205 protein-coding genes, 1 tRNA gene and 2 pseudogenes (2 of these 208 cut by a window edge) are annotated in these 230,686 nt (G+C 61.9%); 126 read left to right on the forward strand and 82 right to left on the reverse strand.

Annotated elements, in window-relative coordinates; translation table 11 throughout:
- On the reverse strand, window positions 1–1,075 hold the 5' portion of the coding sequence (locus CCICO_RS01205) for a GNAT family N-acetyltransferase (protein WP_018018626.1). It extends 1,643 nt beyond the left edge of the window; the window shows 1,075 of its 2,718 coding nt (coding positions 1–1,075); it begins with the start codon at window positions 1,073–1,075; its stop codon lies off the left edge, out of view.
- A 122-nt stretch (window positions 1,076–1,197) separates the two neighbouring features.
- Complete coding sequence (locus tag CCICO_RS01210) at window positions 1,198–1,833, reverse strand: 3'-5' exonuclease (RefSeq protein WP_167540126.1); 636 nt, start codon at window positions 1,831–1,833, stop codon at window positions 1,198–1,200.
- A 445-nt stretch (window positions 1,834–2,278) separates the two neighbouring features.
- Between CCICO_RS01210 and rplJ the strand changes: the two genes are divergently transcribed.
- Together rplJ and rplL are read left to right on the forward strand one after the other, a co-directional pair.
- Window positions 2,279–2,794 carry a 50S ribosomal protein L10 gene (rplJ, locus tag CCICO_RS01215; protein WP_018018628.1) on the forward strand — a complete coding sequence of 172 codons (516 nt, stop codon included), beginning with the start codon at window positions 2,279–2,281 and terminating at the stop codon, window positions 2,792–2,794.
- Between the two features lie 145 nt (window positions 2,795–2,939).
- Window positions 2,940–3,323, forward strand: a complete 384-nt coding sequence (gene rplL / locus CCICO_RS01220) for a 50S ribosomal protein L7/L12 (protein WP_018018629.1) — start codon at window positions 2,940–2,942, stop codon at window positions 3,321–3,323.
- 118 nt (window positions 3,324–3,441) lie between these two features.
- On the opposite strand, the gene CCICO_RS01225 is transcribed toward rplL, so the two are convergent.
- The 5 genes from CCICO_RS01225 to CCICO_RS01245 form a co-directional block, all read right to left on the reverse strand.
- A complete protein-coding gene (locus CCICO_RS01225; protein WP_018018630.1) occupies window positions 3,442–5,133 on the reverse strand; it encodes a hypothetical protein in 1,692 nt (563 codons plus the stop codon).
- A 71-nt stretch (window positions 5,134–5,204) separates the two neighbouring features.
- Window positions 5,205–6,326 carry a poly(ethylene terephthalate) hydrolase family protein gene (locus CCICO_RS01230; protein WP_018018631.1) on the reverse strand — a complete coding sequence of 374 codons (1,122 nt, stop codon included), beginning with the start codon at window positions 6,324–6,326 and terminating at the stop codon, window positions 5,205–5,207.
- 279 nt (window positions 6,327–6,605) lie between these two features.
- Window positions 6,606–7,982: a family 1 glycosylhydrolase gene (locus tag CCICO_RS01235; RefSeq protein ID WP_018018632.1), complete on the reverse strand. Its 1,377-nt coding sequence runs from the start codon at window positions 7,980–7,982 to the stop codon at window positions 6,606–6,608.
- Between the two features lie 66 nt (window positions 7,983–8,048).
- Complete coding sequence (locus tag CCICO_RS01240) at window positions 8,049–8,885, reverse strand: aldo/keto reductase (RefSeq protein WP_018018633.1); 837 nt, start codon at window positions 8,883–8,885, stop codon at window positions 8,049–8,051.
- Between the two features lie 9 nt (window positions 8,886–8,894).
- A complete protein-coding gene (locus tag CCICO_RS01245; protein ID WP_018018634.1) occupies window positions 8,895–9,755 on the reverse strand; it encodes a DedA family protein in 861 nt (286 codons plus the stop codon).
- A gap of 266 nt (window positions 9,756–10,021) precedes the next feature.
- On the opposite strand from CCICO_RS01245, the gene pgfA reads away from it, so the two are divergent.
- The 9 genes from pgfA (at window position 10,022) to CCICO_RS01290 (ending at window position 23,727) form a co-directional block, all read left to right on the forward strand.
- Entirely contained in the window at window positions 10,022–11,005 is a 984-nt protein-coding gene (gene pgfA / locus CCICO_RS01250; RefSeq protein ID WP_018018635.1) for a cell envelope lipid trafficking protein PgfA, read from the forward strand.
- 363 nt (window positions 11,006–11,368) lie between these two features.
- Window positions 11,369–14,866 carry a DNA-directed RNA polymerase subunit beta gene (rpoB, locus tag CCICO_RS01255; RefSeq protein WP_208854310.1) on the forward strand — a complete coding sequence of 1,166 codons (3,498 nt, stop codon included), beginning with the start codon at window positions 11,369–11,371 and terminating at the stop codon, window positions 14,864–14,866.
- Window positions 14,867–15,014: 148 nt separating this feature from the next.
- Window positions 15,015–19,031 (forward strand): DNA-directed RNA polymerase subunit beta', encoded by a 4,017-nt coding sequence (locus CCICO_RS01260; protein ID WP_018018637.1) that lies wholly within the window; start codon window positions 15,015–15,017, stop codon window positions 19,029–19,031.
- A 215-nt stretch (window positions 19,032–19,246) separates the two neighbouring features.
- A complete protein-coding gene (locus CCICO_RS01265) occupies window positions 19,247–20,083 on the forward strand; it encodes a serine hydrolase (RefSeq protein ID WP_156809784.1) in 837 nt (278 codons plus the stop codon).
- 229 nt (window positions 20,084–20,312) lie between these two features.
- Window positions 20,313–21,359 (forward strand): FecCD family ABC transporter permease, encoded by a 1,047-nt coding sequence (locus CCICO_RS01270; RefSeq protein ID WP_244263962.1) that lies wholly within the window; start codon window positions 20,313–20,315, stop codon window positions 21,357–21,359.
- Between the two features lie 19 nt (window positions 21,360–21,378).
- Window positions 21,379–22,152 carry an ABC transporter ATP-binding protein gene (locus CCICO_RS01275; protein ID WP_018018640.1) on the forward strand — a complete coding sequence of 258 codons (774 nt, stop codon included), beginning with the start codon at window positions 21,379–21,381 and terminating at the stop codon, window positions 22,150–22,152.
- 35 nt (window positions 22,153–22,187) lie between these two features.
- The gene (locus tag CCICO_RS01280; RefSeq protein WP_018018641.1) at window positions 22,188–23,186 is read left to right on the forward strand and encodes an ABC transporter substrate-binding protein; all 999 of its coding nucleotides are present in this window, start codon (window positions 22,188–22,190) and stop codon (window positions 23,184–23,186) included.
- 164 nt (window positions 23,187–23,350) lie between these two features.
- The gene (locus CCICO_RS01285; RefSeq protein ID WP_018018642.1) at window positions 23,351–23,512 is read left to right on the forward strand and encodes a hypothetical protein; all 162 of its coding nucleotides are present in this window, start codon (window positions 23,351–23,353) and stop codon (window positions 23,510–23,512) included.
- Window positions 23,509–23,727 carry a helix-turn-helix transcriptional regulator gene (locus CCICO_RS01290; RefSeq protein ID WP_018018643.1) on the forward strand — a complete coding sequence of 73 codons (219 nt, stop codon included), beginning with the start codon at window positions 23,509–23,511 and terminating at the stop codon, window positions 23,725–23,727. The genes CCICO_RS01285 and CCICO_RS01290 overlap by 4 nt, the downstream gene beginning before the upstream one ends.
- Before the next feature lie 189 nt (window positions 23,728–23,916).
- On the opposite strand, the gene CCICO_RS11370 is transcribed toward CCICO_RS01290, so the two are convergent.
- Genes CCICO_RS11370 through CCICO_RS01305 form a run of 3 tightly spaced genes read right to left on the reverse strand, consistent with a single transcriptional unit; the run spans window position 23,917 to window position 27,008 of the window.
- The gene (locus CCICO_RS11370; RefSeq protein ID WP_083878218.1) at window positions 23,917–24,933 is read right to left on the reverse strand and encodes a pyridoxal-phosphate dependent enzyme; all 1,017 of its coding nucleotides are present in this window, start codon (window positions 24,931–24,933) and stop codon (window positions 23,917–23,919) included.
- 11 nt (window positions 24,934–24,944) lie between these two features.
- On the reverse strand, window positions 24,945–26,165 hold the full coding sequence (locus CCICO_RS01300; RefSeq protein ID WP_040357159.1) for an MFS transporter: 1,221 nt from the start codon (window positions 26,163–26,165) through the stop codon (window positions 24,945–24,947).
- 15 nt (window positions 26,166–26,180) lie between these two features.
- Window positions 26,181–27,008 carry a Rossmann-like domain-containing protein gene (locus tag CCICO_RS01305; protein WP_083878219.1) on the reverse strand — a complete coding sequence of 276 codons (828 nt, stop codon included), beginning with the start codon at window positions 27,006–27,008 and terminating at the stop codon, window positions 26,181–26,183.
- 495 nt (window positions 27,009–27,503) lie between these two features.
- Between CCICO_RS01305 and rpsL the strand changes: the two genes are divergently transcribed.
- The 4 genes from rpsL (at window position 27,504) to tuf (ending at window position 32,249) form a co-directional block, all read left to right on the forward strand.
- Window positions 27,504–27,875, forward strand: a complete 372-nt coding sequence (gene rpsL / locus CCICO_RS01310) for a 30S ribosomal protein S12 (protein WP_018018647.1) — start codon at window positions 27,504–27,506, stop codon at window positions 27,873–27,875.
- Window positions 27,876–27,878: 3 nt separating this feature from the next.
- Complete coding sequence (rpsG, locus tag CCICO_RS01315; protein WP_018018648.1) at window positions 27,879–28,346, forward strand: 30S ribosomal protein S7; 468 nt, start codon at window positions 27,879–27,881, stop codon at window positions 28,344–28,346.
- Between the two features lie 221 nt (window positions 28,347–28,567).
- Window positions 28,568–30,691 (forward strand): elongation factor G, encoded by a 2,124-nt coding sequence (gene fusA, locus CCICO_RS01320; protein ID WP_018018649.1) that lies wholly within the window; start codon window positions 28,568–28,570, stop codon window positions 30,689–30,691.
- A gap of 367 nt (window positions 30,692–31,058) precedes the next feature.
- Window positions 31,059–32,249, forward strand: coding sequence for an elongation factor Tu (tuf, locus tag CCICO_RS01325; protein ID WP_018018650.1), 1,191 nt, complete (start codon window positions 31,059–31,061; stop codon window positions 32,247–32,249).
- A 636-nt stretch (window positions 32,250–32,885) separates the two neighbouring features.
- Here the strand turns inward: tuf and CCICO_RS01330 are convergent.
- The 7 genes from CCICO_RS01330 to CCICO_RS01360 all read right to left on the reverse strand — a co-directional run bounded on the left by CCICO_RS01330 (window position 32,886) and on the right by CCICO_RS01360 (window position 37,213).
- Window positions 32,886–33,506, reverse strand: coding sequence for a hypothetical protein (locus tag CCICO_RS01330; protein ID WP_018018651.1), 621 nt, complete (start codon window positions 33,504–33,506; stop codon window positions 32,886–32,888).
- The gene (locus CCICO_RS01335) at window positions 33,507–34,028 is read right to left on the reverse strand and encodes a DUF6286 domain-containing protein (RefSeq protein WP_018018652.1); all 522 of its coding nucleotides are present in this window, start codon (window positions 34,026–34,028) and stop codon (window positions 33,507–33,509) included.
- Window positions 34,025–35,005 (reverse strand): Asp23/Gls24 family envelope stress response protein, encoded by a 981-nt coding sequence (locus tag CCICO_RS01340; protein ID WP_018018653.1) that lies wholly within the window; start codon window positions 35,003–35,005, stop codon window positions 34,025–34,027. The genes CCICO_RS01335 and CCICO_RS01340 overlap by 4 nt, the downstream gene beginning before the upstream one ends.
- A 3-nt stretch (window positions 35,006–35,008) precedes the next feature.
- Entirely contained in the window at window positions 35,009–35,197 is a 189-nt protein-coding gene (locus CCICO_RS01345; protein ID WP_018018654.1) for a hypothetical protein, read from the reverse strand.
- Between the two features lie 68 nt (window positions 35,198–35,265).
- Window positions 35,266–35,577: a hypothetical protein gene (locus tag CCICO_RS01350; RefSeq protein ID WP_018018655.1), complete on the reverse strand. Its 312-nt coding sequence runs from the start codon at window positions 35,575–35,577 to the stop codon at window positions 35,266–35,268.
- 43 nt (window positions 35,578–35,620) lie between these two features.
- Window positions 35,621–36,076: an Asp23/Gls24 family envelope stress response protein gene (locus CCICO_RS01355; protein WP_018018656.1), complete on the reverse strand. Its 456-nt coding sequence runs from the start codon at window positions 36,074–36,076 to the stop codon at window positions 35,621–35,623.
- Between the two features lie 390 nt (window positions 36,077–36,466).
- Window positions 36,467–37,213: a trypsin-like serine protease gene (locus tag CCICO_RS01360; protein WP_301354714.1), complete on the reverse strand. Its 747-nt coding sequence runs from the start codon at window positions 37,211–37,213 to the stop codon at window positions 36,467–36,469.
- An 853-nt stretch (window positions 37,214–38,066) separates the two neighbouring features.
- Here CCICO_RS01360 and rpsJ point away from each other — a divergent pair.
- The 14 genes from rpsJ to CCICO_RS01430 all read left to right on the forward strand — a co-directional run bounded on the left by rpsJ (window position 38,067) and on the right by CCICO_RS01430 (window position 47,503).
- A complete protein-coding gene (rpsJ, locus tag CCICO_RS01365) occupies window positions 38,067–38,372 on the forward strand; it encodes a 30S ribosomal protein S10 (protein ID WP_003854291.1) in 306 nt (101 codons plus the stop codon).
- Between the two features lie 32 nt (window positions 38,373–38,404).
- Entirely contained in the window at window positions 38,405–39,061 is a 657-nt protein-coding gene (gene rplC, locus CCICO_RS01370; RefSeq protein WP_018018658.1) for a 50S ribosomal protein L3, read from the forward strand.
- Window positions 39,058–39,711 (forward strand): 50S ribosomal protein L4, encoded by a 654-nt coding sequence (gene rplD / locus CCICO_RS01375; RefSeq protein ID WP_018018659.1) that lies wholly within the window; start codon window positions 39,058–39,060, stop codon window positions 39,709–39,711. Before rplC ends, rplD begins: the two co-directional genes overlap by 4 nt.
- Entirely contained in the window at window positions 39,711–40,019 is a 309-nt protein-coding gene (rplW, locus tag CCICO_RS01380; RefSeq protein ID WP_018018660.1) for a 50S ribosomal protein L23, read from the forward strand. The genes rplD and rplW overlap by 1 nt, the downstream gene beginning before the upstream one ends.
- Before the next feature lie 33 nt (window positions 40,020–40,052).
- Window positions 40,053–40,889, forward strand: a complete 837-nt coding sequence (gene rplB, locus CCICO_RS01385) for a 50S ribosomal protein L2 (protein WP_018018661.1) — start codon at window positions 40,053–40,055, stop codon at window positions 40,887–40,889.
- Window positions 40,890–40,904: 15 nt separating this feature from the next.
- A complete protein-coding gene (gene rpsS / locus CCICO_RS01390) occupies window positions 40,905–41,183 on the forward strand; it encodes a 30S ribosomal protein S19 (protein ID WP_018018662.1) in 279 nt (92 codons plus the stop codon).
- Window positions 41,184–41,186: 3 nt separating this feature from the next.
- A complete protein-coding gene (gene rplV / locus CCICO_RS01395) occupies window positions 41,187–41,546 on the forward strand; it encodes a 50S ribosomal protein L22 (RefSeq protein ID WP_018018663.1) in 360 nt (119 codons plus the stop codon).
- 2 nt (window positions 41,547–41,548) lie between these two features.
- The gene (rpsC, locus tag CCICO_RS01400; protein WP_018018664.1) at window positions 41,549–42,292 is read left to right on the forward strand and encodes a 30S ribosomal protein S3; all 744 of its coding nucleotides are present in this window, start codon (window positions 41,549–41,551) and stop codon (window positions 42,290–42,292) included.
- A 5-nt stretch (window positions 42,293–42,297) separates the two neighbouring features.
- Window positions 42,298–42,714 (forward strand): 50S ribosomal protein L16, encoded by a 417-nt coding sequence (gene rplP, locus CCICO_RS01405; RefSeq protein ID WP_018018665.1) that lies wholly within the window; start codon window positions 42,298–42,300, stop codon window positions 42,712–42,714.
- On the forward strand, window positions 42,714–42,944 hold the full coding sequence (gene rpmC, locus CCICO_RS01410; protein WP_018018666.1) for a 50S ribosomal protein L29: 231 nt from the start codon (window positions 42,714–42,716) through the stop codon (window positions 42,942–42,944). The genes rplP and rpmC overlap by 1 nt, the downstream gene beginning before the upstream one ends.
- Before the next feature lie 2 nt (window positions 42,945–42,946).
- Complete coding sequence (gene rpsQ / locus CCICO_RS01415) at window positions 42,947–43,225, forward strand: 30S ribosomal protein S17 (RefSeq protein WP_018018667.1); 279 nt, start codon at window positions 42,947–42,949, stop codon at window positions 43,223–43,225.
- Between the two features lie 486 nt (window positions 43,226–43,711).
- Complete coding sequence (locus CCICO_RS01420) at window positions 43,712–45,079, forward strand: flavin monoamine oxidase family protein (RefSeq protein WP_018018670.1); 1,368 nt, start codon at window positions 43,712–43,714, stop codon at window positions 45,077–45,079.
- A gap of 2 nt (window positions 45,080–45,081) precedes the next feature.
- A complete protein-coding gene (locus CCICO_RS01425; protein WP_018018671.1) occupies window positions 45,082–45,966 on the forward strand; it encodes a universal stress protein in 885 nt (294 codons plus the stop codon).
- Window positions 45,959–47,503 carry an APC family permease gene (locus tag CCICO_RS01430; RefSeq protein ID WP_018018672.1) on the forward strand — a complete coding sequence of 515 codons (1,545 nt, stop codon included), beginning with the start codon at window positions 45,959–45,961 and terminating at the stop codon, window positions 47,501–47,503. The genes CCICO_RS01425 and CCICO_RS01430 overlap by 8 nt, the downstream gene beginning before the upstream one ends.
- A 97-nt stretch (window positions 47,504–47,600) precedes the next feature.
- Here CCICO_RS01430 and CCICO_RS01435 read toward each other — a convergent pair whose 3' ends face one another.
- On the reverse strand, window positions 47,601–48,812 hold the full coding sequence (locus CCICO_RS01435) for an aromatic amino acid transport family protein (RefSeq protein ID WP_018018673.1): 1,212 nt from the start codon (window positions 48,810–48,812) through the stop codon (window positions 47,601–47,603).
- A 152-nt stretch (window positions 48,813–48,964) separates the two neighbouring features.
- Window positions 48,965–50,293, reverse strand: a complete 1,329-nt coding sequence (gabT, locus tag CCICO_RS01440; RefSeq protein ID WP_018018674.1) for a 4-aminobutyrate--2-oxoglutarate transaminase — start codon at window positions 50,291–50,293, stop codon at window positions 48,965–48,967.
- Window positions 50,294–50,474: 181 nt separating this feature from the next.
- Here gabT (CCICO_RS01440) and CCICO_RS01445 point away from each other — a divergent pair, with 181 nt between their 5' ends.
- From CCICO_RS01445 to CCICO_RS01455, 3 genes are all read left to right on the forward strand, one after another.
- Window positions 50,475–52,016 carry a PucR family transcriptional regulator gene (locus CCICO_RS01445; RefSeq protein WP_018018675.1) on the forward strand — a complete coding sequence of 514 codons (1,542 nt, stop codon included), beginning with the start codon at window positions 50,475–50,477 and terminating at the stop codon, window positions 52,014–52,016.
- A 110-nt stretch (window positions 52,017–52,126) separates the two neighbouring features.
- Window positions 52,127–53,152: an ABC transporter substrate-binding protein gene (locus CCICO_RS01450; protein WP_026161270.1), complete on the forward strand. Its 1,026-nt coding sequence runs from the start codon at window positions 52,127–52,129 to the stop codon at window positions 53,150–53,152.
- A 417-nt stretch (window positions 53,153–53,569) separates the two neighbouring features.
- A complete protein-coding gene (locus CCICO_RS01455) occupies window positions 53,570–56,005 on the forward strand; it encodes a DUF262 domain-containing protein (protein ID WP_018018677.1) in 2,436 nt (811 codons plus the stop codon).
- Window positions 56,006–56,131: 126 nt separating this feature from the next.
- Here the strand turns inward: CCICO_RS01455 and fabG are convergent, their stop codons facing one another.
- A complete protein-coding gene (fabG, locus tag CCICO_RS01460; protein ID WP_018018678.1) occupies window positions 56,132–56,869 on the reverse strand; it encodes a 3-oxoacyl-ACP reductase FabG in 738 nt (245 codons plus the stop codon).
- A 431-nt stretch (window positions 56,870–57,300) separates the two neighbouring features.
- On the opposite strand from fabG, the gene CCICO_RS01465 reads away from it, so the two are divergent.
- The 5 genes from CCICO_RS01465 to CCICO_RS01485 all read left to right on the forward strand — a co-directional run bounded on the left by CCICO_RS01465 (window position 57,301) and on the right by CCICO_RS01485 (window position 60,723).
- Window positions 57,301–57,957 carry a TetR/AcrR family transcriptional regulator gene (locus CCICO_RS01465; RefSeq protein ID WP_018018679.1) on the forward strand — a complete coding sequence of 219 codons (657 nt, stop codon included), beginning with the start codon at window positions 57,301–57,303 and terminating at the stop codon, window positions 57,955–57,957.
- A 292-nt stretch (window positions 57,958–58,249) separates the two neighbouring features.
- Entirely contained in the window at window positions 58,250–58,618 is a 369-nt protein-coding gene (rplN, locus tag CCICO_RS01470) for a 50S ribosomal protein L14 (RefSeq protein WP_018018680.1), read from the forward strand.
- A 4-nt stretch (window positions 58,619–58,622) separates the two neighbouring features.
- Window positions 58,623–58,937: a 50S ribosomal protein L24 gene (gene rplX / locus CCICO_RS01475; RefSeq protein WP_018018681.1), complete on the forward strand. Its 315-nt coding sequence runs from the start codon at window positions 58,623–58,625 to the stop codon at window positions 58,935–58,937.
- A 2-nt stretch (window positions 58,938–58,939) separates the two neighbouring features.
- Complete coding sequence (rplE, locus tag CCICO_RS01480) at window positions 58,940–59,515, forward strand: 50S ribosomal protein L5 (protein WP_018018682.1); 576 nt, start codon at window positions 58,940–58,942, stop codon at window positions 59,513–59,515.
- Between the two features lie 311 nt (window positions 59,516–59,826).
- On the forward strand, window positions 59,827–60,723 hold the full coding sequence (locus tag CCICO_RS01485; protein WP_018018683.1) for a DUF2262 domain-containing protein: 897 nt from the start codon (window positions 59,827–59,829) through the stop codon (window positions 60,721–60,723).
- Window positions 60,724–60,892: 169 nt separating this feature from the next.
- On the opposite strand, the gene CCICO_RS01490 is transcribed toward CCICO_RS01485, so the two are convergent.
- Complete coding sequence (locus CCICO_RS01490; RefSeq protein ID WP_018018684.1) at window positions 60,893–61,636, reverse strand: hypothetical protein; 744 nt, start codon at window positions 61,634–61,636, stop codon at window positions 60,893–60,895.
- Window positions 61,637–61,776: 140 nt separating this feature from the next.
- Between CCICO_RS01490 and pulA the strand changes: the two genes are divergently transcribed.
- The 3 genes from pulA to CCICO_RS01505 all read left to right on the forward strand — a co-directional run bounded on the left by pulA (window position 61,777) and on the right by CCICO_RS01505 (window position 66,884).
- The gene (gene pulA / locus CCICO_RS01495) at window positions 61,777–63,804 is read left to right on the forward strand and encodes a type I pullulanase (protein WP_167540127.1); all 2,028 of its coding nucleotides are present in this window, start codon (window positions 61,777–61,779) and stop codon (window positions 63,802–63,804) included.
- Window positions 63,805–63,936: 132 nt separating this feature from the next.
- Window positions 63,937–65,622, forward strand: coding sequence for an alkaline phosphatase D family protein (locus CCICO_RS01500; RefSeq protein ID WP_167540128.1), 1,686 nt, complete (start codon window positions 63,937–63,939; stop codon window positions 65,620–65,622).
- 140 nt (window positions 65,623–65,762) lie between these two features.
- A complete protein-coding gene (locus CCICO_RS01505) occupies window positions 65,763–66,884 on the forward strand; it encodes a phosphatase PAP2 family protein (RefSeq protein ID WP_018018687.1) in 1,122 nt (373 codons plus the stop codon).
- Between the two features lie 13 nt (window positions 66,885–66,897).
- Here CCICO_RS01505 and CCICO_RS01510 read toward each other — a convergent pair whose 3' ends face one another.
- Entirely contained in the window at window positions 66,898–68,334 is a 1,437-nt protein-coding gene (locus tag CCICO_RS01510) for a CdaR family protein (RefSeq protein WP_156809787.1), read from the reverse strand.
- A 160-nt stretch (window positions 68,335–68,494) separates the two neighbouring features.
- On the opposite strand from CCICO_RS01510, the gene CCICO_RS01515 reads away from it, so the two are divergent.
- The 4 genes from CCICO_RS01515 to CCICO_RS01530 are packed head-to-tail and all read left to right on the forward strand — an operon-like array spanning window position 68,495 to window position 73,788.
- Window positions 68,495–70,573, forward strand: a complete 2,079-nt coding sequence (locus CCICO_RS01515) for a hydantoinase/oxoprolinase family protein (RefSeq protein ID WP_040357335.1) — start codon at window positions 68,495–68,497, stop codon at window positions 70,571–70,573.
- Between the two features lie 16 nt (window positions 70,574–70,589).
- Window positions 70,590–72,560, forward strand: a complete 1,971-nt coding sequence (locus tag CCICO_RS01520; protein ID WP_026161271.1) for a hydantoinase B/oxoprolinase family protein — start codon at window positions 70,590–70,592, stop codon at window positions 72,558–72,560.
- Between the two features lie 47 nt (window positions 72,561–72,607).
- The gene (locus CCICO_RS01525; protein WP_156809788.1) at window positions 72,608–73,429 is read left to right on the forward strand and encodes a hypothetical protein; all 822 of its coding nucleotides are present in this window, start codon (window positions 72,608–72,610) and stop codon (window positions 73,427–73,429) included.
- Between the two features lie 11 nt (window positions 73,430–73,440).
- A complete protein-coding gene (locus CCICO_RS01530; RefSeq protein ID WP_018018692.1) occupies window positions 73,441–73,788 on the forward strand; it encodes a DCC1-like thiol-disulfide oxidoreductase family protein in 348 nt (115 codons plus the stop codon).
- A gap of 12 nt (window positions 73,789–73,800) precedes the next feature.
- Here CCICO_RS01530 and CCICO_RS01535 read toward each other — a convergent pair whose 3' ends face one another.
- From CCICO_RS01535 to CCICO_RS01605, 15 genes and pseudogenes are all read right to left on the reverse strand, one after another.
- Entirely contained in the window at window positions 73,801–74,619 is an 819-nt protein-coding gene (locus CCICO_RS01535; protein WP_026161272.1) for an SDR family NAD(P)-dependent oxidoreductase, read from the reverse strand.
- Window positions 74,620–74,749: 130 nt separating this feature from the next.
- Window positions 74,750–76,030, reverse strand: a complete 1,281-nt coding sequence (locus CCICO_RS01540) for a YkvI family membrane protein (RefSeq protein ID WP_018018694.1) — start codon at window positions 76,028–76,030, stop codon at window positions 74,750–74,752.
- Window positions 76,027–77,016 (reverse strand): alpha/beta hydrolase, encoded by a 990-nt coding sequence (locus CCICO_RS01545; RefSeq protein WP_018018695.1) that lies wholly within the window; start codon window positions 77,014–77,016, stop codon window positions 76,027–76,029. Before CCICO_RS01545 ends, CCICO_RS01540 begins: the two co-directional genes overlap by 4 nt.
- Window positions 77,017–77,020: 4 nt before the next feature.
- On the reverse strand, window positions 77,021–78,487 hold the full coding sequence (locus CCICO_RS01550; protein WP_018018696.1) for a flavin-containing monooxygenase: 1,467 nt from the start codon (window positions 78,485–78,487) through the stop codon (window positions 77,021–77,023).
- 61 nt (window positions 78,488–78,548) lie between these two features.
- Window positions 78,549–79,874, reverse strand: a complete 1,326-nt coding sequence (gene gabT, locus CCICO_RS01555) for a 4-aminobutyrate--2-oxoglutarate transaminase (RefSeq protein WP_018018697.1) — start codon at window positions 79,872–79,874, stop codon at window positions 78,549–78,551.
- 184 nt (window positions 79,875–80,058) lie between these two features.
- Window positions 80,059–81,564: a hypothetical protein gene (locus tag CCICO_RS01560; RefSeq protein ID WP_018018698.1), complete on the reverse strand. Its 1,506-nt coding sequence runs from the start codon at window positions 81,562–81,564 to the stop codon at window positions 80,059–80,061.
- A gap of 3 nt (window positions 81,565–81,567) precedes the next feature.
- Window positions 81,568–83,034, reverse strand: a complete 1,467-nt coding sequence (locus CCICO_RS01565; protein ID WP_018018699.1) for an NAD-dependent succinate-semialdehyde dehydrogenase — start codon at window positions 83,032–83,034, stop codon at window positions 81,568–81,570.
- 28 nt (window positions 83,035–83,062) lie between these two features.
- Complete coding sequence (locus CCICO_RS01570) at window positions 83,063–84,181, reverse strand: alcohol dehydrogenase catalytic domain-containing protein (protein ID WP_018018700.1); 1,119 nt, start codon at window positions 84,179–84,181, stop codon at window positions 83,063–83,065.
- A 248-nt stretch (window positions 84,182–84,429) separates the two neighbouring features.
- Window positions 84,430–86,256 carry a helix-turn-helix domain-containing protein gene (locus tag CCICO_RS01575; RefSeq protein WP_018018701.1) on the reverse strand — a complete coding sequence of 609 codons (1,827 nt, stop codon included), beginning with the start codon at window positions 86,254–86,256 and terminating at the stop codon, window positions 84,430–84,432.
- Window positions 86,257–86,321: 65 nt separating this feature from the next.
- A complete protein-coding gene (fdhD, locus tag CCICO_RS01580; protein ID WP_018018702.1) occupies window positions 86,322–87,164 on the reverse strand; it encodes a formate dehydrogenase accessory sulfurtransferase FdhD in 843 nt (280 codons plus the stop codon).
- Between the two features lie 79 nt (window positions 87,165–87,243).
- Window positions 87,244–87,561: a DUF6457 domain-containing protein gene (locus CCICO_RS01585; protein WP_018018703.1), complete on the reverse strand. Its 318-nt coding sequence runs from the start codon at window positions 87,559–87,561 to the stop codon at window positions 87,244–87,246.
- Window positions 87,554–89,887, reverse strand: a complete 2,334-nt coding sequence (locus CCICO_RS01590) for an FdhF/YdeP family oxidoreductase (protein ID WP_018018704.1) — start codon at window positions 89,885–89,887, stop codon at window positions 87,554–87,556. The genes CCICO_RS01585 and CCICO_RS01590 overlap by 8 nt, the downstream gene beginning before the upstream one ends.
- 154 nt (window positions 89,888–90,041) lie before the next feature.
- Window positions 90,042–91,211 carry an aminotransferase class I/II-fold pyridoxal phosphate-dependent enzyme gene (locus CCICO_RS01595; RefSeq protein ID WP_018018705.1) on the reverse strand — a complete coding sequence of 390 codons (1,170 nt, stop codon included), beginning with the start codon at window positions 91,209–91,211 and terminating at the stop codon, window positions 90,042–90,044.
- Window positions 91,208–91,912, reverse strand: coding sequence for a 6-carboxyhexanoate--CoA ligase (locus tag CCICO_RS01600; RefSeq protein WP_018018706.1), 705 nt, complete (start codon window positions 91,910–91,912; stop codon window positions 91,208–91,210). Before CCICO_RS01600 ends, CCICO_RS01595 begins: the two co-directional genes overlap by 4 nt.
- Before the next feature lie 136 nt (window positions 91,913–92,048).
- Window positions 92,049–93,275, reverse strand: a pseudogene (locus CCICO_RS01605) (RtcB family protein).
- 619 nt (window positions 93,276–93,894) lie between these two features.
- Here CCICO_RS01605 and CCICO_RS01610 point away from each other — a divergent pair.
- The 24 genes from CCICO_RS01610 (at window position 93,895) to CCICO_RS01725 (ending at window position 113,154) form a co-directional block, all read left to right on the forward strand.
- Window positions 93,895–94,941 (forward strand): substrate-binding domain-containing protein, encoded by a 1,047-nt coding sequence (locus CCICO_RS01610; protein WP_018018708.1) that lies wholly within the window; start codon window positions 93,895–93,897, stop codon window positions 94,939–94,941.
- A 98-nt stretch (window positions 94,942–95,039) separates the two neighbouring features.
- Entirely contained in the window at window positions 95,040–96,041 is a 1,002-nt protein-coding gene (locus CCICO_RS01615; protein ID WP_026161277.1) for an ABC transporter permease, read from the forward strand.
- A 3-nt stretch (window positions 96,042–96,044) separates the two neighbouring features.
- Window positions 96,045–96,806 carry an ATP-binding cassette domain-containing protein gene (locus CCICO_RS01620; protein ID WP_018018710.1) on the forward strand — a complete coding sequence of 254 codons (762 nt, stop codon included), beginning with the start codon at window positions 96,045–96,047 and terminating at the stop codon, window positions 96,804–96,806.
- 304 nt (window positions 96,807–97,110) lie between these two features.
- Window positions 97,111–97,509: a 30S ribosomal protein S8 gene (rpsH, locus tag CCICO_RS01625; RefSeq protein WP_018018711.1), complete on the forward strand. Its 399-nt coding sequence runs from the start codon at window positions 97,111–97,113 to the stop codon at window positions 97,507–97,509.
- A gap of 18 nt (window positions 97,510–97,527) precedes the next feature.
- Complete coding sequence (rplF, locus tag CCICO_RS01630; RefSeq protein ID WP_018018712.1) at window positions 97,528–98,064, forward strand: 50S ribosomal protein L6; 537 nt, start codon at window positions 97,528–97,530, stop codon at window positions 98,062–98,064.
- Complete coding sequence (rplR, locus tag CCICO_RS01635; protein WP_018018713.1) at window positions 98,064–98,465, forward strand: 50S ribosomal protein L18; 402 nt, start codon at window positions 98,064–98,066, stop codon at window positions 98,463–98,465. Before rplF ends, rplR begins: the two co-directional genes overlap by 1 nt.
- Before the next feature lie 40 nt (window positions 98,466–98,505).
- Window positions 98,506–99,132, forward strand: coding sequence for a 30S ribosomal protein S5 (gene rpsE / locus CCICO_RS01640; RefSeq protein ID WP_018018714.1), 627 nt, complete (start codon window positions 98,506–98,508; stop codon window positions 99,130–99,132).
- 3 nt (window positions 99,133–99,135) lie between these two features.
- On the forward strand, window positions 99,136–99,321 hold the full coding sequence (rpmD, locus tag CCICO_RS01645; protein ID WP_018018715.1) for a 50S ribosomal protein L30: 186 nt from the start codon (window positions 99,136–99,138) through the stop codon (window positions 99,319–99,321).
- A 7-nt stretch (window positions 99,322–99,328) separates the two neighbouring features.
- A complete protein-coding gene (gene rplO, locus CCICO_RS01650) occupies window positions 99,329–99,778 on the forward strand; it encodes a 50S ribosomal protein L15 (RefSeq protein ID WP_018018716.1) in 450 nt (149 codons plus the stop codon).
- Window positions 99,779–100,156: 378 nt separating this feature from the next.
- Window positions 100,157–101,479, forward strand: coding sequence for a preprotein translocase subunit SecY (gene secY, locus CCICO_RS01655; RefSeq protein ID WP_018018717.1), 1,323 nt, complete (start codon window positions 100,157–100,159; stop codon window positions 101,477–101,479).
- The gene (locus CCICO_RS01660; RefSeq protein ID WP_018018718.1) at window positions 101,479–102,024 is read left to right on the forward strand and encodes an adenylate kinase; all 546 of its coding nucleotides are present in this window, start codon (window positions 101,479–101,481) and stop codon (window positions 102,022–102,024) included. The genes secY and CCICO_RS01660 overlap by 1 nt, the downstream gene beginning before the upstream one ends.
- Before the next feature lie 124 nt (window positions 102,025–102,148).
- Entirely contained in the window at window positions 102,149–102,958 is an 810-nt protein-coding gene (map, locus tag CCICO_RS01665; protein ID WP_018018719.1) for a type I methionyl aminopeptidase, read from the forward strand.
- A 153-nt stretch (window positions 102,959–103,111) separates the two neighbouring features.
- Window positions 103,112–103,939 (forward strand): L,D-transpeptidase, encoded by an 828-nt coding sequence (locus tag CCICO_RS01670; protein WP_083878228.1) that lies wholly within the window; start codon window positions 103,112–103,114, stop codon window positions 103,937–103,939.
- Between the two features lie 124 nt (window positions 103,940–104,063).
- On the forward strand, window positions 104,064–104,555 hold the full coding sequence (locus CCICO_RS01675; RefSeq protein ID WP_018018722.1) for a GNAT family N-acetyltransferase: 492 nt from the start codon (window positions 104,064–104,066) through the stop codon (window positions 104,553–104,555).
- A gap of 152 nt (window positions 104,556–104,707) precedes the next feature.
- Complete coding sequence (gene infA, locus CCICO_RS01680) at window positions 104,708–104,926, forward strand: translation initiation factor IF-1 (protein WP_018018723.1); 219 nt, start codon at window positions 104,708–104,710, stop codon at window positions 104,924–104,926.
- A gap of 253 nt (window positions 104,927–105,179) precedes the next feature.
- Window positions 105,180–105,548, forward strand: coding sequence for a 30S ribosomal protein S13 (rpsM, locus tag CCICO_RS01685; RefSeq protein ID WP_018018724.1), 369 nt, complete (start codon window positions 105,180–105,182; stop codon window positions 105,546–105,548).
- The gene (gene rpsK, locus CCICO_RS01690) at window positions 105,548–105,952 is read left to right on the forward strand and encodes a 30S ribosomal protein S11 (protein ID WP_018018725.1); all 405 of its coding nucleotides are present in this window, start codon (window positions 105,548–105,550) and stop codon (window positions 105,950–105,952) included. Before rpsM ends, rpsK begins: the two co-directional genes overlap by 1 nt.
- A 28-nt stretch (window positions 105,953–105,980) precedes the next feature.
- On the forward strand, window positions 105,981–106,586 hold the full coding sequence (gene rpsD, locus CCICO_RS01695; protein ID WP_018018726.1) for a 30S ribosomal protein S4: 606 nt from the start codon (window positions 105,981–105,983) through the stop codon (window positions 106,584–106,586).
- Between the two features lie 177 nt (window positions 106,587–106,763).
- Entirely contained in the window at window positions 106,764–107,789 is a 1,026-nt protein-coding gene (locus CCICO_RS01700; protein WP_018018727.1) for a DNA-directed RNA polymerase subunit alpha, read from the forward strand.
- A gap of 93 nt (window positions 107,790–107,882) precedes the next feature.
- On the forward strand, window positions 107,883–108,371 hold the full coding sequence (rplQ, locus tag CCICO_RS01705; protein WP_018018728.1) for a 50S ribosomal protein L17: 489 nt from the start codon (window positions 107,883–107,885) through the stop codon (window positions 108,369–108,371).
- A gap of 206 nt (window positions 108,372–108,577) precedes the next feature.
- On the forward strand, window positions 108,578–109,465 hold the full coding sequence (locus tag CCICO_RS01710) for a DUF998 domain-containing protein (protein ID WP_018018729.1): 888 nt from the start codon (window positions 108,578–108,580) through the stop codon (window positions 109,463–109,465).
- A gap of 53 nt (window positions 109,466–109,518) precedes the next feature.
- Window positions 109,519–110,406 carry a tRNA pseudouridine(38-40) synthase TruA gene (gene truA, locus CCICO_RS01715; RefSeq protein ID WP_018018730.1) on the forward strand — a complete coding sequence of 296 codons (888 nt, stop codon included), beginning with the start codon at window positions 109,519–109,521 and terminating at the stop codon, window positions 110,404–110,406.
- Between the two features lie 89 nt (window positions 110,407–110,495).
- Entirely contained in the window at window positions 110,496–112,943 is a 2,448-nt protein-coding gene (locus CCICO_RS01720; protein WP_018018731.1) for a DUF6541 family protein, read from the forward strand.
- A gap of 31 nt (window positions 112,944–112,974) precedes the next feature.
- The gene (locus tag CCICO_RS01725) at window positions 112,975–113,154 is read left to right on the forward strand and encodes a hypothetical protein (RefSeq protein ID WP_156809791.1); all 180 of its coding nucleotides are present in this window, start codon (window positions 112,975–112,977) and stop codon (window positions 113,152–113,154) included.
- 68 nt (window positions 113,155–113,222) lie between these two features.
- On the opposite strand, the gene CCICO_RS01730 is transcribed toward CCICO_RS01725, so the two are convergent.
- Window positions 113,223–113,804, reverse strand: a complete 582-nt coding sequence (locus CCICO_RS01730) for an NADPH-dependent FMN reductase (RefSeq protein WP_018018733.1) — start codon at window positions 113,802–113,804, stop codon at window positions 113,223–113,225.
- 448 nt (window positions 113,805–114,252) lie between these two features.
- Between CCICO_RS01730 and CCICO_RS01735 the strand changes: the two genes are divergently transcribed.
- Complete coding sequence (locus tag CCICO_RS01735) at window positions 114,253–114,513, forward strand: hypothetical protein (protein WP_018018734.1); 261 nt, start codon at window positions 114,253–114,255, stop codon at window positions 114,511–114,513.
- An 18-nt stretch (window positions 114,514–114,531) separates the two neighbouring features.
- On the opposite strand, the gene CCICO_RS01740 is transcribed toward CCICO_RS01735, so the two are convergent.
- Together CCICO_RS01740 and CCICO_RS01745 are read right to left on the reverse strand one after the other, a co-directional pair.
- Window positions 114,532–115,218: a metal-dependent transcriptional regulator gene (locus CCICO_RS01740; protein WP_018018735.1), complete on the reverse strand. Its 687-nt coding sequence runs from the start codon at window positions 115,216–115,218 to the stop codon at window positions 114,532–114,534.
- Window positions 115,219–115,304: 86 nt separating this feature from the next.
- Entirely contained in the window at window positions 115,305–115,967 is a 663-nt protein-coding gene (locus tag CCICO_RS01745; protein WP_018018736.1) for an SHOCT domain-containing protein, read from the reverse strand.
- 286 nt (window positions 115,968–116,253) lie between these two features.
- Between CCICO_RS01745 and eccB the strand changes: the two genes are divergently transcribed.
- Window positions 116,254–117,579 carry a type VII secretion protein EccB gene (gene eccB / locus CCICO_RS01750; protein WP_018018737.1) on the forward strand — a complete coding sequence of 442 codons (1,326 nt, stop codon included), beginning with the start codon at window positions 116,254–116,256 and terminating at the stop codon, window positions 117,577–117,579.
- A gap of 32 nt (window positions 117,580–117,611) precedes the next feature.
- Here eccB and CCICO_RS01755 read toward each other — a convergent pair whose 3' ends face one another.
- Entirely contained in the window at window positions 117,612–118,826 is a 1,215-nt protein-coding gene (locus CCICO_RS01755; RefSeq protein ID WP_018018738.1) for a S8 family serine peptidase, read from the reverse strand.
- Window positions 118,827–118,829: 3 nt separating this feature from the next.
- Window positions 118,830–120,257 carry a type VII secretion integral membrane protein EccD gene (eccD, locus tag CCICO_RS01760; protein WP_018018739.1) on the reverse strand — a complete coding sequence of 476 codons (1,428 nt, stop codon included), beginning with the start codon at window positions 120,255–120,257 and terminating at the stop codon, window positions 118,830–118,832.
- Between the two features lie 386 nt (window positions 120,258–120,643).
- Between eccD and eccCa the strand changes: the two genes are divergently transcribed.
- The 4 genes from eccCa to CCICO_RS01780 all read left to right on the forward strand — a co-directional run bounded on the left by eccCa (window position 120,644) and on the right by CCICO_RS01780 (window position 126,303).
- On the forward strand, window positions 120,644–124,342 hold the full coding sequence (gene eccCa, locus CCICO_RS01765; protein ID WP_018018740.1) for a type VII secretion protein EccCa: 3,699 nt from the start codon (window positions 120,644–120,646) through the stop codon (window positions 124,340–124,342).
- Between the two features lies 1 nt (window position 124,343).
- Window positions 124,344–125,423 (forward strand): type VII secretion-associated protein, encoded by a 1,080-nt coding sequence (locus CCICO_RS01770; RefSeq protein WP_018018741.1) that lies wholly within the window; start codon window positions 124,344–124,346, stop codon window positions 125,421–125,423.
- Window positions 125,424–125,625: 202 nt separating this feature from the next.
- Window positions 125,626–125,940: a WXG100 family type VII secretion target gene (locus CCICO_RS01775; RefSeq protein ID WP_018018742.1), complete on the forward strand. Its 315-nt coding sequence runs from the start codon at window positions 125,626–125,628 to the stop codon at window positions 125,938–125,940.
- 75 nt (window positions 125,941–126,015) lie between these two features.
- Window positions 126,016–126,303 carry a WXG100 family type VII secretion target gene (locus CCICO_RS01780; RefSeq protein WP_018018743.1) on the forward strand — a complete coding sequence of 96 codons (288 nt, stop codon included), beginning with the start codon at window positions 126,016–126,018 and terminating at the stop codon, window positions 126,301–126,303.
- Window positions 126,304–126,697: 394 nt separating this feature from the next.
- Here the strand turns inward: CCICO_RS01780 and CCICO_RS01785 are convergent, their stop codons facing one another.
- A complete protein-coding gene (locus tag CCICO_RS01785) occupies window positions 126,698–127,381 on the reverse strand; it encodes an SDR family oxidoreductase (RefSeq protein WP_018018744.1) in 684 nt (227 codons plus the stop codon).
- 435 nt (window positions 127,382–127,816) lie between these two features.
- Between CCICO_RS01785 and rplM the strand changes: the two genes are divergently transcribed.
- Together rplM and rpsI are read left to right on the forward strand one after the other, a co-directional pair.
- A complete protein-coding gene (gene rplM, locus CCICO_RS01790) occupies window positions 127,817–128,260 on the forward strand; it encodes a 50S ribosomal protein L13 (protein ID WP_018018745.1) in 444 nt (147 codons plus the stop codon).
- Entirely contained in the window at window positions 128,257–128,805 is a 549-nt protein-coding gene (gene rpsI, locus CCICO_RS01795) for a 30S ribosomal protein S9 (protein WP_018018746.1), read from the forward strand. Before rplM ends, rpsI begins: the two co-directional genes overlap by 4 nt.
- 185 nt (window positions 128,806–128,990) lie before the next feature.
- Here rpsI and CCICO_RS01800 read toward each other — a convergent pair whose 3' ends face one another.
- Entirely contained in the window at window positions 128,991–129,974 is a 984-nt protein-coding gene (locus tag CCICO_RS01800; RefSeq protein WP_018018747.1) for a TIGR00730 family Rossman fold protein, read from the reverse strand.
- 152 nt (window positions 129,975–130,126) lie between these two features.
- Here CCICO_RS01800 and glmM point away from each other — a divergent pair, with 152 nt between their 5' ends.
- From glmM to CCICO_RS01820, 4 genes are all read left to right on the forward strand, one after another.
- Window positions 130,127–131,470, forward strand: coding sequence for a phosphoglucosamine mutase (gene glmM, locus CCICO_RS01805; protein WP_018018748.1), 1,344 nt, complete (start codon window positions 130,127–130,129; stop codon window positions 131,468–131,470).
- 147 nt (window positions 131,471–131,617) lie between these two features.
- The gene (locus CCICO_RS01810) at window positions 131,618–131,941 is read left to right on the forward strand and encodes a hypothetical protein (protein ID WP_018018749.1); all 324 of its coding nucleotides are present in this window, start codon (window positions 131,618–131,620) and stop codon (window positions 131,939–131,941) included.
- Window positions 131,938–133,425, forward strand: a complete 1,488-nt coding sequence (locus tag CCICO_RS01815; RefSeq protein WP_156809792.1) for a hypothetical protein — start codon at window positions 131,938–131,940, stop codon at window positions 133,423–133,425. Before CCICO_RS01810 ends, CCICO_RS01815 begins: the two co-directional genes overlap by 4 nt.
- Complete coding sequence (locus CCICO_RS01820; RefSeq protein ID WP_156809793.1) at window positions 133,419–133,697, forward strand: hypothetical protein; 279 nt, start codon at window positions 133,419–133,421, stop codon at window positions 133,695–133,697. Before CCICO_RS01815 ends, CCICO_RS01820 begins: the two co-directional genes overlap by 7 nt.
- A gap of 39 nt (window positions 133,698–133,736) precedes the next feature.
- On the opposite strand, the gene CCICO_RS01825 is transcribed toward CCICO_RS01820, so the two are convergent.
- Window positions 133,737–134,603: a dienelactone hydrolase family protein gene (locus tag CCICO_RS01825; RefSeq protein ID WP_018018754.1), complete on the reverse strand. Its 867-nt coding sequence runs from the start codon at window positions 134,601–134,603 to the stop codon at window positions 133,737–133,739.
- 156 nt (window positions 134,604–134,759) lie between these two features.
- On the opposite strand from CCICO_RS01825, the gene glmS reads away from it, so the two are divergent.
- Window positions 134,760–136,625 (forward strand): glutamine--fructose-6-phosphate transaminase (isomerizing), encoded by a 1,866-nt coding sequence (gene glmS, locus CCICO_RS01830; RefSeq protein ID WP_018018755.1) that lies wholly within the window; start codon window positions 134,760–134,762, stop codon window positions 136,623–136,625.
- A gap of 71 nt (window positions 136,626–136,696) precedes the next feature.
- Here the strand turns inward: glmS and CCICO_RS01835 are convergent, their stop codons facing one another.
- Window positions 136,697–137,437: a CPBP family intramembrane glutamic endopeptidase gene (locus CCICO_RS01835; protein WP_018018756.1), complete on the reverse strand. Its 741-nt coding sequence runs from the start codon at window positions 137,435–137,437 to the stop codon at window positions 136,697–136,699.
- Window positions 137,438–137,480: 43 nt separating this feature from the next.
- Here CCICO_RS01835 and alr point away from each other — a divergent pair, with 43 nt between their 5' ends.
- Window positions 137,481–138,659 (forward strand): alanine racemase, encoded by a 1,179-nt coding sequence (alr, locus tag CCICO_RS01840; RefSeq protein ID WP_018018757.1) that lies wholly within the window; start codon window positions 137,481–137,483, stop codon window positions 138,657–138,659.
- Window positions 138,652–139,140 (forward strand): tRNA (adenosine(37)-N6)-threonylcarbamoyltransferase complex ATPase subunit type 1 TsaE, encoded by a 489-nt coding sequence (tsaE, locus tag CCICO_RS01845; protein WP_018018758.1) that lies wholly within the window; start codon window positions 138,652–138,654, stop codon window positions 139,138–139,140. Before alr ends, tsaE begins: the two co-directional genes overlap by 8 nt.
- On the opposite strand, the gene CCICO_RS01850 is transcribed toward tsaE, so the two are convergent.
- Window positions 139,118–140,638 (reverse strand): acyltransferase family protein, encoded by a 1,521-nt coding sequence (locus CCICO_RS01850; protein ID WP_018018759.1) that lies wholly within the window; start codon window positions 140,636–140,638, stop codon window positions 139,118–139,120. The two genes, tsaE and CCICO_RS01850, sit on opposite strands and share 23 nt — an antisense overlap.
- Window positions 140,639–140,972: 334 nt before the next feature.
- Here CCICO_RS01850 and CCICO_RS01855 point away from each other — a divergent pair, with 334 nt between their 5' ends.
- Window positions 140,973–142,427: an MFS transporter gene (locus CCICO_RS01855; protein ID WP_018018760.1), complete on the forward strand. Its 1,455-nt coding sequence runs from the start codon at window positions 140,973–140,975 to the stop codon at window positions 142,425–142,427.
- Between the two features lie 22 nt (window positions 142,428–142,449).
- On the opposite strand, the gene CCICO_RS01860 is transcribed toward CCICO_RS01855, so the two are convergent.
- The gene (locus tag CCICO_RS01860) at window positions 142,450–142,935 is read right to left on the reverse strand and encodes a methylated-DNA--[protein]-cysteine S-methyltransferase (RefSeq protein WP_156809794.1); all 486 of its coding nucleotides are present in this window, start codon (window positions 142,933–142,935) and stop codon (window positions 142,450–142,452) included.
- 37 nt (window positions 142,936–142,972) lie between these two features.
- Here CCICO_RS01860 and tsaB point away from each other — a divergent pair, with 37 nt between their 5' ends.
- The 7 genes from tsaB to groL all read left to right on the forward strand — a co-directional run bounded on the left by tsaB (window position 142,973) and on the right by groL (window position 149,664).
- On the forward strand, window positions 142,973–143,647 hold the full coding sequence (gene tsaB, locus CCICO_RS01865; protein WP_018018762.1) for a tRNA (adenosine(37)-N6)-threonylcarbamoyltransferase complex dimerization subunit type 1 TsaB: 675 nt from the start codon (window positions 142,973–142,975) through the stop codon (window positions 143,645–143,647).
- Window positions 143,648–143,832: 185 nt separating this feature from the next.
- On the forward strand, window positions 143,833–144,306 hold the full coding sequence (gene rimI, locus CCICO_RS01870; RefSeq protein ID WP_040357355.1) for a ribosomal protein S18-alanine N-acetyltransferase: 474 nt from the start codon (window positions 143,833–143,835) through the stop codon (window positions 144,304–144,306).
- A gap of 14 nt (window positions 144,307–144,320) precedes the next feature.
- On the forward strand, window positions 144,321–145,349 hold the full coding sequence (tsaD, locus tag CCICO_RS01875; RefSeq protein ID WP_018018764.1) for a tRNA (adenosine(37)-N6)-threonylcarbamoyltransferase complex transferase subunit TsaD: 1,029 nt from the start codon (window positions 144,321–144,323) through the stop codon (window positions 145,347–145,349).
- A gap of 154 nt (window positions 145,350–145,503) precedes the next feature.
- The gene (locus CCICO_RS01880) at window positions 145,504–145,932 is read left to right on the forward strand and encodes a hypothetical protein (RefSeq protein ID WP_018018765.1); all 429 of its coding nucleotides are present in this window, start codon (window positions 145,504–145,506) and stop codon (window positions 145,930–145,932) included.
- 297 nt (window positions 145,933–146,229) lie between these two features.
- Window positions 146,230–147,528, forward strand: a complete 1,299-nt coding sequence (locus CCICO_RS01885) for a sodium/glutamate symporter (RefSeq protein ID WP_018018766.1) — start codon at window positions 146,230–146,232, stop codon at window positions 147,526–147,528.
- 195 nt (window positions 147,529–147,723) lie between these two features.
- Window positions 147,724–148,023 carry a co-chaperone GroES gene (gene groES / locus CCICO_RS01890; RefSeq protein WP_018018767.1) on the forward strand — a complete coding sequence of 100 codons (300 nt, stop codon included), beginning with the start codon at window positions 147,724–147,726 and terminating at the stop codon, window positions 148,021–148,023.
- Between the two features lie 18 nt (window positions 148,024–148,041).
- Window positions 148,042–149,664, forward strand: coding sequence for a chaperonin GroEL (groL, locus tag CCICO_RS01895; RefSeq protein ID WP_018018768.1), 1,623 nt, complete (start codon window positions 148,042–148,044; stop codon window positions 149,662–149,664).
- An 89-nt stretch (window positions 149,665–149,753) separates the two neighbouring features.
- Here groL and CCICO_RS01900 read toward each other — a convergent pair whose 3' ends face one another.
- Complete coding sequence (locus tag CCICO_RS01900; protein ID WP_018018769.1) at window positions 149,754–150,029, reverse strand: WhiB family transcriptional regulator; 276 nt, start codon at window positions 150,027–150,029, stop codon at window positions 149,754–149,756.
- A gap of 352 nt (window positions 150,030–150,381) precedes the next feature.
- Between CCICO_RS01900 and shbA the strand changes: the two genes are divergently transcribed.
- Window positions 150,382–150,948 (forward strand): RNA polymerase sigma factor ShbA, encoded by a 567-nt coding sequence (gene shbA, locus CCICO_RS01905; RefSeq protein ID WP_040357173.1) that lies wholly within the window; start codon window positions 150,382–150,384, stop codon window positions 150,946–150,948.
- Complete coding sequence (locus CCICO_RS01910) at window positions 150,945–151,931, forward strand: hypothetical protein (RefSeq protein ID WP_018018772.1); 987 nt, start codon at window positions 150,945–150,947, stop codon at window positions 151,929–151,931. Before shbA ends, CCICO_RS01910 begins: the two co-directional genes overlap by 4 nt.
- A 77-nt stretch (window positions 151,932–152,008) precedes the next feature.
- On the opposite strand, the gene CCICO_RS01915 is transcribed toward CCICO_RS01910, so the two are convergent.
- On the reverse strand, window positions 152,009–152,389 hold the full coding sequence (locus tag CCICO_RS01915; RefSeq protein WP_026161284.1) for a DUF5319 domain-containing protein: 381 nt from the start codon (window positions 152,387–152,389) through the stop codon (window positions 152,009–152,011).
- A 294-nt stretch (window positions 152,390–152,683) separates the two neighbouring features.
- On the opposite strand from CCICO_RS01915, the gene guaB reads away from it, so the two are divergent.
- Window positions 152,684–154,210: an IMP dehydrogenase gene (guaB, locus tag CCICO_RS01920; RefSeq protein ID WP_018018774.1), complete on the forward strand. Its 1,527-nt coding sequence runs from the start codon at window positions 152,684–152,686 to the stop codon at window positions 154,208–154,210.
- 107 nt (window positions 154,211–154,317) lie between these two features.
- Window positions 154,318–155,469 carry a GuaB3 family IMP dehydrogenase-related protein gene (locus tag CCICO_RS01925; protein ID WP_018018775.1) on the forward strand — a complete coding sequence of 384 codons (1,152 nt, stop codon included), beginning with the start codon at window positions 154,318–154,320 and terminating at the stop codon, window positions 155,467–155,469.
- 191 nt (window positions 155,470–155,660) lie between these two features.
- On the opposite strand, the gene CCICO_RS01930 is transcribed toward CCICO_RS01925, so the two are convergent.
- Together CCICO_RS01930 and CCICO_RS01935 are read right to left on the reverse strand one after the other, a co-directional pair.
- The gene (locus CCICO_RS01930; RefSeq protein ID WP_018018776.1) at window positions 155,661–156,998 is read right to left on the reverse strand and encodes an LssY C-terminal domain-containing protein; all 1,338 of its coding nucleotides are present in this window, start codon (window positions 156,996–156,998) and stop codon (window positions 155,661–155,663) included.
- Between the two features lie 137 nt (window positions 156,999–157,135).
- Window positions 157,136–158,239: an alpha/beta hydrolase gene (locus CCICO_RS01935; protein ID WP_018018777.1), complete on the reverse strand. Its 1,104-nt coding sequence runs from the start codon at window positions 158,237–158,239 to the stop codon at window positions 157,136–157,138.
- Window positions 158,240–158,908: 669 nt separating this feature from the next.
- Between CCICO_RS01935 and lysS the strand changes: the two genes are divergently transcribed.
- Window positions 158,909–160,492 carry a lysine--tRNA ligase gene (gene lysS / locus CCICO_RS01940; protein WP_018018778.1) on the forward strand — a complete coding sequence of 528 codons (1,584 nt, stop codon included), beginning with the start codon at window positions 158,909–158,911 and terminating at the stop codon, window positions 160,490–160,492.
- A 114-nt stretch (window positions 160,493–160,606) separates the two neighbouring features.
- On the opposite strand, the gene CCICO_RS01945 is transcribed toward lysS, so the two are convergent.
- Together CCICO_RS01945 and CCICO_RS01950 are read right to left on the reverse strand one after the other, a co-directional pair.
- A complete protein-coding gene (locus tag CCICO_RS01945) occupies window positions 160,607–163,015 on the reverse strand; it encodes a bifunctional lysylphosphatidylglycerol flippase/synthetase MprF (protein ID WP_018018779.1) in 2,409 nt (802 codons plus the stop codon).
- On the reverse strand, window positions 163,012–164,298 hold the full coding sequence (locus tag CCICO_RS01950; RefSeq protein WP_018018780.1) for an alpha/beta hydrolase: 1,287 nt from the start codon (window positions 164,296–164,298) through the stop codon (window positions 163,012–163,014). The genes CCICO_RS01945 and CCICO_RS01950 overlap by 4 nt, the downstream gene beginning before the upstream one ends.
- Before the next feature lie 477 nt (window positions 164,299–164,775).
- On the opposite strand from CCICO_RS01950, the gene CCICO_RS01955 reads away from it, so the two are divergent.
- Window positions 164,776–165,720, forward strand: a complete 945-nt coding sequence (locus CCICO_RS01955; protein WP_018018781.1) for a sugar-binding transcriptional regulator — start codon at window positions 164,776–164,778, stop codon at window positions 165,718–165,720.
- A 71-nt stretch (window positions 165,721–165,791) separates the two neighbouring features.
- On the opposite strand, the gene CCICO_RS01960 is transcribed toward CCICO_RS01955, so the two are convergent.
- Window positions 165,792–167,006, reverse strand: a complete 1,215-nt coding sequence (locus tag CCICO_RS01960) for a NupC/NupG family nucleoside CNT transporter (RefSeq protein ID WP_018018782.1) — start codon at window positions 167,004–167,006, stop codon at window positions 165,792–165,794.
- 3 nt (window positions 167,007–167,009) lie between these two features.
- Window positions 167,010–167,429 (reverse strand): cytidine deaminase, encoded by a 420-nt coding sequence (locus CCICO_RS01965; RefSeq protein ID WP_018018783.1) that lies wholly within the window; start codon window positions 167,427–167,429, stop codon window positions 167,010–167,012.
- Window positions 167,430–167,750: 321 nt separating this feature from the next.
- Between CCICO_RS01965 and CCICO_RS01970 the strand changes: the two genes are divergently transcribed.
- The 3 genes from CCICO_RS01970 to CCICO_RS01980 are packed head-to-tail and all read left to right on the forward strand — an operon-like array spanning window position 167,751 to window position 171,336.
- Window positions 167,751–169,034 (forward strand): thymidine phosphorylase, encoded by a 1,284-nt coding sequence (locus CCICO_RS01970; protein ID WP_018018784.1) that lies wholly within the window; start codon window positions 167,751–167,753, stop codon window positions 169,032–169,034.
- A 13-nt stretch (window positions 169,035–169,047) separates the two neighbouring features.
- On the forward strand, window positions 169,048–169,701 hold the full coding sequence (gene deoC, locus CCICO_RS01975; RefSeq protein WP_018018785.1) for a deoxyribose-phosphate aldolase: 654 nt from the start codon (window positions 169,048–169,050) through the stop codon (window positions 169,699–169,701).
- A complete protein-coding gene (locus tag CCICO_RS01980; RefSeq protein ID WP_018018786.1) occupies window positions 169,702–171,336 on the forward strand; it encodes a phospho-sugar mutase in 1,635 nt (544 codons plus the stop codon).
- A 215-nt stretch (window positions 171,337–171,551) separates the two neighbouring features.
- On the opposite strand, the gene CCICO_RS01985 is transcribed toward CCICO_RS01980, so the two are convergent.
- Together CCICO_RS01985 and CCICO_RS01990 are read right to left on the reverse strand one after the other, a co-directional pair.
- The gene (locus tag CCICO_RS01985) at window positions 171,552–172,982 is read right to left on the reverse strand and encodes a GuaB1 family IMP dehydrogenase-related protein (protein ID WP_018018787.1); all 1,431 of its coding nucleotides are present in this window, start codon (window positions 172,980–172,982) and stop codon (window positions 171,552–171,554) included.
- 149 nt (window positions 172,983–173,131) lie between these two features.
- Window positions 173,132–173,788 (reverse strand): biliverdin-producing heme oxygenase, encoded by a 657-nt coding sequence (locus tag CCICO_RS01990; RefSeq protein WP_018018788.1) that lies wholly within the window; start codon window positions 173,786–173,788, stop codon window positions 173,132–173,134.
- A 395-nt stretch (window positions 173,789–174,183) separates the two neighbouring features.
- On the opposite strand from CCICO_RS01990, the gene CCICO_RS01995 reads away from it, so the two are divergent.
- Together CCICO_RS01995 and CCICO_RS02000 are read left to right on the forward strand one after the other, a co-directional pair.
- Window positions 174,184–176,907: an ATP-dependent Clp protease ATP-binding subunit gene (locus CCICO_RS01995; protein ID WP_018018789.1), complete on the forward strand. Its 2,724-nt coding sequence runs from the start codon at window positions 174,184–174,186 to the stop codon at window positions 176,905–176,907.
- A gap of 9 nt (window positions 176,908–176,916) precedes the next feature.
- Complete coding sequence (locus CCICO_RS02000) at window positions 176,917–177,087, forward strand: DUF4236 domain-containing protein (RefSeq protein WP_018018790.1); 171 nt, start codon at window positions 176,917–176,919, stop codon at window positions 177,085–177,087.
- 237 nt (window positions 177,088–177,324) lie between these two features.
- Here the strand turns inward: CCICO_RS02000 and CCICO_RS02005 are convergent, their stop codons facing one another.
- From CCICO_RS02005 to CCICO_RS02015, 3 genes are read right to left on the reverse strand one after another with little or no spacing between them, the layout of a single operon-like run.
- Window positions 177,325–178,638 (reverse strand): HtaA domain-containing protein, encoded by a 1,314-nt coding sequence (locus tag CCICO_RS02005; protein ID WP_018018791.1) that lies wholly within the window; start codon window positions 178,636–178,638, stop codon window positions 177,325–177,327.
- 33 nt (window positions 178,639–178,671) lie between these two features.
- Window positions 178,672–179,760: a heme/hemin ABC transporter substrate-binding protein gene (locus CCICO_RS02010; protein ID WP_018018792.1), complete on the reverse strand. Its 1,089-nt coding sequence runs from the start codon at window positions 179,758–179,760 to the stop codon at window positions 178,672–178,674.
- Window positions 179,761–181,782, reverse strand: a complete 2,022-nt coding sequence (locus tag CCICO_RS02015) for an HtaA domain-containing protein (RefSeq protein ID WP_083878230.1) — start codon at window positions 181,780–181,782, stop codon at window positions 179,761–179,763. It abuts the gene before it with no gap.
- 75 nt (window positions 181,783–181,857) lie between these two features.
- Here CCICO_RS02015 and CCICO_RS02020 point away from each other — a divergent pair, with 75 nt between their 5' ends.
- Entirely contained in the window at window positions 181,858–182,292 is a 435-nt protein-coding gene (locus CCICO_RS02020) for a hypothetical protein (RefSeq protein ID WP_018018795.1), read from the forward strand.
- Window positions 182,293–182,455: 163 nt separating this feature from the next.
- Entirely contained in the window at window positions 182,456–185,143 is a 2,688-nt protein-coding gene (locus tag CCICO_RS02025) for an HtaA domain-containing protein (protein WP_167540129.1), read from the forward strand.
- A gap of 180 nt (window positions 185,144–185,323) precedes the next feature.
- Here the strand turns inward: CCICO_RS02025 and CCICO_RS02030 are convergent, their stop codons facing one another.
- From CCICO_RS02030 to CCICO_RS02040, 3 genes are all read right to left on the reverse strand, one after another.
- Complete coding sequence (locus tag CCICO_RS02030) at window positions 185,324–186,094, reverse strand: heme ABC transporter ATP-binding protein (protein ID WP_018018797.1); 771 nt, start codon at window positions 186,092–186,094, stop codon at window positions 185,324–185,326.
- A 47-nt stretch (window positions 186,095–186,141) separates the two neighbouring features.
- A complete protein-coding gene (locus tag CCICO_RS02035; protein ID WP_018018798.1) occupies window positions 186,142–187,215 on the reverse strand; it encodes a FecCD family ABC transporter permease in 1,074 nt (357 codons plus the stop codon).
- Between the two features lie 87 nt (window positions 187,216–187,302).
- Window positions 187,303–188,193 carry an HhH-GPD family protein gene (locus CCICO_RS02040; RefSeq protein WP_018018799.1) on the reverse strand — a complete coding sequence of 297 codons (891 nt, stop codon included), beginning with the start codon at window positions 188,191–188,193 and terminating at the stop codon, window positions 187,303–187,305.
- An 81-nt stretch (window positions 188,194–188,274) separates the two neighbouring features.
- On the opposite strand from CCICO_RS02040, the gene CCICO_RS02045 reads away from it, so the two are divergent.
- Window positions 188,275–188,904, forward strand: coding sequence for a carbonic anhydrase (locus tag CCICO_RS02045; RefSeq protein WP_018018800.1), 630 nt, complete (start codon window positions 188,275–188,277; stop codon window positions 188,902–188,904).
- A 101-nt stretch (window positions 188,905–189,005) separates the two neighbouring features.
- Entirely contained in the window at window positions 189,006–189,674 is a 669-nt protein-coding gene (locus tag CCICO_RS02050; protein ID WP_026161287.1) for a hypothetical protein, read from the forward strand.
- Window positions 189,675–189,677: 3 nt separating this feature from the next.
- On the opposite strand, the gene radA is transcribed toward CCICO_RS02050, so the two are convergent.
- Window positions 189,678–191,090, reverse strand: coding sequence for a DNA repair protein RadA (gene radA, locus CCICO_RS02055; RefSeq protein ID WP_018018802.1), 1,413 nt, complete (start codon window positions 191,088–191,090; stop codon window positions 189,678–189,680).
- A gap of 249 nt (window positions 191,091–191,339) precedes the next feature.
- Window positions 191,340–191,924 (reverse strand): hypothetical protein, encoded by a 585-nt coding sequence (locus tag CCICO_RS02060; RefSeq protein ID WP_040357186.1) that lies wholly within the window; start codon window positions 191,922–191,924, stop codon window positions 191,340–191,342.
- A 492-nt stretch (window positions 191,925–192,416) separates the two neighbouring features.
- On the opposite strand from CCICO_RS02060, the gene CCICO_RS02065 reads away from it, so the two are divergent.
- From CCICO_RS02065 to rlmB, 5 genes are all read left to right on the forward strand, one after another.
- Window positions 192,417–192,995: a CarD family transcriptional regulator gene (locus tag CCICO_RS02065; RefSeq protein ID WP_018018805.1), complete on the forward strand. Its 579-nt coding sequence runs from the start codon at window positions 192,417–192,419 to the stop codon at window positions 192,993–192,995.
- A 16-nt stretch (window positions 192,996–193,011) separates the two neighbouring features.
- Entirely contained in the window at window positions 193,012–193,746 is a 735-nt protein-coding gene (gene ispD, locus CCICO_RS02070; protein WP_018018806.1) for a 2-C-methyl-D-erythritol 4-phosphate cytidylyltransferase, read from the forward strand.
- A complete protein-coding gene (gene ispF / locus CCICO_RS02075; RefSeq protein WP_018018807.1) occupies window positions 193,739–194,227 on the forward strand; it encodes a 2-C-methyl-D-erythritol 2,4-cyclodiphosphate synthase in 489 nt (162 codons plus the stop codon). The genes ispD and ispF overlap by 8 nt, the downstream gene beginning before the upstream one ends.
- 5 nt (window positions 194,228–194,232) lie before the next feature.
- Window positions 194,233–195,609: a cysteine--tRNA ligase gene (gene cysS, locus CCICO_RS02080; protein WP_018018808.1), complete on the forward strand. Its 1,377-nt coding sequence runs from the start codon at window positions 194,233–194,235 to the stop codon at window positions 195,607–195,609.
- A 130-nt stretch (window positions 195,610–195,739) separates the two neighbouring features.
- Entirely contained in the window at window positions 195,740–196,684 is a 945-nt protein-coding gene (gene rlmB, locus CCICO_RS02085) for a 23S rRNA (guanosine(2251)-2'-O)-methyltransferase RlmB (RefSeq protein ID WP_018018809.1), read from the forward strand.
- A gap of 493 nt (window positions 196,685–197,177) precedes the next feature.
- Here the strand turns inward: rlmB and CCICO_RS02090 are convergent, their stop codons facing one another.
- Window positions 197,178–197,600: a DMT family transporter gene (locus CCICO_RS02090; protein ID WP_244263972.1), complete on the reverse strand. Its 423-nt coding sequence runs from the start codon at window positions 197,598–197,600 to the stop codon at window positions 197,178–197,180.
- Window positions 197,601–197,648: 48 nt separating this feature from the next.
- A pseudogene (locus CCICO_RS02095) lies at window positions 197,649–198,077 on the reverse strand (EamA family transporter); the annotation flags it as partial.
- Here CCICO_RS02095 and CCICO_RS02100 point away from each other — a divergent pair.
- The gene (locus CCICO_RS02100; RefSeq protein ID WP_083878232.1) at window positions 198,076–199,515 is read left to right on the forward strand and encodes an aminotransferase-like domain-containing protein; all 1,440 of its coding nucleotides are present in this window, start codon (window positions 198,076–198,078) and stop codon (window positions 199,513–199,515) included. The pseudogene CCICO_RS02095 and the gene CCICO_RS02100 sit on opposite strands and share 2 nt — an antisense overlap.
- Before the next feature lie 223 nt (window positions 199,516–199,738).
- On the opposite strand, the gene CCICO_RS02105 is transcribed toward CCICO_RS02100, so the two are convergent.
- From CCICO_RS02105 to CCICO_RS02130, 6 genes are all read right to left on the reverse strand, one after another.
- Window positions 199,739–201,550, reverse strand: coding sequence for an ABC transporter ATP-binding protein (locus tag CCICO_RS02105; protein ID WP_018018811.1), 1,812 nt, complete (start codon window positions 201,548–201,550; stop codon window positions 199,739–199,741).
- Entirely contained in the window at window positions 201,547–203,160 is a 1,614-nt protein-coding gene (locus CCICO_RS02110; protein WP_083878233.1) for an ABC transporter transmembrane domain-containing protein, read from the reverse strand. Before CCICO_RS02110 ends, CCICO_RS02105 begins: the two co-directional genes overlap by 4 nt.
- A 76-nt stretch (window positions 203,161–203,236) precedes the next feature.
- Window positions 203,237–204,619, reverse strand: coding sequence for an MFS transporter (locus CCICO_RS02115; RefSeq protein WP_018018813.1), 1,383 nt, complete (start codon window positions 204,617–204,619; stop codon window positions 203,237–203,239).
- A 384-nt stretch (window positions 204,620–205,003) separates the two neighbouring features.
- The gene (locus CCICO_RS02120; protein WP_018018814.1) at window positions 205,004–205,876 is read right to left on the reverse strand and encodes a metal ABC transporter permease; all 873 of its coding nucleotides are present in this window, start codon (window positions 205,874–205,876) and stop codon (window positions 205,004–205,006) included.
- Window positions 205,877–206,575 carry a metal ABC transporter ATP-binding protein gene (locus tag CCICO_RS02125; protein ID WP_018018815.1) on the reverse strand — a complete coding sequence of 233 codons (699 nt, stop codon included), beginning with the start codon at window positions 206,573–206,575 and terminating at the stop codon, window positions 205,877–205,879.
- Between the two features lie 109 nt (window positions 206,576–206,684).
- Complete coding sequence (locus CCICO_RS02130) at window positions 206,685–207,854, reverse strand: metal ABC transporter solute-binding protein, Zn/Mn family (RefSeq protein ID WP_018018816.1); 1,170 nt, start codon at window positions 207,852–207,854, stop codon at window positions 206,685–206,687.
- A gap of 79 nt (window positions 207,855–207,933) precedes the next feature.
- Here CCICO_RS02130 and CCICO_RS02135 point away from each other — a divergent pair, with 79 nt between their 5' ends.
- A complete protein-coding gene (locus tag CCICO_RS02135) occupies window positions 207,934–209,070 on the forward strand; it encodes a LacI family DNA-binding transcriptional regulator (RefSeq protein ID WP_018018817.1) in 1,137 nt (378 codons plus the stop codon).
- A gap of 29 nt (window positions 209,071–209,099) precedes the next feature.
- Here CCICO_RS02135 and otsB read toward each other — a convergent pair whose 3' ends face one another.
- The 5 genes from otsB to thrE all read right to left on the reverse strand — a co-directional run bounded on the left by otsB (window position 209,100) and on the right by thrE (window position 213,920).
- Window positions 209,100–209,861 carry a trehalose-phosphatase gene (otsB, locus tag CCICO_RS02140; RefSeq protein ID WP_083878235.1) on the reverse strand — a complete coding sequence of 254 codons (762 nt, stop codon included), beginning with the start codon at window positions 209,859–209,861 and terminating at the stop codon, window positions 209,100–209,102.
- A gap of 53 nt (window positions 209,862–209,914) precedes the next feature.
- Window positions 209,915–210,361 carry an META domain-containing protein gene (locus CCICO_RS02145; RefSeq protein ID WP_167540131.1) on the reverse strand — a complete coding sequence of 149 codons (447 nt, stop codon included), beginning with the start codon at window positions 210,359–210,361 and terminating at the stop codon, window positions 209,915–209,917.
- A gap of 23 nt (window positions 210,362–210,384) precedes the next feature.
- Window positions 210,385–211,899, reverse strand: a complete 1,515-nt coding sequence (locus CCICO_RS02150) for an alpha,alpha-trehalose-phosphate synthase (UDP-forming) (protein WP_018018820.1) — start codon at window positions 211,897–211,899, stop codon at window positions 210,385–210,387.
- Between the two features lie 81 nt (window positions 211,900–211,980).
- Window positions 211,981–212,364 (reverse strand): hypothetical protein, encoded by a 384-nt coding sequence (locus CCICO_RS02155; RefSeq protein WP_026161291.1) that lies wholly within the window; start codon window positions 212,362–212,364, stop codon window positions 211,981–211,983.
- A gap of 86 nt (window positions 212,365–212,450) precedes the next feature.
- Window positions 212,451–213,920: a threonine/serine exporter ThrE gene (gene thrE, locus CCICO_RS02160; RefSeq protein WP_051067214.1), complete on the reverse strand. Its 1,470-nt coding sequence runs from the start codon at window positions 213,918–213,920 to the stop codon at window positions 212,451–212,453.
- A gap of 301 nt (window positions 213,921–214,221) precedes the next feature.
- On the opposite strand from thrE, the gene CCICO_RS02165 reads away from it, so the two are divergent.
- The 3 genes from CCICO_RS02165 (at window position 214,222) to CCICO_RS02175 (ending at window position 216,519) form a co-directional block, all read left to right on the forward strand.
- A tRNA-Thr gene (locus CCICO_RS02165) sits at window positions 214,222–214,294 on the forward strand.
- 215 nt (window positions 214,295–214,509) lie between these two features.
- Window positions 214,510–215,292 carry a formate/nitrite transporter family protein gene (locus CCICO_RS02170; protein ID WP_018018823.1) on the forward strand — a complete coding sequence of 261 codons (783 nt, stop codon included), beginning with the start codon at window positions 214,510–214,512 and terminating at the stop codon, window positions 215,290–215,292.
- Between the two features lie 282 nt (window positions 215,293–215,574).
- The gene (locus tag CCICO_RS02175) at window positions 215,575–216,519 is read left to right on the forward strand and encodes a diaminopimelate dehydrogenase (protein WP_018018824.1); all 945 of its coding nucleotides are present in this window, start codon (window positions 215,575–215,577) and stop codon (window positions 216,517–216,519) included.
- 175 nt (window positions 216,520–216,694) lie between these two features.
- Here CCICO_RS02175 and CCICO_RS02180 read toward each other — a convergent pair whose 3' ends face one another.
- Entirely contained in the window at window positions 216,695–218,011 is a 1,317-nt protein-coding gene (locus CCICO_RS02180) for an MFS transporter (protein ID WP_018018825.1), read from the reverse strand.
- A gap of 394 nt (window positions 218,012–218,405) precedes the next feature.
- Between CCICO_RS02180 and CCICO_RS02185 the strand changes: the two genes are divergently transcribed.
- From CCICO_RS02185 to CCICO_RS02195, 3 genes are all read left to right on the forward strand, one after another.
- A complete protein-coding gene (locus tag CCICO_RS02185; RefSeq protein ID WP_018018826.1) occupies window positions 218,406–220,154 on the forward strand; it encodes a pyruvate dehydrogenase in 1,749 nt (582 codons plus the stop codon).
- 121 nt (window positions 220,155–220,275) lie between these two features.
- Entirely contained in the window at window positions 220,276–220,995 is a 720-nt protein-coding gene (locus CCICO_RS02190) for a response regulator transcription factor (RefSeq protein WP_026161292.1), read from the forward strand.
- 7 nt (window positions 220,996–221,002) lie between these two features.
- Entirely contained in the window at window positions 221,003–222,400 is a 1,398-nt protein-coding gene (locus tag CCICO_RS02195; RefSeq protein ID WP_018018828.1) for a sensor histidine kinase, read from the forward strand.
- Here the strand turns inward: CCICO_RS02195 and CCICO_RS02200 are convergent.
- Both CCICO_RS02200 and CCICO_RS02205 read right to left on the reverse strand, forming a co-directional pair.
- Entirely contained in the window at window positions 222,397–222,675 is a 279-nt protein-coding gene (locus CCICO_RS02200) for a 2Fe-2S iron-sulfur cluster-binding protein (protein WP_018018829.1), read from the reverse strand. The two genes, CCICO_RS02195 and CCICO_RS02200, sit on opposite strands and share 4 nt — an antisense overlap.
- 13 nt (window positions 222,676–222,688) lie before the next feature.
- Window positions 222,689–223,111, reverse strand: coding sequence for an HIT family protein (locus CCICO_RS02205; protein ID WP_018018830.1), 423 nt, complete (start codon window positions 223,109–223,111; stop codon window positions 222,689–222,691).
- 90 nt (window positions 223,112–223,201) lie between these two features.
- Between CCICO_RS02205 and purD the strand changes: the two genes are divergently transcribed.
- The 7 genes from purD to CCICO_RS02240 form a co-directional block, all read left to right on the forward strand.
- Entirely contained in the window at window positions 223,202–224,491 is a 1,290-nt protein-coding gene (purD, locus tag CCICO_RS02210) for a phosphoribosylamine--glycine ligase (RefSeq protein WP_018018831.1), read from the forward strand.
- 113 nt (window positions 224,492–224,604) lie between these two features.
- The gene (locus CCICO_RS02215) at window positions 224,605–225,258 is read left to right on the forward strand and encodes a sugar O-acetyltransferase (protein ID WP_018018832.1); all 654 of its coding nucleotides are present in this window, start codon (window positions 224,605–224,607) and stop codon (window positions 225,256–225,258) included.
- A 256-nt stretch (window positions 225,259–225,514) separates the two neighbouring features.
- Window positions 225,515–226,783, forward strand: a complete 1,269-nt coding sequence (locus CCICO_RS02220; RefSeq protein ID WP_040357190.1) for a TrkH family potassium uptake protein — start codon at window positions 225,515–225,517, stop codon at window positions 226,781–226,783.
- Complete coding sequence (locus CCICO_RS02225) at window positions 226,776–227,411, forward strand: potassium channel family protein (protein ID WP_018018834.1); 636 nt, start codon at window positions 226,776–226,778, stop codon at window positions 227,409–227,411. The genes CCICO_RS02220 and CCICO_RS02225 overlap by 8 nt, the downstream gene beginning before the upstream one ends.
- Window positions 227,412–227,526: 115 nt before the next feature.
- Window positions 227,527–228,954, forward strand: a complete 1,428-nt coding sequence (gene purB, locus CCICO_RS02230) for an adenylosuccinate lyase (protein WP_018018835.1) — start codon at window positions 227,527–227,529, stop codon at window positions 228,952–228,954.
- A 93-nt stretch (window positions 228,955–229,047) separates the two neighbouring features.
- Entirely contained in the window at window positions 229,048–229,941 is an 894-nt protein-coding gene (locus CCICO_RS02235; RefSeq protein ID WP_018018836.1) for a phosphoribosylaminoimidazolesuccinocarboxamide synthase, read from the forward strand.
- A 397-nt stretch (window positions 229,942–230,338) separates the two neighbouring features.
- Window positions 230,339–230,686, forward strand: partial view of an ABC transporter substrate-binding protein gene (locus CCICO_RS02240; RefSeq protein ID WP_026161293.1) — the 5' end (the start) only. It continues 858 nt past the right edge of the window; the window shows 348 of its 1,206 coding nt (coding positions 1–348); the start codon lies at window positions 230,339–230,341; its stop codon lies off the right edge, out of view.

Genomic DNA, 230,686 nt, shown 5'->3' on the forward strand with positions numbered 1-230,686 from the left:
CGTGCTGGGGCAGCGGGGCGGGAGTGGCGTTGAGGCTTACCTCGGGGTCAGTATTGATTAGTCCTAGCGACGCCGGCCCGAGGGCGCGGATGCCGCGGGCACGCGCGGTACTCACCACGTGTCGGGCTTCATCGGTGCTTAGCGAGGGATTTTCTCCGCGGGCAAGTACCACAATGCCCGTGACCTCCTTGGTGGCGGCAGTGGCCAAGAGCGCGTCGAAACTTTCAGGCTCATAGTGTGCCACCACCAGATCGATAGGGCCGGGGATGGCTGAAAGAAGCCTTGCGGCCGAGGGCTGAGGTTGGGCACCTACAGGATCAGGATCGTGGAGATTGCCGGTGCTCACATGCACATCGCCGCGGAAGTTCGAGGAAAAGATGCGGCTGATAAACGCCTGCATCCTAGCGGTATCGCCCACCACCGCCACCGAGCGCGGACGCAGCAATCGCGATATAGCGGCGGCTTCCGACTTATGCTCCCGCTGCAGCATCACTTCCCGGGAGCGCTCGGTGGGATCGATATGAAAATCGACGGTGATAAAACCGTCCTCCAGTTCAGGCCGCACCTCGTAGCCGGCGCGTCGAAACACGTGCACCATCGCGCGATTCTGGGTGAGCATCTCGGCAAAGAAGCGCTGCACCTTATTCTCTCGCCCGATCTGGGCAAGATGCTCCAACAGGATATTGGCCGCGCCTTTGCCCTGGGCGCCGTCTTGAACCAAAAAAGACACATCCGCCACTCGCTGCGGCAGGAGCTGCTCCACCACGCCATAGTGGGCGGTGGCGATGATCTGCTCACGCACGATGAGTACGAGGGTGACGGTGTCGTGATGATCCACGTGCACCCACGAGTCCAGATCGCTCTCGCTGAGCTCTGGGTGGGCGCTGAAGAACCGCAGATACTTGGAGGCATCCGAGACCCTCCGATAAAACTCCACCAACAGCTCTCGGTCGCTATCGCGCACAGCACGCACGGTGGCCACCTGGCCGTCGTAGAGGATCACATCCGCCTCCCATGCGGCGGTGTTCTCACCGTTCAGGGGCGGCTGGGCTGTGGTTTCGCTGGTAGGGCTCATAACCTCACTCTAGCGAAGTGAAAGTATCCTGAGTCACACTTCTGGGTGGCGGGTTCTGTCGGGTTCGCCGTTCGCAGTCGCCCGTCGCCGTCCTCAGTCACCCGCCGCCACCCGCAGCCAAGCTAGCGCCGCCGGCGAGGATAGCGCGGCCGGGCCAAGGCCTTCAGTTGTGGGCCCAGGGCCGGGGTGCAGTCGACGCCTTCACCCTCATGGCTAAGCGTGACGCGCTGCATGCAGGCGGCGAGCAGCTCGGCGGTGGCGCGCGCATCGGCTAGGGCGGTGTGGGCGGCCGAGTTAGTGATGCCTGCAACCTTCAGCAGGCTGTGGAGGCTCCGCGAGGGCGAGGTCGGATAGGCGGCCGGGCCCAGCACGCACGTATCCAGGTATTGCCCGCTGTGGGGCTGAAATTCCACACCCAAAGCCGCGTACTCGCGCTGGAGAAAGTACAGATCAAAAGGAGCATTGTGGGCAACAAGGACCCTCCCGTGTAGCAGCGCCGCCACCTCTGCAGCCACCTCGTCAAAGCGTGGAGCATCGATCACGTCGGCCTCGCTAATGCCGTGAATGGGCGTGGTGGGAATGGGCCGAGCCGGCTGTATCAGACTGTCCCACTCCTGCAGCAGATGTCCCTGTGCATCGCTGATGACCACCCCGATCTCCACGACGCGGTCACTCGCGCCCAGTCCCGTGGTCTCGAGATCAATCACCGCGAACTCCACCTCGGTGCTTTCGGCCCAGTGGTCACTGGCGGCGGACATGAGCATCTCTCCTTTGGGATTGGGCGGTGCGCGGGAAGGGCGAACGCATGCGAGTCTAGGCGGGGCCAGGGACCTTGAAAGGTCACCGGGCGTACGGGTGTGCGAGAGGGGTGGGTGAAGGTGGGCGTCGATAAGCGAGCGCGTGCGCAGAATCTATTTGACTTCACTGCTGGGGCGGGTATAGGTTAAGCAGTCGAAGTTTGAGCGGTTCATCTATCAACATAGATGGGCTGCGGCAAGTTTCACCGAAGACCGTCGGTCATCCGCGCAGTCTGTGCGGATCGAAGGCGCTGAAGATATTCAGCCGGCCCACGCAGGAGACACTTGGAATCATGCCTTTCAGTAGTGAAAGGGATATGCCCTGTGCTCTTGCACGGGGCTTTCTGCATGTGTGGAAAGCCCCGGCGGAAACGACACAAGACATATTGAGGAAGGAGGCGAAGTAATGGCTAACCCGAAGAACGCATCGGATCTTGCGGAGCTCAAGGCACGCTTTGAGAACGCAGACTCCATTTTTGTCAGCGAGTACCGCGGCCTGTCCGTGGCTCAGATGACTGAACTGCGTCGTTCGCTCGGCGAGGATGTCCAGTACTCCGTCGCCAAGAACACCCTGATGAAGCTGGCTCTCAAGGAAGCCGGCGTCGAGGGCCTCGACGATGTTTTCACCGGACCCACCGCCGTTGCCTTCGTAAAGGGCGAGGCAGTTGACGCTGCCAAGGCGATGAAGAAGTTCGGCGAAGACAACAAGGCTTTCGTCATCAAGGGTGGCTTCATGGACGGTGACGCGCTCAACGCTGAGCAGGTTGCCGCTATCGCTGACCTGGACAACCGCGAGGTCACCCTCGCGAAGCTGGCCGGCGCCATGAAGGGCAGCTTGGCAAAGGCCGCTGGCCTGTTCAACGCTCCCGCTTCTCAGGTGGCTCGACTCGCTGTCGCGCTGCAGGAGAAGAAGGAAGACTAACCCTTACCCGCTTTTGTAGCTTGTCGACGCCACCTCGGCGCCCGACATACCGCGAAAGTACACACTCACAACACCTAGATTCGCCTCGGCGGCCGCGCACCAGCGCCACCGCTAGGAGGCGGACACTACCGAAAGGATTGCCATTATGGCTAAGCTCACCAAGGACGAGCTCATTGAAGCTTTCAAGGAAATGACCCTCATCGAGCTCTCCGAGTTCGTGAAGGAGTTCGAAGAGGTCTTCGACGTGACCGCTGCTGCTCCGGTTGCTGCCGTTGCTGCTGCTCCGGGCGAGGCCGCTCCGGCCGCTGAGGAGAAGGACGAGTTCGACGTCGTTCTCGAGGACGCTGGCGCCAAGAAGATCGGTGTTATTAAGGCTGTCCGCGAGATCGTCTCCGGCCTGGGCCTGAAGGAAGCCAAGGAGCTCGTTGAGTCCGCTCCGAAGGCCATCATCGAGGGCGCTAACAAGGACGACGCTGAGGCTGCCAAGACCAAGCTCGAGGAAGCTGGCGCTAAGGTCTCCCTCAAGTAAGTCGCAAGTCTCATCCTGCAGCTGCCATCTTCAGATGGCAGCCTAGGGAGAAAGCCTAGGGCTTAAGACACACAACCTCCTCCGCACTGTCGTGCAGAGGAGGTTGTTTTTTGTATATCTACGGCGATGCGTGCTCGGGCGCGTGCAGAGTGGCCGTATCGCTGATGAGTGGGGCCGCCAGATTTGGCACGGGCGAGTTGATGATCTCCAGGGTCTCTGGGGTGGCCTTGAGATACACCTGGTGGAATTGCTCGCCGCCGAGATAGTCCTGCAGGAACGCAGCCAAGGCCGGATCTTGGGCCGCGGCGGCGCGGGTATGTTCCGGCACCTCGAATGCGGCCATATAATTTCGCGGCACGTCCTGCACCAGCCCCGCTGGGCGCGGGCCGAATTCCCCTTCAATCGGCAGGGTGCGCATGCTCAACACCGAACCTAAGCGGCCGTCGACGGTGTGCAACACCAGCGGGTAGCTCCGGTCGTCGAGTACCAGCTCCACCGTTCGTTTCGGTGAGGCATAGGCAAACTCGGTGATGTTGAGCTGGGCGGTGTCGCTGAGCTGCCCGGTATAGGAAAAGGGCGAGGGGGCAGCGAGGGTGTCCTGCGAGCGATCCTCAGGCGAATTCTCAAGCAGTTCGCCTTTGAGCTCAGCATCGGTGGGCGTGAACTGCCACTCGCTCGCGTGGAGCTGCTTGTGCCAATAGCCGGTGCGCCCAGCGTGGCGGCCTTCCACTCGCAACTGACGCTGGGAAGAACCGGCACCGGTGGAGTGGATCGAGATACGGTCGGTGATCTCGCCTGGAATTTTCGGCTGGTGTGCCCAATCCTCGGCGGGAAGACCAATGGGGGCAGTGGCCTGATCCAGGTGATGGCGCAGCGCATCACCCGCCGCAGGGCGCTCGTCCTCGCCCCAGGTGTAGCGGAACTGGGCAGGATCCGAGCCGTTGATATCAAAGTCCGACAGGCGGGTGTACATGTCGCCGTAGTCGTTGCTTACAAACATCACCGATCCGCCGGCGCTGATACTGCGCACCTGAAAGCGGGAATTCAGCGGGGTGCCCACCTCGTAGGAGTAGTCCCGAGCCAGCCACGGGTCGAGCGTGTAGATGCGCGAGCCATCCTCGCTCAGACCCACCACCTGGGTCACCTTTGCCAAAGAGATTGGCTGTTGCTTTCCATCGGGGGTCTCGTAGAAACGATCCGTGTGGGTACCAATCACGCTCAGCGCCCAGCGGCCGGGCTCGGTGGTGGGGGATTGGTGCCCCTTGCCCAGCCACACCGGCCCGCCCCAGGCGCGGATCCAGCCCCAGCGTTGAGGGCTCGACAGCAGGTTAGACAGGGTGTAGATCCACCCCGCGTCGTCGAGCGCCACCAGGGCGTCCTCGTTCACAGAGATACCCACGATCGCGCCCTTGAGGCAGTCCGGGGTGGGCAGCTCGCGCCACACCGGATCGCCCACATGCCGCACGGCAAGCTCTCCCTCGCGCAGCGCCACCTCCACTTTCTCATTAAAGCCCTGGGTGTTATCGCGCAACACCACCTGCTCTGGCAGCCCCGCAGGATCGGCCACAGGTAGCTGTTCATAGCCCTCGTCGCCGAAATCCGGAGGCACAAGCCCTAAAGGAAACTGGCCATAGCCTTGGGTGGGATCGCCCAGATGAGGCACGCAGGTCTTCGGGCCGGCCGAGTGGGGGACGATCGGCTGCGGACTATCCTCCACGGCGTGCGCCGTGGCGGTGGGCAGCATAGCCAGGGCAGTGACAGTGGCTAGGAGGCGGCGCACCGGCCTAGACGGTGTGATGGGAGAAAACATAGGGGCACGGCTCCTTTCGCGAGAGGTGGTGCTCGGCGGGCAGCTGAGGGGGCCGACGGGGCGCCGATGCGCTAGCCGACGTTAGCCCGCTGCACATTGTGCAGCTCGGAGTCCTGGGCTAGGCCCTCGCCGTTGTAGATGGCTCGGGTGCGCTGGGAATTGGTGAGGACATACTCGCTGAAGGAGAGCACAAGCCCGGCGTAGACACTGCGCTCCGGTGCATCCACGAAGGTGCCGTGGAAGGCATTATTTACGGTGGCGCGCCACTTGGGGCCGCGGGCGTTGTTGTACAGCATCTCCGAGAGCGGATGCGCCACCAAGGTCTCGTGTTCGGCGAAGAGCACCAGGGCCGGTTTGGTGGTGGGCTCGGAGGCGAGACCGAAATCGGCGGGGCCAGGGTTCGCGCCGACCACGCCCCGAACGGTGAAGTTTTCATCGCCTACCGCGTGCATGGAGGGGCCGAGGCTCTCAGCCACGCGCATCACGGAACCGCCGCCGGCCGAGTGACCCACCAGGATCGTGCGGGAGGTGTCAATCTTGCCCTGTAGCGGGCCGGGCGTGGTGTTGGCGTCGATCGCAGCGGTGGCGGCCAACTCCACCTGGTGGCCAAACCAGTTCACCCAGGTGTAGCCGATGGCCACCACATAGCCGTGGCTGGCATACAGCTCCGCTTGCCTGGAGAGCATGCCGGGCTCGGCCACGATGCCTGGAGACAGCACGATCAGCGGGGCCGGGTCGGAGGAGGTGATATCTGCCGGGTAGACCAGCTGCGAGCCGATCGGGGACTCCGGCCCCGAGGGCCAGGTGCCGTAGCACGGCGGCTCCGAGTTCACGCCATTCTGGTAGCGCAGGGCGGTGTTGTAGAACACGTAGAAAGCATCGGTGCAGTGGCGTGCCACCGCGGTGGAGGCCACCTCGTGGGGGCCGCGCTCGCCGAAAGTGGAGCGGATGGCACCCGGTGCCTCGTTATAGGGGGCCGTCAGTCGCAGTCCGGTGAGTCCAGCATCGCGCAGCTGATCGGGCACGAAGGGCGGGGCGATGTCGTGGGGCAGATCCGGCAGGTGCGCAGCGGAGGAGCTCACCTCGGGGGCGGGCGGCAGCGCCGGGTCGGCCATAGCGTGCTGCGGCAGCAGCAGGGCGGTGGTGGAGAGGAGTGCTACCGCTGCGGTGCGGCGGCGTGATACCAGAGACATGAGGCCAGCTTTCTTATATCGCTAAAAACTTGATGAACGCTACACAAGTGAATCTTAAGTGAGCTAAGAAACACGTAAAAGAAATCCGACGCACGCGTAGGTAGTTTTCACCAAGACGGGGGCGATCCGCCTGTGCGGCAGTTTAGTGCGGGGCCCTAGAGGCTGGAGACGACAATCACCGGCCGTCCCAGCAGGGATGGCCGGTGATCAGGGATCACGCCGCGCCGTGGTGGCACCTAGCGGCGAAGGCTGTGGGGCTATGAGCGCGGGTGGTGGTTGCTAATGGAGGCGGGCGAGAGGGCCGTCCACAGCGGGCGGGTTGAAACAGCTGGTGGGAATGGTCGAAGCCGAGCAGAAGGCCGGCGGGTTCACGGGCCGGTAGCCCTCGCTGACGCCGCCGGAGGAAACGAGCTCACGATAGGCCTCCACTCCGGAGGTGGGGCGGCGGGTGAGCGTGGGGTCATCCAAGATGTCCACCTGATAGAGGCCGAAGCGGGCAGAGTAATCGCCCCACTCGTAGTTGTCGGTGATGGACCAAGCGTTGTAGCCGATCACGGGATAGCCATCGGCAATAGCGCGCTGAATCCAGAAGATGGTGTCGCGGATGAAATCGCCCCGATCGGCCCCATCGGCGCGGGTGCCATTGTTCGTGGGCATGCCGTTTTCCACGATGTAGATGGGCTTGCCGGGGAAGGCGCCCGCGAAGTGGGTGATGGCCTCGTAGATGCCATCCGGTTGGGGGCGCACGGCTGCGAAATCGGCGCTGGCGGCGTGGATTGCACTGAGATTGTTCAGGGCCAGACCGTAGTAGTAATCGATGCCCACATAGTCCAGCTTGTCCTTGATGCGGTTAAGGAATACCTTGTCCGCCAGTCCCGTCACCGCCGGCAGGAAGGCCTCATTAGCGGTGACCATGGCATTCGGGTTGGCGCGGTGGGCGGCATCGTAGCCGGCATTGTGGGCTGCCACCACATTGTTGAGGAAGCGGGGCATGTCCCACGCCTTGATCAGACCGATCTCGACCTCGTGGCCGAAGAACACGAGCGGCTCGTTGAAGGTCACCCACATGGTGTCCTCGCCGCCTTGGCCGGCCGCCGGGGTGCCCCAGCGCTGGGTGATCAGATCGGCGAAGTCGCTGAATTGGGCCACAGCCTCGTCGGAGAGGAAGCCGCCGCGGTCAACGAGCCAACCGGGGTAGACGTAGTGCACCATCGTGATCATCGGGGTCATGCCGTGGGAGCGGATGGTGTTGATGATCGCATCGTAGTGGGCGAGGGCTTCCTCGTCCCAGCGGTCGGGCTCTGGCTCGATGCGGGCCCATTCCACAGAGATGCGATAGGTGTTGGCCCCCATTGCGGCGGCGTTGGCAATATCCTCTTCGTAGCGGTTCCAGAAGTCCACGGCATCGTTGACCGGATCGACCTTGCCGTTACCTTGATTTTCTTCCACGTAGCGTAGCCAGTTGGAGTCCGGATTGGAGCCCTCTACTTGGAAACCGGAGGAGGCCACGCCCCAGTGAAAGCCGGAGCCGGTGCTGTCGGATTCGGCCGCGGCGTGGGCGGCCGGGGCGCTGAGCGGGCTCGCTACCGCTAGCGCGACCGTGGCGAGCACGACGCACAGCCGCCGCCACAGCTTATTCTCACTAATTTTCAACATACGGCTCAGTATATTGAACTGTGCTTCCACAACCTATACGGGCACACCTGTGTCCCAGCACACAGCCTAAAACTCTTCGTAGACCGCAGGGTCTTGCGCTTTTCGACGCCCATCTGCCCGTCCGAGCGCCGTGATGGCCTCTACCTCGGCGGTGTCCAGACTTACCTCCAGCGCAGCCATATTGTCTTCTTGCCGCTCTCGTGAGCTGGCCTTGGGGATGGCGAGGGCGTTGATGGCCCGGTGCCACGCCAGAATGGTCTGCGCCACCGTGGCCTCATGGGCGTGGGCGATTTCCTGGAGCACGGGCTCATCGAAGACCTCGCCGCGGTTGAGGGGGCTCCACGACTGGGTGATGATGCCGCGTTCCTCGTGATAGGCGCGCGCCTCGGTCTGGGGGAAATAGGGGTGCAGTTCGATCTGGTTGACCGCGGGCAGCTCTCCCGTGGCAGCCTCTACTTGCTCGAGGTGCTCGGGCAAGAAATTGCACACGCCGATGTGGCGGATGAGGCCTTTGTCCCGGGCGGCCATAAGCCCGCGGTAGGCATCGATAAATAACCCTTGCTTGGGGTTAGGCCAGTGAATCAAGTAGAGGTCAATGTAATTAAGACCCAGCCGGTAGAGGGATTCCTCCACGCAGGTGAGCGCCTCGGTGTGATAGCGCCCAGGCAGCTTCGAGGTGATTACTAGCTCTGAGCGCGCCGCACTGCGATCGGCTCGCACGGCGGTGCGTACCGCCGTGCCCACCGTGCCTTCATTCTCGTAGTTATAAGCGCTATCGAGCAGCCGGTAGCCGGCGGCAATACCGGAGCGAATGGACTCCACCCCTGCCGATCCCTTGAGCTTGTAGGTGCCCAAGCCTTGAACGGGTAGCTGCAATCCGGTGTGCGATGTGAAGGTATCCATAGCGCAAGCCTACCGGCCCGAGGGGGCGTGCCCCTTGGACCTGCGGGCGGAGATCACGGCAAAAACCACCAAGCCTATGGTGACCCACAGGGCATAGCGGTTGATCTGCTCCACCACGTCGATTACCTGTTCGCCATAGCGGATGCCGATGTAGGCAAAGATGCCATTGCGCACCAGCACGCCGGCGGCGTTGACCGCGAGAACCACAGGAAAAGACACTCCCCGAATCGCGGCCAGCAAATTGGCGAGCAAACGAATGGGCATAAACGGGATATAGGAGATAAAGATCGCGCCCACCAGCAGGGGAGGGCTGAGCCTATCCAGTCGGGTCAGCCACGTCCGCATGCGCTTGGACTGGCCCACCACCATGGCCAAATACTCGCGCCCCCACCAGCGGCCAATCATCCACCACAAAGGCACTGCGCGCAGTGCGCCAACGAGTGCGCACAGCACAATCACCCACGCTGCGGTGCCACCCACGGTGGATTGGGCGCCGCCGATAATCGCCGAGGTGTAGCCGCCCACCAGTAGGGCATAGGGCAGGGGGTTGTTCATCAACCACACCCGCAGCGGGATCATGATCATGCTGAGCACAAGATCGGCAAAGAAATACACGAACAGCCAGATATCGCGCCGAGTGGGAGACGCGATAAATGCAGGGGTCGGCGGACCAGCATCCTCCTCTGCAGAGGTACTGGCATCCGCGCCGTCGGCTGCGGCGTGATTACCAGCGGCTGCCGCCGCCCCAGCTGCGGTATCGGGAGATTCCGCGGCAGAGCCCGCTCCATCTGGTGGAAGCGGCGCAGAACGGGGCACGGGGGCCTCGCCCTGACGGGGTTGCGGCTGGTGATCAGGTGTCGGATCAGGCACGGGGAGCGGAACTTCCTTCCATACAACGAGGTCAGAGGGCACTATACGGGGAGGGGTGGAGGTGGCTATACGGGCAAGTCACACACCATGGGGCAAGCCTACAAGATGGCCCGGACACCACTGGGGCCTGCGAGTGCGCGTTCATCTCTATCAGGGTGGGTGGGGTGTTTAGGGAAGCGTCGATAAGCGTGCACCATGGCTGAGCTGCGTCCGCGAGCTGCGCCTAGGTCCCAACGCTGTAATGGCTGCGGCTACACTCTTTAGGCATGCTGCCAAAGTCTCGCATCGCCGCCTCGCTCATGCTCGGGTTGGCCGCCGCCCTCATCGCGGCGGGGCTGTTCTTGCCGCGCGCACTGCACACGGATTCCCGCATTGCTCTCGACACGGGCCCGGTGACGTGGACGCTACGCGATGACAAAGCGCAGTCGCGGCTGCTCAGCTCGCCCGAGGGGCGTGTGCTCAACGCGCCAGTGACCAAGCAGGTGCACTTCGAATTTGTCGATCCGGCCGATGCCGACACCGTGACGGTTAAGGCCGGATCCACCCTCATGCGGGAATCCCGCCAAGCGGATCAAGACAGGCTGATTACTGCAGACATCACCAGCTATCGCATGAACCGACTCACCGGTCTTGCCGATTCCTCAGCCACCGTGGCCGATCAGATGGCCAGTCCCACCCGTAGCTTTGATATTCACGGTCAGTGGCTGAAGTTTGAACCCAACCCCGCCAACCACGGGCTTGAGTTTTATGACTCCACCGTGCGCCGCTCTTTTCCCGTGGAGTATGTGGAGGACTCCGAGATCGCCGGCCGGGCAGTGAAGGTTTATCACCAGCACATCGAGCCCCAGAACGTGGCGCAATCCTTCCCCGGGGTGTTCAATACCGCGAGGCTGCACGATGATTCAGCTGGCTTTCTCTATCACGAGGTGGATCGCCGGATAGCGGTGGATGTTGAGAGTGGATTGGTGCTCAATATAGAGGAAAACATCAACGACTTTTATGCAGACGCCAAACGTGAGAAGCCCGAACTCGTGCTGGTGGGCGAGTTCCGTATGAGCGAGGAGAATCAGCACGCACTGGCGAAGGCCGCCGAACATACGCGCGGTGGACAGGGTATTCGGATCGCGGGCTGGGTGCTGCTAGGATTCGGTGAAGCTCTGGCGCTACTGGCGCTCATCGGAGTGTTTATCGGCGGACGTCGGGCGCGCCGCGCACAGGCTGCCCGCGACGAGGCCGACGCAGACTCATAGAAATCTGCGCCCTGCAGCCTCATCCCTGCTCCGGTGTACATCCCAGGCCGCTTGCGGCGAGGTGGACGGCGCGAACACGACCGTCACACACACCACATCGCCCACGGCCTTTACAAGCGTGCGGTTCTGGTATAGGCTGATTCGTTGCGCTGGAATCCGTCGACCCCAGATTTTCACGAGACCTTGTTTAAATGGTTTGAAAAAACCGACTTGACAAGGTCGTTTAGTGCTATCGCGGCCGGTCAGGCGAGGTTCCTATAGCAGACCGAAATGCTCAAAGTTAGCGGCGGCTCGGGGAAAAGCGTGTCAGTGTGTGTCCCACTTTTAACACACTGCGGCCGATCCCTGTAGTTGTCGCGTGAGGTGCTGGAAGGACGCATCTTGGCAGTCTCCCGCCAGACCAAGTCAGTGGCCGAAATCCCCGGAGCTCCGAAGCGATACTCATTCGCGAAAATTCAGGAGCCCATCGCGCTGCCGGGTCTACTTGACCTGCAGCTGGAATCCTTTGCTTGGCTTATCGGCACGCCCGAGTGGCGTGCCCGTCAACAGGCCGAGGCACCCGAGGGTGCCCGTATTACCAGTGGTCTTGAGGACATCCTCGAGGAGTTGTCCCCGATTCAGGACTACTCCGGCAACATGTCTCTCTCGCTCTCGGAGCCGCGCTTCGAGGACGTGAAGAACACTGTTGACGAGTCCAAGGACAAGGACATCAACTACTCCGCTCCGCTGTATGTCACAGCAGAGTTCATTAACAACGAAACCCAGGAGATTAAGTCTCAGACGGTGTTCATCGGTGACTTCCCGATGATGACCGACCGAGGCACGTTCATCGTTAACGGCACCGAGCGTGTCGTGGTCTCCCAGCTCGTGCGTTCTCCCGGTGTGTACTTCGATCGCACCATCGATAAGTCCACCGAGCGTCCGCTGCACTCCGTGAAGGTGATTCCTTCCCGCGGTGCCTGGCTAGAGTTCGACGTGGACAAGCGCGACAGCGTCGGCGTGCGTATCGACCGCAAGCGTCGCCAGCCCGTCACCGTACTGCTCAAGGCCCTTGGGTGGACCACCGAGCAGATCACCGAGCGCTTCGGCTTCTCCGAGCTAATCATGTCCACCTTGGAAAACGACACTGTTTCCAACACCGACGAGGCTCTGCTGGAGATCTACCGCAAGCAGCGTCCGGGTGAGCAGCCGACCCGCGATCTCGCGCAGTCCCTGCTGGATAACAGCTTCTTCAAGCCCAAGCGCTATGACTTGGCCAAGGTGGGCCGCTACAAGGTCAACCGCAAGCTGGGCCTCACCGGTGCCGATGAGCGCACGATGACCCTCACTGAAGAGGACATCGCCACCACCATCGAGTACTTGGTACGCCTGCACGCCGGCGAGACCTCCATGGTCTCCCCGGATGGTGTGGAGATCCCGATCGATACCGATGACATCGACCACTTCGGTAACCGTCGTCTGCGCACCGTGGGTGAGCTCATCCAGAACCAGGTCCGCGTGGGCCTGTCCCGCATGGAGCGCGTGGTTCGCGAGCGCATGACCACCCAGGATGCGGAGTCCATCACTCCGACCTCCCTGATTAACGTGCGCCCCGTGTCCGCCGCCATCCGCGAGTTCTTCGGCACCTCCCAGCTGTCGCAGTTCATGGACCAGAACAACTCCCTGTCTGGTCTTACCCACAAGCGTCGTCTCTCCGCGCTGGGCCCGGGCGGCCTGTCGCGTGAGCGCGCCGGCATTGAGGTGCGCGACGTGCACCCGTCTCACTACGGCCGCATGTGCCCGATTGAGACCCCTGAGGGCCCGAACATCGGTCTGATCGGTTCGCTCTCCTCCTATGCACGCGTGAACCCCTTCGGCTTCATCGAGACTCCTTATCGCAAGGTGGACAACGGTGTTCTCACCGACGAGATCGTCTACCTCACCGCCGATGAGGAGGACCGCGCCGCTGTGGCTCAGGCCTCCCTGCGTGTGGATGACAACGGCGCAATCCTGGACACCCGCATCGAGGTGCGTGTGAAGGACGGCGACATCGAGGTCGTTGGTCCCGAGGGCGTGGACTACATGGATATCTCCCCGCGCCAGATGGTGTCGGTGGCAACCGCCATGATTCCCTTCCTCGAGCACGACGACGCTAACCGTGCCCTCATGGGTGCGAACATGCAGCGTCAGGCCGTGCCGCTGGTGCGCTCCGAGTCTGCCTACGTGGGCACCGGTATGGAGCTGCGCGCCGCCTACGATGCTGGTGATCTCGTGATCAACAAGAAGGCCGGCGTGGTGGAAAACGTCTGCGCCGACTTCATCACTGTGATGGCCGATGACGGCACCCGAGAAACCTACATGCTGCGCAAGTTCGAGCGCACCAACCAGGGCACCTGCTACAACCAGAAGCCCTTGGTGAACCTCGGTCAGCGTGTGGAAGAGGGCGAAGTACTGGCCGATGGCCCCGGCACCCACGATGGCGAGATGGCCCTAGGCCGCAACCTGCTCGTGGCATTCATGCCGTGGGAAGGCCACAACTACGAGGACGCGATTATCCTCAACCAGCGCCTCGTGGAGGAGGATGTTCTTACCTCCATCCACATCGAGGAGCACGAGATTGATGCCCGCGACACCAAGCTCGGTGCCGAGGAGATCACCCGTGAGATCCCGAACGTTTCCGAGGATGTACTCAAGGACCTCGACGAGCGCGGCATCGTGCGTATCGGCGCCGATGTGCGCGACGGCGACATCCTGGTGGGTAAGGTCACCCCGAAGGGTGAGACCGAGCTGACCCCGGAGGAGCGCCTGCTGCGCGCCATCTTCGGTGAGAAGGCCCGCGAGGTGCGCGACACCTCCATGAAGGTGCCGCACGGTGAAACCGGCAAGGTGATCGGTGTGCGCCGCTTCTCCCGCGAGGACGATGACGATCTCGCCCCCGGCGTGAACGAGATGATCCGCGTGTACGTGGCACAGAAGCGCAAGATCCAGGACGGCGATAAGCTCGCCGGCCGCCACGGTAACAAGGGCGTGGTGGGCAAGATCCTGCCCGCCGAGGACATGCCCTTTATGGCCGATGGCACCCCAGTGGACATCATCCTGAACACCCACGGTGTGCCGCGTCGTATGAACATCGGTCAGGTGCTCGAGGTCCACTTGGGTTGGCTGGCTGCCGCCGGTTGGAAGATCGACCCGGAGGATGAGAAGAACGCACAGCTGCTCAAGACTCTCCCCGAGGAGCTCTACGACGTTCCCGCCAACTCGCTCACCGCGACCCCGGTGTTCGACGGCGCCTCCAACGAGGAGCTGGCTGGCCTGCTGGCGAACTCCCGCCCGAACCGCGATGGCGATGTGCTCATCGACGGCAACGGTAAGACTCGCCTCTTCGACGGTCGCTCCGGTGAGCCCTTCCAGCACCCGATCTCGGTCGGCTACATGTACATGCTGAAGCTGCACCACCTGGTGGATGAGAAGATCCACGCCCGCTCCACCGGCCCGTACTCCATGATCACCCAGCAGCCGCTGGGCGGTAAGGCACAGTTCGGTGGCCAGCGCTTCGGTGAGATGGAGGTGTGGGCTATGCAGGCCTACGGCGCCGCCTACACCCTGCAGGAGCTGCTCACCATCAAGTCCGATGACGTGGTGGGACGCGTGAAGGTCTACGAGGCGATCGTGAAGGGCGACAACATCCCTGATCCCGGTATCCCGGAGTCCTTCAAGGTGTTGCTCAAGGAGCTGCAGTCGCTGTGTCTGAACGTGGAGGTTCTCTCCGCAGACGGCACCCCGATGGAGCTGGGTACCACCGACGATGACGAGTTCGATCAGGCCGGTGCCTCCCTGGGCATCAACCTGTCGCGCGACGAGCGCTCGGACGACATCGCCTAAAAATACGGTGCTTTCTTTCCCACCAGCCTGCGGGTGACACTCCGCGGTGCACCCTGCAGGCTAGGGGACTAAGCGCAAGAAACTGACACTTCAAGTTCTTTACAAAAACTACGACACCCCACCACCGCGTGGGGGAAAGGGAGTTTGCGTGCTCGACGTCAACTTCTTCGACGAGCTCCGTATTGGGCTGGCCACCGCCGACGATATCCGTCGTTGGTCCAAAGGCGAGGTCAAGAAGCCGGAGACCATTAACTACCGCACCCTGAAGCCGGAAAAGGATGGCCTGTTCTGCGAGCGCATCTTCGGTCCTACCCGCGACTGGGAGTGTGCCTGCGGCAAGTACAAGCGTGTCCGCTACAAGGGCATCATCTGTGAGCGCTGTGGCGTTGAGGTGACCAAGTCCAAGGTGCGCCGTGAGCGCATGGGCCACATTGAGCTGGCCGCACCGGTGACTCACATCTGGTACTTCAAGGGCGTTCCCTCCCGCCTGGGCTACCTTCTGGACCTTGCTCCGAAGGACCTGGAGCGCATCATCTACTTCGCGGCCAACATCATCACCTCGGTGGACGATGAGGCCCGCCACGCCGACCTGACCACTCTGGAAGCAGAAATGCTGCTGGAGAAGAAGGACGTGGAGGCCGACGCCGAATCTGAGATCGCCGAGCGCGCTCAGAAGATGGAAGAGGATCTGGCCGAGCTGGAAGAGGCCGGTGCTAAGGCCGATGCTCGCCGCAAGGTGCAAAACGCCGCCGAGAAGGAAATGCAGCACATCCGCGAGAAGGCTGAGCGTGAGATCGCTCGCCTGGATGAAATCTGGCAGACCTTCACCAAGCTGGCTCCGAAGCAGATGATCATCGACGAGACCATCTACGAAGAGCTCGTGGACCGCTACGAGGACTACTTCACCGGTGGCATGGGTGCCGAGGCAATCCAGACCCTGGTGCGTAACTTCGACCTCGACGCCGAGGCTGAGACCCTGCGGGAGATCATCAACAACGGCAAGGGCCAGAAAAAGATGCGTGCCCTCAAGCGCTTGAAGGTGGTTGCCGCCTTCCAGCGTTCGGGTAACGACCCGGCCGGCATGGTGCTCGATTGCATTCCGGTGATCCCGCCGGAGCTGCGCCCGATGGTGCAACTCGACGGTGGCCGTTTCGCCACCTCGGACCTCAATGACCTGTACCGCCGCGTGATCAACCGCAACAACCGCCTCAAGCGTATGATTGATCTCGGCGCCCCCGAGATCATCGTGAATAACGAGAAGCGCATGCTGCAGGAGTCCGTGGACGCGCTCTTCGACAACGGCCGTCGCGGCCGTCCGGTCACCGGCCCGGGCAACCGCCCGCTGAAGTCGCTGTCTGACCTGCTCAAGGGTAAGCAGGGCCGCTTCCGTCAGAACCTGCTGGGTAAGCGTGTCGACTACTCGGGTCGTTCCGTGATTATCGTGGGCCCGCAGCTGAAGCTGCACGAGTGTGGTCTGCCCAAGCTCATGGCCCTGGAGCTGTTCAAGCCCTTCGTGATGAAGCGTCTGGTGGAGCACGACTACGCCCAGAACATCAAGTCCGCCAAGCGCATGGTGGAGCGTCAGCGCCCCGAGGTGTGGGATGTGCTGGAAGAGGCCATCTCGGAGCACCCGGTGATGCTCAACCGTGCACCTACCCTGCACCGCCTGGGTATTCAGGCCTTCGAGCCGGTGCTCGTGGAGGGTAAGGCTATTCAGCTGCATCCGCTGGCCTGTGAGGCGTTCAACGCTGACTTCGACGGTGACCAGATGGCAGTCCACCTGCCGCTGTCCGCCGAGGCCCAGGCTGAGGCCCGCATCCTGATGCTCGCTTCCAACAACATCCTGTCCCCGGCCTCCGGTAAGCCGCTGGCTATGCCGCGTCTGGACATGGTGACTGGCCTGTACTACCTGACCCTGGAAAAGACCCCGGATCAGCTCGGTGGCGAGGGGGCCTACAGCCCCGCCACGGAAGAGGGTCCGGAGCAGGGCGTGTACTCCTCCTACGCCGAGGCCATCATGGCCCGCGACCGTGGCGTGCTGGGCCTGCAGGCGCCGATCAAGGTGCGTATCTCGCACCTGCGTCCGACCGCGGAGATCGAGGCGGAGCACTTCCCCGAGGGCTGGCAGCCCGGCCAGGTGTGGACTGCCCACACCACGCTGGGTCGCATCATGTTCAACGAGCTGCTGCCGTGGAACTACCCGTACCTTGAAGGCATCATGGTGCGTAAGGGTGGCGGCCAGGACAAGATCATGCTGGGCGATGTGATTAATGATCTCGCCGCCAAGTACCCGATGATCACCGTGGCCCAGACCATGGACAAGATGAAGGACGCCGGTTTCTACTGGGCTACCCGCTCTGGCGTGACCATCACCATGTCCGACGTGCTGGTGCTTCCGAACAAGCACGAGATTCTCGAGCGCTACGAGGCCTCGGCCCGTGAGATCGAGAAGAAGTACTGGGAGAAGGGTGCTCTCACCCCGCGTGAGCGCTATGACCGCCTGGTGGAGCTGTGGAAGGATGCCACCGACACCGTGGGTCAGGCCGTGGAGGATCTCTACCCGGACGAGAACCCGATTCCGATGATCGTGAAGTCGGGCGCAGCCGGTAACATGCGTCAGATCTGGACCCTGGCCGGTATGAAGGGCATGGTTGTGAACTCCAAGGGTGATTACATCACCCGCCCGATCAAGACCTCCTTCCGCGAGGGCTTGTCGGTGCTCGAGTACTTCAACAACTCGCACGGTTCCCGTAAGGGTCTGGCCGATACCGCGCTGCGTACCGCCGACTCGGGTTACCTGACCCGTCGTCTGGTGGACGTGGCCCAGGACGTGATTGTGCGCGAGGATGACTGTGAGACCCGTCAGGGTATCCGCGTGGCCATCTCCGAGCCGATCACCGATGCCGACGGCGAGATCACCGGCTACACCCCGGATCCGCTGAACGAGACCAGCGTCTACGGTCGCGTGCTGGCAGCTGATGCCGCCACCGACGAGGGCGAGGTTGTGCTGCCCGCCGGTACCTACATTGGTGAGGAGGAAGTAAACACCCTCATCAACGCTGGTGTGCAGGTAATCAAGCTCCGCTCGGTGCTTACCTGTGAAACCCCTGCCGGCGTGTGCGCCAAGTGCTACGGCAAGTCCATGGCCACCGGTAAGCAGGTGGAGATCGGCGAAGCCGTCGGTATTATCGCCGCCCAGTCGATTGGTGAGCCGGGTACCCAGCTGACCATGCGTACCTTCCACCAGGGTGGTGTCGGTGGCGACATCACCGGTGGCCTGCCCCGTGTGCAGGAGCTCTTCGAGGCCCGCGTGCCCAAGAACCGCGCCCCGATCGCCTCGGTTGCGGGTTCGGTGAAGCTGGAGGACACCGGAAACTTCTACACCCTCACCATCGTGCCGGATGACGGCTCCGATGATGTGGTCTACGAGAAGCTCTCCAAGCGTCAGGGCCTGGCTCAGGTTCGCGTGCCCATGGAGTCCAACCCGCAGGCCACCATTGAGCGCACTCTGCGCGAGGGTGATCATGTGGAGGTGGGTCAGCGCCTGCTGCGCGGCCCGGCTGATCCGCATGATGTGCTGGAGCACTTGGGTCGACGTGGTGTCGAAAAGCACCTCATCGATGAGGTGCAGGCCGTGTACCGCACTCAGGGTGTGGCGATCCACGATAAGCACATCGAGATCATCATCCGCCAGATGCTGCGTCGCGGTACCGTGATCGAGTCCGGCTCCACGGAGTTCCTGCCCGGTACCCTGGTGGATCTCTCGGAGGCGAAGGCCGCCAACCTCGAGGCCCGCAAGTCCGGTGGCGAGGCTGCGCAGCTCCGCAGCGAGATCATGGGTATCACCAAGGCCTCGCTGGCTACCGAGTCGTGGCTGTCCGCCGCGTCCTTCCAGGAGACCACCCGTGTGCTCACCGACGCTGCTATCAACAAGCGTTCGGATAAGCTCATTGGTCTCAAGGAGAACGTGATCATCGGTAAGCTGATCCCGGCCGGTACCGGTATCTCGCGCTACCGCAACATCGCGGTCAAGCCCACCGAGGCTGCCAGCAGCCCGGCGTACTCCATCTCGCCCTTCGGTGATGCGATCTACGATCCGGACGGCGCGTACCAGGAGTTCACCGGCGCGAGCGTGCCGCTGGAGGATACGAACTACCACGCGTAGTTCACCCCTCGGTCTGCCCCTTCATCAGCCCTTCTACCGTCTAGGCCCCGCCACATAGTTCGGCTAGGGAATGGCTCCTCAAAGTGGGAGAGGAGCCATACCCGCCACAGTCGAATAAAAGGCGCGGCAACTGGAGGTAGGAGGGCTGTGGTGTGTTCTAGTGCACATGGGGCTAAGCTTGAACCAACGTTCAACGTCACACACCAAGGTGGAGCATGAGATTTCTAAAGCCGTTACGCGGCGGCGTCGTCGTGGTCGCCACCTGCGCGCTTGCGGGTTGCACCATCGGTTCGGGCTCAGGCCCCTCGAGCTCGGAGGGAAGCTCTATGCAACAGGAGGCCTCCACTTCTACGGCTGAGTCAATACCCCACATCGATCACGCTGCGCTTGACGACGCCGTCTCTCGGCTCGAAGAACAGTACGGCCCCATGGGAATCGCCGTGGATGGCTCAGTGCACGGCAACCTCACCTCGGGTTCCGCGTGGTCCACCTCGAAGGTGGCCATCGCGATTGCCGCGGACCGGGCTGGTGTGGCGGATCCCAGCGTGGTTGAAGCCGCCATCGCGGTATCGGACAATGATGCCGCCGATATGCTCTGGAACGCCATTGGCGGTGGGGAAGATGCGGCGCTAGCCGCCAACGAGGTGCTGCGCGATGGCGGAGACACCGTCACCGACTACAACGCCTTCCACCTGGGCTATTTCACCCCCTATGGCCAAACCGAATGGGCCTTGAAGGATCAGGTGCGCTTCGCTGCCAGCCTGCCCAGCCTCGATGGTGCGGAAACCACCTATGAGGCCATGGGCGATAGCTCCCAGCATCAGCCTTATGGCTTGGCCACGATGCCGAATCCACACTTCAAAGGCGGTTGGGGCCCGGATGATTCCGGCCGCTACCTAGTCCGCCAATTTGGAATCGTGACGGGCCCGGACAATAAGGATCTGCCGATCGCGATTATGGTTAAGCCCACCGATGGCACCTACGAGTCTGGGCAGGAAGCGCTCACCGCGCTAGCCGACCAGCTGAAGAAGTGCACAACCACGGATAGTTAGATACCTGTATGCGCACTCCGCCTAGGCCACGACCTAGGCGGATATTTTTATGCCGCTCACCCGTGTCTGAGGCAGGGCGCATATTGAAAATGGGTATTGATAAAAGGAGAAGGTGGGGCTACCCTTAGCTCAAATGAACCTCGTACTTTTGCTCGATGGCGGTGCAGGACCTTCTACTCATGTGAAGGTGGAGCGTGCATGGCGTCGACCTTCATAGAAGTGAGACTATGTGGCTGTCACACGCGCACAACTTAAACGCTTGAAACCAAGCCCCTCACCGCGGCTGCCGATAGCGGTACTGCTCGTGGGGCTTATTCTCGCGCCCCCGCTCAGCTTGGGGTATGGCGCTGCGGCAGTGCCCTTTTCCGAGGCTCTTTCTATCTTGGCTCTCAAGGTGTTGGGTGTGGGGGATGCGGCGGAATGGGATCCTACGGTGGTTGCCATCATTTGGCTCAACCGCGTTCCGAGGATAGTTGCCGCTATCGCTGTTGGCTGCATCCTCGGGGTTGCAGGTGTAGCCATGCAAGCGACGATCCGAAACCCGCTCGCAGAACCCTATGTTCTGGGAATTAGCTCAGGGGCCTCTGCTGGCGCGGCTACTTCTATTGTGCTCGTCGGAGTCAGTAGCGCGCTAGCAGTGAGCTTCTCTGCTTTTAGCGGGGCAATCATAGCCACAGCTCTCGTACTCTGGCTAGGGGCTCAGGGTTCCCGTTCCACCCTGCGGTTGGTTCTCGCAGGCGTGGCCATAGGCTTCGCCTTCCAAGCAGCAACCAACCTCATCATCGTCAGCGCCAACGACGCTGAAACAGCCCAGTCTGTGGTGTTTTGGGGTTTAGGTTCACTCACCCGACCGACACTGGGACAATCCCTCGTATTGCTGCTCATCGCAGTGGTCCTCAGCGTTGGGCTGTGGATCGCAGGACCCTATCTGGATGCATTGGCATCGGGCGATCACACCTGCGTGACCATTGGGGTCAACCCCGCCGTGATGCGGGCGTGTGTGCTGGTTCCGGTGTCGTTGGCGATCGGTGTGGCCGTGGCTCACACTGGCGGGATCGGCTTTATCGGCTTGGTTATCCCACACATCATGCGTCCGATCGTGGGCTATTCTCATCGCCCGCTCATACCCGGTACCGCTCTCGCTTCTGCACTGTTTTTGCTGGCCACCGATACGGTAGCGCGCACAGTGCTCGCGCCGGTGGAGATCCCTATTGGCATTATCACCGCCCTGCTCGGAGCCCCCATGTTGGTGATGCTCACGCGCAGGATGCCTTAATCAAGGAGGAAATCCGGACATGATGACAGCATCACACATTCGGGTGTCGCGGCTCGGACGAACTATCCTGCACGATGTCTCATCCTCCTTACCAGACGGCTGTATCACTGGCATTATCGGCCCCAATGGTGCCGGCAAAACCACCTTTCTCAACGTGTTGTATCGGGCTGTAATTCCGGATGAGGGGACGGTGATCGTAGATGGTCGCTCGGTCGAAGAGCTCAGTCGTCGAGAGATCGCTCGCTGCATCTCGGTAGTGGCTCAACACTCAGAGGCGACCTTGCCCCTGACCGTGCGTGACAGCGTGGCGTTGGGAATGCTCGGCCACAGCGGCGCGCTGCGCTACGGAAGCACTGAGGATGCGGCGCGGGTAGAGGAGGCCTTGGAGCGAGTCGATCTGCAGCATGTGGCGGACCGGCTGACGCATGAACTGTCCGGTGGAGAGTTTCAACGGGTGCTCATAGCCCGCGCCATCGTCCAAGCTGCAGATCACTTGCTTCTGGACGAGCCAACTAATCACCTCGATGTGCACCACCAATACCGAATCCTTGAGCTGGTACGCCGTCTCCACCTCACCACCACGCTGGTGCTCCACGACCTCAACCTGGCTTCCCAGTTTTGCGATCGCCTCATCTTGCTTCATCGCGGGGAAGTGGTGGCGTATGGGACACCCGCTGAGGTACTCACGGCGGAGCGGGTGAGCGAGATTTATCGCGTCGAAGCCTCCGTGGTTAAGCACAACGGTCACAACTATCTTCTATTCCGCTCGGGTAAACCTACCCCGTCGTCGTAGGCGACCCCATGTTTTAGTCCAGAAAGGACATCTCTATGAAGAAAACTCTTTCCGCCCTTCTGCTCGTCGGTTGTTGCGCCTTCTCTGCCTGCTCTGGGGGAGACGTGGAAAGCGCCAAGCGCGATGCCTCCAAGTCCTCCGCCGGCTCCGACGGTGTGTCTGTGGATAGCTGTGGCCGCACCATCACGCTGGATAAGGCGCCAGAGCGCGTAGTGTTCCTCAACGCGGTGGGCGCTTCCCAGCTGGCTGATCTGGATCTTCTTGATCGAGTGGTGGCTCGTTCGGGCACCATCGACACCAGCATCTATGACACCGAGGATGCGAAGAAGATTGATGGGCTGCCAGTGCTGGAAAGCACGGATGCCGGGCATGGCCACTCGACCCTCTCCACAGAGTCCCTTCTCGAGGTCAAACCCGACCTGCTTATCGGTTATGAATCTGGCGTGGACATGGAAAAGGTCGAGGCATCAGGTGTACCCGTCTACATTCCAGCCTCCTACTGCGCCGGTACTGCTAAAGAGCGCGCGAGCTTCGACGATGTCACCGAAGAGATCGATCGTTTCGGCCAGCTTTTCGACGTCGCCTCCCAGGCAGAGAAACTCGGCGTCGAACTCAAAGAGAAGGTGAGTGAGCTAAAAGATGCCAACCCCGGTGACCTTTCCGGGGCCACGGCGGCGATGGTCTTTATCACCCCAGGAGATACCGGAACGATATCTGTCTACGGAAACACCAGCATGGCGCAAGCTCAGCTGGACGCCTTAGGCATGAAAAACGTTTACGAAGATAATTCCGAGCGTGTCAGTGATGTCTCTATCGAAGACATTCTAGAGAAAAACCCTGATTATATTGCCCTGCTCCACACCGCGGGGACTTCGGAGGAGATTATGTCGACCTTTGGGGATGTGCGCGGTTCCGAGGACCTTGCGGCAACCAAGAACGATCGTGTGGTTACTCTGGATTATCCGCTGGTAGATCCGGCCTCGCCACTGTCTGTGAAGGGCCTCGAGGAATTGAAGACCAAGTTGTCCTCTTAGTCTGCAGCCGGTCTCAGCGGCGAGGAAAGATGGGATCCAACACCTACGATCAAGATTAAAGAGCGAAAATACAAACGGAAGGAGCAACAATAGGCTGCTGGGGCTATAAGGCGCATAGCCCCAGCGCCCACCCCCTTATACTAGGGGACAGAAAGGAGCACCACATGCCCTACATCATCATCGCCGCCTACCTAGGGATAGCTGGAATACTCGTCTCTACCAAGGCTGAACTCGGATACTGGCTACCCGTCGCCGGTGGATTCATCGTGTCGATGTGGATGGCGATCGAAACTGAAAAGATTGACCGGAAGCTAGGCCGCCCATGAACCCCACCATCATCGACACCGATACCGGCCGCGAGCTATGGCCAGCCGAGCAATGCGCCGCCCACTGCGGCATATCACGCTCCACCTGGACCACCTACGCATCGCGCGGCCAAGCCTCCGCCCCCAAGCCTGTAGCACACCTAGGCCGCTACACCCTATGGGACGCGGCCGAGGTACAGGCGTGGCACGCTGCTCGCCCCTCACAACGGCGCTAGCCGATAGCCGACCCCGAGAGAAAGCGCCATCCATGTCGAACCGCCGTGTTGACTGCTATGCGGGCGTCATTAACGTCAAGTCTGCATCTATGAGTTTCTAGATGTGTTCCAATCCATTCGCCGTCGCATCCGAATGATCTGCCACTACCCTTGTGCGATCGTGTGGTTACTCTGAAGTGCCCGCCATCCTCAACGCAATGAGCACCTACTCCAGGGAAGAGCAATCTTGGGGCGAGCAGACGCGCGGTCGAGTAGGTGGGGGCGAGGTAGAGCCACGTGAGGGCTGGATGAGACACAATTGTGACCCATAATGCTCTCGACATAACGATGGCCCGTGTCTGGGCAGAGAAAGACGGTTGCATGATCAGCCCGTGGTGAGCCCGCGGCATGCTCGTACTCAGCGGCCACGTAGGCGGCGCCGCTACTCAAGCCCACAAAGAGTCCGGTGTGCTGCAGGAGATTGCTACATCCGGATGCGGCAACCTCAGAGCTCACCCAATGCACTGCGTCGAAAATATCGTGGCGAATATTGCCGAACGCGATAGAGCTGCCAATGCCGGCGATCAGCATGGCTGGATCGGCAATATGCTCGGAGCCGAAACTCACGCTGCCGAAAGGCTCCACAGCCACCATCGTGATCTCAAGATCACCGCAGGATAGTCCACTGTATAGCCCAGCGCTGGATGCGCCGGTTCCCACTGGGCACACGAGGCTCAACGATGAGTGGCTACTCCCCAGCGTTTCAGCTAAGTCGCTGCCAATCTTTTCGTAACCAAGCGCATGGACAACCGAGTGGTACTGCTGCATCCAGTGCCATCCAGGATGCTCGGCTAACAAGTCGTGGATCCGAGCGACACGCCGATTCTGATCCTGGCTAAGGGAGTCAGTGGGAGGCATGGTCTCCAGCGCAACCCCGAGAAGCCGCAGTTGTGCTGCGATGCAGGGATCTATCGAGGTGGAACCTACGATGTAGCACTGCACATTCTCTCGCCGGCATGCAAGACCTAGGGCGAGGGCGTAGAGGCCGCTGGAGGAATCGATCACAGTAGCGCCAGGATGAATAGTGCCAGCGCGAAGGAGTTCAGTGACGGCTCGGTGCGCGCAGGCTGCTTTTAACAGCTCGAATCGAAGCGCATACAACCCAGGCGCAACACTTACGAGCGCGGGATCCGATAGCAATGTGAGACCATCTTTATAGCAGCGCATGTGATTCTGCCTTAGCCGATGCGGGTGGAATCGATATGACGAAGAGCATAAGCCCCGAAGATCCCAGCAAGAATGGTCACGCACCCTAGAGTTAGGCCCATCCCATGCCAGTCGCCCACGTATAGGCCTGCGCCGGCGATGGCTGCACCGCCGAACACGCCGATGCTTTGTCCAGCTCCATTGAGTGCAAGGATTGTGCCGCGGTGACCTTGAGCCTGCCGAACCAGCAGGGTGGTGATGCACGCTGCGATGACTGCGTGAGCTGCGGCGGTCATGCCTGTCATCGCCACTGCAATCGCAATATGCGGGGCGTAGAAGAGAAGGATGATCGAGGCTACGGCTACCCCGCAGGCGGCTAATAACAGGTACATCGCTGTGCGGTAGTTGGTGATTGAAGCAAGTAGCTTGCCGCCGCACCAATTACCCATGAAGAAGAAAAGCCCACTGGTTGTCCACACAAAGGAAAATATCCCAGGACCCACGCCGAAAGTCTCGTCGTAGTACACGGCTACATAGGACAGCTGCCCCATAAATACAGCTGTTCGCAAAAGTGAAATAGCTAGGAGGGGAAGCACTGCCGGGATGGAGGCGGCCTGTACAAAACCTTCCCGGTAACTCGGCCGTTGGTTCGCGGTGCCGTTAGTATCAAAACGAGGGGTACGCCAAAAGAAGATCGCTACAACCATGCATAGCACCGCCGTGGCGATAACATCCCCTCGCCATCCCCAGAGCAATGCTGGACCGGCAAGAACCGGAGCGGCCAGCATCGCGGTGAGTGTCATACAGGCAGAGACCATGGTTGCGGCTCGTCCCGATGATGCCTCATCCTCAAAACTATCGGCAGCCATCGCGCCAATGGCAGGGTTCAGCGTAGAGGTAGCTGCACCAACGACGAGACAGAATACGATCCACGTCGACACTTCACCGTAAGCAGCGGCTACACACGCAGCAGCTAAGGCAAGCAAGGATAAAGACGCGATGGCGCGCCGCGACATCCTATCGATGAGAGGAGCGAAGGCTAGGCCGACCAACAGAGCCGAAACTCCACCCAACCCGCGCAGTGCTCCGATCCGAGGCGCATCTGTCTCTGCGACGGCGGCAATATCAACGAGAAAGTTGCTGAAAATGGTGAAGGGAATGAGCCCAAGGGCGCCGGCGCCAAGGAGAGGCCAAATGGCCATAAACATGCGCCTGTCATTCATCTGTGGCTGTTGGGAAAAATGTGAGTTCATAGCGGTACGTATCCGTTACGTCAGAGGAGATGCGTGGTTAGTGCCTGCGGTGTATTGGAAAATCGTGCTTGATTCTGCACTGAATTGGGAAAACGGGAATGGCTCAGCGTTAAGAGATGTGACGCCGGAACCAATGAACTCGCGTACGATGGCCGCCCCGCTCTGGGCGTAGACAAGCAGGGGGATACCGAGGCGGATGCATCGAGTGCGGATTCGGTCGAACGAGCCGTCGACAAGGGTCATTCCCGTGACAATCATGGTGTCTACCTCATGCACAACATCTTCACCCTCGTCATGGACCTTCATCCCTAGGCATGTTGATATCCCACGGTCGGCTAAGACAACTGTGCAACCCTGATCAATGAGGGCACGAACGAGGGGAGTGACAACCCCCACCACGCCGACTCGTTGGCCAGGAGAGCAAGCGGCTAAGGAAACGATGGCGTTATCGCGGGCTTGAGCTCGCTCCCAAGGTGTACCTGCGGGAAGGGTGATACGAGTGCAGCTGAGATCGGAAGCGAAAGGAGAGCGATCCGCGAGGTAGGCATCCACAGCGGCTATTCGAAGTGCTGCTATGTCTGAGGCCAGAACCATCGACAATGGAGCGCCTGAGAACCCGATGGCGTCGTCGAGAGGGCAATGATCTGGAACGGAGCATGCGCCGAAGCCGCGGCCAACCCGCACAAGAAGGTAGCGGTTGGAATATACAATCGCGCTATCTGGTAGGCGAGTGCCATGTTCAAGACGGAAAACACTGCTCGCCCGCAGCTCGGGGTCGGAGGCTGTGAGCTCGGAGTTCACGCGAGAGACAAGCTCGGGGACTGAGGCCACGCTTGCGTACATAAGCGAAGCCTAGCATTAGTAGACACTATATAAAAGAGTTTTCATTTGAGAGGTGTATTAGTTCTCGGGAGAAGAGCTCCGACGTGATTGCGCAGGTGGGGCGCTTGATCGTGGGGATCCGGTGAACTATACTCGTGCAAGCTTGAAAAAGATTTTTTGGGCGGCTTGCCACCACAGTGCCTGTGTGCTGCGAGAACCAGCCTCGATTCACCACCCAGTAGGCCAGCGAGAGCGGCTGACTGGGTTTGCCGTGTCTTGAATGCCGGTGCTTGCTGTGTCAGTGCTGTGAGTGCAAGACATACAAGAGAACACCCGAAGACTACGTAGAGAGCGCGGTAGGTCCGAGACCTGCTGTGTTCACTGAGGGACTACCCTGCCGTCGTCGAGGACGATTGCGGGCGATGCCCTCGTGGAGTAGCTCCAGCACCATAGCCTCACCAAGGGAATCCAGGTAGCTGCCTATTCGACGCGCTAGTTAGATACAGAAAGAAGTTCATGCCAACTATTCAGCAGCTGGTCCGCAAGGGCCGCCATGATAAGACCGCAAAGGTGAAGACCGCGGCTCTTAAGGGCTCTCCGCAGCGCCGTGGCGTGTGCACCCGTGTGTACACCGTCGCCCCGAAGAAGCCGAACTCCGCGCTCCGTAAGGTCGCTCGTGTTCGTCTGACCTCCGGTATCGAAGTGTCCGCCTACATTCCGGGCGAGGGGCACAACCTGCAGGAGCACTCCATGGTGCTCGTGCGCGGTGGTCGTGTGAAGGACCTCCCCGGTGTTCGATACAAGATCGTGCGTGGCGCACTTGACACCCAGGGTGTGAAGGATCGCAAGCAGGCACGTTCCCGCTACGGTGCGAAGAAGGAGAAGTAAAACATGCGTAAGGGCAAGGCACCTGTACGTCCTGTAGTTAAGGACCCGATTTACAACTCCGAGCTCGTCACTCAGCTGATCAACAAGGTCCTGCTTGACGGCAAGAAGTCCACCGCCGAGCGCATCGTCTACAGCGCTCTTGAGATCTGCAAGGAAAAGACCGGTACCGATCCGGTTGGCACCTTGGAGAAGGCTATTGGCAACATCAAGCCCGACCTTGAGGTTCGCTCCCGCCGCGTGGGTGGCGCTACCTACCAGGTTCCGGTTGAGGTTCGTCCCGGCCGTGCAACCACCCTCGCACTCCGCTGGATGGTGACCTTCACCCGTCAGCGTCGCGAGCACACGATGGTTGATCGTCTCGCCAACGAGATCCTCGATGCCGCTAACGGCCTCGGTGCTTCCGTGAAGCGCCGCGAGGACACCCACAAGATGGCTGAAGCTAACCGCGCATTCGCCCACTACCGCTGGTAGTGTCAGTTTTTGTGCCCTGCTAGATCGGCGTTCCGCCAGTGGATGCAGCGCATCCCACTGGTGCGGGCGCTCTCGGTCGGCACGGGCGATGAGCCGCCATGGAGATGGCGTCGACAAGCTACTACGCGATAATCCATCGCGCGGCTAGCTGTGAATGAGACAACTGTATCCACAAGGGCGCCATTTGGCGGCCTACACCAACCAACAATTGGGGATTTACTGTGGCACAAGAAGTGCTTAAGGATCTGAAGAAGGTCCGCAACATCGGCATCATGGCCCACATCGATGCCGGTAAAACCACCACCACCGAACGTATTCTCTACTACACCGGTATTAACCGTAAGGTCGGCGAGACCCACGACGGTGCCTCCACCACTGACTGGATGGAGCAGGAGAAGGAACGCGGCATCACCATTACCTCCGCAGCAGTGACCTGCTTCTGGGAGGGTAACCAGATCAACATCATCGACACCCCGGGTCACGTTGACTTCACCGTTGAGGTGGAGCGCTCCCTGCGCGTGCTCGACGGTGCTGTTGCCGTGTTCGACGGCAAGGAAGGCGTTGAGCCGCAGTCCGAGCAGGTGTGGCGTCAGGCTGCGAAGTACGACGTTCCGCGTATCTGCTTCGTCAACAAGATGGACAAGATGGGTGCGGACTTCTACTTCACCGTCCAGACCATCGTGGACCGCTTGAACGCGAAGCCGCTCGTGATGCAGCTTCCGATCGGTGCTGAGGACGACTTCGACGGCGTTGTCGACCTGCTCGAGATGAAGGCCCTCACGTGGCGTGGCAAGACCGACATCGGTACCGAGGCTACCGTGGAGGAAATCCCGGCCGAGCTGCAGGAGAAGGCTGAAGAGTACCACGAGAAGCTGCTCGAAGCCGTAGCCGAGTCCGACGAAGAGCTCATGGAGAAGTACTTCGGTGGCGAAGAGCTGACTATGGACGAGATCAAGGGCGCCATCCGCAAGATGACCGTCAACTCTGAGATCTACCCCGTGTACTGCGGTACCGCTTACCGCAACAAGGGTGTCCAGCCGCTGCTCGACGCTGTCGTCGACTTCCTGCCGAACCCGCTCGACGTGGGCGAGGTCGTGGGCCACAAGGTGGGCGAGGAAGAGGTCAAGCTGACCCGCAAGCCCTCCGACGAGGCTCCGCTGTCCGCACTTGCCTTCAAGATCGCAGCGCACCCGTTCTTCGGTAAGCTCACCTTCATCCGCGTGTACTCCGGTACCGCTGAACCGGGCGAGCAGGTCCTGAACTCCACCAAGGACCGCAAGGAGCGCATCGGTAAGATGTTCCAGATGCACGCCAACAAGGAGAACCCTGTTGAGAAGGCGCACGCTGGTAACATCTACGCGTTCATTGGCCTGAAGGAGACCACCACCGGTGACACTCTCTGTAACGCCAACGAGCCGATCATCCTCGAGTCCATGGACTTCCCGGATCCCGTGATCCAGGTGGCTATCGAGCCGAAGTCCAAGGCTGACCAGGAGAAGCTGGGTACCGCTATCCAGAAGCTGGCCGAAGAGGACCCGACCTTCACCGTGAACCTGGACGAGGAGTCCGGCCAGACCGTCATCGGCGGTATGGGCGAGCTCCACCTCGACGTGCTGGTTGACCGCATGAAGCGCGAGTTCAAGGTCGAGGCTAACGTTGGTGCTCCGCAGGTGGCCTACCGCGAGACTATCCGCAAGCCCGTGGAGAAGCTCGAGTACACCCACAAGAAGCAGACCGGTGGTTCCGGTCAGTTCGCGAAGGTCATCCTCTCCATCGAGCCTTATGCACCCGATGCTGAGGAGCTCGAAGAGGGCGAGTCCGCAACCTACGCATTCGACAACCAGGTCACCGGTGGCCGCATCCCGAAGGAGTACATCCCTTCCGTGGACGCCGGTATCCAGGACGCCATGCAGTACGGTTACCTCGCCGGCTTCCCGCTGGTGAACATCAAGGCAACCCTGCTCGACGGCCAGTACCACGAGGTTGACTCCTCCGAAATGGCCTTCAAGCTCGCCGGTTCCCAGGCGCTGAAGGAAGCCGTGGCCAAGGCAAAGCCCGCCCTGCTCGAGCCGCTGATGGCCGTCGAGGTCATCACCCCCGAGGAGTACATGGGCGAGGTTATTGGCGACATCAACTCCCGCCGTGGCCAGGTTCAGTCCATGGACGACCGCTCCGGCGCGAAGGTCGTCAAGGCACTGGTTCCGCTGTCCCAGATGTTTGGTTACGTTGGTGACCTCCGTTCGAAGACCCAGGGTCGTGCAAACTACACCATGATCTTCGATTCCTACGCTGAGGTTCCCACCAACGTGGCGCAGGACATCATCGCTGAGCGCACCGGCGCCTAAACACCGCCAGCTCGGTTCCTCGCGAGGTGCATGCCAGACCTCGCTGGGAACGGCAGGTAGCGGCCCGCTGAGCGGGAGAGTGCGACCGCGCTCGCAGATCCCCGTTGAGCAGGCCGTTACCTGCACAGGCTCGCTAGCATTCGTGGCCCCATCCATAAAGGAAAGGGTGCAGGGTGCTGGCAGGCCCGATAGGGAAGTGATGATGGTTTGAAATCTGCCATCACCACACCTATTATCTTGTAACTGGCAATAAATGTCCCGCTATATCTTCCTAGGCGAATGCAACCGCGTGTACCCTAGGGGGTCATAGCTAACAACTTGTGGCTGCGAGAGTCGTAGCCACCGCGAAGTCCAGGAGGACACAGAAGTGGCAAAGGCTAAGTTCGAGCGTACTAAGCCGCACGTAAACATTGGTACCATTGGTCACGTTGACCACGGTAAGACCACCACCACCGCAGCCATCACCAAGGTTCTGGCCGAGAAGTTCCCGGACCTGAACGAGGCTTCCGCTTTCGAGGCGATTGACAACGCCCCCGAGGAGCGCGAGCGCGGTATTACCATTAACGTTTCTCACGTTGAGTACGAGACCGAGAAGCGCCACTACGCACACGTGGACGCCCCCGGCCACGCCGACTACATCAAGAACATGATTACCGGCGCTGCTCAGATGGACGGCGCAATCCTCGTGGTTGCCGCTACCGACGGCCCCATGCCGCAGACCCGTGAGCACGTGCTTCTCGCCCGTCAGGTGGGTGTGCCCTCCATCCTCGTTGCACTGAACAAGTGCGACATGGTGGATGACGAGGAAATCGTCGAGCTCGTCGAGATGGAGGTCCGCGAGCTGCTGGCCGACCAGGAGTACGACGAGGAAGCTCCCATCGTTCACATCTCCGCTCTGAAGGCTCTCGAGGGCGACCAGAAGTGGGTTGACTCCATTGCCGAGCTCATGCAGGCCTGCGATGACTTCATCCCGGATCCGGTCCGTGAGACCGACAAGCCCTTCCTGATGCCGATCGAGGACATCTTCACCATCACCGGCCGCGGCACCGTGGTTACCGGTCGTGTGGAGCGTGGCCAGCTGAACGTCAACGACGAGGTCGAGATCCTGGGTATCCGCGAGAAGTCCCAGAAGACCACCGTCACCGGTATCGAGATGTTCCGCAAGATGATGGACTACACCGAGGCTGGCGACAACTGTGGTCTGCTTCTCCGTGGTACCAAGCGCGAGGACGTCGAGCGTGGCCAGATTGTGGCCAAGCCGGGCGCCTACACCCCCCACACCCAGTTCGAGGGTTCCGTCTACGTCCTGTCCAAGGACGAGGGCGGCCGCCACACCCCGTTCTTCGACAACTACCGTCCGCAGTTCTACTTCCGCACCACCGACGTTACCGGTGTTGTGAAGCTCCCCGACGGCGTCGAGATGGTTATGCCTGGCGACAACGTTGACATGTCCGTCGAGCTGATCCAGCCCGTCGCCATGGACGAGGGTCTGCGCTTCGCTATCCGTGAGGGTGGCCGCACCGTGGGCGCTGGTCGTGTTACCAAGATCATCAAGTAATGATCTTCCCGCACTAGTCAGCACATCGTTGTTTGGCTAAGCGAAGTTGATCCCCCTAGGTAATTACCTAGGGGGATTTTCTCATGCCCTCTTGCTGGTGGCGGTTATAGTAGTGGTTTCGCTGTTTCACGGTGCCCCACGCGTGTGAAGAGAGCCGTCGGTGTGTTTCTTCCGCGTGGGTGCTCGCTGCTCCAGGCGAGACGCTCACTCGGCGGTGGATCTCCTGTGGTCGGTGGCTCTTCGCTAAGAGGGGCGCACAGTGCGAAACGTAGGGCGATGTAGAGAGCGCGCCTAGACGACGGGGACCAGCCCTAGTGGATTGAGTGCTTTCGTTACGCTGTGCCAGTCATTGAAGCGTTCCGCGGCGAGATACACTGCACACTGTTTGGCTCTCAGCTGTACCACGGAGTCTAGGCGCCTCCTTGTACATGCCCTGCGATTGGGGTGTCTGCGACCTTAGGTGGTTCAACGGAGTGATCGTCCGAGTTTTCTGTTGAAACGATGCCCTAGAGCTCCCCTTTTTTTATACGAAAGAGCGCCCCTCCAAAGATCAGTGAAGGGGCGCGTAGCACGGGGTGTAGCTTGAAGAACTGCGCGTGCTGCGATGTGCTGGTTACTGGCAGCCGTGTGAGAGTCCTACACGGTGCTATTGGTTGAGATGCGCCGCTGGTTGGGCAGCATCTCGAGGACGTAGCGGATCGTGATCTTGGTTTCCGGAAGAGCTTCGTCTAGGCTCTGGCGGACAGAGTCGAGTTCCTGTAGGAGTCCGCTCTGAAGCGCTGCTGGCTTGGCCAAGATCTTAAATTGCATGGTCGGTTCGGAGCGATCGAAATACACCTTGGTGCGCACGCGCTCCACCCCATCGATGGATTCGATGGAATCGGCGGCAGCGTCGGCAAGGTCGGCGACCTCGACGCTGATGCGTCCGTGCAGATCCTCGGAGCCACCCAAACCAATCCCGGCTGCGCTCACGGAATCCTGCGAGGCGATACCGCGGGAGAAACGGTGGGTGCGTAGGTTAGCGATCACCAGTGGTAGGCCGATGAGTACCGCCACTGCGATGGTCACAGCCAGACCAATGATCCAGCCTGTGCCTTCGACGGTGTCGGGCCAATTGGATACATTCACCCTGTCGAAGATGTCTTGTGCCCATTGGGCATCAAAGAGCGATCCAATAAATGGTGCTGCGAGCGCGCCGAGTAGGAGCGCCACGATGAACACCACGAGACGGTCGATGAAAGATAGGCGGGTTGTCATCTAGCTTTCCTTTCCGTCGTTGTGGGTGGTGATCTTCAGGTTCATGCTGGAAGCGATGGCATTGACGTGCTTTTCCTCTTCGGCGCGCAGCTTATCCAGTGCGGCCTGGTCGGCGAAGTCCGTTTGCACCTGCACGGCAGCCTTGCGCTTGCGCACGGTGCTCTCTGCAGCTCGCACCCCGGGCACTCCGAGGGCGGTGGCGGTGAGCAGCCGGGCGAAGTCCACGCGACGAATACGCAGGGTGGTGTCCCCATAGTTGTATTCGAGGTGCGTGGTGGGGCGGGGCTTGATCACAATGAACAACAGGATCAGGGCGATGGCGGCGCAGGCGCCGGCGGCGGCAAACATCCACGTTGCCCACTGGTCCACATCGCGGAGATAGCTAAGAACCGGCTCGATCCAGCTTGTCTGGTTAGTGTCAGACAGCAGGACCCAGAGTTCTCGGCCGGCGCAGACACCAGCGGCGATGAGGAGCAGACCGATGAAGATTGCTACTCCGCGTGCTGCGGGTTGTGCTTTCATCGTGCGGACCTCCTTTTTGTGCTGGGCTGGTAGACCGCGCTGCGGTTAACCACGGGTCGAATAGTGGGCTTTTGCGGGTTACGACGCGGTTCGATGAGGCGCGGCCGCTTCGGGGCGCTCGGGCGGTAGGGCTCGATGGGCTTCGGCTTGCGTACCTCCACCACCGGCAGCTTCCGTGCCTGCACAGCAGTTGTGCGTGTGCGCTTCGGCGCCGATGGGCGGATAGGTTGAATCGGCTGCGGCCGTTGAGCCGAGCGAACCGAGACGCTATTGACGCGCACGGGCGTGGTTTCGCGACGCGGCGTCACACGCGGCGAGTGCGGAGCGGCGCGCTTGGGCGCACGCACCGGCACAGCTGTTACTCCCTTGGGCGCGGTCACCTTCAGGGCCTCACGGCGCTGCGGCTTTGTCACCTGGCGAGGCGTAGCACTTGGCGTGACATCGATCGGCAGAAGTGGTGCCCGTTCGGCAACCTTAATGTCTGTCAGCGCTGTGCTGCGCTTATCGACGCTCACCTCACGGCCCTTCACCCCGGGGTAGAAGTCTGAGGTCGTGATGGCATCAAGCTCGGCGGGGCGACGATTGACGATCTCCACCGGGGTGGGGACCGGATCGTACTGACGCAGCTGCTCCAATGTCAGAGGCTGCTCGCCACGCACCACGGTGCCAACGACCACGGAGACTGATTCACAGTCGTAGTCGAGATAGGTCTTCACCGCGCCGGCGATCGCGCGGCGAGCCATCTCTGCCACGGAGGTCACCGGGGCAGGGAAGGAGCAGGCGATGAAGGCCTCCACAGAGACTGTGCGGTACTCGGTGTCCACGATGGCGTCGATGCGCGGGAAGCTGCGGCGGCCCAAGCGTTCGAGCTTGACCGTTCCGGGAACAGTGTCCAGCGCCTCGGAGATGATCGTGCGGGTGACGCGTTCGTCGATGCGGGTGCGGCCGCGGCCATCAGTAGTACTGGGGGCCGTCACGTGCTATCCCCTTCCGCGATTGTTCACGGAGTCGAATGCGCGTCGCAGATCGATCTCGCCACTGAAGTGTGATCCGAGGACGCCGCCGAGGGCGCCCAGCGCGAGCGCAAGGAAGAAACCGCCCCAGCCACCGAGAATGCCGGCGAAGGCAAGCGCGAGGCCAATGACGATTCCGAGTTCAAATTTACTCATGGAATGTGTCCTTGAAGTTGAGATTTAAAGGGGTTCAGGCCCTTGAGTGATGTATAAGGGAGAACCCGCTACGCGGCGACGTCGGCGATGGTGACATCGATGGCGCCAGAGACATAGGTGGATGCGATCTCGCGGCAACGCTGTGCCACGCCCTCCAGATCGGAGAGAGCATCCTTGGTGACCACGATGTGGATTTCTAGTCGCTGGTCGTCGTTATCGTTCGTGCGCTGAGTCAGGCCCGGGTAACGGGCGCCGGGAAACAGCAACGCAATCTGCCCGTATCGCCCGGAGTGGAGGGAATCAACCCCGTCCACTCCGAGGAGAACATCGCTCAGTTCTGCCGCGTGAGTCTGGTCAAGACGGTGCGGTGTATGAGACATAGTGAAGGTATGAACGCTGAAAACAGTCGGTTCTTAGACGCGTTTAGTTAACGCGAGGAGCGGCCTGCTCCTCCTCGTCCTCGTCGTCCTCCTTGGGCAGGTGCACATCGTGAACCACAACGTTGACCTCGGTGACCTTCAGTCCGGTCATGGACTCGACGGCGTCGATAACGTTCTGGCGGATAGCCTCAGCCAGCTCGTGGATGGCTACGCCGTACTCGGCGATGATGGCGACGTCGGCAGCAGCCTCGGTCTCGCCAACCTCAACGTCCACGCCCTGGCGAACGTCGGTGCCAGCATTGAAGGAGTCACGCAGAGCGCCGACCATACGGGCAGCGCCGCCGCCCAGATCGTGCACACCGGAGACCTCGCGGGCAGCAATGCCGGCGATCTTGGCAACGACCACGTCGTCGATGCTGGTGCGGCCGCGCTGGGTGTCCAAAGCGGAGTCGTTCTGAACGTCGATGTCGGTGCTGGTCTTCTTCTCGTTCTCAGCCATGAGAGATTCTCCTTGTAAAAATATCGAAAGATTCTGTGCCAGACGCTGAACTCACCGAAGAAATCCATTCTTCATTGGTGGGCTGCTCCTCTGTTCTCACAGGGGCGGCGGCGACCGGCGATGCTGCGGACTCGTAAAATAAGGCCGCTCTCGCCATCATAGACCTAACCTGCTGGTTTGGCATCCTACGACAGGTATCAGTTCCGTAACGATAAAATAAATATATCCACCGAAATGATATTTAGCCCACATATTAGGAATTGGCTGATCCTTAGCGCTCTATTTCTCATCTAGCCCCATGTGGGCGTTAAATGTGTCCGAAAAACAGATAACCCTCCACTACCGTGTGGGTAGTAGAGGGTGTGTGGTGCTCTTGGGTGGGAGTGACCCCTACCCGAAGAGTGGGAAGCTGCTGGGGTCGGAGAAAGAGTTCACCAGCAGGACCGTGCCGCCGGACAGGGCGCCGATCACGTGGCGCTTGCCGTCCGGGCCGGCCACGTGGAGCGGGCCACCGGAGTCGCCCTGGATGGTGGGAACCACGGCCACAACGGTGGAGGAGTCGGGATCGGAGTACACGATCACACCGCACGTGCGGCCCAAGGAACCGCCCTCCTGGCACGCAGTGCGTCCAACAAGGTCCGGGGTGATGGCCTGAGGCTCGCCCAGCGCCCACGGGGAGTTCCACGCATCGTAGAAGGGATTGCCCTTCACCAGCTCGCTCAAGATCGGGCGGTGGTGGGAGTAGGAGTGAATGGTGGTGGAGTCATAGTCCACACCTGGGGCGAGAGGGAAGACTGCCACGTCCTGTACCTGCGGGGGCAGCAGCTGGTTGTTCTCGCCGTAGAAGGTCTTCAGCTCAGCAAGTTCAGCATCGGTGGCCAGCATCTGGTCATCACCGGCGGACTTCACGGACACCACATCGGCTTCCTCGAAGCAGTGCCCGGCAGTGACGCCCCACGGCCGGCCGTTGTTATCCTCGCGGATGTCAGTGAGGGTGCAGCCGAAGGTCTTGTCGTCCGAGGTCTTCAGCAAGATGGAATCGCCAGCGTGTGTAGTGGCACCGGCGACTGGGGTGAATACAGCGGCAGCGGCCATGACGCCGGCGGCGACAGTGGCGAAAAAGCGGGAGGTCTTCACGGTTTTCTCTTCTCTGAGTAACTGAGGGGTGTACACCCAGGTCATGGTCTCTCCCTCCGGTTCTTCGTGGGAGGCCCTGAGGTAGCGGCGCCCCAGATGTGGCGACCACGCCCCAGTTAAGAAAGGGGAGTGTGGTGGTGTCGCCGCCATCCAAGAACAATTGTTGACGGAGTGGAGTCTCTCGCGCCGATGCAGTGATCGACACGTTGGCTGAAACGATACAGGATCACGAAACGTTACATCGGCCTAACGCTCGCCGTCGTCCCGAGTGGTGGCGGGGTAGGGGTAGCGTCAACACACAAGCGCGACGAAGAAGAAAAATCGGCAACTACTTGCGCTTATCTTCCACGCTGTGTTTTAATACTTGAGTTGCCTTAACACGGCGGCGTCACAAAACTGCCTTCTAGCAGGGTGGATAAGTGGGCGCTGGCGCTGGTGGGGCAAGCATGAACCACCTTCTGTCGCGAGGCTTTTCATAGTCACGCGATAGTGAGATGGAGTCCGCGCACAAGGTTGCGCGGAGACCGGATCGCGAAGAAGGGGCATGGTAAGTAAACAGCGGCAGTATGGAAACCGGATGATATATCCCTTCCAACTTGGATAACTACGGTCATTGTCTCGCTCTCATCCCAGTGTGAACCAGGGGGTGCGGAACTAGCACGTAGGGATACAAAGCACTGGGCGTGATGTTTGCATCATGCACCCAACTTTCTTTCCTACTTTGTGAGAAACCGACAAGTAACACTGGCGTTGCGACCAGCCCCAACTGACCGGCCGGACAACGTTATAGAGAACATGAAAGCGATTCCCACCACTCGAATTCGATGTGGGACAAGCGAGGAAGAGGATTAGCGTGGCGGGACAAAAAATCCGCATTCGACTCAAGGCCTATGACCATGAGGCGATCGATGCGTCTGCACGCAAGATCGTGGAGACGGTCACCCGCACAGGCGCCCGTGTTGTCGGCCCTGTGCCACTGCCCACTGAAAAGAACGTGTACGCCGTTATTCGTTCTCCCCACAAGTACAAGGACTCTCGCGAGCACTTCGAGATGCGCACGCACAAGCGCCTGATCGATATCCTCGACCCGACGCCGAAGACGGTTGATGCCCTCATGCGCATCGATCTGCCGGCCAGCGTCGACGTGAACATTCAGTGATCGACGAAACTTTTTGGCACGGAGAATAGATAATGAGTGAACAAGAGATCAAGGGCATTCTGGGTACTAAGCTCGGCATGACCCAGGTCTTCGACGAGGATAACCGCGTTGTGCCGGTGACCGTCGTTGAGGCTGGGCCCTGCGTGGTTACCCAGATCCGAACCGTTGAAACCGATGGCTACAACGCCATCCAGATCGCCTATGGCGACATCGACCCTCGCAAGGTGAACAAGCCTGGCGCTGGTCACTTCAAGAAAGCTGGCGTTACCCCTCGCCGCCACCTCACCGAGATTCGTCTCGACGATGTGAGCGGATATGAGGTTGGCCAGGACGTGACCGTGGAGATCTTCGAAGGCATTGACTTCGTGGATGTCACCGGCACCTCCAAGGGCCACGGCTTCGCCGGCGGTATGAAGCGTCACGGCTTTGCTGGCCAGGGCGCAGCCCACGGTAACCAGGCCGCCCACCGCCGCGTCGGTGGCATCGGTGCCTGCGCTACCCCGGGTCGCGTTTTCAAGGGCAAGCGCATGGCTGGGCGCATGGGTAACAACCGCGTCACCACCCAGAACCTGAAGGTTCAGAAGATCGACGCCGATTCCAACCTGTTGCTCATCAAGGGTGCTATCCCTGGTGTACGCGGTGGAATCGTAACCGTTAAGACCGCAGTGAAGGGCGGTGCACACGCATGACCAATCTAAAGCTTGACGTCCACACCGCTGATGGTGGCACCGACGGCCAGGTTGAGCTGCCTGCATCCATCTTCGACCAGGAGGCCAGCATTGCGCTGATGCACCAGGTCGTGAACGCACAGCTCGCCGCTAAGCGTCAGGGCACTCACTCCACCAAGACCCGCGGCGAGGTCCGCGGCGGTGGTAAGAAGCCGTGGCGTCAGAAGGGCACCGGCCGTGCTCGCCAGGGTTCGATCCGTGCTCCGCACTGGACCGGTGGCGGCATTGTCCACGGCCCCAAGCCGCGTAACTACGCTCAGCGCACCCCGAAGAAGATGATCGCCGCTGCTCTGCGTGGCGCTCTCTCGGACCGCGCTCGCCACGACCGCATTCACGTGGTCTCCGAGCTCGTGCCGGGCCAGGTGCCTTCCACCAAGAAGGCCAAGGGCTTCCTCGAGCGTCTCACCGACCGTCGCCAGATCCTAGTTGTCGTGACCCGCGAGGACATCACCGCGCGCAAGTCCGTCAACAACCTGCCGAACGTTCGCACTCTCGTCGCCGATCAGCTCAACACCTACGATGTGTTGTACTCCGACGACGTCGTGTTCTCGGTTGAGGCACTGAACGCCTTCGTGACCCGCGCACAGCGCGTCGAGAAGGAGGAGAAGTAATGGCTAAGATCGCCAATCCCCGCGACATCATCATCGCTCCGGTTGTCTCCGAGAAGTCGTATGAGTTGATGGAGCAGAACACCTACACCTTCCTCGTTGACCCCCGCGCCAACAAGCGCGCTATCGGTCACGCCATCGAGGAGATCTTCGGTGTGAAGGTGGCTCGCGTCAACACCGCCAACCGTCAGGGTAAGCGTAAGCGCACCCGCACCGGCGGCTACGGCCAGCGCAAGGCAACCAAGCGCGCCTACGTGACTCTGCGCGAAGGCAGCGACGCAATCGACATCTTCGGCGGTTCGGCCGCGTAAACCGCGAGTCGAGACATTAAGGACTGAGAAAGTATGGCTATTCGTAAGTACAAGCCGACTACGCCGGGTCGCCGTCAGAGCTCTGTCTCCCAGTTCGAGGAAATTACTCGTTCCACCCCGGAGAAGTCTCTGCTGCGCCCGCTGAGCAAGACCGGTGGCCGTAACGTACACGGTCACATCACCGTTCGCCACAAGGGCGGCGGACACAAGCGTCGTTACCGCGTGATTGACTTCCGTCGTAACGACAAGGACGGTATTCCGGCCAAGGTCGCTCACATCGAGTACGACCCGAACCGTACCGCCAACATCGCTCTGCTTCACTACGCCGATGGCGAGAAGCGCTACATCGTGGCGCCGAAGAATCTGAAGCAGCACGCGATTGTTGAATCCGGCCCCAACGCTGATATCAAGCCCGGCAACAACCTGCCGCTGCGCAACATCCCGACCGGTACCACCATTCACTGCGTGGAGCTGAAGCCGGGCGCTGGTGCCAAGCTGGCTCGTTCCGCTGGTGCCTCGATCCAGCTGCTCGGTAAGGAAGGAAAGTACGCCGTGCTGCGTATGCCCTCCTCCGAGATTCGTCGCGTGGATGTGCGCTGCCGCGCCACCATCGGCGAGGTCGGAAACCAGGATCAGATCAACATCCGCTGGGGTAAGGCCGGCCGCATGCGCTGGAAGGGCGTGCGTCCTACCGTCCGCGGTGTCGTGATGAACCCGGTTGACCACCCGCACGGTGGTGGTGAAGGCCGCACCTCTGGTGGTCGCCACCCCGTGTCGCCTTGGGGTAAGAAGGAAGTTCGTACCCGCAAGCCGAACCGTTACAGCAACGACATGATCGTTCGCCGTCGTCGTTCCAACAAGAAGCGTTAAGAGGAGGGAATTTAGATGCCACGTAGCCTGAAGAAGGGCCCGTTCGTCGATGAGCACCTCCTCAACAAGGTGGATGTTCAGAACGAAAACGGTACCAAGAAGGTAATCAAGACCTGGTCTCGTCGTTCCACCATTCTTCCTGATTTCATCGGTCACACCTTCGCCGTCCATGACGGTCGTAAGCACGTGCCGGTGTTCGTGGATGATTCCATGGTGGGCCACAAGCTGGGCGAGTTCGCACCGACCAAGACCTTCAAGGGTCACGTCAAGGATGACAAGAAGGGACGTAGGTAAGCGATGAGTGACCAAATCACTACCGCCCGCGCTACCGCGCGCTTCGTCCGGGTCTCCCCGATGAAGGCACGCCGTGTCGTGGACCTGGTCCGCGGCAAGTCCGTGTCCGAAGCACTCGCGATCCTGAAGTACGCCCCGCAGGGCGCTTCCGAGCCGGTCGCGAAGGTCGTTGCTTCCGCCGCGGCTAACGCAGAAAACAACTTTGGTCTGGACCCGAAGACCCTGGTGATCTCCCAGGCATGGGCAGACGAAGGCCCGACCATGCGCCGGATCCGTCCGCGCGCCCAGGGTCGTGCTTTCCAAGTTCGCAAGCGCACCAGCCACATCACCGTGGTTGTCGAGAGCCAGAAGGAAGGTGCCTAAGCATGGGCCAGAAAATCCATCCCCACGGCCTCCGGCTGGGTATCACTTCTGACTGGAAGTCCCACTGGTACGCCGACAAGAACTATGCAGACTACCTCGCTGAGGACATCAAGATCCGCGAGTTCCTCTCCAAGGGTCTTGACCGCGCTGGTATCGCCGATGTAGTCATCGAGCGCACCCGCGACCGCGTCCGCGTCGACATCCACACTGCCCGTCCGGGTATTGTGATCGGCCGTCGTGGTTCCGAGGCCGACCGCATCCGTGGCCAGCTGGAGAAGCTGACCGGCAAGCAGGTTGCCCTCAACATCCTCGAGGTGAAGAACATCGACGCTAACGCTCAGCTGGTGGCTCAGTCCATCGCCGAGCAGCTCGCTAACCGCGTTGCTTTCCGTCGTGCCATGCGCAAGGCCATCCAGTCCGCGATGCGCCAGCCGCACGTCAAGGGCATCAAGGTGCAGTGCGCCGGTCGTCTCGGCGGTGCCGAGATGTCTCGCACCGAGCGCTACCACGAGGGTCGCGTTCCGCTGCACACCCTGCGCGCCGAGATCGACTACGGCACCTACGAGGCCCACACCACCTTCGGCCGCATTGGCGTGAAGGTGTGGATCTACAAGGGTGACGTCGTCGGCGGCAAGCGCGAGTCCGAGCTCAACGCACCGCAGGCCCGTCGTGGCCGCGGCGACCGTCGCGAGCGTCCGCGCCGCGGTGGCCAGCGCCGTCAGCGCGCAGAGAAGAAGGAGGGCTAAACCTCATGCTTATTCCTAAGCGCGTGAAGTACCGTCGCCAGCACCGCCCCCACCGTCGCGGTATGGCCAAGGGCGGCACTCGCGTAACCTTCGGTGACTACGGAATCCAGGCTCTCGAGCCGGCCTACGTCACCAACCGTCAGATTGAGGCTGCACGTATCGCCATCAACCGCCACGTCAAGCGTGGTGGCAAGGTGTGGATCAACATCTTCCCGGATCGCCCCCTGACCCAGAAGCCGCTCGGCGTGCGTATGGGTTCCGGTAAGGGTCCCGTGGAGAAGTGGGTCGCCAACGTCAAGCCGGGTCGCATTCTCTTCGAGATGAGCTACCCCAACGAGGCAGTGGCCCTCGAGGCGCTGCGTCGCGCTGGTCAAAAACTGCCCATGAAGTTCCGCATCGTTAGGAAGGAGGACCAGTTCTAATGGCTACCGGTACCCCTGCACACGAGTTGCGTGAGCTTTCCGCAGAAGAACTGACCACCAAGCTGAACGAGGCCAAGGAAGAGCTGTTTAACCTGCGCTTCCAATTGGCTACCGGTCAGCTGACCAACAACCGCCGCCTGCGCACGGTCAAGCGCGACATCGCCCGCATTTACACGGTTATCCGCGAGCGTGAGCTGGGCCTGTCCGTGGTTCCGGGAGCTGAGGCTTAACAATGAGTGAGGCAAACGTGAACAAGAAGGAAAAGGGCGCTCAGAAGGTTCGTCTCGGCTACGTGGTATCTGACAAGATGCAGAAGACCATCGTGGTGGAGCTCGAGGACCGCAAGCAGCACGCCCTCTACGGCAAGACCATCCGCACCAACTCCAAGGTGAAGGCACACGACGAGAACGAGATCGCCGGCGTCGGCGACCGCGTCCGCATCGAAGAGTGCCGCCCGCTGTCGAAGGACAAGCACTACCGTCTCGTCGAGATCGTCGAGAAGGCCCGCTAAACCTTCATTCAGCTAAACATCACCGGCCCCGCCGCCAAGGCGAGGGCCGGTTTTGTCGTATCTGCGCCCAGCTTGTTCACGCAGTGGCGCAGCCGAAGTCGTCACGAGTGTGTCAGGGGACACAGAGTGCTGCTTAGCCTAGGTTAAATTCGCGATGCACTAGACAAAGTGGTGAATCTGGTGATCGATAACTGCCATATGGGCGATGTGATTGGGGCGGGAGTGATCCCCATACTTGAAAACCACAGCCCACACCGCGTGGGCAGTGAGTGACAAGGAGGCGCCTTGGTGAACACCCCACCGACCGTCTGCCTCGCATATCGTCTGAGCAGCGTGAGGCTCACGCTGCTCAGGCAGGCGTCTCCTAGCGCGGGCTGGCCGCTTGCGCCGATCCCTCTGCGATGCCGGATGAGTGATCCGGCAGGGCAGCGTCGATAAGCGAGCGGCACCCGCGCACCACCATCGTTATCGAAGGAGTTGTACTTCATGTCCGAACACCGCACCGTAGATGTAGCCATCATTGGCGCCGGCCCCGCCGGACTCTCCGCCGCGCACCGACTGACCCAAGCTGGCCACAGCGTGGCTGTTCTAGAGGCCCGCGACCGGGTGGGCGGACGCACCCGCTCTGACGTGATGGATGGCGGCTGGTTCGAAATTGGTGGCCAGTGGGTCTCGCCGGACCAAACCGAGCTGCTTGCCACCATTGATGAACTTGGTTTAGAAACCTTTAAGCGCTACCGCGAAGGCGAGTCCATCTACCTCAGCCCCGAAGGCGAGGTGACGCGCTACACCGGTGAGCTGTTCCCTTGTGCCGAGAGCACCCAGCGGGAGATCGAGCGGCTCATTGCGCTGATGGATGACTATGTGGCGGAGATGGACCCCGCCCGCCCCTGGGAGCATCCCCGCGCCGAGGAGTGGGACAATGTGACCTTCCAGCACTGGTTGGAGCAGCAGTCCGATGACGAGGAAGCGCGCAAGAACATCGGCCTGTTTATCGCCGGCGGCATGCTCACCAAGCCAGCACACACCTTCTCCGCGCTGCAAGCACTGCACATGGCCGCTTCGGCGGGTTCCTTCACTAACCTGGTGGATGAGGATTTCATCCTGGATGCCCGCGTCGTGGGTGGTATGCAGAAGGTATCGATAACCCTCGCCGAGCAGGTTGGAAGTGAAAACATTCTGCTGGGCACCCCGGTACGCACCATTGAACGCAACGATGATGGCGTGGTGGTCTACGGCGATAACGACACCGTGGTCAACGCCTCCTACGCGATCCTCGCAATCCCGCCGAACCTGTACAACCGCATCTCCTATGTGCCCGAGATGCCCCGCACCCAACACATCATGCACCAGCACCAGTCCATGGGATTGGTCATCAAGGTGCACGCCACCTACACCACACCCTTCTGGCGCGAGAAAGGGCTGTCGGGTACCTGCTTCTCCTCGAACCACTTGGTGCAGGAGATCTACGACAACACCAACCACGGCGATTCCCGCGGAACCCTGGTGGGCTTCATTACCGACGTCAAGGCGGAGGAAATGTTCGCCCTGCCGGAGGAGGAGCGCAAGCGCACCATCCTCGAGGCTATGGCCGTGATGCTGGGCGAGGAAACCCTCGAGCCGGAATCCTTCTACCTCTCCGACTGGGGTGCCGAGGAGTGGACCCGCGGAGCCTATGCCTGCTCCTATGACATGGGCGGACTTTTCCGCTGGGGCAAGTACAACGAAGAGCCGGTGGGGCGCATGCACTTTGCCTGCTCCGATATTGCCGGCGAAGGCTACCAGCACGTTGACGGCGCGATCCGCATGGGCCATAAGGTTGCGGCTACCCTCCACGATCTGCTGGAGGAGTAATCATGCGATGCGTAGTTGGCTATGAGGCCACCCCGCAAGGCTTGGACGCATTGAACCTTGGTATCGACCTGGCCCAGTCCCTCGATGCCGAACTCAACATCGTGCTGGTGCTGCGTCGCCGCGATGCGTTCAGCCACGAGTACCCACCCACTGGCGATGTGCAGGACATCCTGCTCAACCAAGGCTTTCGTTGGCTAAAAGAAGCGCTCGCCTTGGTGCCCGCAGGGGTGCGCGCCTGCGCCCGGATCTACTCCGGGGCCAGTACCGCCGATGGGCTCACCCGTGCCGCCGAGGAACTCGATGCCGATCTGCTTTGCGTGGGCGGGGCATCCTCCAGCCCGCTGAAGCGGCACAAGCTGGGCAGTGTGGCCACCGACCTGCTCTTCGGTTCGCCGGTGCCGGTGGCCCTCGCTCCGCGCGGCTATGTTCGCCATCCTTTGAGCCGCATCACCTGCGCGGTGGGCACGCGGCCGGGATCGGGCAGTTTGGTAGAAACAGGGCTGGTGACCGCGCGTCGTGCCCAGGTGCCGCTGCGACTGTTGGCGCTGCTGGGGGTGAATCATGATGAGGCTCGCGAATCTTTCGCCCAAGAGAATGCTCAGCGCGTGCTTGACGATGCCCGAGTGACGCTTGGCATCACTAACCGCACCGTGCCGGTGGCGATCGAGATGGGCAAGAGCAGTGAGATCAACAATGCGGTGGATACCGTGGAGTGGCGCGACGGCGACCTGCTGTGTGTAGGCTCCTCCCGAGTGGAGCAGTCCCGCTCGGTGTTCGCCGGCTCCATCACGATGCGCATCCTCAAACACCTGACCGTGCCGATGGTGATCGTGCCACGTGGCTATCGAGCGCGACCAGACTCGGGGGAGGGGGCAGCGCATGAGTGAGTCCACATCCTTGTCCGCATCTAAGGGATTGAACTCGGGCACCGTGGGCATAGTCAGTGCCGCGGTGATCGGCATCTCCTGTATCGCCCCCGCCTATACCCTCTCTGGGGCACTGGGACCCACCGCCAGTGAGGTGGGCGAGCACATGCCGGCCGTGTTGTTGGTGGGTTTTGTGCCCATGCTGCTGGTGGCCATCGGTTATCGCCAGCTCAACGAGTCCATGCCGGATTCGGGCACCACCTTCACGTGGGCGACCCGCGCCTTCGGGCCCGTGATCGGCTGGCTGGGTGGTTGGGGCTTGTTGGCAGCCACCATTTTGGTGCTGTCGAACCTCGCGGGAATCGCGGTGGACTTCTTTTATCTGCTGCTGTCGCAGGTGTTTCGCCGCCCAGAACTCGCCGGGCTGGCCGATAACGTAGTGGTGAACGTGCTCACCTGTTTGGTGTTTATCATCATCGCCTCCGCGATTTCCTATCGCGGTTTGGATACCACCAAAACCATTCAATATGTGTTGGTGGCGCTGCAGATCGGTGTTCTGCTCCTTTTCTCCGGTATGGCCCTATACAAGGCCCACAATGGCCAGGCGTTTGATGCCACCCCCTTCACATGGGAATGGTTGAACCCCTTCGGAGTGTCTTCGTTTTCCGCCTTCGCCGCCGGTATCGCCCTGTCGGTGTTTATTTATTGGGGCTGGGATGTAGTACTCACAATGAGTGAGGAAACCGAAGGCTCCACCTCGACCCCAGGTAAAGCCGCAACCGCCACCATTTTGGTGATCGTGGTGGTGTATCAAATCATCGCGATTTCCACGTTGCGCTATTCAGGCACCGGCAGCGGGGAGTTCGGTTTGGGCAATGAGGCCATCCAGGAAAATATTTTCGCCGAACTAGCCGGTCCAGTTATGGGGCCGGTGGCGATCCTGATGTCTATTGCCGTGCTGGGATCCTCAGCAGCCTCGTTGCAATCGACGTTCATTGGGCCCGCTCGTACGATGCTGGCCATGGGGTTTTATGGCGCGCTGCCGAATCGCTTCGCGCAAGTCACTCCGAAGTACCAATCCCCAGGATTCGCCACGGTGGTAGCCGCGGTGGTGTCCTTCGGGTTCTACGCAATCATGCGGGTGATCAGCGAGGCTGTGCTGTGGGATACCATCACTGCCTTGGGCATGATGGTGTGCTTCTACTACGGAGTCACGGCATTTGCGTGCGTGTGGTATTTCCGCCGCCAGTCGCTCAAGAGCTGGTCCACGGCGTTGACTCAGTGCGTGGCGCCCTTGCTCGGTGGGACGCTGTTGATCATCTTCTTCCTACAGACCTCGCACGACGCCATGGATCCTGACTATGGTTCCGGTTCGGAGATTTTCGGCATGGGCCTGGTGTTCGTTCTCGGGGTAACAATCCTCGTGTTGGGTGTGCTGGCCATGGCGCTGACATGGTGGCGCAATCCCGCGTTCTTCCGGAGCGAAGGACTCAAGCGAGGGCTGCCGAGCGATGAGATGGTCACAGTCGATGATGCTCTCGATCTCGAGCCGCACTAGAAGCAGCCGCATTCCACTGTCGCCACCTCCACCCGCTGAGCGCGGAAAAGGAGGTGGCGCTTTCATGCCCGCCCCGCAGCGGCTCAGCCGCGAGCCACTACTGCCACGCCTCGGGCACGATATGCAGTAGCAACGCGATGCTAAAGAGGAACGCGGCCATGTAGACCACCACGATGGTGCCTTGAATGATCGGATGTGCCTGCCAGGTGGCCTGCCATGCGGCGGGCTGGTCCCCACGCCGACGGGCGGTGTTGAGGAGCAAGACTGGGATGATGGACATGATGGCGCCGGCGAAACCGCCGGCGTAGCTGAGGGCACTGACGAATCCGCCGAAGCCGGCCAGGGAAATCACCAGCGGCGGTATCACGGTGATGCCGACTGCTGCGCTGCGCTGCCACCCGTATTCCGGCCAGTGAGCGATATCGAGCACGTTACGCATCGTGGTGAAGCCGATGGCGAGGAATGAGGTAAGCATCGCGAGCAGGGCAAAGACGTTGGCGAGCAGGTAGGCGACGTCGCCAAGCTTCTCGCCCCACGCGATGGTGACTACTTCGGTGACCTCGCCGCCGAGCAGCCCAAGCGCGGCGAAGGGCACGAGTGCCAGGGTGAAGCCGGTGACGCACATGCCTGCCACGATGGCGGTGGGGATGGAGGTGGGATTGTCCTCGGCGAGACCGCGCGCCAGCTCAGGCACCACATATTGGGCGAGGAAGGTAAAGACCGCGAGGTTCATGATCGGCACGATGTAGTAGGGGCGCATGATCCACAGGTTCGTCAGTTCGATGCCAGGTCCGAAGAAGGTCCAGCCACAGAGCACCGCGATGATGACGGCCATGCCGGTGGTGATTGCGCCTTCGGCGATGCCAGTGGCGTGCAACCCCTTCCACATCACTACTGAGCCCAGTAGGAAAAACAGGAGCGAGCCAATGGTGGGGGAGATGCCGGTGAGGTTATTGAGGAGCCGTCCCGAGCCGGCGGCGTAGGCAATGAGAGCGCCGATGCCGTTGATGATGATGGCGATAAACACCAGCCAGCGTCCCAGGTTGCCGAGGTATTTCTCGGCCAGACCAGACAGCTGGAGAGGTTCGCGGGTACGGAGCGAAACCTCCGCCACGTACAGCATGGAAATAGTGGTGAGGGTGCCCGCAATGATCAGTGCGATCAGTAGCGCCAGGAAGCCGCCGTTTTTGCCGGCATAGGGCAAAGACAGGATGCCGGCACCGATGTTGGTGCCAAAAATCAGCGCCACTCCCTGCAGCGGGGTGATGCGGTGTTCTGTTTCTGCAACGGCGCGGCGTAGCTCGCTCATATACAACTCTCTTTCAACGGGGCCACTGTTCATGGCGTGAGGAAACCGCACCAGGTGCTTCATAGACACAGCATCTGGTGCGGTGCGGATAATGCTTATAGGCGCCCACCTCCCGCACAGCGTGCGCGCCGGGCAGGAGGTGGCGTTGCGGCTTAGGAGCGGGAGCGGATTTCTGTGGCGAGGATGTCGAGTCCCTCGCGTAGCAATGCTTCGCTGATGACGAGGGAGGGCAGCAGGCGGATTACATTGCCGTCCAAGCCGCAGGAGAGAATGAGGATGCCCTGCTGCTTGCAGGCTGCAGCCACCTCGCTGGTGAGCGCCCCATTGGGCTGGCCCTCGGCGGTGACGAGCTCAAGCGCCACCATGGCGCCGCGGCCGCGTACCTCGGCCACGGTGTCGAGCTCAGTGAGGGGCTCGAGGATCTCGCGGATGATGGCCTCCATTTCGCGGGCGCGGCCGGCGAGATCGTGTTCTTCCATTTCGCTGATGGCGGCGAGGGCGGCGTCGCAGGCGATGGGGTTGCCGCCATAGGTGCCGCCGAGACCGCCCACCACCGGGGCGTCCATCATCTCTGCACGTCCGGTAACAGCTGATAGCGGCAGGCCGCCGGCGATGCCCTTGGCCATGGTCACTAGATCCGGCACCACCTGCTCTTCTTCGCAAGCGAACCAGCGGCCGGTACGGCAGAATCCGGCCTGGATCTCATCGGCCACAAACACCACGTTGTTTTCTTGGCACCAGGCCTGCAGGGCGGGCAGGAAGCCACGGGCGGGCTCGATGAATCCGCCCTCGCCTTGGATCGGTTCGATCACCACGCAGGCGAGGTTTTCGGTTCCGATCTCCTGTTCCATCATTTTGGTGGCGCGGGCGGCGGCGGTCTCGCCATCGAGTCCATCGCGCAGCGGATAGGACATCGGGGCGCGGTAGACCTCGGCGGCGAAGGGGCCGAAGCCGGTCTTGTACGGCTTGTTTTTGGCGGTCATCGCCATGGTGAGGTTGGTACGGCCGTGATAGCCGTGATCAAAAACAACGACGGCGTTTTTACCTGTGTGGGCGCGCGCGATCTTGACGGCGTTTTCCACGGCTTCAGCGCCCGAGTTGAGCAGCACCGACTTCTTCGGATGATCGCCGGGTGTGAGCTCGGCCAGCTTTTCACACACGGCCACATAGGACTCGTAGGGAGAGACCATGAAGCTGGTGTGGGTGAAGTGAGTAACCGACTCGGAGACCGCCTTGGCCACCTTCTTATTGGAGGCGCCCACCGAGGTGACGGCGATACCGGAGGCGAAATCGATGAAGGAGTTGCCATCGGCGTCGACCAATACGCCGCCATCGGCATCCACCACAAAGCCGGGCAGTCCCGGAGAGAGGGCGCGGGCCACCACGGCTTCTCGACGCTCACTCAATGCCGAAGAACGCGGCCCCGGCAGGCTCGTGCGCACGGTGCGCTGTTGGGGGAGACGATAGGTGAAATCGTGCATGTCTAACTCCTTTGGCGTGGTTGGGGTGAGAAGCTAAGCGCGGCGGTTATCCCGAGGCGCTCCGACCCGGCCATTGACTGTGATCTATATCGCGCCGGCGCTGATAGTTGTGAGTATGCACGGCCACCGCACTACCGCAATACCGCCATGGAGGATAAAAAACTTATATAGATTAGACAGCATGGCGAATCCCGTGCGCGCGGCAGAGCCGGCCCCGTCCGGCGCTGACACCTCTCCGCTCACCACCGACTGGCTGCTCCAGCGCTCCAATCTGGAACTGACTGCCCTTAACGGGTGGAGCACCCAATTCCTCGACATCCAAACCAACGAGCTGCGCACCCCTGCGGACTTCATCATCGCCAACGCGATCATCCTCACCCTCGGGATGTCTTTTACCGACAATCCCGCGGCACTCGAGGAGTATGTGGACACCCTCGTGAAGGCAGGGGCGGTGGCCATCGGCTTCGGCACCGGCTATGCCTTCGACACCGTGCCGCAGCCGCTGCTCGCCGCGGCAGACCGCCACCGGATTCCCGTCTTCGAAGTGTCGCCCCATATCCCCTTCATCTCCGTCATCCACGCCGTGCACCAAGAGCACGCGCGCCGGGCGGCCCAAGGGGAGCAGTGGCAGCAACGCGTCCAACAGCAGTTAAATAAAGATGCTGTTACTGGTGATGTACACCGCCTGCTTGCCAGCGCCGCTTCCTCGCTACAGGCGGCGATCGCCATCGCCGATAATGATGCTCGCGTCCTGGTGAACGTGCCTTTTGGGGGAGTGGATGCCGGAGAGCTGCTGGTAGCCGATATCGAGGCCGGACACCACCACTCCCGTGCTGGTCGTACCGGAGAACTCGTGCAGCTTACCCAACGGCTATCCGAACAAGGCGATCGCGTGAACCTCATGATGGTGGTGCGGCGCTCAAGCTTCCACACTCGCGAGCGCAGTGTGCTCCAGCACTGCGGTGGTCTCGCCGATATTCTCCTGCAGCGCCCCTCCTTCTTGCGCGCCGCCCGCTCTGAGATGAACTCCCTCGCCCTCGCCCTGCTTCTAGGCATCGACCAGGAAGAGTCCTCGGTGGCGCACGCGATGCATCATGCCGTGGACTCCCAGGGGCGGGTGCGTGCCGTGGTGGTGCGGGCCGATGATCCCGCGGCTCTGACGGCGGCGCGTAATACGCTCGATAAGCGATTGATCGCCCATTCCCGAGCGCTGTTCAGCCTGCAATTGGAACCTGACATGCAGCTTTTTCTCTTCCGCGGCTCGCGGGATGATCACGACATCGTGGACCACTTTGGGGCCGAGGCTCGAGACATAGCGATCGCCATGGGCGCGGCGATTCGATGGAACGAACTCACTCGCGAGCACGTGGCAGAACTCTCGCGCCGGGCCCGCGCGATTGCCACCGGGGAACACGTGGGGCCCTTTAATGTCAAAGCCTCGTGGCTGCATCAGCCTGAGGTGTTGCGGGCGCTGCACGCTCGGGGTGCGGAAACCTTCGATGTGCTCACCGCAGCCGACGAGCGCGACGGAACTGAATACGCCCGCACCTTGGAGCTGTATCTACGTCTTGGCGGCCACATCGGCGATACTGCGGCGGCGTTAGGGGCACACCGCCATACCGTGCGCAGCCGACTCGCGCATATCAGTGAGGTGTGCGATGTGGACCTCTCCGACGCGGTCATCAGGGCCGAGCTGCTCTTTGTGGCCATTGCGCGGGAATAGCGGGGTAGGGCGCCGCAAGGCGACAGCACGGGAGCAAACTGTTACCATCAACACTCGTGCATGTGATGCGCTACACACTATGTACTCTCCTTTAGGAAGGCCTGACGATCGTGAAAAATACAGCACTGACTCTCGGTTCACTGAGTCTCGTTGCGGCTCTGGCCCTTGCTGGGTGTGGCTCTGATGACGCTCAGGAGGCCGAGTCGGCGTCGACAAGCGCCTCGAGCGCTGTCGAGCATACGGGTTCACATGTGAAGGTCGCCCACGCTCTAGGCGAGGTGGAGGTCCCCGTTAATCCTCAGAACGTGGTGGCCGGTGGCGCCGCTATCGACACGCTTCTATCGCTGGGGGTCACCCCAGCTGCCGTCATTGTGCCGCCCGAGTACACGGAATTGCCTTGGCGCGAAGGCAAGCTCGATGGAGTAACCCGCATCGAGACCATCCCCAAGAATGGCTCCGAAGATGACCAGCGCTATGTTCCGGACAGCGAGCAGATCGCAGCGCTCTCGCCGGATCTCATCGTGGGCGATCAATGGATGATAGATGAAGCCGCCTATGCGGGGCTCTCCGAGATCGCCCCCACCATTGGTGGCATCGACGCGGATGACAACACCCAGGAATGGCGTGAACAGCTGAAGGTGTTTGGAGAAATCTTCGATAAAGAAGATGAGGCGCAGAAAGTGCTCGATGAGGACTCAGAGCGATTCAAGAAGGCCCGCGAGGACATGCCGAATATCGCCAACGCCTCCGCACTCGTAGCAGATTGCCAACCTGGCGTCTGCGGCGTGCTTGCCGATCCCGAGGATCCTTCCGCAGGATTCTTCACAGACCTCGGCATGGGCATTCCTCCACTTCCCGATGACCTCGAGAAGTCTGGTGCCACCACCATCGTTCCTGACGTCAGGGTCGATGCCCTCAACTCTGACTTTCTCGCTGTTGTGAATGAGGGAGAGGGTATGGGTAATCTCCAAGCGTTCACCGGATTTGACTATCTGCAGTCGGTACAAAACGACAGTCTGTACCCGGCTAGCTACGCGTTCATTACCGCCATCGCGACACCGAGCGCGCCGAGCCGTGAATGGGCTCTGACAGAGGTCACCCCCACCCTGAAGAAGGTGAAGAAGTTCGGCGCCTAAACAGGCGTCGCCGTGGAGCCACTGAACAATCACACCACCGCCCCCGCCGAAAACGCTGCCCGGCGGGGGCGGTGGTTGTTGGTGATGAGGTGTTTATGCAGTGGCCTCGGTGGGGCCGCGATGTGCACCTCGGCTTAGAGGGTGGGCATTGATACCGCCGTGAGGGTGACTCGCGAGCATCTACACAAAAGCGAGGCGCCCCTAGGGCACATCATTCAGGAGCCGAAAGCTGCGCCGATTCCTCCTAGCCAACGGTTGGATAAAGGGATGCACGTGGCCCCAAAAAGACGAGGCTAAGCATCGTAACCGGCCAGAGCAAGGGTCGGATCCGCGTCCACAATAACTGCGTCTGCGCCTAATGAGGCCGATACAATGAGGATTGTGTTATCTGATCTATAGCGAGAGGCTTCACACACTATGCGCGGCAATGTCAAGGAAATCTACACGATCTTTAGCTTTATCGACCGAGAGCTCAAAATTCCCGTTTACCAGCGTAACTATGACTGGGGTGTTAAGCAGTGTGAGCGGTTGTTCGATGATTTGGAAGAGGTGATAGCCAAGGATCGGCCTAAACACTTCTTCGGTGCCGTGGTGGGGAAAACCGAGGGTAGCTTCTCTTGGATCGTCATTGATGGTCAACAACGCCTGACTACGGTGAGTCTTCTCATGCTCGCGCTCTCGCGCAGCCTGGAAACGGAGGTGGTGAGGTTCGAGGACAAAAACCTGGCTGCAAAGATCAGAAGGAATTACCTCGAGCTGGGTGAAAGCAGCTTTGCCTCGGAGACGAAACTGAAGCTTAAACCGGTGAAGGATGATTTAGCGGCTTATCGCCGCCTGCTCGATGAAGATCTGCCGCCCATCGAACGGTCTAATATCACCGCTAATTACGAGTATTTTCTCCAGCGCATAGCAGAGTCACACCTTGATGGGGATCAACTGTGGACCGCTATCCAGCGTCTGGAAGCGATGATCTTGGACCTAGAGCATCACGATGATCCACAAAGAATTTTCGAATCACTCAACTCCACGGGTAAGAAGCTCAAGGAGTCGGATAAGATCCGCAACCTCGTACTCATGGGGTTAGACAGTAAAAACCAGGACTCGCTCTATGAGCACTTCTGGAATCCCATGGAACGCAACGTCAGCTTCGACACAGATTCCTTCGTGCGCTTATACCTGGTATCAAAAACTCGCCGAATTCCCCGCAAGGACCACATCTATGACGAGTTTCGCAGGTACCTAGCCTCCTACTCTGCAGAAGGCGGAGTGAAATCCCTACTCAAGGAGCTTTTGGATTACTCGCAGTTCTTCAAGGAACTCAACACTGCAACCACGGGGATACATCGTGCCGATGTTCGGCTGAGCCGATACAACATCATGGGCCGCGAGATCGCCATGCCCTTCCTTATGCCACTGGTCGGAGGTATGCACTCGGGGGAGGTCACTGCGGATGACTTCGCAGACGTCATAGAGATCATCGACGCCTATGTTTTAAGAAGAACGGTCGTAGGGCTGCAGTCCAATGCGTTGAACAAAATCTTTGCGACGCTCTACAACGAAGCCCTGCTCATTCGCGCCGAGGGCACCTCATTTAAGGATGCTGTGAGCTACCTGCTGCTCCGTAGGGCGGATACATCAGGGCAGTTCCCCACAGACGAATGGTTTGGCGAGGAGTTTGCCACCCGCAACATGTACAACCTCAGCCAGTACTACCGTCGCTATGTTTTTGAGTGCCTAGAGAATTATTCCTCGCAAGACAACCGCGACATAGCGGCCAGGCTTGAATCCGGCGAGCTCAGCGTCGAACACATTATGCCCCAAACGCTGAGCAAAACTTGGCGTGCGGAACTGGGGCCCGAGGCCGAAGAGATCCACAAGACCTGGTTGCATCGTATTGGCAACCTGACAGTCACAGGCTATAACTCCTCATACTCCAATGAGTCTTTTGCAAGGAAGAAATCTGTTGAGGGCGGATTCAACGAGTCGCCGTATCGCCTGAATCATGTGCTTAAGCAGACAGACACCTGGGACGTAGAGCACATGAAAAAGCGCACAGATGAGCTCGTGCGGCTTGCGCTGGAGTACTGGCCAATGATCCAAACGGATTTTGAGCCGGTTCGCGAACCCATGCCTACCACGGCGATGGGGGACACTGAGAACTTCACTAACCGTGTGATCGTGTCTTATGAATGGGATGGCCAAGAGCACACCGTCAGCAGCTTCCGCGAGATGACCAAGGGCATACTTCGCTCGCTGCTGGCGGAGCATCGCGAGGCCGTATACGACTTTGCGGGCAAGGAAAATTTCGGAATTTCCCACGGGGCTGAGCCTATTAGTCCTGTCCAAGAGCTCGTCGCTCCCGAACTCTGGTGCGCTCTTGCTACCAGCACTCAATCAAAAATTATCTTGCTTCGAGCGTTGTTTGATCACCTAAAGCTCGATCCAAACGAACTGATTTTCACCCTGCGGCCTGGTAAAACGTCCCGCAGGCAGTCTGCACCCGCAAACCGATTTGCCGCTCTGACAAAATTCATCCCCCGCTTTGAGCAACGTGTCGGCGTGGAGGCGGGGCCTACGAGCGAAATCCGTGATCTTCAGGCCGAACTGTTCACCGCTGCCACTCCCCACCTCCCAGACAATTGGCAGGAGATAGTGAGGGGGCGGTCCTTGCAAACACTGGAAGACAAAGAGGTCACCGCGGGCCTGAGCGCGGATGAGATCTTCGCGGCTCTGCACGCGCTTTTCAACGTAGACCAGATAATGGGTGGCGGCGTCTTCCCAAGTGCTGTGCACTCTGGATCGGTCCTGCGCTGGCTGCAGCGTTTGGAAAAACTTGGAGATCAACACCCCTAAGATCGCATTCTCAAGATCGCACTCTCAGCCGGCGAATCTCGGGGTATGAGGAGCGAGGAGCCAGCTCTAGTGTCACACCACCGCCTCTGCCGAAAAGCTATCTAGTAGGGGCGGTGGTTGACGCTTTTAGAAGTCTGGGGATTCTGGCAGGATCTGGCCGCCGTCGATCACGATGCCTTGGCCGGTGATGTAGCGGGCAGCGTCGCTGGCGAGGAACGCAACAGTGTGGCCGATGTCTTCGGGTGTGCCGAGGAAGCCGAGGGGCACCGATGCTGTCATGTCCTTGATGTATTTTTCGCCCATGTCCTCAAGGCCCGGGGTGAGGATATTGCCGGGGAGGACGGCGTTGACGGTGATGTTGTGCTCCGCGAGCTCGATGGCGGCGCTGCGAACAAAACCCATCTGGGCGGCTTTGGTGGCCCCGTAGTGCGACCACAGGGGGTAGCCGGTGTAGTTACCGGTGATGGAAGAGGTGATCACTACCCGCCCCGACTCGGATTGCGCTAGGAGCGGGGTGGCGGCCTGCACCATGTGGATGGTGCCTTTAACGTTTACGTCGAAGATGAGGTCGATGTCCTCGTCAGTCATCTTCGCGATGGGTGCCTGCGGGTAAATGCCGGCGTTGCTGGCGAGAATGTCCAGCTTCTCCAGGCTGTCGATGAGGTGGGTGCAGGCGACGGCATCGCGCACATCCAGCACGTGGGCCTCAAATTCGGAGGCGGCGCATTCCTTTTCGCTGAGACCGGTGACGATCACCTGTGCTCCTTGGGTGGCGAGGGAGCGGGCGATTCCCGCTCCGATCCCGAGGGTGCCGCCGGTGACGAGCGCTGTCTTGCCATTCAGGGTGGTTGGTGAGGTGCTCATAGTCTTCAAGTTTAAGCGCTCGGGGTGGAAATGAAACACTGTTCAGGAGCGGGTTATGATGCTGCGGAGCATGCTTATACGCGCCGTCCTGAAGCCATAGTGAGTTCCGTAGCTGCTCAAGGACAGCCCGATATCCTTACACATTGCCGCCATCCGTAATTGGGGCGTTGATTGTAATGGCAATGTGTGCCATTTTATTATATGCGATAAGCTGAATGTCGATGAGAAGAGAGCTTGGTCAAATCGGGATTATTTTGCTCTAAACTGCGGTATCGTTGATTTACGGAGCGAAGTTCCACGCAGGTGGGCCGTGTGCTGGCGAAATGCAGTGCTCGCAGATGTGTCCACCGTGCCGAACGGGTGTCCTTACAGTTTCTGGTCACACGTCGCGGCGCGTCCCGATTGTTCATAGAGGAGGAAGGCGAAGTTCTATGCCCACTGGGACTGGTGATATTGACGCTGCGATCCTTGAAGCTGCGCGACAGAGCGTGCTCGATGACGGTTTGGAACGCACCACGATGTCTGGGGTGGCCCGCCGGGCTGGTATCTCTCGCCCCACGCTGTATGCCCGGTACAAAGGGCTTCCAGAACTCACTTCCACACTGCTAACAGAAGAGCTTTTAGGGGTGGTGTCAGCGTTAAATCCCGCACCAGAAACGGTGGAGGATCTCATAGCAGCTTTGGTCTCGTCCGCCGAACAGGCCTCTGCCAGTGACTTACTCGCTGCGGTACTGCGTACCGACTATTCCTATGCCTATACGTTTACGGTCGAGCGCCTCGGAAGTGCCCAGCTGAGGATAGTGACCTTGTTGGAAAAGATCATTCAGCGGATTCAAACCTCGGATGAGGTGCGCATCGGTATTGGTAGTCGTAGTTCCGACACTCCAGAAGTTTCCTGTATTTCCACCCGCGAACCACGGGTGTTGGCGCTCGTCAGCTATGGCATGGTGCGCCATATTGCTATTACTGCCACTCTCGCCGATAAGGCTCTGGAGGGGCTATCCACATGGCAAGAGGAATTGGCCCGCAGTCTGCGCGGCTATTTGGTAGATCACGATCCGCAGCACCAGCGGGTCCGCCGCACCTAACTAGCCCGGCTGGACCTGCATTGTGGGGCGGGGTGGGGTGTGCGCGAAGTGGCGTCGATAAGCGTTCACGCCCTGCGGAAAAAGGATTTGGCTTAGGGCTGTGGCATGTGGTTGAATATTCGGGTTGCAACCGTCACGCGGTGGCATGCATTCGGTGCGTTCCGAGCCGAATAGCCGCCTTGTTTGCTGTGAATCAGCGAATTAGGACTGGTTGCGCGAGGAAAGACGTAGACCGTGCGTGTACAGGACGGAAATCTGGCACGCGTTATATCCAGGTCAGGAGAGACCCACTGTGATTCAACAAGAATCGCGTCTGAAGGTCGCCGACAACTCTGGTGCACGAGAGATTCTGTGCATCCGTGTGCTCGGCGGCTCGACCCGACGCTTCGCAGGTATCGGCGATGTCATCGTCGCCACCGTGAAGGAAGCTACTCCGAACGGCAACGTGAAGGCTGGCGAGATCGTCAAGGCCGTCATCGTTCGCGCCAAGAAGGAGACCCGTCGTCCGGACGGCTCGTACATCAAGTTCGATGAGAACGCTGCCGTGATCATCAAGAACGACAACGAGCCTCGCGGCACCCGCATCTTCGGCCCCGTTGCCCGTGAGCTGCGCGACAAGAAGTTCATGAAGATTGTTTCTCTCGCTCCGGAGGTGATCTAAGACTATGAAGATCCACAAGGGCGATAACGTCATCGTGATCTCTGGTCCGGATAAGGGCGCTAAGGGCAAGGTCATCCAGGCTTTCCCGAAGCAGAACAAGGTCCTTGTCGAGGGCGTCAACCGCATCAAGAAGCACGTCGTGAACTCCGCGCCCGAGGCTGGCGCTGAGTCCGGCGGAATTGTCACCCAGGAGGCCCCCATCCACGTGTCCAACGTGATGGTGCTCGACTCCGATGGCAACCCGACCCGCGTTGGTTACCGCTTCGACGAGAACGGCAAGAAGGTTCGTATCTCCAAGCGCAACGGGAAGGACATCTAACAATGGAGAACTACACCCCGCGTCTGAAGACCCGTTACCGCGAGGACATCAAGCAGAAGCTGGCCGAGGAGTTCAACCACTCCAACGTCATGGAGATCCCCGGCCTGACCAAGATCGTGGTCAACATGGGTGTGGGCGACGCTGCCCGCGACTCCAAGATGATCAACGGTGCTCTCGAGGACCTCACCGCTATCACCGGTCAGAAGCCGCAGATTCGTCGCGCCAAGAAGTCCATCGCGAACTTCAAGCTGCGTGAGGGCATGCCGATCGGTGCCCGCGTCACCCTGCGTGGCGACCGCATGTGGGAGTTCCTGGACCGTCTGCTGACCGTGGCCCTGCCGCGTATTCGTGACTTCCGCGGTCTGTCTGACCAGCAGTTCGACGGCCACGGTAACTACACCTTCGGCCTGACCGAGCAGTCCATGTTCTACGAGATCGACGTGGACAAGATCGATCGTCCCCGCGGTATGGACATCACCATCGTCACCACCGCCACCAACAACGAGGAAGGCCGCGCCCTGCTGCGTCACCTGGGCTTCCCGTTCAAGGACAAGGACGGCAAGATGCAGCGCCCCTAAGGCGTTGAACATCTTCCTCAGCGCTGCAGGTTAAAAAAACTCGAAGCGACTGAGAAAAGAGTCTTCGTACTCACCACACACCCGCCCCTCCACGCAGGCTTGAAAGCCTGAGGAGAGGGCGGGTTTGTGCATTCCGACGCAGGAGGTGCGGCGCACGAAGCAAGTTAATTTCGGCCGTGCGTGACGTGCGTGGGTTCGGACGGGATCGGTGAGGGCCGGTGTGGGTGGGGATCTGCGGTGATAGGTATTGTCCTTGCTGCCTTGGTCTAAGAACAGTGCAGGAACTGTCGCGACGCGGATAGAATGAACCAATGTTGTCGATCTACCACGAATTTCCCGATCATCCCGCCGTTCAGGGGGCTCTGGCGCAGGACGAAGTGCAGTTTCACTTCATGGTAGCGGCGGTGCCGCAAAAGAAGCTGGTAAACGATCCCTATGCCGAGGATAAAGTGGTCATCCATTCCATGCTCATGCCCGGGGTGGCGCTGCGGATGCTGCCCGATGGAGATTTCGTCGCCGGCGTGGTGAACGTAGAGTATTTGCAGCTGTTCCATACGGAGAATAAGCGCACGCTCTGGGATCCGCGGGAAGTCAGTGACATGGAGCCCTTTAAGGTCTACCGCGCTCGGGGCAGTTACTTTTATTCTGAGATCAGGCAAGAGCCCTACGTCACTGTGTGGGAGCTGCTGGAACCGCTACCTGACCCCGAAATGGAGGAGCTGGCTGAGAGGGCAGCAGAGCCAGTCATCGTGGATACCAGCATCGGCCAGATGGTTTTTGATCGCAGCACGAACAGCTTTAACGGCAGATCAGAAGAGTTGGGTGTCGACTTGGGCATCTACTACGAGGGTGAACGTATTCTCCTTGCTGACGAAGGCGGGCTATCAAAGAAGTTCAAGTCTGCCCTAGGCTTCGTTAACAATGTTTTATCCCAGGAGTATCTGGACAACGCCCGCAGGCTGGGCGCAGAAAAGGCCTTGCCTACTGCGAACCGTTGGCGTCATGAAGTGGCAGATGCAGAGGGACGAGCGACTCCCGCGCCAAAGCTGGAGGTGGACGATGTCTACGCTAAGCTCACGCCCACCGCGGTGATTGTTCCGCATCGAGGCAATATCCTCGTCGAATTCGACGACGGTTACATGTTCGGTGGCCATCCTCTAACGGTGAAAACCAAGCGCGACGGCACCCCTACCTCGATTGATCTGTAGTGCTCAGGCATATGGGGCTGCACGATCCTCAAGGCTTATCGACGCCTCCAGCCGGTCTCTTGAGCGGCCCGGTCTTGGGTCTTGCTAGGCAGCCGATGGCTGACACTGATATATAGCCTGCCTGACAGCCGAGGTGGCTTGCCACATCGCTCGCGTAGCTCGTGGCTGGCTATCTTTTAACTCGCTGGCTTGGGCTCGGAGTGGGCCGTGAACGATACACCAGCGTCATTGCGATAAGCGCGGCTGGGAGCGCGAGAATCGGCCAGATGTATATTGCGCTTAGCACCTGGCGGACGAGAATGAGCAGCGCACCGATCCACGTGCTCACAGTCCCGAGGGCAGCGATGCTCAGCGCTATGCGCTGCTTGGGTGCCCACGGGTAGTAGCACACCGCCGCCACGAAGACTGTGCCTAGGAGCAGAATGAGGATCGCGGTGGGAAGGCTAAAGGCAAACACCCCGAGGGTGGCAAGCACCGTGTAGGCCATCATGAGTGTGTAGACCATCGGCGGTGCTGGAGTGGCAGAGCTCCGCAGCAGCGAGCCGTGGGGGCGGTGGCTGCGCGCGGAGGACTTCCCCGGGCCCCAGAGCTCGAACCACGTGCCCAGCAGCGAACCGCCGCAGGCCAACGCGGCCACGAGTACCGCGACCCACACGGTGAATATCCCTTCGGTGACAACAATCGTGATTCCCGCTGCGGCGAATAGTGCGAAACGCGCCAGTGGTGGGAAGGAGGGCACAAGCGCTGCGTGGACAACCATCACCGCACCGCAGATCACGCACACAAGCGCGGTGGTGTCTGAGTAGTGGCCGCGCACGATCATGGTGGCCATAAAGCACAGTCCAGCGGCGATGCTCATCGCCCCGAGAGCCAGGCCGATCAGTGGGGTGTGGGCTGTTCGTGTCGCACTCATGAGCCCCAGCCTAGCTGCCCTACGATGCCCGAGGGGTGGGCCAGAAGCGCTGGTGGGGTGTCGGTAGCATACTCATCAGCACACGATGCGGGCTGTTTCGCCCGCGCCGCGATGGAAAAGAAATGAGGAACAGCGCCACCGTGTCCGCAGAGCATCCGCCCGCCAGTCCACGAGCCGCCACCAACCAGGCCCACCAAGCGGGGTTCGGCCAAGCGGGGTTCGGCCAAGAGTCGCAGCGCTATCCGTATTACTCAGGCCCACTCGGGGTGGTGTGTGATCCGGCCGCTCAGCATGCGGGCGCAGAATTTTATCTCTGGGCGCCGACCGCAGAGTCGGTGACACTGCGCCTGTGGCGGCCGCAGCACCCTCTGGGCGAACCAGCCGCCGGTGCGGTGTCAGCAGAGCCAGTCGAGTACGCGATGAGAAGCGGGGTCAACGGTAGTTGGCAGTGTTGCGTTGAGACCGATGTGTGGGGCTGGGAATACGATTACCAGCTGCGTTTCAATGATGCGGAGACCACGGCGGTGGATCCCTATGCCACCGCCGTCACGGCCAATGGGGCGCGTGGTGTGGTGGCAGATCCCGCGCTCATTCTTCCTCCGGTGCAGCGCGCCCCCTCCTTCGGTGAGATCGAGGATGTGGTCATCTACGAGGCGCATGTTCGAGATCTCACCATTGGCCCCGATAACGGCATCACCCACAAGGGGATGTTTCTTGGGCTGACAGAGCAAGGCACCCGCACGGAGGCCGGCCAGCTCTCCGGTCTGGATTATCTGGCCTCGCTAGGGGTGACCCATATCCAGCTGCTGCCGGTGAGCGATTTTGCCACCGTCGATGAAACCGGTGACCGTGGTTTCAATGCTCAATACAACTGGGGCTATGACCCTGCGCATTATAACGTCCCTGAGGGCAGTTATTCCACGGATCCCACCGACCCCACGGCCAGGATTCGGGAGTTCCGCGCGCTCGTCGATGCCCTGCATAGCCGCGGCCTGCGGGTGGTGATGGATGTGGTGTATAACCATGTCTTCGATGCCGCCCAGCATCCTTTCCAACGCACCGTGCCCGGCTACTTCTTCCGTACCGACGCCGAGGGCAGACTACTGGATGGGTCCTTTTGCGGTAATGAAACCGCCTCTGAGCGGGCCATGGTGCGCCGCTACATTGTGGATTCCTTGTGTCACTGGGCGCGAACCTATGGCGTCGATGGCTTCCGGTTGGATCTCATGGGCCTGCACGACGTGGCCACCATCAACGCAGTACGCGCCGCCCTCGACGAGATCGACCCCAGCATCCTCGTGCTCGGGGAGGGCTGGGAGATGGGCAATCATCCTCCCGAGGCGCTCGGCGCGAACCAAAGCAACGCCCGGCTGCTACCACGGGTGGCGATGTTCAATGACACCTTCCGCGACGTGATCAAAGGAGGGGTGTTTCACGCCGATTCCCGCGGTTTCATCTCTGGTGGCGGTGGAGGGCACTCGCTTATCGACGCCCACCTTGGCGCCCGGGCCTCCCGCTGCTATCTCAGTGCTGCTCAATCAGTGGTGTACAACGAAGCCCACGACAATCTCACACTGTATGACAAACTTCTCGCGGCTGGGGTCGATGATCCGGCCCGGCGGCATGCCCTCGCCATCGAGATCCAACTCCTCTCCCGCGGGGTGATGTTCCTCCATGCCGGTCAGGAATTCTGCCGCACCAAACACGGGGTGGATAACTCCTATAACTCACCCGATGAGATCAACGTCTTCGATTATGACCGCGCTGCAGCCTTCGGCTACATGGGGGCCTTGGTGCGTGGCCTGCTGCGCCTGCGCCGCGAGCATGCCTGGTTGAGGGAGAGTGACTATGCCGAGATCGCGGCCCGCACCGCTGTGCTCCACTGCAGCGATGATCGCCTTGCCTATGTGGTGCGGGGTGCTTTCGGTGATCGAGGATCTCGACGGGCCGCGATGGTGGTGATCAATGGCTCCGAGGAGGCGTGGGTGCCGGGCACGAATTATGGCCTGCCCCCGGTGGAGGCGCTGCACCTGCACGAGCACAGCGTGCACCGGTGCGACGCCGGTGGGGCGGACATTGGTGAACTCAGCATTCCTCGGCTGAGCGTGAGTCTTGTGGAGCTCGTGGACGATGCGGTGGCCTGGCCGCTAGGGCTGTGGCGCGGATGAGGGGAGAGCCACCCCCGTGACGTAACTAACAGGTTACGAGGCCGTAACATGGCGTGAAACCTTGGCCAAACATCGCCGAATATGGCTAACGACCCAGCTCACAGGGCTGTGGATGCTGTTAGCCTCTGCCGAGTGAAACGCCGACACTTTCTTGCATTGACCTCCGCCACGGGGATTGCCGCCGTGGCGCCTGTTCGTCTCGCCGGGGCAAGCGAGCCCGCACCGCCCGAAGGCTACTTCCAGCACTCGGTAGCCTCCGGCGATCCATTGCCGGATGCGGTGATCATCTGGACGCGGCTGACGCCCACCGTCGAGGCTCTCCCGGGCTCTGGTGTGGGACCAGAGGCCGAGGTGGAGTGGGAGGTGGCCACCGATGCGGAGTTTTCCCGGATTGTCACTCGCGGCCGTGCACACACCAGCGCTGAACGCGACCACACCGTCACCGTGGATGTGACCGGCTTGCAGCCGGCCAGCACCTACTTCTACCGCTTCGCTTATGCCGGTCAGTATTCCCGCACCGGCCGCACCCGCACCGCGCCGGCCGCTGGGGCCATGGATCCGGTCCGCTTTGCCGTGTGCTCCTGCTCCAACTACGAGGCGGGCTACTTTCGCGGCTATCGGCACATCGCTGAACGCAGCGACATCGAATTCGTTTTGCACCTCGGGGACTACACCTACGAGTACGAGAGCGGCGGCTACACCGGCGCCTACGGCACCGTGGTGCGTCCCGTACAGCCGCCCCACCGCACCAGAAGTGTGCGTGATTTCCGAATCCGCCAGGGGCATTACAAAAAAGACCCCGACCTGGCAGATCTTCACGCGCGGCTGCCGATGATCTGTATCTGGGATGACCACGAGTTTTCGGACAACGCCTATAAAGACGGCCAAGGCGGCGGCGCACCGGAGTTTGGAGCAGACTATCAGCGCCTGCGCCGCAATGGAATGCAGGCCTATTACGAGTGGATGCCGGTGCGCACCCAGCAGGGCCGCGAGACGATCTATCGCAGCTTCTCTTATGGTGGGCTTTTTGATCTCATTGTTCCCGATCTGCGCACTTTCCGTGACGCGGCCCTCGTACACTTTGGTGACAATAAGCGCGACAGTGATCCTCTCTTCTGGGTGCACGCCAACGACGAGGAACGAACAATGCTCGGCCGCGAGCAATTCGAGTGGTTTACTGACCGCCTCGCCAACTCCACTGCTCGCTGGCAGGTGGTGGGAAACGAGGTGATGATCGCGCCGATGACGCTGCCTGCCGCTATCGATCCCCAGCTGCGCACCTTCTTGCAGCAGCAGGTGGGGCTGCCCGAGGATGGTGTCGCACTGAATACCGACCAATGGGACGGGTTCATGGCGGAGCGCCAACGCATTGTCGACACCATCGTCGGCGCCGGTGGGCGTAACGTGCTCTTTCTCACCGGAGACATCCACAGCAGCTGGGCTAATGATGTTCCGCTCCACCCGCAGCGCTACCGCGACGGTGACCGTCGAGTAGCCGCTACCGAGTTTGTCACCACCTCCATTACCGCTGCGGGGGCCTATGACGCTCTAAGCCAAAAGATCCCGCAGCATGAGGTGGTGAAGAACATGATGCGGGTAGGCGAGCACGCACTCACCGCCATCAATCCATGGTTCAAACGCATCGATTGTTCCCGCCACGGCTACATGGCAGTGGAGATCACCCCGGACTACGCCCACGCAGATTGGGTACTAGGCGATAGCGTGCTCGAACCCGATGCCCCACTCTGGGTAGAAATGAGCTACCGCACCTATGCGGGCAACCCCGGGGCCCAGCCCCACCCCCAGCCCCTCGCCTAGGCGAGGGCACCACGCATACACATCCACGCCGGCCGCAGTACTGCGGCCGCAGACAACCGTTGAAGGAGAATGCATCACTCATGGTGAAGTGCCGTCGAGGTAGCGTCGTCACGCTCGGAGCAATAGTTGCAAGCGCGGCCATGATTGCCACACCGCTGGCGCACGCGGACGTGGCCGAGCCGAGCCCCCAGCCCTTTGGATCTAGCGACTATGTGGGCTATATCTCCGATATCAGCTCCTATCCTGGTGGGATATATCTGCAGCCCATCGCTAGTTTTTGGGATCTTAAGCGCAACCATCCAGAGGTACTGGATGAGAACCTCACCCGCACGATCGCCATCAATAATGCCGCCGCGGACGATCCAGAGCTGATAGCCGCCGCCCAAGAGGGGGCGCTCGCCGATAAGAAAGGGTTGCTGCCAGTGGTTACCGACGCGCTCGGGCCCACCCTGGCGGGGCATGTGCGCGATGCCCTGGCCGAAGGTCGGCTGCCCAAAACAGAGATGTTGCTCGGCCGTGGCTGGCTGGCGCGCGCCGGCGGACTAGCTAGCTCCACCTTCGCGGAAAAGGCCGCCTTCGGCTACGAGCGCCCCTTCGTAGTGGCACCCGATCAGATCAACCGCTACAACCCCGAGGGCGCGCAGCTGTACAAAAACACCAAGTCGTTCCCCTCTGGCCACACCAACCAAGCAACCTGGCACACCACGCTGCTGGCCTACATGCTGCCGGAGTTCGCCCCGCAGCTCATCGGGCGCGGCGCCGAATCCGGCTACCACCGCGTGGTGCTCGGCGTGCACTATCCCCTCGACGTGATCGGCGGTCGCATCACGGGAACGGCAGCAGCCGCCGACCGCCTTAACGATCCACGCATGCGAGCAGCGCTTGACGACGCCGCCGCCGAGCTACGCGGCGAGCTCGAATGGCGCTGCCAATCCACCCTCGCCGACTGTGCCACAGACATCACCCCCACGGACACGGTGCTTGAGACCTACGCCCAACGCCTCGACTACGGCTTTGACCCCGTCTACAACACCGACGCCCCCATGATCGTGCCCCAAGCCGCGCCGGTGCTGCTCGCCTCAGTGTTCCCAGAACTTACATGGGAGCAGCGCGCAGAAGTGCTACGCCGCACCGCTGCGCCCGCCGGCGCCCCGCTGGACGATCAATCCGCTGCCGGCTCATGGCAGCGCATCAACCTCGCCCGTGCAGCCGCCGCGCACGTGCACGTCAACGACGACGGCAGCCTTCAGGTGGAGGGCTAACGGCAAGCATGTTCTAGGTGGAGCGCTGTCTCCACCATATGTGCCATAAGCCGAGGTCAGCGAGGCTTAACCCCGATTGGTCGAGGATGTATTTGGTTCTGCGGCGCACACTGTTGGGATGAACTCCTAATGCAGAGGCGGTGGCCCCCGTGGCAGCGTTATGACTCACAAGAGCAGAAGCGACGTTGGGGCCATCGGGTATATCAGCAAGCACCTTCACCACTTCGCGGACACTATCTTCCAGCTCTTGGTAGGTGAGCTTCGCTGAGGCTCGCTCCAACGGCAAACAATGAGAAAACGTACACACTCCACGGTTGCGCGGCGTGGAATGCGCGGTACGGGCCTCTCGCAGTGCCTGGGCGCCAGCGTCGAGGCGAGTGATGGGATCCGATATTCCAGCAGGATGGGTGAGAGACCGAGCAATCTCGATGACGTGAGGGTTGTCGGTGGTTAAAAACCCAAGCCAGCCAAAGAGAGGGCCCGCCACGTAGGGGACTGCCGCGGAGGAAGCAACGCCGATCGCCGACGCGAATAACTCGGGATCGTGGCCGTCACCAGCAGCGCCCGCAAGAATTAGCCGCATCTTGCTGTCTCGAGCAAATCCTCGGAGGCGCAAACTGTTCTCCAAGGTCATTTGGTCACTGGTTGGAGAACAAAAATTGTGCAGCAGATCGGCCGCTTCAACATGATTGCTTAGTTGTTGGCGGGCTTCATGGGCGCTAATGGTCCTTAGCATGCGGATTGTTGTGCGCGCTGCAACCGAACGTGGGTCGGGATCCATCCCACTACGCAATCCACGGACAAACCAGCGACTAGCCTGACCCTGTTCTACAAAGTGAGCCTGAATGGACCACCTACCAAGGTGAATAGAGCGTGAAGGCAGTGTGCCCGTCATCAACTGACGAGCAATGGTCCGCACAGGTAACTCCCCAACATTGGCGCGCAGGCGTATATGGGAATCAAATGTAGCTACGCTTTCTCCGCTGAGAGCCTTGAACTCCTGGAGCAAACTGAGCTCTGGAGTGTCGGAAATCAGAGTGGGTGAGAGCTTGTCCGTGATTCGTAGTCGAGTTGCCGCGTCGTTCGAGGGACGATCTGTGGCTAAGCGGGCAGCAGCGAGAATCACTGAGCTGGTGGAAACAGAGCGAGGTTTGGTCACTAACGCTCGTTGAACGCTGTGTGCGGTACTAACGAGTTCCGCTTTGTTGTGAGCGTCGTCTGGAATGATGCACGCCGAAGCGGCATGGAGCCTTAAAAACTGGCGGCGTAACGGCTCAGAAGATTCAGGGTCGAGCACGACCACCCATCCATCAGCAGCATCACCGTGAAGATCCTGAACTCCGCATACGCCATGGGCGGTAGTGCTGGAAAACCGTGGAGTGAGAAGAACAAGTTGGGGGACTGCCCCAGCGAGATCGTTGAGCGAAAAGGTCGGCGGAGAAGATGTCATAAGCAGGGGAAAGTGTAAAGATTGTTGCAGTGTGAGCAGGGCAAAGGTGGATATGCCTCAAATTATTCTTCTATGAAGTGGGAATCAACCTTGACGCTCCTAACGCGGCTTTGTCATTGTGACCTATATCGCATATGTCGACACACGGAAGGTGATGCTCATGGCACAAAACAAGCCCTACAGAGTCGCAGTGGATGTTGGTGGCACGTTCACCGATGTTGCAATTATGAACACCGAAACCCAGAAGCTCACAGTGGCTAAAGTCCCATCTACTCCGGATGATCCCATGCGTGCCGTCCTCGATGGATTGGAGCAGGGATCTGTGGAGCTTCAAGAAGTCGAAATGTTCAGCCACGGAACTACAGTGGCAACGAATGCTCTCATCCAGCGGAAGTTCCCACCGGCGGCGTTGGTTACCACCACAGGTTTTAGGGATGCCATCGAGATCCGTGACGGCACCAAAGACGAACTATGGGATGCCTATAGCGATGTTGGAGCCCCCTACATCCGGCGGCGCGATCGCTACGAGGTCGAGGAGCGTATCGATTTCGATGGATCGGTTTTGACTCCTTTGAATGAAGCTCAAGCCCGTAAGGTTGCGGGAATCTTGCGAAGGAAGAAAGTGGAAACCGTTGCGGTCTGCTTCATCAATTCGCATGCTAACGACACACATGAGCGTCGTATGGCAGAGATCTTGCGCGAAGAACTTCCGGATGTCGATGTCTCCACGTCATCAGGAATCTTGCCAGAGATTTTTGAGCACGAGCGCTTCTCCACAACTGTGTCGAATGCAGTTCTGGCGCCTCTAGTCTCCGGCTATGTCAATCGTCTTGCAGATCAGCTTGCCGATGGCGGATACGAGGGGGATTTGCTGCTCCTGCACTCTGGTGGAGGTTCGATGACTCCACCCATGGTGGCAAAGTTTCCGGTGCGTCTGGCGGCTTCGGGAATAGCTGCTGGCGCTATTGCGGTGCAGGATATTGCCGAACGATGTGGATACGCCAATGCCATCGGACTGGAAATGGGAGGAACCTCCACCGACATCTCTCTGGTGTACGACGGGGACATTCGAATCTCCAAGCAGTGGCAGGTGGAATACGGTTTTCCCATTAACTTTCCTTCGATCGAGGTGCTCACGATTGGCGCAGGAGGTGGCTCTTTGGCGTGGATCGATGAAGCAGGCTCTTTGCGTAATGGGCCGCAGTCGGCTGGCGCAGATCCTGGGCCGGTGTGTTACGAACGAGGTGGTACCGAAGCCACGAACACCGACGCCAACGTAGTTCTCGGCAGGCTTGGAACGAACCTTATTGGTGGCGAGTTGACCCTCAACAAAGAGGCGGCAAAGGAAGCAGTGCGTGCCACTGTTGCAGAACCGCTCGGTCTCGAGGTGGATAAGGCCGCAGAAGATATTATTCGCGTCGCCAATGCGAACATGGCTGATGCTGTGCGTCTACTTTCGATTCGCAGAGGCTATGACCCTCGCGACTTTGTTCTCGTGGTGGGTGGTGGCGCTGGTGCGCTCCATGGAGCCGAGGTGGCACGTGACTTGTCCATTCCTACGGTGGTGGTGCCGCCTCATCCTGGGGTTACCTCCGCACAGGGATGCTTGCTCGTGGATGTCCGCCATGACATCAGCCGGATGTATCAGCAGGCAGTTGCAGAGATTAATTCTGAGGAACTGCGCGCTGCGTATCGCGAGTTAGCCAGTGAAGGGCGTGACCGTTTGCTTCATGAGGGTATTCCAGCAGAGTCCATTGAGCTTACGTTCACTGCTTCGATGCGGTACCGAGGACAATGGCGCTCGTTGACCGTCAACATCCCAGAATCTGAGGCGCCCTTAGACGATGCCATTGAGATCTTTCATGAAGAGCACGAACGGGAGTATTCCTTCTCTAATGCAGAAGCGCCAGTGGAGCTGTACCAGATCGGGCTAGTAGCTATAGGCAAGCTAGACAGCCCACCCTTTGCTCGCTTCGACGTCGATGATTACGTTCCTGAGACCCCAAAGGAGAAGCGTGAGGCATTTTTCTCCGCTGCCGGAGGCTGGCTCACCGTGCCTATATATCAGCGAGAGCACCTGCGGGCAGGTGCTCGAATCGACGGTCCCGCAATTATTGACCAGTTTGATGCCACTACCGTGATCCCGCCGAAGGACTCGGCAGAGATCGATGAGTGGGGCAACATCCGAATCCATATCGGCGAGGTCGATTCCACACCAAGCACCTCGGATGAGAAGTAGAGAGGACATCGCAGACATGAATTCTCCGAACAACCGTCGCACCCTAGACCCAGTGACGTTCGAGGTGCTCAAGAATGCTTTTGCTACCTCAGTGAACCTTATGAGTGAGCAGATTCTACGGACGTGTTACTCGTTCGTCATCTACTCCCGAGATTTTTCCTCCGCATTATGTGACGCAGAAGGAAACACTGTCATGCAGGGAGACCAGGATATCGCTGTGCACGTCGGTACTTTGCATTTCCAGTGCAAAGCAGTCATCGAGCAATTTGGTGAGGACATCAATGAGGGTGACGTTTTTGCTATCAATGACCCCTACCTAGGCGGCACCCACATGAACGATGTGTCCTTCATCCGTCCTATCTTCCACGAAGGCGAGCTATTGGCATTCGCGCAAAACAAGGGGCACTGGGCGGACGCAGGAGGCACCGTACCGGGCAGCTTCGACGTTTCTGCGACAGACTTCTACAGCGAGGGACTTCGTATCAGTCCGGTACGTGTGTGGAGCAAAGGGGTGTTCCTCTCGGACGTGGCGCAGCTTCTTGCCCGTAATACTCGTACGCCAGACATCGTGATGGGCGATCTCAAGGCCCAAGCGGAAGCTACCGCGGTGTGCGAGAGAGAAGTGCTGAGGTTGGTGGAGAAGTACGGTCGGGATACTGTTCGCACCGCGCTTCGCGAAACACAAGATTATGTAGAAGACATCGTGAGTGCTCGGGTGAAAGCGCTGCCGGATGGTGAATGGAGCACTGTGGACTACACAGATCTCGACCCAGCGCGCGAAGAAGGCTTGATTCCTATCAAGGTAACGATGCGCATTAAGGACGGGCGCTTGTCCTATTCTCTCGATGGCTCCGCGCCGGCTGTGCAGAGCTTCCTCAACGCCGGTTATGGTTCGGCATTTTCCGGCATCGTTGCGGGGACCAAAACTTTCTTCCCCGACGTGCCATTGAATTCTGGACTGTACCGTGCGATGGACGTGGATCTGGGTCCCGAAGGCACGGTGGTAAATGCGGGTGAACCGCATGCGGTTACGGGTTTTTGTTCTGGCCCGTACGAAAAAATCATGAATGCCGTGTTTGAGCTATGGTCGCAGCTCATGGAAGATCGTGCGCTCGCATGCTCCTTCAACTTGGAGTATTTGCTTATTGGCGGTTGGGACACACGTGAAAGCGAAAAGGGTTCATTCTTCATGTGGTACGACTGGATGGCCGGTGGTTGGGGTGGCCGCACCGATCGTGACGGCTCTTCAGCAACGGCGCCGGTGTTCGGTCCAGGACTCGCAGTGCAGCCCGTTGAGGGACAAGAGCGGCTCTCTCCAGTGATTACTAGTCATCACTCTCTTGTTACCGATTCCGCTGGTCCGGGTAAATTCCGAGGTGGAGTTGGGGTATCGAAGGGCGGAGTACTCACAGACTGCGATAGATCAGTGATGAGCTATTGCTGTGACCGTTCGAGGTCCGTCACATGGGGAATCAACGGTGGACTTCCCTCAAATCCACAAGGCGTTTGGCTCAACCGGGGAACCGAAGACGAGCGATACCTAGGCGCGCTTTTCTCGGGGGTGCAGGTAGGTCCTGGCGATAGTTTCGAACGGCCGTCCTCTGGTGGCGGTGGTTACGGTGATCCCCTTGAGCGTGACCCCAAAGCTGTGCTGGAGGATGTCATCGATGGTTACGTCTCCGTTGAACGCGCAGCAAAGGACTACGGGGTAGTTGTGCGTGTGATCGATGCGGATATCGATAAATACGAGATTGATGACACCGCCACTGCTGATTTGCGTAAGGAGCAGCGCTCTACTCGATCCAGCAAACTGGACGAGGACGCAGAGTCTGTTGCGGAGCGCTATCGACAGGGCGAGCTCGACCAACTTGATCTGGTACGGCACTATGGAGTGATTCTTGATTGGGGGAGTAGCGAGTTGTTGCCTCGTACCACGGAGCAATTTCGTGAGCAGCTGCGTCGCCGCAGCGTGAGCAAGTGGAACTAAGACTCCCTCATCAAACCCCGGCACGATCCCTAGGTTGTGCCGGGGTTATGCTTTTCCCACAACCAGCGGCGCCACCCGGGGTGTCTGGCCCCGCCGCCGCGGATGTGGAAGGAGTGGCTGTGAACAGTGATCCCACGCGTATCCCGAGAGTCCTCGAGGAGCTGCGCCGCACGTGGGAGGCTCAGCCGGAGATGCCGTTTGCTCATCTCCTTCTGGGGCTAAACAGCCAGGGTATTGGCACCTCGAGTACGGATGAGGAGGTGCTTCAGGCGCTGCGGGCGGTGCGCGGCAATCGCCTTCCGGCCCTGCCGAGTGAGTTGGCGGGGAGGCGTTTTCTGCTGCGTTTCGCCGATCATCCGCGTCTGCTTAGCCTGCATGGCTCGACGGTGATCAGCTGGCAGCGCCATAGTTCTTCGCGTGCTTATCGACGCCCCTCTGCCCGCCGCGCCTCCGTCGAGCAGGGGCCGTCCACCCCGATGCGACCCTCTGTGTGGACATTGTCCGAGGTACGCCGCGCCGAGGTGTCCATGCCGCTGATACTGCTGGATACCGAAGGCCTCAGCCATCGTTTGGGTGTGATCGATCGCATCGAGCAATTGGCTGAAGAAGGGCGCAGTCCGCAGGGCCTGAAGCGCCATGAGATCGGGGATGGCTGCTGGTGCATTGATGTGGACGGCGATGTGCGGCTGCAGCTTGGACGCGAGTTGGTGGAGTTTCGCCGCGGGCGGCGCACCAGTTCCACCCGTTTTTATAGCTGGGAGCAGATCATTGCTTGTCGGCCTGGTTCGCAGCTGCGGGTACGCACCGCTGGCGGGGATACCCTCGAGCTCGGGGTTGTGGTGAAATGGGTGCAACTCAGCGATCAGTAGGAGGCGTGAAGATGCGAGCGCGACCGGTCTTTTATTACGACGGCGACTGTGGTTTTTGTCGGGCCTCCGCAATAAAGCTAGCCCAGCTGGCGCCCGAGGTGGCGGTAGAGCCGGCCAGCCCCACAGACGAGGATCTGGCGAAGGTGGTGCGCACAGAAATCACCGACCATGCGCTCTACGCCACGGGGCTGCGGCTCTACCGCGGCAACAAGGCCATCGGGATGGCGCTGCGCCAGCATGGGCGTAGCCTTGGGGCTCGCGTTCTCGGCATGGCGTGCCTGCTGCCGGGGGCGGGCGTGGTGTATCGCTGGGTGGCGCGCAACCGCAGCCTCACCTCGCGTCTTCTGCGCTTATCCTAAAACCTCGCAGGCTCAAGCTAGGCCGACTTTGGCTGCGGAATCATCCCATAGGCGTGCGGCGGTCTCGGAATCGCGCCCCTTGGGCGGCAGCGGGAATCGGCGATTGCGCACATAGTAGCCGCCGGGCTCCACGCCCTGGCCGTAGGGGGTTTCCGCCACATACACCATGCGCTGCGCGGAGGTCTCTGGGGTGTCCATCACTTTTCTCGTGAAGCGATTCTTATACAGCCGCCCCATCCAATTGCTGGCGTCGCGAGCAAAAGCCGTAGACACCACGCCAGGATGCAGCGATATCCCCGAGATTCCTTGATCGCCGAGGCGGCGAGTGATCTCGGCGCAAAACAGCGTGGTGGCCAGCTTGGAATCGGCGTAGCCCTTGCGCCAAGAGTAGTCATTGGTGTGCATGAGGTTATCGAGATCCACCCTGCCGATGAGCGCCGCGATCGAGGAGGTGCCCACCACTCGGCCCTCACCAGCGGCCAGTTGCGGGGCCAGCAGGTTGGTCAGCAGGAAAGGCGCCAGGTGGTTGATCTGATAGGTGCGCTCGTAACCATCCTCGGTGAGCGCGTAATCCTCAAACATCCCGCCCGCATTATTCATCAGCACATCAATGCTCGGGCACTCCTCGGCGATCTCGCCAGCTAGGCGGCGCACCTGGCCAAGCTGAAGATAATCCGCTAGGAAAAAGCTGCAGTCGAGTTCTTGCGCCAGACGCGAGGTTTTCTCCGCACTGCGGCCCACGATCACCACTCGGTGTCCGCGCTGCACCAGCTGGCGGGCGGTGGCAGCCCCCACACCATCACTTGCACCGGTAATCACAATTGTTTTCATGCACTCCAGCCTAATCAGGCGCGCCGGAGGCTGGCTGGGGCAGGGGTGTAAGGGGAAGGCGGCGCCCGAGGTGGCGTCGATAAGCAAAAAAATCCCCGAGCACAGGATGCTCGGGGAGGTAAGGGCGCTATCAGGAGCGGGGACTCGGCGTGTTTTGGGCGATAAGTTGCTCCGCCTCATCCGAATCGGAATCAATATCGACCTCGGTGAGGATCTCAGAGATGAATTCCTTTTCCGGAATATTCGAGTTATAGGCGATCGAGCGCAACTCGCGGGCCTCGGCACGGGTGAGTTTCTCATCAGAGGTCACGTGCTTACTCAGCAACTCGCGGGCGCGCCGGCGCAGCTCGGTTTCTGTCTCCAGATCATCGCGGTGCTTCCACCAAGCCCAACCGATGATGATCATGATGAGAATGCCCATATAGCCCAGGATCGGATAGATCCAGCCGATCAGGTTGGAGAAACCAATGAAGCTCAGCACGAAGCCAATGAGCACAGAAATGCAGTAGGCCTTGTAGAAGTTCTTCGGATTGTTCTTCGTCACGCGCTTAGCGAAGGCGTAGAACATACTGATCGCGGTGTTGTAGATCATGCCGTAAATAGCGAAGGTCATAATCAGACCCAGGGTGGGGTGAATGTTATTGATCATCGCCAGGGTAGGCATATCCGTTTCCATGACCGTGTCCACAGACAGATACATGGAGCCCACCAGCACCGCCAGCAGGAAGAGGAACACAAAGCCGCCGACCACGCCGCCGATACCCACCTCGCGGGAGTCGAGGAAGTTACCGCCGATCACAATCGCCATGGACACCACCACGATCACGTTCAAACCAAGGTTGTTGATCGCGGAGACCCACCAGTTCGGCAGCGTGGTGGGCACCTGGTTAGCCTGCTCGTGCAGGGTGGCGAAATCCGGGTTGGAGTGGAAGATCGTCCACAGGGTGGCGATACTAATCAACACAATGATGAACGGAGTGATCGCACCGATCACGATGGTCACCTTGTCCACATCAAGCAAACCGGTGAGCAGCACCAAAATCAGCATCGATACCGCGCCCACCCACACGGACCAGCCGAACTGCTGCTCCAGGTTGGCGCCCGCACCGGCGAACATGGCGAAGCCGATACAAAACAGCGTGATCATGGTGGCACCATCCAAAATCTTGGAGGTGATCGGACCAGAGATCGCGTCGAAGACGTTGGTGTGTTCCTTGGCGCGGTGGTAGCTACCCAGCTGCAAAATGGTGATACCAGCAACCATCATTGCGAGCGAGGCCAGCACCGCGCCCAACACGCCCCAGTTACCGAAGGCCACATAGTATTGCAGCGCCTCGCGGCCCGAGGCGAAGCTGGCTCCAACCAGCACGCCAATAAAGGCCATGGCGATTTCAAGTGAGCGGCGAATCATCGCTGTTCTCCTTCTTTCACAATGAAGTGAGCAATAGCGGCCAGCTCTTCCTCGCCGCGCTTCATCACGCCGGCAGAGGTGAACAAACCGTGGTGGTAGCCGCGAAGATGTTTGAACTCCACATCCACACCAGCTTTGGCGAGTGCGGCTGCGTACTCAATGCCCTCATCGGCGAGAGGATCATTATCCATGGTGATCACGAACGCTCGCGCAACGCCCTCGGGAAGAGGGTGCAGCAGCGGCGAAAGATCCGGCACCGTGCGATCCTGCCCCTCGGGGAGATAGGTGTCGATGAACCACCGCATGGTGTCCGCGCTCAGCGGGAAACCCGATTCAATGCGCTGATAAGAAGCGCCCTTCTCGGTGCGCTCGGTGGAGCAATCGGTGATGGGATAAATCAGCACCTGGCTATCCACCGCGCCGGTGCCGCTGGCCGCATCCTCGTTAGCGAGCACCGCCGCCAACTGCCCGCCCGCGGAGTCGCCTGCCACGCACACACTGTCCACAGACAGCCCATGCTCGGCGTCCGAATCCAACAGCCAGCGCAGCGCCGCCCGGCAATCATCAATAGCCGCAGGGTAGAGCTGCTCTGGGGCGAGACGATAATCCACCGCCACCGTCGGTAGTCCCGTGAGGACCGCCAAGCGGCGGGCCGCGGAATCATGGGTTTCGAGGTTACCCATCAGCCAGCCACCGCCGTGGATGAACAAGATGGCGCGCCGGGCCTGGGCCGGGTCGGTGCCCTGCGGCAGGTAGAGGCGCACCTGGAAATCATCCACAGTGATGTCGCGGGTGGCGGGATCAGTGGTTTCACTCAGACCATTGGCGGCGCAGCTGGCCACGTAGCGCTCGCGCACCTCGGGGATGGCGAAATTGTGAAAGCCGAGTCCACCGGCCTCACGGAAGGGCTGCAGCGCACGCCAGGCATCAGTGGTGACAGCGCGGGAGCTGTGGTCATCGTTCAGGGTGTGGAACTCGGCAGTCATAGTGTTACTTCACTCCGTAATCGACGAGGTTCAGGGTCTCGGTGAGGGCGTGGTACTCGGCCACATTGCCGGACCAGTTGTTGATCACCTTGCCATCTTCGTTCTTGTACCAGGAGGAACAATCAGCAGAGAAGGCGGACTGTTCCAATTCTTGCTGAATCTCGTCGTTGAAGTGGCGCAGCACCTCCGCCTTCACATCCAGCGGCTGGTCCGGGTGCTGCTGCAGGTGCTCCACAGCCTGGCGGATGTACTTGTTCTGCGCCTCCAGCATGGCCACCACGGAGTGGTGGTTGAGGTTGGTGTTCGGCCCGTAGAGGATGAACATGTTGGGGTAGCCATCCACCGCCATGCCCAGGTAGGCCTCCGGGGAGTTGCCCCAGCGGTCCCGCAGGTCGGTGCCGCCGCGGCCGATGATCGCCAGATCACCCTGGAACTCTTGGCTGTAGAAGCCGGTGCCGAAGATGACCACGTCGAACTCGTGCTCCACACCGTCGGTAGTGCGGATGCCCTTCTCGGTGAAGGACTCGATGGCGGAGGTCTCCAGGTGCACGTTCTCCCGGTTGAAGGTGGGGTAGAACTCGTCCGAACGCAGGATGCGCTTGCAGCCGAAGGCATAGGTGGGGGTGAGCTTCTTCACCAGTTCCGGATCATTCACCTGGCTGCGCAGGTGCTCTATGGCCTGCTCCACGCCTTCCTCGGCGGCCTCGGTGCCCTTGCGGGTGCGCTCGAAGCCGGCCTCGCGGGTGTCGTGGATCTCCTGGCGGATCTCCCGGTAGCTGTCCGGGTTCTCCTTGAACTTCTGCTGCTCCTCCTCAGAGAACACGATCTGGTTGCGGGGCAGGATGTAGTTGGCGGAACGCTGGAACACGGTGAGGTCCGCGGCCACCTTGGCCACCTCGGGCACGAACTGCACGGCGGAGGCGGCGTTACCGATGGCGGCCACCTTCTTGCCGCTGAGGTCCACCGAGTGGTCCCACTGCGCGGAGTGGAACATGATGCCGCCGAAGGCATCCATGTTGGGAAAGTTCGGGATCTTCGGCTTGGACAGCTGGCCCCAGCCGCCCACGAAGGAGCGGCCGTAGTACGCATCGCCCCCGGTGGTGGTGAACTTCCACACATTCTCCTCGTCGAGCCACTCGGCGCGATCCACCCGCGAGTTCAGCTTGATCTTGTCGTGCAGGTCGAACTCGTCGGCCATGGCCTTGAGGTAGCCGAGCATCTCGTCGCGGCCGGCGTACATCCGGGACACGCCAAGGTTGAGGAAGTAGCTGTAGCAGTAGATCAGGGCCTGGGTGTCGCAGGCCGCACCGGGGTAGTCATTGTCGCGCCACACGCCACCGAGCTCGTCCGCGCCCTCCAGGATGAGGTAGTTGTCCACACCATCCTTGGTCAGCTGGGCGCCCTGGCCGAGGCCGCCGTAGCCGGCGCCGACGATAATGGCGTCATAGATATGGTCAGTGATCTGAGACATGAATCTGCTCTCTTTCTCCACTAGTAGATCGGGTGAACTAGTGGCTCGGGTGGTTGTGGTGTTATTCGGCGGTGATTTCGGCGGCCAGGATCTGCAGGCCTTCGCGGAGTAGATCCTCGGGGATCACCAGCGGCGGCAGGAGGCGGATCACGTTGCCATCAAGGCCGCAGGTGAGGATGAGCACGCCCTGCTGCTTGCAGGCGGCGGCCACCTTGGCGGTGAGCTCGGGGTCCGGATCGCCGGCGGAGTTGACCAGCTCGATGGCCACCATGGCGCCACGGCCACGCACTTCGGCTACCACGCCGGTCTCCACCAGCGGCTCGAGTTCCTCACGGATGATGGCCTCGATCTCACGGGCGCGGCTGCATAGGTCTAGCTCGCGGATCTGCTCAATGGCTGCCTGGGAGGTGGCGCAGGCCACCGGGTTGCCGGCGTAGGTGCCGCCCAACGAACCCTGCGGCGGGTTGTCCATGATCTCGGCGCGGCCGGTGACAGCGGAGATCGGCATACCGCCGCCGAGTCCCTTGGCGGTGGTGATCAGGTCGGGCTCGAGCCCTTCGTGGCAGCTGGCGAACCACTGTCCGGTGCGGGCGATACCGGCCTGGATCTCGTCGATCACGAAGACCACATTGTTCTCGCGGCACCACTTCTGCAGCGCGGGCAGGAAGCCCTCGGCCGGCTGGATGAAGCCGCCTTCGCCCTGAATCGGCTCGATCACTAGGCAGGCGGTGTCTTCCGCGCCGATCTGCTGATCAATGACGCGCAGCGTGCGGCGGGCAGCTTCCGCGCCGGAGAGGTGATCGCGCAGCGGGTAGGAGCCGGGCACACGGATCACGTCCGGGGCCAGGGAACCGATGCCGGCCTTGTAGGGCTTGTTTTTGGCGGTCATCGTCATAGTCAGGTTGGTGCGACCATGGAAGGCATCGTCGAAGACCACCACGCGGTTCTTGCCGGTGTAGTTACGGGCGATCTTCACAGCGTTTTCGATGGCCTCCGCACCGGTGGAGAACAGGGCCGTCTTCTTGGGGAAATCACCGGGGGTGATCTCGTTGAGAGTCTCGCATACCTGCACGAATCCCTCGTAGGGGGCGTTGAGGAAGCAGGTGTGGGTGAGGTGCTGCGCGGCCTCGGCGGCGGCGCGGGCCACCGCGGGGTTGGAGGCGCCCACGCTGGTGACGGCGATACCGGAGGCGAAGTCGATGAAGGAGTTGCCATCGACATCCTGCAGCACGCCGCCATCTCCATCGGTGATGTAGGCGGGCAGGCCCGGCTGGAGCGCGCGGGCGCAGTTGTCCCCGCGGCGCGCGTCAAGCTCAACGCTGCGCGGCCCGGGAATAGCGGTATTGACAACGCGCTGCTGCGGCAGGCGGTAGGTGAGGTCTTCCATGATCGGCCTCTTTTCTTTCTTGTGATCCGGGAGGGGATAGCGACGGGGAGGGAAGGGTGAGGTAGAGCGGTAGAGGGGATAGTGGGTGGGAGTGTGCTGGGTGCTTATCGACGCCCACCCGCAGGTGCTTGGCCTTTAGGTGCAGCTGGGCGGCGGGTGGAACACAACGCCCACGAGGTGGGGATTAGTCATCGGCGCCGTCCTTCGGGGTGTTGTGGTGACCGCGGCGGCGCAGGTGCAGAGACTCGTCATTGATCTCAGCGAGTTCGGCAAAGTCGGCGTTGGCGTCTGCGAAGCCTTCCTTCTCATCGATCTCGTCGAAGTGGCGGATGGTGCCGTCGCGCTCGTCCTTGAAGAAGTCGCGGCCGTAGATCACGGCCACCATGAGGATGCCGGCAGCAAAGCCCCACGCGGCCCCCTGGGTGGCGAGCACCCCAGCGGTTACACCGGCAATGCCCAAGTCCTTCTGGTTCTTAGCTTCCATGATGCCCACGCGCACCGAGACAAAGCCTTGGATGATGAGGGTCAGGGCCAATCCCACCGCCAAGATGGGTTCGACGAAGGTGACGATCGGCAGCAAGAGCAGGCCTGTATTGGTGCCCCATCGCAGCGAGCCGGCGCCGCCATAGATGGAGCGCATGGCCCGCTTGCCCTGCTTGTAGCGCTCCACGATCACCACGTGCATGGCCGCCCAGAGCGGGCCGCACATGGCCACATCGGGGCCGATCACGCTCATCACGGCGTTGCGGCCGCCGAACAACAGGTGGGCGCGGTTGGGGTTGTACACCACGGCCTCATCGGTGCGCACGTGGTCGGCTTCCTTGAGCACAGCCTCTGCTTGAAGCACATCGCCAAAGACCACAATGTAGGCGGCCAGCACTGTCGGGATGGCGGTGATAAACATCATCAACGGCGGGAACCCGAGGCCGAAGACGGTGTAGTCGGACCACAGGGTGCCGAAATCGGGAGAGGAGAAGCCCCACTCGATCTCTGGCCATTCGCTCTCGCCCACCAACGGGGCAATGAGCACCGCGGCGAAAATCGAGGGCAAAATGCCCAAAGAGGCGAGGAAACGCCAGCCCACGGCCTTCTTGCGGAGCTCCGCGAAGCTGCGGGAGTACATGAGGTAGAAGGCGATCAGCGCCGCGATGGTGATGGTGATGGGGAAGGCGTGGAAACGGCCGTCATCCTTGAACACACTGATGATCGCGGCGATCCCGGCGCCGAGCACGATGCCGGCCCGAAGCCCCGAGGGCACCACCTTCACCACCCTGGAGGCCAGACCTGTGACACCGAGGATGATGGCGAAGACACCGAGGGTGAACTGGAAGGAGATCAGCGCCCACACTCGCTCGGGTCCCTCCTCAAACTGCTCCACATAGAGAATGAGCAGCGGGATAGCCGGGGTGATCCAGCCAGGGATCACCGGATCGCCGAGCATGTGGTGGAGCAGATAGAACAGGCCGTTGAGCATCACCACGGCAAGAGCCACCTCGAAGGGCATGCCGAGGGCCTGGGTCATCAGCGGGATCGCGCCCAAGTCCACCACGCACATGAACAGTCCCTGTGCGTAGTCCGGCCATTCGATGCGGTAGTGAACAAAGGGCAGACGGATCTGGAAGGGGCCTGCCTTCCAGTGCGGCGACTCAACGCCAATGCCCTCCTCGGGCTCTGTGTGCTCTGTGCTCATGGTTTAGCGCTCCACCTTCACTCCGAGATACTGCAGGCTGGTGTATTCGTCGAGACCTTCGGCACCACCTTCGCGTCCCATGCCGGACTGTTTGACGCCACCGAAGGGGGCGGCGGCATTAGAGATCACACCGGCATTAATGCCGAGCAGGCCGAACTCAAGGCCATCGGAGACGCGCCAGATGCGGTCGATGGACTGGGTGAATAGGTAGGAGGCCAAGCCGTATTCGGTGTCGTTGGCGATCTCGAGGGCCTCCTCCTCGGTGGAGAAGGTGATGATCGGGGCGATGGGGCCGAAGATTTCCTCCTGGGCGGCCCGGGCGCTGCGGGGCACATCCACCAGCACGGTGGGCTGGTAGAAAAAGCCCTCTCCCTCGCCGCGCTCGCCGCCGCAGAGCACGCGTGCGCCCTTGTCGGAGGCATCGCGGACGAGCTCCGTCATGGAGTCCACCGCGGCGGGGTTAATCAGCGGGCCACAGGTGGTGGCGCTGTCCAAGCCGTTGCCTACCTTGAGCTTGTTCATTTCCTCGGCGAGCTTGGTGCCGAATTCCTCGGCCACGCTCTCGTGCACCAGGAAGCGGTTGGCGGCGGTGCACGCCTCGCCGATGTTGCGCATCTTCGCCTGCATGGCGCCGGCGACAGCGGCGTCGATATCCGCATCCTCGAACACGAGGAAGGGTGCGTTGCCGCCCAGCTCCATGGAGGTACGCAGTACATTCTGCGAGGCCAACTCGAGTAGCTTCTTGCCCACACCGGTGGAGCCGGTGAAGGAGATCTTCCGCAGACGAGAGTCCTGCATGATCGGGGTGGACACATCGGAGGGCTTCGCGGAGGAGACCACGTTGAGCACCCCGGCGGGCAGCCCCGCATCCAGCATGGTCTGTGCGAAGTACTGGCTGGTCAAGGGGGTGAGGGCGGCGGGCTTGAGCACCATGGTGCAGCCAGCGGCCACAGCCGGGGCCACCTTGCGGGAGGCCATGGCCAGTGGGAAGTTCCACGGGGTGATGAGAAGACAGGGGCCCACCGGCTTGCGGCGGGTGATCATCTCGAGGGTGCCCTCGGGGGCGGGGAAGCTGCGGCCATAGTCGCGCACCGCTTCCTCGGAGAACCAGCGCAGGTACTCATTGCCGTAGGTGACCTCGCCGCGTGCCTCGGCTAGGGGCTTGCCCATTTCGAGGGTCATAAGGGTGGCGAAGTCCTCGGCGCGCTCGGTGATGAGGTCGAAGGCACGGCGCAGCACCTCGGAGCGGTGCCGAGTAGAGGTAGCGGCCCACTCTGCGGCGGCCTCGCAGGCGGCGTCGAGTGCAGCACGGGCATCGTCTTGAGTGGCGGAGGCAAGGGTAGCGAGAATCTCGCCAGTGGCGGGGTTGTGTACATCGAAGGTGCCGCCATCAGAGGCCTCGCGCCACTCAGAGCCGATGAGAAGTCCGGTGGGGACGCGATCCAACAGGGCGCGGATGGAGTCAGTCATAAATATCGTTGATCTTTCCCGTGAGCTACTAGTCGAACATGATGATCTGGCGCAGTGCCACGCCGTCTTCAAGGGCATCCATGCCCTTGTTGATGTCCTCCAAGTCGATATAGGAGGAGATGAGGCCTTCGGCCTTGAGCTTGCCGGCACGCCAGAGTTCCTCGTAGCGGGGGATATCCTTGGCGGGAACAGCGGAGCCGAGATAGCTGCCGTGGATACGGCGGGCCTCGCCGGTGATCTTCAGCGCGTTGATCACGAGGTCTGCCTCCGGGTGGGGCAGGCCCACGGTGACGGTCAGTCCGCCCATCTTGGTGATGTCATAGGCCGTCTTTAGGGCGGCGGGATGGCCGGCAGCCTCGACGGTGGCGCTGAAGCGCTTGCCGGATTCGATGGCCTCCTCGGGCGTCATCACCGAGGTGGCGCCGAGTTCGAGAGCCTTCTCGCGCTTGGACTCCTGCAGATCAATGCCCACGATCTCCTTCACGCCGACGGCGGCGGCGGTGATGATGGCGGCCATGCCCACTCCGCCGAGGCCGACCACGGCGATGGTGTCCTCAGGGCTGGGCTTGATCTCGTTGAGGATCGCGCCGCCGCCGGTGAGGATGGCGCAGCCGAAGATGGCCGCGATATCGGCGGGCACATCCGAGCCGATAGGAACGATGGACTTGGTAGACACCACGGCGTGGGTGGCGAAGCCCGACACGCCCAGGTGGTGCTGGATGGTTTCGCCATTGCGGGTGAGGTGGCGGGTGCCGGCCAGGAGAGTGCCCTCGTTGTTGGTCTGCGAGCCCTTCTCGCAGGGGATCATGCCGTCGGTGGCGCAGCCTTCACATTCACCGCAGCGGGGGAGGAAGGTCATCACCACGTGCTGGCCTACCTCGAAGTCCTCCACCCCGGGGCCGAGTGCCTCGATCACACCGGCAGACTCGTGACCAAGCAGCATGGGCAGTGGACGGGGGCGGTTGTTGTTGACCACCGAGAGGTCCGAGTGGCACAGCCCTGCCGCGTTGATCTTCACCAAAACCTCTTCAGGCCCTGGCTCGGTGAGTTCCAGCTCTCCGACGGTGATGGGGCGGGACTCAGCGTAAGGGCGGGGGGCTCCCGAACGCTCAAGCACTGCGCCGCGGATCGTACGTGTAGATGCCATGTCCACTCCTTAAGTTGTGACCTCGCACTCAAAAAAGTGCTGTATGTGTGCTACAGGCTACTGAGTTGGGGGTCACAAAAGAAGGGGATGTGGGTGTATATTTCTCTACTTTGCTGCGATGGGAGTGGAGAAAACACCATTTATGGGATGCGGGCTCGTGCTCGACTGGAGCCGCATGCGGGCGAGAATCGGGGGTCGGGTGCCGCTCACGGTCCACCCGTGCCCCACCCCCGTCGGCCTGAGGAAGGCTAGCGCGCTAGTTGCCTGATGCGCAGCGCAAGGTGCACATCGAGGCTGAGGGCGCCGACACTCCAATGGGGGCCCAGCAGGGCATTGATTCGCTCGAGTCGCTGCCGCGCGGTATTGGGGTGGATAAACAGCTGGTTAGCGGTTTCGGTAACAGAGTGGCCGCATTCCAGATAGGTGTAGGCGGTGGTCTCTAGTTCGGTGGAGTTGAGCTGGTCGTAATCCACCAGCGGCGCGATGGTGGAGGAGACTAGGGTATCTACGCTGCGCTGATTCGCCCCCAGCACCAGTCCTAGGGAGCCGAGGTTGGCGGGGGTGATGATCTGGCCGTAGATACCGAGTGCCTTCGCCGCCGCGAGATAATCCATCGCTTGGTCGTGGGCGGTGCTGAATTGTTCCCGCGCCTGCAGTGCGGTGGCGGCGATCGCGACGCGCTCGGTGCGGGCGTAGGCGCACAACTGGTGCAGGCTTCGCTCCAAGGGCTGATCGGTCTGGTGTAGTGCGCACATGTGCTCGTCGTGCCAGGTGATGGCCGTGGTCTCCGGCATGAGGGCGTCGATCTCACGGCGGGAGCTATCGCCGTGGGGCGCGTGCATCACCACGAAGCTCACCCCGCGGGGCCGCTCAAGGTCCACCCCGGTGAGCAGGTGGAGCCGCCGGATCTCCTCGGGGCCGACGGTACCCAAAGCCACGGCGTGTACCAGATCGTCCACCTTGCGGGTCGTGGCGGCCAACACGGATTCCTCGAAGGCGTTGAGGGCGCGAAACACCGCGGCGGCGCGGGTGAGTGCGGTGATCTCGAACTCGCTGGCCTCTTTCTCAATACCGATGCCGCCCACCACCTGTTGGTTGAACACCACCGCCATGCCGCTGCGCTCTTCAGTAACCACCACGTCGGTGGTGGCCTCGCAGCGTCGTTGCACAGCGGCGCGGGCGGGGGATAGCTCCGCGGCGGCGTCGGGGGTGTCATCGATAGACCACACCCAGGCGGCGCAGTCTAGGTGGTGGCTGAGAATATCGGCGATTTGGTGCCGCTGGCTTCTGGAGGTGCGCTGCAGCCGCTGCGCCAGAAGAGACAGCAGCTCGTGATCGATCTCGGAGAGCCGATGCAGCACGCTGATCCGCTCGGTTTGGCTAGCTTGGGCGGTGGTGAGCTCGGTGACTGAGCGGTGGTGCTGCTCAAGGCGCTGGGTGTTTTCCAATGCCACCGAGGTGATCGATCCCAGCAACTCTAGAGCGCTGACCTCATCGTGGGTGTATTTCCGCGGGTTACGGTCAGCCACCATGAGCGCACCGATAGTGCTTCCGCCGATCTCGAGTGGGGCGCCAAGGATCCCACGGATCCCCTCCGCCCGCACCGCGGCATCCACTTCCGGCACGTGTGACACATCGGGGTCGCGCAGATGATCGCTCGTCCACACCGGGCTTTTAGAGGTGGCTACCAGCCCTAGGACGCCTGTGCCCATGGGCATACTGATGGAGCGAAACTCCTCCGAGTTCACCCCGGCGGTGACCAAGATGGAGGTGGTAGCCGTCTTCTTATCGTTGAGGCTGATGTAGCACACGTCCGCATTGAGAATGCTGCGCGCCTCATGCACGATGCTGGAAAACACCGATTCGGTGGCCTCACTGCGATTAAGCATCTGAGACACCCCGAGGATCTCCATGGAGGTGCTGCGCCATTGGCGGTTACGCACCATGATCTCTTCGAGCTCGCGTAAGCGGGCCCGCTGCGAGTCCGAAACCCCAGCCAGTAGCGCCTCTGGTACCCGATGGAAGCGCAAGAGGTGGTCGAGCACCCTATCTACGGCCGTAGCGTCTGCACCCATGTCCCCTCCAATTCGCGCCGGGCGGCTTGTTCCTATTCTGCGCTCGAGCGTAGTCCACGCCCGCATCATGCAGGGGAGGGCTCCTCGCTCTCCGTGGCAAGCTCACCGGAATAGAGGTTGAAACGATCACCGCGGTTGAACCCCACCAGAAGCAACCCAGTATCGCGGGCGAGATCCACCGCGAGGCTGGTGGCGGCGGAAACCGCCACCAGTCCTGAACAGCCGGCGAGCACCGTCTTTTGCACCAGCTCGAAGGAGGCGCGGGAGCTCATCACCATGATGTGGCTCGCCAAGGGAAACTCCATGCCCGCCAGCAGCGCCGCGCCGATCACCTTGTCGCAAGCATTGTGCCGGCCCACATCCTCGCGGATAAACAGCGGCGTGCCATCGGGGGCAAAGAGCCCCGCGGCGTGTATGCCTCCGGTTTTCTCGAAGGCCTTCTGCCCGGTGCGCAGTGCTGCGGGCAGCCCAGCGATCAGCCGCGGGTCGGGGGCAATGGGGCTCATCGGGTGGCGAAGAGTGCGGGTGATCTCCTGGATGGAGTTGGTGCCACACACCCCGCAGGCGCTGGTCATGGTGCCTAAGCGAGGACGCAAAGGCAGCAACCGCTTCAGCGTGCACTCGAGCACGTTATAGGTGTTGGCGCCGTCCTCGCCGGTCGCCCCCGCGCAGTAGCGTGCCTCTGTCACGTCTTCGGCGCTGGTGATCAGCCCCTCGCTGTAGAGGAAGCCGTGCATCCACTCGATATCGTTGCCGGCGGTGCGCATGGTGGTGGTGTAGGTGTTTCCGCCCACCCGCAGTTCGAGGGGTTCTTCCACCGCCACCGCATCGCTGCGCTGGTTGAAAAAGATCTCCTCCTCACGCAGCACTACCCGAGTGATGCGGGGATTATCAATGATTCTTCCCACTTCTGTGTCAACCCCCTCGCGCCCACGGTGGGCGCAGCGCCGCATTTAGCATGAGCATGCCCACCGTTCGCGTACTGCGTTAGTTCTCGATCAATCCGATAAGCCGCTCGGCGCGCTCGCGCACCGCGTCCGCCACCTGCTCGGGGTCGAGCTCGCGGGAGTCAGATCCGGTGTCTGCGCCCACTGCCAAGCCGAGTAGGAAACAGCTCAGCGGCGCGCCGGGCCGGCTGGGCCCGTGAGCGATGCGGCCGGTAAGGCCGAGGAGCTGGTCGGAGTTATCGCGGGCGAGCGCGGTATCCAGCCCCAGCTCGGAGCACACTTGCTCAAGCCAGCGCTGCATCGCGGCCATCTTCTCTGGGTCGTCCTTCTTGGACTGTGAGGATGGAGCGTTAGTCACGCGCACTCCTTCCCAGTGGCTCGATGAATACGCGGCAGGACTTAGACACCGGGGTGTGGGAAATGTGGGCGCGTGAGTCCAAAGGCACCAGCACGTTCGCCTCGGGGAAGTAGGTGGTCACGCAGTCCTTGGCCACGGGGAACTCCACGATGCGGAAGTTCGGGGCGCGGCGCTCACCGTCGGCGTAGCGGGAAACCAGGTCCACCAGATCGCCGTCGCGGACACTGCGCTCGCGGGCATCCTCGGGGTTCATGAACACTACGCGGCGGCCGTTCTTGATGCCGCGGTAGCGATCGTCCAGCCCGTAAATGGTGGAGTTGTACTGATCGTGCGAGCGCACGGTGTTCATCAGCAGCTCGCCCTCGCGCAGCTCGATCACATTGGTCTCGTTGACGGTGAGGTGGGCCTTGCCGTCGGAGGTTTTAAATTCGCGCTGGCGGGGGCCGTTGGGTAGCAGGAAGCCACCTGGGTTTTCGATGCGCTTGTTGTAATCATCGAAGCCTGGGATGGTGGCCTCGATGTGGTCGCGGATCACCGAATAGTCATCGATCATCGGCTGCCACCACGCATCGCCGCAGACCATCTTGCCGATGGTGCCCAAGATCTCGATCTCGCTGCGCAGCGAGAGATCATGGTTGGCGGTGCGATGCCCCTCGGAGGCGTGCACGGCGCCGGCGGAATCCTCCACCGTGACCTTCTGCGGGCCCGAGGGCTTGGTGTCCACATCGGTGCGGGCCAGCACCGGCAGGATGAGGGACTTCTCGCCGGGCCATGCGTGCGAGCCATTGGGCTTGGTGGACAGATGCACGGTGAGCTCATTGGATTGCATGCCCTGTTCCACCACGGAGGTATCCGAGGCCACGCGCACCAGGTTGCCGCCGAGGGAGAGGAAGAACTTGGTCTTTCCATCGCGCATTGCCTGCAGCGATGGCACTGTGCCCAAACCATCCTCGGCGGGGCAGTCGAAGCCGAAGCGCTCTTCCAGTGCGAGGCGGAAAGGCTCCTTGATCTTCTCCCACACGCCCATGGTGCGATCGCCCTGCACGTTGGAGTGGCCGCGCAGTGGTGCGGTGCCGGCTCCTGGCTTGCCGATATTGCCGGTCAGCAGCAGGAAGTTAACCATCTCGCGGATGGTGTAGACCGCATTTTCATGCTGGGTCACGCCGAGGGTCCAGGTGAGCACCACGGTGCGTGCTTCCTCCACCATGTCGGCGGCCTTCTTGATATCGGCCACGCTCAGTCCGCAGCCGCGCAGCAGCTCTGCATCGTCCAAGGAGTTAAGGTGGTCGATCGTTTCTTCCACTCCAGAGCAGAAGGTATCGAGGAAGGTGTGATCTAGGGCGTCGCGGCGGATGAGCTCCTTGTTCAGGGCCTGGAAGAAGGCACGGTCACCATCGAGGCGGACCTGGAGGAATTCGTCCGCCAGCTTGGTGGGCTTGCCCACCAAAGAGGTGGGATCCTGCGGATCGCGGAAGCCCTTCAGTCCGGTCTCCGGCATGGGGTTAACGGCGAGAATCTTGCCGCCATTTTCCTTGCACTTGGAGAAAGCGCCGAGCGCACGCGGGTGGTTGGTGCCCGGGTTCTGGCCCACGGAGATAATCAGATCGGTGCGCGAGAAGTCCTCGATCACCACCGAGCCTTTGCCTAAGCCGAGTGTCTCACCGAGCGCGGCGCCGGTGGAATCGTGGCACATGTTGGCGCAGTCGGGAAGGTTATTGGTGCCGAAGCGCCGAGCCAGCAGCTGAATCATGTAGGCGGACTCATTAGAGGCGCGACCCGAGGTGTAGAACACGGCCTCATCCGGGTGGATGGTGCTGAGCTTATCCGCGATGAGAGAGAAGGCATCCTCCCAAGAAATGGGACGGTAGTGCTCATCGCCGCTCGAGCGATCGTAGAGCAGCGGCTCGGTAATGCGGCCCTGCTTGCCCAGCCAATAGTCGGTTTTCTCCCGCATCTCGGGCACGGTGATGGAGGCCCAAAAATCACGATCGGCGCGCTTCGGAGTGGTCTCCTCCGCAATAGCCTTTGCGCCGTTTTCACAGAACTCTACAATGCCAAGCTCGTGCTGCGGCGGCTCGGGCCAAGCGCAGCCGGGGCAATCCACACCGCCGGGCTTGTTCATGGTGATGAGCGGGAGTAATCCGCGATTCGGCAGCGCGTGCTGCATCGCGTGCGCAACACCAGGCACGCCCGCGGCATAGGGCTTGGGCTTGCCGGTCGACTCAGGATTATCAAACTCGTTCGCCACGGGGTTGACGGGCGCAGGCTTGAAACCGCCTGCGGGAGGGCGGAAACCAGAATCAATGTGTGCGATAGTCATGCCCATAAGTATATAAGTCCGCGTGATACTCCCCTGTGTGGGGGAAGTCTTGGGGGTGAAACCATAATGGGGCATGAAAAGTGGCGCGGATGATCCGCGCCACTGCCCACCCTTTGTGTTCGACCCCGTCCTGGGGAGGGGTTGACCAGCGTTTCTGGTCTTAGGCGCCGCGCACCTCGGCGAGGGCGGTGAGCAGAGTATCGATATCCTCGTGCTCCATCGTCGCCTGCACGGTCAGCCTTAGCATGGCCTCGCCACGGGCCACGGTGGGGTAGCGGATGGCGTTGCAGAAAATCTGGCGTTGCTTCAAGGCCTCGCTGATGGTGAGTGCTTCGCGCTCATCGCCGATGACCACCGGAACAATCGGGGAGATCCCAGGGCTCTCGAACCCTTGGATGGCGAGGCCGTGGCGCAGGTAGGCGATGTTGTCGTGCAGGCGCTGCTGGTGTTCCGGTTCCTGTTTCATGATGGCCAGCGAGGTGCGCGCGGCCGCCACGGTGGCCGGCGGGGACGAGGTGGAAAACACGAAGCTGCGGGCGCGGTTGCGCAGCAGGGTGGCGGTGTCTTCATCGCAGAGGGCGAAGCCGCCGGCGCAGCCCATCGCCTTCGAGGCGGTGCCGATGAGGACATCGGGGCGCGAGATGCCGTCGAGGCTGCCCCGGCCCTGTTCGCCGAGAGTGCCCACGCCGTGGGCGTCGTCAACGAGCAGCCACATGCCGCGGCTCAGCGCGATTTCCTCAAGCCGCGCGTGATCGGCCACCGCCCCAGACATGGAGAACACACCATCGGAGACGATGAGCCCGAAGGTGGTGGGGCAGGTGGCAGTGAGCTCGGCCAGCGTGTCGTAGTCGGCGTGCGGGAAGATGGTGGTCTTGCAGCCGGTGGTGTGGCGCGCCATGCGGATGCCGTCGATAAGGCTGGCGTGGTTGAGCGAATCCGAGAAGATCGTCAGTTCCCGGCCCGCGAGCTGGGCCAAGGTGGCGATGGTGGAGAGATTGGCCTGGTAGCCACTGCCGAACCACACGGCGTCCTCATAGCCAAAGTGCTCGGCCAATTCCCGCTCCAAGGCGCCGTGCACCGTGGTGCCGGTGGTTAGGCGCGACCCTCCCGAGCCGGTGCCGTAGCGCTCAATGGCAGTGCTGGCTGCCTCGCGCATGCGGGGGTGGGTGGACAGCCCCAGATAATCCGAGCTGGAGAACTGGAGATAGTACTCGCCGTCGATCGTGCCCCGCGGATGCTGTGAGCCATCGAAGGTATGGATTTGGCGTGCCAAGCCTTCGGCGGCCCACACCTGGTTGGCGGCGCGGGAGTGGTGGGAGAGTGTACTCATAGTTCAACTAATACTGGGATATTCTCCAGATAGTTAATTGTGGCCGAAAGATCTTCTCGCGTTCCCCTATATATAAGGACACGGGTACCACGTGTGCTGCCCTGCTGCTTCATGTTGAGTAGCCGGCGGTACTGTCCGGCGGTGGCGATATAGCCGGTGGTGTAATCGGGGTCATCCGACATGCACAGCTCGGCCACAATACCGGGCGCACTCAGGGCTTTTGATGCCAGGGTGAGGGCTTCGCGGTAGTGTTCTTTGTCCGCTGAGAGCGAGCTGCAACTGGAATCGAAGGTGGATACGCGCACCCCGCGATGCGGATCGGGCTCGAGTCTGGCGGCGGTATCGGCGTCTACGATCATCGCTCCGCGCAGCCCAGAGACCTCTCGCAGTAGCCGCACACAGGGGTAGGGAGATCCCACGCCTATCTCGGCGAGAATGTCGGCGATGACAGCATCGGCCTCATCTGGGTTGGCGGTGGCGATGGTGGTGGTGGCCAGCGCCGGCACGCGAAGGATCTGGTCATCGGCAATGGCCGTTGCCCGCAGGGAGATATCCGCAGCGCGGCCTTTGGGGTGGCGCAGGGCTCGGGTAGTGAGGATCGCAGCCATCTCCGCGAGCTGCTCCTCGGGCAGGATGCGCTCGGCGCCGGAGATGTGCTGGCCCTGAGCGCTGGCGTGCATCTTGATGCTGTAATAACCCACGATTGGTGACTATACCGCCGCGAGTTGAACGCTGTTAAAGGCTTGTCGACGCCCCCTCGCTGCCGCCCCTCCACTGCTCGACGGGAGGGGAAGTGGCGGCGGGGAGGCGTCGATAAGCATGTGCCGGCGAAGAGGGCTAGGTGCCCTTGACGTTAAGCACCTGGCGCAGGGTGTGCCGGACCGCGACGAGATCGGCGGAATCGGCCATCACCACGTCAATGTCCTTATAGGCATCGGGAATCTCATCGATCCACTCCTCGCCGTGCCGGTAGACAATGCCATCCATGCGCTTGTCCAGATCCTCCGCGGTGAAGCGGCGGCGGGCCTCGGTGCGGGAGAAACGCCGGCCAGCGCCGTGGGGTGCAGAGCGCAGTGCCGTTGGGTTGCCCTTACCTTCCACCACGTAGCTGCTGGTGCCCATGGAGCCGGGGATCAGCGCTGGGCTTCCTTCTTCCGCGCGAATCGCGCCCTTGCGGGTGAGCCACACGCTCCGACCGAAGTGCTCCTCCTTCTCGGTGTAGTTGTGGTGACAGTTAATGCGCTGCTCTTCCGCCACCTCCGCGCCGAGGAATTCTCCGAGACAGCGGGCGAAGCGATCCATCATTTCCTCGCGATTGAGATAGGCGAAGCGCTGCGCCCACAACAGATCGTTGATGTAGCGGTCGAACTCGGGCGTGCCATCGACTAGATAGGCCACATCCTTATTCGGTAGCGGGATCCACCAGCGATCCATGAGCGTCTGCGCGGCACGAATATGGGTGCGGGCGATCTGGTTGCCCACCCCGCGCGAGCCGGAGTGCAGGAACATCCACACTCGGTCTTCCTCGTCCAGGCACGGCTCGATGAAGTGGTTGCCGCCACCGAGCGAGCCGAGCTGCTGCCGCTACTTCGGCGAGTGGCTCAGGTCCACGCCGGTGGATTCGGCGAGCTCAGTGAGTTCTCGGCAGCGGGCGTCGGCGGAGTCCTCCAAGTGCCAGTCGTTGTAGTTGCCGGGGGATAGGGGGATGGCGGCCTCGATGGCGTCGCGCAGCTGCTCCAACGTGCGGCCGTCGAGGTCGGCGGCGCTGAACTGGGTGCGCACGCCGATCATTCCGCAGCCGATATCCACCCCTACCGCGGCGGGGATGGCGGCGTCGATCGTGCCGAAGACGCATCCCACGGAGGAGCCGAGCCCGACGTGAGCGTCCGGCATGAGCGCCACGTGCGGATACACGAAGGGCATGGCGGCCAGCTCCTGGGCCTGGCTAAGAACCCCATCCTCGAGCTCCGAGGCGAAGTTCTTCACGATGGGCTCGTGCGGCCGCAATGAACGGATGTCCGGTTCTTTCGCACGCCGTCTGCGTCGAGTGCGTTTCGATGACATAGTGCTCTCCTTTGGTGAGCAAGAGGTGACGTGGTGGTTGCTGATTGCACCGCTGTCTCCTCGAGGTCATGCCTTCGGTGGTGTCATGCTTATCGACGCCACCTCGGCCGCCCACAGGCGTGCCGTGCGCACAAGAAAACCGCGGGGAGGGGACAGCTGGTGGGTGCTGTCGTGCCGTACCCCGCGGCGGAGAATCGATCCTTAGGTGATCGAGGACTGAATCCGCGTCAAGGCGAGGTATGGCGACAGCTGTTGTTGGACACGCTTGGTACCTAGCTGAAAGCTCAACAGGTGCTGCTGGTCAAACATGGGGGCTGCCCCTCCTCTCTGGTGCGAGTAATTAAGAATATGCGTGGCGCGCACGATCACACCGAGCCCTAGGTGGGCAGGTGGTGGCGCCTCTATGAAGATCTAGCAGCTGTGTCCACGATTGCGCAATGGTGAGCTGTGTCATAGGGGGTAGGTGGTGTAGGTAGCGCAGTAGGGGAGGCTGGAGATAAATTGCCAGAACAGACATTCTTAATCGTTCAAGAAATAGTGTATGAGCTGGGCAAATGCATTTGACACTGTGGTGCTTTCTTCCGTTGAATCAGTACTTATGCTAGGAAATGCCCGCCGTATGTCGATGCCCTTCTCGAGGCATTCGACCCCTGCCCTCACCGCTCTTATCGCTTTACTCGGGGTGCTTGTGCTGATCATGAGCGCCTGCTCGTCCACCGGTGGTGCCCCGCGCCCCGCCGACTCGGCAGGCGGCAGCGGCGACGGCCCGGGTTTCGGTGGGGCCGATACTGACCGGGCGGTTGTGGCGATGGTCAGCCACGGCGCGCCCGGAGATACCTTCTGGGATCTAGTACGCAAGGGGGCCGAGGATGCGGCCAAAAAGAGCAATATTGAGCTGCGCTATTCCTCCGATCCCCAAGCGCCCAACCAAGCCAATCTGGTGAAGTCTGCGGTGGATGCCGGGGTGGATGGCATAGCGGTCACGATGCCGAACGCCCAGGCGATTGGCCCCGCGGCGCAGAGTGCTGTGGATGCAGGAATACCTGTGGTGGGACTCAACGCCGGTATGAATGACTACGAACAATACGGCCTGAGCGGCTTCTTCGGCCAAGACGAGTCCGTTGCCGGTGAACTCGCCGGCGAGCGGCTGGCCAAGGATGGCGCCTCCAAGGCGCTGTGCGTGATTCACGAGCAAGGCAACTCCTCCCAGGAGGCCCGCTGTGCCGGACTGAAGAAGGGGCTGGAAAAGGCCGGATCCGGCGGAACTGTGGAGATCCTCTACGTCAACGGCATGGATCTCACCTCGGTCACCTCGACCCTGCAGGCAAAGCTGGCGGAAGATCCGAGTATCGACTGGGTGATGGGGTTGGTCGCGCCCGTGGCCCTAGCGGCGGTGAAATCCAAGCAGCAGGCAGGTTCCGAGGCGAAGATCTCCACTTTCGATACCAACGCGGAGCTGGTGGCCGCCATCGACAATGGCGAGATCGAGTGGGCAGTGGACCAGCAGCCCTATCTCCAGGGCTATCTAGCGGTGGATTCGCTGTGGCTGAATATGCGCAATGGCACCACCGTTGGCGGCGGCCGCCCGGTCTACACCGGGCCGTCCTTCGTCGACTCCAGCAATGTGGATGCGATCTCCGATGCGGCACGGGCGGGTCTGCGATGAGCGAGACCACATCCAGCGCCGCATCCTCCTCGGCAGCCAAGGCCACAACGGCAGGGCCAGCTGCCTCCGCATCGGCCCCCGCAGCCACCGATGAGCGCATGCTGCAGCGGTCCTTCTTTCAGAAACTCATTCGCCGCCCCGAGCTGGCCAGTTTGCTGGGCGCGGTGGTGATCTTCACGCTCTTTATGATCGTGGCCCCGCCCTTCCGCTCCTTCGAATCGCTCGCGACGGTGCTCTACGCCTCGTCCACCATGGGGATCATGGCGCTGGCCGTGGGTCTGCTCATGATCGGCGATGAGTTCGACCTCTCCTCCGGTGTGGCCGTGACCACCGCGGCGCTCGCCGCGACCATGCTGAACTACAACCTGCACCTCAACTCGTGGGTTGGGGCGGGCATTGCGCTGGTGATCGCGCTGGCTATCGGCGCGCTCAACGGGTATCTCACCACCACCACGGGCATTCCTTCCTTCCTCATCACCCTCAGCGCCTTTCTCATGCTGCAGGGATTGAATTTGGCCATCACCAAGTTGGTGACCGGCGCGGTGGCCACCCCCACCATTGCAGACATGGAGGGCTTTTATTCCGCCAATATGGTCTTCGCCTCGAATGTGAATGTGTTCGGTGTGCAGGTTCGAGTAACGGTGTTCTGGTGGATTGGTTTCGTAGCACTCGCCTCGATCCTGTTGTTTAAGACCAAGTTCGGCAACTGGATATTCGCCGTGGGCGGTAATCAGGATGCTGCCCATGCCGTGGGTGTGCCGGTGCGGCGCACCAAGATCATCCTGTTTATGTTTGTCGGCTTCGCCGCCTGGTTTGTGGGCATGCACAACCTCTTCGCCTTCGATTCTATCCAAGCCGGTCAGGGTGTGGGCAATGAATTCCTCTACATCATTGCCGCCGTGATCGGCGGATGCGCCATGAATGGCGGCAAGGGCACAGCCGTAGGAACCGCCATTGGTGCACTGATCTTCGGCATGACCAACCAAGGCATTGTGTACGCCGGCTGGAATCCGGACTGGTTCAAATTCTTCCTCGGTGCCATGCTCCTCTTCGCTGTGATGACTAACCTCGGCGTGGCAAAATACACGGAAAAGAAGTAGCCCATGAATGCGATAATCGAGCTGCAGAATGTCGGCAAAAAATACGGGGCGTTCGACGCGCTCCGCGATATTAACCTCTCGGTCACACCGGGCGAGGTTACGTGTGTGCTCGGCGATAATGGCGCCGGCAAATCCACTCTCATCAAGATTCTCTCCGGCCTGCATGGCCACACCAGCGGCACCATGCTTGTCGACGCCACCCCCACCCATTTCACCTCCCCGGCAGATGCCCTAGCCGCGGGTATTGCCACCGTTTACCAAGACTTGGCGGTGGTGGGGCAGATGAGTGTGTGGCGCAACTTCTTTCTCGGTCAAGAGATCACGAACCGCTGGGGAATGATCAACGAGAAGAAGATGAAGAGTATCGCCGCCGAGGAGCTGGGGCGCATGGGCATCGTGATTCCAGACATCGATGCTCCGGTGGCTTCGCTCTCAGGCGGGCAGCGCCAAGTGGTGGCCATTGCGCGCGCGATCTACTTTGGCGCCCGAGTGGTGATCCTGGACGAGCCCACCGCGGCTTTGGGTGTGAAACAGTCCGGCATGGTGTTGAGGTTTATCGCCAAGGCCCGCGAACAGGGCACCGCCGTCATCTTCATCACCCACAATCCCAAGCATGCGCTGCTGGTGGGCGATCGCTTCGTAGTGCTCACCTTGGGCCGGCAAACACTCCAGGCGGACCGCGAGGACGTGGATGTAGACACCCTCACCCTAGAGATGTCGGGTGGCGCGGAGTTGGATGCGCTACAACACGAGCTGCAACGCTAGGCCGTGCCGCAGCCTCTGCGGGCGGTGACGTGCTGAAACATCTTGACCCGCAGGCTCGGAGTGTGTAGTATCTGCTTCTTGGACTCGCGAGATCCCGCGAGATCCTTTTATTTTGTACGTTCCTACTTTGTTGTAGGCCTTATATTCGCCCCATAACGTCCAGCGTTCGTGAGCGCAAGGCAGCGAGCTTTCCCACTATTGAGTGCGTGGAAGCGTTTGAGTCGCCGGCTCCCTAGTGACAGCTGACAACGGTTCTTGGGTGAATTAGGAACCGCAACGAGAAAGGTATCAAGGTCTAAGTCTTATGACCATGACTGATCCCATTGCAGACATGCTGTCTCGCATTCGTAACGCTAACCACGCGTACCACGAGACCGTGTCTATGCCGTCTTCCAAGCTGAAGGCGAACATCGCGGGCATCCTCAAGCAAGAGGGTTACATCAATGACTTCCAGGTCGAGGACGCCAAGGTTGGCAAGACCCTCACCCTGGATCTCAAGTACTCCGCTGCCCGTGAGCGTTCCATTTCCGGCGTCCGCCGCGTCTCCAAGCCGGGTCTGCGCGTGTACGCAAAGTCCACCAACCTGCCGCAGGTTCTCGGTGGCCTCGGTGTGGCTATCATCTCCACATCCCAGGGGCTGCTCACTGACCGCCAGGCTCACGAGAAGGGCGTAGGCGGAGAAGTCCTCGCCTACGTCTGGTAAGAGGGAGGGAATCTAAATATGTCTCGTATTGGTAAAGCTCCCATCGCCATCCCCAGCGGCGTTGATGTCAAGATCGACGGCCAGCACGTCGAGGTCAAGGGCTCCAAGGGCACTCTGTCCCAGGACATCCCGGCCCCGATCACCGTGGCTGTGGAGGACAACCAGATTGTTGTCTCCCGTCCCGATGATCACCGCAAGAGCCGTTCGCTGCACGGTCTGTCCCGCTCGCTCGTGAACAACATGGTTGTTGGCGTGACCGAGGGCTACACCATCAAGATGGAAATCTTCGGTGTTGGTTACCGTGTGCAGGCCAAGGGTCAGAACCTCGAGTTCTCCCTCGGCTACAGCCATCCCGTGCTGGTCGAGGCCCCCGAGGGCATCACCTTCGCGGTCGATGGCAACACCAAGCTTTCGATCTCCGGTATCAACAAGCAGCAGGTCGGCCAGGTCGCCGCTAACATCCGTCGTCTGCGCAAGGATGACCCCTACAAGGGTAAGGGCATCCGTTACGAGGGTGAGCAGGTCCGCCGCAAGCTCGGAAAGACAGGTAAGTAATGAGCAACACTGCAGAGAACAAGCGCGTTCCTGTCGGCAAGGACATCTCTACCCGTCGTCGTCAGGCTCGTGCCCGTCGTCACTTCCGTCTGCGCAAGAAGCTGCGCGGTACCCCCGAGGCACCGCGTCTCGTCGTCCACCGTTCCTCCCGCCACATGCACGTCCAGGTCATCGACGACCTGGCTGGCCACACCTTGGCCGCCGCATCCTCGATGGATCAGTCCATCCGCGAGATGGAGGGCGACAAGAAGACCAAGGCTACCGCTGTGGGCAAGCTCGTCGCCGAGCGCGCCAAGGCTGCCGGCATCGAGAAGGTTGTCTTTGACCGTGGTGGCTACCAGTTCCACGGCCGCGTTGCGGCTTTGGCCGATGGCGCTCGTGAAGGTGGTCTGAACTTCTAATGATCACCGCAGATAAGTTCAACAACGGAAGGATCGCGTAATGCCAGGACGTGAACGGCGCGACGGCGGACGCACCGCCGACGAGAACCAGAAGAACAACCGCAACGACCGCCGCGGTGGTCGTCGCAATGACCGCAACCAGCAGGACGAGCGCTCGCAGTACCTCGAGCGCGTTGTCACCATCAACCGCGTGTCCAAGGTCCAGAAGGGTGGTCGTCGCTTCAGCTTCACCGCTCTCGTGATCGTGGGCGACGGCCAGGGCATGGTGGGCGTTGGCTACGGCAAGGCCAAGGAAGTTCCCCAGGCTATCCAGAAGGGTGCCGAGGAAGCTCGCAAGAACTTCTTCCGCGTCCCGATGATCGCCGGCACCATCACCCACCCGGTCCAGGGTGAGGCCGCAGGTGGCGTGGTTATGCTTCGCCCCGCAGCCCCCGGTACCGGTGTGATCGCTGGTGGCGCTGCCCGCCCGGTGCTTGAGTGCGCTGGTGTGCAGGACGTCCTGTCCAAGTCCCTTGGCTCGGACAACGCCATCAACGTGGTCCACGCCACCGTGGATGCCCTCAAGCAGCTCGTGCGCCCCGAAGAGGTCGCTGCCCGTCGCGGCAAGAGCCTTGAAGAGGTCACCCCGGCCCGTATGCTGCGCGCACGCGCAGGTCAGGAGGCTTAAATCATGGCCCTCAAGATCACCATGATCCGAAGCACCGTCGGTGCTAAGAAGAACCAGCGCGACACGCTGCGCAGCCTCGGCCTGAAGCGCCCGAACAATGTTGTCGTTCGCCCGGACACCCCGATCGTCCGCGGCTACATCAACACCGTTCGCCACATGGTCGAGGTCGAAGAAGTAGCAGGGGAGTAGATAACTCATGAGCGAACCTATTAAGCTCCACGATCTGCGCCCGGCGAAGGGCGCGAATAAGGCCAAGACCCGCGTGGGTCGCGGTAATGCCTCCAAGGGCACCACCGCCGGCCGCGGTACCAAGGGCACCAAGGCCCGCAAGCAGGTGCCAGCAGGTTTCGAGGGTGGCCAGATGCCCATCCACATGCGCCTGCCGAAGCTCAAGGGCTTCAAGGCCCGCAACAAGGTCATCTTCCAGGTGGTCAACGTTGCCGACATCGAGAAGGCCTTCCCCGAAGGTGGCGACGTGACCGTGGCCGACCTCGTGGCAGCCGGCTTGGTGCGCAAGAAGCAGCCTGTGAAGGTGCTCGGCAACGGCGAGATCTCTGTGAAGGTCAACGTGACCGCACAGAAGTTCTCCGGCTCCGCCAAGGAGAAGATCGAGGCCGCCGGCGGCTCCGTCACCGAGGCCAAGTAACACCCAAGGCACGAGGGTAGGCCTTAGGCCTCCCTTCGCCTCGGCGTGAATCAGACGCCAGTTTTAGTATTTGCTGAGGCTGGCGTCTTTTTTGTGCCCAAAGTATGTGCCTGGCCCGCTGGGTGGCGTCTATAAGCTGCGTTAGCCCTGCTCAGCGCCTGCTATCCCTCAAGGTTAGGGTGTGATGAGTGCTCAGACTCGGAGCTTGGGAGCATTGCTGGTAAGGTAGCACCGTTATTAACTCTTGGTGTCAGTGGCGCGGGTCTGTGCCGCGCGCTGATGCATCCAGTTAGGTATTTGTCACTACGTCCCTTATGTCCGAGACTGCCGCGGTTTATCCGCCGCTGCTTACGGTAGGGGTGTACAGGAGGATTATTAGTGTCCGCCATTTTCTCGGCCTTCAAGGACGCTGATCTGCGGAAGAAGATTTTATTCACGCTCGCGATGATCGTGCTGTACCGCATTGGTGCGCAGATCCCCTCGCCCGGCGTGGATTACCGCGAGATCAGCGCACGGCTGCATGAGATCGCCTCGGAAAACTCGGGCGTGTACTCGCTGATTAACCTGTTTTCCGGCGGCGCGCTGCTGCAGCTGTCGGTCTTCGCTATCGGCATCATGCCCTACATCACGGCATCGATTATCGTGCAGCTGCTTACCGTGGTGATTCCGCGCTTTGAGGAGCTGAAAAAGGAAGGCCAGTCCGGCCAATCCACAATGATGCAGTACACCCGCTACCTCACGGTGGCGTTGGCGTTACTGCAATCCGCCGGCATTGTCGCCCTCGCTGACCGAGAGCAACTGCTCGGCCAAGGCCAGCGGGTGCTGGTGGAAGATGCCAACATCTTCACCCTCATCATGCTGGTGGTGGTGATGACCTCCGGTGCGGTGCTGGTGATGTGGCTCGGCGAGCTCATTACCGAGCGAGGTATCGGTAACGGCATGTCGCTGCTGATCTTCGCCGGCATCGCCACCCGACTGCCCACCGACGGTATGAATATCCTGCAGTCCTCCGGTGGGGTCGTCTTCGGTGTCGTGCTTGCCGCCGTGATCTTGCTCGTGATCGGCGTGGTCTTCATTGAGCAGGGCCAGCGCCGCATCCCCGTGCAGTACGCCAAGCGCATGGTGGGCCGCCGCCAATACGGCGGCACCTCCACCTACCTGCCGCTGAAGGTGAACCAGGGCGGCGTGATCCCGGTGATCTTCGCCTCCTCCCTCATATACATGCCGGTGCTGATCACCCAGATTGTGAACTCGAATAGCCCGACGGTGCCGGATAACTGGTGGATGCGGAACGTGATCGCGCACCTGCAGACTCCCTCCTCGTGGCAGTACATCGTGCTCTACTTCGTGCTCATCGTGTTCTTCTCCTACTTCTACGTCTCGGTGCAGTACGACCCCTACGAGCAGGCCGAGAACATGAAGAAGTACGGCGGCTTCATCCCCGGTATCCGTCCGGGCCGCCCCACCGCTCAGTATCTGGGGTATGTGATGAACCGTCTGCTCTTTGTGGGCGCCGCCTACCTCGGTATCATCGCCGTGCTCCCGAACATCATGTTGGATCTCGGGGTTGGTAACATTGACGCAGGTGCAACTCCCTTTGGCGGTACCGCACTTCTGATTCTTGTCTCGGTGGCACTAACTACCGTCAAGCAGATTGAGAGTCAGCTCCTGCAAAGCAACTACGAAGGATTCTTGAAGTAATGCGACTCGTTCTCCTAGGCCCTCCCGGTGCAGGCAAGGGCACCCAAGCTGCGATTCTCTCCGAGAAGCTGGGTGTTCCGCACATCTCCACCGGTGATCTGTTCCGAGCAAATATTGGCGAGGGAACCCCGCTGGGCGTGGAGGCGAAAAGTTACATCGACGCCGGCAAACTGGTCCCCACCGAGGTGACCGCCCGTATGGTGGAATCACGCCTAGCAGAAGAGGACGCCGCCAAGGGCTTTTTGCTCGATGGCTTTCCCCGCACCACCGAGCAGGCAGATCTGCTCGCCGAGATGCTCGCACAGCAGGGCGTGGAGCTTGACGGTGTGCTCAACTTCCAGGTGTCCGAGGACGTGGTGGTTGAGCGCATGTTGGCCCGTGGTCGTGCAGACGACAACGAGGACACCATCCGCACTCGCATGGAGGTCTACCGCGAGCAGACCGCCCCAGTGATTGACTACTACGGGGACAAGATCTTCACCGTTGAGGCCGAAGGCAGCATCGAAGAGATCAACGAGCGCGCCATGAGTGCGCTGGGCAAGTAGCCCCACAATTCAGAAACCATCACGCCGACCCCCTTTGTGTGCAGAGGGAGGTCGGCGTCCTCATGCACGACGCGCAGCGCTAGCGCGCATGAGCTGAATCCCGAGCACGAAGGAGACACACCCCATGGGGCGAAAGAAAAATACCCGCCGCATTGCGGCGAAAACCGCGGAGCAGCTCGAACTCATGGCAGCCGCGGGCGCGGTGGTGGGCCACGCCCTCAGCGAGGTGCGTGCCGCAGCCACGGAGGGAATGAGCACCCTTGAGCTCGACACGCTCGCCGAGACCGTGATTCGTGATCACGGTGCCACGCCTACCTTCCTTGGCTTTGAGGGGTTTCCCGCCTCGATCTGTGCCTCCGTCAACGACGCCATTGTCCACGGCATCCCCAACGCCGAGACTATCCTCGCCCCAGGGGATCTGGTGTCCATCGATTGCGGCGCCACCCTCAATGGCTGGGTGGGGGATTCCGCCCTCACCTTCGGCATCGGCGAGCTTGATCATGCCACCCAGGCGCTCAACGAGGCGACGGCATGGGTGCTGCAACAAGGTATTCAGGCGATGGTGCCGGGTAATCGACTCACCGATATCTCCCACGCCCTTGAGATGGCCACCCGCGCCGCCGAGGACAAGTTCGATGTGGATCTCTACATTGTGGACGGCTACGGCGGTCACGGTATCGGGCGCACCATGCACGAGGATCCCTTCCTCGCGAATGAAGGCCGCGGCAATAGGGGACCGCTCATTCAGGAGGGCTCCGTGCTGGCTATTGAACCGATGCTCGCCGGTGGCACGGAGTTTTCGGAGGTGCTGGAGGATAACTGGACGGTGGTGACAGAAGACGGCTCGGCTGCCTCGCACTGGGAGCACACCGTGGCCGCCACCGCCTCAGGGCCGCGGATCCTCACCCCGCGTCCCGACGGAGAATTCTCCTAGGGCGTGTCCCATTGGCATGAGTCCACGTGAAGGGGATAAGATTCCTTCACGATCGCCTATTCTGAGGACACTCGCATAGTCTGGGCTATAACTGACACATCACGGCACCTCTTCTCGGTGTCGGTGAAGAAAAGGATAAGGACGTACACAACCATGGGCTCTCGTCATTCCTCGCGACGCGGATTTGTCACTCGGCTTCTACGCGGAGCCACCGCTATGTGCGCCACCGTTGCTGTAGCTCTTCCGCTCGCCCCCGCAGCGCATGCGCAGCTTCCCTTTGGCCTAGACAATGTGATGCCGAACGTCGGCTCCTCTGAGTATCAGCTACCGGATCTGGGCGACTTGAACATTCCCACCCAGTCTGATTTCCGCGATCAGGGCGAGGCCCAGGCATGGCGCACCCGTGAGGATCTCCACCGCAGCGCTGATCGCCTCCTGCCGCCGCCGGCGGCGCAGCAAGCTAAGGATGCGGTGGATCGCACCCTCGAAGCCGTCTACCCAGGTATCGTGGGCCGCCACGCCGCGCCCGCTCCCGCCCCGCAGCCGGCTCCAGCGCCCGCGCCAGCTCCATCGCCGCGTCCCGCTCCCAACCCGTGCCCGGCAGAGGCCCGTGCCTGCGTAGATGCTAATAAGCAGGTGGCGTGGTTGCAGGATGGTCGCGGCCACCGCGTGAGCGATGTGATCCATATTTCCACCGGTGCTAACAACTTCGACACCCCGGCGGGGCGTCACCATGTGACCCGCAAGGTGAAAAACGAAGTCTCGCGCGAGTACTTCAATGCCCCGATGCCGAATGCCGTGTACTTCGCTGACCATGGTATCGCCTTCCACGGCGGTAACCCGGAGAGGCTCTCCCACGGTTGCGTGCACGTGCCCATGCGCGAATCTGAGCAGTACTTTAACCACCTCAACATCGGTGACCTCGTCTACGTCTGGGGCGATGTGAATTACGGGGTGCCCAACGGACCCGTGCGGCGATAAGTACATCCCTGGCGATTCTCGCAGCTAGCGCGCCTATCCCAGCTTCGGGGTGGGCGCGTTTCGCGCATGGGAGGCGGCAGTCAACAGCCTCGCGGTGTGGCGTAGGTCGCTACACTGGTTGGGCATGCAGGACTATACGATCCGCCCAGCCCGTGATACCGACATCCCCGAGATCCTTGATCTCATCCATTGCCTCGCTGAACACGAGGGCGCGCCCAAAGGAGTGCGTGCCACTGAGGAGCTGCTCGAGGCGCACCTTTTCACCCCGCTGCCCGTGGCACGGGTGACGGTGCTGCAGGAGAAGGGATCTGAGCGGCTCGCAGGTTTTGCCTTGTGGTTCTACAAGTTCTCCACATGGGAGTCCACGCCGGTCATTCACATGGAGGATCTCTACGTGCGCGCCGAGCATCGCGGCAAAGGCTATGGCCAGGCGCTGCTGAGCTCGCTGGCCGCCGAGTGTGTGGACCGCGGCTATGCCCGCATGGAATGGAACGTGTCCAAGGACAATGACAATGGTCGCGCTTTCTATACCAAGATGGGCGCCGGCCCTCTCACCGATCAGGAGATCTTCCGACTCGAAGGCGATGCGCTCCTGCGTGCCGGTGGGAGGGAGTAGGTAGAACCTGCGGCGCGTGACGACGCCACCATTTTGCTATTTCCAGCAGAAACGGTAAGATGGCGCTTTGGTGTGACGCTGTGGGTGTCACGCCAACGTAGCAGACGACCATCTAACCGGCCACAGCTGTGGCTGGGGAAATGTGTGAGGATATGGCAAAAGAAGGCGCAATTGAGGTTGAGGGTCGCATTGTCGAGCCTCTTCCGAACGCAATGTTTCGTGTAGAGCTGGACAACGGCCACAAGGTGCTCGCGCACATCAGTGGCAAGATGCGCCAGCACTACATCCGTATCCTGCCCGAGGATCGCGTGGTAGTGGAGCTGTCTCCCTACGACCTCTCCCGCGGCCGCATCGTCTACCGCTACAAGTAGAAACTACAGCCTCCTAACTCTACCGAGTGCCCCGAGGCGACTAGGAACCCGACGGATACTTCTCGTTGGGTTCTTGCTCATGTATGCGCCAGCGCGGCGCCTACGGCATTGGGGACTCAACCAACCTTCGGCAATCGGTGGCTGAAGCCCTACGTATCTTGGCCCACAGTCCGGCACCGTATCCGGGCGAAGCGTCAATTGGTGGGGACGAGTTGGGAGAAAACCACCGTAACAACCGGAAAGGTAATGCCTCATGGCACGTCTAGCTGGAGTTGACCTCCCGCGCAATAAGCGCATGGAGGTTGCTCTCACCTACATTTACGGCATTGGCCCGGCTCGCGCCGCCAAGCTGCTGGAAGAGACCGGAATCTCTCCCGACCTGCGTACTGACGCACTGACCGACGAGCAGATCTCCGCGCTGCGTGACGTCATCGAGAACTCGTGGAAGGTTGAGGGTGACCTCCGCCGCCAGGTTCAGGCTGACATCCGTCGCAAGATCGAGATCGGCTGCTACCAGGGTCTGCGCCACCGTCGTGGCCTGCCCGTGCGCGGTCAGCGCACCAAAACCAACGCTCGTACCCGTAAGGGCCCGAAGAAGACGATCGCAGGAAAGAAGAAGTAATGCCTCCGAAGACTCGCTCCGGCGCTCGCCGTTCTGGCCGTCGCGTCGTAAAGAAGAATGTGGCACAGGGTGCCGCATACATTAAGTCCACCTTCAACAACACCATCGTGTCTATCACCGACCCGAATGGTGCCGTCATCTCCTGGGCCTCCTCCGGCCACGTCGGGTTCAAGGGCTCCCGTAAGTCCACCCCGTTCGCTGCGCAGATGGCTGCCGAGAACGCTGCCCGCAAGGCAATGGATCACGGCATGAAGAAGGTTGACGTCTACGTCAAGGGCCCGGGTTCGGGCCGCGAAACCGCTATCCGCTCCCTCCAGGCCGCCGGCCTCGAGGTTCTCTCGATCTCGGATGTGACTCCGCAGCCGCACAACGGTTGCCGTCCGCCGAAGCGTCGTCGCGTTTAAGAATTCGGGAAAGGAAGGTTAGAAAAACATGGCTCGTTATACCGGCCCAGCAACCCGTAAGTCCCGCCGTCTCCGCGTCGACCTCGTCGGTGGAGATATGTCCTTTGAGCGTCGCCCGTACCCCCCGGGACAGGCAGGCCGCGCTCGCATCAAGGAGTCCGAGTACCTCCTGCAGCTGCAGGAGAAGCAGAAGGCTCGTTTCACCTACGGCGTGATGGAGAAGCAGTTCCGCCGCTACTACGCTGAGGCGAACCGTCGCCCCGGCAAGACTGGCGACAACCTGCTCATCCTGCTCGAGTCCCGTCTCGACAACGTCGTCTACCGTGCAGGCCTCGCCCGCACCCGTCGTCAGGCTCGTCAGCTTGTCTCCCACGGTCACTTCACCGTGAACGGCAAGAAGATCAACGTGCCGTCTTTCCAGGTTTCTCAGTACGACATCATCGATGTCCGTGAGAAGTCCCGCAAGATGGTGTGGTTCGACGAGGCCCAGGACAACCTGGTGGACGCCGTCGTTCCGGCATGGCTGCAGGTCGTGCCCTCCACCCTGCGCATCCTCGTGCACCAGTTGCCCGAGCGCGCCCAGATCGACATCCCGCTGCAAGAGCAGCTCATCGTCGAGCTTTACTCGAAGTAATAGCAGCCACTCGCTGGCCCACACAGGCCGGCGGGGCGCCATTACCGAAGAGGAATCTTCATGTGCCGGTGCCAGGGCGATGCCGCCGAGGTGGCGTCGTCCATGGCCGCACAACAACGTCATATGTTCCTTATCTCAGGCGTCATATAGCGGGCGCCACACAAGGAGTTTTAACCCATGCTCATTTCGCAACGCCCTGCCCTCACCGAGGAGTTCGTTGATCAGGCTCGTTCGCGCTTCGTGATCGAGCCGCTGGAGCCCGGCTTCGGCTACACCCTCGGTAACTCGCTGCGTCGCACCCTGCTGTCGTCCATCCCGGGCGCGGCCGTGACCAGCATCAAGATCGACGGTGTGCTGCACGAGTTCACCACCATCTCGGGTGTGAAGGAAGATGTCTCCGACATCATCCTCAACATCAAGGGCCTCGTGCTGTCCTCCGACTCTGATGAGCCGGTTGTGATGTATCTGTCCAAGGAAGGCGAGGGCGACGTCACCGCAGCTGATATTCAGCCGCCGGCCGGCGTGGAGATCCACAACCCGGATCTGCACATCGCCTCGCTGAATGAGCAGGGTCGTTTGGACATCGAAATGGTGGTCGAGCGTGGCCGCGGCTACGTTCCCGCCACCATGTACAACGGCAGCAAGGAAATCGGCCGCATCCCCGTGGACCAGATTTACTCGCCGGTGCTCAAGGTGAGCTACAAGGTTGAGGCAACGCGTGTTGCGCAGCGCACCGACTTTGACAAGCTCATCATCGATGTGGAGACCAAAAACTCCATCACTGCCCGCGACGCTCTTGCCTCCGCCGGCAAGACCCTGGTGGAGCTGTTCGGTCTCGCCCGCGAGCTGAACACCGCCGCTGAGGGCATCGAGATCGGCCCCTCCCCGCAGGAGACCGAGAACATCGCCGCCTACAGCATGGCCATTGAGGATCTGAACTTCTCGGTTCGTTCCTACAACTGCCTCAAGCGCCAGGACATTCACACCGTCGGTGAGCTCGCAGAGTGCACCGAGTCGGATCTGCTGGATATCCGCAACTTCGGCCAGAAGTCCATCAACGAGGTCAAGGTGAAGCTCGCAGGGCTGGGCCTAACCCTGAAGGATGCGCCGGAGGATTTCGATCCCACCCAGATCGAGGGCTACGACGCTGAGACCGGCGATTTCGTGGACACTGACGCCTCCGACGCTGAAGATTCCGAGTAAGACATATCCGGGCGAAACCGCCGCCGGCCAGCTCACTAGCCGGTGCGCGCGGCGGGAATAAGCTCACAACATTCCTATACGAGGAGAACCATTATGCCTACCCCGAAGAAGGGTGCCCGTCTGGGCGGCTCGGCTTCTCACCAGAAGAAGATTCTGGCGAACCTGGCAGCCCAGCTGTTCATGAACGAGCAGATCGTTACCACCCACGCCAAGGCGAAGATGCTGCGCCCCTACGCGGAGAAGCTCATCACCAAGGCCAAGAAGGGCACCGTCGCTGATCGACGCAACGTGGCCAAGCACATCCAGGACAAGGATGTGATCTTCCACCTCTTCCACGAGCTGGCTCCCCAGTTCGAGGGTCGTGAGGGCGGCTACACCCGCATCATCAAGCTGGAGAACCGTCGCGGCGACAACGCCCCGATGTCCCAGGTGTCTCTGGTGCTGGAGCCCACCGTCTCCACCGAGGCCGAGCGCGCCACCCGCGCCGCCGCCTCCAAGAAGGCTGAAGAAGCCAAGGCCGACGAGGCTGAGGTAGAGGTCGAGGAGACCGAGGCTGCTGAGGCAGCTGAGGACAAGGCCTAAGCCAGACCATAAGGGCCAACACGTGTTGGTTCCTTAAGTTCACGCACACCGCAGGGTTGTATGCCCTGCGGTGTTTGTGTGTATAAGGGCTGTGTGGGGTTCGGGTTTCAGTGGGCATTGTCTAGCGCAGCGTCCGCACATGCGGTGTGGTGGGGTAGAGGCGCAGCCCGGCGCGGCTGGTGCCGGTGATCGGTTAGGGTAGAGGCGTGAATGAAACCAGTGGCGCCTCGGAGTCCCCGTCGCCCGCCTCGATCAGCGAGGCGGAGGTAGACGCATCCGCCGCCGCCCGCACCAGCTCTGCCGCGGCCGCAGATCCGGCGGAATCGGTAGATACGCCTGACTCCCAGCGTCCTCGGCCGCGCTATGAAGATCGCGCCTCGAATGCCGCAATCCAGTGGTCGCGGATTCGCACCATCGGTTGGATGATCTTTCTCGGCCCGCTGCTGATGCTCATGGCCCGGATGTATGCGGCGCGGGTGTATATGGGCACCTTCAGTATTGACGCCAACCGCATCGACGATCTCGGCGCCCGCACCTGTGGCAGCCTGCCGATGGAGATCCCCGCGGTGGAAATATGCTCCCCCGGTTTCTTCGTGTTCAATGGCTCCTTGCTGGCCACCGGGGTGCTGATGCTCACCGCCTCCCTCATGTGCGAGCAGCTGCGTATGGGAATCACCAGGCTGCATCCGCTTCTCGATGCCCGCGTGACCCGGCTCATCGGTGTATGGGGTGTGGCTGTGGGCCTGTCTGGGCTAGCGCCGCTGGACATTATGCCGTGGGTGCACGAGGTGATGCTGGGGCTGGTGTATCTCTCCGCGTGGTCCACCTTGGTGGTCACATTCATCGTGATCGTCGGCGCTCGGGCGGCCCACGGAGTGAAGGCCGCAGGGTGGGCGTTTATCGTCACCACCGCGCTGATGCTGTTTTTCTCCATCGTCTCCGCCATGATGTTTTTGGTGGCGATCACCGGCGCCAGCGGCGGGATTTTCCAGCGTATTTCCCTCGATACGCTCGCATTGTGGCTACAGTTTTATGGTCTCACGGTGGTACTTACCGGCTCCAAGCGATTCACCAAGTACTTTATGAAGGACTAGTTTCTCGTTTGAGCCCATCCCTACCTCAAGGAGGAGTCCTTAGCGTGCCTGACATGGACACCGCGCAGCCACAGCGGGTGCGCCTACGCCTCGATGTGGCCTATGACGGCACGGATTTTCACGGCTGGGCCAAGCAGTTCAACCGCGCCACCCCGGATGCGTCGCGGCCCCGCACGGTGCAAGAGGAGCTGGAGGATCGGCTGTCGACGATCGCTCGCGAACCCGTGGAGCTGGTGGTAGCCGGTCGCACCGATGCTGGTGTGCACGCCCTCGCCCAGGTGGCGCACGTGGACGTGCCGGCAGAGCTCCTGCAGTCCCGCTCGCTCGCTGGCGATCCTTCACGGCTGGTGACTCGGCTGAACAAGATGCTCGACGGCGACATCCAAGTTCGCGATGTGCAGCTAGCCCCGCCGGGATTCGACGCACGCTTTTCTGCTTTACGACGCCACTACGTCTACCGCCTCACCTGCGCCCGCGCCGGAGCCCACCCCTTACGCCGCCGCGATACCGCCGAGGTCCGCCGCGAACTGGACATCGAGGTGATGCAACAGGTCGCCGACAGGGTGGTGGGCCTGCACGACTTCGCTGGGTTCTGCAAGGCCAAGCCCCACGCCACCACCATCCGCACGCTGCAGTATTTCCAGTGGGAGGATATCTCCACCGCGTCGGAGCCGCAGTTGTATCAGGCGTCTATCAGCGCCGATGCTTTTTGCTGGAATATGGTCCGCGCGCTGGTGGGTGCCTGCATCGAGGTGGCCCGCGGCGCCGAGCCGGTGGAGTTTGTGGATGATCTGCTCGCCCGCACGAGTCGCTCGCCGCGACTGCGGCTGGCTCCGGCTAAAGGGTTGGCGCTCGCGGGAGTGGATTATCCTGCGAGCGTCGAGGAGCTCAGCGCGCGCACGCTCGTGACGAAGCAGCGCCGCGACGATCCTCAGCGTTGAGCGCGGATGCACGGTCCTAAGCATGCGGGGCATTAAGATGGGAGTCCGTGTACTTATCCCCACGCGAGAAGTAAGGCAGGGTCGACGCGTTGTTCCTCTCGGTGCTCACCGCCACCAGTCTGGTGTTTTTGCTGCCCGGCTTTGTTTTCGCGCTTCTCAGCGGGCTGCGGCCGTCGAGCTCAGCAGCCATGTCTTTGCCGTTGAGCTTCGGTATCTATGGGCTTCTGGCTTGGCTGGCTGGGGCGATCGCCAAGGATTATGACGGCGGTTTCATCCGTGGCGGCATCATCAGCCTGTGGGTGCTTGCCGCCCTCTGGGGTGTGGCTCGGCTCGTGGTTGCCCAGCGTCGTTTCGCGCGGGACCGCGGTGGCGAGGGCTGGGGCGAGGCGTCGTCCCGCATCACGGCAACGGTGAAGCGGCGCCTGCGGGATAGTCGGACCTATACGTGGCTGATCGCGGCGGCTGGTGTGCTCCTTGGCGTGAGTATGTTCCTGCGCCGCGGGCTGGATATTCTTGCTGACACTCCAGAAGGGATCGGCTCCATCCACCAGGGCTGGGACGTGGAGTGGCACGCCAATGTGGTGCGCTATATCGCCGAGAATCACATGGCCTCCCCGACACGGATGGGCGAGGTGCTCTCTCCCGAGCCGGAAGTCACACAGTTTTATCCCTCCGGCTGGCACGCTGGTGTGTTTGCGCTTGTCGACGCCACCGACTACTCCGTGATCGAGGCGCTCAATATCTCCTCCATCATGCTCCCCGCCATGGGCTTCGTCATGGCCTCTGCCTACGTGGCATGGCGCATCCTCGGATCCCGCGGCATGGCGGCCGGGCTGGCGGCGGGCTTCGCTGCGATTATTGTCTACGCCATCCCGGCTGTGTTCTGGATCGGGCACTTTGTGGGCGCTTGGCCCTATATCGCGGGCGTGGGCATGGCCATGATCGCCGGCTGCGCCATGATGAAAGTGCCAGACAATCCTGGTCGCGCCCTCGCCGCCGGCATGGCTTTTCTCGGCGCCACCCAGGTGCACTCCGCAGTAGCCACCATCGTGGTTACTCTCGTGGCCTGCTACTGGCTGTTTCACCAGCTGTTCTCTCCTTCAACCGCCCCAGAAAACTGGCGCGAGCGCATCCTCGTGCGCGCCAAGGATGTTGGCCTGCTCGCCGCCACCGGGGCTGGGGCGATGCTGGTGCTGCTGCCACAGATCGTGGCTGGTCTCGGCGCCACGGAGGAAGTTGAGGCCTTTGGCGAGGACTATGACTTGAGCCGCTCCGATGCCTGGTATCACGCGGCAACGCTTCAGACCCGCCACACGGACATGTTCGAGATCCACATGGGGTTGATCTGGCTGGCGCTCGCCGGCGGTATCGTGGCCATCGTGTGGCGGCGGGCCGTGTGGGCGGCGGCAGCCTATGGGCTGTTCTTGGCAGTGACCACCCAGGCCTTCGAGCCCTTCGGCACCTGGGTTGAGGGGCCCCTGCAGTCCATTTCTGCACTGCATTACAACGCCCCGCATAGGCTCGTGATCCCGGTAGGCATCTTCGTGGCCGCCGGTGCTGGGGTGGCCGTGGCGGCCGCGGTGCGTCTGGTGTCTCTCGCGCCGGTGTCGTGGTGGCTGCGTCGCCGCCAACTCCGCCGGGCGCGCGCCGCGGCAGGCGAGCATGTACACGGCCACGACTACCAGGATCCCGCCCCCACCAGGCAGGTGCGCACCTGGGCGGCGGCATCCGCGGCTGTGTCGCTGCTCTTCGCTGGGATTGTGGCCATCATCACCACCGACGAAGCCGAGGCCGCTGTGCGCGGCGGCGACTCGTGGGCCGTGGGCTCCACGTACACCGTGGAGCGGATGGTGACCCCCTATGATCGCCACGCCTTCGACTGGCTGGCTCAACAACCCGGCGCATACGAGGGAACGATCATCGGCGAGCCCGCCGATGGTCATGGCTGGATGTATGCCTACAACGGTCTGCCCTCGGTGTTTAAGCACTACCAATGGCCCGAGCCGCCCATTGGTTCCCCCACCCACATCGCCCACGACTACCCGAATCTCGTTGGCGCCGGTACCGCCTATGATCCGGACGAGGAGAACTTCGCCGATGAGATGGTGAAGAAACTCAACGTGAAGTACTTCATCTCCTCGCCGCCGATCTTCTGGCCTTTCCAGCACCCACACCTGCGTCTCGACCACGGCAGTTGGGAGGCCCCTGGGCTCACCCCGGTGTATAAGGATCACGACACCGTGATCTGGGCGGTGAACGAGAACTTCACCGACGAGGAGCTGCTCGAGATCCGCGCCAACTCCCGCTTCTCTCCGGAGAAATTGCCGCCGCTGCCCACGCGTGTCAACGACGAGGGCGAAGAAGTGCCTTATTTCCACCGGCCCACCACCCCCAACAAGAACCACGATCGCGACCCCAAGAAGCTCTCGGCCACGATGCAAGGCTGGCGCTTCAAGGGTGATCATCTTGACGAGCCGCCGCGCGGACCGGCACCCCAGCCGCTTAACGAGAGCGACTCAGACACGGATAATTCCTAGCGCACTCCGAGAATAGATGGAGGTTATCAGCATGGGAGTAGGACAGATCCTCCTCATCATTGTTATCTTCCTCGTTACTCTGGTGACACCCACCGTGGTGCTCGTGGCGAAGCTCGGTGGTGGATTCTCTCGCCCGTCGGAGCAGTCCAGCTTCGATGAGCAGGCAGCAGAGGAAGATACTGAACGCTTCCGCCCAAGGCAGGGCGAGTGAGCGCTGCTCGGGTGAGCGCCGGGCCACCGTGCTGGCGGCCCCAGCGCCGAGATGCCGACAGTGCGGCTTTAGCTCTTGTTTCGCGGGTGGGTGTCGATGAGCTGGGCGAAGCGATCGATATAGCCCTGAAGAAACGCCACCGTCGAGTCCGCGTTGATCTTGCCGTGGGCGTCAAACAGTGTTGGTGACTGGCCAAGGAACACCTCCGGCTGCCCGAGCATGGGCATGTCGAAGTAGGACAACGCCAGCTTGAGGTTCTTATGGGCGGAATAGCCGCCCATCCGGCCCACGGAGTGGCTGATGATCGCGGCTGGCAGGCCCTTCCACGCCACGTGGTTCGTGGGTTTGGATCCCACGTCGATGGCGTTTTTCAACGCCGCGGGAATGGTGCGGTTATTTTCCGCCGTAATAAAGAGCACGCCATCGGCGTTCGTAATCCTTTCGCGGAAGTCGGTGTATTGCTCGGGGGTCTTCTTGTCGGTGACGGCGGGATCGTCATAGTCGAAGTCGTACAAAGGCAGGTTGCGGATCTCCACGATGGAGGCGGTGATGCGCTCGGGGAACATGGGGATCACAGTGTGCGCAAGCTTGCGGGCATAGGACCCGCGCCGCAAGCTTCCGATAAGCACGGCAACGTTCGTAGTAGGCATGGGCGCTCCTTACAGCACGGCCAGATGATGAGCTGCGGCGAGGGCGTACCGCATGGGAACTTAACTCCGGCGAATTGGCCGGGTTGGGGCACCACTCTCACTGGGCTGGTGCCGCTGGGGCGATGCGCCCGCTGTGGCCGCAGGCTCCTAGCCCCAAGGTGTGGCACTGAGCCTGCAGCCATGCTTTGTAAATTTGCAGGTCAGTACTGTTTCTTGGGGGTGGCGGATGCCGTGGAGTGGTTATCCACGGCAATTATGGCCGCCTGTGCTAGCCTGTGTCAAACACTAATCTTCGACGAGACGAACTCTATTGTTCTGAATAGTCACAAAGCATGCGGGCGGGTGATGGTGCACCTGTGTAGCTGCAGGTCATGGTGTCGCTGCCACTGGACGTCGTGCCTGTGCGCTCGGGTGGAGGGATCTCGGAGTAGGAGGAAAGGAGACACAAATGGATGCGCAACCAGTATCCGATGGTCACTGGATTGAAGCCGTGGGCATGTTTCGGGAACTCATCGAGGGGAACGCAGCGTCGGCTGCCCAGATTATGGCGAGCTCCCATGCGCCCGGAGAAGTGATGGAGTACTTCCTAAGGATGGTGAGCCTCTATCTGCGCAGCGCTGATAAGGGCGAGGTGACTCGATTTGTGGATGCGGCGTGGAAAATGGGGCCGCCGCCTCGAATCCCTGATGTGCTCCGCCGATACTTCTGACCGTATCGCGCAGCGGTGTTATTGCCCTGGTTGCGAGGGAATGGCGAAGATGGACTCCGCAATGGTGGTGCTGATGGTGAGTTCTACGTGGCCGTTGTCCGGAGTGATAGTGATCGACTCGCTAAAAGGTGGCCCTTCACTAACGCGCACCCGCGTATCTAGGCCGATGTTATGGTTGGCCAAGTATTGCAAAAGCTCAGGGTCATCATCAGCGATACGGGCAATGCTGACCACAGACTCCGGTTCGCATCTCGCCAGAGACACCGCAGGTGGACGGTGAATAGCGCCCTGTGCAGTGGGAATCGGATCGCCGTGCGGGTCTCGTTGGGGATGGCCGAGATGCTCATCGAGCCTTTCGATCATCAGGTCGCTCACCACATGCTCGAGAGCATCCGCTTCGAGATCGACCTGTTCCCAGCGATATCCCAACGTGTCCACAAGAAAGGTTTCGATCAGCCGGTGCCGCCGCACCATGGCTAGCGCGTATTCCCTGCCTTGGTCTGTGAGGGTGACTGCAGAGTAGCGAGAATGCTCCACCAGCCCAGCGTCGCTAAGCTTGCGCAACGCGTCCGAGACCGTGGACTTTTTCACCCCAGCCTTGTCCGCAATCATGCCTGTGGTCACGGGCTCCGTGCTCCACTCGCTCAGCCCCCAGATGATCTTCACATAATTTTGGGTGCTGGCAGATAGGGAGCTCACAGTCATGGCTTCAGATTACCCGCACACCCCACCTACTTAGCCATCACACCAGTCCATGCACCGTGGGAATACGCTGTGGGGCTATCGCTGCTCTACAGGCCCAGTGCCTTGGCTTTTGCGGCGGCGAATTCCTCGTCGGAGAGAATTCCCTGAGCACGAAGATCTGCGAGTTTCTTAATCTGTTCCATGCTTTCATCCAGGTTAGAGGCCTCGGCGGAGGTGTGGGACGCGGAGGTGGGCTGAGCTGCGGACCCCTGACGCTTCCGGATGATCTCCTTCAAGGGTTCGAAGTCCTGGGAGGATTTTTCGAGCTGAATCATCTGGGCGTTAGACCAGAGGCTGATCCAGCATCCTCGCAGATTTCGACCGAGGTCAATGCGATCAATCGCACTATAGGGCAGCTCGACATGAGCGAAGTTAAGCGACTTCGTGTAGGCAATAAAAATCCGAGCCTCCGTGGCGACGAGAATGCTTGTGATCCCCGACTCCGCCTCCTTCGCAATAGCGGCGAAAAGTACCTCTTCGCCGTCTCGGAGGACCTGCGCACCCTGCGCAATGACGATTCCCTCCGTGCTGCGCTCAATGGCGGAAAGATGCTGACTGATGATCTTTGAGTTGGTGCGAAGGCGTTTGTGCTCGTCGATCTCAGCATCGACTTTTGAGCCGAGCTTTTCCACCATCGATCCCACAAGGTTGGTGGTGCGTCCCTCGGTCGAAGAGGGAGTCTGGGCAGATGAGCGCCTAAAAATACCCATAGTGTTTCTCCACAAGATGGTTGATGTATCCAACCTCTTTACAATAGCGAGCAGACCCTCATGGGGCGGGGCATTCTCAGTCCGGCAGATCGGTGGTGTAGCTCACACCGCTCGCTCTGCGCGGTAGTGGTGCACGGTTTAGAGTGAGGGAAGCGTCGTACAGCATGCGAAGCTAGATTAGGCCTCGCGTTTCACGCTCGCCGTCGGGGGACGTCGGCGACAGGTGTAGCTGATGTGCGCACGCTGTAGCTCAACAGTCTTTTTTGGGGGAGGAGTCTGGTGCCACATGGGTGAGCACTCTGATAAGCATCATCATCCGCTGCGGGCGATATTGCAGCCCACGACGCAAGCGCAGGTGAGCGGCTATAAGTTTTTGCTGCGTCGCGCTGAACATGGGGTGGTGATGGGTGATATACGTATGATCCACGATCCGCTCGGCGCTAGGAAGAAGGCGCTCGCCTTCGGCGCCGCTGCGGCGCTGGTAGTGGGGTTGGGGGCGGGCGCGATGGCTGTGTTTTCGCCCCAGCGCGATCCCGGTGAGGTGCCGATCATGGTGGCAGAGTCGGGAGCGCTGTTTGTGCGCTCGGAGGATGGTCTTCATCCGGTAACCAACCTCGCCTCGGCGCGGCTGGTGGTGGGTGAAGCCGCCACCCCGGCGCGCGTCTCGGATTCGGTGTTGGCCTCGCAGCGTTTTGCCCACGAGGTGGGTATTGGTTTAGCGCCCTCGGCCTTGGCGGAGTCGGCCCCCGAGCAGCCGCTGGTGGCCTGCCATGAGGTGGTCAGCGATGAGCTGCACGTGGGCGCGGGCATTGGCTACCGGCCGTTGGCTGAATCGGAGGCCTTTGTGGCGCGGGATGATCGTGGCACGGAGTGGCTGGTGACATCGCTGGGGCGGCGCCGGTTGCCCTCGGCTAGCGATGAGCTGGGTGCGGCGACTCGGCAGGTACTGGGGATTGATCGTTCCACCCCGGTGGTGGACACGTCGAGGGCCTGGCTGAATACGGTGCATGCGCTGCCTGACTTTGTGCTGCCCGCAGCTCCGTGGGAGATCGCGGATGTGGGAGATGCGGCCTATTTGATGCGCCGCGAGGGGCTCATTGAGCTCACGCCCACCCAGCGCGACATTCTCGTGCAGCTGGGGGCAGATAGCCGCCGCCGCACTCGGGAGCAGTTGGAGGGGTATAGCGATAGTGATGCGCAGTTGCAGTTGCTGCGGCGAGAATATGAGCTTATCGACGCTCCGTTTATCGGTGCGCCAGAGGGGCATCCGGTGGCGGTGTGTTCAGCTGGTACGCAGCGCGGGCCTGGGGTGCGCGCGGCGGCGGTGGAGGGATCGATTCCTGTGCTGGGGGCGCACGCCACCCACTATCGGCCGGCGTATGAGGATGAGCACCGCTCGGGCTTGGCCTTTGGGGTGGATACCGCCGAGGGCACGCATGTGATCTCCGAGGCGGGGCGTCGGCACGCGGTGCCGTCGGGGCGGGAGCTGGCGGTGCTAGGCATCGAGTCCACCACTGCGGCATCGTGGCCGGTGGTCTCTCTGTTGCCACAAGGCGAGGCCCTGTCTTTTGAAGCGGCTCGCTCTCCTGCACATCGCCCCGCCCAGGACTAGCTCCGAGGCGGCGGGGATGTACCTGTGGAGTTTTAGGTGCTGGGCCCGGCGCGCCAGCCGCGGATGATGGCGCGCACGGCGATAACCGCGAGGGCTAAGCCTGCCATCATGGCCACGCGGCCGCGGGTGGGATCGGCCTCTGCGGTGGTGACGGTGATGCTCCGCTGGGTCTCGTCGGGCAGGGTGGTGGTTTCGAGATGGGTGAGGGCGTGGTGGATGTCGAAGCTGCCGCGGGCGGGATCAGCGGCAGCGGCTAGCCGCTGCCGAATCTCGGCGGGGCTGGTGTGTGGTTGCTGCTGAAGCATCAGCGCCACGGTCCCAGACACCACGGGCGCGGCGAAGCTGGTGCCGAGGTACTGGCGCAGCTGCTGGTTGTCTGCATATACCCCTGTGGCCAGTCCGGATCCGGTTGAGCTGAGCGCTACCGGCACATCACCGTCGGCGCTGAGGCGCAGCCCCGTGGAGTCCGAGGCGGGCAGCGCGTAGTCGGCGAGGCCACGCGCCGGGCGGTCCACCGCGCTCACTGAAATCACCGTTGGGAGATGCGCGGGATACACCACATCTCCGGGCGAGCAATTCTCTGAGGTGTTGCCGGCGGCAGCCACTATTACTACGCCGTTCTCTTCGGCGCGCTGTACGGCTGCCACGAGGTCACGGGTGTTGAGTGTCGCCGCGTCGGCGGGTGAGACGCAGGAGACCACCGACACGTTGATCACTGCTGCCTCGGCGTCGAGGGCGGCGTGGATAGCCTCGGCTAGATTCGCGAGATTGCCTGCGGTTTCGTGCTGCGGGCTACGGTAGTGGGCGCTGGTTTGGCGAACGCTGAGGATCTCCGCATCGGGGGCGATGCCCACCAACTCATCCTGGTCGGGATCGGCGCGCATGCCGATGATGCCCGCCACCACGGTGCCGTGAGAGTCGCAGTCGATATCTGCCCGTGGATGATCGGGGCTGACCATATCCGCGTGGGGGCTCATGTGCAGCCGAGGATGCGCCGCCACGCCGGTGTCCACCACGGCGACTTTCACCCCGTAGCCGGTGGCGTGTGCATGCGTGGCGCGCAGCGCGCGGGAGCGCCGCGTGGCCTTATCCCAGGCGGCGCGATCGGCCGCCGCGGCGCCGAGTGCCACCGGTTCGGCGCAGGCAATGGATGGAGGCTGAGGTTCCGGAGGTTCTTGGGCGGTGGCAGTGGGGCAGCAGCCGATTGCCAGCGCGGCAGTACCTAGTAGGCGATAGAGGCGATACATCGCCTACCACCCCCACGCGCGGATAGCGGCGAATACGCCCATGAGGTGCGCAGACAGCGGAAGAATGGCGGCTAGGGCGATGTGCTCAACCCGTTCGAGCCGGCGCTGCCAGGTGGGCTCCATGCTGCCAAGCACCCCGGTGAGCAGCGGGGCCGCCCCTGCTGCTGCGAGTGCGGCGCCGGCGATCACCAGCGGCCAGATAATCCACGCACCCTGCCCCGCAAGATCCGCGGTAGCCAGGCGCAGAGAGCACAGCGCGAGTGCCGCCACGCAGGCGCAGCTCGAGGCCCACAGCGCCCACATGCTCCACACATCGTGATGGCGGGCGGCATGCACTACCAGCGCGCCCGCGGTGCAGGCGATCAGCGCGAGAGCGAAACCATCGGCGCGGTGTGCAAGCACCACCACAAGCGGTGCGAGCACCACGGTGAGCCCCAGATAGAACCCGCCCATGATGTGTGCCGTGGTGCGGGCCTTCTTCTCCGGCTCGGCGATCAGGTGATCCGCCACCTCTAGGTCTTGGCCCGCTGAGGGGATCAGCGGCACCCGCAGCCCAGCGGTCTTGAGTGCCACGGACGGTGCGGTGCTGATCGCAATCATCGCTGCGGCGATGGTGCCGGCGCTGGCTGCCGTCCATGCCCCCACACCGGTCAGAAGCCCGCCGCACAGGGCCACCAGCGCCGCCACGGTGATAGCCGCCGCACAGTGCCTGGTGTGTATCGCCTTTGCGCCAAGCGCCGTGGCCGCGGCGATACCACCGGCGGCAGCCACCAGCGCCCAGCCGGCGGCGGATGGAGAGCCCCAGACGGTGAGAAGACTTCTTTGGCTCACCGCGCTCGCCGCCGCCACCGCAGCGCTGAGCTGGGCGATCGCCACATAGCAGGCCGTGGCCTCTGCGCTGAGTCGGCGTCGTGCGCGCATGACCACGCCGCAGGCGCCCACGGCGAGACTGGCGCACCACCACGCCACCGCTGTAGCGCTCAGGGGCGCGGCCACGGCACCAAGGCTCAGTACAAGTCCCGCCACCAACAAGGGAAGAGTGTCGAGACCGCGGCGGGATGGGGTGCTGGCGGCGTCGGCAAGCGCATGGGCGGCATCCTTGACCACGGGCGCGGCGTGCTGCTCGTAGGGTGCAAGCACCAACACACCGCCGTGCAGGAAGGGCACGCTGTGCAGCGGGCGGGTGGCGTCGATAGGCACCCCCGCGGCGGTACGGCCCTGCCATGGAACGCTGATCGTTGGGGCATCCAACAGGTCCAGAACCTCGTCTAGAACCTCCGCGAGCGAGGAGCGCGGCGGCAACACAATATCGAGTTGGCGGTTGCGGTCGGGCTGCTCCGGCACCTGCAAACGAATAGTGGTGGTAACGGCCGTGGTAGCCGGGCGCGGCTCGGCAAGCGGCGCCGGTGATGCAGGAAGTGACACGGTCATAAAAAATCATTCCCCCTGATGAATAGATGCGTGATCACGCCCATGAGAAGAGAGAGCAAGAAACTCGCCTGCACCAGCGAGCGCCTCAACAACGACGCTGCGGTGCGGCTGCGGTGGTTCCCCCGAACCACATCCCCCTTAACCCCCACGGGGTGCTAACTCAATACCGCAGGCTCTGAAGGAGTTGGCCTGCAGCACCCACCAGCTTGGCTTAGGATCAGTGCCGTGTCCACTCGAGAGCACCCGCCTTGGGTGCCAGCACCGCCGAGTACCTAAGGCCAGCTAGCTCGAGGGGCGAGAGAAACAACGCCGCCGGCGCGGGGATGGGGGACATACCTGCGCGCCGGGGCGAGACCACAGCCACTGCTATGGGGGGAGTTTGAACTATGGCTGTCGCATATCCGCAGGCAGTAGAAGAAACCAAGGCGATCGAGAGAATCGCGGCGCCGCCGCTGCCCAGTGGCAGCATCCAGCCCGAGGCCGTGCCGGAGGCCCAGACTCGGCAGCCAGTGCCGCTGGTGCGGATCATCATTCCGGTGGTGATGGTGCTGGCCATGGTGGGCATGGTCGCACTGATGCTCACCGGAGATCGGCAGCTCAATCCCATGATGCTGCTCTTTCCGCTCATGATGGGCGCCTCCATGCTCGCGATGTTTATGCCCCAGGGCGGAGACGATACCGATGAGACTCGGCGCACCTATCTGCGTCACCTCTCGCACATACGGCGCGCCGCGCTGAATAACGCCGCTGCCCAACGCGCCCACGAGCTGCACCGGCACCCCGATCCGAAAGCGCTGTACTCGGCAGCCAGCTCGCCGCGGCTATGGGAGCGCAGCCTCGGTGATCCGGATGTGGGTGAAATACGCATTGGTCTCGGCACCACGGCGCTGTGCACCCCGATCGAGCTGCACACCATCAACGCCACCGAGGATCTCGACCCAGTGTGCGCTGTGGCGTTGCGCCACGTCGTGACCGCCGTAGACGCGGTGCCGGCCATGCCACTGGTGGTGCAGGTGGGCTCGTTCAGCGTGCTCTCCCTCCACGGGGAGAAAGCCCGAGGGCTAGCCCGAGCGATCATCGCCCAACTGGTCTTCCACCACGGACCCGAGGCCATGGGGATCGAGGTGCTCAGCGGCCCGCGGCCGAAAGCCACCGCAGCGCACAACAGTGAGCAACACACCGCGCAGTCTGACTCCACGCGCTCCGCCGAGGCTGCGGCCGAGAATGAGTGGCAGTGGCTGAAATGGCTACCGCACACCCGCACCCCCAGCGAGGCCGCCTGCCGGGTGCTCATTGTGGATGTCGACGATTCCGAGCAACCCGCCCACGTGGTGGGCTCCACCCGCTGGGATCTCATCATCGCCATCGATGTTCACCCCGCCACCCCGCTCTACGAGGCGGCCTATAACGACGGGCTGATTCTGCGCGCTGGCGCCAACCTCGAGGTGGTGATCGTCGGCGGCGATGAGACTATTGGGCTTCCCGATACGCTCAGCATCGCCGAGGCCACCAGCCTGGCCAAAGCCCTGCACCCCTACGACAGGCCCGAACGCCACAACACCGGGGTATCGGGGGAGCTTCTGCCGCTGCTGGGTTATCACGAGCTCGAGCATCTGCGAGCCGAAACCCTGTGGGCGCCGCGCGCGCCGGGCGACCCCACCCGGCTGAACGTGCCCATTGGGGTAGGCAGCGACGGCCAGCCGCTGCTGCTCGACATCAAAGAGTCCGCCCACGGCGGAGTAGGCCCACACGGGCTGTGCATCGGCGCCACCGGCTCCGGCAAATCCGAGCTGCTGCGCACCCTCGTGGTGTCTCTCGCGCTCAGTCACTCCCCAGCGGAGCTGAACTTTGTGCTGGTGGACTTCAAAGGCGGAGCCACCTTCCTCGGCCTCGATGGCCTGCCGCACACCTCCGCGGTAATCACCAACCTCAACGACGAGGCCGAACTCGTTGAGCGCATGAGCGACGCCATCTCGGGAGAGATGAACCGCCGCCAGGAAGTTCTCCGCGCAGCTGGCAATGTGCCCAATGTCGATGCCTTCAATGCCGCGGCTGCAGCCAACGGCACCGAGCCCATGCCGGCGCTGGTGATCGTGATCGACGAGTTCTCGGAACTTCTGGGCCAACACCCGGATTTCGCTGACCTCTTCGCCGCAGTCGGTCGCCTCGGGCGTTCGCTGCACATTCACCTGCTGCTCGCCAGTCAGCGTCTCGAGGAGGGGCGGCTGCGTGGCCTCGATTCTCATCTGAGTTACCGCATTGGCCTCCGCACATTCTCGGCCATGGAATCGTGCCAAGTGTTGGGCGTGCCAGACGCCTATGAGTTGCCGAATCAACCCGGCCGCGGCTTCATCAAATCCGATGCCGCCCAGGTACGCGGCTTCCAGGCCAGCTATGTCTCCGGTCCCGTCAGCGCCAGCACCGGCTCGGGCGGGGATGCGATTATGCGGGTCGGCCGCTTCGATACTCGCGCCGATACCGTGCCCGAGCGCGGTCTGCCCAGCGCGAGCGCCAGCGAGGAGCACACCGGATCGGCCGCGCAGTCGCTGGTGGATCTCACCGTGGAGATCACCACCGCCCGCGCCGCTCAATTGGGGATGTCGGCGCACAAGGTGTGGCTGGATCCGCTGCCGGCGGCCATCCCACTCGGCGGGGTAGTAGAAGACATCGGCGAGTTGCGGGCGCCGGTCGGGGTGATCGATCGCCCCTATGAGCAGCGCCAAGATCCTTTCGTGGTGGATTTTAACGGTCAAAACGGGCATCTCGCCGTGTGCGGCGGGCCCCAAACAGGCAAGACCACCATGTTGCGCAGTATCGCCACCGCGCTCGCCTCCACCCACAGCACGACGACGCTGCGCTTCTATGCGCTGGATCTCGGCGGCGGTGGGCTGGCCAGCTTGGATCGACTGCCGCACACCGCTGGGGTGGCCGGGCGTGAGAACGAAGAAACCATTGCACGGGTGGTGGATGAGGTACTCGGCTTCATCGACGAGCCGGAACAACGCCACACATTTCTGCTTATCGACGGCTGGCAGGCGCTCACCACCGACTTCGAGGAGCTCACCCCAGGCCTGCAGCGCATCGCCAGCGAGGGGCTGGCGGCTCGCGTGCACCTCGTGATAGCCACCTCCCGCTGGACCGCGCTGCGCCCCTCGGTGCGGGATCTCATCGGCCAGCGCTACGAGCTGCGCCTGCCTGAGCCCATGGACTCGGTGATCGATCGCCGCCGCCAGGAAAAACTGCCCGCCCTGCCCGGGCGCGGGCTGAACGCGGTAGGGGAGAACATCCTCATCGCCCAGTCCAGCGCCCAAGACATCGCCCATGTGGCCCGCCAGAGCGAGGACGCCGGCATGGTGGCCGTTCCGGCTCTGAAAACCCTGCCGCACCATTTGCCGGCAACGAGCCTGCCCACCAGCGACGAGGTGGTGCTCGGTGTGGGTGGTTCCAGGCTGGAGCCGGTGGTGGTGGACTTCACCGACACCCAGCACCTGGTGGCCTTGGGCAATAAGGGCTGCGGCAAATCCCAGCTTCTGCGGGTAGTGGGGCGCCAGCTGGCGCAGCTGCCCCGCGAGCAGGCCCGACTGCTGGTGATCGATCACCGCCGGCGCCACCTCGGGGCTTTCGAGGAAGAGATGCTTGCCGGTTACAGCGGCGCAGCCGAGACCAGCCGCAACCTCATAAGCGAGCTGTGCACCACACTGAGCCAGCGTCTGCCGAGTGAAGACATCACCCCGCAGCAGCTGCTACAGCGATCCTGGTGGAGCGGGCCTGAGCTCTATGTGCTCATCGACGACGCCGAACTATTGCCCCCAGGTCTCGTAAATCCACTCGCGCCCTTGATCCCGCACGCCGCCGATATTGGCCTGCACGTGATCTACGCCCGCAAATCTGGCGGTGCTTCCCGCGCCTTCTACTCACCGGGGCTCGCCGAGATCAAGGACTCCTCCCCGATGATGCTGCTTTTCGACGCTGACAAGGACGAAGGCCCGCTCTTCGGGGCGAAACCGACCCCGCTTCCACCTGGTCGCGCCCAATTGATACGCGGCGGCACCAGCGAAGGACTGATCCAGATGGTGAGTGACTAACATGCAGCCGCGTTGGGAAATATCCATCACCGAGGCCGTGACCATCGTGGTGAACGCCGCCACCGCCGAGTCACACTACTTTTATGATCTCGGCTCCTCCGCCCTGTGTGAACCGGAGCGAGCCCGCGAGCTTGTGGACCAAGTGCGAGACTGTGCCGGTAGCCACTGGCCACACGTGGAGGTTGTGATCGATGCCGATGACACCCCAGCCGAGCGGGTGCTCGAGCACTGCCACGCCGCCGGCGTCCGGGCCTGGCGCTACGGCGAGAGCCCACCTGCGGCGCCCACCCCGCGCAGAAACCTGCCGCGGCCCGGCGCTCTCGGCCGCACCGAGCCTCCGCACCCGCCCACAACCGCCTCAACGGGCGAGCAGAGGGAGCATGCTCAGCCTCCGCGTTCGCTGCGCCGGCGTTCCCTCCGCGGCTCGGCGGCAGCCCAGCTTTGGGAACGGGTCAATCTATTTAGCGTGGGAATAGTTGCCGTGGTGCTGCTGGTGGTGGGGGTGAGCTGGTGGTCAACAAGACAGTCGCTGGATCCCGCGCCGGTGAGTGCTCGGGCAGAACCGAGCAGCGCTGATGCCCCGTCGCCGGTGGGCGAGAATGACGGCGAGGAGGCGTCGACAAGCGCAGATGCTCCGCAAGAGAGCGTGGTGGAGCTTGGGCCGGTGCGGGTGCGCACACCGGGAGGGTTTCAGATCGTTGATCGTGGGGACGGTAGCTTCCAGCTCAGCGGCGCCGATCCTGATCTGCGCATCATTATCTCTTTCGATGAGGTCTACTCGGTGGATCCAGCGGCGGTGATCGCCGAGGTGGAGGCGATGGTGGCGGTGGATGAGACGCTCCGCACCGAGCCGGCGGTGTTTGCCCGCCACGGGCAGCCAGTGCACACCAGCTATGTAGAGGAGCCAGGGGATGGCTCGGTGGTGCGCTGGATCAGTTGGGTGGAGCACGGCAGTTTAGTGAGCGTGGGATGCCATTCTCGGGGTGAGCCGAGCCATGCCCACACCGCGAGTTGTCGCATGGCGGTCGACAGCCTTGAACGGCGCGAGACCGGCACGGGGGAGGGGGAGAAAATTTTTTAGAGCCATCGGGGGAACCTCAGCTACTGGCAGAAACGTCTATATCCCATGAAGCCACTTGGTTTCACCATCACAGGGGGATTGTGAGGACCATTCGGGGGACCATCGCATCCGATCACTGTGTTGTCCAATTCTCTACACATTCGGCAGCAGTCGCTGCCGTTTACGCACACCGGATTTACATAGACCTCTCAAAGGAGCAGAAATGTCTGGGCTTTTTCGCACAGAATCACAAACCATGGTCGCCACCGCGGGAAAGGTGGATCAGACTAACCACGACGTTCAGGCTGAGCTCGCTAGGCTGCGCGGCACCGTCGATGCCATCGGCGGTAGCTGGCAGGGCAGTGCGCAGCTGGCCTTCACCAATCTCATGAGTCGCTGGGACGCCTCGGCTAGGCAGCTGCAGGAGGCGCTGAGCTCCATTTCGGAGAACATCCGCGCTAACGCCCGCGCCTTCGATGTGTCCGAAGCGGATAACGAAAGCGCGTTCCGCCAAGTCGGCGGCGGCCTGGCGCTGTAGCGCTCTAGCGGTCGACCGCATCGCACCATCCCGCAAAGTTACAAGCAGTACTACCTAGAAAGGCCTATGCCAGCAATGGACACTATTCGCTATCAATTCGGCGCCATCAGCCAAGCAGCTGAGGACATTCGCGCCACTTCCGCCAAGATCAATGCCAACCTCGAGCAGCTCAAAGCCCAGATTGCGCCGATGACCGCAGCGTGGGAGGGCGAATCCTCCTCCGCCTATCAGGAGGCGCAGCGCGCCTGGGATGCCGCCGCGCTGGAGATCAACACCATTTTGAACACCATCTCCCGCACGGTCGCCGAGGGCAATGAGCGCATGAGCGACGTCAATCGACGCGCCGCCGCCAGCTGGAGCTAACACTGTGAAAAACGATCACGCCCACGCCGGCTCATAGCCCTGCGTGGGCGTGAAACCCCGTACCACGAAGAGTCGTATCCACCGGTTCTACGGCGCAGCAGCCGGTAGGAGAGTGTGTGCCCGTGGCACCCCCGCAGCATCAGTTGTCTGTAGTCCATTGTCCACCCACTAGGGACGCCAACCATGCCTCTCCAGCGGCGTAGCCTCGAGCCGGCACTGTCGAAGCAGTGCAGATACACGCACACCCCGGAAGCACCATCGGTGTGCTCGCACGTAGAGATACCTGCGGGCCGGTGCCGCCGGGGTGTGCGCCTGTGCGCAGTGCCTCCTGCTCGCCGCGAAGCGCTGGGGAGCTGCGAGTTTCGAGGCAATGCGCGAGCGGCTAGGCGAGCGGTTAGGCGATATCCGAGTATTCCTCTGGCACATCGGCCACCGCCTCGGTGATGGGGGTGGAGCCATCAACAAAGGGGATCACGCGCCGGATCGTGGCCGGCTGATCCAGCACGGCGGCAGCCACCTTGGCGACGGTGCCGCGGGAGGTATCAGGCGAGACCCCCTCGCCGAGCGGAGTGACCCGCACGGTATCCGCTGCCGGCTCATCGCTGAGGGTGCCGGGGCCTAGGATGGTCCACTCCAACTCGGTTCCCACCAAGTGGGTATCGGCCGCTAGCTTGGCCACTGCGTAATCGTAGAGCGGATGATCCTTCGGGATCTGCAGCGGCGAGCGGGAGCCATTGAACGAGACCATCACATACCGCCGCACCCCTGCGGCGTGAGCCGCGTCCATGCTGCGGATAGCCGCATCTCGATCCACGGCATAGGTGCGCTGCGCGCCACCCTTGCCGCCGGCGCCGGCCGACCACACCACTGCATCGGCGCCGCTAAGTGCCGCGGTGAGCTCTTCGGTGCTGGCATGTTCCACATCCACCACCACTGGGCGTGCACCGGCGGCCTCGACATCGGCTGCGTGCTCCGGATTGCGGATCAAGGAGGTCACGCTGTCGCCGCGCTCCTTGAGAAGAGGAGCAAGCTTGAGTGCGATCTGCCCGTGGCCACCAATAATCACGATGTGAGACATAAACAATTCTCCTTAAACAATGACGTGTCGTGTTGTGTCCCTCAGGGAAGACGCCGCGCCAACTGAAGCGTTGGGCATCTCCTCATGGCAGCACTAACGGCAGTAGCGGGCGAACTATTCCAGCCGCATCCCATCGCTGGGTTTTTCTTGGAGCCACAGGCGGCTGCTCCAGCCAGCTGCCCAGCCAGCCGTCCAGCCAGCCGCGGGCTAGCGTAGGTGACTGGCTGTGCGAGAGAGTTTGCGCAGCATAAGGGAGAGAAGCTAAACTGCATTCTTCGTGTGTACTCACACCTATCGCGCCTGCCCTTTTATTGAAGAGGTTTCCAGGCGGGGAGGCTGAGTACTGATATCGCGGGTCTCCACCGGCCGCCGCGCTATCGCTTGACTGACACGCTTGGCTGGCAGCTAGCAGAATAGACTTTGAAAGGTTTTGCATTGTCTACTTATCACCCGAAGAGCGGTGACATCACCCGCAAGTGGTATGTCATCGACGCCACTGACGTGGTGCTGGGTCGCCTGGCAGTGACCGCCGCAGGCCTCCTGCGCGGCAAGGGCAAGCCCCAGTTCGCACCGAACGTCGACTGTGGCGACCACGTCATCATCATCAATGCTGACAAGGTTGCTGTTTCCTCCAACAAGCGCGAGCGCGAGTTCCGCTACCGTCACTCCGGCTACCCGGGTGGTCTGAAGACCATGACCCTGGGTCGCTCCCTCGAGCTGCACCCGGAGCGCGTTGTGTTCGAGTCCGTTGAGGGCATGATGCCGCACAACCGTCTCTCCCGCGCCTCGGTGAAGAAGCTTCACGTCTTCGCCGGCTCCGAGCACCCGTATGCAGCCCAGAAGCCCGAGACCTTCGAGATCAAGCAGGTGGCCCAGTGACCGAACAGAATCAGAACGAATCCCAGGTAGCCTCCGCTGAGGACATCGCTGCAGCGCAGGCCGCAACCGAAGAGTTCACCAACACCATCGGTGACTCCCTCGTGGACGAGTCCGCCGAGACCGCCGAGGCTCCCGCAGCCGAGGGTCCGGCCGACCTCAGCCAGCCGATCCAGACCGTTGGTCGCCGTAAGCGCGCCGTCGCCCGCGTCACCATGACCCAGGGCACCGGCAAGATCACCGTCAACGGCCGTGACTTCGAGGAGTACTTCCCCTCCAAGCTGAACCAGCAGGACATCAAGACCCCGCTGACTCTGCTGGAGCGCGAGGGCCAGTTTGACATCCGCGCCCGCATTTCCGGTGGCGGCCCCACCGGTCAGTCCGGTGCTATGCGTCTGGCTATCGCCCGCGCCCTCAACGAGTACAACCCGGCTGAGCGCAAGGTGCTGAAGAAGGCTGGCCTTCTCACCCGTGACGCCCGTGCCGTAGAGCGCAAGAAGGCAGGTCTGCACAAGGCCCGTCGTGCTCCTCAGTACTCCAAGCGTTAAACACACGCTCTATATGGTTCAATGCCCGTGGCTTATATGCCACGGGCATTGCCCTTTTCTTGGCCGCTTTTCTTCGCCCCTTTTTTGGGCCCTAGTTCTTGGCAATGGTCGCGATGTTCGCGATACTCTTGGCAGATTCACAACCCCCTGCGCCGGCGTGCACGAGCAGCCGGCAGCAGCGTGTGCTATGCCCACTTAGGCGTCGGTGCCCTCCATGTGCGCAGCTGGTGCAGTAAGTCATCAGGGCTGTCGGTAACGATCAACGCCTCATAATCCTCGGCGCGAACGAAACCCTCATCCACCATGATCTTCAGCGCCTGCATGGTCGGCGCCCAGTAGTCGCTTCCAAGAAAAGCAATGGGTTTTGCGTGATAGCCCAGCTGCTGGCCGGTCCACACATCATAGAACTCATCCAAGGTGCCGGTGCCGCCGGGAAGGCAAATGAAGGCGTCGGCAAGCTCGCTCATGCGCTGCTTGCGGGCGTGCATCGAATCCACCACATCGAGCTGGCTTAAGCCGGGGTGGGCGATCTCACCGTCTACCAGTTTCTTCGGCATCACTCCGGTGACGGCCCCGCCGGCGTCGAGCGCCGCGGAGGCCACTGCCCCCATGAGCCCCACCGCGCCACCGCCATACACCAGACGCGTGCCGGTCGCCGCAAGCGCGGCGCCAAGCTCGCGGGCGGCGAGCAGATGCCGTCCATCCTTGCCGGTGCTCGCGCCGGTAAACACCGCCACCGAGTGCACCGGCTGCTCGCTGAGATAGGGCAGCACGGTCTGCTTTAGCAGCGGTGCCACGTGTTCTCCGGGTGCGTATGGATCCACCCAACGCACCGCCACATCGCGCTCGCGATCGGCCTGCTCGGCAGCGGCCTCGACTGGCTCGGTGCACAGGAAAAGCGTGGTGGATACCTGCTGCGGCGCGGTGGGGTCTGTGCTGTGCTCAGGCTCGGCGGTGAACACCCCGCAGCGGGTCAGCTGCTCGGCCTCTAGGCTGATACCGAGCTGTTCGCTCAGCGCCCGCAGTGCGGCCTGTTCTGCGCTCTCCCCGCTGTGCTGCGGCTGAAGTGGCAGGGTGTAGTCGCCCGAGTCACTCGGCGCAAGGGTGAGTACCCTGCGGCGAGGGTCGCGGATAATGACGGCACTGATAGCACTGGAATCAACAGACATGGCTGCAAGGCTACTACCCATTCGCTGCGGCGCAATCGCAGCCTGTGCCAGCGCTCAGGCGCGTTCGACGCGGTACGCATCATACGTCTGACTACCTGCGCTGCTGCATGTCAGGCGTAGGTGCGAGCTGGTTCAGCATGCATAATGGAGGAATGACTCGACTCTTCGGAACTGACGGTGTACGCGGACTAGCCAATAAGAAGCTGACGGCGCCTCTGGCTCTGCAGCTGGGCGCAGCAGCGGCAGAGGTACTGACTAAGGAGTACCGCAACTCCAAGCGCCGCCCTGTGGCCATCGTGGGCCGCGACCCGCGCGTCTCCGGCGAGATGCTGGCCGCCGCTATCTCTGCGGGCATGGCCTCCCGCGGGGTGGATGTGCTGCGTGTGGGCGTGATCCCCACCCCGGCAGTAGCGTTTCTCACCGATGATTATGGTGCAGACATGGGCGTGATGATCTCCGCCTCGCACAACCCGATGCCGGACAATGGCATCAAGTTTTTCTCCGACGGCGGGCACAAGTTGCCCGACGAGGTCGAGGACGAGATCGAGCGCCGCATGGATCATATCGGGCCTGAAGGCCCTACCGGCCACGGTATCGGGCGCGTGATCGAGGAAGCCTCGGATGCCCAGGAGCGCTACTTGATGCACCTTGCGCAGGCGGTGCCGCAGGATCTCACCGGCATCAAGGTGGTGGTCGACTGCGCCAATGGTGCTGCCGCCGAGGTGGCGCCGTTGGCTTATGGTGCCGCTGGCGCCGAGGTGATCCCGATCCACCACAAGCCCAATTCCTACAACATCAACGATGGCTGCGGCTCTACCCATATTGAAGAGGTTCAGCGCGCAGTCCGTGAGCACGGCGCGGATATTGGTTTGGCGCACGATGGTGATGCCGATCGTTGTTTGGCGGTGGACGCGGAGGGAAACATCGTTGACGGCGATCAGATCATGGCCATTCTGGCGTTGGCCATGAAGGCTAATAACGAGCTGCGTAAGAACACCCTCGTGGCCACGGTGATGTCCAACCTGGGGTTGAAGCTGGCCATGCAGGATGCGGGTATCGACATGGTCACCACCAAGGTGGGCGATCGTTATGTTCTCGCCGAGCTCAACCGCAGCGGCTATAGCTTGGGCGGCGAGCAGTCCGGCCACATTGTGATTCCTGATCATGGCACCACCGGCGATGGGGTGCTCACCGGTTTGTCGCTGATGGCCCGCATGGCAGAAACTGGCTCCAGCCTTAAGGAACTGGCCACGGTGATGACAGTGCTGCCGCAGGTGCTCATCAATGTGCCGGTTTCAGATAAGTCGGTGATTGTGGATCATCCGAGCGTGAAGGAGGCCATCACCAAGGCTGAGCAGGAACTGGGCGATACTGGCCGTGTCCTGCTGCGCGCCTCGGGCACGGAGGAGCTTTTCCGCGTCATGGTTGAGGCCGCTCACGAAGAGCAGGCCCGCAAGGTGGCTGGCCGCTTGGCCGCTGTGGTGGCCGAGGTATAGTCTCGCCCTTTTTGCGCGGCGCTGACATTTTTATGAGCGCTGTGGGAACCTCAAGGGTTGCGACGTGCGTCTAACTCGGTGAGAAGGTGCGCTCCTGTTTTCTACAGGGGCACTCCGCCGTTGCTTTGACCACACCTGGGGGAGGCTATGTCGCATACCCACCTAGCATTCGATCCACCGACCGCACTGGCCCGCACGTCCGAGCTGCTGCAGAGAATCGCCGACAACGCGCATCTGCACCAGCGCCAGGCGCCGCAGTTTCCACCTGGCGCCGCAGGCGCGGGCCTGCGTGATCGTGGCGAGGCTCTTGCTCGTTTATTCACTCAGCTCCACACCGATACCGCGGTGGCGTTGGATGCTGTTCGCTTATCGACGCACACCGCCAGCGATCACCTCCGGGCGCTTTCAGAGAGTGACCGTGATGTAGCCGGTGCCCTCTCCCGTATCAATGCCGGAGGTGAGCCTCGATGAGAGAGTCCGTGACCTGTTACGCCTCCACGGTAGAGGCCTTCCAGAACGCAGCTGGGCCGCTCTATAGTGGGCCGCAGATCAGCTCAGCGGAGCTTCACGCCGCTGCCGACCATCTCTTGGGCCTAGACACCGGCGCGCTACGCACCGCCGCGCGCAGCGCGATGGGAGAATCCGCCCCGCACGATACCGCCCGTTGGGTCGGGCAGATGCTCAATCCCGCTCTCAGCGGGGTGGCCGATGGGGGGATTAGTGGTGGACTCACCCAAGCCGTGGGGCAGTGGCAGTGCCGCGTCGACGGTGCAGCCACGGTGAACGCCGCGGCACATGCCTGCGCCGACAGCATCGACGCGGTGGGCCACAGCGCCCACGACGCCGCCCACACCATGACCTTAAGTTTGGACGAGGCGGTACGGGCGGTGTGCCAAGCGCTGAATCTGGTGGGCACTGTGGGTGGCGGTGGTCTCGCCCAGCAGTTGGTGCACATGGGCTCTGGTCTCATCGACAGCGCCGGCCAGCAGCTCCTTGGCATCATTCGCGATCACGACACCGCCGTGTCCGGATGCTTGGATGATCTCATTAGCCACGCCGAGCAGCAGTGCCTTGTGCAGCCGCCACTGTGCACCCCTGAGCCGCCCTGTGAACCTGCCGCCAGTGCGCCACCGACGGCTCCGGGAGCAAACTGTCCAGAACCAGCACCCTGCCCACCGCCTGCACCGGCACCAGTCCCGCAGCCAGGCCCGGTATGTGAACCCGCTCAAGCCGCGCCGCCTGCTCCGCCACCACAGCCGACCCCACCGGCGCCACCACAGCCAGAGCCGCAGCCCTGTCCGCCGCCACCGCCAGTCGCACCGGCGATGCCACCCGCGGCGCCTGCTGAGCAGTGTGTCACGCATCCAGCGGCCGCGCCGCCGTGCCCCGTCGCAGAACTGGGGCGGGTAATGGGAGAGTCCGTGGCGCTGGCGAGCAACGCCATGGCTACTGCGGCCGCAACCGGAATGGCAGAGGCCCAAGCGGCACTAAGTGGGCACCTCGACGCGGCGCTCACGATCAATGCTGATGTCTCTGCACACCTCGGCTCTGCGCCTGTCGACTGCCCACCGGCAGCGGTGCCCGACTGTCCGCCAGTGGCAGAGCAACCCTGCGAACCTCCCGTACCGGAGCCGCAGCCGGCACCAGAGCCGGAGCCGCAGCCAGAACCCGACCAGCCTTGCCCGCCGCAGGATCTCGATGCTGTGCCGGAGCCGGAGCCGCCGGCACAAAAGGTGGCAATGCTCGGTGGTGAGCACAACCCTGAAGCTGCGGCCGCACCGGATCCCAGCCCAGCAGAGACTCCAGAGCAATCTACCCCAGATCCGGCACCTGCCGCCCAGCCAGAACCTGAACCACCTTCGCCCCCAGCTGATCCGGCAGATATCGCCCCGCCACAGAATGAAGGAGCTGCTGATGAGCGCACCGTCTCTCCCCGAAAGGCAGGTACGTGGTGAATAACGTACACCCAGATTTTGCTCGGCACCTTGAGAACTTTCAGCGTCATACCAGCGCACGGCTAGCGGAGTTTTCCCGTTCTCTCGACGAGCTCACCGCCCAGGCCCGCCGCGAGGCGAGGGCGAGCGCAGAGCAGGCGCCTAGTCCGCGTCACCCTGCCACGGGCCACCGCGATGGCGGTGCAATGGGGGAGGGGAGGTGGCGTCGACAAGCGCATACGCGCAACGCCCCGCGCGGGCCAGTACGGGGAGTGCTGAGAAACTCGCCGTAGACGATCGCGCGGGGCGTGCAATTAAAGAAGGTCTAAGAGCTACTCCTGCTCGGAGTCAGCGGGGGAGGAGTCCACGTAGGGATCGTGCCGAGCTACCTCTTCGCGCAGCTCCTGGCGGGTCCATGCGCTCACACCCTTGCCCTCGGCGGCGAAAGCAGAGAATGCGGAGTACTTGTTCTCCCCAGCCAACTGGTGCAGCAGGAAGCCGGTGACGAGCCCGCGGGCCGCCTCCTGGGCGCCGAACTCCAGCCCGCCGATACCGGTGAGCAGCTTGCGGGCGGCTGCCTCGTGGAAACCAGCCTGGCTGGCCTTATCCACGACGCGGAAGGCCACATCGCCGCCCCAGTTGAAGGCCACCTTCGGCGGGTTGCCCATGTCTAAGAATTCGCCGCGGCCCGGGGAAAGCACCAGCCCGGGGGCGGTGACGTGGCGGGCAGCCTCCTCACAGGAGGGGGCGGTGACAGAAGGATAAATGGCGGCCACGGCCTTTACTAGCTCGCGATCCACGGCGGCGAGAATAGCGGCGCCGGCACCCATGCCATGGCCCACCACCCCGATCTTGCCGGGAGCGACAGTAATGTTTCCCTGGCCGAGTTTTACGCCCGCAGCGATCTGCATGCAGGTTTCCAAATCGGCGGCGAAGCCGCGGTGATCCGGGGCGAATCCGGTTTCGGTGTCCGGAGCCACCACCACAATGCCCCAGCTAGCCAGGTGCCGCAGGGTGGCGTGATAGCGCTTGATGCCTTGGCGCCAGTCATGGCCGAAGGCCACTGCGGGCAGTCCTTTACCTTCGGCGGGGGTGTACACCTTGCCGGGGATGCCGGCGTAGGAGAGATCCCCTACGAGCACCCGGTGGGGGCCGCGCTTGGACAGTTTGCTTAGGTGTTTCTTCAAGTTCTCAGCCACGTTGTTTAAGAATAGTCTATGCGCGTTGGGCCGTGGTGCTGCGGCCATGTGGGCGGGCCATGCCAGTTAGCTGTGGCAGTGAAGAAAAGGGGCGCTTCAGCCACGCGGTGAGCTGCTGCGAGGGAAGTGTCCGTGGGTTGGGTTAGGATGAACGGCATGTGTGGAATCGTTGGATACATCGGTCATCGTGAAGGCTTGGACGTGGCGCTTGGCGCCCTCAAGCGCATGGAATACCGCGGCTATGACTCGTCGGGAATCGCCGTCGCTGATGGCTCGGGCAGCATCAATGCTGTGAAGAAGGCCGGCAAGATTAGCAACCTCGAAATGCGTATCGACGAGGAAGGCGCGGAGAACTTCCGCGGCCACACCGCCGTGGGGCACACCCGCTGGGCTACTCACGGCCGCCCCACTGATACCAACGCTCACCCGCACCTGTCCGCTGACGGCAAGGTGGCCATCGTGCACAACGGCATCATCGAGAACTTCGCGGTGCTGCGCGATGAGCTGGAGCGCAGCGGGGTGGAGCTGCTCTCGGAAACCGATTCGGAGGTGGCCGCCCACATGCTGGCCGCCGCCTACAACGAGGGCGAGACCAAGGGTGATTTCCAGGCCTCGGCACTGCATGTGCTCAACCGCCTCGAGGGCGCGTTCACGCTCCTGTTCACCCACGCTGACCACCCGGACACCATCATCGCCGCACGCCGTTCCACCCCGCTGATCGTGGGCATCGGCGAGGATGAGATGTTCCTCGGCTCGGATGTGGCGGCCTTCATCGAATACACCAAGGACGCAGTCGAGCTGGGCCAGGACAACGTGGTGGTCATCACCCGCGATTCCTATGAGATCCTCAACTTCGATGGCACCCCCACCGAGGGCAAGCCCTTCACCATCGACTGGGATCTGTCCGCAGCCGAGAAGGGCGGCTTCGATTCCTTCATGATGAAGGAGATTCACGAGCAGCCCGCCGCTGTGCGTGACACCCTGGCCGGCCACTTCCAAGACGGCCGTATTGTCTTGGACGAGCAGAACTTCAGCCAAGCTGATCTGAAGGCCATTGACAAGATTTTCGTGGTGGCCTGCGGCTCGGCCTATCACTCGGGTCTCTTGGCCAAGTACGCCATAGAGCACTGGGCTCGCATCCCCGTTGAGATTGAGGTGGCCAGCGAGTTCCGCTACCGCGACCCGGTGCTGGACAAGAACACCTTGGTGGTGGCTGTGTCCCAGTCCGGTGAGACCGCCGATACCTTGGAAGCTGTGCGGCACGCCAAGTCCCAGGGAGCGAAGGTGCTGGCGGTGTGCAATACCAACGGCGCCCAGATTCCGCGAGAGTCCGATGCGGTGCTTTACACCCACGCCGGCCCGGAGATCGGTGTGGCATCCACCAAGGCGTTTTTGGCGCAGGTGGCCGCCAACTACATCGTGGGTTTGGCTTTGGCGCAGGCGAAGGGCACCAAATACCCGGATGAGATCACCGATATTTATCGTGATTTGGAGTCCATTCCGGAGAAGATTGAAACCCTGCTCGCTGTGGAGGCAGAGACGAAGCGCATCTCCGAGGTGCTTGGCGCGATCCGCACGATGCTCTTCTTGGGGCGCGGCGTTGGTTTCCCCGTGGCCCTCGAGGGCGCGTTGAAGCTGAAGGAGCTGGCCTATATTCACGCCGAGGGATTCCCGGCGGGCGAGCTTAAGCACGGCCCGATCGCCTTGATCGAGGACGAGCTGCCGGTGGTTGTGGTGGTTCCCTCGCCGCGCGGGGTGAAGCTGCTGCATTCCAAGATCGTGTCCAATATTCAGGAGATTCGCGCCCGCGGTGCGAAGACGATCGTGATCGCCGAAGAGGGCGACGATGCAGTGGAGCCCTACGCCAACTGGCTCATCCGTATCCCCGAAACCTCCACGATCATGCAGCCGCTGCTGGCCACGGTGCCGCTGCAGTTCTTGGCGGCATTCATCGCCCGCGAGTGCGGCAACGAGGACATCGATAAGCCTCGTAACTTGGCTAAGTCCGTGACCGTGGAATAGCCGACTCAACACAGAAAAAAACTCGAGCCCACAGCGCGTGGTGCTCGAGTTTTGTGCTTGTCGACGCCTCCCTACAGCCACGTCCACGCCGCAGCCGCCGCGAGAGCGCCGGTGGCGTTGAGGGCCCAGTGCAGCCCGATGGGGGCTATGACGCTGTCGGTGTGGTGGCGCAGCCAGGTCAGTACCGCGCCGGCACCGGCGGTGGCCACGACCGCCAATCCCACGCCGATCCATTTGGCAAGGCTGCCTGAGCCGAGCAGCTCGGTGAGTCCGGCGTTGGAGGCAGTCAGGCCGAGAGAGGAGCTGACATGCCACAGCCCGAACAACAGTGAACCTGCGCCGAAGACGAGCTTGGTGCCGCCGAGGCGGTCGAGTGCCGAGTGCAGCATGCCGCGAAAGGCGAGTTCCTCGGGCACCACCGTCTGCAAGGGAATGATCACGAGCGCGGCGACAAGCGCGCGGCGCAGATTGGCGTAGGAATCATTAAGGAAGAACTCGCGGGTGAAAGGCAGCGCCAAGCCGGCGCCCACCACCAAGGTGACTGCGCCGATGGAGATCCCGGCCCAGCGCAGGCCGCGGCGCAAGCTGGCTTGGGAGATACCCATGGATTGCGGGGTGTAGCCCCGGGCGATGGCCACCAGCACCATGGCGATTACTCCGAGCGGCACGGTGGAGCGGTAGGAGGCCAGCTCGGTGAAGTGGGCGAGGGAATTGATTACGGCGAGGCTGCCAACCAACAGGGCGACGTCGATAAGCGCGGTGCGCCGAGCATCAGACAGTCGCGGGAGGCGGCGGGCAGCGGAAACAAACATGCGGTTCATCCTACGCCTCAGTGCCAGTGGCACAATGTGATCTATGGACTTGCTCACCACCACCATTGATCTTGAGGCGATCGCGCACAACACTCGCACGCTCAAGGCGCGTGCCGGAAACGCCCAGCTCATCGCGGTGGTGAAGGCAGATGCTTATGGTCACGGCATGGCGGAATGCGCCGCGGTGATGGCGAAAGAAGGCGCCGATATGTTCGGCGTGGCCACCCTGCCGGAAGCGCTAGAGCTTGTTGCTTCGCTGCAGACGGAGGGTGCCCAACAACCGGTGCTGTGCTGGCTGTGGCATCCCGAACAAGATCTTGCCGCCGCGATCGCAGCTCATGTGGTGCTGGGGGTGGCCAATCTTGAACAGGTGCGGGCACTCATCGCCGCCGCAGGTGATCAGCAGGTGCGTGTGCATGTGAAGGTCGATACGGGGTTGAATCGCTCTGGGGTGGATGAAGACGAATGGGAGGAGATCTTTAACCTGCTCGCCGCGTCCCCCAAGCTTCAGGTAGAGGGGATCTTCAGTCACCTCGCCTGCGCCGATGAGCCGGGACACCGCAGTATTGATGAGCAAGCCGAGTGCGTGCAGCGCGCCTATGAGTGCGCCCAGCGCTGCGGGCTCAGCCCCACACTGCGGCATGTGGCCAATTCTCCGGCCACGCTCACCCGCCCTGATCTGTACTTTGAGGCGATCCGCCCAGGTTTGGCGCTCTACGGCATTTCGCCCATCGCCGGGCGAGACGCCAGCGAGTGGGGGCTGATCCCAGCGATGCGCTGGACTGCGCGGGTCACCACCGTCAAAAAGATCCAAGCTGGGGAAGGGGTGAGCTACGGGCTGACCTGGCGCGCCCCGTGCGACAGCGTGACCGCGGTGGTGGCGGTGGGCTATGCCGATGGGATGCCGCGGGCGGTACAAACCAGGCGCGGGGAATCCGATCTGTGGGTGAGTATCCACGGCCACCGCTATCGCCAGATTGGTCGCGTGTGCATGGACCAGATCGTGGTGGATCTCGGCAGCAACCCGCACGGGGTCAGCGCCGGTGATGAGGCGGTATTAATGGGCGATGGGCAAAGCGCAGAGATGACAGCAGCTGAGCTCGCGGCGGCCGCGGGCACGATCGCCTATGAGATGGTGTGCGCACCGAAGGGGCGCACCGTGCGACACCACCTGCCTGCCGGCCGGAACAACACAGCTCAAGGAGAGAAAGCAGATGGATAAGAACTGGCCTGTCTCTGGGCAGGTGCGCTGTGAGGAACTCGAGGACACCCATGCCTTCGGTGAACGGCTCGGTCGTGCCCTAGAGGCCGGCGATCTGGTGATCCTCCACGGCCCGCTGGGCGCGGGCAAAACTAGCCTCACCCAGGGCATTGCCCGCGGGATGGAGGTAAAAGGTCGGGTCACCTCGCCTACCTTCACCATCGCGCGGGAACACCGCAGCCGTGGGACGGGCCCCAGCCTGATCCACGTGGATGCCTACCGGCTGCTTGGGGAGGCATCCGGGGCGGTGGATCCCGTGGCGGCCATGGATTCTCTAGATATGGATAGTGAGCTGCACGAGGCCGTGGTGGTGGCCGAATGGGGTGCGGGGCTGATGGAGCAATTGGCCGAGCACTATCTCCTCCTCAGCCTTGATCGCACCTCCGCGGTGGAGGAAGACCCCGACTCGGAGGCGCGGATCATTTCGTGGCAGTGGCACTAGCTACCGCTGCTTGGGCCTGCCTGTTAGGCGCTGGTGCCAGCACCCAGTGCGGGTAGTGTGCAGGTGCGTTGTTTGCTGCCCTGTCTGATGCGCCGCCGCTGACGCTGAGTCGGTGCAGCACATACTCGAGCGGGCCGCGCCGCCACCGCAGTCGATACAGCGGAGTGAGAAGCACACTTGCGATCGCCTGGATGGCAAAGACGCTGAAGTCTGTCCAGCTGTAGCTTTCCCCGCCGCTCGTCGGCTGGTAGATATCCTCAGAATCGGTGCCCGAGGACTGGCGCTGAATGTAGTCATCCACCACGGTATTGGCCTCATCGGCGGAGCTGAGCTCCAGCAGTTGATCGCGGAGTTGCTGCTGCTCGGGTGTCATGGGGGTGGCGAGCATCCCCGTTTCCTCTGGATCGGCTAGAAGATAGTCCGTGGAGTAATCGTAGATCGCTTGTTCCACCTCCTCGGCTGTGCTGGCGGCTCTCAGCCGTGTCTGCAGCACCTCCATGGCAGTGCGCCGGTGTTGTTCCAGGGCGCCCTCAGCAGCACTATCCGCCGCGCCGCGAGATGTATCGCTGGTGGGCGAAGGGGCATCCGTCATGTTCATCGGCTCGGAGCGCTCTTCGCTGGGACTGAAATAGGATGTCCACGCGCTAGAGGTAGCCTCCGAGGCATTCTTAGATAATCCTGCGGCATCGACCATCGGCGCGGCCAGCAGCACGTGCACGACATAGACGCTGAAGGCCATAGACCCCATGGCCTGGAGAGGGTAGAAGTGAGCGCGTCGCAGCGCCACAATGATGCCCGCAGCTACCAGCCCTGTGCACACCACATCGCCTATGGCGCCACTGTGCGGGGTGGGCACAATATAGGACAGCGGCGAGCCGCCGAAGGAGGGGTCAACCATCATCTCCACCGGGCCAGGCCGTGTGCCCACATGTGCCAGGACCACGCCCCGAACCACCAAAGCTAGGACACCAGCGGGGATGCACCACAGCACGCCCCGCGACCAGTAGATGCGTGCCAGCACAACACCAATAAGGGTGTAGGCCAGCCAGGCCGGCAAGGGATAGACACCAAAACCGACCATGCCGAAGGGGCTGGCGGATCGGGTGAGGGCGGCGTCTATAAGCGGCCCCGCAAGCACCAGCACCGTGACGAGAATAACGATCCGCCGAGTGCGCCACCGGGCGATGGGGGCGAGCAGAATCTGTGCCACCCCGATGGTGCCGAGTACCACTGCGATATCCCCGCTGAACGCAGACAGCGGAATGCTCACCGCGATAAGCACAATGCCGCGAATCATGGCCACCGTGGCGTTGTATCTATCCAACACGATGGCCAAGCTGATACCACTGAGCACCGCGAAGAGGGTGGAGGGGTAGCCATCTGTGAGCTCCCTGAACACCGCTGGGCCATTGAAGACCGTGTGGGCGTACATCATCCCCACGATCGCGATCGCGCGGGCAATATCGAGCCCATCGACCCTCCGATTAAGCGTAGTCATACCTCATAACACTAGGTGCATGAAGGGGTCTGTGCTCGCCGGAGAAGAGTGCGAGTAGGGTGGTGCTGCGCTGGGTCCACGAGCACTGGCAGCAGCGCCAGCCGTGAAGGGCCCAGGCGATGCGCGTGAAGACACGACCGCGCAGGCCCACGCGCGCAGCAGCTTCGCAGCCCACCGTCGCCGACGGACACCACCTCCGCGCCCGCCGGCGCCGCGACGGCTCACCACACCCGCTACGAGTGCGAGCAATGAGGCCTGCGAGCAGGTGCGAAACAGGAAAGACACGTCACAGCCTACGGCTGTGCATTGGATGGATTGTGAGGAGATAAAGCAGGTGAGTACCACCCCCGCTGCGGCAGACCCTATTCGCTGGCGAATCTTGGGGCTCATGCTCGTGTCCGTGTTCATGTCCCTGATGTCAGTGAGCATCATGAACGTGGCGCTGCCCTCCATCCAAGCCGGGCTGGGAGCCACCCACACCGATATCCAGTGGGTACTGTCCGGCTACACCCTCGTCTTCGGCGCCTTCCTCGTACCCGCAGGACGGGCCGGGGACATCTTCGGTCGCGCCGGGCTGTTTCTCATCGGGCTCACCGTGTTTTTGAGCGGCTCCACGGCGGCAGGGCTGGCACCAAGCCCCAACTTCCTGGTGGCGGCACGCTTGTTGCAGGGTATGGGTGCCGGTTTGATGAACCCGCAGCTCATCGGCATGATCCAGTACTACTTCACGGGCAAAGAGCGCGGCCGGGCCTTTGGGTTCTTCGGCTCCACCGTGGGCATCGCCGTGGCCATCGGGCCGGTGCTGGGAGGCTTTCTCATTGGCCTTGGCGGGGAAGATCTGGGCTGGCGTCTAACGATGTTTGTCAATCTCCCCATTGGCATGATCGTGCTGCTGCTTGGCCTGTTGTGGTTTCCGAGGCCTCTCGCCAGCGCCGATCCGGTGCGCGCCGCCGATGGCAGCTACAAGATATCCTCGGTAATCCGCTCCCTCGACCCCGTGGGTGTGGTGCTCTTGACCAGCGCCGTGCTGCTGTTTCTTTTGCCCTTCGTTGAGAGCAAAGAAGGGCTGTGGGTGTGGCTGCTTCTGGTGGTGTCGCTGCTGCTGCTCGCTGGATTCGTGCGCTGGGAGCGCTCCTACAAGGCATCGGGGCACGCGCCCATGGTGGATCTGGATGTGCTGGCCGTGTCGAGTTTCCGTAATGGGGCGGCGCTGTCTTCGCTGTACTTTATGGGCATCACCAGCATCTGGGTGATCGTGGCCATGTACTTCCAACAAGGTCTGGGCTATTCCGCGCTGGTGGCGGGGTCGGTGGGTATTCCGGCCGCCTTGGCCTCCTCGGTGTCGGCGGACTGGGCCGGCAGGCGCGTGATTGATCTTGGTCGCCCGCTAGTGGTCGGCGGCATGCTGGTGGCCACCACCGGCATGATCTTGAGCATCCTGGTGATTATCGGTGAGCATCGTGGCATGGTCAGCGAATGGTGGCTGGTGGGCACCCTCGGTGTTGTCGGTATCGGCCAAGGCAGCGTGATCAGCCCCAACCAAACCCTGTCGCTGGCGGATGTGCCCCAAAACTATGCCGGCTCCTCCGGGGCGGTGCTGCAGGTGGGCCAGCGCATCGGCACCGCCATTGGGCTTGCCATGATCACCGCCGCGCTTTTCGCCCTGCTCGAGCATGTGGATTGGCCCATGGCGGTGGCCGGCGGCTTCGGCATCATCGTGGTCATTATGCTCAGCGCCACCAGCATTGGGGTGCACGATGTGCGCCAGCGCCGTGCCGCCGCCGACTAGCACCGCTCACTAGTGCTGCCCACTAGCTCCGCCGCACATCATGGCCTCGGCCGGCCTGGATCTCTACGCCTTCGAGCCGTAGCAGCTGCCGCTTCAGCTCAAGGCCGCCGGCATAGCCGCCGATGGAGCCGTCGCCGCGCAGCACCCGGTGGCAGGGCAGAAAGATCGGCAGCGGATTGAGCTTCAGGGCGGTGCCGGCGGCACGCACGGCCTTGGGGTGCCCTGCCCGTGCCGCGAGGTGGCCGTAACTTATGGTTTCGCCATAGTCGATGGCGCTGAGGGCGGCGTAGAGGTGGCGTCGAAAAGCGGTGTGCGCCGGGAGATCGAGAGCCACTGTGAACGTCTGGCGCGTGCCGGCGGCGTACTCCTGGAGCTGGGCGCAGGCGCGGCGAAGCAGCTCGCTGGCTGGGGCGATGGGCTGGTCCGCCCCGAAGCTCACTCGGGTGATACCGCGCGGGGAGGCGGTGAGAGTAAAACCGCCACATGCGGTGTCTACTGTTGCCTGCATAGGCTCCGAGCCTAGCGGGTAGGTAGGCTGATACATCGTGTTGTGCCTAGCCATCGATACCTCCACCCCCACGCTTGTCGCGGGCATCGTTGATACCCTGCGCGGCGAACTCGCCGCCGAGCTACTGCCCGAATGCCGCAAGCACAATGAGGTGCTCATCCCCACCATCCAGCACTGCGCCGCGCGCGCCGGCTGTACCCTCGCTGATCTCGACGCAATCGTGGTCGGCTGCGGACCCGGCCCCTTCACTGGCCTGCGCGTGGGCATGGCCACGGCCGCAGCCCTCGGCGATGCCCTCCAGATCCCCGTACACGGGGTGGTCTCTCATGACAGCATCGCCCAGCAGCTTCTCGACGCCACCTCCCCGCCCACCAGCCTGGTGGTGGCCACCGACGCCCGCCGCCGCGAGGTCTACTGGTCCCGCTATGACCATGGTGAGCGCGTTGCCGGTCCCGAGGTGCACAGCCCAGCGCATGTGGCTGAGCTTCTCGACGCCCAGCCCGCGGATGTGCTCAACTGCCCCACCCACATTGACCTAGCCGCTGCAGCACAGCGAGTGGATCTGAGCCCCACCCCAGCCGCACTGGTGGCAGTGGCCGACCTTGAGCGCAGCCCAGAGCCGCTGGTGCCGCTGTATTTACGCAGGCCTGACGCGGCGGAGCCGGCGCCCCAGCCGCTCTCCCCGGCAATCCCAGACATCGATCTGGGTTAAAGGCTGCGTATAGTTACAGAGAAACACGGCGCTGCGCACAGCCGCTGAGAGCGGCCAATCGCAAGCGCCATCAACACCGAGTGAGACCTGTCAAGGAAGTGTGAATCTTTCCCGTGAGTGACTCCCAACCAGCGCCTACATCCACCCCGCGTCCCGTGATCGTCGATGACAACGGCCAGCTGGTGCTGCCCGAGACGCTGCGCCCGCTCAACAACGAGGACGCCCCGCGCTGCGCCCAGCTGGAAAAGCAACTCTTCGGCAGCGATGACCCCTGGAGCGAGCAGGCGTTCTACTACGAGTTCGCTGGCCGCACCATCTACTTGGGCTACGAGGATAACGGTGTGCTGGTGGGCTACGCCGGTCTGGCGATGCTCGGGCCCGAGGATGATCCGGAGTTCGAGATTCACACCATCGGCGTGGACCCGGACTATCGCCGCCAAGGCATCGGCACCCAGATGCTGCAGGTGTTCGTGGACGTGGCCGATCACTACAACGGCCCGATCTTCCTCGAATGCCGCACCGATAACACCGCCGCGGTGACTTTGTACAAGAGCTACGGCTTCTTCGTTATCGACGAGCGCAAAAACTACTACCAGCCCTCCGGTGCCGACGCGTACGTCATGCAGCGCAACCCGCACGGCGCCCCCAACCCCAGCTAGGTGTAACCCCAGTCGTGTCACGCTTTATCTGCGGGATCGAGTCATCCTGCGACGAAACCGGTGTCGGCATCATCGAGCTTTTCGACGATGGCCGCATGTCCGTGCGCGCCAACGTCGTGGCCTCCTCCATGGACCAGCACGCCCGCTTCGGCGGGGTGGTGCCCGAGATCGCCTCCCGGGCCCACCTCGAATCCATCCAGCCGGTGATGCGCCAAGCCTTGGCCGAGGCCGGCATTGATGCTCCCGATGCCGTAGCCGCCACCGTGGGGCCCGGGCTGGCGGGGGCGCTGCTGGTCGGTGCCTCCGCCGCGAAGGCCTACGCCGCCGCGTGGGGGGTGGACTTCTACGGCCTTAACCACCTAGGTGGGCACGTGGCCGTGGCCAACCTCGATGGCGAGCCGCTGCCGCACTGCGTGGCGCTATTGGTCTCTGGCGGGCACACCCAGCTGCTCGAGGTGCGCTCCGTCGGCGAGCCCATGGTGGAACTGGGCTCCACCGTGGATGATGCGGCCGGTGAAGCCTACGACAAGGTCGCTCGGCTGCTGCGGCTGGGCTATCCCGGCGGGCCCGTGATCGATCGCCTGGCCCGCAGCGGCAACCCGAAGGCCATCGCCTTTCCCCGCGGCATGCGCAAATCCGCCTACGACTTCTCCTTCTCTGGGCTCAAAACAGCCGTGGCCCGTTATGTGGAACAAGCCGAGCGCGAGGGGCGAGTCATCGACATCCCCGATGTGTGCGCCTCCTTCCAAGAAGCCGTGGTGGACGTGCTCACAGCCAAGGCCGTGCGCGCCTGCCGCGACACCGGTGCAGGCGTGCTGCTGCTCGGCGGGGGAGTGGCTGCCAACTCGCGGCTGCGGGAGCTCGCCCAGCGCCGCTGCACCTCCGCCGGTATTCAGCTGCGCGTGCCGCCGCTGGAATACTGCACCGACAACGGGGTGATGATCGCCGCGCTCTGCGCCGAGCGGATCCGCGCCGGGGCCGCCCCCTCGGACCTCAGCGTGGGCACCGATCCCTCGCTCGAGGTGGAACAACCCCAGGCCTAGCCGTGGCCGGCACACCCGCTGGGTGAAACTTTGGGAAACAGCCGCTGAATTGTGCAGCGTAGGCGTCGTTAGGTGCGAGAAACTCTGTTAGACACAACAGGTGTTCCCGCGCCTGAAAGCGCCCCATTTACGACACAAACAAAGGTTGTTTCCCATGCCCCGTGGCCTGCTCGTGCACCCCGACACCTCCTCGCAGCTGATCACCGTCGAGCTTGACGAGGCCGCCAGCTATCTCAACGCCGACGGCCAGCGTCTCTCGGTCAGCTTCCGCGATGACGGCACCACCGTGGCCGCCCTCTACGCCGCCGAGGCGGCCGCCAGCGGCGCCGAGCCTAATCCGGTGGCCTCCATGGGGCGCCAAGAGGCAGCCACGGGAAACTCCGCATTCTTAAGCGATCCCACCGCCGCTATCTGCGGGCCAGTGATCTTTGTGGGAGCCGATGGCACCGACATCACCGACGCCGACATCGAGCAGGTGCGCGCCGGGATCCGCGCCGTGCACAACTACCGAGAAGACGAGCCGGAAGACTACGCCCTCTGGCGCGGAGCAGTACTCAACCTCGCCCGCGGGGCCGCGGACTAGCTGATTTTCGGGTGCTTAGCCTCTGGGGTTGGGCTTCGCTGAACCGACCGCGGGGTGAGCGGCGGCCCTCGCCGCTCCAGCGGCCGCTTGGCCCACGCGGAAAGAGCTGCAGCACGCAGCAGGAATGCCTCCACCGCATCCCCTGGCGCCAGAGATGCTGAGAAAAGCCTGTATTCTGGCTGACATTGTTGTGAATATGGCTTAGGTCATAGAGTTCTCAAGGATGTGAGGTGCGGCTATGGACGATTTTCACCCTATGTTTTGCTACTAGACCTCGGCTGGATCTCAGTGTTGCTCATGGCGGGCAAACTTCTCCGCCGATTCGTACCGGTGTTTCAGAAGCTGATGATCCCCGCGCCCATCACGGCAGGCATTCTCGGCCTCGCACTGGGGCCCGAGGGGCTGGGATGGATTCCCTTTTCTGATCAGCTCAACACCTACACCACGATGCTTATTGCCGCGGTGTTCGGCGCCTTGCCCTACACCATGGACTTCTCCAGCGAGGTGCGCTCCGGTGCCCGCACCATGTGGTCGGTATCGGTATCGATGTTTCTCACCCAGTGGGGCATCTTCGCGCTTTTGGGCGTGATCCTCTTCGCCCCGCTGCTCGGCACACCGGACTGGTTCGGTGCGATGGTGCCGGTGGGCTTCGTCGGCGGCTTCGGCGTGGCCGCGGCTGTGGGTGGCTCGCTGGAAAACCAAGGTCAAGAGGCGGCGATGACATTAGGCTTCACCGCGGCCACGGTGGGCACCCTAGCTGCGGTGGTTGGTGGTGTGATCATTGCCAAGTGGGGATCATCCACCGGCAAAACCTCGCAGCTTCCTGACTTTTCCAAACTGTCTGACGACATTCGCACCGGCTGGATCGGCCAGGGCAGCGAGCGGCCCAGCGTGGGTAAAGCCACCACGAACCCCTCCTCGATCGAGCCGATCGCCCTGCACGTCTCCGTAGTAGGAATCACCGTGTTCGTGGGCTACCAAATCAAGCTGCTGCTAGAGGCACTGTTTCCGGTGCTTTCAGTGCCGCTGTTCGCCTCCTCCTTCGTGGTCGGCATGCTCGGAGTGGGATTCTTGCATCTGGTGAAGGCCCCGCACTTCGTGGATAAAGACCTCGTGGGATCGATCTCTGGTGGTTTCACCGACTACCTCGTGGTCACCGGAGTGGCGGCGATCATTCCTGCCGTGGTGGCCGACTATGCGCTCGCGCTCGTGGTGCTCTTCGCCCTGGCATTGGGCTTCTGCTGTGTCTACGCCTTTGTGGTCGCGCCGCGCGCCTTTAAGGATCCGTGGTTCGAGCGGGCCCTGTTCGGCTGGGGCTGGTCCACCGCCTCGGTGGCTACCGCCATCGCCATCTTGAAGATCGTGGATCCCAACATGAAGTCCGGCACCCTAGAAGAATTCGGTGTGGCCTATGTGGGATTCGCGCCCATCGAGATTTTCGTGATCATCATTGCGCCCATGCTCATCATCGGTGGGTTCATCGTGGGCTTTGGTGCCGCCACCCTTGCGGCAGGGCTGGTGATTCTGTCGCTGCCGTTTATTGCGAAGCGACGGCGCTCCTCCTCTGGAGCCGCCGCCTCACTGCCTCGCCCCTAGCCAACGGCGGGGCGGGCCATGGGTGAGAACAACGCCAAGAGATCTGGCAGTGCGCACAGTTGAGTGTTAGCACTCACGGGGGTAGAGTGCCAATAGGTTGTGTGACCCACAGTTGTTCACCCGCGACGACGGCTGTGCTGGAACTACCAACCGGCACATGGAAACCTTTCTTGCTATGTCACATGGAGGAATATCGTGGCGAACGTAAACATCAAGCCGCTGGAGGACCGCGTCCTCGTCCAGATCAACGAGGCCGAGACCACCACCGCATCCGGTCTGGTTATCCCGGACTCCGCTAAGGAAAAGCCGCAGGAGGCCACCGTTATCGCCGTGGGCCCGGGCCGCTGGGGCGACAAGGACGAGCGCGTCCAGATGGATGTGAAGGAAGGCGACGTCGTGGTGTTCTCTAAGTACGGCGGAACCGAGCTGAAGTACGACGGCCAGGAGTACCTGCTGCTGTCCCAGCGCGACATTCTCGCAGTCATCGAGAACTAAGGAGGGGTCGAGCCACTTATGGCGAAGCTCATTGCTTTTAACCAGGAGGCCCGCGAGGGCATCCAGCGGGGCGTGAACACTCTCGCCGACGCCGTGAAGGTTACTCTCGGCCCGCGCGGCCGCAACGTGGTGCTGGAGAAGTCCTTCGGTGCCCCCACTGTCACCAACGATGGCGTGACCATCGCCCGTGACATCGATGTGGAGGAACCGCTGGAGGATCTCGGCGCTCAGCTGGTGAAGTCGGTGGCCATCAAGACCAACGACGCAGCCGGCGACGGCACCACCACCGCGACCCTTCTTGCCCAGGCGCTTGTCGACGAAGGCCTGCGCAACGTGGCGGCCGGATCCAACCCGATCGGCCTTAACCGTGGTATCGCTGCCGCGGCAGAAAAGACCGTGGAGCTGCTCAAGGCTCGCGCCACCGACGTCTCCTCTGCTGCCGATATCGCGAACGTGGCCACCGTGTCCTCCCGCGATCCTGAGATCGGCGAGATGGTGGCCGGTGCCATGGAGAAGGTGGGCAAGGACGGCGTAGTTACCGTTGAGGAGTCCCAGTCGATGGAGACCACCCTCGACATCACCGAAGGCGTCTCCTTTGACAAGGGCTTTTTGTCCCCCTACTTCATCACCGACGTGGATGCCCAGCGCGCAGAGCTGGACAACCCGCTGATCCTGCTGGTGCGCAACAAGATCTCCTCGCTGCCGGACTTCGTGCCGGTGCTGGAAAAGATCGTGGAGTCTAAGCGCCCCGTGCTGATCATTGCCGAGGACATCGAGGGCGAGCCGCTGCAGATGGTTGTGGTCAACGCCCTGCGTAAGACCCTCAATGTGGTCGCTGTGAAGTCCCCGTACTTCGGCGACCGCCGCAAGGCCTTCATGGATGATCTCGCCGTGGTCACTGATGCCACCGTCATCGATCCGGAGGTGGGCATCAACCTCTCCGAGACCGAGATGAGCCACTTTGGTTCCGCCCGTCGCGTCACCGTGACTAAGGATCAGACCGTGATCGTTGACGGCGCCGGTTCCGCCGAGGCTGTGGATGTGCGCCGCGAGCAGATCCGCCGCGAGATCGAGAACACCTCCTCCACCTGGGACAAGGAAAAGGCCCAAGAGCGTCTGGCCAAGCTTTCCGGTGGTATCGCTGTAATAAAGGTGGGAGCTGCTACCGAGACCGAGGTGGGCGAGCGTAAGCTGCGCGTCGAAGACGCCATCAACGCCGCGAAGGCTGCTGCCGATGAGGGCATTGTGGCCGGCGGTGGCTCCGCCTTGGTGCAGATCGCTGAGGAGCTGAAGACCTACGCCGAGCAGTTTGAGGGCGAGGAGAAGATCGGTGTGCTGGCCACCGCTCGCGCATTGACCAAGCCCACCTACTGGATCGCGGCCAACGCTGGCCTAGACGGTTCCGTGGTGGTCTCCCGCACCGCAGAGCTGGACAATGGCTCCGGCTTTAATGCTGCAACCCTGGAGTATGGCAACCTCATCGAGCAGGGCATCATCGACCCTGTGAAGGTGACCCACTCCGCCGTGGTGAACGCCACCTCCGTGGCTCGGATGGTGCTGACCACCGAGGCCTCCGTGGTGGATAAGCCGGTTGATCCCGAGGAGCAGGAGGGTGGCCACGGCCACCACCATCACCACTAATCCTCGGTTTCTCTGACCGCAGCAACGCCCAGCTCCCTGAAGACTCTCAGGGGCTGGGCGTTGTCTCTATATGACGGTAGGTGTGCGGCCTAGCGGGTGCGAAGGATGATGGCGCGCTCGGACTCCGAGAGCCCGCCCCAGATGCCGTAGGGCTCGCCTACGCTCAAGGCGTGATCGCGGCACTGCTTCAGTACAGGGCACCGATGGCAGATCTCTTTCGCGGCGTTTTCCCGATTGAGTCGGGCGCGGCCGCGCTCGCCATCTGGGTGGAAGAACACGGAGGACTCGTGCCCACGGCACGCGCCTTTCATCTGCCAATCCCAGAAATCCGTGAAGGTGCCGGGTAGCTCGCTCGGTTGCGGCATGAGGAAGCTCCTTGGTGCATAAAAATCGTGTGAACAAGGGGAAGGGGATGTGCAGATCAGTCTGCGCGCTATGGGTAAACGGCATATTACACAATCATGGCCATTGGTTTAAAGGCCTAATTTTCCCGACAAACACATATGCCCTGTACAGGGGGTACGTAGCCATATGAACGCTGCGTGAACTCTTGGGTGGGGGCAGTGGGGGAGGGGTGTGGGCGACGAAGGGGGAGCTTCATAAAATTCACCACGCGGTGTCGTTATACTGAAGAGGTACTGCCTACCGTTTGTGCCCTGCGCCTTGGTAGGTCGCATGTCACATTCACAGCGCAGATAGTGGGAGGCCCGACGCACAGTGTCAGGTGAACTGGAGGAACAGCTCGCCCCGCTGGTTGCGCCAGCCGCCGCTGGCGATAAACGCGCCCTTCAGCACATCATTCGGCTTATTCACCCTCTGGTTTCTCGCTACGTGCGGGCGCGTATCTCCCGCAATCATTACCCGGCCCCCGAGGACGTGATCCAGGACGTGTGCCTGGCGGTGGCCACGGCTTTGCCTAAGTACACGGACCATGGACGTCCCTTCATGGCTTTTGTTTATGGCATCGCCTCCAATAAGGTGATCGACGCACATCGAGCGATGGGGCGGGACAGGCTTCACCCCACCGAAGAGGTCCCCGATAGCGCAGATCATTCCTCGAATCCCGAAGATGTAAGTCCGAGCCTCGATGGAAGTAACGAGGTGCGAGCATTGCTCGATCTATTAAGTGATAGGTCGCGCGAGATCCTTGTTCTCCGCCTCTTTGTGGGGCTGAGCGCAGAGGAAACAGCGGAGGTCCTCAACACCACAGCAGGGGCAGTGCGGGTGGCGCAACACCGAGCGTTGAAGCAGCTGCGTAAGAAGTTTGAAGGAAGCACACGATGACATCTCGTTCCCAGGAAGATCCGAGGGATCTGTCTTTGCAGCGCGACGAGATTGATGCATGCGATGCATTCCTCGATGAGATCGCCGCGGGCGCCGAGCCGAGCGGTGGAACTGACCCGCTCTCCGTGGCTCTCGCGGGGCTTCGCGAGGAGGCAGTTCGCGATGGCGAGGCCGATGATCTCGCCGGTATCTTCGCTGCCCTCGACAGTGCCGAAAGCGGTCACGGCGAGCCGGCGCAGACGAAGGAGCCGAGTGTTGCCTCTATTGCTGAACATCGGCAGAGGCGCCGTGGCTTTCAGCGTCCCCGGCTCATGAGCGTGGTCGGTGGCGCTGCCCTGGGCGCGGTTGCGGCCAGCGCGATGATCGTGGTGGGCGGCACCGCCGTCTACAACGCCGAGCCGGGTGGCCCGCTCTGGGGTGCGCGTATTGCCGTGTTCGGTGAGCCCCGCGCCGATATGGTGCAGCTTGCCTCCACTTTGGAAGAAGCCGATGAGCTGCGCGAAAAGGGCGATGTGGAGGGTGCTAAACGGCTGATCGCTCAGGCTAGGGAGCTCATCAACTACCTCGATGAGCGCGATCGGGATGTGGCCCACCGCCAGGTGGAGGAGGCCCAGCGCACTGTCACTATGACCCCAGATGTGCCCAAGCCCTCTACCCGTACATCGACGGTCACGGCCACCACCACTCAGCCGAATCCGTCGAGCAGTTCCCGTTCGCCGAAGGTGAGCACCACCACGGAAACCACCACCGCCACCGAGACCGTGACGGAGACTGTCACCGAGTCTCAAGACTATGGCGGAGGCAACCGTCCTCCTCGCCCCACCCGCGAGCCGGAGGCCGATGATTCCCCGCTGGCCCCGCGTGAGCGCTCCATTGATGTGGACGATAAGGAGCCGAAGGAAAAGAAGGACAAATCGATGATGGATCGCATCGTGGATGACGCCCCCATCGAGCTTCCCGACTCTGTGCGAGACAAGTTCTAAACCACAGACCACATACTCAAGGCCCCGCTAGGAATAGCGGGGCCTTAAGTGTCAGATGGGTTCACAGGGGTGATGATCTAGCGGCCGAAGCGGCGCTGAGTGAGGCCGTCGAGAAAGCCCATGCAATATTCCCACGGAGCGTATTCGTCGGGGTTCGGATCGGCGCTCGGCTCGTGCACCGGCGGCAACTCCTCCTGCAGGGTGGCGTGGATATTGGATTGCATCATGTCCCAATCGCAGTAGTGTGGCCGGTCGCAATCCTCGCAGAAATACACGATGCCCTTGATCCCGCGGGGAGCAAGGTGGGTGCGAAACTGCTTGACGAGTCTGAGATCCTCTCGCAGCCCTGCGCGCTCCTCCTCGCTCAGAGGCGCAAAGGGTTCGTCCTCGTCCAGCAGGCGGGCGGGGTCGTTGGGATCCCCTTCGAAGGGATCGCGCGGCATCTCAGAGAAATTCACACAGCTCAGGATATTGAGTGTGCCCCCGATATTCAACTACTCACAGAAGCCACAGCAATCGGGCATAGACCATCCGCCCACCTGCCACGAGTAGGGGTAGCGAGCCGGAAGTGTTCTCAACTCCGCGGTCGAGGGGTTAGTGTTGAAGGCACCTGTATCTTCACTGCGCTGGTAGGCGTGGCCGCGAGGTGGCGTCGATAAGCATCGTGCGGCCCGTGACAAGGCACAATCCCCTTCTGGCGCAGTGGCGGCGACGGGGATACGCGCGATAACTGAGGAGGATCTTTCAAGCAGATGAACAACGAGCGAGTGACAACCGGCGGCGATGATCCTAACAAGGTTGCCTTGGTGGGGCTGACCTTTGACGATGTGCTGCTTTTGCCCAATGAGTCCAATGTGATCCCCTCCGAGGTGGATACATCCGCGCAGCTGACGCGCAAGCTGCGTCTGAATATTCCCGTGGTGTCCGCGGCCATGGATACCGTGACTGAGGGCCGCATGGCGATCGCAATGGCCCGCCAGGGCGGTATGGGTATTTTGCACCGCAACCTCTCCATTCAGGATCAGGCAGAGCAGGTGGAAATGGTCAAGCGCTCCGAGTCTGGGATGGTCTCTGATCCCGTAACCTGTCGCCCCGATCAGAGCATCGGCGAGGTGGATGCACTGTGCGCTCGCTTCCGTATTTCTGGTCTGCCGGTGGTGGATGACAACGGCGTGCTGCTGGGTATCTGCACGAACCGCGATATGCGCTTCGAGCCGGACTTTAATCGCTCCGTCGCTGAGGTGATGACCCCGATGCCGCTGGTGGTGGCGAAGGAAGGCGTGAGCAAGGATGAGGCGCTGCGTCTGCTCAGCGCCAACAAGATTGAGAAGCTACCCATCGTTGATGGCGAGAACCGCCTTGTCGGCCTCATCACGGTGAAAGACTTTGTTAAGACCGAGCAGTATCCACACTCCTCCAAGGACCAACGTGGCCGGCTGCTCGTGGGGGCCGGTATCGGCACCGGTGAGGAGTCCTGGCAGCGTGCCGGTTCCCTGGTGGATGCTGGGGTGGATGTGCTCGTGGTTGACTCCGCCCACGCCCACTCCCGCGGAGTGCTGGAGATGGTCTCCCGAGTGAAGAAGGAATGGGGCGAGACCGTTGAGGTAATCGGCGGTAACCTCGCCACGCGCAGCGCCGCGAAGGCCATGATCGAGGCAGGGGCGGACGCCATCAAGGTGGGCATCGGCCCGGGTTCCATCTGCACCACCCGCGTGGTGGCCGGGGTGGGCGCACCGCAGATCACCGCCATCATGGAGGCCGCCACCGAAGCCCACAAAGCCGGTGTGCCCATCATCGCCGACGGCGGCATGCAATACTCCGGTGACATCGCCAAGGCCCTGGCAGCTGGCGCCTCCACCGTGATGCTCGGCTCCATGCTGGCCGGTACCGCCGAGGCCCCGGGTGAAATCACCGTGGTCAACGGCAAGCAGTACAAGATGTATCGCGGCATGGGTTCGCTCGGCGCGATGCGCGGCCGCGGGCTTTCTGGCGAGCAGCGCTCCTTCTCTAAGGACCGCTACTTCCAGTCCGATGTGAAAAGCGAAGACAAGCTGGTGCCGGAGGGGATCGAAGGCCGCGTGCCTTTCCGCGGCTCCATCGACGCCATCACCCACCAGCTTGTGGGCGGGCTGCGCGCGGCCATGGGCTACACCGGCTCCTCCAGCATTGAGGAGCTTCACGACGCCCAGTTCGTGCAAATCACCGGCGCTGGCCTGCGTGAATCCCACCCGCACGATATTCAGATGACCGTTGAGGCCCCGAATTATTACCAGCGCTAAGATTAAGGCCCTAAGGCAGCACAGCCTGGGGCCTTTGTTCTTCTTGTGCACTTCACCTCAGGCACCCACACGCCCCAAATAGAGACGGAAAGTGAATCCCTACAGCTATGCGTGACATCGTGGAAATCGGTATCGGCCGCGAGGCCCGACGCACCTACTCGCTCAACGATATCGGGCTGGTGCCCGTGCGGCGCACCCGCTCCTCGAAGGATGTGGACACCACCTGGCACTTCGATGCCTACACCTTCGACATTCCTTTCCTCTCCCACCCCACCGACAGCCTTGCTTCTCCGGAATTCGTGCAGGCCATGGCGGACAATGGCGGCTTGGCCGTGATTAACGCCGAGGGGCTGTGGGGACGGCACGCAGATCTGGATGCCACCATCGCCCAGGTGGTGCAGCACAGCAAGGACAATGGCCCAGAGGCCACCGTGGGGCTGCTGCAGCAGCTGCACGCCGCCCCGCTGGATGTGGACCTACTCACCGAACGTATCCGTGAGGTGCGCGCGGGCGATGCCACCGTGGCGGTGCGCGTCTCTCCGCAGCACGCCCGCGATCTGGCGCCGGTGTTGGTCAAGGCCGGTGCGGAGATCATCGTGATCCAGGGGACCATCATTTCCGCGGAGCATGTGGAAACTGGCGGAGAGCCGCTGAACCTCAAGGAGTTTATCGGCACCCTTGATGTGCCGGTGATTGCCGGTGGCGTGAGCGACTATCACACGGCCCTGCACCTGATGCGCACCGGCGCCGCCGGTGTGATTGTTGGAGGCGGCTCCAACACCAACGATATGGCCGTGGGCATTCACACCCCAATGGCCTCCGCGATCGCCGATGTGGCCGCGGCGCGGCGTGACTACCTCGACGAGACTGGTGGCCGCTACGTACACATCATCGCCGATTCGGACGAGTTGGTTCTATCCGGAAACGTCGCTCGTGCCATGGCGTGCGGCGCCGATGCGGTGATGCTCGGTACCCCGCTGGCGTATGCCGCCGAGGCCGCAGCCCCGGGCTGGTTCTGGCCCTCGGTCACTGCACACCCGCGCTTCCCGCGCGGTGTGGTGCAGCAGGTGAGCCTAGGTGAGGAACTCGGCGAGAGCGATGTAGTGCCGCTGCAGACCCTGCTTCACGGCCCCTCCACCTCCTGCTACGGAACGGAGAACTTTGTGGGCGGCCTACGCCGTGCCATGGCCAAGTGCGGATACTCGGATCTCAAGAGGTTCCAAAAAGTGGAGCTGATGGTGCGCAATTCGCCCTTCTGATCTTTGGATCATCTGCTCCTCGTGCTGAGTACGTTCCCGCGATGACAGCGGGGCATACTAGGGCTGACGGAGAGAAGGATGAACACAGACCTCACCGTGCGTAGCGTGGGTGAGGTCTTTTTGCGCCCTGACCACGCAGACGGGATCTTCGGCGTGTGGGATTGAGACGGCTCGGACGCGCGGGGCAAAGCCTAGCGGGATGGACTGGGCTGCATCTGGCCGTCGGGGCACACCCACTCGCGCACCGATGTGCTCGACACAGCCCACACCATGTACACCGCCAGTGCGGCGAGAGTGATCGACAGAAAGTCCCCTTGATCAGAGCCGAAGACCATGGCTAGCGCGGACACTGCGGAGACACTAAGCATGGCCATCAGCCCGATCCTGGCGAGTGCGGAACGAGTGAAGGTGCCGTAGAGGCACAGCGCACCAATTACTACCGCGGCGGTGATACCGAGTAGCTCGCCGGTGGCTGCAGCGCCGCGAGCGCTGGAAGCGCCGTGGTCAAGGACCAGACCGACCCAGCTGGCTGCGACGATGCATGCGTGGACAACAAAGAATGCCGCCGGCAGCAGCAAGGTACGTGGCGGCAGGGCAGCGTCGCGCACATCGGATGAGGGAAGAGGCTCGCTGGGGGTCGGAGGGGTGCGGCGGGCTGTTCCTGATACGTCCACAATGGGCAGGGTTCCATCGGTGTGTATCTGGTCGCCGCCGCCATTGCGGTGGTGGTAGGAGGTGGAGAAATCCTCAATCACACTGACCTCGATGGCGGGATCGCTGTAGCGCATAGTGTTAATGATGTAGTCGCGTTCGAGATCAATATCGGCGTCGATCTTGTGGGTGACCTGCCCAGTAAACGCCGAGAGTCCCACGCCGCGATCATAGGAGCCGGCGGCCAGCCACTCCACGCGATGCCCACCGGGCAAAATCCAGCCCTCGGGGGTGGGCCAGAAACGCACGTGATGGCGCTGAGAGGCTGAGCCATCCACCTCCTGTTGATAGGCGAAGGCTTGGCGGCGGCCGAAAAGCAGCAGGGGAGAAACCGGGGCGTGTGGATAGGAGCGCCGAAACACCGAGGAGATGATGATCTTCCACGATGATCGCAGCGTCACCTCATCGGCACGGGTCCAGCCGGCTGCGGACATGGCGGCGTGGATATCTGCCTCCTCGCCGTCGAGAGCGAGGTTTACCGGATCGCCCAGCAGCCCATCGGCAGTGCGGGTACGGCCAATGAAGTAGTCCGGTACATAGAGTTCGGTGAGTAGCTGGTGGAGGCGAGGTAAGGCGATATAGGCCATAAGCGCCCACACTGCGAGCACATAGCCTAGGGTCGCAGGAGAGAAATCGATGGATTTCTCCGCCATCATCCACGCCAGCACCACAGTGAAAGCGAGAGCAAGAATGGCGAAGGCGATGTCGAGGCCAGCGAGCACACCACATCGTTTGCCGCCATCGACTTTCGGTGGCACTACCGGATAGGCCGGTGGGGCGGCAGGCACGGGATAGCTGTCGGTGTCGTGGGCGCGCATAGTGTCTTAGCTTAGGCCGCGGGCATCACTCATGCGGAATACAAAAGTATCCCGCCTCCGAGCGCGGAAAGCGGGATGCGCGGAGGCGGGATGGGGTGGGCGCGTCGCGAGGATGGGTAGCGCGCCCAAGCGTGTGGCTAGTGCTTAGAAAGCCAGTCGATCACCTTGTCCATGGCTTCGTGCTTGGCGGGCTCGTTGAGCACCTCGTGCATCTGGCCCTCCCAGTAGATCAGCTCCTTGTCCTGGGAGCCGATGGCGTTGTACCAATCCTGAGCGAAGTACGGCGGGACGAGGCCGTCGTGGGTGCCGTGCATGATCAGGGTGGGGGCGGTGAACAGGTCGGCATTGTTGGCGTCATAGAAGCCCGCGAAAGCCATCTGCTCTGCCATACCGAGGCTGATCTTCTTGTTCACCAGCGGATCGGTCTGATACTCGGCGGCCACGGCCGGGTCAGAGGCCACGCCGTCGGTGAAGGCGTTGGGCACCTGCAGGATGTCGGTGCCAATCGGCGAGGGCATGTGAATATCAGTGCGGCCCGGGATCATCTGATTGATCATGTGCGCGTTGAAGGTGGTCAGCTCGCGCAGCGGCAGACGCTCGTAGATGCTCGGCTGGGCGTTGCGCTGCTTGTCAGTGATGGCCTCTGGGGTGATGGTCTGGCCCGGGTTGTTCACACCAGAGAGGTTCAGCGGGGCGCCGCCACCGTTGGTCACGAAGGCATCGATCTGGCCGGGGTACTTAATGCCGTAGAACTGTGCCGCCAGCGCGCCCATCGAGTGGCCGAGCATGTAGGTCTTCTGGCCCGGGTTTTCCGCCTTGGCCTTCTGCACCAGCTGATTCATGTCATCCACAATGAAGTGGAAATCATCGATGTGGCCGCGGATCACCTTGTTATTCAGCTTCGGCAGGGCGGACTTGCCGTGGCCGCGGTGATCGAGACGGTAGACGTTGTAGCCAGCGTCCAGCAGTCGCTTGGTCACATAGTCATAGCGGCCGGAGTGCTCGGCGGCGCCGTGGACCACCACGACGGTTCCCTTGGCGTTGGGCTGGGTTTCGGACTTCCACCAAATCTTGGTGCCCTTGCCGTCGGAGCTGGTCATGTAGCCTTCGTGCACCTTAACCTGGGCCTGAACCTCGGCCTGGGTTTCGGCAGCGAATGCCGGGGTGGTTACAGCGATCGGTGCTGCGAGCGTAGCCAGTGCGGCGATGGTCGCGATGAAAGGTGTGCGCTTAGAGTTCACAGTCGGCCTCTTTTCCAAAAAATAACACGGGAAACATCTCGTAGAATGCCCCCATTTAAGGGTGGAGCGGTGTATGTGAGGCGCGCAAGCACAGGGGTGCTTATCTGCGCGGCCCTCAGGACATGCACGCTGCGGCACGTGTTGAAACGTTGGTGGTGGCGAGCGTAAGGCGGCCCCAGCAGGGGCGCGCTCGTCGGCATCAGCGCTTGTTACGTATCCGTAAGTTTAGGAGCCTCAGCTGGGGCAATCAAGAAGCAACCTGCGCAATCGTTGTTAACGGGGTGGGCGTTGCACCCCCTTTTCTGCTGAGGTGAGAAAAACCGTTGATCCGGCCAAGAAGTGAGCTGGCTAATAAAGGCGCTGGCTGGCGACGTATTTCATGGTGAACACTTGGTGCAGGCTGAGCATAAGCTGAGCAGGTACTACGTCATACCACTGCGCGGGAACGGGGGTAAAAGCATGTGTGGGAATTGGGGACTGTAAACGCCCGTGGGTGTCCGAAATGCTGAGAATGCGCTAGTGGGTCCATTAATCTGCGCCCCGCCTCAGCGTTCAGCTCTACGGCAGCCTGCCGTACCGGCAGCTGGGCGGGGACGGCTTGGAGGCGAAAACTCAAGGGAAGTGGGCGTCGAAAAGCGATGTCTCGGGGATGCACTAGAGTAATCAGTCATGAGCGAGCAGACCCAGAAGCAAAACCCCGCCCACCGCGCAGATGATGTGCCTGAGCAGCTGCGAATCCGTCGCGAGAAGCGCGCCAAGCTGCTCGCCGAGGGGCGCGATCCGTACCCGGTAGAGGTTGATCGCACCATCTCGATCTCTGAGCTGCGCTCTCAATTCTTTGTTAACAAAGAGGATGCAGGCCAGCCCCCCGCAGGGGCTACCGTCCTCGAGGTGGGCGAGGAGACCGACACCGAGGTGGCTATCGCCGGCCGGGTGATCTTCGTGCGCAATACCGGCAAGCTCTGCTTTGCCACCCTGCAGGAAGGCACCGGCACCACGATGCAGGCCATGCTTTCGCTGCGTGAGGTGGGCGAGGAAGCCCTCGCCAGCTGGAAGCAGGATGTGGATTTGGGCGATATTGTCTCGGTGCGCGGCCGAGTGATCGCCTCTAAGCGTGGCGAGCTGTCCGTAATGGCTTCGCGTTGGCACATGGCATCGAAGTCGTTGCGCCCGCTGCCGGTGGCCCACAAGGAGATGAATGAGGACACCCGCGTGCGCCAGCGCTACACGGACCTCATCATGCGTGAACAGGCCCGCCGCAATGCGATGACTCGCATCAAGGTGATGCGCGCCCTGCGCCACCACTTAGAGGGCGAGGGCTTTGTGGAGGTAGAGACCCCCATGCTGCAGACTCTGCACGGCGGTGCAGCGGCACGGCCCTTTGTTACCCGTTCCAATGCGATGGATATGGATCTGTATCTGCGCATCGCGCCCGAGCTCTATCTCAAGCGCTGCGTTGTCGGCGGCCTCGAGCGAGTCTTCGAGGTCAACCGCAACTTCCGCAACGAGGGTGTGGACTCCTCGCATTCGCCCGAGTTCGCAATGCTCGAAACCTACCAGGCGTGGGGTACCTATGAGGACGGCGCTCGCACCATCCGTGAGCTGATTCAGGCCGTGGCTATGGAGGTCTTTGGCTCCACCACCGTCACCTTGGCGGACGGCACCGAATATGACCTCGGCGGCGAGTGGACTGAGATCGAGATGTATCCCTCGCTCAACGAGGCACTGCAGCGGAAGTTCCCCGGCCAGCCTGAGGTGACCACCTCCAGCAGCGTCGAGGAGCTCAAGCAGATCGCCGCCGTCATTGGCCTTGATGTGCCGGCCAAGGGCGGCTGGGGCCATGGCAAGCTCGTGGAGGAAATCTGGGAGGTGCTCTGTGAGGATCAGCTCTACGGGCCGATTTTTGTGAAGGACTTCCCCGTGGAAACCTCGCCTCTTACTCGCTCCCACCGCGACAAGGAGGGCGTGACCGAAAAGTGGGATTTGTATGTGCGCGGCTTCGAGCTGGCCACCGGCTACTCCGAGCTGGTCGATCCGGTGATTCAGCGCGAGCGCTTCGAGGACCAAGCCCGTTTGGCCGCCGATGGCGATGACGAGGCCATGGTGCTGGACGAGGACTTCCTCGCTGCCATGGAACAGGGCATGCCGCCTACGGCCGGCTGCGGTATGGGCATTGACCGCCTGCTCATGGCGCTCACCGGGCTCGGCATCCGCGAAACGGTGCTCTTCCCGATCGTCAAGCCCGAGCTCTAAACCCAACGCTCGGCTCACACCAAGACACCGCCCGCCCCACCAGGTTGAGGCATCTGGCTGGGGCGGGCGGTGTCTTACTGTGGAAGCGGGCGGGCTGGCACGCGACGAGCAGGGCTAAGAACGAGTGGTCTCAGCACGTTGGCGCTCTTTGCGCTCTGCTTTAGCCTCAGCCCACACGGCGGCGGCTGCCTGGGCATCGCGCAGCTTCACATGCGGCAGATAACAGCGCGAGACGGCGAGGCCGATGGCAGGCAGCGAGGAGGCGTCGTCATAGCAGAGCAGCCACGAGTGTTCCATGGGCTTGAACTTGCGTTTGAAGGCGGCCAAGGAGCGGAAGCCGTAGAGTGGTTCGAGCACTCCGCCGAGCTCGCTGAGTACCATGCCGAGCAGGCTGGAGGTGTCGCCGCCTGCGAGCGGGGCCCCAGATAAAGACACCCATTCAAGCTGCGGGCCATAGATCGTGGGAGCGGTAGTGATGGCCTCGGCAATGAGGAATTCCACTACAGGGCGGAAACCTTCTCGGTCGCGCCGCATGAAATCCAGCGTGATGCCCACGATCTCGCCGTGCTGGCGCACTGGCAGCCAGCTGGTCACTCCGTGCACGTGAAGGGTGTCATCCACGGCGATGAGCAGCTGCACCTCGTCGTCGATCAGCTCTGACACCGAGCCGAGCGTAAAGCCCATCTCGGGCAGCGCCTTCTCGGACACCCACTGCTCACTCAAGGCGTGAATCTGGGCACGGATCACTGGGCTGGCCTCCGACCACGTGGTCCACTGATAGTGAATATTTTCCTTGGCGGCGCGGTTGCGGGCGGTGCGCACATCCTGAAACTTCTTGCCCTTGAACTCGATTCCCACCGACACCACGGACTCCTCTGCCACGTGCAGGGAGCAATACTGCGGGGCGCGGGTAGCGGCGAAATCCTCATTCACCGAATACCAGGCCACACGCCAACCTTGGCCGCGGGCGTAGCTCTCAAACTCATCGGCCACTTCGGCCCACTCGGCCGGTTCGCGCACCACGGGCGCGCCCACGGTCACGGCAACGGTGCCGTGGACCCGATAGGCCACAAAACCGCGCTCCTTTTCGGCCACCCAATAACAGTTATGCGGCCAGGTGCTCATCCACGAGATGTGATCGCCAGTGCCTTCACGCAGGATTCGGCGCACCGCGGCGGGCACCGTGGACGGCGCCGGCGAGGTAAACAGCCGCCACAGCATCAGCGCCACCACGGTCCAGAAGATCACCGAGGTCCACTCGTAGCTGAAGCGTTGCAGGCCGGTCTCCGGCAGCAGCGGGGTGGGGGAGAACTTCGACAGCACCGGCGGAAGGAAACGCCAGGGGAGCTCACGCAGCCCGAGCAGACTGGGAACGAGTGCCAGCCACAGGGCGGACAGCGCTAGGCCGACGGCGGCCAGCACCGCGAGGGCGCGGCGCAGCGCATGATCGGAGCCGGTGAGGTTAAACAGATGGCGCTGCAACACCAGCGCCACTGCTTGGAGGGCGAAGGGCAGCCACGCGATGCCGATACTGGAAGAGGAGGTCACCACCACCCCAGCGGTGGCCAGCAACATGAGTACCGTGGCGATGAGCGCACGGCGCCGGCCCTTCGCCAATCCATAGCAGAGCACCGCAAACACTAAGGCGATCGCCGCGTTGCCTAAGAAGGGGCCAAGCCCTGCCACGTGCACTGCAGAGGTGGCCGCGGTGCAGGCGGAGCTGTGGCGGGCGGTGGCGCAGATTTCTCGCGCGGTTTCCAAAGACCACTCGGGGGTGGCCACGAAGCGGCCTAGGGCGGAGAACACGGCATCGCTGTGCGGGTTCAACCCCGCGAGGTAGGGCCCGATCACCACGGCCATGACGGTGGTGGCGTTGATGCGGCGTTGCTCGCGGACAGTGGCCTGCCAATCCCAGTGTCGGGCGGTGAGCAGCCCGCAGCCACACACCGCGAGCGCCAAGGCCACATCCTGCAGAGTACCGGAGTACAGCACCAGCACCGCCGCGGTCACCACGGCAAAGAATTGCACCCGCCGGCGCCACACCACTGGGTAGCGGGGTGCGGCCAGCATGCTTACCGCTAGAAGCCATACTGCGGGGGTGAGGATCGAGCCGGTAGCCACCTCCCGAGCCCAACCGGAGTGAGAATCCCACGTCTCGCCGATCATCACAGCCAGGCTCACCGCAAGGGCGTGGGAGAGGAGAGCCGCCAATAGATAGCGCCAGGTGCCGAGGGCACGCTCAGCGGAGATGCCCAGCACCAGCAAGCCACAGGTGGCGGGGATAAGCCCCAGCACGGTCTGGGTACTCAGTCCGCTAATGAGTACTTTCTCCACGTAGCTGTGGGGGCCGAAGACGGCGTCGATGCCTATGGCATGGATGAGCCACGCTCCCGCGATGATGGCGAGGGTGACTGGGCCGGAGGCGAGGTACCCGAGCAGACGGGTGCGCACCAGCCCGAGCAAGGTGGGCTCGGGTGCGGGGCTGTGAAGTTGGTCGGCGGTGGCATCGGATGTGCTGGTCATGTCAGTCCCCCTCGCTGGGCAATGAAGTCGAAGTCGTGGGCAATGGCTGCGCGCCACACCTGCCAGGTATGGCCGCCGGGATAGCTGCGGTAGGCGCTGTCTACTCCTACAGCGCGCAGCTGGGTGTCAAAGCCCTGCATAGCCTGCTGGGCATCGTGATCGCGCTCCCCGGCGGCGAGGCGTGCGGCCCGGCCGCGATAGGCGGTGGATCCAGACTCCTGTGCTGCCTTGAGGATATCGCGCGGATTGTGGGCGGCGAAGGCCGTTTCGCTGCCGTGAAAGAGCTGGTCTACCGTCTGCTGATGGTTTCCGACCGAGGGTTCGGCCTCACCGGAGTAGTCCAGCACCGTGCCGAAGGCTTCCGGGTGGCGGGAGAAGATCTGGAGCGCACAGGTGCCGCCGTAGGACAGCCCACCGATGCTCCACCGGTTGCGATCTGGGGTAGCCCCGAGTGAGGAGATCGCATAATCCGGTACGGCACTACGCACATAATCTTCTACCTCGCCCACGCATTTCGGTGCGCCGGCCAAGGTGCCGGTAGCATCCACGCTGAGGATCAGTGGGGCGTTGCCACCGTGGCCGCGCTGGAAGCCATCGGCCACCCGTGTGAGCTGGCCGGTACTGAACCACTGGGGCGGTGACCCCGGTGAGCCTGGCATGAGCAGCAGCACTGGAAGGGAAGCGCCCCGGAAATACGCCGGCGGGAGATAAGCCTGGGCGGGGCGGGGCTGATAGCCCGAACCGCTGGGGATATCGATGTTCACCACGGCACCGATGTCCTCACCATTAGAGCCGGTGGGGCTGCTGTGTGTCGCGCGCAGCTGCTCGGCCTCGCCGATGGTCATGGTGGCCGCATGCGGCCGCGGATCCAGCGCGCCGAGGGTGGGATAAACCTGATAGGCGGTGTTGGCCACCATGAGGGATCCGAGCACGGCGAGCAGTGCGCAGGGCACCAGCAGCGCTCCGCGTCGACGCGGCCGCACCGCGAGGCTTGCTACAGCTGCCAGCACTGCTGCTACTGCCACCCCGCCTGAGAGATAAATCTCGGTGGGGATGTGATCGGGAAAGGGGCGCCAGATCTTTTCCACACCGAGCCAGATCCCGAGGGGCACGATCACCCCGGTTGCAAGCGCGGCGACAGCGATGCGCCGATGTGCCTGCCGCCCGCGCAGCAGCACGATCGCTGCGGCCACTGCGGCGAACACCAGTAGCGCGATACTCACTGCGGTGGCGTTCTGCGACGTCAACGGCACCGCCGCGAGCGTCTTCCACACTGTTGTCATAGCCGAAAACACTAGCCCGACCACCTTCGGCCACCTAGCCCCATCCGGTGGTGCATACACCTAGAATTCACTACCCCAAGAACAGCCTAAAAGCGCAGCTCATGGGTGTGAGGGCGAGGTGGGTGCGGGGGAAGTCTGGGGATCGGCTGTGAGCCTGCTGGCTACCGGCTGGGTACTCATCATCAAAGTGCTTAAAACTCGGCTGTGCGCAGGGATGGCCGTATCCAAACTGTGCCCAAAACTGTGGTGGATCTCACCGGGGCTGGGGTAGTGGCCAACGGGTTTCGGGGCACGGTGGTGCCTCGGCGGAGGAGGTGGTGGCGGGTTAGGTGAGGCTGGTGGGAGGGAGTAAAATTCGCCTCACGGTGATCATCCTCATGAGTGGGCGCGCAGCGTGTTGGGCGCCCCTGATGAAGGGTGCATCCGCCCCCATGTGTTTAGACCTTCACACCTACTGCAAGGAAAGACCTCCCCGGCATGGATGCTCGTGATGAACAGGCCCTCCGCGCGGCGAAGCTCTACTACGAATCTGCGATGAGCCAGGCTGAGGTGGCTAGCGAGATGGGGGTCTCGCGCCCCACGGTGGCGAAGCTGTTGCAGCACGCCCGGGAACGCGGCTATGTGGTGATCCAGATTTTGGATCCGCGCGAGCAGCGTGGCCACGTGGCCGAAACCTTGGTGGAGCGCTTTGGCCAGTATGGGCTCAAGGAGGTGCGGGTGGCCCAGGTGGCTCGTGATAGCTCGGAGGAGATCCTCAAGGAGCTCGGCCGCATGGGGGCCCTGGTGCTGCAGGAGCACGTGGAAGACGGCCAGCTGGTGGGGGTTAGTTGGGGAAACACCATGTACGCGGTGGCTCGGGCGCTCAGCGACACCCCGCGCCAAGGCGTGGAGATCGTGCAGCTCAAGGGAGGGTTGAGCTATAGCAAACGTTCCAGTAACGATATCGAGACCATTAATCTCTTTTGTCGCGCCTTCGGCGCCTATGCCCGCACCCTGCCGCTGCCGGTGATTTTTGATAATGCCGAAACCAAAACCGTGGTGGAACAGGATCGGCTGATCAGCCACACCCTAGAGCTGGGCGCGCAGACGGACGTAGCCATCTTTACTGTGGGCGCGGTGCGCCGTGATTCCCTGCCGTTGTCGATGGGCTACCTCAGTGAGGAGGAAATCCAGCAGCTGGAGCGCGACGCGGTGGGCGATGCCTGCTCCCGCTTTTTCACCAGCGAGGGGGCGATTGCCGCGCCGAGCGTAGATGAGCGCACCGTGGGCATCAGCTTGTCCGATTTGGCGGCCCGCCCCGTGCGGATCCTCGTCGCCGGCGGGCTATCGAAGGTGGAGGCGATCGCGGCCGCACTGCGCATGGGCCTTGCTACGCACCTAGTGATCGATCATCACACCGCCTGCGCGATCCTCGAGCGTTAAACATGGCAATGCCCCCGCCTTCGCCGTAGTGGCGAGGAGCGGGGGCGAGGTGGCGTCGATAAGCGCCTGCCTTATAGGGCGATGATGCCCACGATGGCGGCGTTGAGCATGTTGGTGCAGAAGCCGGCGAACAGGGCCTTGATGCCCAGCTCGGCGACTTCGGAGCGGTGCTCGGGAACAAGGGCACCGAAGGAGCCGATCTGGATGGCGATGGAGGAGAAGTTCGCGAACCCAGCTAGGGCGAAGGAGGTGAGCATCACGGACTTTGCGGAGAGATCATCCACGTGCTCGGAGAAGGCGGTGTAGCCGACGAACTCGTTGAGAATGGTCTTCTGGCCGATGAAGTTACCCACCAGGCTAGCCTCTTCCCAGGGCACACCGATCGCCCACGCGAGCGGGGCGAGCAGCACGCCGAACAGGCCCTCCAGCGACCAGTTTTCCTGGCCGAAGATGCTGCCGATGCCACCGATACCGGCATTGATCATGGCGATACCGGCGATGAAGGCCACCAGCAGGCAGGCCACGGTCACGGCGATACGGCCGCCGGAGAGCGCGCCGGCGCCGATAGCATCGATGATGTTGCGGGAATCCTCATCGCGCACCTCGCGCACGTTCGCGTTCACTTGGGATTCCTCGGTCTCTGGCATAAGTGCCTTGGCCACCATGAGTGAGCCGGGGGCGTTCATCACAGACGCGGCCAGCAGATAGGGCAGGGGGGCGCCCAGTAGAGAGTAGCCCACCAAGGTGGAGCCGGCCACGGCGGCGAAACCGCCGGACATGCAGGTAAACAGCTCGGAGCGGGTGAGCTTGGGCAACCAGGGCTTGATCACCAGCGGCGCCTCGGATTGGCCAAGGAAGACCACCGTGGAGGCCCACACGCCTTCGATCTTGGACACGCCCAGCACCTTGCGCAGTGCGGTGCCCACGATCTCCACGAACCATTGCAGGATGCGCAGGTAGTACAGGGCGCCGATGATGGCGCCGAGGAAGATGATCACCGGCAGCACGTTGAGGGCGAAGATGAAGCCCATGTTATCGCCGAAGAGTGGGCCGAAAACGAAGGAGGTGCCTTCGTTGGTGTAGTCGATCAGTTTCTCGATCGCGCTGGAGACGGCCTCGAGGGCGTGGAAGCCCGGGGTCCACTTCAGCACCAGCAGCGCGAAGGAGACCTGCAGCAGCAGTCCCACGCCGAGGGTGCGCCAATTAATCTGGCGGCGGTTCGAAGACAGTGCGATGAGCACTGCGAAGATCACAAATATGCCGATGAGGCCTTGGAAGCGATCCATGGGTTATGCCTCCTTTGAGAGGTGTTCGGGCCCGAAGGAATAGGGCAGAAGTTCATCGAAAGCCAAGCTGAGTGGCTCGCCATTCTCGCCCTCGACCACCACCGTGGTGCAGCCGAACTCGCGCAGCACTTGGCGGCAGGCGCCGCAGGGCCAGCAGGGTCGGGCCTTGAGGCCCACGATCGCGACGGTGTCGATGCGTCGGCCTGCGTTATCGCTGGGCTCGGTGTTGGCGATCATGGTTGTGGCGGCGTTGCGTTCGGCGCAGAGGGTGAGCCCATAGGAGGCGTTTTCCACATTGCATCCGGTGTAGAGGCAGCCGTCAGCGGTGAGCAGGGCGGCGCCCACGGGGAACTCGCTGTAGGGAGCGTAGGCGTGCTCGGCGGCTTCGCGGGCGCGCGCGAGCAGTGTGGCGTGATCAACCATGCGAAGTGGTCCTTTCACTGGGGGAGAAGAAGCAAGCTTGTCGACGCCCCCTCGGACACAGGCTGGGACTGCTGTGAGGCTGCGCACAAGCTCTTAGCTGATCAGCGTACGGTTCCTCGTCGGAAAGCAAAGCGCGACAGGCGGGGAACAATTGCTAATCCGTGTATTGACATTTGTTCTAGGTGGGATGATACTGGGTCTCAAAGACCAATATCAAGGGCCTACCTAACTTTTAGGGAGTCGCGGTGAGTGAGGTCACGGGCCGCGGCTTGAGTACTCAGCACAGGGAACTCGACACAGAAAAGAGGACTGAGAGGCGATATGGCTGAGCAATTCGATGTCGTCGACATCATCCGCACTAAGCGCGATGGCGGCGAACTCTCAACAGAGCAGATCAACTGGGTGATCGATGCCTACACCCGTGGGGTTGTCGGCGATGAGCAGATGGCTGCGCTGAACATGGCGATCTTCATCCGCGATATGAACCGCCGGGAGATCGTGGACTGGACACAGGCGATGATCGCCTCCGGTGACACCATGGACTTCTCCACGCTGTCCAAGCCCACCACGGACAAGCACTCCACCGGCGGAGTGGGCGATAAGGTCACCCTGCCACTCGGGCCGCTGGTGTCCTCCTATGGGGTAGCGGTGCCGCAGCTTTCGGGCCGCGGGCTGGGCCACACAGGCGGCACCTTGGACAAGCTGGAATCCATCCCCGGTTGGCAGGCGGATGTGCCTACTGATCGGCTCATGGAGATTCTGGAGGATTCGGGTGCAGTGGTGGCTGCCGCCGGCGCCGGGCTGGCTCCAGCCGATAAGAAGATCTACGCGTTGCGCGATATCACCGCCACCGTGGACTGCATTCCGCTAATCGCCTCGTCCATCATGAGCAAGAAGATTGCCGAAGGCACCTCCGCCTTGGTGCTGGATGTGAAGGTGGGCTCGGGTGCCTTCATGAAGGACCTCGACCAGGCACGCGCGCTGGCTCGAACCATGGTGGATCTGGGTAATGACGCGGGCGTGCGCACCCGTGCCCTGCTTACTGATATGAATACCCCGCTGGGGCGCAAGATCGGCAACGCCCTCGAAGTGGAGGAATCCCTCGAGGTGCTCGCCGGTGGTGGTCCCGCCGATCTGGTGGAGATCACCTGCGAGCTGGCCCGCGAAATGCTGGAGTTGGCTGGGGTACACGATCCCGATGTGGAGGAAGCACTCAAGGACGGCCGTGCCATGGACTCGTGGCGCAAGATGATCCGTGCCCAAGGCGGCGACCCCGATGCGCCCCTCCCCGTGGCCGCCCACCAAGAAGTGGTCACCGCCGACCGCGATGGCGTGCTCAGCGAGCTGGACGCGCTGGCCCTGGGTGTGGGCTCGTGGCGCCTCGGCGCCGGCCGAGCCCGCAAGGAGGATCCGGTGCAGGCCACCGCCGGTATCGAGATCCACGCCGAGATCGGCCAAGAAGTGAAGAAGGGCGAGAAGCTACTCACCCTCCACACCGACACCCCCGACCGTTTCGAGCGGGCACTGGAATCCATCCGCCCCGGCATCGTCATCGGCGATGCCCCAGCAGCAGCCCGCACCATCATTCTCGATCGCATTGTTTAAGGAGAGCTACCACATGAGCTTGAACCGAGCAGAACTCGCCCGCTACATTGACCACACCCTGCTGAAGCCAGAGGCCACCCGCGCCGACTTCGAGGCCCTGGCCAGCGAGGCCGGCGAGCTTGGCGTGTTCTCCATCTGTGTCTCGCCCTCCGAGCTGCCCATCACCGCCCCCGAGGGCGTGGCCGTGGCCACCGTCTGCGGCTTCCCCTCCGGTGCTGTGCACTCCGAGATCAAGGCCGCCGAGGCAGCGCTGTCGGTGCAGCAAGGAGCCGACGAGGTGGACATGGTGATCAATATTGCCGATGCCAAAGAGGGTGACTTTGAGGCCGTGCAGGCCGATATTGCTGCGGTGCGCTCCGCCATCCCGAACGCGCTGCTGAAGGTGATTATCGAGTCGGCTGTGCTGAACGAGGACGAGATCGTGGGCTGCTGTAAGGCCGCAGAGGCCGCCGGTGCGGACTTTGTGAAGACCTCCACCGGCTTCCACCCGGCCGGCGGTGCAAGCGTGGAGGCTGTACGGCTCATGCGCCAGACCGTGGGCGATCGCCTCGGAGTGAAGGCCTCCGGCGGGATCCGTGATCTCGCCACCGCCCAGGCCATGATCGACGCCGGTGCCAGCCGCCTCGGCTGCTCCTCCTCCGCCGCAATCTTGAAGGAGCTGGACTAAATGACTATCGATAGCACCCGCATCAGCGATTGGATCGCACACGATCCCGATCCCGCCACCGCCGCCGAGCTGAAAGCTCTCCTCGATGCCGGCGACACCGAGGAACTAGCAGCACGCTTCTCTGGGCCGCTGGAGTTCGGCACCGCCGGCCTGCGCGGCCGCTATGAAGCTGGCGAATCCCGTATGAACGTGGCCACCGTCTCCCGCGCCACTGCCGGGCTGGCCGCGTGGCTGACCTCCAAGGTCGAGCGCCCCGTGGTGGTGATCGGCTGCGATGCCCGCTACGGCTCCGCCGAGTTCCACCAGGCGGCCGCGGAGATCTTTGCCGCCGCCGGCTGTATCGTGCACCTGATCCCGCCGCAGCTTCCCACCCCCTTCACCGCCTTCTGTGTGCGTTACTTCGATGCCGATGCCGGGGTGATGGTGACCGCCTCTCACAATCCGCCCAAGGATAACGGCTACAAGGTGTATCTCGGTGGCCGTGTGGTGGATGGTGATGCCGCCAAAGGTGTGCAGCTCATCAGCCCGGCAGATAAAGACATCGCCAAGCTCATTGCGGCAGCCCCCGCCGCTGATGAGATTGTACGCCGCAAGGAAAACATCGAGCCGGTCGATGAGTCCGTGCTGGAGGAGTACCTCTCCCGTGCGGTGAGCCTGCGTCGCGGCAGCGGCGAGTCGGATCTGCCTATCGTGTTCACCGCGATGCACGGTGTGGGCGGAGAGGTCCTCGATACTGTGCTCTCCCGCGCCGGGTTCACCAAGGTGACCGCCGTTGCCGAGCAGCGCGAGCCGAACCCCGATTTCCCCACCGTGTCCTTCCCCAACCCGGAAGAAGACGGCGCGCTGGATCTGTCCATCGCCACTGCACAGCGCAGCGGCGCAGAGCTGATTCTGGCGCTCGACCCCGATGCGGATCGCTGCTCTGTGGCGATCCCTACCGCCGAGGGCTGGCGCCAGCTGTCCGGCGACGAAGTGGGGGCGGTATTGGCCGAGGACATCGCCCGCACCTGCGCGGGCAGCGGCGCTACCCTAGCGGCGTCGATCGTGTCCTCGCGCTTGCTGGGCAAGGTGGCCGAGCGTCACGGGCTACGTTTCCAGCCCACCCTCACCGGCTTCAAGTGGATTGCCCGCACCCCAGAGATGGTGATGGGCTATGAGGAGGCGCTGGGTTATTGCACCGACCCGGAGGTGGTGCGCGACAAGGACGGCATCACAGCTTGCCTGCGCGTCGCCGACGTGGCGGATAGGCTTCGGGCCGAAGGCAAGAGCCTGCAGGACTTCCTCGATGAGATCGCCGCGGACTATGGGCTGTATGTGACCTCGCCGCTTACCTTCCGCATGTCCGATCCAGCCGATATTGCCGCCGCGCTGGAGAAACTGAAGACCACCCCGCCCACCAGCTTGGCTGGGGCCACGGTGACGGACTTCTCGGATCTTTCCGAAGGTTTCCGCGGCCTTCCGCCCACTACCGGCTTCTGGGTGGAAACCGATGGTGGCGACCGCATCGTGGCCCGCCCCTCCGGCACCGAGCCGAAGCTCAAGTGCTACCTGGAGGTTATCGCCACGGATCGCCCAGCTGCGGAGCAGCGTCTCGCCCAGCTGAAGACAGAGTTCGCGGCAGCCCTCGGGTTGTAGACGCTTGAGGTTCTCAAGCCCTTAAGGGCCGCAAGTCTCGAGGTCGCAACGGCACAGGGGCCCGCCTCGCGCTACTGCCCCGCGCTCCCGCCCCGCGTGACTGGCGCGCCAGCTTTATAGACTCGATATCGACGGCAGCATCCTGCAATCTGCAGGGTGCTGCCGTCGTGCGTGTACCGGTGGCCTCGCGTGGACGAGTTCTAGGGGCGCCCGATCTAGCCGCGCGAGGAGCGTGGCTGTCCCTCTTGGTAGCCGGCAGCAGACTGGATGCCCACCACGGCACGCTCATGAAACCGCGGGATGGAGTCCGCGCCGGCGTAGGTGAAGGAGGAACGCACACCACTGATGATGGAATCCACCTGGTCTTCCACTCCGCCCCGTGCAGGGTCGATGTAGATGCGGGCGGAGGAGATGCCTTCTTCAAACATTTCGCGCCGGGCGCGCTCGAAGGCCTCGGTGCGCTGGTTGCGGTTTTCTACCGCACGCCGTGAGGCCATCCCGAAGGACTCCTTGTACATGCGTCCGTCCGCGTCGTGCATCAGATCGCCGGGGGATTCGAAGGTGCCCGCAAACCACGAGCCGATCATGACATTCGACGCGCCCGCAGCCAAGGCCAAAGCCACGTCGCGAGGATCGCGGACCCCGCCATCGGCCCACACGTGCGCTCCGAGCTCCTTCGCTGCGGCAGCGCATTCAAGCACCGCCGTGAACTGCGGGCGGCCTACGCCCGTTTGCATCCTGGTGGTGCACATAGCCCCTGGGCCCACACCGACCTTGATGATGTCCGCCCCAGCCTCCACGAGATCCCGTACGCCCTCGGCGGTGACGATGTTGCCGGCCACGATAGGCACGCCCGGATCCATTGCCCGCACCCGCTTCACCGCAGAGATCATTGAGTCTTGGTGGCCGTGTGCGGTGTCTACCACCAGTACGTCGGCCCCAGCGTCGATAAGCACGCGTACGCGCTGCTCAATATCGCCATTGATGCCGATGGCGGCGCCCACCCGCAAACGGCCTTGTGCATCCACCGCAGGGGTGTACACCGTGGCCCTCAGCGCAGACGTGCGCGTCATGATCCCAGCCAGGCAGCCGTCGCTATCGACTACCGGGGCGAGTTTGCGGGAGGCATCACGCAGCCGACTAAAGGCTTCTTGGGGCTCGATGTTCGCAGGCAGAGTAAGCAGGGAGGTGGCCATGAGTGCGCCCACCTGGGTGAAGTTATCGGCGCCCAGCAGATCCTTTTCCGTAATCAACCCCACCGGCTTATCCTCTGCCACCACAATGGCGGCGCCGTGGGCGCGCTTGTGAATGAGGTGGCGGGTGTAGCCCACCGTGTGGTGCGGCTTCACCGTGATCGGGGTGTCGAAGGTGAGGTGGGCGGCTTTGACCTCGCGGATCGTGTCGGCGGCGATCTCTGCGGGCACATCTTGCGGCAGGATAGCCAGCCCGCCGCGGCGGGCGATGGTCTCCGCCATGCGTCGACCAGCAACCGCTGTCATGTTCGCCACCACCAGCGGGATGGTGGTGCCGGTGCCGTCGTGGGTGCTTAAGTCCACGTGCATCCGCGACCCCACGGAGGAACGCGAGGGCACCATAAACACATCGGAGTAGGTCAGTTCATGGGTGGGCTGTTCAAGAAAGCGCATGCCCCGTACTTTACGTGCAGGCCAGGACACCGCCGTGGGCCGCCGTGTGTGAAGCGCTAAGGCGAGAGCCCGCATTCCAACCAGAAAAACCGTCTGCACGCAGCGGTGACACGGCGTGTAGACGGTGATTGAAACAGGTAAAGGTGGGCCTAGATTCCCGTGAGCTCTTTGAGATCACCGAACACTTCCATGTTGTGGCGGAAGGCGCGACCGGCCTCGTCGAGCACCCGTTCGCGCTGCTCATCAGTGAGCTTGAGGTTATCCAGCTTCTCGCGGTAGGAATCCTTGTACTTTTTGGGCTTATCGATGCCGAGGAAACGGTAGAAGTTCAGTGCGTTTTCATCCACCCCGTAGTGGCGCTTGAGCATCACCGCAATCACCTGGCCGCCGGAGAGATCGCCGAGATAGCGCACGTAGTGGTGCGCCAGGGCAGCAGGGCCATCGGCCAATGCGCCGATCTCCGCCAAGCGGACGCAGTAGCGGGCGGTGGCGGGCAGCATGGTGAGGTTCTCCCGCCAATCATCCGAACCGTGCAGGGCGCGTAGGTCCTGGCGTAGCTGCGGCAGGCGCATCAGGGTTTCGTCATAGATGAGCGCAAAGATCGGATCGTTTTGCAGCCCGCGGCTCATGGATTCCAAAGCAGCGTAGAACTGGTAGGTCTGCTCGAGCAGAGCTGTGTAGGCGGAAACATCGAGCTCACCGCCGACGACCTTCTTGATGAACTCGGCGTTTTCCGCCAAGTCGTGTGCCTGGGCGGTAGAGGCCTTAAGTGCTACGGACAAAGGCTCAGCAACAGAGGCAGTCATGGGGGTCCTTTCAGCGAAGGTGGGGCGGTGGTTACTCCCACCGCCGCGGCGCCGGGCCTTCAGTCACGTGCCTAGCGCAGCAGAGGGGAGGGAGTTCAACCCCCGAAGGAAATGTTACAGTGTAGCCTAACCTTATAGTTTTCTGAGGGCAAGGAGCGGCGGTGAGAATCTTTGGGCTTAGCGCTTGTGTTCGCTACAGGCGTACACCTTTACAAAGGCCGCGTGAGCTGCATCAATGCCCGCCCGACTGCTGTGTGAGTGCACGGTGTAACCGGCGGTGGGGATGCCCACCGCCGCGCGCGCGTTAGAGTGTGTGTAGCGAATGACACCAGTTATATGAGCGCCGCGCGGGTTTTCGTGCGGGGCTTATGAGTAAAGGGGACATAGACAACACCATGTTTGAAAGATTCACCGATCGAGCCCGCCGAGTGATCGTCCTGGCACAGGACGAAGCTCGCATGCTTAACCACAATTACATCGGCACCGAGCACATCCTGCTCGGTCTTATTAGCGAGGGCGAAGGCGTTGCGGCGAAGGCGCTGGAGTCGATGGGAATCTCCCTCGACGCTGTGCGTCAAGAAGTCGAGGAGATTATCGGCCACGGCACTCAGCAGACCAGTGGCCACATTCCCTTTACGCCGCGTGCCAAGAAGGTGCTGGAGCTCTCCCTGCGTGAAGGGCTGCAGATGGGGCACAAGTACATCGGTACTGAGTTCCTTCTGCTCGGCCTCATCCGTGAGGGCGAGGGCGTAGCCGCCCAGGTGCTGGTGAAGCTCGGCGCGGATTTGCCGCGCGTGCGCCAGCAGGTTATTCAACTGCTCTCCGGTTATGAGGGTGGCCAGGAAGGCTCTGAGGATGAGGGTGGCGCCGCCCCCTCCGGCGGCAAGGTGCTCGGCGCGGGCGCCGCAGCCGGGGGCCGCGGCGGTGGCGGTAGCGCCGGTGAGCGCTCTAATTCTTTGGTCTTGGACCAGTTCGGCCGCAACCTCACCCAGGCTGCCAAGGAAGGCAAGCTGGATCCCGTAGTGGGTCGCGAGGACGAGATCGAGCGCATCATGCAGGTGCTGTCTCGTCGTACGAAGAACAACCCCGTGCTCATTGGTGAGCCCGGAGTGGGTAAAACCGCCGTGGTTGAGGGATTGGCTCTCGACATTGTTAATGGCAAGGTACCGGAGACTCTCAAGGATAAGCAGCTGTACTCGCTGGACTTGGGGTCACTCGTGGCCGGTTCGCGTTATCGCGGTGACTTCGAGGAGCGCCTGAAGAAGGTGCTCAAGGAGATTAACCAGCGCGGCGATATCATCCTGTTCATCGATGAGATCCACACGCTTGTCGGCGCAGGTGCTGCCGAGGGGGCGATAGACGCCGCCTCGCTGTTGAAGCCGAAGCTGGCTCGCGGTGAGCTGCAGACCATCGGTGCTACCACTTTGGATGAGTACCGCAAGCACATCGAGAAGGACGCCGCTCTGGAGCGTCGTTTCCAGCCGGTGCAGGTGCCCGAGCCCTCGGTGGAAGACACCATTGAGATCCTCAAGGGGCTGCGTGACCGCTACGAGGCTCACCACCGCGTGTCCATTACTGACAGTGCACTCGCTGCCGCCGCCAACCTCTCGAACCGCTACATCAACGATCGCTTCCTGCCGGATAAGGCAGTGGACTTGATTGATGAGGCCGGTGCCCGTATGCGCATCAAGCGCATGACTGCCCCGGATTCCATCCGTGAAGTGGATGAGCGTATCGCTAGCGTGCGCCGCGAGAAGGAAGCCGCTATCGACGCCCAGGACTTTGAGAAGGCCGCGGGTCTGCGGGATAAGGAACGCAAGCTGGGCGAGGAGCGCGCGGAGAAGGAAAAGCAGTGGCGCTCCGGCGACCTAGAGGACATCGCCGAGGTCAGCGAGGAGCAGATTGCTGAGGTGCTGGGCCACTGGACCGGTATCCCGGTATTTAAGCTCACCGAGGAAGAGTCTGACCGCCTACTCCACATGGAAGAGGAGCTGCACAAGCGCATCATCGGCCAGGACGATGCCGTCAAGGCTGTCTCCCGCGCCATCCGCCGCACCCGCGCCGGGTTGAAGGATCCGAAGCGCCCCAGCGGCTCGTTCATCTTCGCCGGCCCCTCCGGTGTGGGTAAGACGGAGCTATCGAAGGCTTTGGCCGAGTTCCTCTTCGGCGAGGAAGACGCCCTTATTCAGATCGACATGGGCGAGTTCCACGACCGCTTCACCGCCTCCCGTCTCTTCGGTGCTCCTCCCGGATATGTGGGCTATGAAGAGGGCGGCCAGCTCACCGAAAAGGTGCGCCGCAAGCCGTTCTCTGTGGTGCTGTTCGACGAGATTGAGAAGGCCCACAAGGAGATCTACAACACCCTGTTGCAGGTCCTTGAGGATGGCCGCCTCACCGACGGCCAGGGCCGTGTGGTGGACTTCAAGAACACGGTGCTCATCTTCACCTCTAACCTGGGCACCCAGGACATCTCCAAGCCGGTGGGTCTGGGCTTCACCGGTTCCTCGGAGATGGACCACGATGCTCAGTACGAGCGCATGAAGCAGAAGGTGGATGATGAGCTGAAGAAGCACTTCCGCCCCGAGTTCCTCAACCGCATCGACTCCACCGTGGTGTTCCACCAGCTCACCCAAGATGAGATTGTGCAGATGGTGGATCTGCTTATCTCCCGTGTGGAGCAGGCCCTTGCGGAGAAGGACATGGGTATCGAGCTCACCGATAAGGCCAAGAATCTTCTGGCCAAGCGCGGTTTCGACCCGGTTTTGGGTGCCCGCCCGCTGCGTCGCACCATTCAGCGCGACATCGAGGACGCCCTCTCTGAGCGCATCCTCTTCGGCGAAGTCGGTGCCGGTGAGATTGTGACTGTGGACGTGGAAGGCTGGGACGGCGAGTCCAAGGACACCGACGGTGCCACCTTCACGTTCACTCCGCGCCCGAAGCCGCTGCCCCAAGAGACCTTCTCTGAGATTTCTCCCGAAGCCGCTGCCGCCATCAAGGATGTCAGCGACGCTGCGGAGGAGGACGTCCCCGAGTCCGATAGCACTGTGGTTCCCTCTGGCGTAGGCGAGGAATCTACTGACAACAACGAGGGCGAGCAGCCCAACGGCGAGCAGAACTAGGAGATCAGCATGGGCATCACGTTCCGTAAGCGCCAAAAGGTAGGCAAGAACTCCTGGATCAACCTCTCCGGCTCGGGCGCTTCGACCTCCACCAAGGTCGGGCCGGTCACCTTCAACTCCCGTGGCGGAGTGTGGGTGAACCTTCCTGGCGGCCTCACCTATCGCGGCCGCTGGAAGTAATCCTGCGTCAAAGCTGAGACTCCTCACCGCACAGCACTCGCTTGGCGGTGGGGAGTTTTTTCGCGCTTATCGACGCCATCCTCCACCATCAGCTGCGCAGTGGTGTGGGGGAATCGAATGCACAAAAAGAACTGCTCTCCTTCCCCGTGACGAGATGGGAGAAGGAGAGCAGTGGTCTATCTAGCGCGGATGATGACGATGGTGTGAAGAACCATCAGATTGATACTCGGAAAGCCGTTAGACGCTCTTACGCCGGCTCGCGAAGAAGATAGCTGCCGCGCCGGTGAGCACCAGTCCGAGAGCCATACCCGCGATGCCCTTCACCGAGGCGCCAGTATTGGCGAGTCCCGAGGACCCGTGGCTCTTGTCGGCGTTGGCCCCACCATGTGGACCGTTACCATTCGCAACGCCAGCCACTTCATCGCCCTTGGTGGGGGAGTCCTTCGCCTCGCCGGTGCCCTTTGATCCCTTGGGATCCTTAGTAACACTAGGCTTCTTGTTGTTTCCCGGCTTGGTGTCCCCGCCGGGCGGCGTTTCCTCGCCAGGCTTGCTGTCGTCGCTGGGCTTGGTGCCTTCTTCTGGTTTCTTGCTATCACCCGGCTTGCTGTCTTCGCCCGGTTTGGTGTCGTCGTCAGGTTTGGTGTCTTCGCCCGGTTTGGTCTCGTCACCCGGCTTGGTGTCGTCACCAGGCTTGGTCTCGTCACCGGGCTTGGTGTCGTCACCGGGTTTGGTCTCGTCGCCCGGCTTGGTGCCTTCGCCCGGCGTGGTGTCGTCTCCGGGTTTGGTCTCATCGCCCGGCGTGGTCTCATCCCCCGGGGTGGGAGCCGGCTCCGGCTGGGGCTCGGGCTTCTCGCAGTGTTCGCCGAAGGTAACAGAGCCCACCTTCAGCGCGGAAACAGGCTCCTTCTCGTTGTTGTAGAAGCCTCCGAAGGCCTCTTTGCCCTTCTCAGTCAGGTAGCCTTCACCTTTGCTTGTGAAGCTCACGCTCTTTCCCCACTCGCCAGTGAACGGGTCCGTGAGGGTCCATTCGGCGAAGGGAATATTGCTCAGGCTGACCCAATCACCGATGGTCGTGGTATCCACGTACTTTCGGTACTTTGCGTCAACGTACATCACTGCTTTGGAGCCAGCGATCTCGAGCCGGAAGTTAGAGAAGGTGTTGTCCAGAATCGGGGTGCCGTCGTGGACGTGGCCAGTGAAGTGGAGACTGCCCGGAACAGTAAGCGTCACCGAATCGGCCTTCGTGGAGTTCGCTTGGGCGGACGTGAACGTCCAATTTTTTCCACCGCCGGCGTCGGTTACAGAACCAGTGGCCTCAATTGACCCCCTAGCGATAGGGCTAGTGATGTAGCGAACAAAGGAATCACGCAGACTCCAGTTGAAGCTGCCGCTGGTGGCGGAGAGCACCTGATTTTCGGCGACACAGTTCTTTTCCTGGACCACCTCGGCGAAGGCGGTTGCAGGGGTCATAGAGATGGCAAGTGACGCAGAGACTGCACCGGCAAGTGCCATGCGGCGTACTCGGGCGCGGGACGAGCGGTTCGGAGACATAGGGTACGGATACCTTTCGGTGTGTAGTCGGTATTACTGCGAGTTGGGATTGTAAAGAGCTGTGGCGAAGGCAAGAATCATCTCGCCAGTTTGCGGTCCAAAGCTCAACGCTTGGCTGTCCGCGATGGTGATAAAATGCTGGTTCTTCGCGGCCTCTGTCTCGGCCACGCCAGGGCGGGCGAGCATGCCATCAACACCACCGGTGGACTCAAGACCCTTGGACATCATCACGATCACATCGGGGTTGAGCTTGGCGAAGGCTTCGGCGTTGGCGGGGACCATGTCAGAGACATTGGCTTCCTTGGCCGCATCAACGGCCCCGACTGACTCGAAGAGTTCTGCGGTGCCACTATCTGGACCGAGGATGAAGAACACCCCGGACGAGCCACGCACATACACGAAAGCAGCACGCGGGGCGTGTTCGGGAGCGATCTCGCTGACAGCCTCGATCGCTTCATCGCGTTCCTTCTCGGCGCGTTCTGCCAGCTGTTCGCCCTCCCCATCGAGGCCGACGATGCCGGCAATAGTGCGGATGTCGTCGCCAATCGACGCCATCGTGCGGCTGGGGTTGATCACCACCGTGGTTACTCCAGCGTCGCGGAGCTGGTCGATAGCTTCATCTGGGCCGATGGAGTGATCCACAATGATGAGACTCGGGTCAAGGGCCAGCACCGCTTCCACATTGATGTTGTGGCCACCTTGAGTCACTACCGGCAGGTCTTCCAAGCTGGGCTCTTCGGAGCTGACTGTGCGGCCCACGATATTGGCCCGCAAACCCAAGCCAGCGATCGTGCGGGAGGTGGTGCCGTAGAGGTCAAGAGGAAGAATACGAGAGACGTCGGTGACGGTGACGTCATAGCCATCGGAATCGCTCAGCTCCACGGGAAGTTCAGGAGTTACCTCCTCGGCGATGGGGGTGACATCCCCTACCAGTTGGGTCTGGACAACTCCATTTTCTCCGGTCTCGGCTGAGCTATTTTTGAGGTTGTGCAGTGCCTGCTCAAAGCTGGTTTGTTGGGCATTGGCGGTGTTAGAATTCTCGCCCGAGGTGGACACGTTTAAGCCACATCCGGCGAGCAGAACAGAGCCGATGAGGCCGAGTGCTGCGAGGCGGATTTTCACTTAGGCTCCCTTCTTCTGTCGCACAGTGAGATAGCTGGTTCCGGCAGCGGCGAGGACAAACACAAGACCGCCGGCAACAAGCTGCCACGGGCTCATTCCTTCACTGACGGATGCCAGAGCAGTTCCTTTCTTCTTTTTGTTCTTAAAGTCCACGTCCTTGCCTTCTTCGAACATGGATTCCTCATCGCCTTCGGCAATGTCCTCTTCATCGATCACGCCATCGCCGTTAAGATCCACGGCACCAACGCCGTCTCCACTGGCGAGGGCGTCAGCGCCGCCAATGGAGGCCATCCCGCCGGTGCCTCCGGCGGAGCTGGACGTGGATGCAGAACCGTCCGAGCAGGCGGAGCTGCCGCTGAGTGTGGCTCGGAAGTTCACCGGATCCATCGCAGTGCCTGGGGGATAGAACTCGGCGAAGGCACGGGAGCCAGCCTGGGTGAGGATGACGTTGGCGGAGCCCGAGACCTGTGAATCATTGGCGTTGAGGCTGCTTACCTGCAGGGTTCCGATTGCTACCTCGCCGAAATCGGATCGTTTACCGGAGGTGTCCGAGGAGCTGACATTGGCCACCAACTGTCCGGAATTACCCTTGATCACCACGCGGGGGTTGCGGATTTTCATATCTAGCTTCCCCTTGTGGCCATTGAAAGCCACCGTGCCGGAGGTTGCGATCGTGCCTGCTTTCGCGCTGGGATCGAAGCTGCCCGAGCTGCCGGAGAAGACAAAGGTGCCGCCATTATCGCTGGCGCCGCTCGTGCGCCAGCCGCCTTTAGCGATGGAGCCTCGAATGTAGCTGCGGAAGGATTGCTTCACGCCCCAGGCCACTTGGCTGGAGGAGACCGCATTGCAGGTGCGGGCAGTGCTTGCTTGTGTAGCCGGAAGCGCTGCGGCGGTGGTGCCTCGCGGATTGCCGGAGGCGCCGGGAGCGTTCGGGGGAACGATCCCGCCATCCGGATCGGTGTTGCCAGGGGTATCTGCACCCCACGGAACCTCACCGAAAGGATCGCCGCTCGGCGGAGTTGGGTTGTCGCCACCAGGCTGCGGCTTCTCAACGCCGCCGCCATTTCCGCCGCCGGGATTCGGCCGGGGGCCAGGGCGAGAGGAGTCGCCACCAGAATTCGGTGGGGTGGGCTTGGGGGCGCTACCGCAGGCCTCCTTCACCTTGATGGTGAGGGTGACGGGATCCAGGGAATCACCGGCGGGGTAGAAATTGGCCAAGGCATCAGAGCCTCGCTGGGTGATGCGTGCTGTGGCCACATGGCTACCAGAGCTCGTAGGGCTGGACCGAAACTCGAGGTCAGCGAAATGCACCTCGCCGTCGAGGCCTTTGACCGGATTGCCCTCGGTGTCTTGGGTGTACATGGAGGCGAAAAGCTTGCCGGTGCGCGCAGAGGTCATCTCTACCGCGGGGTCTTCAAAGATGGTTTTTAGAAGTCCATCGTGGCCGTTGAATTGCACGGATCCTTTACTACGGATCAGGCCACGCACCTTATCGGTGGTCACGAACCCCTTGTCGATAGGAAAGACGAAGCTGCCGTTTGTCTCCTTCGCCGGGGCGCTCACCTTCCAATTGCCCTTGGCGATGGGGCCGGTGATGTACTTTCGGAAGGATTCCCGCACACCCCACGAGAGCTCGCCGGAGACATTCACCCCTTCAGACGCGGAGCAGCGTCGTGGGGAAGAAGGAGTAGGGGAGCTAGTGGTTGATGGGGTGCTGGTCTCCCTGGGCGGGTGTGCTTCCGAGGTGCTGGGGCGCGGTGAACGCCCAGATGAACCCCAGAGATCCGACGAGGATGAGCCGTGAGAACGAGTGGGGGTTGTGCTCGGCTGCTCATTGTCTGCAGCCTCGGTGGTTTCTATGTTTTCGCTGGTTTCGGCGACGTCTGTGGTGTCGTCATCGGCCGATGCCGTAGGCGCTAGTGGCATGACACAAGCGGCGGTTAAGGCTGCCGCCGCTAGCCCCGCTGCGAGCCGACGCTGGGTGCGCTGCCGACGAACGCGGGGCAGAAGTGAGATGGACATACTCACCCCTCCTTTACATGTTTGCGCAAAGGTTAATCTAAGAGCGGTCAAAAGTATAGGGTAGGCTAACTAGGTATGGACTACGATCGGGATTATTTTTCCACAGGAAAAGGCGACCTAGCTGTGTTCTTAGATGGGCGTAAATATTATGCTGTTACCCCCATAGAGAGGGGGGTGCTCGCGTTCGTCGTGGCGGCAGTTTGTGTTTCCATTGTGATGGGAAATGTCTACCTTTTAATTGGTTTTTCCACCGCGCTTGTGGGCACTGTGGTGGCCGTCTTCTTCCATCCCTTACGTCGTAGGCTGCGAGCGATGAACACTGCAGAAGTTTCGGCTCAAAGCGCTGTTAAAGCCGCTTCTGTGGCTGTGGGAATGTGGGTTCTAGTATTTATTCTCATCATTATCTTTTCCGCCTGGAACCCGCCGGTGGAGTGGATGGCAATGGTGGGTTATATAGTCACCGGTTTATGTTCGATTGCTGCAACGCAGCTTGCATTAAGCAATGTCTAAAAATATATAAACATCTATATCTGCCCCCGCCTATGTCGATATGATCAGGATGTATAGACGGATATCGTCCCCCCATTTTCGACGGTGTTCCGGATGTAGTTTGCTCAATAAAGACAAGGGCAGCCTAAGCGTGGGCTGTCGGAAACTATTGAGTGAGGTCACCGTGACAGCATCTAGCCGCATCCACCCTAAGGCGATTCTCGCCCGCACGATTGTGGCGTGTATGGCCGTCACCACTGTCTCCACGGTCGGGGTCATTCACCCTGGCGGATATGCCATGGCGCAGCACGGCGATGGCGGCGAGGTGGCGTCGACAAGCAATGTTGAGGCTGTGCAGTCCATGGAGTGGGCGTTGCGCGAGAGCTTTATCAACTATGTCGGCGGGGCGACTAGTGTCAGCGGCGGAGCGAGTAAAAATGCGGGAGACGATGATCTCGTCGAGCGTGGCTACCGCTTTGCGCTGAAAAACGTCAGCTTCGATGAGGGGAGCACTCAAACCCGCGCTGAGTTCAGCGGCACCGTGCATTTTTTGCAGTACTGCGGCGGGCAAGCCCCAGCGCGCGGCAACTGCGATCTTGACCTCGAGTTCAGCGATCCCACGGTTGTGGTGGGCGAGGATTCTTATCTTGAGGTGGATGTGTACGCCAAGCAGTACCCCAGCGGTGATGTGTTTGAGAAGAAGCGGGCGCGCATAGCCACGATTAACCCCTCCTCAGCCAGGTTCTCCCAGGATGGGAAGGTGGCGCGCTGGAATAATCTAGTGCCCACGCTCACCGTTGATGGGGTGCGGGCCTTTTCCAACTTCTATAACCTCGGCAGTCCGCTGGCGCCGGTCTCATTTTCCTATGTGGGTGCCGGTGGGATGCCAGCCGCGGCCGAGGGCGGGCGCAAGCTGGTGGGCGGGGTACGCACGGATCTCAAGGCGGGGGCATCGCGCGCTGTGTCTGTGGGGGACTATCTCGTGGTGGCCACAACGAATGCACTCAGTGTGGTCGATGCCCGTACGATGCAGCAGATCCACCACCTGCCGATTGTCTCTGATGGCAGTGTGTGGGTGATCTCGCCAGAACCTAACGTCCTTTTCTTCCTCGATGATGGGGTGGTCAAGCAGGCAACTGTGGGCCCGCGCGGGCTCGAGAACATCACTGAGGTGATCGCCAAGGACGAGGCCGGCCCGATCGCTGGGATAGCCAGCGCCCGCACCACCGAGGGCTGGGTGCTCTACGCCGTGCGCAACCTTGGCGCGGGCAACGCATCGCTGCTGAGCGTAACCAGCGATGGCAGCCGCAGCGAGCGGCCCATCCGCAATGTTCGCTCCACCATCGACGGGTTGGATTCCGCCTCTGATCTGGCGCTCAGCTCCATCTACGGCGAGAATTACTGGTTCTCTCCGATGCGTGATATGGCAGTGCTTGCCGACGGTTCCCTGCTGTTTTTCCCTGCAACCGGGGTGGATCGGGAAGATGGCACATGGCGGGTACCGCCGCTGCGCATCGATCCTCTCGCCGAAGAGCTCGAAACCACCGTGATACCTGGTGGCGAGGCTGTGGCCAGCACGATCCGCCCCTCCGGCATGGTGGTCGCTGGTGACACGGTGGCTTTCTACAACAGCCGCTACACCAAGGGCTCCCGCGTGCAGTTTTTCACCTACGACAACGGCGCGCTCACTGCGCTGAGCGATGCCGCCCAGATCGATGGCATCTACAGTATCTCGGGAATTGTGCCCCTCGATGATGGAACGGCAGTGGTGACAGCCGAGGGCGATGGATCTCTCAACGTGGTGGATATGGAAACGTTGCAGGTCAACGATAAACAGACCATCCCGAATACCAAGGGAACCAGCGGCACCACGCGGGTGCTCGTAGTGCGCAGCCGCGAAGACATCATCACCGGCGGGTTAGTGACCGACACCACTACCTACGAGGACTACCTCGAGGTGAATCGTTTCGCCACCAGCGAGGCGTTAGCTGTTGATAGCGAAGCCGAGGACAAAGAGCTTCTCGACGATGCCGCGGAAGACTCCGAAGATGACGGCAACTCGGGCGGTGAAAGCAGCGACAGCAGTGAAAGCACTGCGAGCCCGGAGAGTAGCGAAAGTAGCGAGCCCTCTGAGACTTCTGAGCCTTCCGAGCCTTCCGAGCCCGAGGAGAGCAGCTATTCGCCCGAGTCGAGTGAGCCGACCTCAACCGAGCCCACCGCAACCGAGCCCGCCCAGCCTGCTGAGCCCACCGCGACCGAGAGCGCCGGGACCGAGCCCACCGAGGATGCCGGTGGCGAGGATTCAGCTGAGCCCTCAGCCTCACCGGACGAGGCAGCCGAGAACACTGAGACGAGTGTGACGAGCACCCCGAGCTCCACCGAGGAAGCTACGAGCGAGCAACCTTCACCTACTAGCGCGGAGAGTTCCTCGCCCAGTGCTGAGACAACAACGCAAGCCAGCGCCGACCCCACGGCGGACCCGAGCACTCACCCCACGGAGCCCAGTGTCGAGCCGAGCGGGGAGCACACCTCCTCTCCGCAGCCGGCAGAAGAAACAGCTACGTCCGAGACCACTCAGGAAGAGGATCGCGCCCCCGCTGTGGAGAATGCAGAGCATCGCGAAGCTGGGGTGCACGATGGTAGCGCGGATGCTGATTCCTCGCCCCGGCCGGTCGAAAACCCGGTGGTTCCGATCTCTCAGCAGCAACGCGAGGAGATAGCGGAGGCAGCGGCAGCTGATTCGCCGTCGGATTTAGCGCGCACAGGGGCCGCGGTGCGCGGCTTGGCGATCACCGCTGGCATCATCAGCGTGCTTGGTGTGGCCTTGATCCTGCGTGCTCGCCTGCGGAGATCGAAGCAGGACATGCTCTAAAACCGCCGAGCTGGTCAACCTTCCGCGACCGCACAAGGCAACGTGCCCGAGTATCCCAGTGGTACTCGGGCACTGATGTGTGCGCGGTTATGCCTATACACCCCGCTTGCCCACTGGATCAGGTTCCGCTCGAGCACTAAAACAGCGCTGCTGCGGCGTGAGAGGGGTGAGTCGGATGTGCTAGCGGGGCCGAATCCACGGCTGATCGCCATCCCACGAGACATCTATGTTCCAGCCGTAGACCGCGCTCAGGATCTCAGGGGTGCACACCTCGCGTGGGGTGCCGGTAGCTGCGACTCGGCCGCGGTGAAGTAGCACGAGGCGGTCACAGTGGCGGGCGGCGGTGGCGAGATCGTGGACAATGATCAACACACCACGGCCACCGTTGGCCACCTCTCGAATTGTGTGCATGGTGGCCTCGGCGCGGCCGATGTCCATGGCAGCGATCGGTTCATCCAGAAGCATCGCCTGAGACTGCTGTGCAATCACGCGCGCTAGGGCTGCGCGGGCGCGCTCCCCGCCGGAAAGTGTTGACACCTCGCGATCGGCGAAATCGGTGAGATCGAGCAGCTCGAGGGCGTCATCTACGATCTTCGCATCGCGTGTCGGATCGGATGTCCACGGGGTACGACCCATGGCCACCACGTCAGCGACGCTAAAAGAGAAGGCCACCGAAGTGTCTTGCAGCATGACTGAGCGTAGCTGGCCGGCGGTGCGTGGGGAGGTGTCGGTATAACTGCGGCCTGCGAGCCGCACCTCGCCGTGAGTGGGGGAGTAGTCCCCAGATAGGGCCGCGAGCAGAGTAGATTTACCTGCCCCATTGGGGCCGATGAGTCCGAGGATCTCGCCGGGGTGAAGCTCGATGGAGATATCGCTGAGCAGTTCGCGAGTGGTGTTATCCACGGTGATGCTCACGGTGAGGTTATGTGCCGATAGCAGGGGAGTGCTCATGGGTGCGCGCCTTGGAAAGAATCGATCGTCTCGAATGATGGTCGGGATTAGATGTGGCCGCGCTTGAGTAGGTTGCGGCGCAGCAGCATGAAGAACATCGGCCCGCCCACGAGGGCGGTGAAGATACCGATGGGAAGCTCGGAATAGGAAATGAGGATCCTAGCCACCAGGTCTGCGCCGGTGACGAGGGTGGCGCCGCCGACTGCAGACAGTGGCACGAGCCAGCGGTTCGACGGCCCTATTCCTTGGCGCAGGATGTGCGGCACGATGAGCCCCACGAAGGAGATAATGCCGGCGAAGCTCACCGCCGCGGCGCACAGGGCGGTAGATAGGGCGATTACCGCAGGGCGTAGCAGTTTCATATTCGCCCCCGCGTGGGCGGCTGCTCGTTCGCCCAAAGCCAAAAGGTCCAGCGAGGGGGAGATGCGAATGGCGATAATCACGCACACCGTAATCGGGATCAGTACCGTCACCACATGCGGCCATTGCGCGCCGTTGAGGGAGCCCATCTGCCAGAAGATGATTTGCTCACGAGAGGTGGTGGGAGCTAGATACACCAAAAAGCTGATGGCTGCTCCGGCCACGGCATTGACTGCGATGCCGGTGAGGATCAGGGTCACCACCTTCACGCTGCCGCGAACAGAAGAGAGCATGTACACCAATGCCGCAGTGGCTATGCCGGAGATAAAAGCCAGTACGGGCACCGTCGCGGTGGAGACAAACACCAGGTTGAACACAATGGCCACGGCTGCGCCCACCGCACAACCGCTGGTCACGCCGATCACTCCAGGCTCGGCTAGTGGGTTACCGAGCAAACCCTGCAATAAAGAGCCTGCCACTCCGAGGGCCGCACCCACCAGCAGGCCGAGGGCGACGCGAGGCATCCGCACATTCCAAACCACCGAGTGAGTGGCATCCGCCCCAGCCGCATCAAAGGGGCCTGCCGCAAGGGATTCGAGGATGCGCTGCGGGGAGATGCCGTACTGGCCGAGCGCGATATTGGCGATCACGCTGAGTGCACATGCCCCGATGAGGCTTGTGATCCAGAGGCTGCGGTAGCGGTGGCTGCGGGGGCGCTGGGCAGGGGCGGAAGGGGCGCGCCGGGTGGTGAGGGCAGTCATGGGCTCCCTTGAGTCTGGCGAAAAAGATAAAGTAAGCCTACCCTGTTTATGGCCTGCTGCGGTAGTTAACGCCCCCTTTTAGCGCGTCTACTCGGGCAGGGCGAAAGCGTCCGTGCCCACCGCTTCTAGGAGGCCATCGTCCAGAAGCGAATACAGTGCCCGCGACAACTGCGCTTTGTCTTCCCAGATGGCATCAATCTCGGCGTGGCCCACGCGGGTGTGAGCCCGGGCGAGAGCCATGATCTTGCCCCGTACTTGGCGATCAGTTCCCTGGAACTTTTGCACCCGCTTCTTGCTGGCCTCCAGCTCCGCTGCGCTGGGTTCAGGGCATCCTAGCTGCTGCCATCGGCAGCTCGTGAGAACTGGGCACTCAAGGCAGTTCGGCGAGGACGCGGTGCACACCAAGGCGCCTAGTTCCATGATGGCGGTGGAGATCTCTGCGGCCTTGTCGTGGGTGGCGGGATCGTCTCCTTCTGGTAGCAGTGTCTCCACGTCGGCGAGGTCTTTTTTGCGGGCAGGCTGCGGAAGAAAGCGGCCGTGCACAGCCCGCGAGATCACCCGCCGAACATTGGTATCGACTACCGGTACGCGGCGTCGATAATGAAAAGCCAGCACCGCCCGAGCGGTGTAATCGCCGATTCCAGGCAGCGCCAAAAGCGCAGCTAGCTCGTCGGGGACCTCGCCATTGTGCTGCTCAGTGATGGCGCGGGCGCATTCCTTGAGCCGCAGCGCGCGCCGGGGATAACCAAGCCGGTCCCAGGCGGTGAGGATCTCCGCAGTGGAGGCCTCGGCCACATGCTGTGGGGTAGGCCATCGCTGCATCCAGTCCTGCCACCGGGGCTCCACGCGGGCCACTGGGGTCTGCTGGCTCATCACTTCAGAGACGAGCACTCCCCAGGCGGTGGTGCCGGGAGCGCGCCACAGCAGCGGGCGGCGGTGGGCGCTGAACCATGTGAGAAGTGCATCCGAGTCGATCATCTGAGTTCCTTAGCCTAGTAGCCACCCTCGTTTTGAGTAGTATCCACCCACGATGCCCTGCTGGAGTGGAACAATGACAGTATGGCTAAAGCAGAAAATCAGACGACTCTCACCCCACAGCAAGCGTGGGATGCGTTGCAGGAGGGCAACCAGCGGTGGCAGGCCATGAGCCCTGCGCATCCGCGCCAGAGCTCGCAGCGCCGTGAGGAGCTGCGCGAAGGCCAGGCGCCCAATGTGTGCGTGCTGGCCTGCTCGGATTCGCGCGCGCCCATCGAGACCATCTTCGATCAAGGTCTGGGTGATGTCTTCGTCATTCGCACCGCTGGCGAAACGGTGGACAATGCGGTGCTGGCCTCTCTCGAGTTCGCAGTAGAAGGCCTCGGTGTGCCGCTGCTGGTGGTGCTGGGGCACCAGTATTGCGGTGCGGTGGCCGCCACCGTCGGAGCTCTTGATGAAGGGCCCATTCCGGAGCGTTTCCAGCGCGAACTGGTGCAGCAGGTGGCACCATCTGTGATTGAGTCCCGCCGCAAGGGCAACACCACCACCGATGATTTTGAGCGGGAGCATGCCCTGCAAACCCTGAAGTCGGTGATTCACCGTATCCCTGTGATTCAGGAGCTTATCGACGCCGGCTCGCTTGGTGTCGTGGGCGCGCGCTACCGCATCGACGACGGCGTGGTGGAGAAGCTCGCCGCCCTTGGCGTTAACTAGGTCGTGCGCGCGAAGAATTGGGCGCTGAGCTGTAAGAACGAGGTAGACACGCCGGAGTGGCTGCGGGCCGGGGCGGCGGCGATGCAGTTAAGCTAGAAGCCGTGAACGCTCCCAGACCGCAGAAGAGACTGCCCGATGAGATCTACATGCGCCGCCGCGTGGCGGCCGTGGTGATCTTGGTTGTCGTCATTGGCCTGCTTGTGTGGATCATTAGCGCGCTGGCTGGTGGGGACGATAACTCCGCCGAACCAGATAACGCCGCCGACACCACCACCTCCAGCTCGTCCACCAGCGAGGATACGAGCTCGGAGACGAGTGAATCGGAGACCGAGGAGGCGTCGACAAGCGCCGAAACCTCCGCGAAAGAAGAGCCGAAACCTAGCTGCAGCCTGGAAGACCTTCAGATTGAGGCCAAGCTGAATCACGCCGAGTTCGCCCCCGGCCAGACCCCTGTCTTCTACATGGTGGTGCACAATCCCACCGAGGCGGACTGCACCATCGACTTGAGCAAGGAAGAGCTGCGCTACGAGGTCTATGACCTCGAGACAAACCAGCGAGTGTGGGCAGACACGGACTGCAACCCCCCAGAGGACGATTCCGAGAAGGTCTTTGAAGCGGGCAGCGACACGAAATACCAGGCACAGTGGTCCGTAACTACTTCCCAGCCTGGGCAGTGTGAGAATCGGCAGAAGGCACCCAAGGGCGCCTACTTCCTGCACACGGTGATCGGTGATAACGCCTCTGAGGCCATTACCTTCAACCTCATCTAGTCGTTAGCGCCTCGAATCCAAAGCCACGATCGCATCCTGGATCGTGGCTACTTCTGTAATATCCATCGATCGCGCCCCCTTGGGAGTTCCAGCGGCGAGGTTGCCGGCGGGAACAATGGCGCGGCTATACCCTAGACGGCTCGCCTCTACGAGTCGCTTGTCCGCATCCGGCACGCGGCGGATCTCCCCAGCCAGACCCACCTCGCCCAACACCACCGTGCGCGAGGGTAGAGGCCGGCGATTCATGGCACTTACCGTGGCCAGCGCCACCGCCAGATCGGCGGCCGGTTCGCTCACCCGCATTCCGCCAACGGTGGCCACATACACCTCTTTATCGTCCGAGCGTTTCTGGGCGCGCGCCGCCAAGACTGCGAGGATCATCGGTACTCGGGTGGCATCGAGACCAGTGACCGCACGGCGAGGATTCTTGGACTGGGTGTCCACCAACAGCGCCTGCACCTCGGCGAGCATGGGGCGCACCCCGTCCATGGTCACCGTCACCGCCGAGCCATCTGGGGTGGTGCCCATATGCGACAGGAAAAGCCCCGAGGGGTCTTTAACTTCCTTGATCCCCGAGGAGGTTTGCTCAAAACAGCCCACCTCGTCGGTGGCGCCAAAACGGTTCTTCATCCCGCGCAGCATGCGCAGCGAGGAATGCTTATCGCCCTCGAAGTTGAGCACCACATCCACGAGGTGCTCCAGCACCCTCGGGCCAGCCACGTTTCCATCCTTGGTCACATGGCCCACGAGGAGCACCGGGATCCCGGAGGCCTTCGCCATACTGGTCAGCGCCGCGGTGACCGCCCGGGACTGGGCCACTCCGCCCTGAACCCCATCGACATCGGCGGCGGTGACCGTCTGCACCGAATCCACAATCACCAATGAGGGCTGCAGCTGGGAGATATGACCGAAGATAGTGTCCAGATCCGACTCCGCCGCAAGATAGAGGCTGTCTCGCAGTCCGCCGGTGCGTTCGGCGCGCATACGTACCTGGCCCGCAGATTCCTCCGCGGTGACATACAGCGCGGTGCGGGTAGAGTCCCCCTCACGCTGGGCTGCCCAGCGGGCGGCCACCTCGAGCAAGAGCGTGGACTTGCCCACCCCTGGCTCACCGGCCATGAGCACGACCGAGCCAGGCACAATCCCCGCCCCCAACACTCGGTCCAGTTCAGAGATGCCGGTGGTCACCGCCAGCGAGGATGCAGGGTCAATGCTGGTGATCGACGTCGCCGCTGTAGTGGGCGTAAACCCTCGGGGCGAGCGCGAGCCCGCGCTGCCGCGTGTCGCTGCGGGGGCGGTGCCAGCCTGTTCCGAGAGCGTGCCCCATTCACCGCAACTCGGGCAGCGGCCCAGCCACTTCGGGCTGGAGTGGCCGCACTCGGAGCAGACAAATGCCGTTTTGGGTTTGCGAGCCATGGGGCGGGGCCTTTCTTCGGGAGGGGCGGCGGTGCGGTCAGTGGTCAGCGATGGTGCGGGGCACTGGAATGGCTAGCGGTGGTGCGACCAGCGGTGATGCGACGCGAAAGCAGCCGCGTGAGAGTGGTGATGCGAGCTTAGCGCCGAGGGAGACGCGAAGCGTGTGGGGATGCAAAAATCCGGCACCATCAACTCGTGCGGGAAAGTGCTGATGATACCGGACAGGGCACGTGCGCGATGTGGGGCGGTTTAGTTCTCCACGTCGCGGTCGTTCATGAAGGTCTCCTGCTGGTTGCCGGAGACAGTAGCGATCATCTCGATCGTGCCATCATCGAAGGTGAAGGTAACGCCGACATTGCCGCCGACGGGGAAGCCCGGGTTGTTCACGGTGGAGGTGGCGTAGGTGATGCAGGCCTCGCCCTTGCTCGGCTTCTTCAGTTCCTTAATGTTCTGCTCGGTGTCGGCCACCAAGGAGCAGTCCTGACCCAGCGAAGGATTGGCGGAGAGCTGAACCTCATTGCCATCAACCTTGATGGACTGGAGGGTGTGAGAGGTACCGCTGGGATCCTGGTTGATCGCAGTGAACTTCAGCCCAGTGGTGGCGTCATCCTCCACGATCACGTGGACATCACGCACAGCCATGAGACCATCCTCGGTGCCAGCGGAGGCACCGTCCACAGCGGCAACCTGGTCAGAGGTCTGAGTGACCTGGCCAGCGCCACAGGCGGCGAGTGCAAGGGCCGAGAGGCCGGCCACCGCAGCCAGTCCGGCGCGACGGGCTGCCGAGTTCAGTGGATTCTTCACGTTCAATGCCCTCCATCTAAGGCTTCGCATGGATCTAGATTATTAACAGTCACTCTAGCCAATTCTAAGGTTATTCACACAGTTTCTTCCCCGTACGGGGGCGAGAATGAGACAGGTATTACCGCCTGCTAAGTGCACACTATCCCACTGCGTGCCGCTGGTGTCACATGGCAGCGCGCGCCAGGGCGAACCCAGCCGCTATAGCCCCATTGTTCGTTGCAGTATCTGTCCGATAAAGGTGGCTGAACTGGGCGCATGTCCCTCCATCGACGCCTCGAGGTGGGGTGTCTGGGTAGCGAAGCGGTGTGTGGGGGCGGGTTCGCGAGACGGGTGGAGGCGGCGGCAGAGGGCGACAGCGAAGGCTCTCGCCGGCCTGAGGCCGCGGCCGAGGCAACGGTGCTGGCGTGCTAGAATAGACGCGCTTTAGCTATCAGTATCGCGGCGCTGTGCGCGGGCCGCGAACTGTGGAGCCGCCAACACAGTGAGTCACACATTTCCCCAGTGAAGAGAGTGCAAAAAAGTATGGAATTTAAGGTCGGAGACACAGTCGTCTACCCCCATCACGGTGCTGCCCGCATCGAGGCCACGGAGCAGCGGCAAATGGGAGACGAGGTGCTCGACTTCCTCGTGCTGCAGATTCTGCAGTCCGATCTGGTGGTGCGTGTTCCTGCCAAAAATGTAGAGCTGGTGGGCGTGCGTGACGTGGTGGGCGATGAGGGCCTGCGCAAGGTCTTCTCGGTGCTGCGCGATACGGACGTGGAAGAAGCCGGCAACTGGTCTCGCCGCTACAAGGCGAACCAAGAGCGCCTCGCCTCGGGTGATGTGAATAAGGTGGCTGAGGTAGTGCGCGATCTTTGGCGCCGCGATCAAGACCGTGGCCTCTCCGCCGGCGAGAAGCGCATGCTGGCTAAGGCCCGCCAGATTCTTGTAGGCGAACTGGCTTTGGCCAAGGAGTTGGACGAGTCCAAGGCGGAGGAGCTGGAGAAGCAGTACGCAGAGGCCATTGCCCGACACCGCGCCGCCGCCTCCGGTGTCACTGCCCCCGTCGAGGAAGATGACCTCGAGGACGTGGACCTCGACGATCTCAATTTCGACGACTAACACCACCCGCGCCGCCATGTCCCCCACAGTGACAGCGATCATCGCCGCAGCTGGTTCCGGCACGCGCCTCGGGGCGCCCATGCCCAAAGCTTTTGTGCCCCTGCGTGGCATTACCCTGCTGGAGCGCAGCATTACCGCGATGCTCACCTCCCAGGTGGTTGATGCCATTGTGGTCACGGTCAGTCCCGATATGGAGGACTACGCCCATCGTCTGCTGCGCAAGCGCGACTTAGACGAGGCGGTCACCGTGGTGCACGGCGGCGCCGAGCGTGCCGATTCTGTGTGGCGCGGACTGCAGGCTATCCCGCACACGGATGGTGTGGTGCTGGTGCACGATAGCGCCCGCGCTCTCACCCCGCCGGGGATGATCGCCCGCGTCGCCCGTGCCGTGATCCAAGGTGCACCCGCGGTGATTCCCGTGCTGCCGGTGGCAGACACCATCAAGCAGGTGCGTGAGGTTGAGGGGCACGTGCAGGTTGAGGCAACCCCAGACCGCTCGGCCTTGCGCGCAGTTCAAACCCCCCAAGGTTTCGACTTGGCAGCGTTACGCGAGGCCAATCGCGCTTACTTTGACCAGCCGAGTTTCGTGGCCACCGATGATGCCAGCCTGATGGAGTGGTACGGGGTGCCGGTGCACTGCGTCCAAGGCGATCCGATGGCCTTTAAAGTGACCACCCCCATGGACATGCTGTTGGCCACGCAGGTGACCGACAGTGCCGAATCCACGATTTTCGAGGTGCCTAGTGACTAGCCCCATCATTCCCCGAGTCGGCATCGCCACCGACGCCCATCAGGTGCAAGAAGGCAAAGACTGCTGGATTGCCTGCCTCCTTTTTCCCGATCAGCCCGGCTGTGAAGGGCATTCCGATGGAGACGTAGTTGCACATGCGCTTGTCGACGCCCTGCTCTCGGCGGCCAACCTCGGCGATTTGGGTACCTTCGTCGGCGTGGGACGAGCCGAGTATGACGGTGTCAGTGGGGAGCAACTGTTGCGGGAATGCCGCCAGCTGCTGAGCGAGAAGGGCTATGTCATCGGCAACGCTGCCGCCCAGCTTGTGGGCCAATCTCCGCGGTTAGGGCAGCGTCGACAAGAAGCAGAAGAAAAGATCTCCGAGATTTTGGGTTGCCCCGTGTCGATCGCGGCCACATCCACCGACCACTTGGGGTTCACGGGCCGCCATGAGGGGCGAGCCGCCGTTGCTACCGCCGTGGTGTGGCAACCGTTAGACTAAACGGCGTGACTCTACGCATTTTTGACACCGCAACCCGCAGCCAACGTGACTTTGTACCCGTGCGAGAAGGCCACGCCAGCGTCTATCTCTGTGGCGCTACCGTGCAAACCATTCCGCATATCGGGCACGTGCGCTCCGGTGTGGCTTTCGACATTTTGCGTAACTGGCTAGAGGCCAAGGGCCTCGATGTGGCGTTCGTCCGCAATGTCACCAATATTGACGATAAGATCCTGGCGAAAGCAGCCGAAGCCGGCCGCCCCTGGTGGGAGTGGGCCGCCACCCACGAGCGGGCCTTTACTTGGGCCTATGACCAGCTGGGCGTGACTCCGCCCTCGCTCGAGCCGCGCGCCACCGGCCATATCACCGAGATGATCGACTACATCCAGCGCATCATCGATAATGGCCATGGCTATGCCGCCGACGGCAACGTCTACTGCCAGCCCAGCACCATCGCCGACTATGGCGTGATCTCGGGGCAAAAACTCGACGAACTCGACCAGGGAGAATCCGCCGGTACGGGCAAGCGCGATCCGCGCGACTTCACTCTGTGGAAAGCGGCCAAGCCCGGTGAGCCTTCGTGGCCCTCGCCGTGGGGGCCGGGCCGACCCGGCTGGCATATCGAGTGCTCCGCCATGGCCACCACGTATCTCGGATCCGAGTTCGATATCCACTGCGGTGGGCTGGATTTGCAGTTCCCGCACCACGAAAACGAAACAGCCCAAGCCCACGCCGCCGGCGATGGTTTCGCCAACTTCTGGATGCATAACGGGTGGGTGACGATGTCCGGGGAGAAGATGTCGAAATCCCTGGGCAACGTGCTGTCGGTGCCGAACATTCTTGAACTGGTACGCCCAGTGGAGCTGCGCTACTACCTAGGCTCCGCGCACTATCGATCCATGTTGGAGTACTCCGAGCAGTCGCTTACCGAAGCCGCCCAAGGTTATCGCCGTATTGAGGCCTTCCTCGATCGAGTTGGTGCCGTGGAATCCACCACGTGGACCGAGGCCTTCGAGGAAGCCATGGACGATGACCTCGGTGTGCCCGCCGCACTGGCGGAGATCCACAACGCGGTGCGCCGCGGTAATCAGGCTCTGGCCGATGGCCGCGATGAGGATGCCCGCGTCTGCGCCGGCCAGGTGCGGGCTATGGCCGCAGTACTTGGTGTTGACCCGCAGTCGCCCGTGTGGGCCTCACGCCGCGAACAGGGCACCTCCGAAGCCACCAAGGCGCTCGATGTGCTGGTCAGTGCCGAGTTGGAGCGCCGCGCCGAGGCCCGCGCCGCCAAGGATTGGGCTACCGCCGATGAGGTGCGCGATCGTCTCAAGGCCGCTGGAATCACCGTGGTAGACACCAAAGATGGCGCGAGCTGGACATTAAGCTAAGCTAACCGGACGCGCTGGAACCACAGCCGCTTCAACGCGGCCGCGGGCCAGCCCACCGTGCACCCACGCCCGATCAGCATGGGCGGTGGGGATTGTGCGCGAGACGATGTGTGAGAAATTAGGGACAATCATGGGACAGAAAAACCGGCACGGCGGCGTGCGTAAATCCAATAAGAAGGGTGCCACCAAGGGCAGCGGCGGTTTGGGCCGTAAAGCTCTGCGCGGCAAGGGCCCCACCCCGAAGGCCGAGGACCGCGAATACCACAAGGCATACAAGGCCAAGCAGGAAAAGAAGCGCCGCGATCAGGGCCGCCACTTTAAAAAGACCACTATCGATGAGCTGGTGGTAGGCCGTAACCCGGTAGTGGAGTGCCTTCACGCCAAAGTGCCCGCCCAGACCCTCTATGTGGCAGCGGGAACTGCCTATGATGAGCGGCTCAACGAGGCCGTGACCCTCGCCAAGTCCAAGGACATCGCCATCGTTGAGGTTCCGCGCCCCGAACTGGACCAGATGACCGGCAACGGCCTGCACCAAGGAATCGGGCTACTCATCGAGCCCTATAAGTACAAGCATCTCGATGACCTCATCGCGGAGACCGCCGCGCGGCCCGAGCCAGGCATGGTGGTGTGCCTCGATAACATCACCGACCCGCGTAACCTTGGCGCGATCATCCGCTCTGTGGCTGCCTTCGGTGGCCACGGCGTGGTGATCCCCGAGCGCCGCTCCACCCAAGTGACCGGCGTGACTTGGCGTAGCTCTGCCGGTACGGCCGCCCGAGTGCCTGTGTCGAAGGTGACTAACATGACGCGCGCCGTCAAAACCTTCCAAGACAATGGCTACCAAGTGGTGGGTTTGGACGCCGGTGGGGACCACACCCTCGACACCTATGATGGCACCACTCCCGTGGTGATCGTGGTCGGCTCCGAGGGCAAGGGAATCTCCCGGCTGGTGCGGGAAAACTGCGACACGCTCATGTCGGTGCCGATGGCCGAGTGGGTCGAATCCCTCAACGCCTCAGTGGCAGCGGGTGTGGTACTCAGCGAGTTCGCCCGCCAGCGCCGTCTCGGGCTCTAGGCCCGTCCGAGTCTGTCGCAAGCGTCACCGAGCACCTCTGTGCTGGGATTCCGCTTCACGCAGCAGCGCCTCCCCTTATTTATCGATAGGGGAGGCGCTTTTAGCACGTCCAAAGAAGTGGGCGGAAAATAGGAACTTCACTGCGGTCACGACCTGTGAACCTAACATGCTTTGTGACTAGAAAAGCTACATCTTGGCGCTAGCGGGCTTAGCCTTACCTCTCTTTCAAACGATCGTTTCGCGAGCGAAGGCCTATGCCGTCTCGTGGCTGATACGAAATGGGGCAAAAATTATGCGCTACTGTCAGAGTTTGCCGGCGTCCTCCGCCAACGCTTAGTAGGCAAACCTATCGAAGAGGGCTCGAACCCAACTGCTTGATGCTGCTTAGCATGAAATCAGACATCCACGCAGACCTAACAGACAAGACGATCGTGGGATGTAAACATTCAACCGAGCGGAGATTCGAACCTACTCAACAAACCAATGTGAATCGTTAGCTTTTCACTCTCTGAGTCACTGCGATACAGACAATAACGATCACAGCTGCGGAGAAGATGATCGGATCGAGAACTTCGCCCATAAAGAGGATTGACCAGACAACTGTAAGCAAGGGTTGTGCGAGCTGAATTTGACTTGCCCGTGCTACTCCCATTTTCGCCATACCGGAGTACCACACGACGAATCCTAGGAACTGGGATACCCCGGCCACGTAGGCAAGCCCAAGAAGCCCCATAGCAGTGAGGTGGACAGGCTCATGCCCTAGCGCGAATCCAGTCACGATGAGATTCACCGGCAGTGCAACTACGTTACCCCATGCAATCACCTGCCAGCCTGGCATCGTTTTCGAGAGGAATCCTCCGTAGGCGTATCCCAATCCGCATGCAACAACAGCCCCGAAGAGGAGGATATCCCCCACGCTTGGCGCTCCCCCGTGCCGAAGAAGGGAAAATGCGACAACAGTGACTGCTCCAACGCTGGCAGCGCCCCAGAATGCAAGGGGTTGGCGCTGCCCACTGACCATGCTGGCGATGACCGCCGTACACATGGGAAGGGTGCCAATTACGACTGCGGAATGTCCTGTTCCGGTGGTTTGCAACGCTAGTGCAGTCAGCAGCGGAAACCCGAGGCAGGATCCTCCAGCGACGATCGTTAACGCCAGCCAGTCGCTTCGTTGCGGTGCTGCCACACGGAATCTCCATAGAGCTCCGATCGAAAGCAGCGCCGCTACCACTCCTCGAAGCCCTGTTGTGGTCCACGGACCAAAACTGTCCATTGCCCAGACTGTGCCGGGAAAGCTGAACGAAAAAGCAAGGACTCCGAGGCTGGCCAGTAGAAACCCAGACTGGAGTACCGCTGGCATTTTCCCAGTAGTATCGCTATCATGTATTCTCATGGTTTATGGTAGCAGTGCCGAAAAAGTTGTGGCAACTCTCACTCGTGAAATTGATAATGTTCCTCCAGGAACGCGCTTGGATTCCACGCGTATGCTCGTGAAACGGTTTGAGGTTAGCGCTTCAACCATTAGTGCTGCGTTATCGCTACTGTCCGAGCGGGGGCTTGTGGAAACGCGTCCTGGCGACGGTACCTATACGCTTCGACCTTTTACTGAAGCCGTTCCACGCGAGACATCTTGGCAAAACGGACTCCTTGAGATTCCTGCATCTCGTACACGAGCAGGAATACACAGAAAAATCGACGCCAGTGGATTGAGTACAGCGTTAAGTATTCCTGGCGTGGAGGTCACTGACCTCAGCAGTGGCTATCTGCACCAATCTCTGCAGCCTTTGTCGTTGCTGCAGAGAGCAGCATCACGCAGTGCTCGTCACCCTGATGCGTGGAAACGTGGACCACTTGCGGGGCTGGTCGAACTCCGTTCATGGTTTGCCCAGGAAATAGGTGGCGATCTTTCTCATTCGGACGTCACCATTTGTAGTGGTGGACAGGCCTCCCTGAGCATCCTCATGCAGGCATTATCGCAGCCCGGGGATCAGATCCTTGTGGAGGATCTCACCTATCCTGGCATTTTGGCCGCATCTCGAGCTGCAAGCCTCCACCCCGTACCGATACCTATGACTCCACAAGGTATGAATCTCGAAGCGCTCGAAAAGGTCTTGATTCAGACCCGCGCTCGGCTCGTAGTTGTCCAGCCGACAGCCCACAATCCCACGGGCATTACGATGCCGGGAGAGTGCCGAGATCGTCTGTTAGCGCTTGTAAGAAGGCATCACGCATTCCTTATTGAAGACGATTTTGCCCGCTATCTAAAGCATCACGATTCCCCGTCGCTATTGCCACCTTTGGTACGTGACGACACTTCGGGCGCGGTGATCCACATTCGTTCACTCACAAAAGCAGCATCTTCAAACTTACGGATCGCTGCCATAGTGAGTCGTGGTGACATTACGCAGCGCATCAGGGAGACTCAAGCCATCCATTCGATGCTCATTCCTACTCAGCAACAGCTTCTAGCCCTCGAACTTGTCAAGAGTCCTTCTTGGAAGCGGCACCTTCTCTCCTTGGGTAGAAGTCTTTCCCAACGGCGTATTGCAGCACTAGCGGCCATTCGGGAATATATGCCAACTGTTTCCGTTTCCCACCTGCCAACGGCGGGATACCACTTGTGGATGGAGTTACCCCAGCCTTGGCAAGCGGCCGATTTTGCCGCGGCTTCATTGGCGCAGAGAGTATTACTATCTGACGGTCGCCTCTACTCTTCGGCCGACTCGTCTTCGCGTTGTGTGCGCATTAGTTATGTGGCCGCACCAACACCGACGGACCTCACCAGCGCCCTTCGTCAACTAGGCTCGCACGTACTCGTTAGCAGCACCTGAAACCGGCCACGGTAGAATCACGCCTCAAACCTGTTACACTCACTTCGGTCAAGACATCCATACCTCGCCGTCTCGGGCTCTAGACCCGTCCGAGTCTGTCGCAAGCGTCACCGAGCACATCTGTGCTGGGATTCCGCTTCACGCAGCAGCGCCTCCCCTTATTTATCGATAGGGGAGGCGCTTTCTTGTAGTGATGGTCAGGTCACTGGCGAATGCGTGTGCTCTAGCCAGCCCACTGGGCGTAGAGGGCAGCATAGTGTTTGCCGTTGGCGATGAGCTCCTCGTGGGTGCCGTCTTCGATGATGCGGCCGTGTTCCATCACCAAAATACGGTCGGCAGTACGGGACTGGTCCAAGCGGTGTGCGATAACCAAAGCGGTGCGCCCCTCAGCGGCGCGTTGGGCAGCTGCCTCGAGATCACGCGCGTAATCCGACCCCGCTTCGGAGGTGGCTTCGTCCAAGATCAGCACGGGTGGGTCTACCAGCCCGATGCGGGCGAGGGCGATTTGTTGCATCACTTCCGGTGCCAGATCCTCATGCCCGGCACCCACTTCGGTGTCTAGTCCTTGTGGCAACCAGCGTTGCCACAGCGGGGACTGCGGGTGCAGGCCGGCTTCGGCCAGCGCGGCCATCAGCTCCTCATCGCTCGCTCCTGGCCTAGCTAGCTGTAGATCCTCACGCAACGTACCGGAGAATACGTGCATCTCTTGGTTCGCCATACTGATGTGGCGAGCCACCCAGTTGTGGGACACCTCAGCGGTGTTGATGCGCCTGTGAGGGGTGTCCACGTAGATCGCACCTTCGCTAGGCTCTAGGAGCCCGCAGAGGAGCTGGGCGAGGGTCGATTTTCCTGCCCCGGAGGTACCCACCAGCGCGGTCGTGCTGCCCGCGGCGAGCGTGAGGTTCATCGGTTCGATCACATTCGACTGCCCGTCGTCGTAGCTAAAGCGCAGATTCTCTACCGTGATGGCGGGTGGAGTGGTGAGATCATCCTCGGTATCGGCTATATCGTGGCCGCTTAGTTGGGCCAGCGACACGGCGCGCCCGAGCGAGGTGGAAGCAGACTGGATCAAACTAGCGAAGTCGAGCACATTGAAAATATGGATCTCCATGCGAAACGCCAAGATGATTGCTGCAGCGGCCTGACCTGCAGTGATAATTCCGTGTACGGCCATCCACGAGCCTAAGGTGGTGGTGGCGAGTAGCAGGATGGAAAAGCCAATGTAGCCGCCGCCAAGGATGCGGGAATCGAGCGGTTTAATCACTCGTTCGGCCCGCACAACCCGCCACGAGGTGGTGTTCATGCGGGCGCCCGCCCAGCGCGAGAGCCCGTAGGCGCGGATGGTGTCGAGGCCACGAATAGAGTCCAGCAACACGTTGTTGCGCTGTGCCTCGGCGGCAGCTCCGCGGTTGACTGCATCCGGTAGGTCGCGAAGCGAGCCCCGAAGAAAGAGGGCCACCGGAAGCCCCACCAGCACCCAGCAGAGAAGGAAGAGGGGGTGGATCATCATCGTGGCGATGAGGGTGACAGGAAACATCACCACGGTGATGACCAACCGGGCTCCCACCATCGTGACTGTGCGGTAGAGGTTGTCGATATCACGAGTGAGACGAGTAATCACATTGCCCGTGCCGAGCTCAAGAATGCGCGGTGCTGGCGCGCGCAGCACCGCCGAAAGGCAGCGCTGGCGTAGCTCCACAGAGACGGTGCGGGTGAGGATTGCGAGCAAGTACACCACGAGTTCATTGGCGATCATGTGCACCACGGTGAGCACGCCAATGGCGATGAGTAGCCACATCACAGCCGATGCGCCGGATCCGAAGATTCCGTAGCTACCGCCGGAGAAGACGTCAATGGAGCGCCCCATCACCACCGAGCTCATGTTTTGGCACACCACAGCCACCACGGCTACTCCGAGCATCATGATCCACCACCAGGGGCGGGGATAGGAGGTGAGGCTGCGCAGGTAGCGCAGGCTCTCGCGAGGAGTGGCGGGTGGCAGTGCGTCTACCTCGAGCGTGTCTTTCTGGCTCATGAGCTGCCCTCCTTATCTAGTGGCATGGTTGGGGCTGGGTTGGGGGAGTCCGCGAGGATGTTATCGGCGGCTTGGCGCCATGCCCGAGAGGTGCTGATGACTACGGTGAGTTTCTCAGCACGGTGCTGTTTCACATTGGCCACAACGTGGGAGAGCGTGACCGCGTCCAAGCCCGTGGTGGGTTCATCAAAGATCAACACATCTGCGCCGGTGAGTACGGCTCGTGCCATGCCGACTCGTTGGCGTTGCCCGCCGGAGAGATTGAGGCCGGCTTCGCCGATGTCACCGGTGGGCATCTCGCCGTTGGGGCCATAGCCGCCGAGGCGGCGAACAATATCTTCACAGCACGCCACTTCGAGTGCTTGGCGCAGCTCGGCATCGCTGTGTAGCTCTTCAGGGTCGAGGTTTTCACGCAAGGTGGTAGCGAAGATCGTGCTCACATGGGGTACCCGCAGTCCTGCCCAGCAGGGGTCGCTATCTGCCACCACTAACCCCGTGGCAGTGGAATGGGCGGAGGGCTGCTTGGCGGGGGAGGTATCGAACTGTGTAACGAGATCATGAATGCGCTCCGCTGAGGCATTAGCTCGGGCGATGGTCTCGACCGATAGTCCGAGAGCCTTGCCACTCACCAACAACGCCGGTGGGGCGGTGAGCACGATGGTCATGAACTCGCCTGGGGTGATATCCCCAGAGTTCACAAGCGTGCCTGCGAGTGCCACGCAGGCAACAATGAACACCACGGGGCAGAGCTGCCGAGCGAGAGAGGCGTAGAAGGCAATGCGGGCGTCGTGCAGCATTGCTTTCAAGGACTCTGATGCGGCCTCATCGAAACGCTTTTCCGAGGTTCCAACAGCACCGAGGCCCTTGATCACTCGGGAGCCTTGGGCAAGATCGGTGCCGAGGGAGGTGGCGCGGGCCTCTGCGGCGCGGCGATTCGACGATACTTTGGTGATAAATCGGCCGGTGTAGATGGAGGCTGCAAGGGTGGCGAGGCCACCGAGAGGCACCAGTAGTGCTAGCCGGTAGTCGATAGGGATGGCCATGATGCTGGTGGCGATGAGCATCATGACCATCCCTAGAGGGAAGGTGTTGAGATACTTCGTTAAAGAAATGGTATGAGCATCCTCGTCAACGGTGCTCATCACTGTGCCCGGGGAGGTGTGAAGCCCATTCGCCCGCAATAATCGTTGAACCACGCCGTTGCGGATGCGGTGGGCGAGGCGCACACGGCCAAGATCAACAAAAACAGAGTTGTGAACCTCGGCGATCCAGCTCACCAGATACAGCGCGATGATGACGAGCAGTGGAACAACGACCTCGCCAAAAGAGACATCGATGCCGACGAGACGGTCAGTGATCACGCCAAGAAGCCGAGACACCACCACGGACACTGGAGCGACCGCAAGCCCCAAGGCGAGGGTGAGGGACGAGACCTTGGGGAAGGAGAAGAAGGCGCGCCACACGGCGCGAGTATTGCCGGGCCATGTTCCCTCGCCGGCAGCGCGGACGAGGGGGATTTCCTTTTCCTCGGGAGGGTCCGTGGGTGCGAACCACAGCCACGTAGGAAGCGGGCGCGGCCTAGTGAGCTGAGAAAACGATGTGCGAGGCATAGTGCCCAAGCTACAACACGAAAGTGAGATAGCGCACTATAACATCGTAGTGTGTTCTTTTATCCCAGCTCAGGGGCTAGGAAACGTGCGCCGATTCCGTCTCTGGCGCGGGCTGGAAACGAAAATGACTTTCAGCTTGCCGTGATTCGTGAGTAGGTGCCAAAGGAATGCCGGCACGCTCCCGAAGGATGAAGGCGCAGAAGAAGCCGATGCACGAGGCGAGCACCAGATAGATACTCACGGCGAAGGTTGTGCCCGTGGCGCCCACAAGAGCGGCAGCGATGGTGGGGGCAAAGGCCCCGCCAAGAATGGAGCCGAAGGCGTAGGTGATGGATACGCCCGAGGCGCGGATCGAGGCGGGGAAGAGCTCGGCATACATTGCGGACTGCTGACCGTAGGTTAGGCCCAGGCCGATGGTGAGCAGGATGAGCGCCATGTAGAGCTTGCTTACCTCACCGGTGTTCGTCAGCGGGAAGAGGGCGGCGGCGCCCACGGCCTGCAAGGTGAAGCCGATGAGGTAGGTGCCGCGGCGGCCGATATAGTCCGAGACCCAGCCGGCAAAGAGGGTGAAAATCATCCACGTCAGAGCGGAGACGGTCACTGCGTTGAGTACCACGGAGCGTTCGATACCGACATTATCGCTGGCATAGTTCTGGATGTAGCCACCGGCTGTCATGTAGCCTACGGCGGAGTTGCCGGCGAAGATCAGTGCGCCAGTAAGGACCACGGGCAGGAAGTTCTTGAACAGCACGCCGATGGGGTTGGTGACTTCCCCTTGCTTGCGCTCTGCGATTTCGGAGAACACGGGGGATTCGTCTACGCCGCGGCGCACGAAGTAGCCGATACCCACCAGCACAATGGAGATGAGGAAGGGGATGCGCCAGCCCCATTCCATGAAGGCATCACCGGGGGCAATGTAGGTCATGATCGACAGTGCGGCCGAGGACATCAACAGGCCCAAGGGGACGCCGATCTGCGGGCCGGCGCCGTAAATGCCGCGTTTGTTATTGGGGGCGTGCTCCACTGCTAGCAGTACGGCAGAGCCCCACTCGCCACCCGCGGAGATGCCTTGGATGATGCGCAGGGCGATCAATAGAACGGGGCCCCAAATGCCGGCAGTCTCGTAGGTGGGTAGCAGGCCGATGAGGGTGGTGGCCAGACCCATGGCGAAGAGTGTGACCATGAGCACCACGCGGCGGCCAACGCGGTCGCCGTAGTGGCCGGCCAGGAAGGCGCCCAGCGGTCGGAAGAGGAAGGAAAGGCCGACGGTGAGGAAGGCGACGACCGTTGCCAGTCCACCCTCGAGGGAGCCGAACATGGTGGTTTTGAACACCAAGCCGGCAACCGCGGCATAGAGGAAGTAGTCGTACCACTCGATGGCAGTGCCGATGGTGGTGGCCGCGAGGACGCGGCGTCGCTCGGCAAAAGAAATGCCCTGAGTGTGTGGTTCGTGTGCCATATGTATATCCGTGAGGTAGGAGGGAATTATGGAAATCGTCGCAAGTATATTTTCACCCGCCTCCCTTGGCAAACGTAGGACGTGTGGGGCGGGCAGGGTGTGCGGCGGTCACCGCGCCTTCGGGGTGAGGGGTTAGCTAGGCCGCGTTGCAGCGCCTAGTGTGCGCTGACTCACTAAACCCTAGCAAACGTTATTGAAATGAAATATTTCTCTATCATCCAGCGCACCGCCCATCGGGGGTCACAGCCATGTTAAAGCGGCAGCGTAGACCCATAAAGTGACAGTGGGGAAGAGTGCACAAAAATGTGCGCCCCTAGGTGCACACAGGGCACTCAGGGGCGCGGATGCTCGAGGTCTCAGCGAGTAGCGAATGATATGCGCGAGTTATGGGGCGTTGCAGTGCGGCTCTGAAGGCCGCTGCGCCGCGCTGATCCGGCGTCCGCGCACCGCACCCACCCCGCGGCACACCAAATAAATAAGAAAGGACAGGGTGGTGACAAATACTGACACCGGCAACCCTGGGGCGAGGGAGAGCACGATGCCGCCCACCGCGGCTACTTCGGCAAACACGATGGAATATAGCACCGCCCGCACCGGATGGGAGGTGATGTGAACGGCGGCCGCGCCGGGGGTAATGAGCAGGCTCATCACCAATAGCGCGCCCACAATCTGCACGGATTGGGCAGCGGTGAGACCTACGAGGATGGCAAAGCCGACAGCCACTAGGCGGGTGTTGATGCCGCTTGCCGCAGCCAGTTGTGGGTCGGCGCTGGCGAAGAGCAGCGGCCGCCAGAACACCACCACAGCGCCCACCACAATCACCACCACGGCTGCCAATAGCCACAGCGAGGAGGAGGACACGCCCACGATCTGACCGGTCAACAACGAGAACGCGGTGGAGGTTTTGCCGGGGTAGAGGTGAATGAACAGCACAGACAAGCCCATGCCGAAGCTCATCACCACCCCCACGGCGCTGTCCTGGCGCTTCATTCCGAGTAGCGCCAAGATGATTGCGGCGATCACCGAGCCCACCACAGCACCGACGCCGATGTTGAGCCCTGCCAGCAGGGCGGCGGAGGCGCCCATGAGGGCCAACTCTGAGGTGCCGTGCACGGAGAAGGACATCTGCCGTAGCACGATCAGGGGCGTCATCACCCCAGAGACGACCCCCAGCAGGGCTGCTGCGATGAGGGCATCTTGAACGAAGCCGACACTCAACAAATATGAGGTGTCGTTGACAAAGCTAGACAGATCCATTTACACCACCACCAAACGGCCGTCGACTTCGGCGACCGTCACCTTGGTTCCATAGAGTTCACTGAGCGTGTCCGAGCGCATCACCTCGGAGATCGTGCCGAGAATATGGCCCTTGGGGCCGATATAAAGCACGCGATCGGTCACCGACAGGATCGGGTTAATCGAGTGGGTCACAAACACCACCGCCATGCCCGCACGTCGCCGCTCATCAAGCCGGCGCACCGTGTCCGTGGCGGCGCGAAAATCGAGGGAAAGCAAGGGTTCATCGCAGAGCAACAGCTCCGGCTCGCCGCCGAAGGCCTGTGCTTGCCGGATGAGTTGCTGTTGCCCGCCGGAGAGCCGGCCCACTCGCTGCGAGCCAAAGCCGCTGGCCCCCACCATGGCGAGGAGCTCATCCACTTGGCCGGAGCGGGGGCGGCGTTTTCGAAGCACCCCGTGCGCCAAGGACAGTGACACCAGATCACGTGCGCGCAGAGGAAGTTCTGGGTCGAACATGCGCTGCTGGGGGATATAGCCGATCCTGTCCGTGGCGGACATCGCCCCAGAAGAAAGTGCGCGGTTGCCCATGATGGCGTGGAGCAGGGTGGATTTGCCCACGCCATTGGGGCCTAAGACGGCAAGAAACTCCCCCGGCTCGAGCTCGAGTGAGAGATCGTGCCATAGGGGAGTCACTGCCGCGCGTGTCAGCGAGAGAATCATTGCTGCAATTCTAGCCTTCTCACCCGCCGCCACTCAGGGAAGCATCAGCATTCTCTGGGCAGCGGCGGGCGGGCGTTGAGGTAGGTAGTAGGAAGTGGGCGAGCCGAGGCTAGTTTTCAACCTGTGCGGCCTTGTCCTTGAGCTCCTTGACGATGTCATCGAAGAAGTCAAAGAAATTCTGGCCCTTGGCCGGGGTCTCGGTGATCTCAACCACCGGAATGTCCTTGTCCTTAGCGGCATCGCGCAGGCGCTCGGTGTACTCAGAGGAAGTCTCCGGGGTATCCACCATCAGCTCCACCTCGCCATCGTTCACGCTCTCCAGTGCCGCGGCGAGCGCCGAGGCGGAGGGCTCCGAGTGGTTCAGGGTGGCCTTGCGGTACTCCTCCGGTGTCACGTCGTGGAACTCGGTGTGCAGGAACAGCTGGTCTGCAATCGGGTGGGTCTGCAGGAAGTGGATGTGCGGCAGCTCGTGTAGCTGCTCGTCCACGCTGTCCATACGCTTATCGACGCGACCCGCGTCCGCATCCACCTCTGGGTGGTCAGTGTCTAGGCGCTGGTCTAGGTCCTTTGCTACCTGCTTCACCAGCTCCGGGTTGAACCACGAGTGCTCGTTGTCCGCAGCGCCCTCGGCGTGCGAGTGAGAGTGGTCGTGTTCGGCCTCGTGATCGCCGTGGTCGTGGTCGTGATCGTGTTCGGCCTCGTGATCGCCGTGGTCGTGGTCGTGATCGTGTTCGGCCTCGTGATCGCCGTGGTCGTGGTCGTGATTGTGCTCGGCCTCGTGATCGCCGTGGTCGTGGTCGTGATTGTGCTCGGCCTCGTGATCGCCGTGGTCGTGGTCGTGATCGTGTTCAGCTTCATGATCGCCGTGGTCGTGGTCGTGATCGCCATGATCATGGTGATGCTCGGTGAGCGGCAGGGCGTGGATCACTTTCTCGTCGTTATCGAGGGCGCTGTAGAGCCAAGAGTCGTATCCGCCTCCGCCGACGATGATGTAATCGGCCTCTTCGACCTTCGCCATATCCGAAGCGGTCGGCTCGAAGGAGTGGGGGTCGATGCCATCGCCGTCAATGATCGGGGTGATGGTCACGGTGTCATCCTCCACCACTTCGTCGGCCACATCGGACCAGATGGAGGTGGAGGTGACGATGTTAATGCTGTCAGCCTGGGGGCTGGACTCGGCCGAGGAGCCGGACTCGCCCGAGTCAGAGGCGGAGGAACATCCGGCGAAGGCAAGGGCACCGGCGGAAACAATGCCGATGAGAGTTTTGGTGTGCTTCATACTCAACAGTGAACGTGTACTGAAAAACATTGTCAAATGGAAATCACTGAAAATCTGCGGCGTGCTAGATTTTTCTACTATGGGCACCAACTCTCGCACGCGTAGCACTGGGCGCAGCACCAACGGCAGCAGAGGCACTTTGGCTTCCATTGCCGCGGAGCTTGGTGTTAGCCGCACCACCGTGTCGAATGCCTACAACCGTCCGGAACAGCTCTCCGAGGCATTGCGGGAGAAAATTCTGGCCACCGCTCGCCGCGTTGGCTACACCGGTCCTGATCCCACCGCCCGGTCCTTGCGGATGAAAAAGACCGGCAATGTGGGAGTGCTGCTCACCGAGCACCTACCCTATGCCTTCGAGGATTCCGCCTCGGTGGACTTTTTGGCAGGCTTGGCGGAATCCACGGTGGGCCGCGATGTGGCGCTTACCCTTGTTCCCTGCGGCCCTGAGACCAGCGAGGATAAGGATCTGGCCGCGGGGGTGGTCAACTCCAGCTCGGTTGATGGTTTCGTGGTGTACTCGGTGTCGGCCGCCGACCCCTATCTGCAGGCAGCCCGGCAGCGCGGCTTGCCGCTGGTGATCTGCGATCAGCCCGATAAATACGAAGGGCTGCCCTATGTGGGCATTAATGATTATGATGCCATCGCCCCCGCTGCACAGGCGCTTATCGACGCCGGGCACCGCAACATCGGCATCCTCTGCATCCGTCTGGCCAATGTGCGTCACGATGGCTTCGTCGATGATAAGCGCCTTCATACGGCCACCATGAATGTGCAGCAGGATCGAGTACGTGGCGCGCTCGATGTGCTCGCTACCGCCGGTATCGACCCAGCCACGGTGCCGATTGTGGAACGCCACATCAATGATCGAGAAAATAACGTCGATGCTGCCCGCGAGCTACTTACCTCGCACCCAGAGCTCACCGCGGTGTTGTGCACCACAGACTCCATGGCCATCGGGGTGTTAGAGTACGCCCGCTCCTGCGGGCTGCGAGTGCCCGAGGACTTGTCGGTCACCGGCTTCGACGGCACCACCGTTGCGCTGCTGCGCAATCTCACCACCGTGATCCAGCCCAATAAGCGCAAGGGCACACTCACCGGAGAGCTGCTGAGCGCCGTGATCGACGCAGCTGAGGGAGGTCCAGAGCCAGAATCCACCTATGTACAGCTCGAGACCACCTTTAATGAAGGCTCCACCGTGGCACGGCCGCGGATATAGACAGCGAAGCGTCGATAAGCTGCTGGGCCTTATTTATAGTCGCGGCGAGCCTCGTAGAGGGCAGTAAACATCTCCGCCACGGCTTCGAGGTCATCGTCAATGCTTAGGTGCGCCGCCGTCTGCCCAGGGCCCACCTTCACGCCCAAGTCGTAATCGCCGAGCGCGCGGAATCCATCCTCGTCGGTCACGTCATCGCCGGCAAAAACCACGCAGTCGCAATTGAGTTGCTCACGCACCGCGTCGATCCACGTCCCCTTGGTGATGTCCAGCATCGCCAACTCCAGGATGTTCTTACCGACCTTGACTATCACGTCCTCGCCCGCCAGCGCTTCGCGGGCGCGGGCCAGTGCAACGTTGCGCTGATCGGGGTTGTTCATGCGGCGCACGTGAAACACCCGGTGGAAGGGCTTGTGCTCCACATAGGAGCCGGGAAAGTCTTCGGCCACAGCCTCGAGGGCGGCGGTGCACCGCTGCAGCACGGCCACCTGCTCATCGCTCAGCGTTACTGGGGAAGAAGAGGATTCCGCCCCGTGCGATCCCACCAGCATGATGGGGGCGTTAAGCTCCACAAGCGAGGTGAGATTCTCAAGGTCACGGCCGGACAAAATAGCCACGAAAGTATTGGGCAGCAAGGCGAGCTCTTCGAGAGCGTGCATGGTGCGCTCATTGATGGGCACCTGGGTGGGATCGTCGGCGAACCCGGCGATGGTGCCGTCGAAGTCAGAAACCACCAACAGCTTGATGCTCTTGGCGGCGTCGATAATGCGGTCGGTCATGCTGCTCATAGCCATAGCCACCCAGTGTATCCGCTCACGGCGGGCAGCACACCCCAGCCGAGGTGCGGCTAGAGGGCGGAAACGAGGCGCAGCGCGGGGGCGTCGATGTCCTCCTCCGCTGAACGCAGCACTAGGCTATTCTCCTTCAGATCTACATCCAGCTCGCTGTTAAGCAAAGAGACGATGTGCTCATGAAAATACTGTGCAGCGCCCTCGCAGTGGGGCTCGTCGATGCGCAGATGCTCGAAGCGAAGCTGGGTGGCGTCGGCGGAGGTCGAGCCCTCGCCGTCGCGGGTGTAGTGCACCTCGGCTTGGAAAGGAGCACAGCCAGTATCGCCTGCCATGGTGTGCTCGCCGAGAGCCAGCACCGCCTTGCCGGCGATGGAATCCGGCAATTGGGAAGGCGAATCCGGCTGGGTGTAGACATCAGTGATGTACCAGGCGGGGCCAGTGAGTGGGTTGGGTTCGGGCTGCTGAGAACCGCAGGCGGTCAGCAGCGCGAGTGTAGACGTCACGGCTAGGGCCGCACGCAGGCGCATCACTGCTCACCCCCAGCCTGGGTGTCGAGGGCGGAGAGGAAGGACTCGGCCCAATAGTGCACGTCATGGTCCATCACGGTGCGGTTCATCGCCTGCATCCGGTCGCGAGTATCGGCGGGGTCGTCCTTAAGATCCCGCACTGCAGACAACAGCGCTCGCTTAATGGACTCCACATCGTGGGGATTGCACAGATAGGCCTCCTGCAGCTCAGCGGCAGCACCGGCGAACTCGGAGAGCACCAGCGCGCCGTGTCCTTCGGGATGGGCGCACACATACTCCTTGGCCACGAGGTTCATGCCGTCTTTCAGCGGGGTCACCAGCATAATGTCCGCTGCCGCATAGAGGTTTACCAGCTCGTCTTTATCCACGGTGTGGTGTAAATAGTGCACCACGGGACGGCCGATCTCACCGAAGCGGCCATTGATGCGGCCCACGGTGTGCTCCACTCGGGCGCGGGTTCGTCGGTAGTGCTCGATGCGTTCGCGGCTGGGGGTGGCCACCTGCACGATGACGGTGGTGGCGGGATCGAGTGCCCCCGTTTCGAAGAGCTCCTCGCAGGCATCAAGCCTGGCCTCGATGCCTTTGGTGTAGTCCAGCCGGTCCACGCCCACGATCATCACCTCGGGTTCGCCGAGCGTGGCCCGCAGCGCGGGAACATCAGCTGTAGACAGTGCCGCGGTGATCTCGGAGGTGTCGAGAGAGATCGGAAAGGCCCCGATGTGCACGGTGCGCCCCGTCGCGGTGGTAACGGTTGCCCGGTAGCAGTGATGCTCGGTGTCCTGCTCGGACGATGAATCCGGGCAGTCATCCTCGGGGAATTCGCTCACATCCAGCTCATCGGGCTGGCCGGTGTGGGAGCCGGCGAGTCCGCCGACGCTCTTGGCCAGGTGCACGAAGTTGGCGGCGTCGCGATCGAGATGGAAGCCAATCACATCGGAGCCCAGCATGCCGCGCACGATCTCTTCTCGCCACGGCAGCTGGCGGAATAGATCAGGGGAGGGGAAGGGGATGTGCACGAACAAGCCGATGGTCAGATCCGGGCGCAGGTGACGCAGGATGCCGGGCACGAGCTGCAGCTGATAATCCTGCACCCACACGGTTGCGCCTTCGGCGGCGAGTGCGGCGGTGGCCTCGGCGAAGCGCAGATTCACCTCGCGGTAGGTTTCCCACCAGTGCCGGTGATACTCGGGAGTGACGATGAGATCGTGATACAGCGGCCACAGGGTGGCATTGGAAAAGCCCTCGTAGAACTCCTCAAAATCGCGCTGGCTGAGGGCAACGGGGTGCAGGTCGAAGCCCTTATCGGAGCGCAAGGGCTCGGGTTCGGCATCGGCAACCCCAGGCCAGCCCACCCATGCGCCCTCGTGGGCGGAGAGCACCGGCGTCAGCGCGGATACGAGTCCGCCGGGGCTGGGCACCCAGCGCTGCTTCCCCGTCGAGTCACGCTCGAGATCAACGGGGAGCCGGTTGGCAACGACAATAAAGGAATAGCGTTCACTGCTAGCGCTGGACACGGGCGGGCCTAACTTCTCAAGCGATGGATGATCGTGGCGCCGCCTATGTCTGTGCGCTCAGTGACGACGCCGCGCTGCGGTCTACGTAGCCTTCTTAGTGGCCTTAGAGCTGGCCTTCTTCGTAGCCTTCTTGCGCGTGGTCTTCTTCGAAGACTTCTTAGTGGCCTTCTTCGACGCTTTCTTGGAGGCCTTCTTGCGCGTGGTCTTCTTCGAGGACTTCTTGGTGGCCTTCTTCGACGCTTTCTTAGTGGTCTTCTTCTCTTCCGGCTCCTCGAACTCGGCGGCCACCTTGGAGTAGATCAACCCCTCCGGCTCGATACCGAGCATGCAGGATAGGGTGACAGCGTCGAGGAAATCCTCGGAATAGCTGGACACGATCTTTCGTGCAGCCTCGGCCGTCTCCTTTTCAACTGCGTGCAGCGACTCGGCGGCAGTGGAACGGGTGTCAGTCACCTTGGGTGGCAAGGATCCTCCTGTGAGAGTGAAAAGAAAGCGGAAACAGACGTCAAGGAAGCAATTATACGCCATGGGTGGCGCCGAGGGTGGGGCGCCTAGACGTGGTCGATGCCGGAGCGGGCCTCGTTGGCTGCTTGGGTGCCGTAGCGGCGGGGGCGTCGAATAGCGCGATAGGCGCGCATGATTGGCGGACGGCGCAGTTTGCGGGCGATCCACTCACCAAAAACCACGCCCGCGGCTAGCCCACCGGCGGTGGCAATGGCCAAGGCGATGTAGGTAAAGCCGTTGATGAGCTGCTCGTTCAGCATGGAATACATGCCGCGATACACCGCCAGGCCCGGCAGGAAGGGGGTGACTCCGGAGATAGCGATGATCAGCGGCGGGATCAGGAATCGGCGGGCCAGCAGGCCGCCGGCGAGGCCGATCATGGTGGCAGACATGGCGGTGGAGGTCAGCGCGCCCACTCCCAGCGGCTGCAGTACCAACAGGTGAAGGGAGAAGCCGGCTGCGCCGGTCAGCCATGCCACTGCCACGGTGGACCACTCCGCATAGGAGGCCACCGCGAAGGCTGCCGCTGCCAAAGAGCCTGCGGCCACCTTCACCACCGAGGAGGAAAACTGCAGCGGGGGAGAGGTTTGGATGGGCGGCAGTTCCACGCCGATCGCCGCGGCCACCTCAATGCCTAAGGCCACACCGCCGATGATGCCGCCGGTGATCAGCATCGTTTCAAAGAAGCGGGCGGAGGCGGTCACCGGTGCGCCGGTGATGCCGTCCTGCAAGGCCTGCACCAGGGTGAGGCCGGCGAGCAGCACGATGATGCCGGTAGCGATCACTTGGCTGGGGTTGAAGGACCAGCCCAGTTCGGTGGCGAGGCGATAGCCAAAGGCGGCGGGCAGGGTGGCGACGAAACCGCCAAAGACGTTCTGGAAAAAGGAGGGCATGCCCTGCCGGTCGAGCAAAATATTGACCACCATGATGGCCAGGGTGGTGGCAAAAGACAGCGAGGCTACCAGTGCGTTACCGCCGAGCAACACTGAGACGGCCGCTGCCATCGTGGCCCAACCGATCACCGCGATCTTCGCGCCATAGGGCGGCGGGGCGGCGATGATATCGCTGAGGATCTTATCGGCAACCTCTGGAGGGGTCGCGCCAGCCTGGATGGAGCGGATGAGCCGGTCGACGTCGCTGAGCTTGGAGAAGTTCACATCCATGCGCCCAGCGACGCGGAAAGCGCTCACCGGCCGACGGCGCTTGCCGCCCACGTGTGAGAACACAGTAATGGTGTTCATGGTGATATCCACGTGGCAGTAGTGCAGGCCATAGGAGGAAGCCACCGTGTGGATCTGCGATTTCACGTCGCTGTTGGCTGTGCCGGAGGAGAGCAAAATATCACCGATGCGGATGGCCACGTCCATCACAAAGGCCACTTGGTCGGCATCGGTGAGATCGATAGGGGCGAGTGGGGAGGGCGGCGCGGCTGCCTGAGAGGCGTCGATGGTGGCTACGCGGCCGGAGGGGAACACCCACTCTTTAAACTTTTTGGCACGAGAAAAAACGCTAGTCACGGAGGCGGAACTTCCCATTGTTGAGGGCATAGGATGAGGGGATACGCGCACACCCAGCGGTGGCGAGGCCGGGTCCGCAATTTTTGGGGCGTGTACTGCGCAGATTGGCAGTCTAACGCGCGTGGGCTACTAAGTGCATACTAACTGCGCACGCCCCACTTTTCTCGCCATATTCATGGCCCGATTCATGCAGGTACTGGCGCTGGGTGGGGGTGATTGTCCGGCGCTTGGAAATACCGGCACGTGGACTGTAATATCGTGGCTCGTACCTTGCCGCCCGAGCGGGTGGGTGAGTGTGCGTGCTGGAGTGGCGCAATCGGTAGCGCAACGGTCTTGTAAACCGTAGGTTGCGAGTTCAAGTCTCGTCTCCAGCTCAGCGAAAAGAACACCAGCTGCGAGCGTCTGCTGCTCGCGGCTGGTTTTTCTTTACCCCACCGGTATGGGGCTAGTGGAAAGGGGCAGTGGTTTTCCCTCTACGTGGAGGGGGAAAATACAATGGTGAGGCTGCGAACGTGCCGTGGCTGGCTACGGGAGCGGTCAGTGTTTTCGCCATTGGTTCGTCTCAAGACTGTGAAGGGGTTGTTCCCGCATGTCCTCCGCCGTTGCACCTGCTCCTACTGCCACGCCCGCAGAGGTGGTGGATGCCACCCTTGCCTCCGGTGAGGCCAAGGCGGCCAAGCCACTGGTCTCGCTGATTGTCCTTGGCTTCTTTGCCGGCGCAGCCATCAGCCTCGGTGCGGTGGGCAACGTGATTCTCGCCGCCCCGCACTCGGACACAGACAGTGTTGGGCTCCTGCGCTTCATGGGCTCGGCAGTGTTTCCGGTGGGCCTGATTGCCATCGTGCTCCTCGGCATGGAGCTCTTTACCTCCAACACGATGATGGCCGCTGGGCCGCTGCGTCGCCGCTACTCTTGGGCCGCCATGCTGCGCAACTGGGGCGTGGTGTATCTCTGTAACTTCATCGGTGCCTTCGCTATCGCTGCCGCGGCTATCAAGGCTGGGCTTTTCGACGCCCAGATGACCGACTTTCTGCTCACGCTCACCGAGAAGAAAGCTCACGCCGGTGCCGGCACCATCGTGGTCAAGGCCATCCTCTGCAACGTGCTCGTCTGCGCCGCGGTGCTCATGGCCACGGCGGCGCGCCATAGCGTGGGCAAGATCTTCGGAATCTGGTTTCCGATCATGCTCTTCGTGCTCCTAGGCTTCGAGCACTGCGTGGCCAACATGTTCTACATGCCAGCAGGCCTGCTCGCCGGGGCCGACTACGGCATGGCGGGGATGCTGCACAACATCGTATGGGCCAGCGTGGGCAATCTCATCGGCGGCGCCGGGCTTTTTATTGGGCTGATGCTGAGCCATACCCGCAGCTAAAGGTGTCAGTGCCTGCGCGATAACTCTGCCGCCTTCGGCCCCGCTTGTGAGCAAGGGGCTGGGGGCGTTTTTTGCGTGCGACGGTCGTCGGTTGGGGCTGCGGGGTGGCGTCGAGAAGCAAAAAAATTGTGAAATGAGTCACCAACCTAGCCCGCTTTTCTATAGGTGAACAGGGAAATTCCTGCAGCTAGAGGATAGTGGCAACTGCTGAAAGTGGGCAGAACGCGGGAATCCATGTAGCGTGTGCTTATCTCACGAAGTCGAACTATTGAAGGAGAGACAATGAGCACTGTACGCGCCGGCATCGTCGGCTACGGCAACCTTGGCAAGAGCGTGGAAAAGATCATCAACGATCAGCCCGACATGGAGCTGGCCGGAATCTTCTCCCGCCGCGATAGCCTCGACACCGACGCCCCGGTCTTCCCGGTGGACAAGGTGGAGGACTACAAGGACCAGGTCGATGTTCTGTTCCTGTGCGTCGGTTCCGCTACCGATATTCCCGAGCAGGCTGTGAACTTCGCAGAGCACTTCACCACGGTGGACACCTACGACAATCACCACGACATCCCGCGCCACTACCGCGACATGGATGCCGCTGCGAAGAAGGGCGAGAATGTCGCCGTCGTGTCCACCGGTTGGGATCCGGGCATGTTCTCCCTCAACCGCGTGATGGCTGGCTCCTTCATCAGCGGCCAGCAGTCCACCTTCTGGGGTCCGGGCCTGTCCCAGGGTCACTCCGACGCACTGCGCCGTATCGAAGGTGTGAAGAAGGCTGTGCAGTACACCCTGCCGGACACCGAGGTGCTGGAGAAGGCCCGCAACGGCGAGCAGGTTGAGGCCGTGCACAAGCGCCAGTGCTGGGTTGTGGCAGACGAGTCCGAGCACGCCCGCATTGAAGAAGAGATCCGCACCATGCCGGATTACTTCGTTGGCTACGAGGTTGAGGTGAACTTCATCGACGAGGCCACCTTCGACGCCGAGCACACCGGCATGCCGCACGGTGGTTATGTGATCAGCCACGGCCACGCTGGCTTCTCTGATCACCTCGTGGAGTACAAGCTGCAGCTCGAGCGCAACCCCGACTTCACCGGTGGTGTGATGGTGGCCTACGGCCGCGCCGCACACCGCCTGGCTGAGCAGGGCGAGACCGGTGCCTTCACCGTGCTCGAGGTTGCCCCCTACCTGCTGTCCTCCACCCCGCTGGAGGAGCTCATCACTCAGGTCTAATCCCGTGAGTGGCCCCCACCGCTGGTGGGGGCGGGCCGACAGCTGAAACGGCCCGCACACATACTTTCACCGGAGCCCGCCGCCTAGAGGTGTCTTAGAACCCTTGAGGTGGCGTGAGGCTCCGGTGTTTGTTTATGCAGCACAACCCGTGATTCGCCCGTGCAAGTACTGGCTGCTAGGCGTTCTCGGAATTGCGAGCCAGCGCCGGTTGGCGCACCGGCAGCAAGAGCAGCGCGCCGGCGCCGAGGACCACCACAATGCCGAGAATGCCGGCGCGGTCACTGCCGGAGGCAGCAACAAAAAGCGCAAAGAATGCCGGGGCGAGCCAACTGATCGCCCGCCCGGTAGTGGCGTAGAGGCCATACATCTGACCATCGCGCCCCTCGGGGCTGAGTCGCTGCAAAAAAGAACGCGAGGCGGTTTGGGCGGGGCCCACAAAGAAGCACAGGATGAGCCCCAAGATCCAGAACGCGCGCGGGCCATCGGCAAAGAAAAGCACGATCCCATCGAGCACCATCAGTCCGAGTGACGTGAGGATTACCGGCTTGGGGCCGAAGCGATCGTCCAACCAGCCCGAGCCCAAGGCGCCAAGCGCGGAAATCACATTGGCGGCGATACCGAAGAGGATCACGCTATCGGCGCCTAGGCCGTAGACGGTGACGGCGAGCACCGCGCCAAAGGAGAACACGGCCGCCAAGCCGTCGCGGAAGACCGCCGAGGCGATAAGGAAAAACACGGCGCGGCGATCATCGCGCCACAGTTGCGCGATCACCCGCCCTACATCCTTGTAGGAATCCACCACTCCGCGCGGAGTGTGTGCCTCGGGTTGAGCTTCGATCTCCGGCACCCGCAGCAGGGTGGGTAGGGCGAAGAGTCCAAACCAGGCGGCCGCGAGTAGTGCGACCATGCGCACATTAAATCCGCCCTCGGTGGATAGTCCCACAAATCCGCCGTCGCCGGAGATAAACCCAAAGAAGCAGATTAAAAGCAGGACGATGCCACCGAAGTACCCCATGGACCAGCCGAAGGCGGAGACCCGCCCTACATTCGCCTTGGTCGAGACTTGCCCAAGCTGGGCAAAGTAATTGACCTCCGCGAATTGAAAGGTGATACTCGCCAATCCCATGATGCTAATGCCCGCCCAAAAATAGGCGGGATGATCATTGCGAATGAGTGACAGGCTGGCCATGAGTACCACCGTCACCGCCGACCAGAGCAGCAAGGCGCGGCGACGCGTGCCCCGCACATCATTTCGTCGCCCCACGATCGGGGCCATGAGGGCGATGGCCACACCGGCGATGGCGATCGCCCAACCCAGGTACGAAGAGGCCGGGGTAGAGCCGCTGAGTGTTTGTCCCACAGAATCGGTGAGATACACCCCGAAGATGAAGGTCACGAGGACGGCGTTGAAGGCTGCGGATCCCCAGTCCCACAATCCCCAGCAGATAACAGTGGCGGTATCGGTGCGTGATGTGCTGCGGCGAGTGCCCATGGTGTGTCGTATGTCCTTAAGCGAAAAGTAGCTGCCCAGTCTCATGATGGTCCACCCTCAAATAGAAGAGCTTTGTGGGTGCTACATAAGTGACGTCGAGCCCAGAATAACAAGGGGGCAGCAGCCCTTTGCCGTGGGCGCGGCTGGGGTGTCTCGAAGGGTGCTGGCGCCGCGGCCGGCAATGGCGTGTGTGATCAGCGGCACGAGCGGGCATAAAACCGCAGTACACAGCGGATAAGCGTAGGTCCTGGCAGGGCTGCGGCGCGGTGTTGCCCTAGCACGTTGTTGGGGAAAAGGGCACAGTGGAGCGGGGGTATGGGGCTCACTGTCGCTGCACAGTGTGCTAGCCAACCCCTCACAACTATCCCTCATACAGATATATAAGGAGACCATCGTGGCTTCATACGCACAGGTATTGGTGAAATACCTCGAGGATCTCGGCGTTAAGCGAGTATTCGGCATCGTGGGCGACAGCCTCAACCCGATTGTGGACGCTGTGTCCTCGTCCAGCATCGAGTGGGTGCATGTGCGCAACGAGGAGGCCGCCGCCTTCGCCGCAGGCGCCGAGTCCCTGGTTACCGGCGAGCTGGCTGTGTGCGCCGCCTCCTGCGGTCCGGGCAACACCCACTTCATCCAAGGCCTCATGGATGCCAACCGGAACGGGGCGAAGGTCCTAGCACTGGCCTCTCATATTCCCGCAGCCCAGATCGGCTCCAACTTCTTCCAGGAGACCAAGCCGGCGGAGATCTTCCGTCAGGCCTCCGGTTATTGCGAGACCGTCTTCAGCGGCGACCAGGGTGCCCGCATTACTCACCACGCTGTGCAGTCCACCTTGGCCGGCAAGGGCGTATCCGTGCTGATTATTCCCGGCGATGTGTCTACCCAGGAGGTGGAGGACACCCGCTGGCAGGATTCTGCCGTCGCGTCCTCTCGTCCGGTGGTTTACCCGGATCCCCGAGATGCCGCCCGCCTCGTTGAGGCCATTAACGAGGCCGACACGGTCACCCTGTTCTGCGGTGCCGGGTGTGCCGATGCTCGCGAGGAGGTCTTCGCCCTTGCGGAGAAGATTAAGTCGCCGATTGGTCACGCCCTCGGCGGCAAAATGTATATCCAGCACGGCAATAACTATGACGTGGGCATGTCCGGCCTGCTCGGCTATGGCGCCTGCCACGACGCCTGCGATAAGGCCGATCTGCTGATCCTACTGGGCACCGACTTTCCCTACGATGACTTCCTGCCGAAGAAGAACGTGGCGCAGGTGGACATCAAGGGCGAAAATATCGGCCGCCGCACCACTGTGCACTACCCCGTGATTGGCGATGTGAAGGCCACGATCGACAACATCCTGCCGCACGTGGAAGAGAAGAAGGATCGTAGCTTCCTCGACAAGATGCTCAAGGATCACTACACCAAGCTCAACGACATCGTGGACGCCTACACCAAGGGAGTGGAAGAGCTGAAGCCCATCCACCCCGAGTATGTCGCGGACGTCCTCGACGAGCTGGCCGATGACAATGCCGTGTTCACCGTCGATACCGGCATGTGCAACGTCTGGGCCGCCCGCTACATCAACAACCCCACCGGCGAGCGCACCCTGCTCGGCTCCTTCCGCCACGGCACCATGGCCAATGCCTTGCCCCAGGCCCTCGGCGCCCAGGCGGCCGACCGCAACCGTCAGGTGATCTCCATGTCCGGCGACGGTGGCTTGGGCATGCTCATGGGCGAGCTACTGACCGTGAAGCTGCACAACCTGCCGATCAAGACCCTCGTGTTTAATAACTCCTCCCTCGGCATGGTGAAGCTGGAGATGCTCGTGCAGGGCCTGCCCGAAAGCGGCACCGACCACGAGGGCGTGAACTACGCCGCGATCGCCGAGGCCATCGGCATCAAGCATGTCCGCATCGAAGAGCCGCAGGATGTTAAGCCCAAGCTGGCCGAGGCTTTGGCCTATGACGGCCCGGTGCTCATCGACGTGGTCACCGACCCGAATGCCCTGTCCATCCCGCCGAACATCACCATGGAGATGCTGCTCGGCTTCTCCAAGGCCGCCACCCGCACCGTCTTCGGCGGCGGCGTGGGCCGCATGGTCAACTTGGCCCGAGCCAACCTGCGCAACATCGGCCCCAGCGTCAAGCACCTCTAAGGCGCAGGCGCATCGGCGCCCCGCAGAACACATACCGGCCCGTAGCTTTCCCCATATCGGCGGGGGAGCACGGGCCGGTTGGTGTAAGCGAAGAGCGAGCGCAGCCCGCGGCTAGGGCACAATAGAGACCATGAGTGTGACAGTGATGGTTGTAGACGATGAGCCGAACATCGTCGAGCTGCTCGATGTATCGCTGAAGTTCCAAGGCTTCACCGTGATCACCGCCTACTCGGGGCCGGCGGCACTCGAGAAGCTCAAAACCGAGCAGGTGGACGCCTTCATCTTGGATGTGATGATGCCGCACATGGACGGCTTCGAGCTGCTGTCTACAATCCGCGCCCAGGGCAATGAGGCCCCGGTCCTCTTCCTTACCGCCAAGGATGAGGTGCCCGATAAAATTCGCGGGCTCACCCTGGGCGCCGATGATTATGTGACCAAACCCTTCTCTCTCGAGGAGGTGGTCACTCGGCTGCGGGTGATCCTGCGCCGTACACAGAGCGGCGATGCGCCCGCGGCCGGCCCACGCGCCGAGCAGCGGCCGGTGCTGCGCTATGCCGACCTAGAGCTGGACGATAACACCCACGAGGTGCGCAAAGCTGGCGAGGTGGTGGAGCTTTCTCCCACCGAGTACAACGTGTTGCACTATCTCATGGACAATCCCGAGATCGTGCTGTCAAAGGCCCAAATCTTAGACGCGGTGTGGAACTACGATTTCGGCGGGGACGGCAACGTGGTGGAGTCCTATATCTCTTACTTACGACGCAAGCTTGATACCGCCGAGCCCCATCTGATTCACACTGTGCGCGGGGTGGGCTACATCTTGCGCGCCCCGAAGGCTTAGGCGCCTCATGGATTCCTCCCACACAGCCGAGGAGAAACAGCCCCGTAGGTGGCGTCGTCCCCAGCGCCTGCCCCTGCGGGTGTCCGTGGTGCTCATCGTGGTCGCCATCATGGGGGTGGGCATGGTTGCCAGCGCTACGGCCGTCAATTCCATCATGCGTAGTTTCGCCTATAACGAGGTGGATGGGCAGCTGGTGGGGGCGGCCAGCGGCTGGGCGCGCAACAGCGAGCTCTATGCGAAGAAGTCCACTCAGCCCCGCCCGCCGTCGAGCTTCTATGTGGAGCAGATTTTCAGCGATGGCACCTCGGTGCGCTATAACGACTCCAATTCCTCGCCCGACCTGTCGATGGTGCGCATCGATGAGGGGCCCTTTACCGTTGGCGCCTCACCCGGTTCGGCGGATCAATCGAAATGGCGAGTGGTGGCGATCAGCGATAATCGCAGCGTCACCGTGGTTGCCCGCTCAGTGGCGGATGAGGAACGGCTCTTGCGTAATCTCCGCACCGCCCAGTGGGGTATCGGGCTGATGGTGTTGGCGATCGCGGCCGGCATCGCCGCGGTGGTGGTGCATCGATCCTTGCAGCCTTTGCGTAATGTGGCCGACACCGCCGAGGCGATCACCAGTGGTGATCTCGACAGGCGTGTGCGCTACACCTCGCAGTCCACCGAGGTGGGCAAGGTGGGCGCGGCGATGAACACCATGCTGGAGCAGCTACAATCCTCGCTCACCACCGCGAGGGACAAAGAAGAGCAGATGCGCCGTTTTGTTGGCGACGCCTCGCACGAGCTGCGCACTCCGCTGACGAGCGTGCGGGGATATGCAGAGCTCTATCAATCGGGGGCGATGGACGATCCCGATCGAGTGGTGGCGAAGATTCGCGAAGAGGCCGATCGGATGAGCGAGCTGGTGGAGGGGCTGCTGGCGCTTGCCCGCGCGGAGGGGATGACACTGAATCTGCGCGAGACTGATCTGACGGAGCTGAGCCAGCGGGTAATCGCCGACTACCGCGAGGCGGACATCACCCTCCAGAGCGACGGCCCAGCCATGGCCACGGTGGATGCCGATAAAATTCGCCAAGTACTGGTCAATCTGCTCAACAATGCGCTCGCCCACGGCGCCGAACCCATCACGGTGCAGGTGCAGGCCACAGCCGAGCACGTGAATCTGAGCGTGGCCGACTGCGGGCCGGGCATGAACGAGCGCGACGCCCAGCACGTATTCGAGCGCTTCTACCGCGCCGATTCTTCCCGCTCCCGCGCCTCGGGCGGCAGTGGGCTGGGGCTGGCGATCGTCTCATCGCTTGTCGACGCCCACCACGGCCACATCAGCCTTCACACCGCCGAGGGGCGCGGCGCGGTCTTTACCGTATGCCTGCCGTGCAGCCCAGACGAGCCTGCGGCCTAGAACAGGTAGCTGACCTCGTAGGGCCCCTCGGAATCCCGCATGGTTTGGCAGGCGAGGCGCTGATCGTCCTCCACGTCATAGTCGCTGAGCACGTCGTTGTTTAGCATGTGTGAGTCCCCACCCTCGAGGGTGCATTGGCAGGCGCCGCATTGACCCATCGTGCACGAGTGGGGCGCCGGGATGCCGGCATCGAGCATGGCTTGAAGCAGGGTAGTCTCGGCGGGCCACTCACAGCTGTAGTCGGTGCCGTCGAGCTCCACGGAGGTGTGTGCCATTGTGTCCTAGCCCTTAGTGGTTGGGGTAGCCGTCGGCGTTCGTGTCGAGCACCGCGCGGAGGGCGGCTGCGGCCTCGTCCAGCTTGGCCTCCTCCGGCTCGGCGATGGCGTTGGCAAAGTTGAAATCGCTCATCGCATTGGTGGGGAAGACGTGAATGTGGGTGTGGGGCACATCGAAACCGGCGATCACGGTGCCGGCCCGCTCGCAGCCGAAGGCCTCAATCTGGGCGCGCCCCACCTGCTGGGCCAGCTCGGTGAGAGAGCGCAGCTCGGGCTGGGGAAGGTCGGTCCACTTATCCACCTCGGTCACCGGAACCACCAGGGTGTGGCCATAGGTGAGAGGGCGGATATCAAGAAAAGCCACCACTCGGTCATCGCGGTAGATGAAGCGGGCGGGAAGTTCTCCGGAAATGATTTTCGTAAAAATGCTGCTCATGCATTCAAGGCTAGACGAGTTGGCGATGCGGGTGTGGCGGCGCGCGAAGTAGGGGATGAAGTGTGTCTCGGCTCGCTACACTAGAGGGCCATGCGCATCTTGGTTATCGGGTCGGGCGCCCGCGAACACGCCCTGCTGCTGGCATTGAGCAAGGACGAATCTGTCAACGAGCTGCATGTGGCCCCTGGGGGCGACGGCATGAGCGATCTCGCGGTGTGTCACCCCGAGTGGCAGGGTGCAGCCATCGATGTGGAAGACGGCGCCCAGATCACCGCTCTCGCTCAGGCACTGGAGGCTGATCTCGTGGTGGTGGGCCCCGAGATCCCGTTGGTGGCGGGGGTGGGTGATGCCCTGCGCGAGGCCGGCATCGCGGTGTTTGGGCCGAGCAAGGCCGCCGCGATGATCGAGGGCTCGAAGGCCTTTGCCAAGGACGTGATGCAGGCTGCGGGCGTGGCCACCGCCACCGCCACCCGCATCGAGTCGGCCGATCACATCGAATCTGTGTTGGATAACTACGGGCCGCACTACGTGATTAAGGATGACGGCCTGGCCGGCGGCAAGGGCGTGGTAGTAACCACCCACCGCGCCGAGGCTGAGGCCCATGCCCGTTCGGTGATCGCAGCCGGCAACCCCGTGTTGGTGGAATCCTTCCTCGACGGGCCCGAGGTATCGCTGTTTTGCTTTGTTGACGGTGAGACCGTGGTCCCGCTCCTGCCGGCGCAGGATCACAAGCGGGCCTTTGACCACGACGAGGGGCCAAACACCGGCGGCATGGGGGCTTATGCCCCGTTGCCATGGCTGCCCGAGGATGCCACCGAACGCATCGTCCGCGAGGTCTGCGAGCCGGTGGCCCGAGAGATGGTCGCGCGCGATTGCCCCTATTCCGGTCTGCTCTATGCCGGCTTGGCCTGGGGCGCTGATGGCCCGGCCGTGGTGGAGTTCAATTGCCGTTTCGGCGATCCAGAAACCCAAGCCGTGCTGGCCCTGCTGAAGACCCCGCTGGCCGAGGTGCTGGCTGCCACAGCGGAGGGGCGACTGGCACAGCTGCCACCGCTGCAGTGGCACGAGGGGGCAGCAGTGACAGTGGTGCTCGCCGCCGAGGGCTATCCAGCTGTGCCGCGGCGAGGCGATGTGATTCATGGTCTGGGGGCCGTGGACTACAGAGGCGAGTCCTATGTGCTGCACGCGGGCACGAAGCGCAACGACTCTGGGGAGTTCGAAGCAGCGGGCGGGCGTGTGCTCAACGCGGTGGCCCGTGGCTCGGATATTGAACAGGCTCGGGCCAAGGCCTATGAGCTGATCGAGTCGCTTGAACTTGCCGGCGGCCACTATCGCAGCGATATCGCTGCGAAGGCGCAGCAAGGGGAGATCAGTATCTAGCGCCTAGGGCCCTACACTCCGCTGGGGTGGGTGCCACCCAAACGGGGGACACCCCAGCAATTGTGATCCAGCGGGGCCTTCACCTCGAATGTGTGGTGGTGCACAATAGGCGCATGAGTGAGAACAGCTTTGATCCTGAGACCTACTCCACGCTCGAGCAGATGCGCAGCGGCCAGTGGTACCTGCCCAAATCCAAGGAGCCAAAGGAGGCCCGACGCACCGCGGCGCGCACCCTGCGGGAGTTCAACACCACTACCGATGAGATCAAACAGCAGGACCTGTTGCTTGATCTTCTGGGGCAGTATGACACCGAGGACACCGAGGTGGAATCGCCGATCTACATCCAATACGGCGTGCACACCTCCATTGGCAAGGGCAGCCGCATTCAGGCGAATGTGACCATCCTCGATTCCGCCGAGGTGCGCATCGGGGAGCGGGTGAATATCTCCCCAGGCTGCCAGCTCTACACCGCGATGCCGCCGGTGCACGATGCGCAGATGCGCTCCTATGGCTGGAAGAGGGCCCTTCCCATCACTATCGAAGATGATGTGTGGATCGGGCCTGGGGTCACTGTGCTGCCCGGGGTGACCATCGGCCGCAAGTCCGTGATCGCCGCCGGCTCGGTGGTGGACCGGGACGTGCCGCCGCACTCCATCGCCTCGGGTAACCCGGTGCAGGTGACGAAGGGTATTCACGCCGGCGCCTCGGCTGAGCGCAATGAACTTCCCGCTGGGGTGCCCTTCGATCTTGGGGAAGCAGAGCGCTAAGCGCAGGCCGCAGGCTGCAGCGCCATTGGCTACACAGGAAAAATTCAGCAATCTTGGCGCTGTGGCGTTGTGCCGGCCACTGTGAATCACCCCAAGCGCCGTGGCGCATACCGTGCGGCGGCGCATCCGTGGGAGTATATGGCCAGCTCAGGATATTTGTTCTGGTGAAAGCGCTGGAGAGGTTCAGGCGCGCTGTAAGAATGAACACGCCTGCTCAACTACCTATGAACCTGAGACAGGCCTATACTAACGCTCCATGAAACGACCTGCGTTCCTCGTGGCGGGAGGGTTCCTCATCCTCATCGCCATCGGTACCGCGCTGCTCAGCTTGCCCGTGGCGCATGCGCCGGGGGAGAGCTATAACTTCATTACCTCTCTATTTACCGCCACCTCGGCGGTGTGTCTGACCGGTTTGATTGTGGTGGATACCGCCAGCTACTTCTCCCACACCGGCCAGGCCATCATTATGGTCCTCATCCAGCTGGGCGGCTTGGGCATTATGACCTTGACCGTGCTGGTGAGCTGGCTGGCCCTAGGCAAAGTGGGCTTAAAGTCCAGTATCACCACCACCGCCGAAGGGCGCGTCTCGCACCTAGGTGATGTGAAAAAGGCGGTGCTCACCATCGTCGGCATTTCCTTCACCATGGAGATCATCACCGCGATCCTGCTGGCCGCACGTTTTGCCAAGGGCTATGATTTCACCCCTGGTCAGGCACTGTGGCAGGGCGGATTCCACGCGGTGTCGGCCTTTAATAATGCGGGCTTTGCGCTGCACACCGATTCGCTCATGCCCTATGCCACCGACGCGTTAATCCTGCTGCCCGTGGCGGCAGCGATCATCGTCGGCGGTGTGGGCTTTTATATTGTGGCTTCGCCAACGCAGGCGATGAAGACGCTATCGGGCTGGTTTACGGTGTGGGGCACGATCATCCTGCTCATCGTGGGCATGCTCGGAGCACGGTTGTTTGAAGATACCTCGTGGCTGCTGTCCTTCTTCCACTCCGCCACCACCCGTACCGCCGGCTTCAATGCCATCGATATGGAAACCATCCACCCGGGCTACATTGTGCTCACCGAGGTGTTAATGGCTATTGGCGGTGGCTCTGGCGGCACCGCCGGAGGCGTGCGCATCACCACGGTGGCCGTGCTCATCGTGGTGGTGTTGGCCGAGGTGCGCGGCCGCGACGAGGTGGATATTCGCCGTAAGCGCATCCCCAATGCCACCGTGCGCCAGGCACTCGCCGTGATCATGATGTCGCTGACGCTGCTCGTTGGCGCTACCCTTGGGGTGACCATGCTGGCGCCCGAGCTGGGCATGGAGAAGGTGACATTCGAAGTCATCAGCGCGTTTTCCACGACAGGACTGTCGTTGGGTATCACGGATGCGCTGCCGCCGGCAGCCCAGCTGATCCTTATTGTGTTGATGTTCTCCGGCAGGATCGGCCCGATCACCGTGGTTGCGGCGCTCGCATCCCAGAAACGCAGCCATCTGTCCTATCCCAAAGAAAGGCCCTTCATTGGCTAAGCAAAGAGTTGTCATTCTCGGTTTGGGGCGCTTCGGCCTCGCGCTCGGCGAGGAGCTGGTTGCCTCCGGAGTGGACGTGGTGGGCGTGGACTCCTTGGAGCGGGCGGTCAACGCGGCCGAAAAGCTCACTCACAGCGTGATTGCCGATGCCACGGACATCGAGGCCCTCAAGCAATTGGGGGTGTTGGACGCAGAGCATGTAATCGTGGCCATCGGAGAAGACATGTCGGCCTCGCTCTTGGCCGTCAACAACCTCAAGGAACTCGGCGTCACCGGGGTATGGGCCAAGGCGGATTCCCAGGCCCATGCCAAGATCCTCCGCTCGATGGGCGTGAATAACCTCATCCGCCCCGAGTTTTCCACCGGTAAGCGCCTGGCCCATGTGATCTCCGGCCACGCCGAGGACTACATCGAGTTTGATCTGGACTACGCCATGGTCAAGCTCGCTGCCCCGCGCTGGTTGCACGGGCATAAGGTGGCCGACGCCGATCCAGACATCGTGGCCATCAAGCGCTCGGGTCGCACCTTCCGGCCTGCCGTGCCGGAGGACATCATCAGCCCCGACGACATTCTCATCGCCGCCGGCCCTGTGAAAACTCTCGAGCGTTTCTGCGAGCGACGCCGCTAGTTTCCGGCTTCTTCACGACCGGGGCTGGGGAGGGTGTGAAGGTGGGCGTCGCTCAGCGAGTGCACATAATAAGAATGCGCTCGCAACAACCGAGCGGCGTGCGATAATAGCCACTATGTCGACACCACGTATTTCTAATGTCCTCGCCTCCCGTTACGCCTCGCCTGCGCTGACGCAGATCTGGAGCCCCGAATACAAGATCATCACGGAACGCCGGCTGTGGATCGCCGTGATGCGTGCCCAAGCCGAGCTGGGGGTGGACATTCCCGCCGAGGCCATCGCCGCCTACGAGGGGGTCGTGGAACAGATCGATCTGGAGTCCATCGCCGCTCGCGAGCGCATCACCCGCCACGATGTGAAGGCCCGCATCGAGGAATTCAACGCTCTTGCCGGATACGAGCACATCCACAAGGGTATGACCAGCCGTGATCTCACCGAGAACGTGGAGCAGCTGCAGCTGCATTCTTCGCTCGAGCTCATCCGCAATAAGGCCGTGGCTGTCTTGAGCCGTATCGCCCGCATCGCCGCCGAGAATAAGGCGCTGGTGATGGCAGGACGCTCCCACAATGTTGCCGCCCAGGCCACCACCTTGGGCAAGCGTTTCGCCTCCGCCGCCGATGAGATGCTGGTGGCGGTGCAGCGCATCGAGCACCAGCTGGAGGATTACCCCCTCCGCGGTATTAAGGGCCCGATGGGCACTGCCCAGGACATGCTCGATCTCATGGGCGGGGATCCCATGAAACTCGCAGCCTTGGAGCGCAGCATCGCCGATCACCTTGGCTTTAGTCGCACCTTCGACTCGGTGGGGCAGGTGTATCCCCGTTCCCTCGACTTTGAGGTGCTCTCCTCGTTGGTGCAGCTGGGCGCCGGCCCCTCCTCGCTGGCCACCACGATCCGCCTCATGGCGGGCAACGAGGTAGTCACCGAGGGCTTCAAAGAAGGCCAGGTGGGATCCTCGGCGATGCCGCACAAGATGAATGCCCGTTCCTGCGAGCGTGTCTGTGGCCTCCAGGTGGTGCTGCGCGGCTACCTCACCATGGTGGCTGATCTCGCCGGCCAGCAGTGGAATGAAGGCGATGTGTTCTGCTCCGTGGTGCGGCGCGTGGCACTGCCCGATGCTTTCTTCGCCATCGACGGCATGTTTGAAACCTTCCTCACCGTGCTCGACGAGTTCGGGGTGTTCCCCGCCATGATCGAGCGCGAGCTGGACCGCTACCTGCCCTTCCTGGCCACCACCCGTATACTCATGGCGGCGGTGCGCGCCGGGGTGGGCCGCGAGCAGGCTCACGAGGTGATTAAGGAAAACGCCGTGGCCGTGGCGTTGAACATGCGTGAAAATGGCGCTGACCAGGACCTCATCGAGCGACTAGCCGCGGATGAGCGGCTGCCGTTGGGCATGGAGGAACTCACTGCGGCCTTGGCGGATCGGCACGCCTTCATTGGCGAGGCCGAGTCCCAGGTGGAGCGGGTACTCAATCACGTGCAGGAGCTGGCGAACCAATATCCTGAGGCGGCGAACTACAGCCCAGGCGAAATCGTCTAGGTGAATGCGGCGGCTCGCCTGTAGCCATCGATGCGGCGAAGAGGCGAGCATACGGTGTGCACCTGTGCGGTGAGAGGTCTACACTGCTTAATCATGCGTCCAGAACTTTCATCGTATGACCACGTCTCTGCAGGCAAGGTCCGTGAGATCTACGAGGTCGATGACGAGACCTTGCTCATGGTGGTCTCCGACCGAATCTCGGCTTTCGACTACATCTTGGACACCGACATCCCAGACAAGGGGCGCGTGCTCACCGCCATGAGTATGCACTTCTTCGACATTCTGGATGTGCCCAATCACCTCGCCGGCCCCATCGATGATGAGCGGATTCCGGAAGAGGTGCTCGGTCGCGCCGTTTTGTGCAAGAAGCTGAAGATGCTGCCTTTCGAGTGCATCGCCCGTGGCTATCTCACCGGCTCGGGTTTCGCCGAGTATCAGGAGCACGGCACCGTATGTGGCATCGAGCTCCCCGAGGGGCTGCGCGAGGCCTCCAAGCTGCCGGAGCCGATCTTCACCCCCGCCACCAAGGCGGAGATGGGCGATCACGATGAGAACGTCTCCTTCGAGCGGGTAGTGGAGAAGCTCGGTCAAAAACGCGCCGATGAGCTTCGCGACGCCACCCTGTCCGTCTATCGCACCGCGGCTGCCCTCGCGGAGGATCGCGGGCTGATTTTGGCGGACACCAAGCTGGAATTCGGGGTGGACTCCGAGGGCAATCTGGTTCTCGCCGATGAGGTTCTCACCCCTGACTCCTCCCGCTACTGGCCGCAGGATGGCTATCAAGAGGGCAAGGTGCAGCCCAGCTTCGATAAGCAGTATGTGCGTAACTGGCTCACGGGGCCAAAGTCGGGCTGGAAGAAGTCCGATCACACCCCGCCGCCCGCGCTGCCGGGCTCCGTGGTGGAGGCAACGCGGGAGCGTTATATCGACGCCTATGAGCGCGTCTCTGGCAAGAAGTTTTCCGACTGGATCGGCACCTGCGTCTAAAAAGCAGCACCGTGTCGAGGCGCGCCCGCAGAGTGGCTGGGTGCTCCCTAGTCCGCGCGGCGTCCATCGCGGGACAGGGGAGAGAAGCGCAACCTTAGTATAGTGTTCGATAGCACCCAGAGTTTCATGCTCTCGGTGTTTTCGTATGAGAGCAGGTCAGATGCCTATGTGAGGAATCAGTCACTCGCAGCCCTTGACTAGATTAGCCAATCCTATGTTAGCATTCACAGGTTCTATTAACCGGAACGTAGTGGTGCGTCACTTTCGCTCTGCTCGGCGTGGTCATCGTGTGCGGGCCTACCGGGTCGGCGCTTGTGCCTTGAATGCAAGGTGGCAGTCCCTGTGTCGAAAGGGGGAGGCGGCGCTGCGTTCCAAGCAGTACCTCTAGGAGGACTTTATGAGACGTATGCGTAGGGTGGCACTGGGTGTCATCGCCACAGCGAGCCTCGCGTTGAGCGCCTGTGCCGGCGGCAACGGCGCTGATTCGGACGCGGACAAGGATACCGCGGCATCCGGAGATGCGGCGGTCACCGTCACCGATGTCAAGGGCCGGACTGTCACCTTTGACGAGCAGCCTGAGCGCGTGATCCTGGGCGAGGGGCGTGCCCTCTTCGCTACGTCCATTCTGAATAACGAGGATCCGATCGATCACGTGGTGGCCATCGGTAGCGACCTCACCAAGGGCGCCCCGTCCTTCAAGAAGCGCCTTGAGGAGGCTGTGCCTGAGGTGGGCGAGCTGCCGGAG

Source organism: Corynebacterium ciconiae DSM 44920 (assembly GCF_030440575.1).
Taxonomy (GTDB): Bacteria; Actinomycetota; Actinomycetes; order Mycobacteriales; family Mycobacteriaceae; genus Corynebacterium; species Corynebacterium ciconiae.

Coding starts and splice junctions, on each gene's coding strand:
- CCICO_RS01210 (WP_167540126.1), bottom strand. CDS start 1,833: ATGTCCGCCGCCAGTGACCACTGGGCCGAAAGCACCGAGGTGGAGTTC.
- rplJ (WP_018018628.1), top strand. CDS start 2,279: ATGGCTAACCCGAAGAACGCATCGGATCTTGCGGAGCTCAAGGCACGC.
- rplL (WP_018018629.1), top strand. CDS start 2,940: ATGGCTAAGCTCACCAAGGACGAGCTCATTGAAGCTTTCAAGGAAATG.
- CCICO_RS01225 (WP_018018630.1), bottom strand. CDS start 5,133: ATGTTTTCTCCCATCACACCGTCTAGGCCGGTGCGCCGCCTCCTAGCC.
- CCICO_RS01230 (WP_018018631.1), bottom strand. CDS start 6,326: ATGTCTCTGGTATCACGCCGCCGCACCGCAGCGGTAGCACTCCTCTCC.
- CCICO_RS01235 (WP_018018632.1), bottom strand. CDS start 7,982: ATGTTGAAAATTAGTGAGAATAAGCTGTGGCGGCGGCTGTGCGTCGTG.
- CCICO_RS01240 (WP_018018633.1), bottom strand. CDS start 8,885: ATGGATACCTTCACATCGCACACCGGATTGCAGCTACCCGTTCAAGGC.
- pgfA (WP_018018635.1), top strand. CDS start 10,022: ATGCTGCCAAAGTCTCGCATCGCCGCCTCGCTCATGCTCGGGTTGGCC.
- CCICO_RS01265 (WP_156809784.1), top strand. CDS start 19,247: ATGAGATTTCTAAAGCCGTTACGCGGCGGCGTCGTCGTGGTCGCCACC.
- CCICO_RS01275 (WP_018018640.1), top strand. CDS start 21,379: ATGATGACAGCATCACACATTCGGGTGTCGCGGCTCGGACGAACTATC.
- CCICO_RS01280 (WP_018018641.1), top strand. CDS start 22,188: ATGAAGAAAACTCTTTCCGCCCTTCTGCTCGTCGGTTGTTGCGCCTTC.
- CCICO_RS01285 (WP_018018642.1), top strand. CDS start 23,351: ATGCCCTACATCATCATCGCCGCCTACCTAGGGATAGCTGGAATACTC.
- CCICO_RS01290 (WP_018018643.1), top strand. CDS start 23,509: ATGAACCCCACCATCATCGACACCGATACCGGCCGCGAGCTATGGCCA.
- CCICO_RS11370 (WP_083878218.1), bottom strand. CDS start 24,933: ATGCGCTGCTATAAAGATGGTCTCACATTGCTATCGGATCCCGCGCTC.
- CCICO_RS01300 (WP_040357159.1), bottom strand. CDS start 26,165: ATGAACTCACATTTTTCCCAACAGCCACAGATGAATGACAGGCGCATG.
- CCICO_RS01305 (WP_083878219.1), bottom strand. CDS start 27,008: ATGTACGCAAGCGTGGCCTCAGTCCCCGAGCTTGTCTCTCGCGTGAAC.
- rpsL (WP_018018647.1), top strand. CDS start 27,504: ATGCCAACTATTCAGCAGCTGGTCCGCAAGGGCCGCCATGATAAGACC.
- rpsG (WP_018018648.1), top strand. CDS start 27,879: ATGCGTAAGGGCAAGGCACCTGTACGTCCTGTAGTTAAGGACCCGATT.
- CCICO_RS01330 (WP_018018651.1), bottom strand. CDS start 33,506: ATGACAACCCGCCTATCTTTCATCGACCGTCTCGTGGTGTTCATCGTG.
- CCICO_RS01335 (WP_018018652.1), bottom strand. CDS start 34,028: ATGAAAGCACAACCCGCAGCACGCGGAGTAGCAATCTTCATCGGTCTG.
- CCICO_RS01345 (WP_018018654.1), bottom strand. CDS start 35,197: ATGAGTAAATTTGAACTCGGAATCGTCATTGGCCTCGCGCTTGCCTTC.
- CCICO_RS01350 (WP_018018655.1), bottom strand. CDS start 35,577: ATGTCTCATACACCGCACCGTCTTGACCAGACTCACGCGGCAGAACTG.
- CCICO_RS01355 (WP_018018656.1), bottom strand. CDS start 36,076: ATGGCTGAGAACGAGAAGAAGACCAGCACCGACATCGACGTTCAGAAC.
- rplC (WP_018018658.1), top strand. CDS start 38,405: ATGAGTGAACAAGAGATCAAGGGCATTCTGGGTACTAAGCTCGGCATG.
- rplD (WP_018018659.1), top strand. CDS start 39,058: ATGACCAATCTAAAGCTTGACGTCCACACCGCTGATGGTGGCACCGAC.
- rplW (WP_018018660.1), top strand. CDS start 39,711: ATGGCTAAGATCGCCAATCCCCGCGACATCATCATCGCTCCGGTTGTC.
- rplB (WP_018018661.1), top strand. CDS start 40,053: ATGGCTATTCGTAAGTACAAGCCGACTACGCCGGGTCGCCGTCAGAGC.
- rpsS (WP_018018662.1), top strand. CDS start 40,905: ATGCCACGTAGCCTGAAGAAGGGCCCGTTCGTCGATGAGCACCTCCTC.
- rplV (WP_018018663.1), top strand. CDS start 41,187: ATGAGTGACCAAATCACTACCGCCCGCGCTACCGCGCGCTTCGTCCGG.
- rpsC (WP_018018664.1), top strand. CDS start 41,549: ATGGGCCAGAAAATCCATCCCCACGGCCTCCGGCTGGGTATCACTTCT.
- rplP (WP_018018665.1), top strand. CDS start 42,298: ATGCTTATTCCTAAGCGCGTGAAGTACCGTCGCCAGCACCGCCCCCAC.
- rpmC (WP_018018666.1), top strand. CDS start 42,714: ATGGCTACCGGTACCCCTGCACACGAGTTGCGTGAGCTTTCCGCAGAA.
- rpsQ (WP_018018667.1), top strand. CDS start 42,947: ATGAGTGAGGCAAACGTGAACAAGAAGGAAAAGGGCGCTCAGAAGGTT.
- CCICO_RS01420 (WP_018018670.1), top strand. CDS start 43,712: ATGTCCGAACACCGCACCGTAGATGTAGCCATCATTGGCGCCGGCCCC.
- CCICO_RS01425 (WP_018018671.1), top strand. CDS start 45,082: ATGCGATGCGTAGTTGGCTATGAGGCCACCCCGCAAGGCTTGGACGCA.
- CCICO_RS01430 (WP_018018672.1), top strand. CDS start 45,959: ATGAGTGAGTCCACATCCTTGTCCGCATCTAAGGGATTGAACTCGGGC.
- CCICO_RS01435 (WP_018018673.1), bottom strand. CDS start 48,812: ATGAGCGAGCTACGCCGCGCCGTTGCAGAAACAGAACACCGCATCACC.
- gabT (WP_018018674.1), bottom strand. CDS start 50,293: ATGCACGATTTCACCTATCGTCTCCCCCAACAGCGCACCGTGCGCACG.
- CCICO_RS01445 (WP_018018675.1), top strand. CDS start 50,475: ATGGCGAATCCCGTGCGCGCGGCAGAGCCGGCCCCGTCCGGCGCTGAC.
- CCICO_RS01455 (WP_018018677.1), top strand. CDS start 53,570: ATGCGCGGCAATGTCAAGGAAATCTACACGATCTTTAGCTTTATCGAC.
- fabG (WP_018018678.1), bottom strand. CDS start 56,869: ATGAGCACCTCACCAACCACCCTGAATGGCAAGACAGCGCTCGTCACC.
- CCICO_RS01465 (WP_018018679.1), top strand. CDS start 57,301: ATGCCCACTGGGACTGGTGATATTGACGCTGCGATCCTTGAAGCTGCG.
- rplX (WP_018018681.1), top strand. CDS start 58,623: ATGAAGATCCACAAGGGCGATAACGTCATCGTGATCTCTGGTCCGGAT.
- rplE (WP_018018682.1), top strand. CDS start 58,940: ATGGAGAACTACACCCCGCGTCTGAAGACCCGTTACCGCGAGGACATC.
- CCICO_RS01485 (WP_018018683.1), top strand. CDS start 59,827: ATGTTGTCGATCTACCACGAATTTCCCGATCATCCCGCCGTTCAGGGG.
- CCICO_RS01490 (WP_018018684.1), bottom strand. CDS start 61,636: ATGAGTGCGACACGAACAGCCCACACCCCACTGATCGGCCTGGCTCTC.
- CCICO_RS01505 (WP_018018687.1), top strand. CDS start 65,763: ATGATTGCCACACCGCTGGCGCACGCGGACGTGGCCGAGCCGAGCCCC.
- CCICO_RS01510 (WP_156809787.1), bottom strand. CDS start 68,334: ATGACATCTTCTCCGCCGACCTTTTCGCTCAACGATCTCGCTGGGGCA.
- CCICO_RS01515 (WP_040357335.1), top strand. CDS start 68,495: ATGGCACAAAACAAGCCCTACAGAGTCGCAGTGGATGTTGGTGGCACG.
- CCICO_RS01520 (WP_026161271.1), top strand. CDS start 70,590: ATGAATTCTCCGAACAACCGTCGCACCCTAGACCCAGTGACGTTCGAG.
- CCICO_RS01525 (WP_156809788.1), top strand. CDS start 72,608: ATGCTTTTCCCACAACCAGCGGCGCCACCCGGGGTGTCTGGCCCCGCC.
- CCICO_RS01530 (WP_018018692.1), top strand. CDS start 73,441: ATGCGAGCGCGACCGGTCTTTTATTACGACGGCGACTGTGGTTTTTGT.
- CCICO_RS01535 (WP_026161272.1), bottom strand. CDS start 74,619: ATGAAAACAATTGTGATTACCGGTGCAAGTGATGGTGTGGGGGCTGCC.
- CCICO_RS01540 (WP_018018694.1), bottom strand. CDS start 76,030: ATGATTCGCCGCTCACTTGAAATCGCCATGGCCTTTATTGGCGTGCTG.
- CCICO_RS01545 (WP_018018695.1), bottom strand. CDS start 77,016: ATGACTGCCGAGTTCCACACCCTGAACGATGACCACAGCTCCCGCGCT.
- CCICO_RS01550 (WP_018018696.1), bottom strand. CDS start 78,487: ATGTCTCAGATCACTGACCATATCTATGACGCCATTATCGTCGGCGCC.
- gabT (WP_018018697.1), bottom strand. CDS start 79,874: ATGGAAGACCTCACCTACCGCCTGCCGCAGCAGCGCGTTGTCAATACC.
- CCICO_RS01560 (WP_018018698.1), bottom strand. CDS start 81,564: ATGAGCACAGAGCACACAGAGCCCGAGGAGGGCATTGGCGTTGAGTCG.
- CCICO_RS01565 (WP_018018699.1), bottom strand. CDS start 83,034: ATGACTGACTCCATCCGCGCCCTGTTGGATCGCGTCCCCACCGGACTT.
- CCICO_RS01570 (WP_018018700.1), bottom strand. CDS start 84,181: ATGGCATCTACACGTACGATCCGCGGCGCAGTGCTTGAGCGTTCGGGA.
- CCICO_RS01575 (WP_018018701.1), bottom strand. CDS start 86,256: ATGGGTGCAGACGCTACGGCCGTAGATAGGGTGCTCGACCACCTCTTG.
- CCICO_RS01590 (WP_018018704.1), bottom strand. CDS start 89,887: ATGGGCATGACTATCGCACACATTGATTCTGGTTTCCGCCCTCCCGCA.
- CCICO_RS01595 (WP_018018705.1), bottom strand. CDS start 91,211: ATGAGTACACTCTCCCACCACTCCCGCGCCGCCAACCAGGTGTGGGCC.
- CCICO_RS01610 (WP_018018708.1), top strand. CDS start 93,895: ATGTCGATGCCCTTCTCGAGGCATTCGACCCCTGCCCTCACCGCTCTT.
- CCICO_RS01615 (WP_026161277.1), top strand. CDS start 95,040: ATGCTGCAGCGGTCCTTCTTTCAGAAACTCATTCGCCGCCCCGAGCTG.
- CCICO_RS01620 (WP_018018710.1), top strand. CDS start 96,045: ATGAATGCGATAATCGAGCTGCAGAATGTCGGCAAAAAATACGGGGCG.
- rpsH (WP_018018711.1), top strand. CDS start 97,111: ATGACCATGACTGATCCCATTGCAGACATGCTGTCTCGCATTCGTAAC.
- rplF (WP_018018712.1), top strand. CDS start 97,528: ATGTCTCGTATTGGTAAAGCTCCCATCGCCATCCCCAGCGGCGTTGAT.
- rplR (WP_018018713.1), top strand. CDS start 98,064: ATGAGCAACACTGCAGAGAACAAGCGCGTTCCTGTCGGCAAGGACATC.
- rpsE (WP_018018714.1), top strand. CDS start 98,506: ATGCCAGGACGTGAACGGCGCGACGGCGGACGCACCGCCGACGAGAAC.
- rpmD (WP_018018715.1), top strand. CDS start 99,136: ATGGCCCTCAAGATCACCATGATCCGAAGCACCGTCGGTGCTAAGAAG.
- rplO (WP_018018716.1), top strand. CDS start 99,329: ATGAGCGAACCTATTAAGCTCCACGATCTGCGCCCGGCGAAGGGCGCG.
- CCICO_RS01660 (WP_018018718.1), top strand. CDS start 101,479: ATGCGACTCGTTCTCCTAGGCCCTCCCGGTGCAGGCAAGGGCACCCAA.
- map (WP_018018719.1), top strand. CDS start 102,149: ATGGGGCGAAAGAAAAATACCCGCCGCATTGCGGCGAAAACCGCGGAG.
- CCICO_RS01670 (WP_083878228.1), top strand. CDS start 103,112: ATGGGCTCTCGTCATTCCTCGCGACGCGGATTTGTCACTCGGCTTCTA.
- CCICO_RS01675 (WP_018018722.1), top strand. CDS start 104,064: ATGCAGGACTATACGATCCGCCCAGCCCGTGATACCGACATCCCCGAG.
- infA (WP_018018723.1), top strand. CDS start 104,708: ATGGCAAAAGAAGGCGCAATTGAGGTTGAGGGTCGCATTGTCGAGCCT.
- rpsM (WP_018018724.1), top strand. CDS start 105,180: ATGGCACGTCTAGCTGGAGTTGACCTCCCGCGCAATAAGCGCATGGAG.
- rpsK (WP_018018725.1), top strand. CDS start 105,548: ATGCCTCCGAAGACTCGCTCCGGCGCTCGCCGTTCTGGCCGTCGCGTC.
- rpsD (WP_018018726.1), top strand. CDS start 105,981: ATGGCTCGTTATACCGGCCCAGCAACCCGTAAGTCCCGCCGTCTCCGC.
- CCICO_RS01700 (WP_018018727.1), top strand. CDS start 106,764: ATGCTCATTTCGCAACGCCCTGCCCTCACCGAGGAGTTCGTTGATCAG.
- rplQ (WP_018018728.1), top strand. CDS start 107,883: ATGCCTACCCCGAAGAAGGGTGCCCGTCTGGGCGGCTCGGCTTCTCAC.
- truA (WP_018018730.1), top strand. CDS start 109,519: ATGGACACCGCGCAGCCACAGCGGGTGCGCCTACGCCTCGATGTGGCC.
- CCICO_RS01725 (WP_156809791.1), top strand. CDS start 112,975: ATGGGAGTAGGACAGATCCTCCTCATCATTGTTATCTTCCTCGTTACT.
- CCICO_RS01730 (WP_018018733.1), bottom strand. CDS start 113,804: ATGCCTACTACGAACGTTGCCGTGCTTATCGGAAGCTTGCGGCGCGGG.
- CCICO_RS01735 (WP_018018734.1), top strand. CDS start 114,253: ATGGATGCGCAACCAGTATCCGATGGTCACTGGATTGAAGCCGTGGGC.
- CCICO_RS01740 (WP_018018735.1), bottom strand. CDS start 115,218: ATGACTGTGAGCTCCCTATCTGCCAGCACCCAAAATTATGTGAAGATC.
- CCICO_RS01745 (WP_018018736.1), bottom strand. CDS start 115,967: ATGGGTATTTTTAGGCGCTCATCTGCCCAGACTCCCTCTTCGACCGAG.
- eccB (WP_018018737.1), top strand. CDS start 116,254: ATGGGTGAGCACTCTGATAAGCATCATCATCCGCTGCGGGCGATATTG.
- CCICO_RS01755 (WP_018018738.1), bottom strand. CDS start 118,826: ATGTATCGCCTCTATCGCCTACTAGGTACTGCCGCGCTGGCAATCGGC.
- eccD (WP_018018739.1), bottom strand. CDS start 120,257: ATGACCGTGTCACTTCCTGCATCACCGGCGCCGCTTGCCGAGCCGCGC.
- eccCa (WP_018018740.1), top strand. CDS start 120,644: ATGGCTGTCGCATATCCGCAGGCAGTAGAAGAAACCAAGGCGATCGAG.
- CCICO_RS01770 (WP_018018741.1), top strand. CDS start 124,344: ATGCAGCCGCGTTGGGAAATATCCATCACCGAGGCCGTGACCATCGTG.
- CCICO_RS01775 (WP_018018742.1), top strand. CDS start 125,626: ATGTCTGGGCTTTTTCGCACAGAATCACAAACCATGGTCGCCACCGCG.
- CCICO_RS01780 (WP_018018743.1), top strand. CDS start 126,016: ATGGACACTATTCGCTATCAATTCGGCGCCATCAGCCAAGCAGCTGAG.
- CCICO_RS01785 (WP_018018744.1), bottom strand. CDS start 127,381: ATGTCTCACATCGTGATTATTGGTGGCCACGGGCAGATCGCACTCAAG.
- CCICO_RS01800 (WP_018018747.1), bottom strand. CDS start 129,974: ATGTCTGTTGATTCCAGTGCTATCAGTGCCGTCATTATCCGCGACCCT.
- glmM (WP_018018748.1), top strand. CDS start 130,127: ATGACTCGACTCTTCGGAACTGACGGTGTACGCGGACTAGCCAATAAG.
- CCICO_RS01810 (WP_018018749.1), top strand. CDS start 131,618: ATGTCGCATACCCACCTAGCATTCGATCCACCGACCGCACTGGCCCGC.
- CCICO_RS01815 (WP_156809792.1), top strand. CDS start 131,938: ATGAGAGAGTCCGTGACCTGTTACGCCTCCACGGTAGAGGCCTTCCAG.
- glmS (WP_018018755.1), top strand. CDS start 134,760: ATGTGTGGAATCGTTGGATACATCGGTCATCGTGAAGGCTTGGACGTG.
- CCICO_RS01835 (WP_018018756.1), bottom strand. CDS start 137,437: ATGTTTGTTTCCGCTGCCCGCCGCCTCCCGCGACTGTCTGATGCTCGG.
- alr (WP_018018757.1), top strand. CDS start 137,481: ATGGACTTGCTCACCACCACCATTGATCTTGAGGCGATCGCGCACAAC.
- tsaE (WP_018018758.1), top strand. CDS start 138,652: ATGGATAAGAACTGGCCTGTCTCTGGGCAGGTGCGCTGTGAGGAACTC.
- CCICO_RS01850 (WP_018018759.1), bottom strand. CDS start 140,638: ATGACTACGCTTAATCGGAGGGTCGATGGGCTCGATATTGCCCGCGCG.
- CCICO_RS01860 (WP_156809794.1), bottom strand. CDS start 142,935: ATGCAGGCAACAGTAGACACCGCATGTGGCGGTTTTACTCTCACCGCC.
- CCICO_RS01880 (WP_018018765.1), top strand. CDS start 145,504: ATGCCCCGTGGCCTGCTCGTGCACCCCGACACCTCCTCGCAGCTGATC.
- CCICO_RS01885 (WP_018018766.1), top strand. CDS start 146,230: ATGGCGGGCAAACTTCTCCGCCGATTCGTACCGGTGTTTCAGAAGCTG.
- groL (WP_018018768.1), top strand. CDS start 148,042: ATGGCGAAGCTCATTGCTTTTAACCAGGAGGCCCGCGAGGGCATCCAG.
- CCICO_RS01900 (WP_018018769.1), bottom strand. CDS start 150,029: ATGCCGCAACCGAGCGAGCTACCCGGCACCTTCACGGATTTCTGGGAT.
- CCICO_RS01910 (WP_018018772.1), top strand. CDS start 150,945: ATGACATCTCGTTCCCAGGAAGATCCGAGGGATCTGTCTTTGCAGCGC.
- guaB (WP_018018774.1), top strand. CDS start 152,684: ATGAACAACGAGCGAGTGACAACCGGCGGCGATGATCCTAACAAGGTT.
- CCICO_RS01925 (WP_018018775.1), top strand. CDS start 154,318: ATGCGTGACATCGTGGAAATCGGTATCGGCCGCGAGGCCCGACGCACC.
- CCICO_RS01930 (WP_018018776.1), bottom strand. CDS start 156,998: ATGCGCGCCCACGACACCGACAGCTATCCCGTGCCTGCCGCCCCACCG.
- lysS (WP_018018778.1), top strand. CDS start 158,909: ATGAGCGAGCAGACCCAGAAGCAAAACCCCGCCCACCGCGCAGATGAT.
- CCICO_RS01945 (WP_018018779.1), bottom strand. CDS start 163,015: ATGACCAGCACATCCGATGCCACCGCCGACCAACTTCACAGCCCCGCA.
- CCICO_RS01950 (WP_018018780.1), bottom strand. CDS start 164,298: ATGACAACAGTGTGGAAGACGCTCGCGGCGGTGCCGTTGACGTCGCAG.
- CCICO_RS01955 (WP_018018781.1), top strand. CDS start 164,776: ATGGATGCTCGTGATGAACAGGCCCTCCGCGCGGCGAAGCTCTACTAC.
- CCICO_RS01960 (WP_018018782.1), bottom strand. CDS start 167,006: ATGGATCGCTTCCAAGGCCTCATCGGCATATTTGTGATCTTCGCAGTG.
- CCICO_RS01965 (WP_018018783.1), bottom strand. CDS start 167,429: ATGGTTGATCACGCCACACTGCTCGCGCGCGCCCGCGAAGCCGCCGAG.
- CCICO_RS01970 (WP_018018784.1), top strand. CDS start 167,751: ATGGCTGAGCAATTCGATGTCGTCGACATCATCCGCACTAAGCGCGAT.
- deoC (WP_018018785.1), top strand. CDS start 169,048: ATGAGCTTGAACCGAGCAGAACTCGCCCGCTACATTGACCACACCCTG.
- CCICO_RS01980 (WP_018018786.1), top strand. CDS start 169,702: ATGACTATCGATAGCACCCGCATCAGCGATTGGATCGCACACGATCCC.
- CCICO_RS01985 (WP_018018787.1), bottom strand. CDS start 172,982: ATGCGCTTTCTTGAACAGCCCACCCATGAACTGACCTACTCCGATGTG.
- CCICO_RS01990 (WP_018018788.1), bottom strand. CDS start 173,788: ATGACTGCCTCTGTTGCTGAGCCTTTGTCCGTAGCACTTAAGGCCTCT.
- CCICO_RS01995 (WP_018018789.1), top strand. CDS start 174,184: ATGTTTGAAAGATTCACCGATCGAGCCCGCCGAGTGATCGTCCTGGCA.
- CCICO_RS02000 (WP_018018790.1), top strand. CDS start 176,917: ATGGGCATCACGTTCCGTAAGCGCCAAAAGGTAGGCAAGAACTCCTGG.
- CCICO_RS02005 (WP_018018791.1), bottom strand. CDS start 178,638: ATGTCTCCGAACCGCTCGTCCCGCGCCCGAGTACGCCGCATGGCACTT.
- CCICO_RS02015 (WP_083878230.1), bottom strand. CDS start 181,782: ATGTCCATCTCACTTCTGCCCCGCGTTCGTCGGCAGCGCACCCAGCGT.
- CCICO_RS02020 (WP_018018795.1), top strand. CDS start 181,858: ATGGACTACGATCGGGATTATTTTTCCACAGGAAAAGGCGACCTAGCT.
- CCICO_RS02030 (WP_018018797.1), bottom strand. CDS start 186,094: ATGAGCACTCCCCTGCTATCGGCACATAACCTCACCGTGAGCATCACC.
- CCICO_RS02035 (WP_018018798.1), bottom strand. CDS start 187,215: ATGACTGCCCTCACCACCCGGCGCGCCCCTTCCGCCCCTGCCCAGCGC.
- CCICO_RS02040 (WP_018018799.1), bottom strand. CDS start 188,193: ATGATCGACTCGGATGCACTTCTCACATGGTTCAGCGCCCACCGCCGC.
- CCICO_RS02045 (WP_018018800.1), top strand. CDS start 188,275: ATGGCTAAAGCAGAAAATCAGACGACTCTCACCCCACAGCAAGCGTGG.
- radA (WP_018018802.1), bottom strand. CDS start 191,090: ATGGCTCGCAAACCCAAAACGGCATTTGTCTGCTCCGAGTGCGGCCAC.
- CCICO_RS02060 (WP_040357186.1), bottom strand. CDS start 191,924: ATGCGAAGCCTTAGATGGAGGGCATTGAACGTGAAGAATCCACTGAAC.
- CCICO_RS02065 (WP_018018805.1), top strand. CDS start 192,417: ATGGAATTTAAGGTCGGAGACACAGTCGTCTACCCCCATCACGGTGCT.
- ispD (WP_018018806.1), top strand. CDS start 193,012: ATGTCCCCCACAGTGACAGCGATCATCGCCGCAGCTGGTTCCGGCACG.
- rlmB (WP_018018809.1), top strand. CDS start 195,740: ATGGGACAGAAAAACCGGCACGGCGGCGTGCGTAAATCCAATAAGAAG.
- CCICO_RS02100 (WP_083878232.1), top strand. CDS start 198,076: ATGGTTTATGGTAGCAGTGCCGAAAAAGTTGTGGCAACTCTCACTCGT.
- CCICO_RS02105 (WP_018018811.1), bottom strand. CDS start 201,550: ATGAGCCAGAAAGACACGCTCGAGGTAGACGCACTGCCACCCGCCACT.
- CCICO_RS02110 (WP_083878233.1), bottom strand. CDS start 203,160: ATGCCTCGCACATCGTTTTCTCAGCTCACTAGGCCGCGCCCGCTTCCT.
- CCICO_RS02115 (WP_018018813.1), bottom strand. CDS start 204,619: ATGGCACACGAACCACACACTCAGGGCATTTCTTTTGCCGAGCGACGC.
- CCICO_RS02120 (WP_018018814.1), bottom strand. CDS start 205,876: ATGGATCTGTCTAGCTTTGTCAACGACACCTCATATTTGTTGAGTGTC.
- CCICO_RS02125 (WP_018018815.1), bottom strand. CDS start 206,575: ATGATTCTCTCGCTGACACGCGCGGCAGTGACTCCCCTATGGCACGAT.
- CCICO_RS02130 (WP_018018816.1), bottom strand. CDS start 207,854: ATGAAGCACACCAAAACTCTCATCGGCATTGTTTCCGCCGGTGCCCTT.
- CCICO_RS02135 (WP_018018817.1), top strand. CDS start 207,934: ATGGGCACCAACTCTCGCACGCGTAGCACTGGGCGCAGCACCAACGGC.
- otsB (WP_083878235.1), bottom strand. CDS start 209,861: ATGGCTATGAGCAGCATGACCGACCGCATTATCGACGCCGCCAAGAGC.
- CCICO_RS02170 (WP_018018823.1), top strand. CDS start 214,510: ATGTCCTCCGCCGTTGCACCTGCTCCTACTGCCACGCCCGCAGAGGTG.
- CCICO_RS02175 (WP_018018824.1), top strand. CDS start 215,575: ATGAGCACTGTACGCGCCGGCATCGTCGGCTACGGCAACCTTGGCAAG.
- CCICO_RS02180 (WP_018018825.1), bottom strand. CDS start 218,011: ATGGGCACTCGCCGCAGCACATCACGCACCGATACCGCCACTGTTATC.
- CCICO_RS02195 (WP_018018828.1), top strand. CDS start 221,003: ATGGATTCCTCCCACACAGCCGAGGAGAAACAGCCCCGTAGGTGGCGT.
- CCICO_RS02200 (WP_018018829.1), bottom strand. CDS start 222,675: ATGGCACACACCTCCGTGGAGCTCGACGGCACCGACTACAGCTGTGAG.
- CCICO_RS02205 (WP_018018830.1), bottom strand. CDS start 223,111: ATGAGCAGCATTTTTACGAAAATCATTTCCGGAGAACTTCCCGCCCGC.
- purD (WP_018018831.1), top strand. CDS start 223,202: ATGCGCATCTTGGTTATCGGGTCGGGCGCCCGCGAACACGCCCTGCTG.
- CCICO_RS02215 (WP_018018832.1), top strand. CDS start 224,605: ATGAGTGAGAACAGCTTTGATCCTGAGACCTACTCCACGCTCGAGCAG.
- CCICO_RS02220 (WP_040357190.1), top strand. CDS start 225,515: ATGAAACGACCTGCGTTCCTCGTGGCGGGAGGGTTCCTCATCCTCATC.
- purB (WP_018018835.1), top strand. CDS start 227,527: ATGTCGACACCACGTATTTCTAATGTCCTCGCCTCCCGTTACGCCTCG.
- CCICO_RS02235 (WP_018018836.1), top strand. CDS start 229,048: ATGCGTCCAGAACTTTCATCGTATGACCACGTCTCTGCAGGCAAGGTC.